Origin of the sequence: Peribacillus sp. FSL E2-0218, assembly GCF_037992945.1 — a bacterium.
GTDB lineage: Bacteria > Bacillota > Bacilli > Bacillales > DSM-1321 > Peribacillus > Peribacillus simplex_B.
Genome location: NZ_CP150304.1, coordinates 495,172 through 725,857, shown reverse-complemented (window position 1 = coordinate 725,857; position 230,686 = coordinate 495,172). Strand labels below are relative to the sequence as shown.

218 protein-coding genes, 5 pseudogenes and 5 riboswitches (1 of these 228 cut by a window edge) are annotated in these 230,686 nt (G+C 42.7%); of the genes and pseudogenes, 66 read left to right on the top strand and 157 right to left on the bottom strand.

Annotated features, from left to right (window positions below):
• The 4 genes from MHI53_RS03465 to MHI53_RS03450 form a co-directional block, all read right to left on the bottom strand.
• Window positions 1-196, bottom strand: the beginning of a protein-coding gene (locus MHI53_RS03465) for an ABC transporter permease (protein ID WP_340372764.1). The gene continues 1,715 nt to the left of window position 1, outside the view; 196 of the gene's 1,911 nt are visible here — the first part of the coding sequence; it begins with the start codon at window positions 194-196; the stop codon falls past the left edge of the window.
• Window positions 183-950: an ABC transporter ATP-binding protein gene (locus MHI53_RS03460; protein ID WP_061143630.1), complete on the bottom strand. Its 768-nt coding sequence runs from the start codon at window positions 948-950 to the stop codon at window positions 183-185. Before MHI53_RS03460 ends, MHI53_RS03465 begins: the two co-directional genes overlap by 14 nt.
• 160 nt (window positions 951-1,110) lie before the next feature.
• The gene (locus MHI53_RS03455) at window positions 1,111-1,401 is read right to left on the bottom strand and encodes a DUF3817 domain-containing protein (protein ID WP_061143553.1); all 291 of its coding nucleotides are present in this window, start codon (window positions 1,399-1,401) and stop codon (window positions 1,111-1,113) included.
• Between the two features lie 193 nt (window positions 1,402-1,594).
• Entirely contained in the window at window positions 1,595-2,659 is a 1,065-nt protein-coding gene (locus MHI53_RS03450) for a C45 family peptidase (RefSeq protein WP_340372763.1), read from the bottom strand.
• A 463-nt stretch (window positions 2,660-3,122) separates the two neighbouring features.
• On the opposite strand from MHI53_RS03450, the gene MHI53_RS03445 reads away from it, so the two are divergent.
• A complete protein-coding gene (locus tag MHI53_RS03445; protein ID WP_340372762.1) occupies window positions 3,123-3,686 on the top strand; it encodes a hypothetical protein in 564 nt (187 codons plus the stop codon).
• Window positions 3,687-4,690: 1,004 nt separating this feature from the next.
• Here the strand turns inward: MHI53_RS03445 and MHI53_RS03440 are convergent.
• Window positions 4,691-5,599: a hypothetical protein gene (locus MHI53_RS03440; protein ID WP_285768775.1), complete on the bottom strand. Its 909-nt coding sequence runs from the start codon at window positions 5,597-5,599 to the stop codon at window positions 4,691-4,693.
• Window positions 5,600-5,886: 287 nt separating this feature from the next.
• Here MHI53_RS03440 and MHI53_RS03435 point away from each other — a divergent pair, with 287 nt between their 5' ends.
• Window positions 5,887-6,222: a hypothetical protein gene (locus tag MHI53_RS03435; RefSeq protein ID WP_285768776.1), complete on the top strand. Its 336-nt coding sequence runs from the start codon at window positions 5,887-5,889 to the stop codon at window positions 6,220-6,222.
• 182 nt (window positions 6,223-6,404) lie between these two features.
• On the opposite strand, the pseudogene MHI53_RS03430 reads toward MHI53_RS03435, so the two are convergent.
• Window positions 6,405-7,553, bottom strand: a pseudogene (locus MHI53_RS03430) (IS3 family transposase).
• Window positions 7,554-7,770: 217 nt separating this feature from the next.
• Between MHI53_RS03430 and MHI53_RS03425 the strand changes: the two are divergent.
• Together MHI53_RS03425 and MHI53_RS03420 are read left to right on the top strand one after the other, a co-directional pair.
• Window positions 7,771-9,099, top strand: a complete 1,329-nt coding sequence (locus MHI53_RS03425) for a hypothetical protein (protein ID WP_340372761.1) — start codon at window positions 7,771-7,773, stop codon at window positions 9,097-9,099.
• A gap of 147 nt (window positions 9,100-9,246) precedes the next feature.
• On the top strand, window positions 9,247-10,101 hold the full coding sequence (locus MHI53_RS03420) for a helix-turn-helix domain-containing protein (RefSeq protein WP_340372760.1): 855 nt from the start codon (window positions 9,247-9,249) through the stop codon (window positions 10,099-10,101).
• Window positions 10,102-10,372: 271 nt separating this feature from the next.
• On the opposite strand, the gene MHI53_RS03415 is transcribed toward MHI53_RS03420, so the two are convergent.
• A complete protein-coding gene (locus MHI53_RS03415; RefSeq protein ID WP_340372759.1) occupies window positions 10,373-11,185 on the bottom strand; it encodes a hypothetical protein in 813 nt (270 codons plus the stop codon).
• A 250-nt stretch (window positions 11,186-11,435) separates the two neighbouring features.
• On the opposite strand from MHI53_RS03415, the gene MHI53_RS03410 reads away from it, so the two are divergent.
• Window positions 11,436-11,966 carry a hypothetical protein gene (locus MHI53_RS03410; RefSeq protein WP_340372758.1) on the top strand — a complete coding sequence of 177 codons (531 nt, stop codon included), beginning with the start codon at window positions 11,436-11,438 and terminating at the stop codon, window positions 11,964-11,966.
• Between the two features lie 632 nt (window positions 11,967-12,598).
• Window positions 12,599-13,168 (top strand): hypothetical protein, encoded by a 570-nt coding sequence (locus MHI53_RS03405; protein WP_061143559.1) that lies wholly within the window; start codon window positions 12,599-12,601, stop codon window positions 13,166-13,168.
• Between the two features lie 260 nt (window positions 13,169-13,428).
• Here the strand turns inward: MHI53_RS03405 and MHI53_RS03400 are convergent, their stop codons facing one another.
• From MHI53_RS03400 to MHI53_RS03385, 4 genes are all read right to left on the bottom strand, one after another.
• The gene (locus tag MHI53_RS03400) at window positions 13,429-13,653 is read right to left on the bottom strand and encodes a hypothetical protein (RefSeq protein WP_340372757.1); all 225 of its coding nucleotides are present in this window, start codon (window positions 13,651-13,653) and stop codon (window positions 13,429-13,431) included.
• A 329-nt stretch (window positions 13,654-13,982) separates the two neighbouring features.
• Window positions 13,983-14,147 (bottom strand): M15 family metallopeptidase, encoded by a 165-nt coding sequence (locus MHI53_RS03395; RefSeq protein WP_340372756.1) that lies wholly within the window; start codon window positions 14,145-14,147, stop codon window positions 13,983-13,985.
• A 7-nt stretch (window positions 14,148-14,154) separates the two neighbouring features.
• Complete coding sequence (locus MHI53_RS03390) at window positions 14,155-14,367, bottom strand: D-alanyl-D-alanine carboxypeptidase family protein (protein WP_061143563.1); 213 nt, start codon at window positions 14,365-14,367, stop codon at window positions 14,155-14,157.
• 50 nt (window positions 14,368-14,417) lie between these two features.
• On the bottom strand, window positions 14,418-14,663 hold the full coding sequence (locus MHI53_RS03385) for a phage holin (RefSeq protein WP_340372755.1): 246 nt from the start codon (window positions 14,661-14,663) through the stop codon (window positions 14,418-14,420).
• Window positions 14,664-15,372: 709 nt separating this feature from the next.
• Between MHI53_RS03385 and MHI53_RS03380 the strand changes: the two are divergent.
• Window positions 15,373-16,198, top strand: a pseudogene (locus MHI53_RS03380) (helix-turn-helix domain-containing protein).
• A 265-nt stretch (window positions 16,199-16,463) separates the two neighbouring features.
• Here the strand turns inward: MHI53_RS03380 and MHI53_RS03375 are convergent.
• Complete coding sequence (locus tag MHI53_RS03375; RefSeq protein WP_340372754.1) at window positions 16,464-16,826, bottom strand: hypothetical protein; 363 nt, start codon at window positions 16,824-16,826, stop codon at window positions 16,464-16,466.
• Between the two features lie 555 nt (window positions 16,827-17,381).
• Here MHI53_RS03375 and MHI53_RS03370 point away from each other — a divergent pair.
• Complete coding sequence (locus MHI53_RS03370) at window positions 17,382-18,773, top strand: hypothetical protein (RefSeq protein WP_340372753.1); 1,392 nt, start codon at window positions 17,382-17,384, stop codon at window positions 18,771-18,773.
• 323 nt (window positions 18,774-19,096) lie between these two features.
• Here MHI53_RS03370 and MHI53_RS03365 read toward each other — a convergent pair whose 3' ends face one another.
• The 3 genes from MHI53_RS03365 to MHI53_RS03355 all read right to left on the bottom strand — a co-directional run bounded on the left by MHI53_RS03365 (window position 19,097) and on the right by MHI53_RS03355 (window position 23,001).
• Window positions 19,097-20,494 carry an amino acid permease gene (locus MHI53_RS03365; protein WP_061143568.1) on the bottom strand — a complete coding sequence of 466 codons (1,398 nt, stop codon included), beginning with the start codon at window positions 20,492-20,494 and terminating at the stop codon, window positions 19,097-19,099.
• A 312-nt stretch (window positions 20,495-20,806) separates the two neighbouring features.
• Entirely contained in the window at window positions 20,807-21,766 is a 960-nt protein-coding gene (locus tag MHI53_RS03360) for an L-threonine 3-dehydrogenase (protein WP_061143569.1), read from the bottom strand.
• Window positions 21,767-21,810: 44 nt separating this feature from the next.
• Window positions 21,811-23,001 carry a glycine C-acetyltransferase gene (locus tag MHI53_RS03355; RefSeq protein WP_061143570.1) on the bottom strand — a complete coding sequence of 397 codons (1,191 nt, stop codon included), beginning with the start codon at window positions 22,999-23,001 and terminating at the stop codon, window positions 21,811-21,813.
• A 559-nt stretch (window positions 23,002-23,560) separates the two neighbouring features.
• Between MHI53_RS03355 and glpT the strand changes: the two genes are divergently transcribed.
• Window positions 23,561-24,922: a glycerol-3-phosphate transporter gene (gene glpT / locus MHI53_RS03350; protein WP_061143571.1), complete on the top strand. Its 1,362-nt coding sequence runs from the start codon at window positions 23,561-23,563 to the stop codon at window positions 24,920-24,922.
• 306 nt (window positions 24,923-25,228) lie between these two features.
• Here glpT and MHI53_RS03345 read toward each other — a convergent pair whose 3' ends face one another.
• Window positions 25,229-25,792 (bottom strand): thioredoxin family protein, encoded by a 564-nt coding sequence (locus tag MHI53_RS03345; protein ID WP_340372752.1) that lies wholly within the window; start codon window positions 25,790-25,792, stop codon window positions 25,229-25,231.
• Between the two features lie 227 nt (window positions 25,793-26,019).
• On the opposite strand from MHI53_RS03345, the gene MHI53_RS03340 reads away from it, so the two are divergent.
• A complete protein-coding gene (locus MHI53_RS03340) occupies window positions 26,020-26,871 on the top strand; it encodes a GRP family sugar transporter (RefSeq protein WP_061143573.1) in 852 nt (283 codons plus the stop codon).
• 18 nt (window positions 26,872-26,889) lie between these two features.
• Window positions 26,890-27,675 (top strand): glucose-1-dehydrogenase, encoded by a 786-nt coding sequence (locus MHI53_RS03335; RefSeq protein WP_340372751.1) that lies wholly within the window; start codon window positions 26,890-26,892, stop codon window positions 27,673-27,675.
• Between the two features lie 188 nt (window positions 27,676-27,863).
• Here the strand turns inward: MHI53_RS03335 and MHI53_RS03330 are convergent, their stop codons facing one another.
• The 14 genes from MHI53_RS03330 to MHI53_RS03265 form a co-directional block, all read right to left on the bottom strand.
• Entirely contained in the window at window positions 27,864-29,006 is a 1,143-nt protein-coding gene (locus tag MHI53_RS03330) for an amidohydrolase (RefSeq protein WP_061143575.1), read from the bottom strand.
• 18 nt (window positions 29,007-29,024) lie between these two features.
• Complete coding sequence (locus MHI53_RS03325; RefSeq protein ID WP_061143576.1) at window positions 29,025-29,534, bottom strand: GNAT family N-acetyltransferase; 510 nt, start codon at window positions 29,532-29,534, stop codon at window positions 29,025-29,027.
• Window positions 29,535-29,553: 19 nt separating this feature from the next.
• Window positions 29,554-30,324, bottom strand: a complete 771-nt coding sequence (locus MHI53_RS03320) for an amino acid ABC transporter ATP-binding protein (RefSeq protein WP_061143577.1) — start codon at window positions 30,322-30,324, stop codon at window positions 29,554-29,556.
• Window positions 30,321-31,031 (bottom strand): amino acid ABC transporter permease, encoded by a 711-nt coding sequence (locus MHI53_RS03315; RefSeq protein WP_061143578.1) that lies wholly within the window; start codon window positions 31,029-31,031, stop codon window positions 30,321-30,323. The genes MHI53_RS03320 and MHI53_RS03315 overlap by 4 nt, the downstream gene beginning before the upstream one ends.
• 20 nt (window positions 31,032-31,051) lie before the next feature.
• Window positions 31,052-31,759: an amino acid ABC transporter permease gene (locus MHI53_RS03310; RefSeq protein ID WP_340372750.1), complete on the bottom strand. Its 708-nt coding sequence runs from the start codon at window positions 31,757-31,759 to the stop codon at window positions 31,052-31,054.
• A 32-nt stretch (window positions 31,760-31,791) separates the two neighbouring features.
• Window positions 31,792-32,616: a transporter substrate-binding domain-containing protein gene (locus tag MHI53_RS03305; RefSeq protein WP_061143580.1), complete on the bottom strand. Its 825-nt coding sequence runs from the start codon at window positions 32,614-32,616 to the stop codon at window positions 31,792-31,794.
• A 20-nt stretch (window positions 32,617-32,636) separates the two neighbouring features.
• Window positions 32,637-33,170: a GNAT family N-acetyltransferase gene (locus MHI53_RS03300; RefSeq protein WP_340372749.1), complete on the bottom strand. Its 534-nt coding sequence runs from the start codon at window positions 33,168-33,170 to the stop codon at window positions 32,637-32,639.
• Window positions 33,171-33,287: 117 nt separating this feature from the next.
• Entirely contained in the window at window positions 33,288-33,566 is a 279-nt protein-coding gene (locus tag MHI53_RS03295) for a glutaredoxin (RefSeq protein WP_061143582.1), read from the bottom strand.
• 17 nt (window positions 33,567-33,583) lie between these two features.
• Window positions 33,584-34,918, bottom strand: coding sequence for an LLM class flavin-dependent oxidoreductase (locus MHI53_RS03290; protein ID WP_340372748.1), 1,335 nt, complete (start codon window positions 34,916-34,918; stop codon window positions 33,584-33,586).
• Between the two features lie 53 nt (window positions 34,919-34,971).
• Window positions 34,972-35,994, bottom strand: coding sequence for an LLM class flavin-dependent oxidoreductase (locus MHI53_RS03285; RefSeq protein ID WP_061143584.1), 1,023 nt, complete (start codon window positions 35,992-35,994; stop codon window positions 34,972-34,974).
• A gap of 141 nt (window positions 35,995-36,135) precedes the next feature.
• The gene (locus MHI53_RS03280) at window positions 36,136-37,038 is read right to left on the bottom strand and encodes a LysR family transcriptional regulator (protein WP_061143632.1); all 903 of its coding nucleotides are present in this window, start codon (window positions 37,036-37,038) and stop codon (window positions 36,136-36,138) included.
• Between the two features lie 405 nt (window positions 37,039-37,443).
• Window positions 37,444-37,587, bottom strand: a complete 144-nt coding sequence (locus MHI53_RS03275; protein WP_185113127.1) for a hypothetical protein — start codon at window positions 37,585-37,587, stop codon at window positions 37,444-37,446.
• A gap of 39 nt (window positions 37,588-37,626) precedes the next feature.
• Entirely contained in the window at window positions 37,627-37,860 is a 234-nt protein-coding gene (locus tag MHI53_RS03270; RefSeq protein WP_340372747.1) for a heavy metal-associated domain-containing protein, read from the bottom strand.
• A 16-nt stretch (window positions 37,861-37,876) separates the two neighbouring features.
• Complete coding sequence (locus MHI53_RS03265; RefSeq protein ID WP_260320295.1) at window positions 37,877-38,209, bottom strand: DUF1641 domain-containing protein; 333 nt, start codon at window positions 38,207-38,209, stop codon at window positions 37,877-37,879.
• A gap of 136 nt (window positions 38,210-38,345) precedes the next feature.
• Here MHI53_RS03265 and MHI53_RS03260 point away from each other — a divergent pair, with 136 nt between their 5' ends.
• Window positions 38,346-38,564 carry a hypothetical protein gene (locus MHI53_RS03260; RefSeq protein WP_061143586.1) on the top strand — a complete coding sequence of 73 codons (219 nt, stop codon included), beginning with the start codon at window positions 38,346-38,348 and terminating at the stop codon, window positions 38,562-38,564.
• A 314-nt stretch (window positions 38,565-38,878) separates the two neighbouring features.
• On the opposite strand, the gene modB is transcribed toward MHI53_RS03260, so the two are convergent.
• The 15 genes from modB to MHI53_RS03185 form a co-directional block, all read right to left on the bottom strand.
• Window positions 38,879-39,535 carry a molybdate ABC transporter permease subunit gene (gene modB, locus MHI53_RS03255; RefSeq protein ID WP_061143587.1) on the bottom strand — a complete coding sequence of 219 codons (657 nt, stop codon included), beginning with the start codon at window positions 39,533-39,535 and terminating at the stop codon, window positions 38,879-38,881.
• A 47-nt stretch (window positions 39,536-39,582) separates the two neighbouring features.
• Window positions 39,583-39,975: a hypothetical protein gene (locus tag MHI53_RS03250; RefSeq protein ID WP_340372746.1), complete on the bottom strand. Its 393-nt coding sequence runs from the start codon at window positions 39,973-39,975 to the stop codon at window positions 39,583-39,585.
• A 114-nt stretch (window positions 39,976-40,089) separates the two neighbouring features.
• Window positions 40,090-40,431 (bottom strand): DUF2294 domain-containing protein, encoded by a 342-nt coding sequence (locus MHI53_RS03245; protein ID WP_061143588.1) that lies wholly within the window; start codon window positions 40,429-40,431, stop codon window positions 40,090-40,092.
• Between the two features lies 1 nt (window position 40,432).
• A complete protein-coding gene (locus MHI53_RS03240; protein WP_340372745.1) occupies window positions 40,433-40,855 on the bottom strand; it encodes a phosphate-starvation-inducible protein PsiE in 423 nt (140 codons plus the stop codon).
• Window positions 40,856-41,212: 357 nt separating this feature from the next.
• A complete protein-coding gene (locus MHI53_RS03235; RefSeq protein WP_061143590.1) occupies window positions 41,213-41,692 on the bottom strand; it encodes a DUF1641 domain-containing protein in 480 nt (159 codons plus the stop codon).
• Window positions 41,693-41,708: 16 nt separating this feature from the next.
• Window positions 41,709-44,663 carry a formate dehydrogenase subunit alpha gene (gene fdhF, locus MHI53_RS03230; RefSeq protein WP_061143591.1) on the bottom strand — a complete coding sequence of 985 codons (2,955 nt, stop codon included), beginning with the start codon at window positions 44,661-44,663 and terminating at the stop codon, window positions 41,709-41,711.
• A gap of 320 nt (window positions 44,664-44,983) precedes the next feature.
• Window positions 44,984-45,217, bottom strand: a complete 234-nt coding sequence (moaD, locus tag MHI53_RS03225; RefSeq protein ID WP_061143592.1) for a molybdopterin converting factor subunit 1 — start codon at window positions 45,215-45,217, stop codon at window positions 44,984-44,986.
• Between the two features lie 6 nt (window positions 45,218-45,223).
• The gene (locus tag MHI53_RS03220; RefSeq protein WP_061143593.1) at window positions 45,224-45,685 is read right to left on the bottom strand and encodes a molybdenum cofactor biosynthesis protein MoaE; all 462 of its coding nucleotides are present in this window, start codon (window positions 45,683-45,685) and stop codon (window positions 45,224-45,226) included.
• Between the two features lie 24 nt (window positions 45,686-45,709).
• A complete protein-coding gene (gene glp / locus MHI53_RS03215) occupies window positions 45,710-47,002 on the bottom strand; it encodes a gephyrin-like molybdotransferase Glp (RefSeq protein WP_340372744.1) in 1,293 nt (430 codons plus the stop codon).
• Between the two features lie 17 nt (window positions 47,003-47,019).
• Window positions 47,020-48,036: a MoeB/ThiF family adenylyltransferase gene (locus tag MHI53_RS03210; protein WP_340372743.1), complete on the bottom strand. Its 1,017-nt coding sequence runs from the start codon at window positions 48,034-48,036 to the stop codon at window positions 47,020-47,022.
• 157 nt (window positions 48,037-48,193) lie between these two features.
• Window positions 48,194-48,676: a cyclic pyranopterin monophosphate synthase MoaC gene (moaC, locus tag MHI53_RS03205; protein WP_340372742.1), complete on the bottom strand. Its 483-nt coding sequence runs from the start codon at window positions 48,674-48,676 to the stop codon at window positions 48,194-48,196.
• Window positions 48,677-48,725: 49 nt separating this feature from the next.
• Window positions 48,726-49,742, bottom strand: a complete 1,017-nt coding sequence (gene moaA / locus MHI53_RS03200) for a GTP 3',8-cyclase MoaA (RefSeq protein ID WP_061143597.1) — start codon at window positions 49,740-49,742, stop codon at window positions 48,726-48,728.
• Between the two features lie 52 nt (window positions 49,743-49,794).
• The gene (gene fdhD / locus MHI53_RS03195; protein ID WP_340372741.1) at window positions 49,795-50,583 is read right to left on the bottom strand and encodes a formate dehydrogenase accessory sulfurtransferase FdhD; all 789 of its coding nucleotides are present in this window, start codon (window positions 50,581-50,583) and stop codon (window positions 49,795-49,797) included.
• Between the two features lie 99 nt (window positions 50,584-50,682).
• A complete protein-coding gene (locus MHI53_RS03190; protein ID WP_340372740.1) occupies window positions 50,683-51,747 on the bottom strand; it encodes a P-loop NTPase in 1,065 nt (354 codons plus the stop codon).
• A 448-nt stretch (window positions 51,748-52,195) separates the two neighbouring features.
• Window positions 52,196-53,569, bottom strand: coding sequence for an amino acid permease (locus MHI53_RS03185; protein WP_340372739.1), 1,374 nt, complete (start codon window positions 53,567-53,569; stop codon window positions 52,196-52,198).
• 488 nt (window positions 53,570-54,057) lie between these two features.
• Window positions 54,058-54,136: riboswitch (glycine riboswitch) on the top strand.
• Window positions 54,137-54,314: 178 nt separating this feature from the next.
• Between MHI53_RS03185 and MHI53_RS03180 the strand changes: the two genes are divergently transcribed.
• The 3 genes from MHI53_RS03180 (at window position 54,315) to MHI53_RS03170 (ending at window position 57,510) form a co-directional block, all read left to right on the top strand.
• Complete coding sequence (locus tag MHI53_RS03180; protein ID WP_340372738.1) at window positions 54,315-55,652, top strand: amino acid permease; 1,338 nt, start codon at window positions 54,315-54,317, stop codon at window positions 55,650-55,652.
• Between the two features lie 185 nt (window positions 55,653-55,837).
• Window positions 55,838-56,038: a DUF3311 domain-containing protein gene (locus MHI53_RS03175; RefSeq protein ID WP_061143602.1), complete on the top strand. Its 201-nt coding sequence runs from the start codon at window positions 55,838-55,840 to the stop codon at window positions 56,036-56,038.
• The gene (locus MHI53_RS03170; protein WP_061143603.1) at window positions 56,035-57,510 is read left to right on the top strand and encodes a sodium:solute symporter; all 1,476 of its coding nucleotides are present in this window, start codon (window positions 56,035-56,037) and stop codon (window positions 57,508-57,510) included. Before MHI53_RS03175 ends, MHI53_RS03170 begins: the two co-directional genes overlap by 4 nt.
• A 228-nt stretch (window positions 57,511-57,738) precedes the next feature.
• On the opposite strand, the gene argH is transcribed toward MHI53_RS03170, so the two are convergent.
• Genes argH through MHI53_RS03145 form a run of 5 tightly spaced genes read right to left on the bottom strand, consistent with a single transcriptional unit; the run spans window position 57,739 to window position 64,353 of the window.
• Window positions 57,739-59,223 (bottom strand): argininosuccinate lyase, encoded by a 1,485-nt coding sequence (argH, locus tag MHI53_RS03165; RefSeq protein WP_340372737.1) that lies wholly within the window; start codon window positions 59,221-59,223, stop codon window positions 57,739-57,741.
• A gap of 15 nt (window positions 59,224-59,238) precedes the next feature.
• The gene (locus MHI53_RS03160) at window positions 59,239-60,927 is read right to left on the bottom strand and encodes an iron ABC transporter permease (RefSeq protein ID WP_061143605.1); all 1,689 of its coding nucleotides are present in this window, start codon (window positions 60,925-60,927) and stop codon (window positions 59,239-59,241) included.
• The gene (locus tag MHI53_RS03155) at window positions 60,924-62,036 is read right to left on the bottom strand and encodes an ABC transporter ATP-binding protein (protein ID WP_061143606.1); all 1,113 of its coding nucleotides are present in this window, start codon (window positions 62,034-62,036) and stop codon (window positions 60,924-60,926) included. Before MHI53_RS03155 ends, MHI53_RS03160 begins: the two co-directional genes overlap by 4 nt.
• Window positions 62,037-62,050: 14 nt before the next feature.
• Complete coding sequence (locus MHI53_RS03150; protein ID WP_340372736.1) at window positions 62,051-63,133, bottom strand: extracellular solute-binding protein; 1,083 nt, start codon at window positions 63,131-63,133, stop codon at window positions 62,051-62,053.
• On the bottom strand, window positions 63,130-64,353 hold the full coding sequence (locus tag MHI53_RS03145; protein ID WP_340372735.1) for an ROK family transcriptional regulator: 1,224 nt from the start codon (window positions 64,351-64,353) through the stop codon (window positions 63,130-63,132). The genes MHI53_RS03150 and MHI53_RS03145 overlap by 4 nt, the downstream gene beginning before the upstream one ends.
• Window positions 64,354-64,588: 235 nt before the next feature.
• Between MHI53_RS03145 and MHI53_RS03140 the strand changes: the two genes are divergently transcribed.
• Window positions 64,589-67,096 carry an NEW3 domain-containing protein gene (locus tag MHI53_RS03140; protein WP_340372734.1) on the top strand — a complete coding sequence of 836 codons (2,508 nt, stop codon included), beginning with the start codon at window positions 64,589-64,591 and terminating at the stop codon, window positions 67,094-67,096.
• Window positions 67,097-67,539: 443 nt separating this feature from the next.
• Here the strand turns inward: MHI53_RS03140 and MHI53_RS03135 are convergent, their stop codons facing one another.
• Genes MHI53_RS03135 through MHI53_RS03125 form a run of 3 tightly spaced genes read right to left on the bottom strand, consistent with a single transcriptional unit; the run spans window position 67,540 to window position 69,750 of the window.
• Window positions 67,540-68,274, bottom strand: a complete 735-nt coding sequence (locus MHI53_RS03135; RefSeq protein WP_061143610.1) for an amino acid ABC transporter ATP-binding protein — start codon at window positions 68,272-68,274, stop codon at window positions 67,540-67,542.
• A complete protein-coding gene (locus MHI53_RS03130; RefSeq protein ID WP_061143611.1) occupies window positions 68,271-68,915 on the bottom strand; it encodes an amino acid ABC transporter permease in 645 nt (214 codons plus the stop codon). The genes MHI53_RS03135 and MHI53_RS03130 overlap by 4 nt, the downstream gene beginning before the upstream one ends.
• Before the next feature lie 58 nt (window positions 68,916-68,973).
• A complete protein-coding gene (locus MHI53_RS03125) occupies window positions 68,974-69,750 on the bottom strand; it encodes a transporter substrate-binding domain-containing protein (protein WP_061143612.1) in 777 nt (258 codons plus the stop codon).
• Between the two features lie 215 nt (window positions 69,751-69,965).
• On the opposite strand from MHI53_RS03125, the gene MHI53_RS03120 reads away from it, so the two are divergent.
• On the top strand, window positions 69,966-70,205 hold the full coding sequence (locus MHI53_RS03120; RefSeq protein WP_061143613.1) for a hypothetical protein: 240 nt from the start codon (window positions 69,966-69,968) through the stop codon (window positions 70,203-70,205).
• A gap of 115 nt (window positions 70,206-70,320) precedes the next feature.
• Window positions 70,321-70,402, top strand: a riboswitch (cyclic di-GMP riboswitch).
• A 57-nt stretch (window positions 70,403-70,459) separates the two neighbouring features.
• Window positions 70,460-71,998 (top strand): methyl-accepting chemotaxis protein, encoded by a 1,539-nt coding sequence (locus tag MHI53_RS03115; protein ID WP_340372733.1) that lies wholly within the window; start codon window positions 70,460-70,462, stop codon window positions 71,996-71,998.
• Window positions 71,999-72,093: 95 nt separating this feature from the next.
• Here the strand turns inward: MHI53_RS03115 and MHI53_RS03110 are convergent, their stop codons facing one another.
• Both MHI53_RS03110 and MHI53_RS03105 read right to left on the bottom strand, forming a co-directional pair.
• Window positions 72,094-72,450, bottom strand: coding sequence for a hypothetical protein (locus MHI53_RS03110; RefSeq protein ID WP_340372732.1), 357 nt, complete (start codon window positions 72,448-72,450; stop codon window positions 72,094-72,096).
• Window positions 72,451-72,657: 207 nt separating this feature from the next.
• Entirely contained in the window at window positions 72,658-74,058 is a 1,401-nt protein-coding gene (locus tag MHI53_RS03105) for a YfcC family protein (protein ID WP_061143616.1), read from the bottom strand.
• A 239-nt stretch (window positions 74,059-74,297) separates the two neighbouring features.
• Here MHI53_RS03105 and MHI53_RS03100 point away from each other — a divergent pair, with 239 nt between their 5' ends.
• The gene (locus tag MHI53_RS03100) at window positions 74,298-74,522 is read left to right on the top strand and encodes a hypothetical protein (RefSeq protein ID WP_340372731.1); all 225 of its coding nucleotides are present in this window, start codon (window positions 74,298-74,300) and stop codon (window positions 74,520-74,522) included.
• Between the two features lie 175 nt (window positions 74,523-74,697).
• Here the strand turns inward: MHI53_RS03100 and MHI53_RS03095 are convergent, their stop codons facing one another.
• The 6 genes from MHI53_RS03095 to MHI53_RS03070 form a co-directional block, all read right to left on the bottom strand.
• Window positions 74,698-75,213 (bottom strand): DUF1456 family protein, encoded by a 516-nt coding sequence (locus tag MHI53_RS03095; RefSeq protein ID WP_340372730.1) that lies wholly within the window; start codon window positions 75,211-75,213, stop codon window positions 74,698-74,700.
• A 139-nt stretch (window positions 75,214-75,352) separates the two neighbouring features.
• Window positions 75,353-76,333, bottom strand: a complete 981-nt coding sequence (locus MHI53_RS03090; protein WP_198512469.1) for a tRNA-dihydrouridine synthase — start codon at window positions 76,331-76,333, stop codon at window positions 75,353-75,355.
• A gap of 234 nt (window positions 76,334-76,567) precedes the next feature.
• A complete protein-coding gene (gene rlmD / locus MHI53_RS03085; RefSeq protein WP_340372729.1) occupies window positions 76,568-77,956 on the bottom strand; it encodes a 23S rRNA (uracil(1939)-C(5))-methyltransferase RlmD in 1,389 nt (462 codons plus the stop codon).
• Window positions 77,953-78,837, bottom strand: coding sequence for a DNA-3-methyladenine glycosylase (locus MHI53_RS03080; RefSeq protein WP_340372728.1), 885 nt, complete (start codon window positions 78,835-78,837; stop codon window positions 77,953-77,955). Before MHI53_RS03080 ends, rlmD begins: the two co-directional genes overlap by 4 nt.
• 127 nt (window positions 78,838-78,964) lie before the next feature.
• A complete protein-coding gene (pdaA, locus tag MHI53_RS03075; protein ID WP_061143635.1) occupies window positions 78,965-79,750 on the bottom strand; it encodes a delta-lactam-biosynthetic de-N-acetylase in 786 nt (261 codons plus the stop codon).
• Window positions 79,751-80,010: 260 nt separating this feature from the next.
• The gene (locus MHI53_RS03070) at window positions 80,011-80,196 is read right to left on the bottom strand and encodes a hypothetical protein (RefSeq protein ID WP_061143622.1); all 186 of its coding nucleotides are present in this window, start codon (window positions 80,194-80,196) and stop codon (window positions 80,011-80,013) included.
• A 112-nt stretch (window positions 80,197-80,308) separates the two neighbouring features.
• On the opposite strand from MHI53_RS03070, the gene MHI53_RS03065 reads away from it, so the two are divergent.
• The gene (locus tag MHI53_RS03065; protein WP_185113129.1) at window positions 80,309-80,446 is read left to right on the top strand and encodes a hypothetical protein; all 138 of its coding nucleotides are present in this window, start codon (window positions 80,309-80,311) and stop codon (window positions 80,444-80,446) included.
• A gap of 48 nt (window positions 80,447-80,494) precedes the next feature.
• Here the strand turns inward: MHI53_RS03065 and MHI53_RS03060 are convergent, their stop codons facing one another.
• Complete coding sequence (locus MHI53_RS03060; RefSeq protein ID WP_340372727.1) at window positions 80,495-82,063, bottom strand: fumarate hydratase; 1,569 nt, start codon at window positions 82,061-82,063, stop codon at window positions 80,495-80,497.
• A gap of 296 nt (window positions 82,064-82,359) precedes the next feature.
• A complete protein-coding gene (locus MHI53_RS03055) occupies window positions 82,360-82,548 on the bottom strand; it encodes an SE1561 family protein (protein ID WP_061143624.1) in 189 nt (62 codons plus the stop codon).
• A gap of 151 nt (window positions 82,549-82,699) precedes the next feature.
• On the opposite strand from MHI53_RS03055, the gene yfkAB reads away from it, so the two are divergent.
• Window positions 82,700-83,827 carry a radical SAM/CxCxxxxC motif protein YfkAB gene (gene yfkAB, locus MHI53_RS03050; protein WP_340372726.1) on the top strand — a complete coding sequence of 376 codons (1,128 nt, stop codon included), beginning with the start codon at window positions 82,700-82,702 and terminating at the stop codon, window positions 83,825-83,827.
• 35 nt (window positions 83,828-83,862) lie between these two features.
• On the opposite strand, the gene MHI53_RS03045 is transcribed toward yfkAB, so the two are convergent.
• Window positions 83,863-84,675, bottom strand: a complete 813-nt coding sequence (locus MHI53_RS03045) for a YfkD famly protein (RefSeq protein WP_061143626.1) — start codon at window positions 84,673-84,675, stop codon at window positions 83,863-83,865.
• A 459-nt stretch (window positions 84,676-85,134) separates the two neighbouring features.
• The gene (gene cax, locus MHI53_RS03040) at window positions 85,135-86,193 is read right to left on the bottom strand and encodes a calcium/proton exchanger (protein WP_061143636.1); all 1,059 of its coding nucleotides are present in this window, start codon (window positions 86,191-86,193) and stop codon (window positions 85,135-85,137) included.
• 190 nt (window positions 86,194-86,383) lie between these two features.
• Between cax and MHI53_RS03035 the strand changes: the two genes are divergently transcribed.
• The 3 genes from MHI53_RS03035 to MHI53_RS03025 all read left to right on the top strand — a co-directional run bounded on the left by MHI53_RS03035 (window position 86,384) and on the right by MHI53_RS03025 (window position 91,453).
• A complete protein-coding gene (locus tag MHI53_RS03035) occupies window positions 86,384-87,550 on the top strand; it encodes an MFS transporter (protein WP_340372725.1) in 1,167 nt (388 codons plus the stop codon).
• A gap of 338 nt (window positions 87,551-87,888) precedes the next feature.
• Complete coding sequence (locus MHI53_RS03030) at window positions 87,889-89,811, top strand: heavy metal translocating P-type ATPase (RefSeq protein ID WP_061143628.1); 1,923 nt, start codon at window positions 87,889-87,891, stop codon at window positions 89,809-89,811.
• A gap of 316 nt (window positions 89,812-90,127) precedes the next feature.
• Window positions 90,128-91,453, top strand: a complete 1,326-nt coding sequence (locus tag MHI53_RS03025) for an IS1182 family transposase (protein WP_340372724.1) — start codon at window positions 90,128-90,130, stop codon at window positions 91,451-91,453.
• Between the two features lie 329 nt (window positions 91,454-91,782).
• On the opposite strand, the gene MHI53_RS03020 is transcribed toward MHI53_RS03025, so the two are convergent.
• Window positions 91,783-92,622, bottom strand: a complete 840-nt coding sequence (locus MHI53_RS03020) for a YihY/virulence factor BrkB family protein (protein ID WP_340372723.1) — start codon at window positions 92,620-92,622, stop codon at window positions 91,783-91,785.
• 16 nt (window positions 92,623-92,638) lie between these two features.
• Window positions 92,639-93,040, bottom strand: coding sequence for a hypothetical protein (locus MHI53_RS03015; protein WP_061142547.1), 402 nt, complete (start codon window positions 93,038-93,040; stop codon window positions 92,639-92,641).
• Between the two features lie 230 nt (window positions 93,041-93,270).
• On the opposite strand from MHI53_RS03015, the gene MHI53_RS03010 reads away from it, so the two are divergent.
• From MHI53_RS03010 to mobB, 3 genes are all read left to right on the top strand, one after another.
• The gene (locus tag MHI53_RS03010) at window positions 93,271-93,495 is read left to right on the top strand and encodes a DUF1128 domain-containing protein (RefSeq protein ID WP_061142548.1); all 225 of its coding nucleotides are present in this window, start codon (window positions 93,271-93,273) and stop codon (window positions 93,493-93,495) included.
• Window positions 93,496-93,587: 92 nt separating this feature from the next.
• Complete coding sequence (glp, locus tag MHI53_RS03005; protein ID WP_340372722.1) at window positions 93,588-94,853, top strand: gephyrin-like molybdotransferase Glp; 1,266 nt, start codon at window positions 93,588-93,590, stop codon at window positions 94,851-94,853.
• On the top strand, window positions 94,835-95,413 hold the full coding sequence (gene mobB / locus MHI53_RS03000; RefSeq protein ID WP_340372721.1) for a molybdopterin-guanine dinucleotide biosynthesis protein B: 579 nt from the start codon (window positions 94,835-94,837) through the stop codon (window positions 95,411-95,413). The genes glp (MHI53_RS03005) and mobB overlap by 19 nt, the downstream gene beginning before the upstream one ends.
• Window positions 95,414-95,564: 151 nt before the next feature.
• On the opposite strand, the gene map is transcribed toward mobB, so the two are convergent.
• The 6 genes from map to MHI53_RS02970 all read right to left on the bottom strand — a co-directional run bounded on the left by map (window position 95,565) and on the right by MHI53_RS02970 (window position 100,381).
• The gene (gene map, locus MHI53_RS02995; protein ID WP_061142551.1) at window positions 95,565-96,311 is read right to left on the bottom strand and encodes a type I methionyl aminopeptidase; all 747 of its coding nucleotides are present in this window, start codon (window positions 96,309-96,311) and stop codon (window positions 95,565-95,567) included.
• Between the two features lie 116 nt (window positions 96,312-96,427).
• The gene (locus tag MHI53_RS02990; protein WP_061142552.1) at window positions 96,428-96,943 is read right to left on the bottom strand and encodes a type 1 glutamine amidotransferase domain-containing protein; all 516 of its coding nucleotides are present in this window, start codon (window positions 96,941-96,943) and stop codon (window positions 96,428-96,430) included.
• 194 nt (window positions 96,944-97,137) lie between these two features.
• Window positions 97,138-97,413, bottom strand: a complete 276-nt coding sequence (locus MHI53_RS02985; RefSeq protein WP_061142553.1) for a late competence development ComFB family protein — start codon at window positions 97,411-97,413, stop codon at window positions 97,138-97,140.
• 44 nt (window positions 97,414-97,457) lie between these two features.
• Window positions 97,458-98,213, bottom strand: coding sequence for a flagellar motor protein MotB (gene motB, locus MHI53_RS02980; RefSeq protein WP_061142554.1), 756 nt, complete (start codon window positions 98,211-98,213; stop codon window positions 97,458-97,460).
• On the bottom strand, window positions 98,206-98,997 hold the full coding sequence (motA, locus tag MHI53_RS02975) for a flagellar motor stator protein MotA (RefSeq protein WP_061142555.1): 792 nt from the start codon (window positions 98,995-98,997) through the stop codon (window positions 98,206-98,208). The genes motB and motA overlap by 8 nt, the downstream gene beginning before the upstream one ends.
• Before the next feature lie 286 nt (window positions 98,998-99,283).
• Window positions 99,284-100,381, bottom strand: a complete 1,098-nt coding sequence (locus MHI53_RS02970; RefSeq protein ID WP_340372720.1) for an AbrB family transcriptional regulator — start codon at window positions 100,379-100,381, stop codon at window positions 99,284-99,286.
• A 388-nt stretch (window positions 100,382-100,769) separates the two neighbouring features.
• Between MHI53_RS02970 and mreBH the strand changes: the two genes are divergently transcribed.
• The 4 genes from mreBH (at window position 100,770) to MHI53_RS02950 (ending at window position 104,358) form a co-directional block, all read left to right on the top strand.
• A complete protein-coding gene (gene mreBH, locus MHI53_RS02965; protein ID WP_061142557.1) occupies window positions 100,770-101,777 on the top strand; it encodes a rod-share determining protein MreBH in 1,008 nt (335 codons plus the stop codon).
• Between the two features lie 233 nt (window positions 101,778-102,010).
• On the top strand, window positions 102,011-102,574 hold the full coding sequence (locus MHI53_RS02960; RefSeq protein ID WP_340372719.1) for a tyrosine-type recombinase/integrase: 564 nt from the start codon (window positions 102,011-102,013) through the stop codon (window positions 102,572-102,574).
• Window positions 102,575-102,627: 53 nt separating this feature from the next.
• Entirely contained in the window at window positions 102,628-103,125 is a 498-nt protein-coding gene (locus tag MHI53_RS02955) for a cation:proton antiporter regulatory subunit (RefSeq protein WP_061142559.1), read from the top strand.
• A 6-nt stretch (window positions 103,126-103,131) separates the two neighbouring features.
• The gene (locus MHI53_RS02950; protein WP_100532229.1) at window positions 103,132-104,358 is read left to right on the top strand and encodes a cation:proton antiporter; all 1,227 of its coding nucleotides are present in this window, start codon (window positions 103,132-103,134) and stop codon (window positions 104,356-104,358) included.
• Between the two features lie 77 nt (window positions 104,359-104,435).
• Here MHI53_RS02950 and MHI53_RS02945 read toward each other — a convergent pair whose 3' ends face one another.
• The 8 genes from MHI53_RS02945 to MHI53_RS02910 all read right to left on the bottom strand — a co-directional run bounded on the left by MHI53_RS02945 (window position 104,436) and on the right by MHI53_RS02910 (window position 112,897).
• Window positions 104,436-104,633: a gamma-type small acid-soluble spore protein gene (locus MHI53_RS02945; RefSeq protein ID WP_061142561.1), complete on the bottom strand. Its 198-nt coding sequence runs from the start codon at window positions 104,631-104,633 to the stop codon at window positions 104,436-104,438.
• A gap of 166 nt (window positions 104,634-104,799) precedes the next feature.
• The gene (locus tag MHI53_RS02940) at window positions 104,800-105,906 is read right to left on the bottom strand and encodes a glycosyltransferase family A protein (RefSeq protein WP_340372718.1); all 1,107 of its coding nucleotides are present in this window, start codon (window positions 105,904-105,906) and stop codon (window positions 104,800-104,802) included.
• Between the two features lie 39 nt (window positions 105,907-105,945).
• Window positions 105,946-107,472, bottom strand: coding sequence for a phytoene desaturase family protein (gene crtI / locus MHI53_RS02935; RefSeq protein WP_340372717.1), 1,527 nt, complete (start codon window positions 107,470-107,472; stop codon window positions 105,946-105,948).
• Between the two features lie 33 nt (window positions 107,473-107,505).
• Entirely contained in the window at window positions 107,506-107,991 is a 486-nt protein-coding gene (locus tag MHI53_RS02930; protein ID WP_340372716.1) for a glycosyl-4,4'-diaponeurosporenoate acyltransferase, read from the bottom strand.
• 57 nt (window positions 107,992-108,048) lie between these two features.
• Entirely contained in the window at window positions 108,049-109,446 is a 1,398-nt protein-coding gene (locus MHI53_RS02925; RefSeq protein WP_340372715.1) for an aldehyde dehydrogenase family protein, read from the bottom strand.
• Complete coding sequence (gene crtI, locus MHI53_RS02920) at window positions 109,439-110,947, bottom strand: phytoene desaturase family protein (protein ID WP_340372714.1); 1,509 nt, start codon at window positions 110,945-110,947, stop codon at window positions 109,439-109,441. The genes MHI53_RS02925 and crtI (MHI53_RS02920) overlap by 8 nt, the downstream gene beginning before the upstream one ends.
• A complete protein-coding gene (locus MHI53_RS02915) occupies window positions 110,925-111,821 on the bottom strand; it encodes a phytoene/squalene synthase family protein (protein ID WP_340372713.1) in 897 nt (298 codons plus the stop codon). The genes crtI (MHI53_RS02920) and MHI53_RS02915 overlap by 23 nt, the downstream gene beginning before the upstream one ends.
• 188 nt (window positions 111,822-112,009) lie before the next feature.
• Complete coding sequence (locus MHI53_RS02910) at window positions 112,010-112,897, bottom strand: alpha/beta hydrolase (protein ID WP_061142568.1); 888 nt, start codon at window positions 112,895-112,897, stop codon at window positions 112,010-112,012.
• Between the two features lie 480 nt (window positions 112,898-113,377).
• On the opposite strand from MHI53_RS02910, the gene MHI53_RS02905 reads away from it, so the two are divergent.
• Window positions 113,378-114,244 (top strand): YihY/virulence factor BrkB family protein, encoded by an 867-nt coding sequence (locus MHI53_RS02905; protein WP_061142569.1) that lies wholly within the window; start codon window positions 113,378-113,380, stop codon window positions 114,242-114,244.
• 47 nt (window positions 114,245-114,291) lie between these two features.
• Here MHI53_RS02905 and MHI53_RS02900 read toward each other — a convergent pair whose 3' ends face one another.
• The 4 genes and pseudogenes from MHI53_RS02900 to ribE (MHI53_RS02885) form a co-directional block, all read right to left on the bottom strand.
• Window positions 114,292-115,458: a hypothetical protein gene (locus MHI53_RS02900; RefSeq protein ID WP_061142570.1), complete on the bottom strand. Its 1,167-nt coding sequence runs from the start codon at window positions 115,456-115,458 to the stop codon at window positions 114,292-114,294.
• Between the two features lie 399 nt (window positions 115,459-115,857).
• Window positions 115,858-116,328 (bottom strand): 6,7-dimethyl-8-ribityllumazine synthase, encoded by a 471-nt coding sequence (gene ribE, locus MHI53_RS02895; protein ID WP_061142571.1) that lies wholly within the window; start codon window positions 116,326-116,328, stop codon window positions 115,858-115,860.
• Between the two features lie 67 nt (window positions 116,329-116,395).
• Window positions 116,396-117,031: pseudogene (ribB, locus tag MHI53_RS02890) on the bottom strand (3,4-dihydroxy-2-butanone-4-phosphate synthase); the annotation flags it as partial.
• Window positions 117,032-117,050: 19 nt separating this feature from the next.
• On the bottom strand, window positions 117,051-117,689 hold the full coding sequence (gene ribE / locus MHI53_RS02885) for a riboflavin synthase (protein ID WP_061142572.1): 639 nt from the start codon (window positions 117,687-117,689) through the stop codon (window positions 117,051-117,053).
• A 144-nt stretch (window positions 117,690-117,833) separates the two neighbouring features.
• Window positions 117,834-117,964: riboswitch (FMN riboswitch) on the bottom strand.
• Window positions 117,965-118,172: 208 nt separating this feature from the next.
• Here ribE (MHI53_RS02885) and MHI53_RS02880 point away from each other — a divergent pair.
• Entirely contained in the window at window positions 118,173-118,904 is a 732-nt protein-coding gene (locus MHI53_RS02880) for a tryptophan-rich sensory protein (RefSeq protein WP_340372712.1), read from the top strand.
• A gap of 15 nt (window positions 118,905-118,919) precedes the next feature.
• Here the strand turns inward: MHI53_RS02880 and megL are convergent, their stop codons facing one another.
• The 3 genes from megL to MHI53_RS02865 all read right to left on the bottom strand — a co-directional run bounded on the left by megL (window position 118,920) and on the right by MHI53_RS02865 (window position 121,352).
• Entirely contained in the window at window positions 118,920-120,095 is a 1,176-nt protein-coding gene (gene megL, locus MHI53_RS02875) for a methionine gamma-lyase (protein WP_340372711.1), read from the bottom strand.
• Between the two features lie 163 nt (window positions 120,096-120,258).
• Window positions 120,259-120,861 (bottom strand): hypothetical protein, encoded by a 603-nt coding sequence (locus tag MHI53_RS02870; RefSeq protein ID WP_061142649.1) that lies wholly within the window; start codon window positions 120,859-120,861, stop codon window positions 120,259-120,261.
• 50 nt (window positions 120,862-120,911) lie between these two features.
• Complete coding sequence (locus MHI53_RS02865) at window positions 120,912-121,352, bottom strand: GNAT family N-acetyltransferase (RefSeq protein ID WP_061142629.1); 441 nt, start codon at window positions 121,350-121,352, stop codon at window positions 120,912-120,914.
• A gap of 125 nt (window positions 121,353-121,477) precedes the next feature.
• Here MHI53_RS02865 and MHI53_RS02860 point away from each other — a divergent pair, with 125 nt between their 5' ends.
• Window positions 121,478-121,930: a MarR family winged helix-turn-helix transcriptional regulator gene (locus MHI53_RS02860; RefSeq protein WP_061142630.1), complete on the top strand. Its 453-nt coding sequence runs from the start codon at window positions 121,478-121,480 to the stop codon at window positions 121,928-121,930.
• A 59-nt stretch (window positions 121,931-121,989) separates the two neighbouring features.
• On the opposite strand, the gene MHI53_RS02855 is transcribed toward MHI53_RS02860, so the two are convergent.
• Both MHI53_RS02855 and MHI53_RS02850 read right to left on the bottom strand, forming a co-directional pair.
• On the bottom strand, window positions 121,990-123,126 hold the full coding sequence (locus tag MHI53_RS02855; protein ID WP_061142631.1) for a DEAD/DEAH box helicase: 1,137 nt from the start codon (window positions 123,124-123,126) through the stop codon (window positions 121,990-121,992).
• Between the two features lie 47 nt (window positions 123,127-123,173).
• Window positions 123,174-124,499: an ATP-binding protein gene (locus MHI53_RS02850; RefSeq protein WP_340372710.1), complete on the bottom strand. Its 1,326-nt coding sequence runs from the start codon at window positions 124,497-124,499 to the stop codon at window positions 123,174-123,176.
• 318 nt (window positions 124,500-124,817) lie between these two features.
• Between MHI53_RS02850 and MHI53_RS02845 the strand changes: the two genes are divergently transcribed.
• Entirely contained in the window at window positions 124,818-126,863 is a 2,046-nt protein-coding gene (locus tag MHI53_RS02845) for a molybdopterin oxidoreductase family protein (protein ID WP_340372709.1), read from the top strand.
• 244 nt (window positions 126,864-127,107) lie between these two features.
• On the opposite strand, the gene MHI53_RS02840 is transcribed toward MHI53_RS02845, so the two are convergent.
• The 3 genes from MHI53_RS02840 to MHI53_RS02830 form a co-directional block, all read right to left on the bottom strand.
• On the bottom strand, window positions 127,108-128,628 hold the full coding sequence (locus tag MHI53_RS02840) for an aldehyde dehydrogenase family protein (RefSeq protein ID WP_340372708.1): 1,521 nt from the start codon (window positions 128,626-128,628) through the stop codon (window positions 127,108-127,110).
• Window positions 128,629-128,832: 204 nt separating this feature from the next.
• Window positions 128,833-130,266 (bottom strand): aldehyde dehydrogenase family protein, encoded by a 1,434-nt coding sequence (locus MHI53_RS02835; protein WP_340373638.1) that lies wholly within the window; start codon window positions 130,264-130,266, stop codon window positions 128,833-128,835.
• A gap of 18 nt (window positions 130,267-130,284) precedes the next feature.
• On the bottom strand, window positions 130,285-131,610 hold the full coding sequence (locus MHI53_RS02830) for an aspartate aminotransferase family protein (RefSeq protein WP_340372707.1): 1,326 nt from the start codon (window positions 131,608-131,610) through the stop codon (window positions 130,285-130,287).
• 327 nt (window positions 131,611-131,937) lie between these two features.
• Here MHI53_RS02830 and rpoN point away from each other — a divergent pair, with 327 nt between their 5' ends.
• Complete coding sequence (gene rpoN, locus MHI53_RS02825; RefSeq protein WP_340372706.1) at window positions 131,938-133,299, top strand: RNA polymerase factor sigma-54; 1,362 nt, start codon at window positions 131,938-131,940, stop codon at window positions 133,297-133,299.
• Between the two features lie 76 nt (window positions 133,300-133,375).
• Here the strand turns inward: rpoN and MHI53_RS02820 are convergent, their stop codons facing one another.
• Together MHI53_RS02820 and MHI53_RS02815 are read right to left on the bottom strand one after the other, a co-directional pair.
• The gene (locus MHI53_RS02820; protein WP_340372705.1) at window positions 133,376-135,121 is read right to left on the bottom strand and encodes a glycosyl hydrolase family 18 protein; all 1,746 of its coding nucleotides are present in this window, start codon (window positions 135,119-135,121) and stop codon (window positions 133,376-133,378) included.
• A gap of 338 nt (window positions 135,122-135,459) precedes the next feature.
• Complete coding sequence (locus tag MHI53_RS02815) at window positions 135,460-136,002, bottom strand: uridine kinase (RefSeq protein WP_340373637.1); 543 nt, start codon at window positions 136,000-136,002, stop codon at window positions 135,460-135,462.
• A 151-nt stretch (window positions 136,003-136,153) separates the two neighbouring features.
• On the opposite strand from MHI53_RS02815, the gene MHI53_RS02810 reads away from it, so the two are divergent.
• Window positions 136,154-136,834 (top strand): HAD hydrolase-like protein, encoded by a 681-nt coding sequence (locus tag MHI53_RS02810; RefSeq protein WP_340372704.1) that lies wholly within the window; start codon window positions 136,154-136,156, stop codon window positions 136,832-136,834.
• Here MHI53_RS02810 and dacB read toward each other — a convergent pair.
• Complete coding sequence (gene dacB, locus MHI53_RS02805) at window positions 136,817-138,307, bottom strand: D-alanyl-D-alanine carboxypeptidase/D-alanyl-D-alanine-endopeptidase (RefSeq protein WP_340372703.1); 1,491 nt, start codon at window positions 138,305-138,307, stop codon at window positions 136,817-136,819. The two genes, MHI53_RS02810 and dacB, sit on opposite strands and share 18 nt — an antisense overlap.
• A gap of 131 nt (window positions 138,308-138,438) precedes the next feature.
• Here dacB and MHI53_RS02800 point away from each other — a divergent pair, with 131 nt between their 5' ends.
• From MHI53_RS02800 to MHI53_RS02790, 3 genes are all read left to right on the top strand, one after another.
• Window positions 138,439-138,933, top strand: coding sequence for a PH domain-containing protein (locus MHI53_RS02800; protein ID WP_340372702.1), 495 nt, complete (start codon window positions 138,439-138,441; stop codon window positions 138,931-138,933).
• Between the two features lie 2 nt (window positions 138,934-138,935).
• Window positions 138,936-140,402 carry a PH domain-containing protein gene (locus MHI53_RS02795; RefSeq protein ID WP_340372701.1) on the top strand — a complete coding sequence of 489 codons (1,467 nt, stop codon included), beginning with the start codon at window positions 138,936-138,938 and terminating at the stop codon, window positions 140,400-140,402.
• Window positions 140,403-140,604: 202 nt separating this feature from the next.
• Window positions 140,605-142,596, top strand: a complete 1,992-nt coding sequence (locus MHI53_RS02790; protein ID WP_340372700.1) for a methyl-accepting chemotaxis protein — start codon at window positions 140,605-140,607, stop codon at window positions 142,594-142,596.
• Between the two features lie 87 nt (window positions 142,597-142,683).
• Here MHI53_RS02790 and MHI53_RS02785 read toward each other — a convergent pair whose 3' ends face one another.
• Window positions 142,684-144,042, bottom strand: a complete 1,359-nt coding sequence (locus MHI53_RS02785) for an IS1182 family transposase (protein ID WP_340372699.1) — start codon at window positions 144,040-144,042, stop codon at window positions 142,684-142,686.
• A 315-nt stretch (window positions 144,043-144,357) separates the two neighbouring features.
• The gene (locus tag MHI53_RS02780; protein WP_081092274.1) at window positions 144,358-144,864 is read right to left on the bottom strand and encodes a general stress protein; all 507 of its coding nucleotides are present in this window, start codon (window positions 144,862-144,864) and stop codon (window positions 144,358-144,360) included.
• A gap of 163 nt (window positions 144,865-145,027) precedes the next feature.
• Between MHI53_RS02780 and MHI53_RS02775 the strand changes: the two genes are divergently transcribed.
• The 5 genes from MHI53_RS02775 to MHI53_RS02755 all read left to right on the top strand — a co-directional run bounded on the left by MHI53_RS02775 (window position 145,028) and on the right by MHI53_RS02755 (window position 151,534).
• Window positions 145,028-146,092 (top strand): M20/M25/M40 family metallo-hydrolase, encoded by a 1,065-nt coding sequence (locus MHI53_RS02775; protein ID WP_061140618.1) that lies wholly within the window; start codon window positions 145,028-145,030, stop codon window positions 146,090-146,092.
• Between the two features lie 757 nt (window positions 146,093-146,849).
• A complete protein-coding gene (locus tag MHI53_RS02770; RefSeq protein WP_061140617.1) occupies window positions 146,850-147,410 on the top strand; it encodes a 3D domain-containing protein in 561 nt (186 codons plus the stop codon).
• 138 nt (window positions 147,411-147,548) lie between these two features.
• Window positions 147,549-148,469, top strand: coding sequence for a 2-dehydropantoate 2-reductase (locus tag MHI53_RS02765; protein ID WP_311316458.1), 921 nt, complete (start codon window positions 147,549-147,551; stop codon window positions 148,467-148,469).
• Between the two features lie 164 nt (window positions 148,470-148,633).
• Entirely contained in the window at window positions 148,634-149,902 is a 1,269-nt protein-coding gene (locus tag MHI53_RS02760) for a dicarboxylate/amino acid:cation symporter (RefSeq protein WP_061140615.1), read from the top strand.
• A 213-nt stretch (window positions 149,903-150,115) separates the two neighbouring features.
• A complete protein-coding gene (locus tag MHI53_RS02755) occupies window positions 150,116-151,534 on the top strand; it encodes an NAD-dependent succinate-semialdehyde dehydrogenase (RefSeq protein ID WP_061140614.1) in 1,419 nt (472 codons plus the stop codon).
• Between the two features lie 47 nt (window positions 151,535-151,581).
• Here MHI53_RS02755 and MHI53_RS02750 read toward each other — a convergent pair whose 3' ends face one another.
• The 8 genes from MHI53_RS02750 to MHI53_RS02715 all read right to left on the bottom strand — a co-directional run bounded on the left by MHI53_RS02750 (window position 151,582) and on the right by MHI53_RS02715 (window position 160,048).
• Complete coding sequence (locus MHI53_RS02750) at window positions 151,582-152,688, bottom strand: AI-2E family transporter (protein ID WP_061140613.1); 1,107 nt, start codon at window positions 152,686-152,688, stop codon at window positions 151,582-151,584.
• Window positions 152,689-153,128: 440 nt separating this feature from the next.
• On the bottom strand, window positions 153,129-154,655 hold the full coding sequence (locus MHI53_RS02745) for an acetyl-CoA hydrolase/transferase family protein (RefSeq protein ID WP_340372698.1): 1,527 nt from the start codon (window positions 154,653-154,655) through the stop codon (window positions 153,129-153,131).
• 131 nt (window positions 154,656-154,786) lie between these two features.
• Window positions 154,787-155,437 (bottom strand): LytTR family DNA-binding domain-containing protein, encoded by a 651-nt coding sequence (locus MHI53_RS02740; RefSeq protein ID WP_340372697.1) that lies wholly within the window; start codon window positions 155,435-155,437, stop codon window positions 154,787-154,789.
• A gap of 293 nt (window positions 155,438-155,730) precedes the next feature.
• Window positions 155,731-155,910 carry a hypothetical protein gene (locus MHI53_RS02735; protein ID WP_340372696.1) on the bottom strand — a complete coding sequence of 60 codons (180 nt, stop codon included), beginning with the start codon at window positions 155,908-155,910 and terminating at the stop codon, window positions 155,731-155,733.
• Between the two features lie 61 nt (window positions 155,911-155,971).
• Window positions 155,972-156,334 carry a P-II family nitrogen regulator gene (locus MHI53_RS02730; RefSeq protein ID WP_340372695.1) on the bottom strand — a complete coding sequence of 121 codons (363 nt, stop codon included), beginning with the start codon at window positions 156,332-156,334 and terminating at the stop codon, window positions 155,972-155,974.
• Window positions 156,335-156,349: 15 nt separating this feature from the next.
• Window positions 156,350-157,564, bottom strand: coding sequence for an ammonium transporter (locus tag MHI53_RS02725; protein ID WP_340372694.1), 1,215 nt, complete (start codon window positions 157,562-157,564; stop codon window positions 156,350-156,352).
• Between the two features lie 209 nt (window positions 157,565-157,773).
• Window positions 157,774-157,977 (bottom strand): YbdD/YjiX family protein, encoded by a 204-nt coding sequence (locus tag MHI53_RS02720; RefSeq protein WP_100534290.1) that lies wholly within the window; start codon window positions 157,975-157,977, stop codon window positions 157,774-157,776.
• Window positions 157,978-157,990: 13 nt separating this feature from the next.
• Window positions 157,991-160,048 (bottom strand): carbon starvation CstA family protein, encoded by a 2,058-nt coding sequence (locus MHI53_RS02715; RefSeq protein WP_340372693.1) that lies wholly within the window; start codon window positions 160,046-160,048, stop codon window positions 157,991-157,993.
• A gap of 388 nt (window positions 160,049-160,436) precedes the next feature.
• On the opposite strand from MHI53_RS02715, the gene MHI53_RS02710 reads away from it, so the two are divergent.
• The gene (locus MHI53_RS02710) at window positions 160,437-160,649 is read left to right on the top strand and encodes a hypothetical protein (RefSeq protein ID WP_061140605.1); all 213 of its coding nucleotides are present in this window, start codon (window positions 160,437-160,439) and stop codon (window positions 160,647-160,649) included.
• Between the two features lie 131 nt (window positions 160,650-160,780).
• Here MHI53_RS02710 and MHI53_RS02705 read toward each other — a convergent pair whose 3' ends face one another.
• From MHI53_RS02705 to MHI53_RS02690, 4 genes are all read right to left on the bottom strand, one after another.
• On the bottom strand, window positions 160,781-161,983 hold the full coding sequence (locus MHI53_RS02705; protein WP_340372692.1) for an MFS transporter: 1,203 nt from the start codon (window positions 161,981-161,983) through the stop codon (window positions 160,781-160,783).
• A gap of 25 nt (window positions 161,984-162,008) precedes the next feature.
• A complete protein-coding gene (locus MHI53_RS02700; RefSeq protein ID WP_311316457.1) occupies window positions 162,009-162,599 on the bottom strand; it encodes a TetR/AcrR family transcriptional regulator in 591 nt (196 codons plus the stop codon).
• Between the two features lie 184 nt (window positions 162,600-162,783).
• Complete coding sequence (locus tag MHI53_RS02695; RefSeq protein ID WP_081092273.1) at window positions 162,784-164,574, bottom strand: ABC transporter ATP-binding protein; 1,791 nt, start codon at window positions 164,572-164,574, stop codon at window positions 162,784-162,786.
• Window positions 164,549-166,297, bottom strand: a complete 1,749-nt coding sequence (locus MHI53_RS02690) for an ABC transporter ATP-binding protein (protein WP_340372691.1) — start codon at window positions 166,295-166,297, stop codon at window positions 164,549-164,551. The genes MHI53_RS02695 and MHI53_RS02690 overlap by 26 nt, the downstream gene beginning before the upstream one ends.
• A 453-nt stretch (window positions 166,298-166,750) precedes the next feature.
• Between MHI53_RS02690 and MHI53_RS02685 the strand changes: the two genes are divergently transcribed.
• Window positions 166,751-167,311, top strand: a complete 561-nt coding sequence (locus MHI53_RS02685; protein ID WP_100534294.1) for a nitroreductase — start codon at window positions 166,751-166,753, stop codon at window positions 167,309-167,311.
• Between the two features lie 116 nt (window positions 167,312-167,427).
• Here MHI53_RS02685 and fosB read toward each other — a convergent pair.
• From fosB to queF, 3 genes and pseudogenes are all read right to left on the bottom strand, one after another.
• Window positions 167,428-167,818, bottom strand: a pseudogene (fosB, locus tag MHI53_RS02680) (metallothiol transferase FosB).
• Window positions 167,819-167,989: 171 nt separating this feature from the next.
• Window positions 167,990-169,336 (bottom strand): aspartate kinase, encoded by a 1,347-nt coding sequence (locus MHI53_RS02675; protein ID WP_061140600.1) that lies wholly within the window; start codon window positions 169,334-169,336, stop codon window positions 167,990-167,992.
• A 601-nt stretch (window positions 169,337-169,937) separates the two neighbouring features.
• Window positions 169,938-170,435 (bottom strand): preQ(1) synthase, encoded by a 498-nt coding sequence (gene queF / locus MHI53_RS02670; protein WP_061140599.1) that lies wholly within the window; start codon window positions 170,433-170,435, stop codon window positions 169,938-169,940.
• A 304-nt stretch (window positions 170,436-170,739) separates the two neighbouring features.
• Here queF and MHI53_RS02665 point away from each other — a divergent pair, with 304 nt between their 5' ends.
• The 6 genes from MHI53_RS02665 (at window position 170,740) to qoxD (ending at window position 176,252) form a co-directional block, all read left to right on the top strand.
• Complete coding sequence (locus MHI53_RS02665; protein WP_061140598.1) at window positions 170,740-171,576, top strand: DMT family transporter; 837 nt, start codon at window positions 170,740-170,742, stop codon at window positions 171,574-171,576.
• 258 nt (window positions 171,577-171,834) lie between these two features.
• A complete protein-coding gene (locus MHI53_RS02660) occupies window positions 171,835-171,969 on the top strand; it encodes a BA3454 family stress response protein (RefSeq protein WP_155645356.1) in 135 nt (44 codons plus the stop codon).
• A 473-nt stretch (window positions 171,970-172,442) separates the two neighbouring features.
• Window positions 172,443-173,360 (top strand): cytochrome aa3 quinol oxidase subunit II, encoded by a 918-nt coding sequence (qoxA, locus tag MHI53_RS02655; RefSeq protein ID WP_061140597.1) that lies wholly within the window; start codon window positions 172,443-172,445, stop codon window positions 173,358-173,360.
• 57 nt (window positions 173,361-173,417) lie between these two features.
• Window positions 173,418-175,367, top strand: coding sequence for a cytochrome aa3 quinol oxidase subunit I (gene qoxB / locus MHI53_RS02650; protein ID WP_061140596.1), 1,950 nt, complete (start codon window positions 173,418-173,420; stop codon window positions 175,365-175,367).
• A complete protein-coding gene (gene qoxC / locus MHI53_RS02645) occupies window positions 175,364-175,960 on the top strand; it encodes a cytochrome aa3 quinol oxidase subunit III (RefSeq protein WP_061140595.1) in 597 nt (198 codons plus the stop codon). Before qoxB ends, qoxC begins: the two co-directional genes overlap by 4 nt.
• 7 nt (window positions 175,961-175,967) lie before the next feature.
• Window positions 175,968-176,252 carry a cytochrome aa3 quinol oxidase subunit IV gene (qoxD, locus tag MHI53_RS02640; protein ID WP_340373636.1) on the top strand — a complete coding sequence of 95 codons (285 nt, stop codon included), beginning with the start codon at window positions 175,968-175,970 and terminating at the stop codon, window positions 176,250-176,252.
• Between the two features lie 19 nt (window positions 176,253-176,271).
• Here qoxD and MHI53_RS02635 read toward each other — a convergent pair whose 3' ends face one another.
• The 3 genes from MHI53_RS02635 to MHI53_RS02625 form a co-directional block, all read right to left on the bottom strand.
• Window positions 176,272-176,577 (bottom strand): hypothetical protein, encoded by a 306-nt coding sequence (locus MHI53_RS02635; protein ID WP_061140594.1) that lies wholly within the window; start codon window positions 176,575-176,577, stop codon window positions 176,272-176,274.
• 273 nt (window positions 176,578-176,850) lie between these two features.
• On the bottom strand, window positions 176,851-178,083 hold the full coding sequence (locus MHI53_RS02630; RefSeq protein ID WP_340372690.1) for a trypsin-like peptidase domain-containing protein: 1,233 nt from the start codon (window positions 178,081-178,083) through the stop codon (window positions 176,851-176,853).
• A gap of 178 nt (window positions 178,084-178,261) precedes the next feature.
• Entirely contained in the window at window positions 178,262-178,990 is a 729-nt protein-coding gene (locus MHI53_RS02625; protein ID WP_340372689.1) for a hypothetical protein, read from the bottom strand.
• A 130-nt stretch (window positions 178,991-179,120) separates the two neighbouring features.
• On the opposite strand from MHI53_RS02625, the gene MHI53_RS02620 reads away from it, so the two are divergent.
• Entirely contained in the window at window positions 179,121-179,477 is a 357-nt protein-coding gene (locus MHI53_RS02620) for a hydrolase (RefSeq protein ID WP_340372688.1), read from the top strand.
• A gap of 259 nt (window positions 179,478-179,736) precedes the next feature.
• On the opposite strand, the gene MHI53_RS02615 is transcribed toward MHI53_RS02620, so the two are convergent.
• The 5 genes from MHI53_RS02615 to MHI53_RS02595 all read right to left on the bottom strand — a co-directional run bounded on the left by MHI53_RS02615 (window position 179,737) and on the right by MHI53_RS02595 (window position 187,081).
• On the bottom strand, window positions 179,737-180,738 hold the full coding sequence (locus MHI53_RS02615) for an ABC transporter permease (protein WP_100533483.1): 1,002 nt from the start codon (window positions 180,736-180,738) through the stop codon (window positions 179,737-179,739).
• Window position 180,739: 1 nt separating this feature from the next.
• Window positions 180,740-182,242, bottom strand: coding sequence for a sugar ABC transporter ATP-binding protein (locus MHI53_RS02610; RefSeq protein WP_340372687.1), 1,503 nt, complete (start codon window positions 182,240-182,242; stop codon window positions 180,740-180,742).
• Between the two features lie 59 nt (window positions 182,243-182,301).
• Window positions 182,302-183,414 (bottom strand): sugar ABC transporter substrate-binding protein, encoded by a 1,113-nt coding sequence (locus MHI53_RS02605; RefSeq protein WP_340372686.1) that lies wholly within the window; start codon window positions 183,412-183,414, stop codon window positions 182,302-182,304.
• A gap of 115 nt (window positions 183,415-183,529) precedes the next feature.
• Window positions 183,530-183,635, bottom strand: a riboswitch (SAM riboswitch).
• Between the two features lie 97 nt (window positions 183,636-183,732).
• Entirely contained in the window at window positions 183,733-186,474 is a 2,742-nt protein-coding gene (locus MHI53_RS02600; protein WP_340372685.1) for a GTPase domain-containing protein, read from the bottom strand.
• Between the two features lie 433 nt (window positions 186,475-186,907).
• Entirely contained in the window at window positions 186,908-187,081 is a 174-nt protein-coding gene (locus MHI53_RS02595; RefSeq protein WP_164468807.1) for a hypothetical protein, read from the bottom strand.
• A 255-nt stretch (window positions 187,082-187,336) separates the two neighbouring features.
• Between MHI53_RS02595 and MHI53_RS02590 the strand changes: the two genes are divergently transcribed.
• Entirely contained in the window at window positions 187,337-188,269 is a 933-nt protein-coding gene (locus tag MHI53_RS02590) for an aldo/keto reductase (RefSeq protein WP_340372684.1), read from the top strand.
• Between the two features lie 326 nt (window positions 188,270-188,595).
• Here MHI53_RS02590 and MHI53_RS02585 read toward each other — a convergent pair whose 3' ends face one another.
• Window positions 188,596-188,778 carry a hypothetical protein gene (locus tag MHI53_RS02585; protein ID WP_340372683.1) on the bottom strand — a complete coding sequence of 61 codons (183 nt, stop codon included), beginning with the start codon at window positions 188,776-188,778 and terminating at the stop codon, window positions 188,596-188,598.
• Between the two features lie 98 nt (window positions 188,779-188,876).
• Here MHI53_RS02585 and rluF point away from each other — a divergent pair, with 98 nt between their 5' ends.
• A complete protein-coding gene (gene rluF, locus MHI53_RS02580) occupies window positions 188,877-189,584 on the top strand; it encodes a 23S rRNA pseudouridine(2604) synthase RluF (protein ID WP_061140585.1) in 708 nt (235 codons plus the stop codon).
• A 277-nt stretch (window positions 189,585-189,861) separates the two neighbouring features.
• Here rluF and MHI53_RS02575 read toward each other — a convergent pair whose 3' ends face one another.
• The 14 genes from MHI53_RS02575 to MHI53_RS02510 form a co-directional block, all read right to left on the bottom strand.
• Complete coding sequence (locus MHI53_RS02575; RefSeq protein WP_061140584.1) at window positions 189,862-190,830, bottom strand: sugar phosphate isomerase/epimerase; 969 nt, start codon at window positions 190,828-190,830, stop codon at window positions 189,862-189,864.
• A 20-nt stretch (window positions 190,831-190,850) separates the two neighbouring features.
• Window positions 190,851-191,891, bottom strand: coding sequence for a Gfo/Idh/MocA family oxidoreductase (locus tag MHI53_RS02570; protein WP_340372682.1), 1,041 nt, complete (start codon window positions 191,889-191,891; stop codon window positions 190,851-190,853).
• A gap of 17 nt (window positions 191,892-191,908) precedes the next feature.
• Complete coding sequence (locus tag MHI53_RS02565) at window positions 191,909-192,931, bottom strand: Gfo/Idh/MocA family oxidoreductase (protein ID WP_061140582.1); 1,023 nt, start codon at window positions 192,929-192,931, stop codon at window positions 191,909-191,911.
• A gap of 18 nt (window positions 192,932-192,949) precedes the next feature.
• Complete coding sequence (locus MHI53_RS02560; protein ID WP_061140581.1) at window positions 192,950-193,672, bottom strand: ThuA domain-containing protein; 723 nt, start codon at window positions 193,670-193,672, stop codon at window positions 192,950-192,952.
• A gap of 202 nt (window positions 193,673-193,874) precedes the next feature.
• Window positions 193,875-194,918: a LacI family DNA-binding transcriptional regulator gene (locus MHI53_RS02555; protein ID WP_340372681.1), complete on the bottom strand. Its 1,044-nt coding sequence runs from the start codon at window positions 194,916-194,918 to the stop codon at window positions 193,875-193,877.
• A gap of 57 nt (window positions 194,919-194,975) precedes the next feature.
• A complete protein-coding gene (locus MHI53_RS02550) occupies window positions 194,976-195,794 on the bottom strand; it encodes a carbohydrate ABC transporter permease (RefSeq protein ID WP_061140579.1) in 819 nt (272 codons plus the stop codon).
• Window positions 195,794-196,654 (bottom strand): sugar ABC transporter permease, encoded by an 861-nt coding sequence (locus MHI53_RS02545; protein WP_061140578.1) that lies wholly within the window; start codon window positions 196,652-196,654, stop codon window positions 195,794-195,796. Before MHI53_RS02545 ends, MHI53_RS02550 begins: the two co-directional genes overlap by 1 nt.
• Window positions 196,655-196,801: 147 nt before the next feature.
• Complete coding sequence (locus tag MHI53_RS02540; RefSeq protein WP_061140622.1) at window positions 196,802-198,091, bottom strand: extracellular solute-binding protein; 1,290 nt, start codon at window positions 198,089-198,091, stop codon at window positions 196,802-196,804.
• Between the two features lie 374 nt (window positions 198,092-198,465).
• Window positions 198,466-198,651: a hypothetical protein gene (locus MHI53_RS02535; protein ID WP_061140577.1), complete on the bottom strand. Its 186-nt coding sequence runs from the start codon at window positions 198,649-198,651 to the stop codon at window positions 198,466-198,468.
• A gap of 223 nt (window positions 198,652-198,874) precedes the next feature.
• Complete coding sequence (locus MHI53_RS02530) at window positions 198,875-199,714, bottom strand: YitT family protein (RefSeq protein ID WP_061140576.1); 840 nt, start codon at window positions 199,712-199,714, stop codon at window positions 198,875-198,877.
• Window positions 199,715-199,947: 233 nt separating this feature from the next.
• Window positions 199,948-200,655, bottom strand: coding sequence for an ABC transporter ATP-binding protein (locus MHI53_RS02525; protein WP_340372680.1), 708 nt, complete (start codon window positions 200,653-200,655; stop codon window positions 199,948-199,950).
• On the bottom strand, window positions 200,655-201,761 hold the full coding sequence (locus MHI53_RS02520; protein WP_340372679.1) for an ABC transporter permease: 1,107 nt from the start codon (window positions 201,759-201,761) through the stop codon (window positions 200,655-200,657). Before MHI53_RS02520 ends, MHI53_RS02525 begins: the two co-directional genes overlap by 1 nt.
• A gap of 98 nt (window positions 201,762-201,859) precedes the next feature.
• Window positions 201,860-203,239, bottom strand: coding sequence for a HAMP domain-containing sensor histidine kinase (locus tag MHI53_RS02515; RefSeq protein ID WP_061140573.1), 1,380 nt, complete (start codon window positions 203,237-203,239; stop codon window positions 201,860-201,862).
• Window positions 203,236-203,913 (bottom strand): response regulator transcription factor, encoded by a 678-nt coding sequence (locus MHI53_RS02510; protein ID WP_061140572.1) that lies wholly within the window; start codon window positions 203,911-203,913, stop codon window positions 203,236-203,238. The genes MHI53_RS02515 and MHI53_RS02510 overlap by 4 nt, the downstream gene beginning before the upstream one ends.
• A 288-nt stretch (window positions 203,914-204,201) precedes the next feature.
• Here MHI53_RS02510 and MHI53_RS02505 point away from each other — a divergent pair, with 288 nt between their 5' ends.
• Together MHI53_RS02505 and MHI53_RS02500 are read left to right on the top strand one after the other, a co-directional pair.
• Window positions 204,202-205,176: a bile acid:sodium symporter family protein gene (locus MHI53_RS02505; RefSeq protein WP_061140571.1), complete on the top strand. Its 975-nt coding sequence runs from the start codon at window positions 204,202-204,204 to the stop codon at window positions 205,174-205,176.
• A gap of 235 nt (window positions 205,177-205,411) precedes the next feature.
• Window positions 205,412-206,668 (top strand): DUF445 domain-containing protein, encoded by a 1,257-nt coding sequence (locus tag MHI53_RS02500; RefSeq protein WP_061140570.1) that lies wholly within the window; start codon window positions 205,412-205,414, stop codon window positions 206,666-206,668.
• A gap of 824 nt (window positions 206,669-207,492) precedes the next feature.
• On the opposite strand, the gene MHI53_RS02495 is transcribed toward MHI53_RS02500, so the two are convergent.
• The 7 genes from MHI53_RS02495 to MHI53_RS02465 form a co-directional block, all read right to left on the bottom strand.
• Window positions 207,493-207,849, bottom strand: a complete 357-nt coding sequence (locus MHI53_RS02495; RefSeq protein ID WP_061140568.1) for an Imm3 family immunity protein — start codon at window positions 207,847-207,849, stop codon at window positions 207,493-207,495.
• A gap of 28 nt (window positions 207,850-207,877) precedes the next feature.
• Complete coding sequence (locus tag MHI53_RS02490; RefSeq protein ID WP_340372678.1) at window positions 207,878-208,507, bottom strand: deaminase domain-containing protein; 630 nt, start codon at window positions 208,505-208,507, stop codon at window positions 207,878-207,880.
• Window positions 208,508-208,851: 344 nt separating this feature from the next.
• Entirely contained in the window at window positions 208,852-209,319 is a 468-nt protein-coding gene (locus MHI53_RS02485; RefSeq protein ID WP_061140567.1) for an immunity protein YezG family protein, read from the bottom strand.
• Window positions 209,320-209,322: 3 nt separating this feature from the next.
• A complete protein-coding gene (locus tag MHI53_RS02480) occupies window positions 209,323-211,293 on the bottom strand; it encodes a T7SS effector LXG polymorphic toxin (RefSeq protein ID WP_340372677.1) in 1,971 nt (656 codons plus the stop codon).
• A complete protein-coding gene (locus MHI53_RS02475) occupies window positions 211,290-211,577 on the bottom strand; it encodes a YwqI/YxiC family protein (RefSeq protein WP_340372676.1) in 288 nt (95 codons plus the stop codon). The genes MHI53_RS02480 and MHI53_RS02475 overlap by 4 nt, the downstream gene beginning before the upstream one ends.
• Window positions 211,577-212,002 (bottom strand): DUF5082 family protein, encoded by a 426-nt coding sequence (locus tag MHI53_RS02470; protein WP_340372675.1) that lies wholly within the window; start codon window positions 212,000-212,002, stop codon window positions 211,577-211,579. The genes MHI53_RS02475 and MHI53_RS02470 overlap by 1 nt, the downstream gene beginning before the upstream one ends.
• 241 nt (window positions 212,003-212,243) lie before the next feature.
• Entirely contained in the window at window positions 212,244-213,641 is a 1,398-nt protein-coding gene (locus tag MHI53_RS02465; protein ID WP_340372674.1) for a M28 family peptidase, read from the bottom strand.
• A gap of 248 nt (window positions 213,642-213,889) precedes the next feature.
• On the opposite strand from MHI53_RS02465, the gene MHI53_RS02460 reads away from it, so the two are divergent.
• Window positions 213,890-214,186: a DUF3892 domain-containing protein gene (locus MHI53_RS02460; RefSeq protein WP_340372673.1), complete on the top strand. Its 297-nt coding sequence runs from the start codon at window positions 213,890-213,892 to the stop codon at window positions 214,184-214,186.
• Window positions 214,187-214,276: 90 nt separating this feature from the next.
• Here MHI53_RS02460 and MHI53_RS02455 read toward each other — a convergent pair whose 3' ends face one another.
• Together MHI53_RS02455 and MHI53_RS02450 are read right to left on the bottom strand one after the other, a co-directional pair.
• Window positions 214,277-215,089, bottom strand: coding sequence for a hypothetical protein (locus tag MHI53_RS02455; protein ID WP_340372672.1), 813 nt, complete (start codon window positions 215,087-215,089; stop codon window positions 214,277-214,279).
• 130 nt (window positions 215,090-215,219) lie between these two features.
• Window positions 215,220-215,717, bottom strand: coding sequence for a YbaK/EbsC family protein (locus tag MHI53_RS02450; protein ID WP_340372671.1), 498 nt, complete (start codon window positions 215,715-215,717; stop codon window positions 215,220-215,222).
• Between the two features lie 163 nt (window positions 215,718-215,880).
• Window positions 215,881-215,925: riboswitch (PreQ1 riboswitch) on the top strand.
• A 5-nt stretch (window positions 215,926-215,930) separates the two neighbouring features.
• On the opposite strand from MHI53_RS02450, the gene MHI53_RS02445 reads away from it, so the two are divergent.
• The 3 genes from MHI53_RS02445 to MHI53_RS02435 all read left to right on the top strand — a co-directional run bounded on the left by MHI53_RS02445 (window position 215,931) and on the right by MHI53_RS02435 (window position 218,940).
• Window positions 215,931-216,416, top strand: a complete 486-nt coding sequence (locus MHI53_RS02445; RefSeq protein ID WP_061140559.1) for a QueT transporter family protein — start codon at window positions 215,931-215,933, stop codon at window positions 216,414-216,416.
• A gap of 120 nt (window positions 216,417-216,536) precedes the next feature.
• On the top strand, window positions 216,537-217,193 hold the full coding sequence (locus MHI53_RS02440) for a VTT domain-containing protein (protein WP_061140558.1): 657 nt from the start codon (window positions 216,537-216,539) through the stop codon (window positions 217,191-217,193).
• 115 nt (window positions 217,194-217,308) lie between these two features.
• Window positions 217,309-218,940 carry a PAS domain S-box protein gene (locus tag MHI53_RS02435; protein WP_340372670.1) on the top strand — a complete coding sequence of 544 codons (1,632 nt, stop codon included), beginning with the start codon at window positions 217,309-217,311 and terminating at the stop codon, window positions 218,938-218,940.
• A gap of 78 nt (window positions 218,941-219,018) precedes the next feature.
• Here MHI53_RS02435 and MHI53_RS02430 read toward each other — a convergent pair whose 3' ends face one another.
• The 4 genes and pseudogenes from MHI53_RS02430 to MHI53_RS02415 all read right to left on the bottom strand — a co-directional run bounded on the left by MHI53_RS02430 (window position 219,019) and on the right by MHI53_RS02415 (window position 220,305).
• The gene (locus MHI53_RS02430; RefSeq protein ID WP_340372669.1) at window positions 219,019-219,408 is read right to left on the bottom strand and encodes a cadherin-like beta sandwich domain-containing protein; all 390 of its coding nucleotides are present in this window, start codon (window positions 219,406-219,408) and stop codon (window positions 219,019-219,021) included.
• A complete protein-coding gene (locus tag MHI53_RS02425) occupies window positions 219,405-219,803 on the bottom strand; it encodes a cadherin-like beta sandwich domain-containing protein (RefSeq protein WP_340372668.1) in 399 nt (132 codons plus the stop codon). The genes MHI53_RS02430 and MHI53_RS02425 overlap by 4 nt, the downstream gene beginning before the upstream one ends.
• A 28-nt stretch (window positions 219,804-219,831) precedes the next feature.
• Window positions 219,832-220,110, bottom strand: a pseudogene (locus tag MHI53_RS02420) (cadherin-like beta sandwich domain-containing protein); the annotation flags it as partial.
• A gap of 15 nt (window positions 220,111-220,125) precedes the next feature.
• A complete protein-coding gene (locus MHI53_RS02415; RefSeq protein ID WP_340372667.1) occupies window positions 220,126-220,305 on the bottom strand; it encodes a hypothetical protein in 180 nt (59 codons plus the stop codon).
• A 279-nt stretch (window positions 220,306-220,584) separates the two neighbouring features.
• Here MHI53_RS02415 and MHI53_RS02410 point away from each other — a divergent pair, with 279 nt between their 5' ends.
• A complete protein-coding gene (locus tag MHI53_RS02410; RefSeq protein ID WP_340372666.1) occupies window positions 220,585-222,219 on the top strand; it encodes a copper resistance CopC/CopD family protein in 1,635 nt (544 codons plus the stop codon).
• An 18-nt stretch (window positions 222,220-222,237) separates the two neighbouring features.
• Window positions 222,238-222,906 carry a DUF1775 domain-containing protein gene (locus tag MHI53_RS02405; protein WP_061140552.1) on the top strand — a complete coding sequence of 223 codons (669 nt, stop codon included), beginning with the start codon at window positions 222,238-222,240 and terminating at the stop codon, window positions 222,904-222,906.
• A gap of 45 nt (window positions 222,907-222,951) precedes the next feature.
• Here MHI53_RS02405 and MHI53_RS02400 read toward each other — a convergent pair whose 3' ends face one another.
• The 5 genes from MHI53_RS02400 to MHI53_RS02380 all read right to left on the bottom strand — a co-directional run bounded on the left by MHI53_RS02400 (window position 222,952) and on the right by MHI53_RS02380 (window position 227,325).
• Complete coding sequence (locus MHI53_RS02400) at window positions 222,952-223,950, bottom strand: S8 family peptidase (RefSeq protein ID WP_061140551.1); 999 nt, start codon at window positions 223,948-223,950, stop codon at window positions 222,952-222,954.
• Between the two features lie 306 nt (window positions 223,951-224,256).
• Window positions 224,257-224,763 carry an SEC-C metal-binding domain-containing protein gene (locus tag MHI53_RS02395; RefSeq protein WP_061140550.1) on the bottom strand — a complete coding sequence of 169 codons (507 nt, stop codon included), beginning with the start codon at window positions 224,761-224,763 and terminating at the stop codon, window positions 224,257-224,259.
• Window positions 224,764-224,916: 153 nt separating this feature from the next.
• The gene (locus tag MHI53_RS02390) at window positions 224,917-225,477 is read right to left on the bottom strand and encodes a nitroreductase (RefSeq protein WP_311316459.1); all 561 of its coding nucleotides are present in this window, start codon (window positions 225,475-225,477) and stop codon (window positions 224,917-224,919) included.
• A gap of 22 nt (window positions 225,478-225,499) precedes the next feature.
• Entirely contained in the window at window positions 225,500-226,672 is a 1,173-nt protein-coding gene (locus tag MHI53_RS02385; RefSeq protein ID WP_061140548.1) for a toxic anion resistance protein, read from the bottom strand.
• The gene (locus MHI53_RS02380; protein ID WP_061140547.1) at window positions 226,669-227,325 is read right to left on the bottom strand and encodes a 5-bromo-4-chloroindolyl phosphate hydrolysis family protein; all 657 of its coding nucleotides are present in this window, start codon (window positions 227,323-227,325) and stop codon (window positions 226,669-226,671) included. The genes MHI53_RS02385 and MHI53_RS02380 overlap by 4 nt, the downstream gene beginning before the upstream one ends.
• A 248-nt stretch (window positions 227,326-227,573) precedes the next feature.
• Here MHI53_RS02380 and MHI53_RS02375 point away from each other — a divergent pair, with 248 nt between their 5' ends.
• Window positions 227,574-228,026, top strand: coding sequence for a hypothetical protein (locus MHI53_RS02375; protein WP_155645352.1), 453 nt, complete (start codon window positions 227,574-227,576; stop codon window positions 228,024-228,026).
• A 235-nt stretch (window positions 228,027-228,261) separates the two neighbouring features.
• On the opposite strand, the gene MHI53_RS02370 is transcribed toward MHI53_RS02375, so the two are convergent.
• Genes MHI53_RS02370 through MHI53_RS02360 form a run of 3 tightly spaced genes read right to left on the bottom strand, consistent with a single transcriptional unit; the run spans window position 228,262 to window position 230,230 of the window.
• Window positions 228,262-228,498: a hypothetical protein gene (locus tag MHI53_RS02370; RefSeq protein WP_340372665.1), complete on the bottom strand. Its 237-nt coding sequence runs from the start codon at window positions 228,496-228,498 to the stop codon at window positions 228,262-228,264.
• A 35-nt stretch (window positions 228,499-228,533) separates the two neighbouring features.
• Entirely contained in the window at window positions 228,534-229,820 is a 1,287-nt protein-coding gene (locus tag MHI53_RS02365; protein ID WP_061140545.1) for an ammonium transporter, read from the bottom strand.
• Window positions 229,817-230,230, bottom strand: coding sequence for a hypothetical protein (locus MHI53_RS02360; RefSeq protein ID WP_340372664.1), 414 nt, complete (start codon window positions 230,228-230,230; stop codon window positions 229,817-229,819). Before MHI53_RS02360 ends, MHI53_RS02365 begins: the two co-directional genes overlap by 4 nt.
• A gap of 195 nt (window positions 230,231-230,425) precedes the next feature.
• On the opposite strand from MHI53_RS02360, the gene MHI53_RS02355 reads away from it, so the two are divergent.
• The gene (locus tag MHI53_RS02355) at window positions 230,426-230,629 is read left to right on the top strand and encodes a DUF1657 domain-containing protein (RefSeq protein WP_061140543.1); all 204 of its coding nucleotides are present in this window, start codon (window positions 230,426-230,428) and stop codon (window positions 230,627-230,629) included.
• Window positions 230,630-230,686 lie beyond the last annotated feature (57 nt).

Here is a 230,686-nt window from a genome sequence, read left to right as displayed (position 1 = left end):
TCAGGATGACTGCCGCTCCACTCATTAATGAATCTAATTTTTGTGATGAAGCCGTTTGTTCTGCAATCGTATCGCTGTATTTCAACGTTACGAATGTAAAATAGATGATGATGCTGAAAACCATGGATGCGATATATAAAAAATATTGGGATAGGTTTCGGACAATATTCTTCCTCGCCAGGCTAAATAACGTCATCTACCTCACCTCCAATAGTTGCAAGGACATCCATAATTTCTTGGAAGAAAGCTTTACGCGTTAGGACACCACGGTGAATTTCCTTGGAAAGTGTACCATCCTTGATAAATATGATGCGATTGCAGAAGCTTGCCGCATATGCATCATGTGTTACCAGCATGATGGTCGAGTGATTATTCTCATTTAGCTCACTTAAGCTTTCCAGTAAATCGGTTGCTGATTTTGAATCGAGTGCCCCTGTTGGTTCATCAGCCAAGATCAGTGCAGGCTCAGTTACAAGCGCCCTTGCTGCGGCTGTCCGCTGTTTTTGTCCACCGGAGATTTGGTACGGATATTTAGCTAATAAATCTTCAATGCCAAATACTTTAGCTATGCGGTTCACCGAGATATCGATTTCTTTTGCTGGCATTTTTGCAATCGCCATTGGCAGCAATATATTTTCCTTCACGGTCAATGAATCGAGCAAATTGTAATCCTGAAAGATGAATCCAAGATTATCACGTCTGAAATCCGTTAAATCGGCCCCCTTCATATCGTGAATGCTTACATCTCTCATATAAATTTTGCCTTCAGTCGGTGAATCGATCGTTGCCAGCATATTAAGCAAGGTAGATTTCCCCGCTCCTGATGGCCCCATGATTCCCACGAACTCTCCTTCATGAATGTCAAAAGATATATTCTCCAGCGCCGTGTAAGCAGCACTTGACTTCCCATATATCTTTTTGATATTTTCCACTTTCAATAATGGTTCCATTTGTTTCACCTCATCATGATTGTTGATATTTATACTATATAAGCTCATTCTTACAGCACATTTATGTCAACCTTACATCAAGCTTACATCCATAAAAAAAACGCCTTCCATTGACTGGAAGGCATCTGCAGGAAATTGCACTTACTAATCATGTAAAGGGTTAACTTTGTTTCAATACCTTTCGATCGATTACAAAATTCCCAAACGGGATAAATGAAACGATGAAGATCAGTGCCATTTTTACAAAGGACCACTTTGATTGAAGGCTTACATAAAGAAGTAAAAGACCAAACACGACGAATAAAAATCCATGGATGCTGCCCAAAATGAGTGTCGCTTCACCAATATTCAATATGTACTTAATGGGCATGCCAATAGCCAACAGGAGAACATAAGAAATTCCCTCTATTATTGTAATGAACCTGAACCATCCGAAAGCTGTCGAAAACATTCGCTCATCCCCTCATTCATTGTACAAGTACGGTTGTTATCCAAAATATGTAACATTATCATATAATATTACTGGGCGAACCTCCAATAACATGTACAAAAAAATAAATGCAGGAAAAAGCCCAATCGAGTGATTGGGCCCGTTAAACACAACAACATTATTCAACACTTAACAGTGGGGCGTTTTTCATTGCTCAAGTCCGGAACCAATTCGCTCCCTCATCCATATGCACGAACGGAATATCCGTATCGATTACACCCCTGACCCGATCCAGCTCAACAGCTTCTCCCTTTAGCCACTTCGCAAAATCGATTATCGTGGGCTCCTGATTGCCCCCTAAAGCAATCCAAGCCTTCAATTCCTTCGGCAAATAAGCGGAAGTATGAATCGTGCCGGCCCAGCTGCTATATAAATCCGAAAAGACACCTTGGTTGGAATCATTGAACAGGCGATATGCCTCGTAGGCAGACGAAAGGCTCCCTTCTTGCTCTTGAATGATCCCCAACCGGCGTTTTGAATCTATCAGATGGTGACGATTTTCATTTTTCATGATTTCAAAGTGATTCGTGCAGGCACTTGCCGTGCGCACCTCCACATTTCTCGGAGATGTTTCCACAATATATGTACTGCCGCTTCGATCATAGACGACGTACGTGAAAGAATGCCGATGGGGGATTTCCTTCAACATCGCCACCGCTTCCTCTACGTTCGCACAGGCTTCCACAATCAGCCTGCCGATCATGCAACAAATGAAGCCATCTCCAGGATTCTTTCGATTCATGAAGTTATACCCAATCACCAAGCCCTTCTCATTCATCGCATCCATCCTTCCAGTCCCCCGCTGGCTTGGGCCGATGCTTGAATATCCTTGATCGGTTGGCTGGAATAACACATAACGTCCTTCATATGTCTTTGGATGGTAATCATAATTGCGAATCAGATAATCATCACCTGTCATGATCGAGCATCCAGACCGAACATAATCCAAGCGGTACCCTCCAAATTCTTGGAGCACACGCTCAATTGGCCATTTCAGCGCATCCTGCATCCCAAGCAATTCCTCCCACACTCCAGGAGCGAACTGTGTAATCGCCCGTTTGACCTCGCCTTCCTCGACCGTAAATCGCGGCTGCCTGATCTTCCACTGATCTTCACGATTCTTTACCGTTAATGAATCCTTAAACTCCTCCCCCTGCATGTATCCAAACTCATAATGTGTTCCCCTAAATTGTATGATATCACTATATATTTGCTTCACGCCTTATCCCTCATTTACAGTAGATGCTATTCAAATTAAGAATACTTGATGTATGGTTGAAAATAAAGAAGATACGCCTTTACATTTATGTAACAAAGAAGCATAAACAGCCTCTCACCCATAGTATCTATGAATGCTGGCATTCTTGAAGTCATGTTTGTAACTCTACCTGCATACTGGGAAAATTCATAATGATCACAGACCATCAGCAGTATTACATTCCTTCCTGCTCGACTCGTTAACATGGGCGTGAGAATGCAAACGAATGATTTTGTTTGCTACTAACACCTCTTTCAACTCGCTCAGCAAGAGATTCCGTTCAGTCCAAGTTATAAAGGATACATGCGTTTGGTGACCTAATACATCGAATTCCAGATACATTCACTTATTTTTTAAATATGGGAAAACTTTCATCCTCCGTCATGCGTCTATCTATTGAAACAAATTAAGAGGAGGAATTTCCATGATAAAAAGTTTAGTAGCAGGACTAGGCATTTTCACTATGGCTGGAGGAATTGCGGTAAGTGGGCTAGGAGAATTTATGCCAAATCAAACGACGCTGTTTCATAGTGAAAAAAAAGAAGAATCAAGCTACCATGGGTATCAGGACTTAAAATCTTTAGCGCTTGCTTGGTATGACAATGGATATACGAATCTCGACAACCCTAAGAACATTCCCGTAGACAAAGTCAATGGGTTGCCTATTGGTCTTTCCAGGGATGACTTTGTTAGATTTGTTGTGGAACAGTATGGCGAAGAAGCAGGAAATTCCGCTTCACAAGTTACTTTTTTAGAAAATGACCAAGAAAGCTCAAACTATTATGGATATAAAGATTTAAAATCCTTAGCGCTTGCTTGGTATGATAATGGATATACGAATCTCGACAACCCTAAGAACATTCCCGTAGACAAAGTCAATGGGTTGCCTATTGGTCTTTCCAAGGACGACTATGTTACGTTTGTAGTGGAAAAATATGGTGAAGAAGCAGGGAATTCCGCTTCACAAGTTACTTTTCTAAATAACTGATTTACTGAGTTTATTTTCTTACCTTCATCAGTTTTAGAATGAAACCCTACCAAAAAAAGCCTCCTAAAAAACCCCTTGCGTCGTATTTATCATGCAGATGACGCAAGGGGTTTTTTTATTAGAGGATTTTGCACTTTTCTATTAGGTCAAATGCCATATTTAACTTTAATACACTCATTTTCGATGATGTTCTGAAATAAAGTTCATTCAAAAATAAATAACAAACTAGCATTTTACTATAAATATCTACGAAAAATAGAATTTATCTGCGAAAATTGCAGTCTTATCTACGAATAACAGAATTTATCTGCGAAAAATACGATATATCTACGAAAAACTATTTGTTAATAAGAATGTACTCATTGGATCTTTAGTCAGAAATATTGATGCAGTAAGAGTTTCGCCGAGAGTTACATTTAATAATCATTTGCACTAATTTCAAATATTTTCTAACAAAGCACCCATATACGGGCTGACTTAGTTTTAGGTTCAGGAATACCGTCCATAATAAGAATTGCAAAAGAGCACCGTCAGGCCCAATTAGAAGCAGAACAGAAACCCCAGGGGTCCCAAGAAAAACAAACTTACTCTAATGATTTGAAAGGTGATGGATTTATTGATCAATTTGAATGGTCGAAAACGAGCAGTGGAGAACAAACACAGTAGACCAAAAATTTAACAGAATGCGTAGAAACAGGTAAGAGTGATTGTGAAAGGGAATCCAAGTGATGCACATCAATATCACGCTTTATTTACATTCAAAAGGAGCTAATTTCTTCCACAAGATAAGAAGATAGAGGATAATCAAATTTATTACAATAGAGATTGTAATAATTAATTAACATAAAACTAATAAAAAAAAAGTTAAAGGAGATTAATACGCTCCCCTTTAACTTTTAACGTCTGTTCCCTCACTTATTCTTTTTGGTTATTTTAAACATGGCCAAACTGATAACTATGGCAACTATTATTAATAAAAAGGATCCTGTCATTTCACCCACACCTTATTCTAATACAGAAGATTTACTAATTTTACCATTATGATCACTTGATACATTCACTCGTATATACTTTTCCTCAAAAACCAAACCTACTCCTTTTATGTGCAATCCCCAACTAACCATTCCTGACTGATAAGCAGTGCGCTTTTTTGAGCTTGGCTTTGTTACAGCAGATGCTTTATCATATATACTATACATTGCCCCATCAAAATGTCTTTTTATGTAATTTGTTGTTCTTTGAGCTGTAACTGTACTACCATTATATGTGAAATCAGCAGCGATTTTTGCTGTGTATAATTTAGTTCCAATATTACTGTAACATATTCTATAATGACTGGCTGATTTGGTTTTAGAAGATGCTGCATAAGCAGATGGTACTTGGAAAGTATTTCTTATACCTTTCGTTATTATAGGAAGGAAACCATATTCAAATTCATCAGTTTCTTCTAAACTCGAATCTTCTTCTAACCTTGAATCTTCTTCTATTGTCGCTTCTCTTTCTGCCCCCTCTTCAAAGGCATCTAATGTAATCCCATTAGCATCAACATTCAAGACAGTATTTTCATCAACTTTATATTTATGGCTTACTTCCTTATCGTTAATAGTAATCGCTTCAGTATCTTCAGCATTTTCCTCTTTTAATTTTTCAGCAATCTTGCTTTCATTGTCCTTAATAAATTCTTCTAAAACCTCTGGATACTCGTCTGAATCATTGTTCTTTAACTCTTCAACAAGCCTTGTCTCATACTGTTTTTGCAATTTCATTTCACTTGCACTCAATTTTAAATCAATGATTGCTGAATTTTCATTATTAATTTCTTCTGCATTAACTTTGTTAGTTGAGAACATAGTTAAGGTTGAAAAAAATAAACATAACCCTATCAATATAATTATACTTCTTTTCATTTTCATTACTTATACCTCCAAAAATAGTAAAATAGTTTTATTTACATTCATAATCATTACAATTGTTGTAAAATTTGTCAACCAGAATCTAGTTTTTTTACCAATAATTTTATAAATATCAATAATCTTTACAATTTTTTATATAAGATATGTTAAAATAAAAAAAACATAATTTAGGTAAGCTGCTATGGCTGTACACAAAATTAGTAGGTTTTATCTTTAAAACTAATAAAATTAGTTATTAGGATTTTTTAAAAAAACAGGAAAATTCCTAACGGTAAGGGGAAAAAGTCATGACAATAATTACAGTTAAGAAAACAACAGAAATTGGAGTAGGCTCACTTTCTTTAGCCCTTTGTTTAATCGGAGTTTTGTTTACTTTTCGATTTGGTGATAAATTTTGCATTGGAGATATTATTTTAAATTATTTCGGATTAAACGCTTGGTCAAATGGTGATTCAGGTATTCATTATACAATGTTCTATTCAATTATATTTTTCATCCCCGCCTTTATTATTGGTAACTTTTACTCCGATAATAAAGGCGCAAAAGCTGGGAAAATTATATCAGGTTTCCTATCAGTTCTAATAGTACTAGTACTCATAACAACTATTATCAATTTTGTATAGGATAACGTTCACTCCAATTTAATAGGATGAATAAGCTTTATTAAACTGGGATAAACGTTAAAAAATAGATTCAAAAAACAAGCCCCTCTTTAGAGAAGGGCTTTTATTTATTGAGATTTTAATCTATTCTCAAATATCTCTTTGGATTTGAGTCAATATTTTGGACACAAAAAGGTTAAGTCTTAAGCTGGATTTTTAATTTGATCCTCAATCGTTTGTGGAGTTTTATATCCTAGCTGCTGTGAATTCTTTTTCGGTTATACCAACTTTCAATAAATTGGAAAAACGCTAATTTAGCGGTCTAATAGTCTAAATATTGTACGTGGTTGACTTGTTCCTTTTTTAATTTCGCATGAAAGGATTCTATACAGGCATTATCGTACGGGCAACCTTTCTGACTAAAGGATTGCTTAATATGATGGTTTTGGATATGTTGAGTAAACACACTGCTTGTATATTGTGAGCCAAGATCAGTATGAAGAACTAAGCCCTCCGAGGGCTTTTGTGATAAGTGTGCGTTATTGAAAGCTTTTATGACCAGTTTTGTCGTCATTGAACGCGCAAATGAATATCCTACTATTTTCTTAGAATGAAGGTCCAAAATCGAAGCTAAATAACACCATCCGTCTTTTAACGTGTAGATATAGGTAATATCTGCTACCCATTTCTCATTAATGGTCTGAGTAGTGAAGTCTCGTTTTAGCAAATTATCCAATTGAATAACCTTTTCTTTAGATGGATAGGGACGGTATTTTTTCTTGGTAATTGAACGAATTCTCGCCTTGCTCATTAAACGTTGAACACGCTTTAGACTTAGGGATACCCCTTTAGTTAATAAGCTTACATAAATCTTTAGAGCCCCTATCGTCCTTTGCTTTCCAGGTAAATAAGATGAATTTCATTCGTGAGTTCTTGGTTTTCCTATTCACGATTCGATACGACTATTTGAAGGGACTGATAATAGCTGCTTATTGGAATTTCTAGTATTTCACACATCTTCTGTACGGGATATTGTTTCTTGTATTCCTCAATAAATTCGGTAAGGTCTGTCTCGGGTACTTTTTCGCGTATATGGCCATAGCCTTTTTTAAGATTTCAACTTCTTGCTTTAACCGAAAGTTTTTCTTCTGAATTGCGGCTAATTCCTTTGGAGTCATGGACTCTTCCCCTAAACCGATTGGAGTAAATTCTTTAACCCATTTATAAATGGTCACTTCCGATATTCCATATTCGCCGCTTAATTCTTTGACCGAATTACCCGAGTGATAAAGATCGACAATCGTCTTCTTGAATTCGTTATTATATTTTTTACCTAAATTCTTACGTTTCAAGACGGACACATCCTCTCAAAAATCATTGTAAGGACTTAACTAAAATGTGTCCATGAAACTATACTAACTCCATTTCCTCCACTTCATTAATGCGTGTATTCTCCCGTTTTGTACCTTCACCAGTTCAAGGAAAGCCCCCTTAAATTCGCCAAACCACTCACCACCATGATCTCCCTTCATAATCTGTAACTAGGCACATTTATGAGGGGGACGAATCATGGGACTGGAGTTGACAGCACTACACTGGATTTATGTTGTATTCATTGCATTGATCATTGGATTTATGGTAAAGCGTCGGGATACGACCCTCATTTGCATCATTGGCATTTTTCTATTGGCGTTGGTGGCTACAGGCAGTTTAGCTTCGTCGATAAGCGGGATATTCAACAGCTTCATTTTCGCCATCACGGAATTAATGTCGACGATATTGATCATCTCCATCATTGTCGCCATGAGCACGGTGTTGACCAAGTCTGGAATCAACGATGTCATGATTGCTCCTTTTGCTAAATTCATTAAAAATCCTGCACTTGCCTTTTGGATAATCGGAATCATCATGATGATCATATCGTGGTTTTTTTGGCCTTCACCGGCGGTTGCCTTACTTGGTGCGGTTCTGCTTCCCGTAGCGTTACGGGCAGGTTTGCCGGCACTCGGCGTGGCGATGGCCATGAACCTATTTGGCCACGGTATCGCGCTATCAGGGGATTTCATCATTCAAGCGGCACCCAAACTGACGGCAGACGCGGCTTCGATTCCAGTCGGTGATGTCATCGCCGCCAGCATTCCCCTTGTGATTACGATGGGGGTTGTCACCACCCTCTCCGCTTTCATCCTCTTGAAGCGGGATATGAAGCTTGGAAGAATCAAAGCAGATGATAATGCGGGCATCGTCCAGGATCAAGCAGGAAGTGAAGAACTGCTCACTCTGGCGCAAAAGAAGTTTTTTGCCATATTCATTCCGCTTGCATTTCTGCTCGATGTGGTGGCGTTGTCTATCTTGAAGCTGCAGGGCGGAGATGCGACGGCGTTGGTGGGCGGTACGGCGGTTTTCATTTTACTGATTTTATCTCTTGTGGCACATAAACAACAGGGCCTTGAAAAATCGACGGCCTATTTGATTCAAGGCTTTCAATTTGGCTTTAAGGTATTCGGACCGGTCATTCCAATCGCTGCATTCTTCTATTTAGGTGATTCCGGCTTCAATCAAATCATCGGAGATTATTTACCAAAAACGTCGCTCGGCATCGTCAATGACCTCGGTGCCGCCTTAGCGGCCTCTGTTCCTTTGACGAAGGAGATCGCTGCCGTAACATTAACAGGCATCGGTGCCATCACTGGCCTTGACGGGTCGGGATTCTCAGGCATTTCCTTGGCCGGGTCGGTTGCCAAACTATTTGGCACGGCCATCGGCAGCGGAACCGCTACCTTGACTGCACTGGGGCAAATCACTGCGATTTGGGTTGGCGGAGGCACACCTCCAACGATTAAAAACATTCCTTGTGTCTACTGGAAAACAAAAAAAAAGCACAGCGTGTATAATTAGTGTTGGACCACTATTTATACCGTCCGCCTACTTACGATAGGCAAACACTTGCTGTACCCTTAGATGTAGTTTATTACATCATGGGTTTCTTAGCAACGGTTTGCTCACCCAGGGCCGTTGCTTTTTGTTGTCTAAGGAGACTGCAAAATGAAGAAACGTATCGACGTAATATCAAATGAAGAATCATATAACAACCTATCTTCTTTCACAGTTATTGAAGAATTAAATAAAACGGTACGAGTTTACAGGGACGTCATTCGTCTGGACATTAAACGTTCAGATGTACAATCCAGACTAATTGCATTGTTGGAGCTCTTGAAGCGTCATAGCTGCAAGCAACTTGGTGTGAGCTATATGTGTAAGAATACAATTGCAGATAAGCTTGAAGTATCTTATAAAACTGTTCAACGATTAATGAAGAAACTCGAAGTCCTCGGGATGATCTGCCAAGTACCTATGAAGAGGAAAAAGGATATGATGCAAACAGCTAATGCTATTATCATTCAGCCTGTAAATGATGAAATGACCGGCAAGACCCCTGTGAAAATGACCAAGAAGTGTCCGGCCATTAAAACAACTACATCTTTCTTAAAACAAAATATTAAAAACAATAAACGTAAAGCCGTTGCTCAATTCTCTCATGTGGATAATTCTCTAGCAAAATCTTTAAACCAAGCAAATTTTGTAGCCCATTGGGTTGCGGGTGTATTTAGTAATCTAGTAGGTTCTTTCTACGAGAAAGCTGAAACTATACAAGAGTTCTGGAAGGTAATTAAGCAGTGTAATAGAGTGGTTGATTATTCTACTAACAAAAGAGCATTCACAAGGGGACAGGAAATAGAAATCGGCACTAAAGCATTTAAGCAATTTGCTATGAAGGTTAAGAGTAGAGTTAAGATGCATAAGGGGAAATTTGCTTATTTCAATGGTATTGTGAATAAGCTTATGAACAATCTTTACTTTGATGCTGAATTTATGGACGCAAAAAATCCAACTTTATGAATATAAAAACCCTGACAAGAACTAGCTAATTTCTTGTCAGGGTTAGTAAATATCTTATCTTGAGAGAGAATTTATGTTTTTCATATAATTCATTGATTTATACCATTAAACAAGTATAACCATAAGATAAATAAGAAAATTACCCAATAATAAGAATGTCTAGTTTTTTTGTCTTTTTGTTTTTTTTCTATAATTTGATATAAACAAAACACAATCATTGCACTTATAAAAACACCTTGTAAATAATTCATCATATTAGTTTATCTATCCTTTATTTTAATAGATTATAAGCCTCTTTCATATCTGCCTTAGCTGAATTGCTTGCACTATATATTTGATATGCTGCCAAGCCTGCAGTACCTGTTGCACCAATTAAACCAACAACTGTCCACCAATAAAGGGCGCCAATACCCGCAGCTATTAATTGAGCTGACGAAGTAAGAATTTGTGATCTTGCATTTGATACATTTTTAGATAGCTGTTTAAAATCAACTACTTTTGCTCCATAACTAACATTTTTCTTTGTTCTTGGTGTGCCTTTTCCACCATCTAAAAATGCATTAGTTGGTTCTTTAAATGCTTTTAAAGTGTATTTTTTAGATGATGTTTCTTTGTATGAAGTTAGATAGCTCACTCCGCCACTAGCTAGTCGAGGTGAAATTACAGATGATTCACTGTCATACACCAATTCGTTTAACTCATTTGGGTCAGCTTCTATACCATTAATGAAAACTTCACCGTCTGTTGTATAAGAAACTACTTCGGTATCATAAACCTTATCACTAACTTTACCATCTAATTCAGTATGAGTTTCTCTATTTAAAGTGATTGTTACAATGCCATCTTCAATATTTTTCTCTACTTTTCTAGAAATAGTAATTATTTCTTTACCAATAATATTACCATCATCATTTTTAATATCAATGGTTTGTGTATTACTATCTTCTAAATTTGTAGATTCTTCAAAGGCTTCATTCAAGAAATCCGCTTGATTGTCTACGGTTGTTTCAGCAAAACTTTTTGGGATAAAGGCCGTACTAAAAAACAAACTAAAAATTAATGCCAATACAATTACTCTTTTCATCTTTCCATCTCCTCTAATCATGTAGTCGTATACTAAACTACCATATTTCCCAAGAATATGTAACCTTGTATTTATTATCTATTTATTTAGAAACTTTACGCATTTTTGTAAAAATAATTCCACAATAATAGAAAAGACCTTACAATTATTAATGTGTTAATTAGCTAAATTATTAGGTGTGAAGGTCGATGATTTATATGAAGAAGATGAGGAATTATCAAATGATTAAGTAAATGGAGGGAAGGAAACGTTGAGATTTTTAGGATTACTTTGTGTGTTTGCCACAATATTTTTTATTCTTGCCGCAATCATATCAGCTTTTAGAAAAACAGGGAAAGTTAAGAAAATGTTATTGTCATCGGTCGGGTCATTCATTTTACTTTTTGTTGTTGCATTTATCGCAGTAGCCATTGAAGATGCAGAAACTTCAAATGAAACAGAACCTGTAGTTGAAAAAAATTCTATTTCAACTAATGAGACGATGAAGAGCGAAGAAAGTCAGGAAGAAGATTTGGAGGATGAATGGTTTCCCGAATCGGATTCAACAAGGGAAGAAAAAATCGAAGATACAATTAACAGCATTATAGATAAGAACTATAGCCACACGAATATTAGTGATATGGAAGTTAACGAAAACTTAGGTCTAAATGATGGGAGTAATATAGTTTTACCACATTTGAAATTTGACGCTATGAACAATGAAAAGAGGACTAAGAACTTAATTGAAATGTATAGCGAGGATTTAGCAGCTAATCTCGCCAAAGAGGAAGATATCAGTTAGCTGACGGTTTTCTGGGAAGCACTTATCTTTTAGAAGGCCAAAATATAGCGAAATTTACTTTTACAAGAAAAGGTGAGAATATGATTATTGGCGAAAGCTGGTATGATCCTTCTCTTAGGTAGGTAAGTATGAACATAAATATCAAAGTGGAAGCTTCTCTGTTATAAATTCAGACTATAAAAAGGATCCTGGCTGGACAGCAGCCATTGCCGCATATAAATGGATTGAGCAGATTAAAATGAGCTTTGCTGCGAGTGATGATTTTCGAATGACCAGGTGTTTTATAACGGAGATATTAATATTACGGAGTTAATTAAAAAGGCAAGACCTACAATATAAGAAGCCTTTTAAAACTAATAAATCAAGCCCCTCACACTCTAGAAGAGGCTTGATTTTTTGGTTTTTTTACTATTGTAATTGTACAAGTACCGTTTTTTATTTGGAAATAATTTTCTTCACTCGATTTTTTACGAAAGTATAATGCTGAGCTAACATCAAAACTGTTTGACATTAATAGCTATTCTTTTACCTTTTGTAGTGTTTCTATTGATTTAAAAATATTATTGATATAGTAATATTGTAATGCTATAATTTTACTGTCATTAACCAATTTTTAGATAGGATGGTAAATTGTGAATAAATTAAAACAACTAGGTTTAGCTTCAATGTCTGCGTTGATGCTCTCAACAGTAGCACTTCCAACGTTTGCTAATGCTCAAAACTCAGACGAATATTATTCTGAGGACCTTAACTCTAATCCAGGACTTTTGAATGTTGAAGTTGATGAAGCTATTGAACTAGAATTAAGTCAAGTAGATTACTATGATCTTTTTAACACTGTAAGTAATAATCTTAATATTGCTGACGATCAACAACTATCTGGACAAATAACTACATTTGGTTTAAAAACAATGGCTGCAAAACAAGCAGCAAAACAGATGATTAAAAAGCTTAAGAATGTTGGATCACGTGCGTGGAATGAACAAATCAAAGTATATGTTGATAAATTACCATTAACAAGTAAAGCAAAAAAATCTTTGAACTACTATTTGAGTTACCAAGTTGTAATGGAAGCTTTTGACATATTAGTAGATTTCTCTGGTACTGCTGAAGCAGGGCTATCTAAGGCTTTAAAACAAGTTGGCGTACCAAGTTATTTAGCGGATGTTACATCAAGAGCGATAGTGTTTTTCTTACTCTAAATAAATGGAAGTGATTAAAATATATTTATTTTTTTTGATATTGTTGGTTATTACTGGATTAGTCTCTGTTATTGATATTTTTATGGGATTAAAAGATCTTAATGCTGGAATAAAACTGTTTGTGAATTTGTCTAATATTTTATTTTTTGCTTCATTAATATTTTTTGTAATTAAAAGTGGAAAAACCTATAAGCAAAAATAAAAAAGATTAGCAAAACCTGTAGAGGCAATTCTACAGGTTTTTTCTATATTAATAGTTTTTATGCAGCAAATAATTCTGTGAAAAAAGCTTTTCCAGCCTTTTTATCTGCAGTAATCTTTTTAGCTTTCTGAAACTTTTCTAATGCTGTTTCAGTACCCTTTCCAAAAGTGGAATAATATTCCATATAAAGTGTGGCTTGTAAAATCCACGTAAGATTGCCTTTAGCACCCTTTTGAACAGTTACGATAGCCGCCTTAGTCTTAGGTCCCCATTTTCCGTCCACAACCAACTTTTTATTGAATTGCTTATTAAGTTCGGTTTGTAGTGCTTTGTTAAGGGCTGACTTAGTTTTAGGTCCCGGATACCATCCAAAATGAGATTAAATACATACCGGCTATTTAGTGATTTCTGAATGGAAACGATCGTGTTATCACCTTTGCCTTCGGAAGGATTCTTACTTACCTCATGAGCTACTTCTTTTTTAGGCAGCTCAGTAACAACTTCTGAACCTGACTTAAATTTCAAGGTTAGATTCGGTCTTTTGCCGGCCTACAGCTGGGTAAAGGAAAAGCAACCTGTCATTTCTAAGTGTGGGTAATCCTTAAAGCCTATCTAATCTCCTCCCCATTTAAACCCAAGTTCTTTTCCAATGGCAGCTACACGTCTCCATTTTGCATTTACCGTCCACAAGGCTGTTTTTACATCATCACTAACAAGGAAATAATCAATGGCGTATCCATAATTGTGAATAGATTGTCCAGGTTTCGCTTGCGTCACTTTTGACTTAGCTATTACCCTTGTAGCTATAAAGACGGCTTTGAGCGTATAGTGCAGCCTGTTCTTCCATTGAGCGATAACCTGAACTTATTTGGACGTAAATTCCTTCCTTATACGATCGTTTTATCATTTCCAATGCCGAGCCCTTCACAATAAAATTAATCCCTACACCCATTTTTCTAGCTGATCTATCCAGCAAAGTTTGTAAAGATACAGTCATTTTCTAACATCCCCCTTTTATACAAGATAAAAAGCCACCCGATAGGCAGCTCATTTTAATCCTTGTTTTTTCAAAACTCCTTCTTGTTTCTTCGCTTTCTCGGTTAGGAGATATTGATTCTTATACACACCGTATAGAGCAAACATAAGAGGCACTATGGCTGTAAGGAAATTAATAAATGAATTGATAGTATTTTCATTGAACCATTCCACCTGAAAGCCGAGTGATTGAAAAAATAAAAGCAGTGCACCCAGTGCACCGCCTATCATCGCTATATATTGTTTTGTTTTATCCAATTTAGACCTCTCCTTTATTTTCAATTTTATCGATGCGCTTATGCGCCTGCTTGGTATTATCATCAATTCGAACGACTTGTTCTGACAATGTGTTCCATCGTTTCTCACTCGCTTTAAAATCAATTCGAATTAAATCAACGGATTGACAAATATTTTCTAACTTGGTTTTGATAATGGCCGATTCAGTCGCATCATTTTTTACACTTATCCCGATTTCGATGAAACGTAAAAAAACCGATGACCAATCCGGCCACAGTACAAAAAAGCCCTATGCATGTAATTAGATACCCCATATCTATTTCCAAAAATGCCCCCCTCCTAACCGGCTTGTGGCTGCAATCGATCAATTAACTTGGTCCTCACCACTTCCGTTAAAGTTGGCAGAGCTTCGTTTTGTTCATACTCCTCAGCATTAAGAGGAATATACCCATTGAGAGTAATGGTACCCTCCGGATCTTGACTTTGGAACTGCACATGGACCGTAGAAACTACACTTCCATCGATTAAAAACATTTCTTGTGTCTACTGGAAAACACAAAAAAAGCACAGCGTGTATAAATAGTGTTGGACCACTACTTATACCGTCCGCCTACTCACGATAGGCAAACACTTGCTGTACCCTTAGATGTAGTTTATTACATCATGGGTTTCTTAGCAACGGTATGCTCACCCAGGGCCGCTGCTTTTTGTTGTCTAAGGAGACTGCAAAATGAAGAAACGTATTGACGTAATATCGAATGAAGAATCATATAACAGCCTATCTTCTTTCACAGCTATTGAAGAATTAAATAAAACGGTACAAGTTTACAGGGACGTCATTCGTGTGGACATTAAGCGTTCAGATGTACTATCCAGACTAATTGCAATGTTGGAGCTTTTGAAGCGTCATAGCTGCAAGCAACTTGGTGTGAGCTATATGTGTAAGAATACAATTGCAGCCAAGCTTGAAATTTCTTATAAAACTGTTCAACGTTTAATGAAGAAACTTGAAGACCTCGGGATGATCCGCCAAGTACCTATGAAGAGGAAAAAGGATATGATGCAAACAGCTAATTAATGCTATTATCATTCAGCCTGTAAATGATGAAATGACCGGCAAGACTCCTGTGAAAATGACCAAGAAGTGTCCGGCCATTAAAACAACTACATCTTTCTTAAAACAAAATATTAAAAACAATAAACGTAAAGCCGTTACTCAATTCTCTCATGTAAATAATTCTCTAGAAAACTGTTTAAACCAAGCAAATTTTGTAGCCCATTGGGTTCCAGGTGTATTTAGTAATCTAGTAAGTTCTTTTTACGAAAAAGCTGAAACTATACAAGAGTTCTGGAAGATAATTAAGCAGTGTAATAGAGTGGTTGACTATTCTGCTAACAAAAGAGCATTCACAAGGGATCAGGAAATAGAAATCGGCACCAAAGCGTTCAAGGAATTTGTTATGAAGGTGAAAAGTAGAGTGAATATGCGTAAAGGGCAATTTGCTTATTTCAACGGCATTGTGAACAAGCAAAATCACTCAAGTTTAGGAATATAAAAACCCTGACAAGAACTAGCTAATTTCTTGTCAGGGTTAGTAAATATCTTTTCTTGAGGGAGAATTTACTTTTATCTTATAGTTCATTGATTTGTTCCATTAAACAAGTATAACCATAAGATAAATAAGAAAATTACCCAGTAATAAGAATGTCTAGTTTTTTTGTCTTTTTGTTTTTTTTCTATAATTTGATATAAACAAAACACAATCATTGCACTTATAAAAACACCTTGTAAATAATTCATCATATTAGTTTATCTATCCTTTATTTTAATAGATTATAAGCCTCTTTCATATCTGCCTTAGCCGAATTACTTGCACTATATATTTGATATGCTGCCAAGCCTGCAGTACCTGTTGCGCCAATTAAACCAACAACTGTCCACCAATAAAGGGCACCAATACCCGCAGAAATCATGGCAGCTGACGATTCAAGAATAGTAGATTTTGCACTTGATACATTTTTAGATAACTGTTTAAAGTCGACTACTTTTGCTCCATAACTAACATTTTTCTTTGTTCTTGGTGTTCCCTTTCCACCATCTAAAAATGCATTAGTTGGTTCTTTAAATGCTTTTAAAGTGTATTTTTTAGATGATGTTTCCTTGTATGATGTTAGATAACTCAATCCACCACTAGCTAATCGAGATGAAATTACAGGTGATTTACTGTCTTACACCAATTCGTCTAACTCATTTGGGTCAGCTTCTATTCCATTAATGATAACTTCACCGTCTGTTGTATAAGAAACTACTTCAGTATCATAAACCTTATTACTTACTTTACCATCTAATTCAGTATGAGTTTCTCTAGTTAAAGTGATTGTTACACTCTTCTGCATAACTTTTAGGGATAAAGGCTGTACTAAAAAACTAACTATAATGCCATTACAATTACGCTTATCTTATTTCCATCTCCTCTAATCATGTAGTCGTTTAGTACACTACCATATTTTACAACAACAAGTAATCTTTGGATTAATTATTTATTTATTCAAAAAAAGTTGTTCCTTCTCTAAGGTAGATAAGTATGAACATACATATCAAAGTTTACTTACATTCAAATGATACGAAATTTTCACAAAGTGAAAGCTTTCCTGTGCCCCTTAAATTCGCCAAACCACTCACCACCATGATCTCCCTTCATAATCTGTAACTAGGCACATTTATGAGGGGGACGAATCATGGGACTGGAGTTGACAGCACTACACTGGATTTATGTTGTATTCATTGCATTGATCATTGGATTTATGGTAAAGCGTCGGGATACGACCCTCATTTGCATCATTGGAATTTTTCTATTGGCGTTGGTGGCTACAGGCAGTTTAGCTTCGTCGATAAGCGGGATATTCAACAGCTTCATTTTTGCCATCACGGAATTAATGTCGACGATATTGATCATCTCCATCATTGTCGCCATGAGCACGGTGTTGACCAATTCTGGAATCAACGATGTCATGATTGCTCCTTTTGCTAAATTCATTAAAAATCCTGCACTTGCCTTTTGGATAATCGGAATCATCATGATGATCATATCGTGGTTTTTTTGGCCTTCACCGGCGGTTGCCTTACTTGGTGCGGTTCTGCTTCCCGTAGCGTTACGGGCAGGTTTGCCGGCGCTCGGCGTGGCGATGGCCATGAACCTATTTGGCCACGGTATCGCGCTATCAGGGGATTTCATCATTCAAGCGGCACCCAAACTGACGGCAGACGCGGCTTCAATTCCAGTCGGTGATGTCATCGCCGCCAGCATTCCCCTTGTGATTACGATGGGGGTTGTCACCACCCTCTCCGCTTTCATCCTCTTGAAGCGGGATATGAAGCTTGGAAGAATCAAAGCAGATGATAATGCGGGCATCATCCAGGATCAAGCAGGAAGTGAAGAACTGCTCACTCTGGCACAAAAGAAGTTTTTTGCCATATTCATTCCGCTTGCATTTCTGCTCGATGTGGTGGCGTTGTCTATCTTGAAGCTGCAGGGCGGAGATGCGACGGCGTTGGTGGGCGGTACGGCGGTTTTCATTTTACTGATTTTATCTCTTGTGGCACATAAACAACAGGGCCTTGAAAAATCGACGGCCTATTTGATTCAAGGCTTTCAATTTGGCTTCAAGGTATTCGGACCGGTCATTCCAATCGCTGCATTCTTCTATTTAGGTGATTCCGGCTTCAATCAAATCATCGGAGATCATTTACCAAAAACGTCGCTCGGCATCGTCAATGACCTCGGTGCCGCCTTAGCCGCCTCTGTTCCTTTGACGAAGGAGATCGCTGCCGTAACATTAACAGGCATCGGTGCCATCACTGGCCTTGACGGGTCGGGATTCTCAGGCATTTCCTTGGCCGGGTCGGTTGCCAAACTATTTGGCACGGCCATCGGCAGCGGAACCGCTACCTTGACTGCACTGGGGCAAATCACTGCGATTTGGGTCGGCGGAGGCACCTTGATTCCCTGGGCACTGATTCCAGCCGCGGCAATATGTAATGTCAGCCCCTTCGAGCTGGCGCGCCGGAATTTACTGCCGGTGGCAATCGGCCTTGCAGTCACAACCATCGTCGCGATGTTTCTTATTTAATTGATGTATGCCAGATTTGTGTGAGGTTTGAAACACGGAACAACCTCTTGATTTCCATATCATATTTAAAAAAGGACTGAATAAAATAATCAGTCCTTTTTTAATTCAATCGTCAATATAATTATGGATTTCGGCGATATTTTTTCCTTCATCCCTATCTTGCTGGACTCACATTGCCGCTAACTGGACTTACATCAAGTATGATTCTACAGCCGAGGAGATTAGTGCCCTGACTATTGTTATATCCTAAAAAAAGCAGGTAAACTCGATCATTACCGAGTTTACCTGCCATCAGGGATGCGGTTTCTACTGTCGTTCAGCCGTTAACCTGCTTTAACATCCGTTTCTTCAGTTGTTTGAGTATCCACAGGGACACGCTTGCCCATTCCAAAAGCGTAAAAACTAATGACTACGATGGCTAAAAAGACCATTCCGGCAATGAGTGAAATACGCGTTTCATCATTGAACCACATGCCGACCAATACCATAATTAAGTAGGCGATGGTCAAGTAGTTTGTTACAGGTGCAAAAGGCATTTTGAATGGGTGATTGACCATTTCAGCTCTTTTGATTTTTCTGAATTTAATTTGGCTTATCAGGATGACAAACCACGGAATCATTCCAGGCAGTACACTTGCGCTGTATACATACACAAATAGGTTTTTTGGAGCAATATAACTTAATACGACTCCAATGGCCAATCCGATGATTACACCGAACGTACCGAATAAAGGAACACCGCTTTTCGATACTTTTGCAAAGGATTTAGGTGCTTGTCCATTCATTCCTAATGTATAAAGCATCCGTCCTGCACTGTAAATGCCGCTGTTGCAGCCGGACATGGCTGCTGTGATGACGACAAAATTGATGATGCCAGCTGCTGCCGTGATACCGACTTTAGCAAAGGTGGCCACGAATGGGCTTCCAATTGCAGTTAGTTGGTCCCAAGGGTAAACGGTTACAATAACGAAAATGGCACCTATATAGAAGATTAGAATACGCCAAATTGTACTTTGGATCGCTTTGGTGATCGTTTTTTGCGGATCCTTCGCTTCGCCAGCTGTAATCCCGATCAGTTCCACGCCTTGATAGGCAGCCACAACAAGTGATAGTGCAAAGAAGAAGCCTTTCCAACCGCCTGTAAACCACCCACCGTGTTCCCAAAGATTTGATAGTCCAATTGCGTCTCCGCCGTTACCTAAGCCGAAGAAGATAAGTCCAAATCCTGCAACGATCATCAAGACGATCGTTACGATTTTAACCAATGAAAACCAGAATTCGATTTCACCGAAAGATTTAACGGAAATCAAGTTCGCCGCCCCTAGGATCACCATTGCAATCAAGCCTGGTATCCATGGAGGAAGGTGAGGGAACCAATATTGCATGTACGTCCCGACTGCGATGATCTCGGCCATCCCGACAACAACCCATTGGAACCAGTTACTCCATGCAGTCATATATCCTGCCAATGGATGGATATATTTATAACCAAATGTCGCAAATGAGCCTGTACTTGGCTCTAAATATAGCATTTCCCCCATCGCACGCATGATCAAGAAGATGAATAAACCTGAGATTGCATAAGCTAACATGACAGACGGGCCTGTCCATTTGATTGCGCTGGCCGAACCCATGAATAAACCAACACCAATTGTCCCGCCCAAAGCGATCATCTGAATATGACGGCCTTTCAAGTCCCTATTCAAATCTTTGTTTGCCATTCCATTTCCCCCTACACTGCTAATCAGTCAATTTTGCTGCATACTCCCAATGAAAACATATCGTACCGAAGTGATGAGCAGGCGTCTTCACACGCTTCAAAATCATTTCACACTTCAAATTCAAGCGTTCCTGATAGTTTGAAAGATTCATACGAATTTTCACATTTATCAGCTTACAACGTGAATCACTCGGAAAGCGCTTACTTTTACATGATTCCGAAAGTGTATCATTCAACCGCTAAAAAAATCACGACCTTAATAAAATAACCTGAATAAAAGAGTCTTGCAACTCTTTTATTCAGATACGGTCCGTTATGCGGTCACTAAAAATGATTTCAATCCAAGCTTAACCAACATATCCTTCGTCATTTTCTCCAGATCGTATTCCGCTTTGAATCCCCACTCTTCCTTCGCACAAGTCGAGTCGATTCTATTCGGCCAGCTGTCGGCAATGGATTGTCTTGCGGGATCGACCTCATAGTTCATGACAAAGTCAGGAATATGCTTTTTAATCTCGGCAGCAATTTGTTCCGGGTCAAAGCTCATGGCCGATACATTGAAGGAATTCCGATGCTTCAGCTTGGATGCATCCGCCTCCATTAATGCCATGATGGCAGCCAAGGCGTCAGGCATATACATCATATCCATATACGTTCCTTTTGCGATGTAGGAAGTGTATTTCCTGTTTTTAATCGCTTCATAGTAAATTTCAACCGCATAGTCGGTGGTCCCGCCGCCAGGAGGCGTGACATACGAAATCAGCCCCGGGAAACGAAGACCTCTCGTATCAACGCCAAATTTATGATGGTAATAATCACATAGCAACTCTCCCGATACTTTGTTCACTCCATACATCGTATTTGGACGTTGTATCGTGTCTTGCGGTGTGCAATCTTTAGGTGTGGTTGGACCGAACGCTCCGATCGAGCTTGGAGTAAATAATCGGCAATTGAGCTCCCGTGCCGCTTCCAACGCATTCACCAATCCACCCATGTTCAAATTCCAGGCTAACAGCGGCTTCTTCTCAGCTGTTGCAGACAATAAAGCAGCTAAATGAATGATGGTGTCCACTTCATGCTTCTTGGCAATGTTGAACATCTCTTTTTCATCGGTAACATCCAAAATTTCAAATGGACCCGATTGGACGACGGAGCTCTCCGTCTTTCGGATATCCGTTGCCACGACATTGTCGGCTCCGTAAATCTCTCTCATTTTCAGCGTCAGTTCTGAACCAATTTGACCTAAAGCTCCTGTGACTAAGACCTTTTTCATTAAAAATCCCTCCCCAATGTATTCCCAGCAAGCAAATTAATCCGTTAGATGATTGACATCTCTTTTCCCACTTTTTCATAAATCGCTATCGCACGATCGAGCATCTCTTTTGTATGGGCAGCAGTCGGCATATTCCTTACCCTTCCTGTTCCCCTTGGTACGGTAGGGAATACGATGGACTTGGCATACACACCTTCTTCATTCAGCCGCTTGCTGAATTGCTGTGTTTTTGCTTCATCGCCAATAATGCAAGGCGTGATCGGTGTTTCGCTATCGCCGATATCAAACCCTAATTCCTTTAGACCTTTTTTCAAGTAAGCGCTATTTTCCCACAGCTTATTTTGAAGTTCCGAGCTGTTCATCAAAATATCGATCGCTTCTATGCTCGAAGCAACTGCCCCAGGTGTGACAGCCGTTGAAAACAAAAATGGCCGGCTTCTAACCTTCAACCAGTCAATCAAGTCCTTCTTCCCCGCTACATAGCCTCCAACAACGCCAATCGCTTTGGATAATGTGCCAATTTGGAAATCGACTTTGTCCGATAAGCCAAAATGTTTTACCGTCCCTGCACCATTTCCCAATACACCAGAACCATGCGCATCATCCACATACGTAATTAAGTCAAATTCTTCGGCAATCTCCACGATTTCAGGAAGCTTGGCAATATCCCCGTCCATGGAGAACACTCCATCGGTAATGACCATGACCTTGTTATACAATCCCGACTCTTTTGCTTGACGTGCCTTTGATCGTAAATCCTCCATATCCGAATGGATGAAGGGAATGATTTTTGCTTTGGACAAACGGCATCCATCAATGATTGAAGCGTGATTCAGTTCATCTGAAAGGATGGCATCATTCTTATCCATCACTCCTGAAATCGCTGCCATATTACAATTAAATCCAGATTGATAAGCAATGGCTGCTTCCGTATGCTTAAATTCCGCCAGCTTTTCTTCCAATTTCACATGGATATCCAACGTACCATTGATCGTACGAACCGCCCCGGCCCCGACACCATATTTCTTCGTCGCTTCGATGCAAGCAACAATCAATCGTTGATCCGTGGCTAAACCTAAATAGTTATTGGATGATAAATTGATCAGCTCTCTGCCAGCAATCTTGATCACCGGCCCGTTTGGACCTTCTACTGGATCAATAACGTTGTACAGACCTTTATCTTTTAAATCGTTCAAATTATCTGTTAAAAATTGATTTAATGATTCACTAGTCATTACATATACCCCCTCATTATTGGTTGGAACAAATGCGGATTTTTTTATGATTTACTCCTATTCTAAAAACAAACCTTTAAGAATATAGAATTTTACTATTTTTAAGAAAATACATGTGTCCTTCCCAAAAATACAGATTGGTTCAACATGAATCCTTTTGTATTAGTGGTTATACCCATCATAATAATAGATAATTTTATCGTTGTCCATATTGTGCGGACAAAAAAATACGAATTTAATATTTTTGCAATAAAGAAAGCCTAAAAATCTTTTGAAGTCGCAAGAATACCTGATTGATTTCAATCATGGATTTTATAGCGTTACCTATGTTAAATGACTCAACTGCCTGACATCCCCCACCCCGGACGTATGTAAACGTTGACAACACTTTTATATGCAGGTATTATTTTCTGTACAAGTTAATGATGGTGGAGATCTGGAGACCCATGCTTTAATAGGACCTGTCAATATGAAGGTACGCTATTTTGGTATGGGTTTTTTTGTTTTATCGCCGTTTCTTAACCACGTTCATAACTTAAATTCATTAAGGAGGATTGAAATGTTCAAAATGTTTAAGCCTGCCCCACCAGTTCAAAGATTACCTGAGGAAAAAATTGACTCTGAATATAAAAAACTCAGGTTACAAGTTTTCATCGGGATCTTCATTGGTTATGCAGCGTATTATTTAATTCGGAAAAACTTTTCCATGGCCATGCCCTATTTAAAGGAAGAAGGATTTACAACTGGACAGCTGGGACTAGCGTTGTCTGCCATTTCCATTTCATACGGGATAAGTAAGTTTGTAATGGGAACCGTCTCAGATCGAAGTAATGCAAGGTATTTCTTGCCAGCAGGCTTGATTCTAGCCGGAATCGTAAGTCTCCTTATGGGATTCGTCCCTTTCTTTACATCATCGGTTGCAATCATGTTCATCATGTTATTCATTAATGGATGGTTTCAAGGAATGGGATGGCCCCCATCTGGCCGAGTACTTGTTCACTGGTATAGTGTAAGTGAAAGAGGGGGAAAAACAGCAATATGGAATGTTGCCCATAACGTGGGCGGCGGCTTAATGGCACCATTGGCCATTGCAGGTGTCTCCATCTTTGCTACATCAATGGGCTCTTCCTATGCTGGCTATGAAGGAATTTTTATACTCCCTGCATTAGTAGCTATTGTAATTGCATTCATTTCATTTCTCTTAATACGTGATACACCCCAATCAGTTGGTTTACCACCTATTGAAGAATATCGCAATGATTATCCTAATAAAACGAAAAAGTTGTTTGAAACGGAATTGACAACAAAAGAGATTCTATTCAAATATGTATTGAATAACAAATGGGTCTGGGCAATCGCCATTGCAAATATCTTTGTATATTTCGTCCGTTATGGTGTACTTGATTGGGCACCGACCTATTTGAGCGAAGAAAAAGGCTTTAATATGGATAAATCGAGTATGGCTTATTTCTTGTACGAATGGGCTGGCATCCCCGGAACTTTATTATGCGGATATATATCGGATAAAGTTTTTAAAGGTCGTCGTGGACCGGCGGGGGTTGTCTTTATGCTGGGAGTATTAATCGCTGTCCTGGTTTACTGGTTTAATCCCGCAGGAAACCCAATGGTCGATATCATTTCCTTGATTGCGATTGGCTTCTTAATTTATGGACCGGTCATGTTAATAGGTCTACAAGCACTTGATCTAGTTCCTAAAAAAGCTGCCGGTACAGCCGCAGGATTGACTGGCTTGTTTGGATATTTAGGTGGGTCAGTGGCAGCGAATGCCATGATGGGATATGTAGTGGACTTTGCAGGTTGGAACGCAGGCTTTACATTAATCACAATTTCTTGTGTTCTTGCAGTAGTCGTATTTGCGATTACATGGAATGTTCGCGGACAGGAAGTAGTAAAAGGGTAAGGTAAGGTGCTGTCAGGTACGATAGCCCTATCATCCCCGTTACCATGATGGGATGACAGTAAGAACGTCATTGGAAGCACCGGCGCAAGCCAGACAAAAAGGCTTCGGAATGATTTCATTCCGAAGCCTTTTTGGATTTTTCATTACGTTTAAAGCAGGGATGATGCCTTGCGTAAAAATGGAGGTTTGTTAAAGTTTTAAGGCTAGTGGAGGGGAATTTAACGGTTGAATTTCGCAAAAAGCAGTAGACATCCTCAATGACTATCGAGTTTGCCTGCAGCCTGAAATTCCCGTTACTGCGAGAATTCAATCAATTTTCCCCAATGTCTCCTTGATGCTGCCGTAAACTTCAAACCAAAGGTTCCTATCCTCGGAAAACGCCTTTGTGATCTTTTTAAAGACTTCTTTTTGCTCGGCCTCAAATCGTTCATCATCCTTGGCTGGCAATACGGAACGCAGCTCCATGACATAGTCCTGCACTTTAGGTGCACGAGGTCCCCATACAGCTCTTTCCTCGCCATGCTTATCGATGAATATAAAGATGGGAATGGAACGCGCTGTGCCATTCGTTAAGTATTCATCCATCAGTTCAAGATTTTCATCTCGTAGAACCATGCGCGTTTCGATATTTGCAGCTTCAGCAATATTCAACAGGATCGGTATATTCATCATCGCGTCTCCGCACCAGTCTTCAGTAAGGACAATGGCCCGAAGATCTTTCGCTTTCCATTCATCAAAAAGATCCTGATCTTCCGCAGAAATGGCAAAGTTCTCAAGGATCGACTGCAAGCTTTCTTTATGGACCTTCATGGAAGAAACAAATTCTTCTGCTGGGATTCCCTTCTCAAACCATTCATTCAATGTCGTCATCTTATTGCTCCTATCTTTTTTAAGTTAAAAGTACCATAAATCACGCACAATTTCATTGTTTACACCTTGATAACCTATCCAAGTGAAAGAGGGATGATTTCAAATTGGTAAATGAATACCATGTTTTCTTTCCCGTGTAAAGGGAACGTAATATAAATCAATAGCTTGCTATCTAAGTATTTACTATTCATTTAAAAAAGGGTTTTCCAATTTAGGAGTTGAAATTCGTGGAAGGTATTCTCTTGGCACTTCTCCCCGCTTTGACATGGGGCAGTTTGGTGCTTGTTTCCGAAAAACTTGGAGGCAGTTCTTATAATCAAACACTCGGCATTACAGTCGGTTCATTACTGTTCGCCATCGTGATGTCCTTCATCAATCCCCCGGAATGGAGCAGTCTGGTGTGGATCGTCGGCATCATATCCGGAATAGGGTGGGCGTTCGGTCAGTTATTTCAGTTTAATAGTGTCAAAGAAATTGGGGTTTCTAAAACCGTTCCCATTTCGACGGGGCTGCAAATTTTAGGAAATACATTTTTCGCCGTGATCATTTTCAGGGAATGGAATGACAAACTTACAATCATCATCGGCATCATTGCCATCATCTGCTTGATTACCGGTGTCTTGCTGACAAGTTATGGTGACGGTGCTGAAAAAAAACAAGGAAGCATGAAAAAAGGGCTATTTTATCTTGCCATTTCAACGGCTGGTTATGTTACATATGTCATCGTGGTCAGGTGGAATGAAGTGGACGGATGGTCTGCGATCCTGCCGCAAGCAATCGGCATGTTCCTAGCTGCCCTGCTGCTTTCCCTCAAGCATAAACCGTTCAATAAATATGCCGGAAGAAATATCCTGACAGGACTGATGTGGGCAGTCGGTAACATCGGCCTTCTGCTGGCTAATCCAAAGGTTGGTGTCGCCATTGCCTTCTCCTTTTCCCAAATGGGAATCGTCATTTCCACTTTAGGCGGCATCTTTCTCTTAGGGGAGAAAAAATCGAAAAAGCAAATGACCTTCGTCATCATTGGATGTGTACTCGTCATTGCTGGCGGCGTCATGATCGGCTTTACAAAAGAATGATTCAAGGAGTGATATAACATGTATAAAGATTTAGAGAAAAAAGTCGTCGTCATCACCGGGGCGGCAAAAGGGCTAGGAAAAGCCATGGCCGAGAGGTTCGGTAAGGAAAAGGCACATGTAGTCTTGAACTATCACACTGAAAATGACGATCATAAGGATATCATCCAAACGATCGAAGCAGCGGGCGGCAAAGCGGCAGCGATCCAAGGCGACGTTTCGAAGGAAGCGGATGTTAAGGAACTGCTTTCATTTGCGGTCGATACGTTCGGGACAATCGACATCATGATCAACAATGCCGGTATTGAAAATGAAGTGCCAAGTGAAAAATTGACACTTGAAGATTGGCAAAAGGTCATTGATGTAAATCTAACCGGGATGTTCCTGGCAAGCAGGGAAGCGATCAGCTATATGCTGGATCATGACATTAAAGGGAGTATCATTAACATGTCCTCCGTTCATGATCGGATCCCTTGGCCTCATTTTGTCCACTATGCAGCAAGTAAAGGCGGAGTGAAGATGATGACGGAAACCCTTGCACTTGAATACGCCCCTAAAGGGATTCGCATCAATAACATATCCCCTGGCGCCATCGATACACCCATCAATGCCGAGAAGTTCAATGATCCAAAAGCTAAACAAGAGGTCATCGACTTAATTCCAATGGGATATATCGGAAAACCGGAACAGATTGCCGCTTGTGCTGCTTGGCTAGCCTCAGCTGAATCAAGCTACGTAACGGGCATGACCTTATACGCTGATGGCGGAATGACCAAATATCCCGGATTCCAAGCAGGAAAAGGGTAATCGTTTTAAAAATGATGCAGCTGCTGAAATGTCCCTTCTCATTCTAGTAAAAGTTATGTATGCCAATAAGAAGAAAGAATGTCAGAGACAGGGGTCCTCCTTGTCTCTCATTTCTTTGCCCTCACCTTATAGAATCTTCAATCCAACGTACAAAGCCTTTCCCCAAATGTGCTCGGCAAATCCTGCCTTCACCACTCTCCATGTTTACACAATAAATCCTTGGCACTTTCAGATAAAAAATAGGCGGCTTTCATTATCGCTTTTTCATCAACCGTAAAGGCTGGGTGATGCCAGTCTTCGTTTCCGTTCGTACCAAAAAAGGCAAAAGTACCGGGAATATGTTGAAGATAGTAAGCGAAATCCTCCCCAGCCATTGAAGGTTCTGGATCGATTACACCTAATGATTGCCCCAAAGCGGAACTGCGTGCCATCTCTGTAATAGCTGGATGGTTATGAAGCGCAGGTGGCCCTGGAAACCAGTCAATCACAGCCTCCTGTGAAAAAGCGGCCGCGATATTATTTACGATCGAATGAAATTTCTGCTTTACTTCCTCCCGTATTGCCGACTCAAAAGTCCGGATCGTTCCTTCAAGTGTGACCTCACCCGGAATTACATTCCATGTGCTTCCACCTGTTATCCTCGTCACGCTCACCACCGCACTTTCCAGCGGAGATACATTTCTGCTGACGATAGTTTGCAGGGCGGTAATAAGCTGGGCTCCCGCTGCTATCGGATCATTTCCACTTTGAGGGATCGCCGCATGACTGCCCTTGCCTTGAAGCACAATTTGAAAACGGTCCACTGCCGCCATTAGCGCTCCTTCTTTTATCCCTATGGTCCCGACAGGTAAATCCGGTTTATTATGCAGTCCGATTATGGCCGCGACATTGTCGATTTGGCCGTCTTTTATCACGTAAGCAGCACCGCCGCCCAACTCTTCTGCTGGTTGAAAAAGCAAGCGCACGGTTCCGCTCAGCTCCGGTTGATATTCTTTCAACAGGTAAGCAGCGCCAATGACAGCTGCGGTATGGAAGTCGTGCCCGCAGGCATGCATCACTCCTTTTACTTTTGAAGCAAATGGAAGACCGGTTTGCTCCTCGATCGGGAGCGCATCGATATCCGCCCTTATCGCTATCGTCGGTCCGGGTTTCCCACCCTTTATATCTGCGAAAACACCTGTTTTCAATCCTGTCTGCCGGATTTCTATAGCCTCTTCCCCAAGCCACTTTCGAATCGACTTTGTCGTTTCGAATTCTTCATTCGATAACTCGGGATGTTGATGTAAATGACGCCGTATCGCTATTAAACGGCTTTCCAACTCTCGCCCCATACAGACGCCTCCTTCCTTTTATAAATCCAAGCGATAGCATTTCACTAAAATATCATGATTTTGGAATTCCTTCGTTTCATCCCGTTTAAAGCCAAACCATTCATATAATTTAATGGCTTTATGCATCTTGTCGGTAGAATGCAGGTACAAACTGGACGCCCCTTGCGATTTTGCATACTGTACACTAGCTTTTAATAATTCCTGTGCGATACCGCGCCCTCTTGATTGGGGATGAACGGCCAGCAACCGAATGATTGGTGAAGAAATTCCAAGTTCAGGCTTTTCATATGCCTTTTCAGATGATTGAAAAAGCTGTAATGTACCAAGGATATCCTGTTGGCACTTTGCAACCAATACCTTATCAACAAGTGGATTATCCACGGAGGATTGAATATTCTTCAAATATCCATCCCAAGCCTCCGGGTTCGAATATTCAAATTCATACTGCTGATAACTTTCAACCAATAAGCGGCGGACCTTCTCTTTGTCTTCTTCAATTAATTCATTGACTACAATTGGATTAGTCATCTCCCCTTGGCCCCTTCCTTCAATTAGCTTTTTCTTCTAAATACGGTATAGGAATATCCCTTGATATCCTGTTTAAAAATTGTCGTGTTCGTTCTTCTTTGGGAGCATTGAAAATTTCAAGCGGAGAGCCTTCTTCCACGATGATCCCGCCGTCCATGAAGAGAACTCGATCGGATACCTCTTTGGCAAAACTCATTTCATGGGTTACAATCACCATCGTGATGCCTTCCTGGGCAATGGTTTTTATCACCGATAGAACCTCTCCGACGAGTTCAGGGTCAAGTGCCGATGTTGGCTCATCAAATAGGATGACTTCCGGATTTAAAGCAAGGGCCCTGGCAATGCCCACACGTTGCTGTTGGCCGCCTGACAATTGCGAAGGGAAATCGTTATGCTTATCTCCCAACCCTACTTTCTCCAATAAAAGCTCGCTTTCTCGTTTCGCATCCGCCTTCTTATATTTTTTTGTAACAATTAATCCTTCCATCACGTTTTCCAAAACGGTTTTATGAGCAAATAAATTATAATGCTGAAAAACCATCGCCGATTGTCTCCTCAGGGACAAGATTTCCCTTTTGGTCGCCTTCGTGGACTTCACCTGTATATTTCCCACTTGAACAATGCCCTCATCTGGTTTATCCAGAAAGTTCAAGCACCTAAGCAAGGTCGTTTTTCCAGATCCGCTAGGTCCAAGGATGGTCACTACTTCACCCTTGCCTACCTTCAAATTGATTCCTTTTAAGACGGGCTGCCGGTTAAATGATTTTTTTATATCTTTTAAATAAATCATTGTACTCCTCCTCGATTATAGGCAGTGGCTTTTTTCTCGATGAAAAACGAAAGTCCCTCCGCAATGATTGTGAGACCCCAGTAAATCAAACCAGCGGCGATGAAAGACTCCAAAAATTTCAGATTGGTGGATGCAACTATATTGGCTGCACCTGTCATTTCCTTTTGGGAGACAATGAAAGCGATCGATGACGTATGCAGGAATCCAATGAAAATATTCGTGAAATTCGGAATGGATTGGGCCATTGCCTGAGGCAAAACGATGCGTGTCATCGCTTGAAAGGTATTCATGCCTATGGAATAAGCTGCCTCCATTTGTCCAGTGGAGACACTGATGATTCCGGACCTGAATATTTCCGATAAATAAGCACCCGCACTCAACGATAGGGCGGTCAGGACGAATAAACTGATTGGGATGGAATTAGATTGAATGCCCCAATCGAATTTCGCGGAAATTAGATCGATCAATAGCGGAAAACCGAAATAAATGAGCATGATGTGCATGATGATCGGCGTTCCTCTAAAGAAAGAAACATATCCATTCGCCACTCCAGCTAAATATTTCACTTTATAAATCCTGATCAAGGCAACGGCGAGACCGATTAGAAAACCTGCAAAAAGAGGAATAATCGTCAAGAAAAGCGTAGTGGGAAGTGCCTTCAAAATCTCCTTGAAAGCAGTCCAGATAAATAGAATATCAATCGTCAAAACCTTCCCTCCTCCTTTTGTTATCCAGCAGCAGACACATGGACTGCCTGATGCCGGTTGATGCGATTTTCATACCATCTAAATATTTTCTCGAACAGTAGCACGACTGCATAATAGATGATGGATAAGGAGAGGTAGACTTCGAGACCGTGTGCCGTTGCAGCAATCAATGTCTCCCCTCTCCCCATCATATCCATCACACCGATGGTAAAGGCAAGAGAGGTATCCTTCAATGATCCGATGATGGCGTTAGCGATATTGGGAAAAGCGATCCGTATTGCCTGTGGAAGCACGATCCGAAAAAAACTTTGGCTATTATTCATCCCCACTGAATAGGCTGCTTCCGTTTGCCCATGATCGACAGCCTTTATCGCCCCTCGAAAAATCTCCGCAAAATGCGCCCCATTACTCAGTGCATACGTAATAATGACAAAATACAGAGCCTCCATTCTTGAAATATCGATGTTAACGAATAAAAGGATGGCAGGAAGCCCATAAAACACTAGAAATAATTGGATTAAAATAGGAGTTCCCCGAATGAAGGAAATATACAATATGACAAATTGATTCAATACCGGGATACGGAATACCCTCAGGATGGCAGCCGCTATCCCAAGGATCATCCCTAATGAAACCGAGGCTGCCAGGATCTGTAACGTAACCCCTAGATAATGGATTAAAGTCGGTACGAAATCGACTATTAAAGAAAGATCGAATGATTTCCCCATGCTTTAGCACCTCCGCGCTTACGACAATCTAATTAAAATCCGACTGAATAATCAGCACCCAGCCACTTTTTACTAAGTTCGCTCACTGCCCCTTCCTTTTTCAGCTCCACAAGTGCTTCATCAATTCTCTTCTGTAAAGGCGTTTCATCCTTTCTTAGCAAAAAGTATACCTTTGAATTAAGGAGAGGTTCACCTACGACCTTTTGCTGTGCATCTGCTTGTTCATTCAAGAAGTCGACTGCAAATGGTGTCGTGATGGTGGCATCGGCCCGGCCCGTTTTGATTTGATTCTTCGTATCATCGGCACCTTGGCCTGAATAAATGATGTCAATGCCGGCATTATTTTCTTTATTGTACTTTTCAAGAAATACGGCTGAATTGCTCGTTGCACTCACTATCGCTTTTTTCCCTTTTAGATCTTTAATGGAATGAATATCATTGTTGTCCTTATGAACGGTAACCTGTAAGGGAAAGACATTATATGGCTCCTTATTAAAGAGGAATTTCTCTTTTCGTTCATCATTCACTTCCATTTGATGAGCAACGAAATCGATTTTATTCGTCTCTAAACTTAATAAAAGATTAGAAAAATCCATCGTTTTAAATTCAAATTCATATTCAGGGAGCTTTTCATCGATTTGGCGGACCAACTCGACATCATATCCTGTCAGCTTCCCGTTCTTATCCAAAAAGCAAATATTCGGGAATTGCGTGCCTGTTCCTACAATGATTTTCTGAACTTTTTTATTTTCTGTATCACCTGCATTTGATTTTGCTGTACTCGTTGTTTCTTTCGAAGAGCAAGCTCCTAAAACAGTCAGCAGCAGTGCCATCACCAAAAATAATATTTTTTTCATCTCAATTTCCCCCGACATTTTTAATGACTAACCAATGGTTCTTTATTTTCAATGATGCGGTACAGCGTTTCATCAAGAATTTTACGAAGGTAGACAATCTTTTCGCCATCGTGAACTCGTTCGGCAAAAATCTCATAGCCTCTTCTTTCATAAATGGATACAAGCCAAGGGTGGCGATCGGCTGTCGCCAAATAGACAGCCGGCGCTTTCACCAGATCCCGAAGCATATTTTCTTCCACCCAAGTTAACAAAGCTGACCCGATGCCTTTTTGCTTATACAAGGGATCTACCGCAAACCACCAAATGAAGGGGTAGGGACTGAAGTGCTCAGGATCATTCCATGGATGGCGAACGGTCACGGTCGAAACAATTTGGCCATCCCGTTCTAATACGTAAGTGAGATTCCGCCGAATATTATTCGTCACTAACTGCAGATCAGCCGTCGCAGCCAAAAATTTAATATTCAAATCCCTAATCGGTTCATACGCCCTAAGCGTGACCCCCAGCACTTCAGAGGCATCCGTAACAGTAGCAAGACGGATTAGCTGTGACATGATTCATCCCCCATCTCCATAGTTTATTATCCAAACAAGAATAGTCGGAATTATATCGCGATTTATTCATTCACCTGTTCAAGACCTTTCTATCTGCTGCTGATTCAGGAATCTAGGTTAAAATGCTGGATTTTTGTGATGGTACCGGTCAAGTGCTTTTTCAAGATGGGGGATGCCGACTTCTGTAACGGCCTCATAGACGTTCCCCCGCCCGATTTCAATAATGGGCACATACCGGACGCCATATTTGATTTCTAAAATATCGCGCCGTTCATCCTGGTTGGTAACATCCACCGTTTGATACGCAATGTCCTTTTCCTTTAAGTATTGTTTAACATCCTCGCAATAGTGGCAGCCTTGTTTTGACCAAACGACGACAGATAGCTGTTCTCCCATTTCATATTCCTCCTTGATTATTGATTGATTTTTTCTTTCGCATAACGATTTTCCGGGAACGGAAGCCCCAGGTTGCCCCTTAATGTATCTGCTTCATATTCAGTACGATATATCCCCTTTTGTTGAAGGATGGGAACCACATGGAGAACAAAGTCATTCAAAGCGTTCGGGACACTTGAAGCAAAGATGAATCCGTCCGCACCCTTCTCTTCGAACCATTGCTGGATCAAATCCGCCACTTTCTCTGGAGTTCCAATAAAGGGAGTACGGGGTGTAGCTTCATTAAGGGCCACTTGTCGGAGCGTCAAATGTTTCTCCTTGGCCTCCTGCTTAATTCGATCGGTCGTACTTCGGAAACTGTTTTTTCCGATGTCCCCGAGATCCGGGAAAGGGGCATCCACATCATATTGCGTAAAATCATGATGATCAAAGTACCGTCCCAAGTAATCGAGCGCCTTATCGACGGAAACAAGATTAGCAAGTTCTTGATATTTGTTCTCTGCCGCTTCATCAGTTGCACCGATGATCGGGGCGATACCCGGAAGGATGACGATATCATCAGGGTTTCTCCCGAATGCAATGGCCCTTTTTTTAACATCTTGATAAAACTTCTGCGCCTCTTCCAAAGTTGGATGACCCGTAAAGATTGCATCCGCATCTTTGGCAGCAAGATTTTTGCCGTCTTCGGATGATCCAGCTTGGAAAATGACCGGACGCCCCTGTTTGGATCGAGCAATGTTAAGCGGTCCCTGTACAGAGAAGAATTCTCCTTTATGATTTAATTGGTGCATTTTTGAAGGCTCAAAAAACTTACCCGACTTTTTATCCCGGATAAACGCATCATCCTCCCATGAATCCCATAAGCCTTTAGTGACCTGGATATATTCTGAAGCAATCCGGTACCGTTTGGCATGATCGGGATGTTCTTCAATGGTTTTGCTATAGTTCAAGGCTGTACTCTCAAGAGGCGTAGTAACAAGGTTCCATCCCCCTCGTCCATGACTGATATGATCAAGTGAAGCGAATTGCCTTGCTACAGTAAATGGCTCACTATACGAAGTTGAAACAGTACCGACAAGCCCTATCCTTGTCGTCACAGCTGAAAGTGCGGACAAAAGAGTAAGTGGCTCAAATCGATTCAAGAAATGGGGAATCGATTTCTCGTTGATATATAAACCGTCAGCGATGAATAATAAATCAAACTTTCCCTCTTCGGCCTTCCGAGCCTGCTCCGTATAAAATTCGATACTGACACTGGCATCTGCTTGAATGTCAGGATGCCTCCAACCAGATATGCTTCCTCCAACTCCATGAATAAGCGCTCCTAATTTCAACTTTCTCCGCTCAGACATCCATACTCCCCCTTTTATTCTTTTTTGCTTTTACATCCCTGTGAGTGAAGAAATCAACTTGGGCTCGTTACGTGTTTCCCTTCAGGTAAGGCTAATTGGAGCGGACTCAATAATTGGAAAGATCGTAATCTTTCTGCTTCTTTTAAAACCGGCGTATGCAAGATGAACTCATCTGCCCCGTACTTTTCATGTAAATTTGTTAACTGTTCTTTTACGTATGTGGGAGTCCCGGCAATGATAGTGGATTCCTGTTCTTCAATTTCGTATGATTCCCCAGCCTGCTTCCCGAATATTTCCGCTTGCTCGAGTGTTTGGACCGTCACTGAACGACCGCTTCTGAGATGGACTTTCACTATCTTTTGATCACCGATTAATTGGGTTGCTTCTTGCTGTGAAGGAGCGGCAATCACGGCAACCGATACCTTAAAGCTCCCAGTCGGAAAGATGCTCCGGTAAATGCGTGCAGCATCATCGAGTACAGTCTCATTGCTATTGATAAATCGGGCAAATACATAGGCGATACCAAGGTTGGCGGCTAGCCTCGCACTGTCAGCACTGGCACCAAGCAGGAACATTTCAGGTTTTATGGACGGAAGCGGGGTCGCTTGAACGCCTGCAAGAGGGTGGGTATCATTGATCGAATTTTCAATTATTTCTTGCAAGAAAGATAACCTCTCTTCAAAATCTTTTCCATCATTCACGGTACCATGCTGCAGCGCCTTCGTGGATAATGGGAGTCCCCCGGGTGCCTTTCCGATGCCAAGGTCCACTCTGCCAGGTGAAAGATTTGATAGCACATGAAAGTTTTCCGCCACTTTATACGGACTATAATGCTGAAGCATGACACCTCCCGACCCTACTCGAATCGAATGGGTTTGGGCTAAAAGATGCGATATCAATACCTCCGGTGAGGATCCCGCCAAGGTTTCGGCATGATGATGTTCCGAAACCCAGAAACGGTTATACCCCCACTCTTCTGCATGCTTAGCCAGGTTGATGGTTTGCTGTAATGCATCAACTGCTGTAGAACCGGGAAATATCGGACTCTGATCTAAAATGCCAAGCGTATAACTCATATTTTCTCTCCTCCGCTTTAATTCCGAGTTAATTTATACGATTAATTGATTTTGTATATCCTATCACCAGAACATGCGGATGGCAATGGTTTTACCAATAGAAAAAAATATGGCATCGATAGAAAATATCTATCGATTCGATTATAACGGTGAAGGATGATGGTTTTGTTCAAATTCCTGTATGGAAAAAAGGATGTCATTCCATAATAAAGGAGCCTCCAACCCCTGATTTAAGTGAGTAAGATAGATGTGCTGCTTGATCTTGATTAAATGGGATACATCCACTTCAACCAACGTACCCTCTTCCAACTCCTTTTTAATGCATAAATACGGCAAAAACCCGATACAGCTTCCGCTAACAATCAATGATTTCGCCACTTCGAGGTGATTAACCTGAAATTCAAACCGCGGCTCCACGTTAGAGACTTCAAATATTTTATGAACCTGATTCCAGTCAAACGCACCACACTCAAAAAACACGAGCGGCTCCATTGCTAATGTCTGCACAGAAAGCTCGGTTTGAACTTGAAAAGGATGTCCCGGATATACGACTAATCGAATCGAATTATCAAGCGTCTTATGATTTTGCAGCCCACTATGTGCAACATCTTTCATGAAGGCTATATCAACCTGTTTCCGAAGCAATTTATCCATTAATTCCTCATTTGTTGCTGATATGAATTTAAAGCGTAAATCTGGGTTTTTCTCTTTCCAAAGAGGAAGCGCGAACGGAATAAAGTATTGCGATGTAATGATATTGGCCCCAATCGTTATTTCCTCCAAATCACTTCCTGCCTTCAGCTGCTTTTTCCCTTGTTGGAAGGTGCGGATGATTTGCTCCGCAAATGGAATGAAGGCTTTCCCTTTTTCGGTTAAAATGATTCCCCTCCCTTGCCTTTCGAATAGTTCTGTATCGAGTTCCCCTTCAAGCGTCTTAATTCTTGCCGATACGGTTGGTTGTGATAAAAACATCGCCTCTGCGGCTTTATGAAAGCTATTAAAGTGAACGACATACATAAAAGCTTCAATATGATCAATATTCATGCCTTCGGCTCCTTTTTTTAAAATGAACACAAATAGCCCCTGCTCGCTTATCGCGCTCAGGAGCTTTCGGTTGTCCAATCAGCCCATCTTATAATCTTGTTTATCCGATTTTAATCTTATAAATCAAATAAGTAAAGTATGAATTAATATGAAAATTTCCTATGAAGGTAAGAGGATATTCGGTCCGCCACCGCTGACAGATGAGGTTTTCATTAAAACAACATAAAATGGAAAGAGCAGAAATGCTGTTAAATTAACATTTCTGCTCTTTCCCATCTATTAAATCCATTTCAGCTTCATCCAAAATTCTTATCCGCCATTCAGTCTCGATCTCATTCATCAATGCGTTATTCAACTCTATTTTCGCTTTGTCCCCTGAATCGAGAACAAGGTATCAGATTTTGATTATGTTTGCTCAATAAAGGATCGGGATGCGAACCTGCGCTCGGTTCTGCAGGTTTCACATAAATGAAGGATCCTCATTTGTTCTTGACCATTACCGTCTTGATCTAATTCCTCTTTTGCACCGCATACTTCACATACTTTCATTGTCCATCTCTCCTTTATAACCAGATTCGATGAAGATGGCTACTCTTCTTTCATGTCGAATCCCGTATCTTTCACAGCCTGAAGAAAATCAATTGGAGAGGCTGCTTTCTCATCATAACTAAATGTAGCCAGCTTGTTTGCCAAGCTTACTTCAACATCCCTTACACCCCAGACTTCATTCAGTGCATGAAGAACTTTATTAACATCATTCTCATCTCTCATATCTTCCACTTTAAGAAATCCATTTTCCACTTTAAGAAATCCATTTTCCACTTTACCATGCTCCTTTTTAGTGTAACTCTCGCTTATCTCCTTGGAATGCCTCCCCCATTCCTTCCAAAAAGCCTAACATCGTCGACAGGGAGGTTCTTATTTCCGGATTTCTAATACTATTTCCTAGTTGCCATAAGCTCACTTTTTCATCTTTATCTATATTCTCTGCCAATTTTTCCAAGCCGTGACTCACTCCATTCAGTACCGTTTGTAACTGCTCAGGATTCAATTGGCCAAGAAAGTTAAAAGCATTCATCCCATTCTTGATTGTATTATGCATATTAGGCTGATTGAGCTGTTGAACGGCAATCACCCCTACATCAACACGTTTTTCCAGCAGCCCGTTCACGGTATTCAAAACACCCATTTCCTTATAGTTAGGTGTGTGGGTTACTGTATCATGATAAGGGCATAAGAAAACGATAAAAGGGGTAATCTTAGAAGGGATTATGTTTTGTAATTATGACGAACGAAGGGTTTGAATAGTGGAAAAAGAAATTTTATTTCAGCGGGTACATAATATGATTATTTCTTCAGCTAAAAAACCAAAATACACAGCCCTCTCTACCGTAAAGATTGCTGATCTATTTGGTGTAAAGCCTGATGTCATCGAAAACATGTTACAGGAATTAATTAATGAAGGACGGTTGCAAAAGTCTAAATTGAACGATCCGCCAAATTACGAAATATATTCATTACCTTGAGCGGAGTGGATTTCAAGGGAAGTAAAGAACAGGGGATGGATCCTTTTGGGATATTGGTAGAGGGCTGCACTCCATACAAAAACAGATTGCAGCGAGTGAAGGGAAAAACTCTCCAAATAGGTTATCCTGGCAGCATTGCCCATCATTCATGGAGCGATCCTTAACCTGGTGCACGATGTTTCGATAATGACCTTACGTCACTGGATGGAACAGGCATTTCAACTTTGCCATGCGGAAAAGAGCCAGGTTAGATCCGCACTACTGGTCTTTCACTTCAGAACTTCGCCTCATTAATAAATAGAGGAAATCCTATTTCACTTCTGTTTGATTTGTACTAGAAATAACATGATAAACGATAGGACTACCATTAAAAGAACCCATAGCCAAGCTAGCGTCATATTTCCAGTGTCAATGGCCACATATATGGCTGTCGGTACCGTTTGCGTCTTTCCCGGTATGTTCCCGGCGACCATCAAGGTAGCACCGAATTCGCCCAGTGCTCTGGCCATGCTTAAAACACTTCCGGAAATGATCGCTCTAGAAGCCAAGGGAAGTGAAATCAGGAAAAAAACTTGCCATTCATTTGCCCCAAATACTCTTGCAGCAGCTTCAATTTCATGATCTATTCCCTGAAATCCAATCTTTGCTGACTGGTACATTAAGGGAAATGCCACAACGATGGATGCGAGAACAGCGCCCCACCATGTAAATAGAATCGATTGCCTAAAAACCAATTCCAGTGCTTCCCCCACCACACTCTTCTTTCCCAACGCAATCAGCATTAAGAATCCCACAACCGAGGGAGGTAGGACCAATGGAAGCATTAAGATCGTCTCTACTATAACTTTTCCTTTAAAATTATTAAGTGACAGCAGTCTCCCCGCTAAAGTACCTAAAATAATTACAGCTGCACCAGATATCATCGTGATTTTAATTGACAACAGTACGGGTGTTAGAAACGCTTGGAACATGTATCCTCCTACTTTGACTAGTAATAATGATTTTCGTACTCTAATACCTAGTACCTCTTAAGAAGTTGATTTTTGGTTTCAAAGAAACTCCTCTCAATTTCCTTGCTATCCAACCGAAAAACGGAAGGTATCCCTAAAAACAATGCAAATAAATGTAAATACCAATCTTTATTACTTTTTCTCGTGCCTAAACACTTAAATATTTCTTGAAATTGAAATCTTTCATGGGCAGCGGCGATAGGAACTGCACCAAAATATTTCAAAACAAAATCAAATTCCAGCTGAACCGCTAACTCTAACATGTCGTTTAGAGTATCAATGTAACTTTCAATGTTTTTTTCTTTATAAAGTTTTATAAAGTCGTTATTCACTTTCGAAACAAGTGACTCAATCCCGATTTCGGTTTTCTCCGTCATCTCTATCATTTTTTTTATATCCATTGCCTCTCCGCCTTCATTCGGTAGTTGAATCATTTCCTTCTCAAAAACTATATCTGGACAACTCAAAATATCCCTTACGCACAAAAGAGATATTTTTGATGGGAATTTTTTTAGTTAACCTTGAACAGGCTTATCAAATACATAAATCGTCATCGCTGTATCTATGTCCAAATCAATATCTGTAAAGATGCTCACAATTTTTGCATTCACCAAATCCTCGATTTTTTTCAGGACCGTGGGATTTTTATAAATTTGCTTTACTAATTTTGTTCTTGCTTCATGGACCATCCTTTGTCCATCTCTTGAGCTGATCATAAAATTCTCTACATTCGTCAAATTGCCTTTCATCTCACTAATTGCCCAATTGTCTACAAAACGTGTATGAATCTCTTTTGGTCCATTTCCTACATATTCTTTACGTATCTCACGAATTAACATATTAAATTGATGTTCCATATCACGATATCTCCCTTCTGAATCTTTTAATTTTTTGTCCTTCTGGTGAAGGTAATAGTATATAGCTGATTGTGAGCATGAGAATTACGAGGGACAGCCATAAATTTTGAAATGAATTCCCATTATTCACTATAATGAACCGGATCGTCGCTGTAATTCCGATATATAAAAGGTATCTTAGCGGGAAATGGTGACTTTCTTTAAAATACGTTAAAATCATTGAAATGAATCCGAAATAAAGGAAAAAAACCAAAATCTTACTGAACGTTCCATGAACATCACCATTCTCCAGCAAGATATCACTTAAAATGTAATATAGTTCTCTAAAAAGAAAATAAGTAAGGATAAAACTAAGAATAATTAATGCGATATTCAATACTATTTGATAAAGTTTGATCAACGATTTTCCAGCTGATTCAACCATCTGTATCCCCCATCTTCGTAATACCACTCCTACATGATTTTTTCCTTTCATTCACTTTCATTTTTCTAATGTTGTCCTGCCTACTGTCGTTTCATGGATCATATGAAATAAAGAACATACCCAAAGAGTTCCAAAATAAAAAGTCCATGGGCATGTACTAGAGCAGTTTCATTTTTTTTCTGATACAGAACGTTTTTAGCTATCGAAAAGTTAGGGATGCCCGACGAGGAATAAGGATCGACCATTGTACATTCATTCTGTACTTCGTCCCCAGAAATCATACTATTTACCGGCAGGAATGCGGACCTTCCTAATAAGGCAAAAGAGAAATTGAACAAGTCCTTTGCACTCATTTAGTTATTTTTTCAGGCCTTCACCCAGCCCCTTCACTAAATCAATAGTAAACCTCATAACTCGATTCACATCGGGGTCTCTTAGCAGCTTCACTAAATCAAAAACACCGACTTTTTTGTTTGCCCGGAATCCTTCCTCTGCTCTTTGAAGCCCTTTTGATAAGCCCCCCACTAATTTTTGTGTTGTCTCAGGGTCCAATTCTGTCAATACTCCAGCGGCAGCCATCGCATTATTGAGCGCATTAGTTACAGGCGGACGCAACATTTGCCCTACTGCAATTTTAGCTACATCTTCTTTTGCCTCAACCAAATTATTGATTGCCCCAAGAATTCCACTATCATGGAGTTCCTGGAGCAGTTTGATGGTTTCTTTAATCCCATCGGAATTTCGCGATATATCCTGCAAAACGTTATCAAGCTCCTGGCTTTGCTTTTCTTTTTCAGTAAACACTGGTTCTTCTATTTTCGTAATTGGTTTTGCCATTACATGTTACCCCCTATCACTTTCTATCTGCTGTTATATTCAGGTCTGCAATCGGCTCATAATCTTCACGATCCCATTTACGTTCAACCTGCACACCGAGCTGTGGATTTCGCTTAGCATACCGAGGGTTGTATAAAGGAAGCGGTTTGCTGCCCTTGACATTAATTAATTCCATTTTCACTTTTGTCTGTTTATACGCTGGTGTTTGTGTTCGAACATCGCCAATGCTTCCAGTTAATAGATTAATCGCATTTTCATGGCTTACTGAATGCATCGGTACATATAGCTCTTTTCCTTGCACTCGATCCGTCACCACTGCCCGAAGTTTGATGGCACCATATGGTGACACAAGACGTACTAAAGAACCGTCCTTAATACCGCGTTCTTTGGAAAGTTCCGGTGAAACCTCTACGAATACTTCAGGCAATTTATACTGAAGCCCCTTGGATTTGTTAGTCATATTTCCTTCATGGAAATGTTCCAAAAGTCTCCCGTTATTCAACGTAAGATCAAATTCCTGTGCAAATTCAATAGGCGGCACATATTCGACAAGAGAAAAACGAGCTCTTCCATCCGGGAAGTTATAATGGTCCGTATAAAGAAGAGGCTCATCCGTACCATCTTTTTTCACGGGCCACATTAAACTTTTCCATCCTTCAAGCCGTTCATACGATACCCCTTCAAATAGCGGCGACAGGCTGGCAATCTCATCCATGATTTCGCTTGGATGATCATAGTTCCAATTGGCACCCATATATTTTGCCACTTGCTGAATGATCCACCAATCCGGTTTGGAGTCGCCTAATGGATCAAGCACACGGTACAGACGTTGAATGCGTCTCTCCGTATTCGTGAATGTACCATCTTTCTCCAACGAAGGAGCTGCCGGTAAAACGACATCTGCAAATTGAGCCGTTTTCGTTAAGAAGATATCTTGGACGACAAAGAATTCCAACTTGCCAAGCGTTTCATGTACATGATTGGAATTTGAATCCACCCAGGCCATATCCTCTCCCATTAGATACATCGCTTTTAATTCACCATTCTCCACTGCTTCTAACATTTCAATGTTTGTTAGCCCTGGCTTATCAGAAATACTCACTCCATATGATTGTTCAAACTTTTCTCGCGCCATGTCATCCGATAGACGTTGATTTCCTGGAAGCCACTGTGGCAGGGTACCCATGTCACATGAACCTTGCACATTATTATGGCCACGAAGAGGATAGGCCCCTGCACCATGGCGGCCAAAGTTCCCTGTTACCAATAAAAGGTTAGCGATGGCTGCTGATGTATGAGATCCCGAAACGTTTTGTGTGACGCCCATTCCCCATAAAATACACGTTCCATCCGCTTTATGAATCATTTTGGCTGTTTCAATAAGCTGTTCTTTTGGAAGGCCTGTTATTTCTTCTGCATATTCAAGTGTGTATGTTTCTAAAAGCCCAGCATACTCACTATATTGATTTACATGTTTTTCAATGAATGCTTCATCATGCCAGCCTTGATCGATGATGTACTTAGCAATGGCCGTTATCCATACATAATCCGTTCCTTGTTTTGGATGCAGAAACAAATCGGAGCGCTCGGCCATTTCGTGTTTTCGAAGGTCCGAAACGATTAATTTTTGTCCGTGTAATTTCTTGGCACGTTTTACCCGAGTAGCCAACACCGGATGACCTTCAGTCGGGTTGGCACCAATGATGATGACAAGGCCTGCACTAGCGATATCTTTGATCGTACCGGAATCGCCTCCATATCCTACTGTCGAAAGCAATCCATCCGTGGCAGGAGACTGACAGTATCTTGAACAGTTGTCAATGTTGTTTGATTCAAATACTTGACGGGCTAGCTTTTGCATAAGATAGGCGTCTTCATTTGTTGTTTTAGAGGAGCTTACAAAGCCAAGCGCATGCCCTCCGTAGGTTTGTTTAAATGCACCCATTTTTCCCGCAATCAATGTTAAGGCTTCATCCCATGTAGCAGGGACAAATGCATCGCCTTTTCGGATCAAAGGCGTTGTAAGCCGTTGTTCACTGTTTACGAAGTCCCATCCGAATTTCCCTTTCACACAGCTTGAAACGCTGTTGACAGGACTATTTTCAGTTGGTTCCACTTTTAAGATTTCCCGTCCTTTTGTCCAAACCTCGAATGAACATCCTACGCCACAAAAGGTACAAACCGTTTTTGTTTTTTTTGTACGTGTATCACGCATGGCCGCTTCCACTTCCGATAGGGCAAAAATGGTTTTATAATCCGGTTCGACCTCTTTAATTAAGTCAACCATAGGGTCTAATAAATCTTTTGGAATGGCTGTCATGAGCCCAGCTTCGCCCAACATCGATTTTTCCATCAATGCGTTACACGGACAAACGGTGGCGCACTGTCCGCAAGAAACACAAGAAGATTCATTGATCGATTTGCCGTCATCCCACACGACACGTGGAATCTCACGTTCCCAGTCAATGGATAGGGTTTCATTGACCTGCAGGTCTTGGCAAACTTCCACGCAACGACCACAAAGAATACATTGATCCGGATCGTATCGGTAAAATGGATGTGACATATCCGCCTCATATCCTTTTTCCCGATATGGGCGGGTTTGATGTTCAATTTCCAATAATTCGGCTGTGTTATGAACACGGCAATTTCCGTTGTTGTTATCACAAACCGTACAATAAAGTAAATGGTTCTCCAAAATGCGATCCATTGCTTCCATTTGTGAAGCCTTGGCCAATTCTGAAGAAGTTAATATATTCATCCCAGCCTCGATTTCCGTGGAACAGGCTCTCATGATTTTCCCGTCAATTTCGCACATACACGTATCACACGTTTGAATGGGCCCTAATACTTCTGAATAACAAATATGTGGATGCTCTATTTCCATCTCCAAAAGATAATCTAGAATTCGAGTCCCCTGTTTCACTTCATGTTGCTGTCCATTAATTTTCACTCGGACTGTTTCTGCCATTTTAAAATCTCCTATTCTAAAAAAATCAAAAAAGCCCGCCATAAAATAGAGTGTGCACGAGTCATGCACATTCTATTTTATGGCGGGCTAATAACTAAGCAGTTTTATCTACTTGTAATCCATCTCACCACAATATTAAAAGAAAAACAGGATATGACGGCAAGTTGTCGTACCTCATATCAATGATTTCCTTATACGTTTCTTCATATTTCATTATAATACTTTACATAAGTAAGCTCAATAAGAATTCCCGACTATTCACGTTTCATAAAATCCAAATTGCACCAACCCTTTCCTGGTACATGGTTTTTGATAGGTTCTCATCCACCGCTTACCGGGGGGATAAAGGCAACTGTATCTTGATCTTTTATCATTTCCTCATCTGTTACGAAGCTTTCGTTAATGGCTGTCATGAATGGCTCGAAAGATAAAAGCGGATACTTGCTTTCAAAATATTGTTTTAGTTGCAAAACGGTTATCCGATCTTTTTTTATTATTATCCGATCTAATCCGATTACTTCCCTTATTTCCGCAAAAAATAAAACTGTAATCATTTCTTATCACTCCTTACTCGGCTTTCCTTCCGGATATTCAGCGGTCTCTAATTGATTTCCAATCCACTTCGTCCCGTCTTCCCAAAATTCCTTTTTCCAAATGGGGACGATTTGTTTAATTCGTTCTATGCAATATTCATTCGCTTCGTACGCTGTTTTCCGGTGTGGGGAAGAAACAGCGATAACAACGGCTATATCCGTTATTTCCAACTTGCCTATTCTATGAGTGATGGCAACCAAGGCATCCGGCCATTTATTTTTGATTTCATCCCCGATTTGACTCAACATTTTTACAGCCATTGAATCATACGCTTGATATTCAAGGGACAACGTTTTCCTCCCTTTGGTCAATTCCCTGACGGTTCCAATGAAAACCGTAATGGCTCCTGCTTCCCTTCTGGAAACCAGGTTCGTTACCTCGTCTGCAAATATGGGGTCACGGACTATTTTAAACATCGTTCGTTCCACTTTTTTTACCACCTCATGAATGTTCTACGACCTGTATGATGGGACAATGTCATCCCAAGGCCATGCACTGCCTTGTACGTCTTCCAATAATAAAACATCGACAGCCATTCCCTTTTGATACCCTCGCGTGCCTCCTGGAAGGACGATGAATACATCCGCTCCAGCTAAAGAGGATACGGCACCAGATTTATTGAAACCCGAAGGCGAAGCCAATAGCCTGCCTTTATCATAGGCAAGCGTTCCCCTTATCAATCGGGTAAACGGGTTGGGCTTCGTAAAGTCCTCTCCTAATGATGCCGCTTCTTTTTTGAGGTGTGGCCGATCATTGAATAAGTGAATCCGGATCATAGGGCGAACGAATAATTCGAATCCAACGTAACAAGCAGACGGATTGCCCGATAATCCGAATAATAGCTTCCCATTCAATTGCGCTACCGTCGTTACACTTCCAGGCCGCATCGCCACTTTATTAAAGAGGACCGTAGCTCCCAATTTTTCGTAAATCGCCGGTAGATGATCATAGTCCCCCACCGATACACCTCCGGTAGTAATAAGCATATCAACATCGGCCAGGGCGTTTTTGACAGCCATGAAGCAACTATCGAAATCATCGCTCAATTTCCCGAGATACTTGACGTCCCCTCCGGCTCTTTCAATTTGCGAAAGCATCATATAGGCATTGCTATTCCTGATTTTTCCGGGTTTAAGCTGTTCACTTACTTCAAGCAGTTCACTTCCAGTGGCTATGACCCCTACGACAGGCTTTTGGGCAACAGGTACCCTGCTATATCCGAACGTTGCCAATAGTGCCGAAATGCCAGGATTGATGTAGGTACCTCTTTTTGCCAAGATGGTCCCTTTTGTTGTATCTTCTCCTTCAAAAGAGATGTTATCTCCTTTGTTGAGGGAACGTTTAATTTCAATGAACTTCTGATTAGATTCCGTGAATTCCTTCACTAATTCAAGCATGATTACCGCACTGCAGCCCTCGGGAATTTGAGCACCGGTCATGATCCTGACTGCTTCAAATGGTCTGACTTGTCCATCAAAAACCATACCCGCACCTATTTCGCCCACCACTTTCAATGACACGGGATGATGGGTTGTGGCAGTTCTTGTATCTTCGTATCGAATGGCAAATCCATCATATGGCGAGCGATCGAATGAGGGCACATTATGATCGGCTATCAGATCTTCTGCAAGAAACCGGCCATAGGCCTTTTCAAGCGAAATCAATTCCTTCACGCCATTCTTGGCGTATTGCGTTACTTTACGTACACATTCTCCTATAGGAATCGGGGTTCGTTTTTCTACCATACCTTTCACTCCTTCCATTAGCCCAACAGACGATAATAGAGATTTTTGGCGAGCTGGATATCATTCGTTCCATGAACAAAAACACGTCCATCACCAAATATAACCAGGCGATGATTTTGAAGCTGGCAAGACAATAAATAAGGATTTCTAGAAACCTTTCCATGAGCTTTTAATCGGTTTTCCATTTGATCGAAGCTATATTCAATACTTTTGGCAGGTCTGATTTGAACGGTATTCCGCCCGCATAATACTTCTGTTTTCGTCTGGTTTTCATACGATAAATACGGAAACGTTCTAGCCGTTCCGCAGGTTGGGCAGCCTTCTTTTTGGATTTTCCCTGATTTAATGGAGTAATGCTGGTTGCTCCAGACATCAAATGTCAAAAACGTGTTTCTAAGCGATGAATAATCACCGACAAGAATTTTTAACGCTTCGGCTATTTGATAAGCCGAAACAATTTGCACAGCCGGGCTAATGATCCCTGCTGTATCACATGTAGCACCGCCACTCGGCACCTTCTTCAGGATGCATTGCAAACATGGTGTCCTGGCAGGAATGATCGTGTACGTGGCTCCGTAGCTTCCTACACATGAACCATAAATCCATGGAATGTTTAACTTATGTGAAAGATCATTTAAAATGAACCGAATGTCAAAATTGTCAGTCCCATCTATCATGACATCAACGCCGCGTAACAAGTCTTCCAAATTTCCCGGTCTTGCATCCAATACAAGCGCTTCGATTTCCACTTCTGAATTGATTTTCTTCAGATGCTGTCCGGCAGCTACCGCTTTTGGAATTTGTCCTTTTGCATCAGTTTCATTGTATAACTGCTGGCGCTGCAAATTACTCCATTCAACATAATCTCGATCAATAATTGTCAGCTTTCCGATACCTGCTCGCACTAAGGCTTCAGCACCGGCACTGCCCAATGCCCCAGCACCAACAATCAGTACATGCTTATTTCTGATTTCTTCCTGACCCTTCGGTCCTATCTGCTTGAACAGCTGTTGCCGTGAATAACGATCAATCAACGAACTCGCCTTCTTTCCCACGAATATCCTTTATTTTATCTCTCAAAGGTCCAACCCATATCGGCAGCACCCTTTCATCAACGCCGGAGCCTGGTGATGTTGAAGTTATTTTTCAATATTAATAACTTAGTATAATGAAAAATTCGTATCGCAATCATCATTCATGAAAGAAGTCCCCGCTTTTCCCACCCGTTTTTTGGACTAAAAATGTTTCCTTAATGACCATGGTTTTATCGACGGCTTTACACATATCATAAAAGGTAAGGGCAGCAACGGATACGGCAGTTAATGCTTCCATCTCGACTCCTGTTTTCTCATTGCAAATCACCGTAGCTCGGATGATCAGATCATAGCCTTTGTCACTTTTTTGATAATGGAAGGTAAAGTTACTTCCTTGCAGCATGATTGGATGGCACATCGGTATGATATCGGCTGTTTTTTTAGCAGCCATGATTCCGGCAATCTGTGCTATTTGGAGCGGATCGCCTTTTTTTATTAATTTGTTTTCAATCGCATCGAATAGTTCATTTGATAACGCAATCGTACTTTGAGCAATAGCTGTACGTGATGTAATTTCCTTTTGGGAAACATCGACCATCTTAGGTCTTCCTTCTTCATTCCAATGTGAAAAGTTGCTCATCATTTGCCTCCTTCGTATGTTAAGAAGCTATTTAAAGCGGAAGATGCTTTTATCCGCCAATATGAGACATCTCTACCTTTGAACTTCTTTTTGTACTTTCTCCACTTGCTCGTTCGTCAGAATAACGATCACCGCGATGATGCCAAATATCCGTGATTTTATCGGTAATCACCTCATCCGAATCTTCAGAGCGGAGCAAATGACGAAGATCATAACCATTTGATGCAAACAAACATGTATATAATTTTCCTTCAGCGGAAACCCGAGCCCTTGAACAGGTGGAACAAAATGAATCGGTGACAGAAGAGATGATTCCGATTTCTTGATCACCGTCCAAATAGCGATACCTTGTTGCCACTTCCCCTACATAATTCGGCTTGATTCGTTCAAGCGGCATAACTTTTCCAATTCGATCCAAAATGTCCTTTTTGGTCATTACCTCCGCCATTCTCCAACCATTAGAATTTCCTACATCCATATACTCGATGAAGCGAAGTGTATGTTTATTTTCTTTAAAATATCTTGCCATTGGTACGATATCTTGATCGTTTTTCCCTTTTTGGACGACCATATTCACTTTCACGTTCAACCCTGCGTCAGAAGCTGCCTGAATGCCTTCCAACACTCTCCCGACCTTGCTCCTGTTTCCATTTAACTGGGTGAAACGTTCATCATCCAAGGAATCAAGGCTGACTGTCACCCTTCTTAACCCAGCAGCAAATAAGAGGGGGGCAAATTTTTTAAGAAGAGATCCGTTCGTCGTAATGCCAATATCCTCTACTCCAGCAAGCGAATTCAGACGTTGAATCAATTCTGGAAGATCCTTGCGTAATAGTGGTTCTCCTCCTGTAATACGTATTTTCGTTACACCTAAAGAAACAAATATACGGGTCAATCGCTCCATTTCATCAAAAGACAGAATTTTATCCGAAGCTAAAAAAGGATAATCAGGCCCAAAGATTTCTTCTGGCATGCAATAGCGACAGCGAAAATTACAACGATCCGTGACAGATAGACGCAAGTCTTTCAACGGACGTTGTAATTTATCCAAGATAACTTCTTCCACAATCCTCAGCTCTCTTCCATAAGATTGAAAATCATATTATTCTTTACCTCATTTATAGAATTCGTTCTGGACATGTATATATATTAAATGATCGATTTCGAATAAAGCCTACTGTCGTAATTCCCAGGCCTTCTGCCAACTCTAGCGCCAATTCGGTTGGAGCGGATTTTGACAGAATTATTTCACAACCAATTTTTGCGACCTTCAATAAAATTTCCGAAGAAATCCTCCCGCTGAATACAATAATCTTATTTCCGATCGGGATGTCATTTTTCAAGCAGTAGCCGTATATTTTATCCAACGCATTATGCCTTCCTATATCCATTCGGCTAAGCATGAAATCTTCCACATCACATAAGGAGGCGTTATGGACCCCTCCTGTATCCTGAAAAATAGTAGCTGAATCTTGTAGGTTCCTCATCAAACGCAGGCAATCATCCGGGGAGATCTTCACCCGGATATCATCCATTTTCTTGGCGGTCAAAGCATCATTGACAAAAACGAACCCTTGCCTGCTCATCCCGCAGCAAGATGTAATGTAACGCTTGTTCTGGAAGCTTTGATAATAAGGATTCAGCTTATCAATTTTCACATGTACATACCCTTCTTTTTCTTGAAACCAAATGTCTTTAATCTCTTCATATTTTTTGATGATCCCTTCAGATGCCAAGTAGCCGATGACCATATCTTCAATGTATTCCGGTGTACAGACCATCGTAACGAATTCCTGTTCATTGATTTTTACCGTAACAGGATATTCTGTGACAATTACATCCTCGGCACGTTCAATATGCCCGTTCGCAAATTTCAGGATTTCCCTTTTCCCCACCGTTGGTTTCATATCATAAATCATCCTTAAAATTATATTCTTCTTAAAGAATTCCATACTTTTTCAGTGGCGTGATACATTGACCATTCTGCTATATTTACTGAAGCAGAATCAGTGCCTTAAGACTTGTTCTCTATGAATGAGGTCTTCAGCTAGGGACGTAAACATTTCTCCCGTAAGCGATTCTTCATCATATACATTGGAATGATTATTTTCCTCTCGCTTCGCAAAAGGTATTCTGGCAATGACTTCAGAATCAATCTGGCGGGCCAGCATATCACCGCCGCCCTTTCCGAAAAGGTAATTTCTAGAACCGTCTTGCTCTTCATAATAAGACATATTCTCCACGATACCCAGTACTTCATGTTTTGTATGTTTTGCCATGGCGCCTGCTCTGGAAGCAACATAAGAGGCGACATTATGCGGAGTCGTGACGATGATTTCCCTAGCCTGAGGAATCATCGCGGCTACATCAATCGCTACATCTCCCGTGCCCGGAGGTAAATCCAAAAGAAGATAATCCAATTCACCCCAGTGTGTATTCGCAAGGAAATTTTGAATCCATTTATTGAGCATCGGCCCTCTCCACATGACCGGATTGTTATTATCTGTAAAGAATCCCATCGACATAATTTTAACACCATTACTACTAACTGGAATGGCCGTTTTATCAAGCATGGTCGGTTTTTGTTTCACATCCATCATGGCTGGAATACTGAATCCATATATATCAGCATCTAAAATGCCTACTTTTTTACCCATACGAACCAAGGCCGTGGCAAGGTTCACGGTCACCGTCGATTTCCCCACGCCCCCTTTCCCGCTCGTCACAGCAATGAATTGAACTCCTGAATCCGGCCGCAGCATGTTGGGCATCCCCGTCTCTGTTGAAGCATTTTGTTTCAAGGTTTTCGTCAATGCAGCACGTTCTTCTGGTGTCATGGAACCAAAGGTCAATGACACTTCTGAGGCGCCTATCCCTTTAAGGGAATTTTCGACATCCTCTTTGATTCTTGCCTTTAAAGGACATCCGGAAATCGTTAATACCACTTCAAGTTCGACATTTGCACCGTTTATTTCAACATTTTTTACCATATTTAAATCCACGATACTTTTATGCAATTCGGGATCTTCGACGTGTTTCAGTGCTTTCATAACTTCTTCGTGCGTCAGCATTCCTATCACTCCATTTTTAATATTAGCGTCATTATCATTATGGCCAAACGATTTTTGGAAAAAGATTCAAACATATGAATATCAATTAAGAAAGGAGGGAAACAAAAAAGCCCATCATAAAATAAATTGTGTACAAGTTCATACACAGCCTATTTTATGACGGGCTAATGACTAAGCAGCTTTACCTACCAGTTATCCATCTCATCACGTAAAATAAATATAAAAATCAGGATATAAAGGCAACTTGCGGTTACCCAATATCAATGAATTTGTAATTTCATTATAATACTTTCGATCTATAAGCTCAATAACAAATTATGTACATTATTATCTGGATTTTCTTAATTCCATTCCTTTGGTGATTACACCTGAATTACAAACCCATGCTTCAGGCAGACATCAAACAAGCCCACTCCCTTTTAGAAGAGTGGGCTTTTATTGACTTATCCTAAATATCGTCATCCTGTAAAGGCGTTCGTTTATCCATTTTCAGCAAGTAATAGCTTGCTGCGACCAAGGCGAGGAAAATGATCCCGACAAGCAGGGAAATCCGGGTGCTCGGATTGATCCACATACCGACAAGAACCATCAGTAAAAAGGCGATCGTCGCATAGTTGCTGAAAGGGGCCAATGGCATTTTGAAGGGATGTTTCTCCATTTCAGCGGCATTTACCTTTCTGAATTTCAGCTCACTGATGAGCAGGACAAACCATGGGATCATCCCAGGTAAAACACTTGCACTGTACACATAAAGGAATACTTGAGGCGGTGCAAGGTAGTTCAGGATAACGCCGATGCCCAAACCTAATAGGACGGCAATCGTACAATAGGCCGGTACGCCACTTTTCGATACTTTTGCAAAGATTTTTGGTGCTTGTCCGTTTTGGGCTAGCGTGTAAAGCATTCTCCCTGCACTGAAAATCCCGCTGTTGCAGCCAGACATCGCTGCCGTGATCACGACAAAGTTAATGATTCCTGCCGCTGCCGTGATACCTATCTTTGCAAAGGTTGAAACGAATGGACTGCCTATCTCATCCAGTTGATTCCAAGGAAAGACCGTTACGATGACGAAAATGGCGCCGATATAAAAAATTAAAATGCGCCATATGATTGACTGAATTGCTTTTGTAACCGTCTTCGTAGGATCTTTTGCTTCACCGGCCGTGATGCCGATGAGCTCAACTCCTTGGTAGGAAGCTACGACTAGGGAAAGCGCAAAGAAAAACCCTTTCCAGCCTCCAGTGAAGAAGCCGCCGTTTGACCATAGATTTGATAACCCAATGGCATCCCCTCCATTTCCGATTCCGAAGAAAATGAGGCCGATACCAGCAATGATCATCAGTACAATCGTAATGATTTTTATGAGTGCGAACCAAAATTCGAATTCACCGAAAGATTTTACGGATATGAGGTTGGCAGCCCCCAAAATGATCATGGCAACAACACCTGGAATCCAAGCAGGGAACTCAGGGAACCAGTACTGCATATACAAGCCAACGGCAATGATCTCGGACATCCCGACGATTACCCATTGAAACCAGTTGCTCCAAGCAGTCATATAACCTGCCAATGGATGAATATAGCTGCTCGCAAAGGTTGCGAAAGAACCTGTAGTCGGCTCCATATAAAGCATTTCCCCCATGGAACGCATGATGAAAAAAATAAAAATACCTGCGATGGCATAAGCAAGCATTACGGAGGGTCCAGTCCATTTGATCGTGCTCGCCGATCCCATGAATAACCCGACCCCGATGGTTCCGCCCAAGGCTATCATTTGAATGTGACGTGCCTCCAGCCCTCTCTTCAATTCCTTGTTTGACATGATTGATTCCTCCAGGTGCTTTTTCTATGCTCACACTAACTGACACTCTATTGATCTCATTTCGTTTAAATATTGTATAACACTTCAATTTCATTTTCTTATCTTATAATAGTAAATATTCAGTAAAAATACAAATGTATTTTTGAAGAAAACAGCTGGCAAAAATATCTTTTCAATTTCCCCACCCTAAAACTATCATTTTAAAAAAATGTTAGTCGATATTTCATGATAGTGATTATCCAAAAGTGGCAGGTTTTCTTGGAGCTCGTTTCAATGTCCGGTTATAAATCATGATCTTAAAACTGCACTCAAGCTCCTGCCGATACGAAAAATAATTTGTTGACCGAGGGGGTAATAAATGTTAGAATTCGAATATTATTTTATAAGCATAATGAATGGTTTATCGTGAAGGCACCCCCTTCACCGACAAACATTTGCTGACAACCGCATACAAGCAAGCGATGAATGCTATGGATGACACTATAGCAGGAGCAGCTTCTGGAGAGACTGTACAAGATGCAGCGCCGAAGGATTCACAATCTCAGGCAAAAGGACAGAAGAGTAACGAATGATAAATTGTTATTCTGACCTTTTAAGAGATTGGTATTTTCCAATCTCTTTTTTTAATGTTCACTTTTGTGAAGGAATGTAAAAAACAAGGCGAAATTTCACGTCCCTCTCTCCAATACCGTGCCGGCTTGAAATAATTTTCCACTACTACTATGAAAAGATGGGGGCTTACGGAATGGCTAAACAGGAGTTAAAAAGAGATTTACAAAATCGTCATGTTCAATTAATCGCAATAGGAGGAACGATCGGAACCGGTTTATTTTTGGGATCTGGAAAAGCCATTCAATTGGCAGGTCCATCCATCATCTTTTCGTATCTAATCATAGGTATAGCCTTGTTTTTTGTCATGAGGGCTTTAGGTGAGCTGCTCTTATCCAACGCAGGTTATACATCATTCACCGAATTCGCTACCGAATATGTCGGCCCTTGGGCTGGATTCGTGACCGGATGGACCTATTGGTTTTGTTGGATCATGACCGCAATGGCCGATATCATTGCCGTCGGTGTCTATATGCAATACTGGTTCGATATCCCTCAATGGATTCCGGCTCTCCTATGCCTTGTCATTTTGTTAGGATTGAACCTATTGACCGTCAAGCTATTTGGCGAATTGGAATTTTGGTTTGCCATCATTAAGGTGATCACGATCATCGCCATGATCATCGCAGGAATCATTTTGTTGATCATCGGCTTCAAGACAAGCACGGGTACGGTTTCCGTAACGAATTTATGGAGCCATGGGGGCATGTTCCCCAATGGCATTTCCGGTTTCCTTTTGTCTTTACAATTGGTCGTCTTCTCCTTTGTCGGTGTCGAATTGGTTGGGGTATCTGCAGCGGAAACGGCGAACCCCAGGAAAAACATTCCGTCTGCCATCAATAAAATCCCTGTCCGGATTTTATTGTTCTATGTAGGAGCCCTATTCGTCATCCTGGTTGTGAACCCTTGGACGCAACTGGATGCAACGAGCAGCCCATTTGTTGAAGTTTTTGCGTTAATCGGCATTCCTGTCGCTGCTGGAATCATCAATTTCGTTGTGTTGACATCTGCCGCCTCCGCATGCAACAGCGGATTATTTTCAACGAGCCGCATTCTCTATACGTTAAGCAGGAATGGCGAAGCCTCTGCCAAACTGGCCCATTTAAATAAACAGGCTGTTCCAAGCAATGCCTTATTCACATCGACGATCGTTGTCTCATTGGGGGCTTTGTTAAGCAAACTGATACCGGAACAGGCCTTTACCGTCGTGACCACGATCAGTGCCATCTGTTTCATTTGGGTATGGAGCATCATCTTGATCTCCCATATCATATATACGAAAACACGGCCTGACTTAAGAGCCAAATCGACTTTCAGGGCACCCTTGACACCCTTCATCAATTACCTGATCCTAGGTTTATTCGCGTTCATCCTGCTCGTCATGCTATTCGCTGAGGCTACACGACTCTCACTGTTGATGACGCCGATCTGGTTCATCGTCTTGGCGATGCTTTACAAATATAAAAAACGATAACGAAAAGGATGAAGCCTTGGACTCATTGGAGCTCAAGGTTCAATCGTCCCTTGACAGTGCCACATAAATATATAAGCGTCCACATTAAATTTTATATCAAAATAGTGTAAGCTATATATCATCGGCCGATTGCCTAAAAAAGATGGCAGACGCTTCACTTTATATAAAACGGAGGGGTTTGTTTAATGAAGATGATCTATATCCTTACACTAGTACCTTTTATAGGCATACTAGGATTCCTGCCTTTTGTGAATAGAATAGAGCCATATGTATGGGGACTGCCCTTCAATATGTTCTGGATGTCGATGTGGGTTGTCCTTACATCGGTGATCTTGGGCATCATGTATAAGCTGGATCCAAGGAATCGCGAAGGTGACCAGGAATGAAGAGCTCCCTTTTCATTATTTTAGCATTTTTACTTTTAGCCATATTTCTAGGCATTCGCTCCTCCAAAGGAAAAGACATGAACCTCGAGCAATGGACGGTCGGCGGACGCGGGTTCGGGGCGATCTTCGTCTTTTTATTGATGGCTGGGGAAATCTATACGACCTTCTCCTTTCTTGGCGGCAGCGGCTGGGCCTACGGCAAAGGTGCCCCCGCCTTATATGTTCTCATATACATCACATTGTCTTACGTATTATCCTATTGGCTCCTTCCTGAAATATGGAAATATGCCAAAGAAAATAAACTGATGTCCCAATCCGACTTTTTTGTTAGCAAATATCAAAGTCCCGTCCTCGGCATACTGGCGGCGATTGTCGGTGTGGTTTCGATGATTCCAGTGATCGTCGTGCAGCTGAAGGGTTTGGGGATCATTGTATCCGAAGCATCTTATGGTGGCATTTCCATGTCTGCGGCGGTTTGGATGGGAGCCATCAGCCTAACCATTTATGTCATGATATCCGGCATACACGGATCTGTCTGGACTGCCGTCATTAAAGATACCTTGATGATTGCCATCATAGGCTTCTTGGGCATTTATTTGCCCATTCATTACTTTGGCGGTTTTCAACCGATGTTCGAAGCAGTCAATGCAGCCAAGCCCGGTTTTCTGAAGCTTCCTGACGAAGGGCTTAGCGTATCATGGTTCATCTCCACGGTAACCTTGCTCGTGTTCGGTTTCTATATGTGGCCGCAAGTTTTCAGTGCGGTATATTCAGCGCGCAGCGGGAAGATCTTTCGAAAGAATGCCATCATCAGCCCCATTTATACACTCATGTTACTATTCGTGTTTTTCGTGGGGTTCACAGCCATATTGAAAGTGCCCGGGCTCGTTGGTGCAGATGCCGACCTCTCCTTGCTCCGCCTTTCGATCGAGACCTTCGATCCATGGTTCATCGGCATAATCGGCGGAGCGGGGTTGCTGACCGCATTGGTTCCGGGATCGATGCTATTGATGAGTGTCGCTACGCTGCTCGCGAAAAACGTCTATAAGGAAATTGCCCCGGCGGCATCCGATAGGCACATTGTAAGATTGGCAAAATTCCTTGTGCCCGCCATAGCCCTTATCGCCGTCTACTTTACCTTGAACGGAGGCGATACGATGTCAGCACTGATTCTCATGGGATACAGTTTCATTACACAGCTCTTCCCGTCCCTTCTCTTTAGTTTGAAAAAGAATAATCCCATCAATAAATATGGTGCAATTGCCGGCATCATCAGTGGGTTGGCCATCGTCACCTGCATTACGGTCAGTCATTCGACAATTGGAACCTTGTTTCCATCCTTGCCGCAAGCGGCGAAAGATTTGAATGTCGGAATCATTGCCTTGGCGGTCAATTTCCTGGTGATGTTCCTAGTAAGCCTTGCTTTCAGTAAGAGGTCCATGCAGGCAGAACCTAATATTAACAAGATTTGAAGCAACTACTAGCAAATATGACACGAAAGGCTCAGTCACAAAGACTGGGCCTTAGACTGTACTATAAACGTTCCTTATAAAGGCTAAGTTGAACTGGATGCCCACGGCTGACCAAAAGGCTTCTATCAAAATGTTAAAACTGAGTGGATTGGAACGGCCTAAACAATATACCCCGAAGCGCAGACAGTCCTTGATCATTACCCTTACCCCACATCTTGCTTGATAACTTCAATAATCGATCAAGGCCTTCCTTCGGTCATTTAAAGCGTTGATTTTTTCGTTATATTGCTGCATCTCTCCTTCTAGTTTTTGTTTTCTATCCACTACCATCCTCGATACTTCTTTTGGGCTCGGTCCGCCCTGGATGCTCCTTATCTCGACAAAGTATTCGGGAGAGATGATTTTTTTCCATTTGTCTTCTGCTATATGAACTGAAACGAATTCATTTATCATCTTGTTAATGTCCTTGGTGTCCCAGTCATATAGCTCTTTTCCTTCGCTTAACGAACGTTTTGCGATATGACTGGCTATCGAGTGGGCTTTTCTGAAGGATATCTTGTGCTCCCTTGAGAGCGTATCCGCCAATTCAGTAACGGTTATACTGGATTTTGCCGCCATTCCCTTCGTATGTCCTTCATTTACTTTCAAAGTGGCGATGACGGCATACATAAGCTTCATGACACGGCCCGCATTCGAAAAAGCCCGGTATAAATGCGGCTGTAAATCATCTTCCGTATCGACGATATCCCCAAATGGCGTATTGTGGATCATATTCATGGCAGCTAGGGCATCCCCATACGCACTGCTTGCAATCGACCGGGAATGTTCAATGGAGACAGGATTCCTTTTTTGCGGCATGATGCTGCTTACTTGGACATAGGGATCTGCCACATGAAATGTACCAAATTCCCTTGTCACATGCTGCAGGAAATCCTGAATCCATCTTCCGGCATCAACCATGCACGTCATGATCGCCGTCGCGGTTTCCACCAAATAATCGGCACCGGCGATCGAGTCATAGGAATTTTCAATAATCGAATCGAAGCCAAGCAGTTCGGCAGTCCGATCCCGGCTGATCGGAAAGCCGGTCGTGGTCAATGCAGCGGCACCAAGGGGAGACTGATTCACCGTTTCGTATGCTGCCCATAGCCTGCCTGAATCTCTTTGAAGAACATCATGAATGGCCAGAAAGTAGTGGCCTAATGTTGTCGGTTGGGCAGGCTGAGTATGCGTGTAGCCGGTTATATAAGTTTCTACATGCTTCTCTGCCTGCACGAGGAATACTTCTCGCAATTGATCCACATGACCAATCAGTTGGAGAAGGCGGCCTCTTAATACGAGCCTGTACATCGCGACCCCCATATCATTGCGACTGCGGCCGATATGGATTTTACCCGCCAGCTCATGGCCGATTTCCTCTCCGATTTTTGCCTCCATCATGAAAAATAAGTCTTCGAATTGCGGTTGATAGTTCAGCACGCCGAGTTCTGTTTGAGCCACTTTCCGAATGCCCTCCAACATGATGGTCGCTTCACTTTCCATAATGATCTTTTGCTCTGCAAGCATGATGACATGTGCCCGATGAATATCGAACATGGCATGAAATAAGTAATCTCTTTGATCATTAAAAACAGGCATCAGAAGCTCTTCCGCATATGTTTTTCCAGGAAAAGCACTGCCTTCATTTTTGATAAATTCATCAAGCTTACCCATCTTTGAACCTCCGATTTATAAAGCTTTTTCCGCTTTGATTCCAAAAAACTTGTTCGAAATGAAAAGCACGATAACAATAAGCGTGATCTGTACCATCCCATAGGCAGCGGCCTGCCCCATATTGAACATCCGCAGCTGATTCATGATTTCAATGGATATCGGCCGATTGGAAATCGTATACAGCAGCACCGACGTTGGAAATTCCCCGACTGACTCGATGAATGCCAATAATGTCCCTGCCAACACTCCAGGCATGATGATCGGCAAAATGACCTTTCTGAAGGTATAAAACCACTTCGCTCCCAGGTTCCTGGCCGCTTCCTCGATCGAGTCATCCAGCTGCTCCAAAACGGCGTTCGTCGAACGCACAACAAGTGGGATATGCCGGATGAAATAGGCAAGCGGCAATATCCAGAAGCTCCCCACCAATATTTGACCAAAAGAAAACACGCTCGGTTCATTAAAGGCGAATATCAGGTTCATCCCGATGACCGTTGCCGGCAAGGCCCAGGGAATCATGACCAAAATATCCATAATGCTTTTCCCGACGAATTTCCGTTTAACAAGGACATAGGAAGTGATCACACCGAATACTAGATTTGCCAGTGTGGCAATAACGGCCATCAGCAAACTATTTTGGAGCGGTTTGAAGATATTGGGATCTTCGAATAATAGGCGGTAATTTTCGATATTGAATACGGATGGATACGTTTGAAATGTCCAGGTTCCATCCGGTACAAGTGAAAGCAATAAAATCGTGAAGTGGGGCAAAAGCAGGATGATCACGCCGATGATGCCCGTTATAACCAGCGCCCACTTCATAAGCGGGTTTTTCACTTCACTTCTATGTGCCCCAATCCCTTTCGAGGCGATGCGGTAGTCCTTCCTATTCTGATACCATCGCATGAACAATAGGAAGGAAATTGAAACGATGGTCAGAATGACAGATTGAGTTGCAGCCATCTCCATATCACCATTAAGCTTCGAAAAATAGATTTGCAGGCTCAGAACCCGGTACCCGCCAGCCAATAAAAACGGGGCACTGAAGGAGGCCATTGAAATCATGAAAACAAGCAAAGAAGCGGCAACGATGGCGGGCGTCAACAGTGGAAAGGTCACTTGCCAAAATACCTTGAATTTACCAGCTCCAAGGTTATGAGCGGCTTCTTCCAATGACGGATCGATTTTATGGATTGCAGCGGAGACAGTCATATAAAAATAGACATACATTGTATAGGCATGGACGATCAAGATTCCCGAGAGCCCGCCGATTTTGAAAGGCACTTGCTCGAGGCCGAACAGATCCTTGATGATATTCGGAATCAATCCCGATTCTCCATATAAAAACAGGAAGGCCATGACCCCGACCAATGATGGCAAAACGATCGGCAATATCGCTGCAGATGAAAAGAAGCTTCTGCCTGGAAAGTCATACCGATTAAAAATGAATGCGAGCGGAATGCCTATCATCGCACTGACCACTACACTCAAACCGGAGATATAAACGGAATTCCAAAGCGCCTCCAGGTTCGTCTTCGATTCCTGTACGAAGAAGTCTTGGTAATTACCGAGCGATGCTGCCCCATCTTTTTGCAGGCTTTCGATGAAAGTCCTTAATGAAGGATAAAGAACATATGCCGCGAGCACCAATACAACTGGGATAAGCAGCCAAACTGTCAATCTCGTATCGCGATTTTTAATCATGGAGCATCACCGCTTATAATCGGAATGAGCCGAAGCCGTTTCTGTGGTAGTTGAACATGCACTTCCTTCCCTTGATAAAAGTGTCTAAATTCATGAGTATTCAAGACATCCACTCTCAGGAACACGTTTTGAACAGCTACGGTGATAGTAACCACAGAACCAAAAAATTGGACGGAATCGATTTTCCCTTTAAAGCTATTCACTCCTTCTTCTGCCACATCCAAAATCCGGATGGCTTCGGGACGAATCGAAACGGCAAGGTCCTTATCCGTCCGCAAAATGGGCTCTCCCTCTCCAGCGTGATTGGGAACATCAATCGTAATCGGATGATCAACGTTTTTAAGCGTGACCACTACATTCTCTTGCTGCACACTTTTGACTTGAACGGGTAAAAGGTTACTTTCACCTATAAAACCAGCCACAAAATCATTGGCCGGCTGATTATAAATTTCTGCCGGCGTACCGACCTGATGACATACACCATAATTGAACACAGCAATCCGATCACTCATCGATAATGCTTCAGCTTGATCATGCGTGACATAAATGGTGGTGATTTTATAATCTCGCTGAAGCCTTAATATCTCCCCCCTCATTTCATCACGAAGCTTGGCGTCCAAATTACTTAATGGTTCATCCAGCAGCAATATTTCCGGTTCGATCACCAGTGCTCTCGCAAGGGCCACCCGCTGCTGCTGACCGCCGCTTAACTGGCTCACTTGGCGGTTTGGGTAGCTCTCAAGCCTGACTTTTTGGAGAGCATCCAGCACTCTCGTCTTTAACTCCGACGATGGGATTTTTCTAACACGCAGGCCAAATGCCACATTTTCAAAAACAGTCATATGGGGAAAGAGAGCATAGTTTTGAAATACCATGCCTGTATTTCTTTTTTCCGGCGGTACGCGCGTCATATCTTTGTCGCTAAAGCGGACGATGCCTTTCGTAGGATAATAAAAGCCGGCAATCATCCGAAGCGTCGTCGTTTTACCGCAGCCGCTCGGTCCAAGAAAGGTAAAAAATTCTCCTTCGTTGATTTCCAGGTTTAAATGGTCAACAGCTATCGTTTTTCCGAAGGCTTTTTGGACATTTTCCATTTTTATTGAAGCCATCCAACGACACTTCCTTATTCTTTAATTTCCTTATCCCCACTTATAATGTTTTCGTCCCAATATTTCATCCACTCATCACCTTTTTCTTGGAAAACATCCCAATCAATATCCATCGCTTTGATTTTTGTGCTCGTAATCCATTCTGGTAAATCCGGTACATCACTTCTTGTCGGGATCCGATAAAATTCTTCGGCTAGATTTTTTGCCGCTTCCTTCGAATTGACGAACTCATAAAACGCTTCGGCCGCTTTCGGATGCTTGGCACCTTCCACGATGGCAATTCCTTCGGTCAGTACCGGCGTCCCGCTTTCCGGAATGACGAACTCGAACGGATACTTTTTATTTTCTTTCAGCATGACGACATCCGGCATGGCCCATACGGAAAGGGAGCCCTCTCCTTTGGCTATCTTGTTATACATCAATTCCGGATTTGCTGAATATTCCTTTGTGTTTTGGTCGAGTTTCTTTAACCAGTCATATCCTTCTTTTGGATCCTTCGCATCTTTATACGTACGATAGATCATCGAAGAAAAGATGGTCCTCATCGTACCTGAGGCTAACGGATAGCGGATGATGATTTCGTCTTTCCACTTCGGATCGAGCAATTCATCCCAATCTTGCGGAACTTCATCCTTTGAAAGCTCGTTGCTGTTATACATGATCACTTCGGGTGTCTGGCTCGTTCCCGTCCAAAACCATTCCGGATCGTGGAATCCTTCATCAAGGCTATTTGAATAGGTTGGCTTATATGCAGCTAGCAGCCCATCAACCTTAGCTTGATTGAAATTTGTTGAAGGAGCTCCCCACCAAACGTCTGCCTGCGGGTTATTTTTCTCTGATCGAACTCGGTCGAGGATTTCCTGGGACCCCATGTCAAGCCACTCGACATCAATCCCATATTTAGCTTCGAACTGCTTTTCATATTTTGCTAAAATATCCTTTCCATGCGGCGAGTACACCACAATTTTGTCTTCCAATCCTCCCTTGGCACCGCCAGCTTCGCCATTCGTTTCCGTATCTGCTCCGTTACAACCGGAAATCAATAGGGCCGTCGATAAGGCCCATAAGGAAAGATACACTCTTTTGCTGTATTTCATATATGATCCCCCTCATCACGTAAATTCAAGACACTATCATGCTCCCTCAAAAATAGGGATACCGCTCCTAATACACCTGCGTTTTCTCCCAGTCTGGCTGGTTTGATTTCTACTGAACTTGGAAGATAGCGATCAATGATCTCCTGTATTCTAGGTAAAATATATGCAGCTGAATGCAAGACGCCACCTCCTAAAATGATCACCTCGGGATTTAACAAACTGGCCGCATTGACAACGCCGCAAGCTAAATGTTCGAGCGCTTGATGAATGACTTCGATTGCTGTCGCATCACCTTTCGCTGCGGATGAAAAAGCATCTGCCCCTGAAAGCTGTGAAGACTGGGCCTGCCCGAACAAGGAATGATGAGGATTGTTTCGTACAGCCTCGGTATAGTGATCGCCAATCGCTTTCCCCCCTGCAACGCTTTCCAAGTAGCCGTATCTTCGGAAAACCGGCTTGAACTCACGTTTCATATCCTCTTTGTCCGTTACCATATACCCGATTTCCCCAGCTGCGCTGGAAGCTCCCCTGTATAACTGATTATTCAAGATAATGCCGCTTCCAATCCCCGTACCAACTGCAATGAACAGTACATTCCGCTTATTACGTGCATTGCCGAGCCACTGTTCTCCGAGGGCCGCCGCATTCACATCATTGTCGATATGAATCGGAAAATCGAAAAAACGTTTCGCTTCCCCTATAAACGGATACTGCACCCATCCTAAACTCGGTGCCTCGATTACCAATCCACTTGCCGTTTGCGTAATCCCAGGAATCCCAACCCCCATCCCTAAAATCCTGTCTCTGACAATCTGGTTCTTGGCAATCAATCGTTCCGTTTCATGCGCCATCTGTTTAAGTAGACCCGTTTGTAGATAAGTACTTGTTAAAAAGCCAATTTCAGCCAGGATGTTGCCGGATAAATCACATAACACGATTTTCACCTTCGTCCCGCCAATATCGGCGCCAATGATATATGCCGCCTTTTCATTGAAAAAGAGCTGAATGGGCCTCCTGCCTCCCTGGGAGGATGATTCGCCTATCCCCTTCTCATATATCCATTCCTCCTGTATAAGCTCATCAACCGCCATGGAAACAGTTGGCTTACTAAGTTGAAGCTTACCGGCAATTTCTGCTCTTGAAATCGGTGAACATTCTCGGATGCATTGAATGATTCTTTTTTTATTGTTATATCTTTGTTGACGAGGTGTTCTTTTCATACTCATCACATCACGGCCTTACCTTAGTTAGTTAGTAAATATGACTAATTCATTTCGGCAATTTCTTTCGTTTAAACCGCCCGATTATAATAGTTACTTCTAATCATTTACAAATATAACCATAAATGTTATTCATTATATATCTTCTTTTTCAGGTTCGTTAGAAATGAGTACTAACCTACATTTTCTTGCTTCATTACAGCTTTTTAAAAATCGAAAGGGGTTGAAATAAAAAATGGAAAAAGCATGGATAGCTTTGCTTTCCCTTATGTTGGTGCTCGTGCCATTGCGGTTCGATGGGGTTTCAGCAAAGCCGGTGAAAACCAATGTCGCGTTATGGAATGCTGTTAAGCCGCTAGAGACAACCGTTTCATTCCTAAACAGCGGTGCCCACCCAGATGATGAACGCAGTGACTTTCTCGCTTACCTATCAAGAGGATTGGGCGTGAAGACTTCGAGCCTGATTGCAAACAGGGGTGAAGGCGGACAAAACGAAATTGGCGATGAACTGGACAATGCGCTTGGAATTATCCGTTCGAGGGAAATGATAGAGGCCGCCAAAATTACCGGAGTGAAGGCCTATCATCTAAGTGAAACGACGTCCGACCCGATCTATGATTTCGGCTTCTCGAAAACGCCTGAGGAGACATTGGAAAAATGGGGAGAGCAGCTTACGTATGAACGGCTCATCCGCTTTATCCGAACATACCAGCCCGATATCTTGATGCCATCCTTCCAAAACGATGATACCCAGCATGGACATCACCGTACGATGACCATTTTAAGTGAGCGTGCCTTTAAGGACGCGGCAGATCCGGCCATTTTTCCGCAACAATTGAAGCAGGGCCTATCGGTATGGCAAGTTAAAAAGTTGTATGTACCTGTTTCCTCAGCAGATCAAGCCGCCACTTCCATTGAAATAGGCAAATATGATCCCATCTACGGCATGACTTATCCACAGCTTGGGGAACAATCCCGATACCTCCATAAAAGCCAAGGCATGGGTTCCGATATTCCTGCAGAACCCCGCCAAATCCATCTGGATTTGAAGCAAAGCGCCGTCAATATCAAGAAAAATAAGGACCTTTTTGCGGGTGTACCTTACAATTTCACGGAATGGGCTGGAAAACTCCCGCCATCGGCTTCAAGATTGAAGGAAGAATTGACCGATATCCAACGAAAATTGGATGCTGTCATTGCAGCCTATCCAAATGAGAAACGAGTCTTTTCTAAATCCCAGACAGCCCTCACCCATCTGCGGAACATAAGGGCACAAGTTAAAAAAGCCAAGTTAAGCACTGCGCTGAAGAACGACCTGCTCCATAAGCTTTCATTAAAAGAAGAGCAATTACAAGCAGTCAGTTATGTCTCTTCAGGATTGGATGTTCAAGCTACAGCAGATTCAAGGATCCTCACTCGGGGACAAAAAACGAAGGTGACCATCACACTTAAAAATAATGGCAAGCAAACATTAAAGAAAGTGACGGCTGCAGTGAACGTGCCTAAAGGGTGGAGGGCGAAAACAACATCCAAAAGTGGCAGCCTTGCACCGAATAAAGCGGCAAAGATCACATACCAAGTTAAAGTGCCCGAAGATGCCTCCTATTACCAGGCTTATGACGGACCAACCATTACAGCCAACATTACTTATGAGTATGGCAGCACAAAAACATCCATCCTGGAAGAATTGGATGGAACGATTGCAGTCCTTCCCGACGTCGCCCTTTCCCTTTCACCAGAAGATATCGTGGTGAATACAGCTGATGTAAAGGAAGAAATCCCCGTGACCGTATCTCTGAAAAATTATTCACAAGGAAATGCATCTGCAAAAGTGGCGTTGAATATATCAAAGAACTGGAAGGTCCATCCTAAAAAAACCACTGTATCCTTTAATGAAAAATTAGAAGAAAAGCAAGTGACATTCACTCTCACGCCGCCTAAAACGATTCAAAATGGCGATTATCAGATCAAGGCCTCTGCCACCGTTCACGGTAAGACCTTCAAATCGACCATCCAGGAAATTTCCTATGATCATATCGGGACGTTTTACTACCAATATCCTGCAGCCATCGACACCGCTGCATTTGAGCTTTTAATGCCCGCATCGTTAAAAGTCGGTTACATCGACAGTGGATTTGATAAGGTGGCAGATTATTTGAGCAATGCAGGGCTTGCCATTACAAAGTTGACTCCTGCTGATTTGGCTGAAGCTGATTTGAGCCAATACGATACGATCGTCACAGGCATACGTGCCTATTTATCCAGGGAAGATTTAAAGGCCAATAACGCACGCTTGCTTCAATATGTGGAAAACGGCGGTCATCTCGTCGTTCAATACCACAAACCGGGCGATGGCTGGGATGCCATGACGACTGCTCCCTATCCACTTACTCTCGGAAATCCTTCCATTCGGTGGAGAGTGACGGATGAAAAGGCAGCGGTAAACGTACTGAAACCAGAATCACCGCTTTTCAACTATCCAAACAAAATAACAGCGGCTGACTGGGAAAACTGGGTGCAGGAAAGAGGATTGTACTTCCCAATGAAATGGGACCCCTCATTCGAAACATTCATCTCCATGGCCGATCCAAATGAAGCGCCATTCGATGGCGGAATCCTGTTGGCCAAATACGGTAAAGGCACCTACCTCTACACCAACCTTGTCCTCTACCGCCAAATTCAAGGCCAGGTTCCAGGCGGATACCGAATCATGACGAACCTGATCAGTTACGGATCCAAATAACGAAAAAGAAACCTATGCTGGTGTATAGGTTTCTTTTTCGTTATTTGGAATTATGGTAGTTCTAGAGAGCTGCATCATTCACGTAGTCATGCTTGCAGAAGCTGGCTGTATTGCAAGACCCAACTGCGACAAATGATGGTACGGACACGATCAAAAATCCTTTCGTTCCGCTCACCCACGAAGGCACAAACGGCATCCTTTTCTTGCTTTACTCGCGAATTTAGACACCTTCCATATTAATGATCTAACCCTTTGCACGCACCTGCTAAAGGCTTCTTTTCCCTAAATTAAAAAAAGTTATGCACAAAGTGAAGGGAAACGGTTGCGCGATCGAGGTTCCCTCGTGTCCCGCATTCCTTTGTCCACACTTTATGCACAACTTCCTTCATGGCCAGCTTATTTGCCCGGCCATCCGATGGTTCTTGTCCATCCTTGCGTCCTGCTTAGAGCACCTTACTCAAGAAGGATTTGGTTCTTTCATGCTGTGGGTTGCCGAATAATGCACTCGGCTCATTTTCTTCAACGATGTACCCGCCATCCATGAAAATGACGCGGTCACCGACTTCGCGGGCAAAGCCCATCTCATGCGTGACGACGACCATTGTCATCCCCTCTTTGGCAAGCTGCTTCATTACCTCTAAAACATCTCCGACCATTTCAGGATCAAGCGCAGAAGTCGGTTCGTCGAAAAGCATGATCTTTGGATTCATCGCCAGTGCCCTTGCAATGGCAACCCGCTGCTTTTGTCCGCCGGAAAGTTCTCCTGGATAGCTATTTGCCTTTTCCCTCAGGCCCACCTTATCCAATAGCTCAAGTGCTAATCTGCCAGCCTCGGCTTTATCGGTTGCGCGGATTTTAATCGGGCCCAATGTGATGTTTTCCAGTACCGTCTTGTGGGGAAATAGATTGAAATGCTGGAAGACCATCCCTACCTCTTGCCTTACTTTGTTAATATTGATTTTCCTTTTGGGATCGGTTATATTATGTCCGTTTACGATCACCTCACCGCCAGTAACCTCCTCAAGAAGGTTCAGGCAACGCAAAAACGTACTTTTCCCTGATCCAGAAGGGCCTATTACACAAATAACTTCCTTTTCCTGCACTTCTGCATTAATATCCTTTAAGACCTCTACAGCTCCAAAAGATTTTCTTAGGTTTTTTACGGTAATGATGCTCATCGCACTTGAACCCTCCTTTCAATGAAATTGGCAATTAGGGTTATCACATAAATGATGATGAAATAAATCACACCGACAACCAGCCAAATCTTGAATGCCTCAAACGTTGCCGAAGCTTGAATCTGGCCTTGCTGGGTTAAATCGGCAATCCCGATGACGGACAATAGGGAAGTATCTTTTAAGCTAATGATCGATTGGTTCGTAATCGTAGGAAGCATCCTCCTAAAGGCTTGCGGCAGCACGACATAGCGCATCGTTTGGGTTCCAGTGAACCCGATTGACCTTGCCGCTTCCGTTTGGCCTTTATCAATGGATTGTATCCCCGCTCTTATTATTTCAGCAAAATATGCTCCTGCATTGATTGCAACGGTGATTATTCCCGCTGTCGTACTGTTCAATGAGATGAGATTCAGTGAATTCACTCCGAAATATATAAAGAATAGCTGCACGATGAACGGCGTCCCTCGTATCGCATCCACATAAACCTTTGCAATCCAGTTCAAGATCTTGATAGGGGCAAGTCGCAGCAGGGCCACTACTAAACCAATCAAAAAACCTAGGATAATGGCAATCACAAAGATGTAAAGCGTCACCTGAAGTCCTTTTACTAACATAGGCAAAGCCGCAACAATTATATCCATTCCTTTCACCCCTTCGAAAAAGAAAGCGCGCCTCAGGCGCGCTTATTGAGCCTTTAATCTATTCACCAAGATACGTTTTTATGATTTCATCATATTTGCCGTCTTTTTTCAGATTGGCAAGACCCGCATCTATTTTCTTCAATAGATCCTGGTTTTCGCCTTTCAATACAGCAATTCCATACTGATCCCCATTCAAGCGCTCACCTACGGTTTTCAAGCCAAGGTCTTTTTGGGCAATGGCATACGAGATTACCGGATAATCTTCGATAAGTGCATCGGCATTGCCATTCGACACTTCCTGGAACATCGCTGGAGAGTCATTGAACTGAACCACTTTAATCTTTAATTTACCAGCATTATCCTGTGCGTATTTGGCACCAGTTGTCCCTTTTTTGACCGCTACCGTCTTCCCCTTAAGGTCAGCAACCGATTTAGTGGACTTATTATCCTTCGTAACGACGACAGTCAAACCTGCATCGAAATATGGCGTCGAGAAATCAACAACCTTTTTTCTATCTTCGGTAATGCTCATGCCTGCAATGGCCACATCAAGCTGGTTTGCTTGCATCGCTGGAATGATCCCGCCGAAATCCATCGGAGATAACTTGATTTTAAAATTCTGGTCTTTCGCAATTGCATTGATTAAATCAATATCAATGCCTTTATATTCGTTTCCTTCTTTGAATTCAAACGGCGGATATGTCGTATCCACGCCCACTTTATATACTTTTTCATTTTTCTTTTCGTCACCAGCATCTTTCCCATCATTGCTCCCACATGCCGAGATAAAGATAGTCAAAATCAAAAACAAACTAAGTAAACCAAGTTTCTTCATTGAAATCACTCCAATTCTTTGATTATGCGTGATAATAAATAATTCTCCCTATAATATAGCATAAGAATAAAGTATTATAATATGAATTTTTAGAATAAATATTATTTTCTCCAAATAATATTTTTCGTGTTTTTCTTAACTCTTCTAAAAAATAGGAATATTAAAACTAAAAAGTGGCACATATGGCAAAAACGTTATAAAAAGGAGATATTTCAATGAGCGGAATAGATAAAAGAAATAAATTATTGGAAGAACCCTTCACTTATATCCTCACAAAGAAAGCAACCATGATCATTTATTTCAATAAGAAGCAAATCATGGTCGTAAAGGATAAACAAGCCGAGCGCCTGATAAAAAAAATTAAAAACTGTGAACACAGCATATTGGAGGTTCAATTGCTTCTCGCCAAGATTACGGGTAACTTTAAACACGGGAATGAGAAGCATTCGAAATAAAACAAAATGGGGAATCGGGTTCACAAGGTATTGAAGCATTCTCCCAGGACACCTTCTATTTTTTACCAGGTTTTAAACCGTCAAGATTTCTAAATCCGAACCGATATAGTTATTATCTAAATCCTGAGACTTTGAAGAACTATCCGTATATGGGCGCTTGGATGGTTTGGAGTCAGTAGCGCAACCGGCCAATTAAACGTTATGTTTAGTTGGCTTTTTTTATCTGGATTATTAACTGATTGAGGAGTCTGACCATGAATAAATTCAAAGGGAATTATTTAATGCTGATGTTTAGTGCAGGAACGGTTTTAATGGGGATTTTCATTCACTTCTTGCACAGGTACACGGGGTTTTTACAGGACTATCTCATGATGCGGGGAATTGCTGAACTTCCTTCTTACCTGGAATTTTCGCTTGTCCTATTGTTTATGCTGCCTATCTTATTCTTCCTTATCGCAACCATCTTCTATAAGAAAAATAGAAATCATCCGTTGCTGCCTTGGTCCATCACGCTCTGCCTCACCTTTTCCTCGATATCCATGATAGCTGGGGGAAATGGTTTGGTTGAGTATCATTTTTCAATTTTTATGGTCATCGCTTTAATCGCTTTCTTCGATTCCATCCAGCTTGTCCTGTTGAGCACGATGATTTTTGCCTTGCAACATCTGGTAGGTTACTTCTTATTTCCGGAGCTGCTTTGCGGAACATCCAATTATGCCTTTTCGCTTCTGCTGGTACACGCAGTCTTTCTAATTTTGACTAGCGGGGCAACGATCGTCCTGCTTTTGCATAAAAAATCGATGAAAAGAAACCTATGGGAGCAAAACCGCAAAATCGAGCAAAAAACAACGGAGCTGCTTACGGCATTGGATATAATGTCACAAGAAATGCTGCTTGTCTCATCGGAGATAAAAGGAACGAGTCAGGAAACCAATAGTGCCTCAGCTCAAATTAATGCCAATATCCAGGACATGTCTGTAAAAACGGAACGCAAATTGGACCTGTCGGAATCCAATATGCTGAAGCTGAAGGGCATGGAAGAACAGGTCCTCAACCTTACAAAGCGTACGCATGAGGTTGCCGAAAACTCCAATTCCACCAGCACTCATGTGGATACCGGCCAGCAGCTGATGAAGAAACTTCATATTCAGTTAAAGTTAGTCACTGAACATGTATCCGGTTTGGCAGGTACGATTCATCGATTTAAACAGCGAATACAAGAAATCGAGCAATTCACCATCATGATTAACCGTATTTCCGATCAGACTAATCTTTTAGCCCTTAATGCTTCCATAGAGGCAGCACGTGCGGGAGATGCAGGAAAAGGATTTGCAGTCGTTGCGGAAGAAGTCAGGAATCTCGCTAACCAGTCAGATCTATCTGCCCAGGAAATTGTCCGTGTGGTCAGTAAAATCCAAGACGAAACGGAATTGATCCAGAAGCAAGTAGAACATTCCATCATGGATGTAGAACAAGGAGCGAAGATTGCTCATGAATCCCAGCTGGTATTCGGATCGATTTATTCTTCCAACGAAGGTGTGAACCAGCTATTGCGTCTCTATGAATCAAGCATAAATCAACTAACAGAGACGAACAGGAACATTCATGAAGTATTTGGGTCCATCCTGCATGATTCACAGGAATCTCGTGCCGCAAACCAGCAGATTGAGACTTCTACAAGTGAACAAGCTTTCTTGATGGTATCTTTGATGAAGCAATCTCTTCATCTGGAGGGTCAGGCAAAACAAGTGGCGGAGTTGGTTGTCAATCTAAACCAAAAAGCGCCATCTTAAACGATGTAACCCGCATTTCAAAGATTGCGGGTTTTCGTCATGTTCCAGCTGAATGGAGTTGCCCGTCAACATACTCTTACACTTCCATTCTTCCATCAAAAAAATGACTCCAAAGCTGTGCCGGAGTCATTCGGATTATTAGCGATATTCTTTAACCATTGCCGTAACCTCCGGCTTTCAAGCCCTTCTTCCCCATCCATGCTTTGCCACAACTGAATGCCAAAATTCGCTTCTCCACCTTCCAACACACCCATTTTAACGAAGCGGTCGGTACCACTTGGCATAATTTCCTCTGCCAATTGGATGATGAATAGGAACCATTCCGCTGTCGCCAGCAGAATGGCTGTATGACCGTCATGCCCGGAAGCATGCGGAATGTCCTTCACCTTGGAGATATTCGGTTTATTTCCCTCCTCAGGGATGATTGGCAATGCGACGATAGTTGCACGCATGGCGATCGGTTTTCGCCCTGCGTTCCTTTCATGTAACCACGGGGAGATCGAAGTCCAAAACCTGGAGATTTAATGCTTCAAGTCGCTCACGTATGAATGTCTTTGTTTGCCACTCGCTTCCAGAGAGCTCTTGGTTTCATGTAGGTAGCGCCGATCTGCTACCGCCTGTTTCGCTATCGTTTCAAACATTGATAGAATTTCCTTTTCTTAAAATGGTCCGTAGTTGATCCACTCTGCCACAACTAATAAAATCGCACAGACAATCAATTGGATGATGAAGAACGGAATATACCATTTCACCCATTTGTTCCATGGGATTCCCGCGATCGTAAGAGATGCAATGAGCGCACCATTCGTTGGGAATATACTTGCCGCAATTCCATCCCCGAATTGGAAAGCAAGCACGGCCGTTTGCCTTGTTACACCTACAAGGTCGGCAAGAGGTGACATTAAAGGCATGGTAAGTGCCGCTTGTCCACTTCCAGAAGGAACCAAGAAATTAATGATGAGCTGTAAAATCATCATGCCCACAGCGGCAAACCCCGAAGGAATCATATTCAATAAGTCAGAAGCATAGTAAAGGATTGTATCCATCAATCCTCCAGACTCAAAAATAACAAGGACTGCTTGTGCCAAACCGATAATGATGGCACCGCCAATTAGTTCCGCGGCGCCCTTCACAAAGCTATCGGCAATGCTGGATGGCGATAGTCTCCCGAGTATTCCCATGATAATGCCGAACATCAAAAACAGACCGGCAATCTCCGTAACATACCATTCATATTTCATCACCCCGAAAATTAAGATGATGAAGTTAAGTAAAAATGCACCAAGTACCAATTTATGACGAAAAGTCATTTTCACTGCTGGTTGTTGTTTGGTATCTTGATTTAAACGCCCGAATTTGCCATAACTGCCAAGCTCCGGATTCGCCTTCACCTTCATCGCATGTCGATAAACGAACATGACGGCGATAATATAAAAGATAGCGAAAACGATCAGGCGATAGCCAATACCCGAAAAGGTCGGCAGCTCCGCTATGCCCTGTGCAACGCCAACTGTAAAGGGATTCATGAACCCAGCTGTATAACCCATCGATGCACCAACCACAACGATCGCAAAACCGGTTACCGCATCAAACCCTAAAGCGATCGTTAGCGGCACAAGCAACCCCACATAAACTGCCGTCTCATCAGACATCCCCATCGTAGCACCGCAAATCGCAAAAAACAGCATCAAGACCGGTATGATTAGCTTCTCGCGATTCGCCATCTTCCGGGCGAATGAGGTTATGAACGTATCGAGTGCCCCTGTTGCGCTGATAATACCGAATACCCCTCCGATGATTAAAACAAAGAATATCGTCCCTGCACCATTGACCATACCTGTATGAATATTACTGAACAACTCCAATAACCCCACTGGATCACTATCGATGAATCTAAATGTATCCGGATCAATCTCACTATGTCCTTTAACCTCAACCTTGTCATAATGACCGGCTGGGACAATATATGTCAAAACTGCTGCAATAACGATTAACGAGAAGATTAACACATGTGCGTTAATGCCCGTTTTCTTTTCAGTACCTTTTTTTCCCTTAAACATCTTTTGTCAAAACTCCTTATTCAAAAAGTTAACACTTATATAGTCATTCTATAAATTATTATTTTTAAATAATAATACATATTATTCTATATTAATACAATCCTAATTTATATAGTTTTTTTAGTAGGTTTTAGAAATGCTTATATATAAAGTAATATCTTCAAATAATAATATTTTTCTGAATATTGTATATACAGCAATCTGGAATAAGAGACAGGGAAACCAATGGTAACACGGGGATGATTGCCACAGGAGCACCGTCTGGACCTGTCTCCATGTTAGACGTGGTTCTGGAAAAAAACCGCTTATATCCTTCATTTGCTAATCCAGCTGCGACAGGTAAACCAGAGCTTGAAAAATTGGCGAACTTCTTGATAACGGGCTATATCGATCAAGGAAAAACGGGCAGGTGCTGGGAAGGATTCAATCCAGCCCGCCCTTCGCATTCACAGGGCTGCATGTAGAGGTTTCGCATTGTCCAGATGGCTGCCTAATGCATGCCCGAACATAGGAAAAGGCTTGAGCCTACCGCCCAAGCCTTTCACCAACGCTGTTTCGGAATGTACCTGAAAAAGCGTCTCTTCAATATCTTGATAAAGTGCAGCAGCTAAGTGGGGTAGTCCACTTCTTCGCCGCACCTTATCCCCTGTATTTATAAGCTAATCCTTTTAAGAAATTCCTGGCGTATTTATCCCCGCACTCTTTATAATTCCTATGCCCCACTTTTCTTAAGATGGCGCTTAGTTCCCCTTTATTTATCATGACCCCAGCTTCATCCAGAATATCAATCACGTCCTCACTGGTCAACGACAGGGCTATTTTCAATTTCTTCAGCAAAATATTATTCATGCTTTCCTTGATCCTTGGAGCTGGTGCCGGACTTTCGGGCTGGTTCGGTTTTGGCTCTTGCTTCCCTCTTTTAAAAATGATCAAGCCATTTAAAAAGGACTCCAACATCATGTTATTGCAGTTTATACCATCATCATCGATATCATCTTCGTATTCATCATCGAATCCATCTTTTGGTTTTGTGAGCATCTGCATGACTTCTTCCCTTGTCACGTCAATATCCCCAAGTTTGAATATCTCTACCATATCTTTATTTTTTATATCGAGCGCATACCTTAATCGGATTAATATATCATGATTATGCATTCATAAACCTCCTGTATCGTTTTCTTTTTCACAGTACCTTCATTATTTCACAAATGGCTGGGAATAAACACAGCTGAAAATCCGGGAACCATTACGGATTCCCGGATTTTCAGTTTCATCACGACAAACCTTTTGCGAGTCATCTCAGTTCACTGTCGCCGTTTTGTTTTCCAAAGTTATCAAGCAATGCACGCACTTCATCAGTTGATTTCGTATTCATTAACTGGTTTCTTAGTTCACCAGCTCCGCGGAATCCTTTGACGTAAATTTTGAAAAAGCGATGAAGCCCTGTGATGGAACGTGGCAGCACTTCCGCATATTGATCTTGAAGATCAAGCTGCAGCCTTAAAAGATCAAGGTATTCTTTACTGCTATGCTCTTTTGGTTCTTTTTCAAAAGCGAAAGGATTCTTAAAAATGCCTCGCCCGATCATAACGCCATCAATCCCATATTTTTCAGCAAGCTGGAGTCCGGTTTGACGATCCGGAATGTCTCCATTGATTGTTAGTAGTGTATTGGGTGCAATGCGGTCACGTAATTTTTTGATTTCCGGAATGAGTTCCCAATGTGCATCCACTTGGCTCATTTCCTTTCTTGTACGTAAATGAATGGAAAGGTTCGCAACATCCTGTTTCAAAATATGCGTTAGCCACTCCTCCCACTCATTCACATCCTCAAAGCCAAGTCGTGTTTTCACGCTGACAGGAAGTCCGCCCGCTTTTGCCGCTTGGATAAGATCTGCCGCAGTATCTGGACGCAGAATAAGGCCGCTGCCTTTCCCTCTCGAAGCCACATTCGGTACAGGACAACCCATATTGATATCGATTCCTTTAAACCCAAGCTCCGCCATGCCAATACTCATTTGACGGAAATAATCGGGATTATCCCCCCAAATATGTGCCACCATTGGCTGTTCATCTTCTGTAAACATCAAGCGGCCACGCACACTTTTCATCCCCTCTGGATGACAATAGCTATCCGAGTTTGTAAACTCCGTGAAAAATACATCCGGTCGACCGGCTTCACTTACTACGTGACGAAAAACAACATCAGTCACATCTTCCATTGGTGCCAGTACAAAAAATGGCCGTGGTAAATCACGCCAAAAATTATCTATCATTACAAACTCAAATCCTCTCACTATGGATAAAATTTCAAACTCTCATTTAGAAAATAAGCAGTCAAATGCTACACTTCTTTTACACGTATATCATGCTTAATAATTCATTATCAAACACAAGAACATTTACAATTCGTGAAAATCGGCAATGTTTATTTTAACGAAAATCGGTCATGAATGGTAGCCTTCCTATTCAGACAAATACAATAAGGAAAAGGCAACTCCCGTATCGGGTTAGTTGCCTTCTTTTAAGATGAGTTGCGAGACACACTCCACATGGCTCGTTTGCGGGAACATGTCCACAGGCTGTATGGATTGCACCTCATAAATGGTGCTCAATTCCTGCAGGTCCTTTGCCAGTGTGGACGGGTTGCAGGAAACGTACACAATCTTTTTCGGTTTTGCCTTCAAAATTGTTTGAAGCAGCGCTTGATCGCAGCCTGTTCTTGGCGGATCGACGACGAGTATGTCCGGCTTCCAGCCCTCTTTGATCCAGCGAGGCAGGATGTTTTCAGCTTTTCCTGTTTCGTAGTGCATGTTGCTTCGCTTATGTTTTTTTGCATTTTTCTTGGCGTCTTCAATCGATTCTTTGATGACATCCATTCCACGAACCTCTTTAGCCTCTTCAGAAAGCCATAGTCCGATCGTTCCGACTCCGCAATAGGCATCGACAACTTTTTCCGTACCGGTCAGTGCTGCTGCCTTTTTCACTTCATCATACATGCGGACCGTTTGGACAGGATTAAGCTGGAAGAAGGTACGGGCTGATAGTTCGTATGATAAGTCACCCAATGTTTCGTTGATGACTTTTCCGCCAGCAAGATGAATCGTTTTCTCACCAAATATAAGCGAGGTATTTCGGTTGTTGATGTTTTGTACGACTGATTTCACTTCAGGAAGCTGATCGCGAATTTGTTTAAGCAGCTGATCCTTTTGGGGAATTTCTTCCGCTCCCGTCACAAGGACGACCTGCACCTCGCCAGTTTCAAAGCCTACCCGTGTGATGACCGTACGGATTACGCCCTTTCTTTTTCTTTCGTTATAAATCGAGATGTTCAGGTTTTTCAGGATCTTTTTCACTGTACGTGTCACTTTATTGGTTGCCTTATGCTGTACAAGGCAGTTCGGGATGTCGATCAATGTATGGGAATTCAAACCGTATAGGCCCGCAATCAATTTTCCATCTTTTTGACCGACCTGGTACTGACTTTTATTCCGGTAATTCCAAGGGTTTTCCATGCCGATCGTTTCTTTTATATTTAATGAAGAAACCGGAAGTTTCGTATGACGCTCCATCGCTTGAATGACGATATCGCGTTTTTCAACAAGCTGCTGGTCATAGCTTAAATGCTGTAATTGACAGCCGCCGCATTCTGCGTAAACCGGGCAGGGCGCGGTGATTCGGTGCGGTGATTCTTTCCGGATGGTTTTAATTTTCGCCTCGGTGAAGTTTGGCTGTACCTTTGTGACCGAGGCTACAATTTCCTCACCTGGCAAGGCTCCTGGGACGAAGACGACCTTCTTTTTAAAATAACCGACTCCCTCTCCGTTAATGCCAAGTCTTTTAATGGTCAATGGAAGGGTTTGGTTCACTTCCAGTTGGGTATCTTGAATATTTGTCATTTCTTTTCACTCCGTTTTTCAATGCTTCTCCATAAATAGAGGGAAGCGTAGCTTAGATATGGAGCCCAGTTGACACTATAGGTCTCCATTTCTTCTTGGGTCGGCTTTTGCGGTAAGCCATATAAAATTTTCAGTGCATTTTGAATGCCTATATCAGCTTTAGGAAATAGATTCGGCCTTCCGAGTCCGAAAAGCAGAAAGTTTTCAGCCGTCCATCTGCCGATACCGCGTATTTTTATTAGTGTATCCAGAACTTCTTGATCGGATAGCTTTTCCAATACATCAAGTTGGAGATGACCTTGGGTGATTTGCTCGGAAAGGCCGATGACGTATTCCGCTTTTCGCCCGCTGAACTGAATCGCTCTCAATTGCTCGATCCTAAGTTGGGCGGTCGTCGCCGGTGTGGGATAGAACCAGGCACCATCCATTTGGTAACCAAAGGTTTTTACGAATCGTTCCGTGAGCGTATGGGCAAAGGATAAATTTAATTGCTGATGTATGATGCATTTGACGAGGCAGCTGTAGTAATCGAAATCCAGAACAATCGCCGTTCCCCGATGTTCTTCGAAGATATCACTCAAATCGGATTCCCGGAAATGCCGGGATACGCCTTCCAATGGCTGATGCCAATGAAAGACCTTTTTTAACCGTTCAATTGCTTTAGACTTGTACGCCTCTGAATGACCTTTAATGATAAAGAAAGGCTCATCGATGCTTCCGATTGCCTGAACCTGTAAAACGATAGGTTCTTTTTCTATATAAAGCGGAACTTTTACCGTCCTGTTCGTAAAATCAACTACTTGAAGTGGGTCTAACGATAACCGTTCGAGAACTAGATCGAAATTATAAGGCCCTTGAACCTGTAATTTTTCAGTCCACACAACTGATCCATCCTTTAGCAGTTTTCCACGTATTATAGCACGTTTCCTGAAATAATACTTGGAATTGAGGATAATGGAAAAAAGCGGGACCTGAAATGTCGCTACAGGTACCCGCTTTTTTCCATTATTAATACAGCATTCTGCTTGGCAATTGTTTTTCAATCATCAAATTATCCAGACTGCTGAAAGTATACCCTCGCTTTTCAAGATCCGTCAAAATTGAGTCCAGTGCGTCCGCATTATCTTTGGAAACTGTATGGAGCAATAAAATGGCACCTGGATGAATCTGCTTCAGCACTTCATCATGAGCGAAAGCCGCTCCCTTCTGCTGGTCTACGATCCAGTCTTTATAGGCAAGCGACCAAAAAATGTGGTAATACCCTTCCTTCTTGGCGACCTCCATCGTTCTTTCATTGAACACCCCTCGAGGAGGACGCAAATAATTCATTTCCTTTTGCCCCGTTAACTTCTCCGTCGCTTTTTTAACCCGCTCCAGCTCGGTGCGGATCACATCGTCCGTGACGCTCGTCATATCAGGGTGGTTCCAGGAATGGTTCCCGACGATATGACCTTCATTTGCCATCCTTACAACTAGCTCAGGCGCCGTTTTCAAATAATGTCCCGTAACGAAAAAAGCCCCAGGCGCCTTATGTTTCTTCAGAACATCCAGAATCTGTGCCGTATAACCATTTTCATACCCGTTATCGAACGTCAAATATATATCCTTCTTCGTTGTATCCCCTTTATAAATCGCTTCATATTTAGGCAGCATTTCATTGAAGTTTTTTCCTGCATCGGCAGGTAGCTCATTTTTCCCTTTATTGAAACCCCAATTATAGGATTCCGCAAAAGCCGGGCTCCCCAAAGAGCAGATCAAGCAAACGAGAACAGTTAACATCGCCTTTTTTTTCATTGGAATATCCCCCATGTCCTTTTTCTTAGTGTTTGGAACATGAAGATTTATATGCATGCTATCGTTGGTCGATTTTCCCTCGCGTTTGGACGGATTATTGGCGGGACGGACGGATTCTTTCCAAGTTGGGACAAATTCTTTTCGGGCTCAACCGGATTATTGCCTTCAAGGATACATTTTTCCGGGTGCGAATCCAACATACAAATCTGATTGAACAAAAAAAGGGCCATTCCTCCAAAAAGGATTGGCCCCCCTGTTTTTTATCCTTTAAATAACGCCTGTGCCGCCTTCCAGACGATGGCAATTGCGAAAATGATAACGATTACAATTCCGACTACATCTAGGAATGTTTCAAGACCGGAGAAAATGGTACCAGCTACAGGAAGTTGGATGAAAGCAAAACCGGTTAGCATGGCAATAAAGAATAAGAAGTAATTATTCTGCATGAAAATCCCCCCTTTCTCTATTAATGTATGTGCGTCCGTTCCAAAAGATTGTACCTTTCAGAGGCAATTATCGCCTTTTTTTTCATATACATGTACGGAGGGGGCGGATGACATGCTTGAATGGGTAATTACGTTGGGTTTCGTTGGTGGTCTAGGCTTAGGTGCAGGGTTGTTTGTTCATTTTGTGAATAGTGGTTTGAATTTAGAGGATTCAACAAAGGTCGATCCATTGCCTGATATAGAGGAATAAAGTCTAAAAAGACGCTCAGCCGATTTGGTGAGCGTCTTTTCCATATATTTATTTAAATACTGCTTCTTTAAATTGTGCCAGCTTCTCCAATGAAGATTGCTGAACATCTTTGTGCAGGCTATTTCCATGTGAATCCATGGTAACAACGGCTGTGAATCCTTCGACATTCAGATGCCACATCGCTTCTGGAATGCCAAATTCGGTGAAGTTCACACCTTCGACGGATTTGATGCAATCTGCATAATATTGGGCAGCGCCGCCGATTGCGTTGAGATAAACACCTCCGTGTTCACTTAGTGCCTCTAGGGTTTTTGGTCCCATTCCACCTTTGCCGATAACGGCACGTATGCCGAATCGTTTCATGATATCGCCTTGGTAAGGTTCTTCGCGAATACTTGTTGTCGGTCCTGCAGCCTTCACATGCCATTTACCTTCCTCATCCTTCAGCATGACCGGTCCACAATGATAGATGATTTGACCATCAAGATCAATTGGGGCAGGGTTTTCAGATAAGTGCTTGTGGATGGCATCCCGGCCGGTATACATCCTGCCGGTAATATGAACTACATCCCCCACTTTCAATTCACGAATTTGTTCCTCCGTTATGGGTGCTTGTAAGGTAATTTCGCGTGGAGCTTCAACGTCTGATTCTACAGCTGCCGCCACTTCTTCCTTAGCCGCTTTTTCAGCTTCTAGAGCAAAGTCGATTTTTTCGCCTTCTTGATATAACCATTCATTGATTTCACCTGTTTTAGGGTTCACTTTCACTCCTAAACGGCGGAATGCCCAGCAATTGTAGGCAACGGAAACAAAAAAGCTTGCCGGAATACGGTGCATGACACCGATTTTACAGCCTAGCAGCGTGGTTTCGCCGCCAAAGCCCATCGTTCCGATTCCCAACTCATTGGCTGTCTCCATGATGTACTCTTCAAGCTTGCGAAGATCTTCATTCGGATTCACATCTTCATTACTGCGGAAAAGTTGGGCTTTAGCCAAGTCATATCCGGATGAACGGTCCCCCCCGATACCTACCCCGATGAAGCCGGCACTGCAGCCTTGTCCTTGTGCTTGGTAGACGGAGTGCAGGACACATTTGCGGATTCCGTCCAAGTCACGGCCTGCCTTTCCCAATCCTTCAAGCTCCATAGGAAGACTGTACTGGATATTTTTATTTTCACATCCGCCACCTTTTAAAATCAGGCGGACATCGATGTAGTCTTTTTCCCACTGATCGAATTTCATGACAGGAAGACCTTCCCCAAGGTTATCCCCGCTATTTTCACCCGATAGGGAGTCAACGGCGTTAGGACGAAGCTTTCCGCCTTTCGTCGCTAAAATGATGGCATTTCGAATCGCTTTTTTTATTTCAAGTTGGTTCACGCCAACTGGAGTTTTAATTTTGAAAGTCGGCAGACCTGTATCTTGGCAAATCGGAGATACATTGTCGTCAGCCATCGTAATATTATTGGTGATGGTATCCAAGCTCAAGGCTGAACGAGTACCAGCATTTTCACGCTGCTTAGCGTTTTTGACCGCCCGACGAACATCCTTTGGAAGATTCGTTGAAGTTTCAACGATAAGGCTGTACATACTTTCTTGGAATTTTTGAATATCCAAATTTCTCTTCCCCCTCTTATTTCCCCTATATTTAAACCTTTTCCCTGCTTCTCTGTTAAAAACGAATGTTACAACACCCGTTTTATTATACATCTAACATATTCTTTCGAAAACAAGTAATTGTTTTTCTTAATGAAAAGCCATTTTGGCGGTAAATGAATCATGGAACGAAATAACAGAATGCAAAAATGGAGGATGAATCAGTGTTTATATCAAGGAAAAAAGGGATGGCATATGTTGCTTGCCATCCCTTCATGAATAAAAATATCGAAAACATCATATTATCGAAACAGATATCATTCTTCCTCGCGGGTTTTGAATTGTTCGACTTTCCCTTCCAAATCATCTAACATGCCGATCAAGCGGTCTATATCTTCCAATTCCGTATTTTCCGGTTCGATATGGTCCAAAACCTCCATAAACATCGTGAGGCGTTCTTTTAAATAAGTTAATTGTTCGTTTTTACCTGTAATGGATTTTCCCATGAGGCACTCTCCTTCCATTCTCCATATCATCGTAACGAAATCTGCATGAAAGTGCAATGGCAAGCTAAAATGCAGCTCTTCGCCATTTGACAATTTTTGTCCGCATTGTTCATAATGAGTTAGTGCACTATTACGTAAGGAGTTTTAATACATGTCAATAATCAAGCAAGATCTTTTAACACCAATTACACCCAAGTATGATCCTTGGGAAGCATATATGGACGTTGAACAATATGGGAAGATCAATTTGACCAATGTGGAGTTCACCACCACAACCCTTTGCAATATGCGTTGCGAGCATTGCGCTGTCGGCTACACCCTGCAGCCAAAAGACCCGGATGCCCTTCCTTTGGAATTGCTGATTCAACGGCTTGATGAAATCCCTTTGCTTCGCTCACTCAGCATAACAGGCGGGGAACCGATGCTATCAAGGAAACAAGTCAGGAATTATGTATTGCCTCTATTGAAATATGCCCGAAGCAGGGGAGTGCGGACACAAATCAATTCCAACCTTACCCTTGATTTGGAACGGTACGAGGAAATCATTCCATATTTGGATGTGCTGCACATTTCCCATAACTGGGGAACGATTGATGAATTCATTGATATCGGCTTCGCCATGATGGATCGTAAACCATCACGGGAACAGCGTAAGAAATTATTTGATAAAATGATTGAAAATTCCCGTGCCCTCACAAAAGCTGGTGTACTGGTGTCGGCAGAAACGATGCTCAATAAACGGACTTTGCCGCATCTTGAGCATATCCATAGACAGATCGTTGATGAAATGGGCTGTCAAAGGCATGAAATACACCCGATGTATCCGAGTGATTTCGCATCGGCTCTTGAGACTTTATCCTTGGACAAAATGCGGGAAGCGATTCATCATTTGCTTGATATCCGTGATGAAAATGTCTGGATGCTCTTCGGTACATTGCCATTTTATCCTTGTAATGATAATAAAGAGGATATAGAACTGCTTCAGCGCCTTTATGAGACGCATAAAGTGACAGTCCGCAACGACCCTGATGGACGGTCACGCTTGAATATCAACATTTTTACGGGTGAAGTCATCGTGACCGACTTCGGCGATGCGCCGACCTTGGGTAATATTAAAGACCAGCCATTGACCGAATCATATGACACCTGGATGAATTCGAGACTGGCCAATGAATTGAACTGCCACTGCCCGGCAGTCAAATGCCTGGGTCCTAACGTTCTCGTCAAAAACGCCTATTATCCGAAGGAAGACTTCCGGACAAGAAGCTCAAACATATGAGAAAGAACTCGCCAATCAAGGCGAGTTCTTTTCATTTACCTAGGCTGCTGCGATACGGTGAAGCTGAAGGAAACATGGTCCTGAACCGGTATCCAGGCCCCGATGCCCTGTGAAGTGATGTTCTTGATCGTAATCGTTCTTTTATTGCCCTTCAAGTTCAAATATACTTCCCCATAAGTGACCTTGCCTTTTTCATTTACTGCCGAGGCATAGCTGGATAAGTAACCGATCCTGTTCGAAGCCACATTGTATACTTCATCCTTTTTCGTGCCAGCTCCGATGATCGTTTCGAAGGCCAATGGCAAATTCGTCTTTTCCGTAGCCTTCAAGAGCATCATCTTCTGGACATCCTCGGCCTTCGGGATTTTAGCGGTCAAACCTCCGCTTACTACCTTCTGGCTTTCCTGGACATAACGGATCCTGTATGGGACTTCCCCGCCCCGATTATCATAATAATTCATATTGATCTTTTGATATTCCCAGTTCGGGGCCGTTTCCGATGACTCATAATTCAATGCCCAATGACCAAGATAAATGGTCGCCCTGTAACCAAAAGCAAGCGGAGCCTTTGCAATTGCCGATTCATTCAACATATGGATAAGTTCTGGATTTTCAATCTTGATATCAGACGAATCGATCAATTGTTCGGCAAACTTACTCGGCTGCAGCATCGGAAGATCTTGCGTCGAGTTAGGGTATGTGTTTTCCTTGGCAATATTCAATACGGAAGGCGGGATATTCACCTTAGTCGGAGCTGCCTTATCTCCCGGTTTATCGGCCGCAAAGCTAACATTCGCCTGAATGAAAGCAATTAGCGCAATCATTGTACAAAGAATTATTCTTCTCATGCTGTCGCACTCCTTTTCAAGGGTTCAATCATTTTGTTTATAGATTTTGTTTTTAGGCAGCATATTATACATTTCAATCAAATGTCGATTTTGTAATGCATTTGTAAAGTTCAGAATATTTACTTTTCTTTCAGTATCTGTTATACTTCATTTACATTATAAAAAGGAGGCGAAATCGTTCATACCTATTACACATTCAGGGGGTATGCTTATCGAACAATCCATGACACCTTTTTAAAGGATAACAGAAAACGAAATCGCCAATACTTAAATCTGATGTAAAAGGATGGTGTAACACTCTAGAATATTTCTCAACTTTCACAAAGCATGATGAAAAATTTTGGAATAACTTATGAATGGTAATTTACTAATATAGAAATGACTCTGCTAAATCTAACCTGAGCAGAGTCATTTTTATTTATACAAAAACGACCTTCCGCGTTGGAAGGCCTTGTATTCCTATAATAAGTAAAAGCCAATGCCCATAATGAAATAGGCAGCCAATAGCGTTAGCCCCTCAAACCAGTTCGTTTCCCCATCATTCGATATCATGATCATCAAAAAGACGGCTGTAACCATTGAAATGAGCTCTGGCCATGTGAAAACAAGCGGCATATGCGTCGGATACATTAACGAAATCAGCACGAGTACAGGCGCTACGAACATCGCGACTTGAAGCGTGGAACCGACCGCAATCTCCACAGCGACATCCATTTTATTTTTATACGCCATAATAACGGCGGATGCATGCTCAGCTGCGTTACCTACAATCGCAACGATAATGACACCGATGAATAACTCCGTCCATCCGAAGGTTTCCCCCACTTCGCTGAACGTATGGACAAGTTTCTCCGATACATAAGCAACAGCCAAAGTAGCAAGGGCAAGAACGATAATGGCCTTCTTCTTGCTCCACTCCGGCACTTCATCTTCATGCTCCTCTTTTTTCTCATTATGCTGATAGACCCCGCGGTGAGTAACCAATTTAAAGAATAATGCAGCAAGGTATAATAAAATCAAAATGATCGAGATTCCGACACTTAACGACATGGTGCTTGTTTCACTCATGTTTTGTGTGAATACTTCCGGGATCACGAAGGCCACAATAACAGCGAAAATCAACAACCCCGCATTATGTCTCGCATCGAAAACGTTGAATTTCTGCCGTTTGTATTTGGTACCACCGATAAAGAAGGATAATCCCGCCACCAACAACAGGTTTCCTAAAACCGAACCCGTCAAAGAAGCCAGTACGACCCCCACAAGTCCCGCTTTCAAAGAAAAGATGGAAATGATCAATTCGACTGCATTACCAAAGGTAGCATTCAAGAGCCCGCCTATCCTCGGCCCCATGACAATCGCTAAACTTTCTGTCGCCCTTCCCATGAATCCTGCAAGCGCGATGATCGTCAAGCAATATACGATGAACATGATTACACTTGGCCAATGCAGCAAAGAACCAATGACGGATAAAGGGACACCCAGTACGACAAGTCCCAAAAATATTTTATTCACGATACTTCTCCTCACAATCTTATATGTACTTTTTATATAACAAAAACAATCATACATAATCTTACGTCATTGCCAAAGGAAAATTTTATCACAGCACTCCTTCTTGTCAATATTTACCCAATATTTAATTGCTTAACCCTGTCCTTAGGATGTAACATCAACAAGGTACACATTTCTTAGGAGACATGAATATATGAATCATAAACTGCTTATACGTGTTTTAATCTTAATTGTCGGCATATCGGGTTTTTCTCAAGGAATGCTCTTGCCGGTCATTGCCATCATCTTTGAAAGTGACGGAATCAGCTCTTCCTTAAACGGATTTCATGCTGCCTCGCTTTATATTGGGATTCTGTTGATTTCTCCATTTATGGAAGCGCCCCTCCGTAAATATGGATATAAACCATTGATATTATTTGGGGGAGCGACCGTCATCCTTTCTTTGGCCCTATTTCCTGTATGGGAATCATTCTGGTTTTGGTTCCTCCTGCGCTTCTTCATCGGCATCGGCGATCATACACTTCACTTTGCCACCCAGACCTGGATCACCGCTATTTCCCCAAAAGCGAAGCGAGGAAGGAATCTTGCCATTTACGGCCTTTTCTTCAGCCTTGGCTTCATGGTTGGTCCGCTAATGACGAAGCTTCTCGAGTTCAATCAATCATTACCTTTCATCATCACATCCATAATCAGCCTGCTCACTTGGTTAACCGTTTTCTTGATTAGAAATGAGCTTCCTGAACAGGATGAATTAGAAAACGCGTCATTTCTTGGCACACTCAAAAGGTTTACGAAGGTGAGCCGCATCGCTTGGGTTGCTTTTTTATTGCCATTCACGTTTGGTGTGCTCGAAGCTTCATTGAATAGCAACTTTCCAGTATTCGCATTGCGATCGGGAATCGATTTAACCGCCGTGTCGATTATCATTCCGGCATTTTCAGGAGGTACGCTGCTTACACAGATTCCGATTGGTATGCTCAGTGATCGATATGGACGGCGAAAGACGCTGCTGTTCATCATTTTTTCAGGATTCACCATATTCACTATAGCAGGACTCTACTCCCATTCCGTGCTCGGCCTTTTCCTCTGCTTTATGCTTGGCGGAATGATGCTCGGTTCGACTTTCTCGCTAGGTATCAGTTATATGGCAGATTTATTGCCTCGTAATCTTTTACCTGCAGGAAATTTGTTATGCAGTATCTTTTATAGTCTTGGCAGCATCGGCGGTCCATTCTTTGGCGGCCTTATCATCGAGCATTCACAGGGTGGGGATTTTTTCTACATGATCAGTATCATGCTTTTCCTGGTCTTCCTTGCATTGGCTATTTTCAAGGAAAAGTTGCCTGCAAAAGACATGTAGTTTAGTTTATTATCTGAACTACTTCATTTATTATTCAACCGTCATACACCATTTAACAATCAAACTTTCAGATTGCAATCACTAACACTTTATATTTTTTCCTACATTAGAATCATTCTTCTTTATTTTCGAATAGGATATGTGGTATTATAATATTATCAAAATGAACAACGCGTAAAGAAACCCTTAAAAACATTGCTGTCATCACAATTCCGATGACAGCTTTCATATTTTACGGAGAAAAATGACGTTGATTATCTTTCTCAATTAGACAGGATGCTAATGATAATCTATATCAATTACACATAAATAGAGAAGAAAAGTGGGAGGGAAATTTTATGATTACAGAAACGAAACAATTAACCCAACCGGCGGCGGCTTGCAAAACCACCTGGTTGGAAAAGGCAAAACCACATATGGAACTTATCGCTGCATTATTCAGCGGTTTATTGATAGTAGTGGGCTGGGTCCTTTCAAAGAATGGCATGGAATCCACCTCCATCGCCATTTACTTGGCCTCTTTCCTGATTGGCGGCTATGCCAAAGCAAAAGAAGGCATCGAAGATACGATTGCCGACCGCGAACTGAATGTTGAAATGCTGATGATTCTAGCGGCCATCGGTTCGGCAATCATTGGCTATTGGACCGAAGGCGCGATATTGATATTCATATTTGCTTTAAGCGGTGCACTCGAAACGTACACGATGAATAAAAGCCATAAAGAAATATCAGCTCTTATGGATCTGCAGCCGGAAGAAGCACTGCGCATCACAAACGGATATGAAGAAACCGTATCCGTTTCCCAGCTTCATATCGGGGATTTGATCTTGGTTAAACCAGGGGAGCGAGTGCCATCGGACGGAAAAATCATTGATGGACGTACAAATATCGATGAAGCCGCCATCACTGGTGAATCAATCCCAGTCAGTAAATCATTGGATGATGAGGTATTTGCCGGAACGGTGAATCTTCGTGGCACGATTACCGTGGAAATTACCAAGCCAGCAAGTGAAACTTTATTTCAAAAAATCATTACTCTCGTGCAATCGGCTCAGAGCGAAAAGTCCCCTTCACAGCTGTTCATTGAACGGTTTGAAGGAACTTACGTAAAGGTCGTATTGACTGTGGTGGGCTTGATGATGTTCCTGCCCCACTTCTTATTGGCTTGGAGCTGGACGGAAACTTTCTACAGGGCGATGATCCTGCTTGTTGTCGCTTCACCTTGTGCCCTTGTGGCTTCCATTATGCCCGCTACCTTATCCGCCATTTCAAACGGTGCCCGTCATGGCATATTATTTAAAGGCGGTATCCATTTGGAGAATCTGGGTAACCTTCAGGCTATCGCTTTAGACAAAACCGGCACATTGACAAAAGGAAAGCCAGAAGTAACCGATGTCATCATCCGTGAAGGTTTGACTGAAGAGGATTTCTTGTTCCATGTTGCATCCGTCGAAAATTATTCGAACCACCCACTGGCAACATCGATCGTACGTTATGCGAAACCAAAATTGGCCACTGACATCATTAAACCAGAAAATATGGAAGATATTTCAGGTAACGGTGTTCAAGCTTATCTCAACGGTGTGCTTTGGAAAATCGGAAAAGCTGATTTCGTCGGCCGAACTGAAGCTGAAAATTTCAACGAAGGCATTGCACTGACATTGGCGGAACAAGGAAAGACGATCGTTTATGCAAAAGACGACAAAGGGATTGCAGGTATACTTACCTTGAAGGATGTCGTGCGTGCAGAAACCATCGCCGCCATCGAGGCTCTAAAAAATGAAGGCATCCATACAGTGATGCTGACAGGTGACGGGGAAAAGACTGCCAGGGCGATTGCTGCAGAGAGCCGAATTGATGGATATATCGCGGAATGCCTGCCTGAAACGAAAGTTCATGAAGTGAAAAGGCTGAAAGAGCAATTCGGCACTGTAGCCATGGTTGGGGATGGGATCAATGATGCACCTGCATTAGCAACCGCTTCTGTCGGAATTGCGATGGGTGAAGGGACGGATGTTGCCTTGGAGACAGCGGATGTCGTCCTGATGAAGAATGACCTGCCCCGCATTGCTGAAGCCGTCAAGCTATCAAAAAAAATGAATCGCATCATCAAACAAAACGTCATTTTTTCGATTTCAGTCATCATGATCCTGATCGCCTCCAACTTCCTTCAATTCCTAGACCTGCCCTATGGCGTCATCGGTCACGAAGGCAGCACGATTCTCGTTATCCTGAATAGCTTAAGGCTATTGAGAAACTAACTAAAAAAAGGAGCCCCAAGGCTCCTTTTTTCAGACTGTAGACAAACTCGATGAAAATCGAGTTTGTCTATTTTTATGGCCTGTACAATTTAGACGTTGATTTCCACTCCAGGCACTCGCTTTCCGCGGGCGGTCGGGGAGCCTCCTCGGCTTTGCCTGCGGGGTCTCCCCTAGACGCGCTTTTCCCGCAGGAGTCTCGTACCTTCCGTTCCAATCAACTTTGTCTTACCTTTTAGATAGAACACTTTTGACTGGAGTCATTTTTGTTTTAAAATTGAAGTATTAAAACTTGAGGTGATGAGGATGCTTTCTAAACATGATCACTATTCAGCGAGATCAACTTGAAATGATTACTTTAGATCAACTGGTGCCACCGAACCATTTGGTTCGTAAAATGGAGGCTGCCATTGACTTCACTTTCATTTATGACTTGGTGAAAGATATGTACTCAGAGGTAGGACGCCCAAGTATTGATCCAGTTATTTTAGTTAAACTGACTTTCATTCAATATACCTTCGGTATTCGTTCCATGCGTACCAATATGGCTTATCGTTGGTTCTTAGGCTATGGTTTCCATGATAAAGTGCCTCATTTCTCTACGTTCGGAAAAAATTATGAGCGACGCTTTAAAGATACAGACCTGTTTGAACAGATTTTCTGTCGCATTTTAATGACAGCTGCTAATAAAAAGGTAATAAGTGTAGAACACGTTTTCGTGGATTCCACACATGTGAAAGCCAGTGCGAATAAACGGAAATTTGAAAAGAAAATCGTTCGTAAAGAAACACGAGCGTATCAAGGACGTCTTCAAGAAGAAATCAATCAAGATCGTGAAAACCACGGAAAGAAGCCTTTTCCACCAGATAAATTTGATAAGGAAGAAACCAAAGCAATTAAAGAAAGTACTACGGATCCTGAGAGTGGCTACTATGTGAAAGATGAACGAACAAAACAGTTTGCCTATTCATTCCATGCGGCCGCAGACGGCAACGGTTTTGTATTGGGAACGATTGTAACACCTGGTAATACACATGACAGTCATATTTTGGAGCCACTTGTTGAGCAAGTGATTGAGAAAGTTGGAAAACCAGAAGCAGTTGCCGCAGATGCAGCTTATAAAACACCAGCGATTACAAGCTACCTATTTAACAAAGAAATCACACCTGCTTTACCCTATACACGTCCTCGTACAAAAGAAGGATTCTTTCGCAAACATGACTATGTTTACGATGAACACTTTGATTGTTACCTTTGCCCTTCGGGAGAAACTTTAAAGTACTCAACAACAAATAAAGAGGGCTATCGCGAGTACAAATCGCCCAAACAAATTTGTGCAACATGCTCATTTTTATCACGGTGTACGGAAAGCAAAGACCATCAAAAAGTAGTGACACGGCATATCTGGCAAGCATATGTGGAAGAAGCAGATCATCTGCGTCATCATCAAGAGGTAAAACCTATATATGCGAAACGCAAAGAAACGATTGAGCGTGTATTCGCAGATGCAAAAGAAAAGCATGGTATGCGTTGGACTACTTTAAGGGGACTTAAAAAATTGTCGATGCAGGCGATGCTTACTTTCGCTGCCATGAATGTAAAGAAGATGGCCACTTGGACATGGCAAGGTCCTAAAATGGCTTAACATAGTGGCTCGAAGAGCCCAAATCTCGTAACCTTTGGTCAAAATTTCAAAGGAATTTCAAAAGGGGTTCGGAATTTTTTAATTCCGAACCCCTTTTGTCTACAAACTGAAAGGAGCCCCAAGGCTCCTTTTTTTATGTTTAGCTCTTTAATGATACCCGTTCTTACCATTTGCAGAACCAGACGTTTTATGGTTCGAACCTTTTTTCCCTTTTTGCTTTGTGCTGCCATCCTTTTTACTCATGAAAAAACTCCTCCTCTACAAAAGTTGTCATTTCTTGAATAGTATCTGCGGCAGGATGGATCGCCATTACGGGAAGTCAAGGAAGTTCATTCACATTCTGGATTTTTCTTTTCGCTCAAAAGGGCATTTATTTCCCCGCCCAGGATGATGATGAGTCCTGATAAGTAAAACCAGACCATTAGAACGATGATTCCCCCAAGACTTCCGTATGTTGCGGAATAATTGGCGAATTTATCGACATAAAACGAAAACAAAAAGGAAACGAGGCTCCAGCCTGCCGTTGCAAAGATAGCACCAGGCAACACGGTTAAGCATTTCAGTTTCTTATTCGGTGCAATCCAGTAAAGGATTGTAAACACGATTAGAAATACAATCGTGCTGGCCACCCATCGCAATTGATTCCAAATGGTTAGAAACTCATCGGATTGTCCAATTTCAGAAAACAGGAATACTCCAATCTGCTTTCCGAATACCGGGAGCAGCAATACGACAACAAAAACAAAAATCATCGCTAAAGTGAGCAAAATCGACATTCCCCGGGAAATAAAGAAAGTTCGACTTTCTTTTACACCATATGCATGGTTAAATGCTTTTATGATTGCATTCATACCATTTGAGGCCGACCAAATCGTACCGATGATACCAAACGACAATAATGTACCGTTCGCCTCCATCACTTCCGATAAATTGGTTTCAATGATCTTCATCGAATCGTCAGGTGCGTAGGAACGGACCGTATTCAATATATCTTCTTGGGAAAATGGCAGATAGGCCAATAAAGTGAACAAAAATATTAATAACGGAAACAAGGAAAGCAAGAAGAAATATGACAGCTGAGCAGCTAATCCCGTCACTTCATCCATCTGTAACCGTTTTATGAAAGCCTTGAAGAATGAGCCTTTCAGCCATTCCTGTTTACTGGCCATATCTCCACTCCTTTTTCTAATTTAAGGGAACCCTTCCTTCCGGATCGTGATTCGCAGACGACTCACTCTCATTCTCTGACGTAAAGACTTCCTTCGTCTCCATCACCACATGGGCAACTTGCGCCGGAATATCTTTCATTTCCTCCACCTTTTGGGAAATGAAAGATACATCATCAGATATTTTTTCTACCGTTGAACGGACCTTCGTCGATGTTTCACGCACTTGCGAAAGAACCCCATTGGGATTCTTTACGAATTCACTCATAGTACCTATGCAGCTTTTACCGTTTTCCAATACAGACATACGCGTCGTTTTATCAAAAAGGCTCACCACAGCCCCTGCAACCGCCCCAATAAAGACCGCTTGCATAAATTTGCTTTTCTTGGCACTCTTATATTCTTCTCGAATGTTGCTCATATATTCTCCTCCTCTTCATATATTGATTGATGGATAATGGTATCTATCTCCATTATACAATGTTTATATAAGTTTTTTCCTATCTTTTCCCAAACCCACTCACTTTAAAACGCGGAGATAATCGAGAGAATTGGGTTTCATGCTTGCATTCAGCTCCAAAATCCATTGACTTCTAAGGGCAATCATGCAAAGATGAAAATAATTTAGGAACGTTTGAGAGGATGAGGGAAATGGATTTAACTCAAAACACGGCAGAAAGTGTCGAGTTTATGGTGGAAGCGATAAAGGACAAATTAAAAGTGATGAATTTCGGTGCAATCAAATCAACCCATTTTGATATCGAGATGTATGAAGAGCTTCATGACATTTATCAGATGGTCATGAAAAAAACGAACTTCAGTGTCCGTGAAATGGAAGCGATCGCCGAAGAACTCGGCAGACTGCGCAATAAGTGAACGATTAAATCCTCCCAATATGGTGAGGATTTTTCTTTTTTTTTGGATTTCTGCTACATTTGATATATGAATAAGAGACAGGAGTGGAAAGCATGGTGGAAAGAAGAACGCCGATCAGTATATCAGCAGCAGTCAATAAAGTGATGGAAAATAAACTAGCGGGACAAATGGAATGGGTGCCCTTGGAAGAAAGCCAGCATCGTTTTTTGGCACAAGATATTACTGCTACACATGATGTTCCGCATTTCAACCGCTCCCCTTATGATGGCTACGCTCTCAGGTCAATCGATACCGTCGAAGGTTCCGTACATAGCCCTCTCACGTTCGAGGTGGTGGAGGCGTTGGCTGCGGGTATGGTATCGACCATCCCCGTACAGCAAAACCAAGCCGTAAGAATCATGACCGGAGCTCAAATGCCCGCTGGATGCGATGCCGTGATCATGCTTGAGCTTACAAAGGAATCGGAAGTGGACGGAAAGAAATACATATCATTCAAACGCTCCCTTAAGGAAGGGGAAAATGTATCCTTTCAAGGCGAGGACGCACGACATGGGGATATCCTAGTGAAAAAAGGTACAAATATCAATCCAGGAATCATTGGATTGCTTGCAACTTTCGGTTATGCAGAAGTTCCTGTCGCCGCAAAGCCTGTCGTTGGATTATTCGCTACAGGATCGGAACTTCTCGATGCTCACGAACCCTTGCAGCCAGGGAAAATCCGCAATAGCAACTCACATGCCATCTCCGCCCAAATTCACAGGGCTGGAGGAGAAGTCCGTTACTATGGGAAGCTTAAGGATGAGTTCGAAGCGAGCTACGCTGCCATTTCAAAGGCCTTGGAAGAAGTCGATTTGCTCATCACGACTGGTGGCGTATCCGTCGGTGACTTTGACCTTCTTCCTGATGTTTATCAAAAACTTGGAGCTGATGTGTTATTCAACAAGGTGGCCATGCGCCCCGGAAGCGTTACGACTGTAGCCGTTTATCAAAATAAATTTTTATTCGGCTTATCCGGTAATCCCTCTGCCTGTTATGTCGGCTTTGAACTTTTTGCAAGACCGATCATCCGGGCGATGCTGTTTTCCGAACAGCTGCATTTACGCAAAGAAACAGCTCGATTGGCAAAGGACGTCTTAAAGCCCAACCCATTTACACGTCTTCTGAGAACACGATTTTATTACGAAGCAGGTCAATTGAAGGTAACTCCAAGCGGTGTCGATAAATCCAATATTACCACTAGCTTGGCAGGTGCCAATTCACTGACCATCCTACCAGGCGGGACGAGGAATTTTCATACGGGTGACATCGTGGAAATCCTGTTGCTGGAGGACCAGGAAGGTTGTGGTTGGCCGTGGTGAAGCCCTTTGTTTTTCAGGTTGTCGGCTACCAGAATAGAGGAAAGACGACCTTCATAAAGAAGGTCATCGAAAAGCTCCGCAAAGTGAAAGTGGAGGTCGCCGTGCTAAAGCACCACGGCCATGGCGGAAAACCAGATATCGCTAATTTGAAGGATTCCCATAATCACTTTCAAGCTGGCGCAGTGGCTTCACTTGTTGAAGGGGACGGTACCATGGAATTGCTCGGCAACCTCAACGCTGGAGCTTCCATTACTGAGCTGATTCAATTATTGGGGCTATTTCATCCTGATGTGATTTTAATTGAGGGGTATAAACAAGAGGACTTTCCTAAGGTAATTCTAATAAAAGAAGAAAGTGATCTCATTTTATTGGAAACGCTTTTGAATGTCAAAGCGGCGATAGCATGGCCTGAATGCCTTGAGCGAACCATGAATCATGCGACCGTACCCGTCTTCCCCTTGGATGCGGATCTTTTCTTTGAATGGTTTTTAGAACGAATTTTAAAATGGCACAATGCCCGTTCAATAGTTTTAAGAAAAATGGACGAAGGAGATCAATGAATCGAACGCTTCTTCTTCGCGATTGGCCATGTGCAACTGTTTTATTAAAACTTTTATAACGGTATGCCTTCCTCTTCGATCCTCCATTAAAAAGGTCTCGGAATGAGCCCATTCCGAGACCTTTTTGAAAGTATCATGCAGATTTAAAATTTCATTGCTCCGTTAGAATAAGCGGACCGTTTTTCGTGATGGCGATCGTGTGCTCATATTGGGCCGAGTATTTCCCGTCTGCGGTGGAAGCCGTCCATCCATTCGCATCCCGGCTGGCCTTATATGTACCTACGTTGACCATCGGCTCGATCGTGAACACCATGCCTTCCTTAAGGCGCGGGCCTTTATTCGGCAGCCCATAATGAGGAACCTGCGGCTCTTCATGAATGACATTTCCAATTCCATGTCCAATGAAATCGCGAACGACCGAAAAGCCCTCCGCCTCGACATAAGTTTGGATCGCATGACCGATATCACCGATCCGATTGCCTACCAGACTAACTTCGATCGCCTTATATAAAGATTCCTTCGTCACTTGCACCAAATGTTCCGTTTCCTTCGAAACCTTTCCGACCGTATACGTCCAGGCCGAATCGGCAAGGGCGCCATTATAATTGACGACCATGTCAATCGTCACGATATCTCCATTTTTCAAAGGGGTTTTACGGGGGAAGCCATGGCAGATTTCTTCATTTATACTTGCACATGTCGCATATTCATATCCTTTGTATCCTTTTTGTTCCGGCTTCGCGCCATGTTTTTTTAGGAATCCTTCAACAAATTCCTCTATTTCCCACGTAGTCACACCAGGAACGATCATTTTTGCAATCTCCCTATGACAAGCGGCCAATATTTTACCTGATTCGTGCATCGCTTGAATTTCACGTGCAGACTTTAATACGATCAATCGTGACACTTCCTTTTTTATTCGTCTCTCCTTATATTTTACTGCAAAGATGGGAGTATATGAATCCTTTAAAGCTTATTACAAAAAAAATCCCGGCAGCTGCCGGAATTTTTTTATTATTTCAATAAGTTTAACGCTTCCCGGTTAAATGCAGGAAGATCTTCCGGCGTCCTGCTGGTTACAAGTTGGTTGCCGCAAACCACAACCTCCTTGTCCAAATATGTCGCACCTGCATACTCCATATCGACTTTAATCGAGGTATAGCCAGTTGCGTGGCGCCCTTCAAGTGCCTTGGCCGTAATCAGCAGCTGAGGTCCGTGACAAATCGCAAAGACTGGTTTTCTATCATCCATGAACGCTTTGACAAATGTTACGAAGCGTTCGTCAGCACGCAGCTGGTCAGGCGAGAAACCGCCCGGAATGAACAATGCATCAAAATCCTCTGGTTTCACTGAATCGATGCTTTCATCAATCTTGACTTCCACTTCACCTTGTTTGCCTTGAACCGTTTTCCCTTTTTCCATTTCGATTGTCGTTACTGTATGGCCAGCTTCCTCAAATGCTCTAGCCGGTTCACTATACTCGGAATCCTCAAACATATTCGTTACTACACATGCAATTTTTTTACTCATATAAAATTCATCTCCTCATTTTTGATCGAATGAACCTACTTTGTACTTTATTTATCTTCCCTCCTGTACCGTAAATAAAACACATAAATCATAATCTTCCCTCCAACACGCGATACATTCTCCGCTGATCGCATCATTATTAGGCAAATCGAAAAAAGATAAGGCTGCTTGAACCTTATCTTCCCTCCTGCCAGTCAATGTTTAGGATATTGCCCCACAACGTGTATGGCATTGATGATCCTCTTATTGATCCATTTCCGGTTTTCTTCCGTATTCAAATTCTCGAATATCCGCCTACGTCCTTCTTCTGTCGTTACATAGTAATTGGGCATATTATTCAATGATAATGTGATGATGTCATTTTTACATTTGCCGCATGAACAAAATGTTTGGTATTCCATACCTGACATTAAAACCTGAACCCAAGTCACAACGATTTCTTCCATCACATTTGTATATTCTCGTTCCATGTATACTCCTTCAAAAGTAAAACCCGTCCATTCCAGACAGGCTTTCACTCATTTATTGCCGTCCGCGGGACTATCAGGATTTCAACTCTCCGATTTTTCGCCCTTCCTTTTTTCGTTTCATTAGAAGCAACCGGCTTGAATTCCCCATGTCCTTTAGCACTGAACATTTCAGGGTCCAACTCTTTATTTTCCAGAAGAAGTTTCATGAAATTCACGGAACGCATCACGCTCAGGTCCCAATTGGATTCGTATTGGTGGTTCTTGATCGGAATATTATCGGTATGCCCGCTAACGATGATGTTTCTCGGTAAGTCCATGACCAGCAAAACGGATATCTCCTTTGCGATTTTTCGGTTTTCGCTCCTAACCTCGGCAACACCTGATTCAAACAGAACATTTTCCCTTATCGATATCAACATGCCTTCATCCGTGAGGTTCGTTCCCAATTTATCAGTCAAATCATTCTTTTTGATATACGCGTCCACACGTTTCTTGACTTCTGTAAGCTCTTCCTGCTCATTTTTCCCTAATTTCTCCAGATCCTCCGCCCCTGCTTTTTGCTCAGGCGATGTCGGCTCATTGCTCGGGGAATCACTCGGGAAATCCATAAATCCCGTTCCGCTCGTAAACACCTGGTTAAATACGTTGGACAATTGCTGGAATTTCACTGCATCAACCGAGCTCGAAGCGAATAAAACGATAAAAAGAGCAAGAAGCAATGTTAAGATATCGGCATAGGGAACCAGCCACGATTCATCGATATGCTCTTCATGCCTATGTTTCTTTTTCCGCCTAGCCATCTTCTCTCACATCGCCTTCCAGCCACTTTTTACGATCTCCAGCAGGCAAATATGAGGTTAATTTCTGTTCAATCGTTCTTGGCGCTTCTCCTTCGATGATCGATAAAATCCCTTCTATCATCATTTCCTTGATCCGGACCTCCTGCTGCGATTTCCGCTTGAGCTTATTGGCAAAGGGATGCCATAACACATAACCCGTGTAAATCCCCATCAAGGTTGCAACGAACGCCGCAGATATCGCATGTCCCAATGCCTCCGTATCAGCCATATTCCCTAACGCTGCAATCAATCCGATTACTGCACCCAATACTCCAAGTGTCGGTGCATATGTACCCGCTTGAGTGAAAATCGCTGCACCGCTCAGATGGCGTTCCTCCATCGCATCGATTTCCTCCGCTAAAATATCCCGAATGTAATCAGCACTTTGCCCTTCAACAGCAAGATTCAAGCCATTTTTCAAAAAGGTATTATCGACTTGATCCGAAATGCTTTCCAATGCCAATAAGCCTTCTTTCCTGGCAATGACCGCCCATTCCGAAAATGTTTTGATTAATTCTTCCGGCTTCGTCAATTTTTGCTGCAAAAATAAAATCTTGAATATTTTTGGCAGTCTTTTTAATTCTGACAAAGGAAAAGCCGTTACGACAGCCGCAATCGTTCCTACAATAATGATCAAAATGGCGGCAGGATTGATCAACGCCGTTACACTTACGCCCTTCAACACCATTCCGACCAAGATGGCCACAATACCCAGTACTACGCCCAAAACTGATGTTATATCCATAATATTCACCCATTCATTTAAAATCTCGTCTTCTTTTTATATCGGTTGTTATGTGAAAAAAATGAGGATTATTTTACTATTCCGTTTTAAAATTCATTAAATCATCACAAAATCCATCTACTTTTCTCCTTACAAAGGGCCGTTTCACTAGCCTATTTCCTCAATTCAGATAAATTTTTTGCACGTGTATGAAATTTCAAGCCCCACCGTAAAAATTGAGGCCGTTTATATGGAAGGTTTGGATTTCCCTCGTGAATTTTTTGAATCGAAACAAAGGCAAAGCTAGTCAGCTTTGCCCTTGTTCCTGTTTTCGCTCGTTTCTTCCATCCAGCCATTTGATGACGGGTGAAAGAAGGAATAAAATGAATAATATCCTGAATAAGTGAAAGCTTGTGACAACGGATAAATCGACATGAACGGACATCGCTGTGACAGCCATTTCCGCCACACCGCCTGGCGCCATGCTCAGGAACAGTTCATTCGCCTGCAATGATAGCAGCGGAGCAAGCTGTATCGATAAAAAATAGCAAAAACCGATCAATAGGATATTACTTAAGAATACCGCTCCGAACATTTTTCTGAAAAGTCGTGGGTTATCAACCTTCAATGTGTAGCCTAAATGAGTGCCAATCAATAATTGTGACATGCTCAGCCAAAAGTCGGGTATTTGCGGGGCACCTGGTCCGACTAAATTGAATATTGCCGCAGCCATTAAGGGGCCGAGTAAAAAAGGCAACGGGAAATTCACTCTCTTTGTGATGAAGATGAATGATAGCAGGGTCACCAACATCATGATAGCCATTTTCCCGTCATAATCAAATAAGAAAAACGGCCGTTCAGCCATGGGCGCCACCGCACCTGATTCAACTGACATTACATGGGTCACCAGCCAGGGAACGATGGATATCACCAGAATGATCCGAAGGGTCTGCATGAAACCGACAACCGTTTCATCGCTATTCTTCATATCCTCACTTAAAACCACCATTTGGGAAAGTCCTCCGGGAAAACTGCCAAGCATGGAAGTGCTTGGCGATAGGTTCATCCGTTTCCCCACAAACCATCCGGTCACCATTGAAAAAAAAATGATGGCGATCGTCGTAAAAAGCATGACAGGCAAATATTCAACCATCTCGTTCAAGGATTGTTTCGTGAATGCACTGCCAAGTTGCAAGCCAAGAATGACCAGTCCAATGCTTCTGAAGGGCTTGGCCCAAAACATGTACTTCCTTAGCTTCACTTTCGCGATCATAACAACAAATAAAGGCCCAAGCATCCACGGCAAGTATACGCCAAGCCGATCAAACGTATAGCCGGCAAGGAAAGCGAGAATGGATGTAAAGATGACTTTAAAACTCTTACTCTCAATAAAATATGTACGCACAACATTACCTTCTTTATCGGATTTTCATCTATATCTTAACATAAAATGTACGGTTCCAAAGGTGCCCCACCTTGTTTAGGACATAAGCCAGGAATAAACAGGTATTAGTCGCTTCATTCATCCCCCTGATTTTTTCACTTCTCATTGCGCAGTTGCCCTGCTTTTTTTCAATCATGGAAGCCTATTGGCACGGGTCGCATCCACATGAAATATTCCATTCATGGCTCGTTCGCCAGCTTCAGCCATTACTATAATTCAACATCATTTTCCTATCGAAAAAGGAACGAGGTCACCCGTCTATTATTTACTAGAATTACCACCCCCATAAACCCCCTACAAAAGGTAGAATGAGTATATAGGGGTCAAACTCTTATGGAGGGGTGACTAAATGTTATCAAATACAGAAATAGGCATTGATTTAGGAACTGCAAATACGCTAGTTTACAGTAAAAATAAAGGAATCGTATTTAATGAGCCATCAGTGGTGGCCATTGATATAGAGACTAATAAAGTATTGGCAGTCGGTGTGGATGCAAAAAACATGATTGGGAAAACACCTGGAAATATCGTCGCAATTCGTCCGCTAAAGGACGGTGTCATTGCAGATTTTGACGTAACCGCGCAAATGCTTCGTGAAATCATGAAAAAAGCAAGCAAGGCCCTGGGCTTATCGCTCCGGAAGCCTAGTGTCGTGGTATGTACGCCATCAGGCTCAACGTCAGTCGAGAGAAGGGCCATTCAGGATGCAGTCAAAAGCTGCGGAGCCAAACAGGTCCATCTCATCGAGGAGCCGGTGGCGGCAGCAATCGGGGCAGGACTTCCTGTCGAGGAGCCCGTTGCCAATGTGATCGTCGATATAGGCGGCGGTACGACTGAGGTTGCGATCATATCATACGGCGGAGTGGTATCCTGCAATTCAATCAGAATTGGCGGGGATCAATTGGATGAAGATATCAGCCAATATGTCAGGAAAAAACATAATGTGCTGATTGGCGAAAGAACAGCCGAAGAAATAAAAAAAGAAATCGGCTATGCACTTGTTGAACATTCCGTGATGACGATGGAAGTCAGGGGCCGCGATCTTGTAACAGGCCTTCCAAAGCCCATTACCATATCATCCACTGACGTTCAGGCAGCCATCCAGGAATCGCTTCTTCATATATTGGAATCGATCAGGGCCACTTTGGAGGACTGTCCACCTGAATTAAGCGGGGATATCGTCGATCAAGGCGTCATCCTATCAGGCGGTGGTGCACTTCTCAACGGAATACAAGAATGGCTGACGAATGAAATTGTCGTCCCAGTCCAGCTTGCGGACAATCCGCTTGAATCAGTTGCCATCGGAACCGGCCTTTCACTTGAGGTCATTCATAAATTACAAAAAGCGGTATACTAGAACAAAAGGGATCCCTACTTGGGGATTCCTTTTTTTTATCCACTCATGACCCCTCTTCGCTTTTAAAAGAAACGGATATATTTTCACTTGATTGTGTAGAGAATAAGAAAAAGCTTTTTTCAGTTCAACAGTACTTTTCTTTTTGGAGAAGCCTTTATAGGACTTATCGTATGAAATGTTACATAAGTTATGATATAATATAATTATGTTACATTGGCAAGAGGAGAAGATGTATGGAATATGTAGAAGCCTTTAAGGATATCAATCAAATTAGCAAAATAAAGACCTATTTACGAGCTCATTCCAGTCGAGATTATTTATTGTTCGTGCTCGGCATCAACACAGGCATGAAAATAAATGAAATGCTGGAAATCACAGTCGCAGACGTTCTTGATGAAACGGGGAAAATCAAGGAGCTTTATGAGCAACGGATGGAAACCGGCGAAGTCACTCAAATTTTTTTAAACCTAAAGGTTCGTACCGCTTTACAAGAGTACCTTAAAGGCTCGAAGGTTATCGAGGGTCAATTTTTATTTCTTTCGCCTAAGACAAAAAAGCCGATTACGCGTCAGCAGGCGCACCGGATCATTCATGATGCTGTGGAAGGTGCAGGACTGACAGGGAAATTCGGGGCAAGTTCGATGCGTAAAACTTTCGGCTATCATGCCTATAAACAAGGTGTGTCATTAGCTTTGATCCAAAAGCATTACCATCATTCAAGCCCGTCTGAGACACTGAAATACATCGGCATTTCCAAGGAGAAGAAATTCAAGACGATTATTGATGTCAACTTATAAACATGTTTCTCCCTTCCGTTAACTCAAACCAAAAAATTTAAGGAGGAATTCCAGTGAGAATTAGAGAAAGTGAACTTCCTGGCATTGGTCAAAAGTTCGAAATCATAACCAGAAATGATGAAAAGCTAGTAGTCGTCATTCACGATGACGGCCGTCGGGAATTATACCATTTTGACCAGGAGCACGAAGATGTCATATCAAGCATCACCATCAACGATCAGGAATCGAGGCAATTGGCTTCCATCATTGGCGGCATGGTTTATAAACCGCAAGCTCTTGAAACGATTGAAATGTCCCTTGGTGACTTGGTGATTGAATGGTTCAAGGTCGAACCGGGTTCTAAAGCCATCAATCAAACGATCGGGTCGATAGATATCCGGAGCAATTATAACGTTACCGTCATCGCCCATTCGAAAAAGGGTAAAAAACAACTGAATAATCCCGGTCCCGACTCTGTCATCGAAACAGGCGATACACTGGTGATATCCGGTGAAAGAAAAGATATCCGCAACCTGACAAGAGAATTATTGACCGACGAAAGGAGTGACTAAGCTCCTATGGACCATTTAGTCTTCGAAGTGGGAACTGCCCTGCTTCTAGTAGCATTTGCTGCTCTCATTGCAGGTAAATTCAAAGTATCCAATGTACCCATTCTCATTATCATCGGGATGCTCGTCGGTCCCCATGCCCCGCACTTCGGGTTGATTGATTTACGATTCATCGAGAGTGATGCAATCATAGCGTTCCTCGGAAGGGTCGGTATCTTATTCCTCCTGTTTTATTTAGGGCTTGAATTTTCCGTTAAAAAGCTAATGAAATCAGGGAAAAATATCGTGACTGGCGGAACCTATTATATATTAATCAACGTAGGTATGGCCCTCATATATGGGTTCCTCCTGGGACTCCCCTTAAAAGAGGTCCTGATACTAACAGGGATTATCAGCTTTTCATCAAGCGCCATTGTGGCCAAGGTACTGGTGGACTTGAAAAGGACCGGTAACAATGAAACGGAGCTAATCCTTGGTATTATCATGTTTGAAGATATCTTCCTCGCCGTTTATTTATCAGTCGTATCTGGATTGGTATTAAGCTCTTCTGGTTCCGTTTGGGGAACATTACTTTCTACTTTCATCGCAATCGGGTATATGCTGATATTCTTCGTAATAGCCCGGAAGGCTTCTGGGGTACTGAACAAATTATTCAATATATCCTCAGATGAGATATTTATCATTGTCGTGTTCGCGTTACTATTCTTCATTGCAGGTTTCTCGGAAACGATTCATGTTGCAGAAGCGATTGGCGCTTTATTGCTCGGGCTGGTCTTTTCGGAAACGGAACATAGCGACAGGATTGAAAAACTTGTCATTCCCTTTAGAGACTTCTTCGGGGCCATATTCTTCTTCAGCTTTGGCTTGAGTATCGATCCGACCTCCCTCGGCGGAGCAATCTGGATGGTTCTTGGGGCCGTCATCATCACCATAATCGGTAACTTTGCCGCTGGCATGATAGCCGGACGCAAATCAGGCTTATCTCACAGAGCTTCCGCTAATATCGGTCTAACGATCGTTTCTCGTGGTGAATTCTCCATCATACTAGCAAACCTTGGCATTGCCGGCGGTTTAATGCCTATACTCACCCCGTTTGCTGCATTATATGTGTTGACCTTAGCGATTCTTGGACCGATCATGACCAAGGAATCCAAACACATCTATAATATCCTTAATAAAGTCTTCAAATGGACCCCTCCGAAAATCGAAAGGGAACAAGAAAAAGAAGTGCACTAAAAAATCCAGACAACATTGTCTGGCTCAGAATGAAAAAAGGAAGCCTCGGCTTCCTTTTTTTATATACTAATTTGAATTTATCTGCCTTCTGATTGTTGATTTTGCTTTTTTACTTCCTGAACATTCGTTTCCCTTGCGAACTCCGTTTCAAATTGCCCTTTAGTCGATTGTTGGTTTTCACGTATGACTTCCAGAGCATTTGTTTCACTTGCAAACTCCGTTTCAGATTGAGTAGCATGTTGTCTAAAGTTACCTGCTTGATTTTTCTTTTCCATTTGTATTCACCTCCACGATAGTAACATAACCAACATCGTGAGGTAGTATCCGGAAATTCCTCGCCTTCATAAATCTAATGGGGCAAAGGTTTCTACTTAATTTTTCTCAAAAATACGAAAACGAGCGTTGTCGCCCAATGAATAATGGGACGGGAATTAAAGCTTTCTAGACATTTATTTTACGACCCTTCCATTTTACAGAACGTAAAACATTTACCCGGAAGAAGGAATATACATAGACTCCTGTGAAAAATAAAAACAAAAACGGATAAAAAGGGAATACCGCCCATTTGAAATTACCGACCCTACGGGCAAACCATGCCGTTTGAATCGTATAGAGAATATACAATACTCCACTGAAAATAATGGCGGGCGTGTCTAATTCAATAATGGAAGAGATCAACGCTCCCGTAGAGATTAAACTGCCGGCAATCCAGATGATAACCATCAACATGATGACTGGATGAGTGGACTTGGAACCAACGGCAAAGCTTTTGCACCAGCCTTCTATCAGGCTACTCAAGCCTTCCGGGTACATGCGTAATGAGATGATCCCTTTGCCACCCAAGCAACGAACCGGGAGATTATGGTCAAGAAATGCCTGGCCCAGTGCCAGATCATCCATGATTTCTCCCTCGATCTTTTTATGCCCCCCCGACAAAAGATAATCGTCTCTATTGCATAAAATGCACGGACCGAACGAACCGGCGGTTTTAAAACGTGCTCCCCAAATGGTACATACATTCATGCCCACAATGACAATAATGTTAAATATTACAGAAAGGTGTTCATACAAGCGATCAACCGTGTGATAGGGCTGTAAGGATACAATACCCCTTGCTCCTTTTCCCTGGTAGAAATTTAATAGATTTTTTAAACCATCCAAATTGGTGAACGCAGTATCTGCATCCAAAAACAATAGCCAACTCCCTTTTGCATGCATAGCACCACGCCAGCAGGCCGATGACTTCCCGGATCCTTCATTTTTTAGAACATTTGCACCGTAACTTTGTGCAATTTCCACAGTATTGTCAGTTGACTGGTCGTCAATAACCAATATTTCAAATTGCTTGAAACGTTGTTCCTGCAAGGATTGCAATAACGGTGAGAGCCTGCCTCCTTCATTCCTGGCAGGAATAACGATTGACAGAAACGGAAGACCGGTATTCTTGCTGGAGGATAAAATTGGAACTGGTAAAGACCAGAACATGATAATGGCAATCATGACTGCCAGAAAACCAATAGCGAGATTAATCACTTCTGAAGCTGTCATATAAAACGCCTCCTTCATCTAAGAGTCATCAGAACGTCTTCATTTTCCTGAATAATCGAACATTTCACCTGTATCGTCTTGTATCAGTTCCTGTGCAGTGATCTTGGCGGATAGTAGCACGATAGGGACACCAGCACCAGGATGTGTGCTGCTTCCGGTAAAATACAAATTTTCACAATGTGTTGCTTTGCTTTGCGGACGAGAGTGGTTGCTTTGGGCCATGATTGGTTGCAAACCAAAAGTGGCGCCATTATATGCATTGAACTTCGACTCAAAGTCCAATGGTGTTGTATATGTTTCGGTTACAATCTCATTTTCAATGTTTTCAAAACCACGGATTTTTTTTAATTCATCTAAAATGTAGCTGCGATAATAAGAAATGGTTTCCTCGTCCCACTGATAATGGGCTGTTGCTATATTCGAGACAGGCATCAGGATATACAGCCCATCTTTCCCCTCGGGTGCAAGGGAAGGATCCATTTTTGAAGCTATGTACACATAAAAGGAGGCATTCGTCAGTTTCTTCCCTGCAAAAATATCTTCCAGATTCTGATTTAGCTTTTCATTGAAAATAAAATTATGCACATGACCAATTTCTTCATATTTTCGATCCATACCGAGATATAAAAGAAAACATGAACAGGTGTATTTCATGCTGTCAATCTTTCTATCGGTATATTTCCCTTTAGCGGTCTTGTCTTTTATCAAGTGTTTCATGGCATATGGGAAGTCTGCATTACAAACGACAAAATCCGCAGAGACTTTTCTGCCCTCCACGATAATCCCGGTCGCCTTGCGATGATGAATGCATATTTCCTGCACATCTTTGCCATAGTGGATGGTTCCTCCAAGTTCCGTGAAGAGCCTCTCCATAGAGAGTGCCATCGTATACATACCGCCTTTGATGAACCATACTCCATATAAAAATTGGATCATGGGGATCATGCTGTAAAAAGATGGACTTTCAATTGGGGAAATGCCTATGTACAACGTTTGAAAACTGATTAACTGCTTCAGCCGTTCATTCTTGATATATTTTCCTATAAAAGAATCTGCAGTGCCGCGTGCTTTCAGTTTCAACACTTTCCTCAGCATGGAAAGGTTATAAAAATCAGCCTTTTTGCGGAATGGTCTTTGAAGAATGTGATGCTTTGCAACGACAAAGCTTTTGTAGATTTCATGCAGATATAGAAAAAAACCTTCCGCATCCTCTTCGCTGATCGATTCAATCATCCGTGTCAATTCGGTAAGGTCTGAGGAGATATCAAAAGGCTTGTCGGGAATATCACTGAAGTAAGCCCGATAAATCGGGTTCAATTTTTCCATTGGAATATAATCATCGGGGTTACGTCCGCATAGTTCGAAGATCTCCCGATATAATTCCGGCATCATGACGATACTCGGCCCCAAATCAAATGTATAGCCATCCAGTTCAATTCGATTCATTTTGCCACCGGGAGTTGTTCCTTTTTCATATATCTCCACCTGGTACCCCGCTTGCTGCAGTCTGATTGCACTGGCAAGCCCTGCAACACCTGCCCCCACAACAATAACCTTCTTACTCATGTGCATTCCCTCATTTCCTTACAATATGCTGCTTCATTTCTTAACAAGTTCTGAAGTAATGGCAGTAATACGTCCGCGATTGTAGCGTTGAACAACGATAATGGGCAGGTTGAATACAAACGCATACAGGATCATCACCCAACCCGCCCATACCGGATTCCACAAGAAGAACAACGGAGCAGGCAGTATGGAGAGCCAGTGTGTGAATTCCGCGCGTTTTGTTTCCGCAGCAAAGATCGTCAAGTCCCTCAACCCGATGCCATGTAACCCCTTTTTACTGTACCCCTTTTTAAGAAAAATTGTGCCGTCTATAATATAGCCTTTCCATTTTTTCACCCGGAATAAACGCTGCCACAATTCTCCGGATTTTTCCCAAGAGAAGATCCGAAACCAAAATTGATCTCTTAGAAACCATACCAAAGGTAGTTTCAAACAAATGGCAGAAATGGACAGATGAAAAAAGGGCCATGCAAAAATGTCGATGATAAGGATCCAATGGACAGGTAATGAAACAATCATGATAATTCCCCTCATTTTCTATGCTTCACAGGTAACATCGTGTTCTATGAATTCTAATTACAACAGCCACTTTCTTAACTTCTTCAAGAATTTCATATTTCTATCGGAATAAGGCGGGAATTTTCCTTGAAAATGGATGAAATGATAGGATTTGTAATCTGTTTTATCATAACTGAAGGCTAAAAAACCAGCTTTTCCATGATAAGCACCGTATCCGCTTCTTCCAACCCCTCCAAATGCGACATGGGGATTCGCGGCATGATGTATCACTTGATTGGCGCTAATGGTCGGTGACTTCATATGTTCCATGAACTGCAGGATTTGTTTGTTGTCTTTACTGAAAATATATCCTGTAAGTGCATCACGTTGAATCCTATCACTAGATAATAATGTTCTTAAATCCGTATATGGAATGACAGGGAGTACCGGGCCGAATATCTCTTCCTGAATGATAGAACTCCCCGGTTTCACATTCACAACCACCGTTGGTTCGATGAACCGGTCGTTTCTATCATACTTCCCGCCATGCCAGATATCCCCTTTTCCGATAAAATCAACCACCTTCTGGAAATGTGCATCGTTACAAATCCTACCATAATCATCGCTTTCCTGGGGTCGATCTCCGTAGAAAGCTGAAAGCGAAGCCGATATTTCAGAAAGTGTTTTTTCGTAAATGGACTGATGGACAAACAGTGTGTCCGGCGCAATACACGTTTGCCCCGCATTAAGAAACTTACCCCAGACGATTTGCTGGATTGCCGCTTTTGAAAAGCCCGTTTCATCCATGATGCAGGGGTTTTTGCCGCCGAGTTCCAGTATCACCGGTGTGAGTTGATTGGCCGCCTGCCGCGCTACCGCTTTTCCTGTCTGCTGACTGCCTGTGAAAAAAATCAGGTCAAAAGGTGCAGAAGTCAATAGGCTGGCGGTCTGAGCATCTCCTGTAACAACTGTTAATTGTTCGGGAGGAAATACGTGATTAATGACCTCTCTAAGCAGTTCACCAGTTGCAGGTGCAAGTTCAGATGGTTTGATCACACAGCGGTTTCCGCTGGCTATCGCTCCGATGGCAGGCATTAATGCAAGCTGGAGCGGATAATTCCACGAACTAATGATGAGTATACTCCCGTATGGATGCCTCATTCTTTTGATCGCTTCCACATATCCAAGTTTTAGATGCCTGGACCGAACAGGCCGGATCCATTTTGCTAAATGCTTGCATACATAATCGATTTCATTTAATAAAACCGTAATTTCAGAAGAAAGTGTTTCGAATGGCGGTCTTCCCAAATCTGATTGAAGGGCTTGAATAAATGCCCTTTCATGCTCCAATAGAATGGACTTCAGCTTCAATAGCTTTTTTTTACGCGTTTCAATTGAAAGGTCTGCACGGGAAATTAGATCCTCTCTCTGCCTTTCCGGTAATGTCTTTAGAAAATGACCGTGATTGTCAGACATTGGATACATCCCTCTGAACAATTTTCTCGCTTACAAGCTGACCACTTAAGGTAACCATTGGCATTCCGCCGCCGGGGTTTACCGTTCCACCGACAAAATATAGATTGTCGTAGCGTTCACTCTGTTTCGGATGCTTAAATCCTTTATTCTTCATGCGGTCTGACACCGTTCCATAAATCGCACCGCGGTCGGAGCCATACACCCTCCTGATATCTTCCGGTGTCCATACATCCTTTGTGACTATATTGTCCCGTAAGTCATGCAGGCCCATTTTTTCCAATTTGATCAAAACCCGCTCAGAGAATCGTTCATAGTCCTGCTGTTTATAAGGTTGTTGATCCCGAATATAGGGAATATGGGGCAGTACTTTTATATTTTCATATCCTGCAGGAGCTTGTGTCGGATCCGTCTTATTGACATTGACCAAATAAATGACCGGGTCTTCCGGCAGCTCATGACGATGGAAGATCGAATGCATTTGCTGCTTCATATCTTCTGCGAAAAAGAAATTATGATGGCGCAGCTGCGGATAGCTCTTTTTCACTCCCAAATGCATCACGAGGCCGGAACTGGCCGGCTCGAATTTCTTTTTCAGTTTTTTTACATAATGGCTGTCTTCTTCCAGTAAACGTTCGTAAACCGGTATGACTTCCATATTGGAAACAAAATAATCTGCTGTTAGTTTTGTACCGTCTTTCAAAATAGCTCCGTTAATTTTCCCATTCTTTTTTTCAAGTTTTACGATCTGCTTTCCTAGGTGGAAGGTAACACCAACTTCCTCAGCCAGCTTCACCAGGCCACTGGAAAGATTGTGTAAACCGCCGGGTATATACCATACACCCTGGTCATGCTGCATGTAGATCATCATATTCAACACGGCCGGTGCATCGTAAGGGGACGAACCCACGTACTTGATAAAATAGGAGAGCATCACACGGAGCTCCTCATTACTGATCCGTTTATTAATGGCTCCATGAACCGTAGAAAACAGATCGAAGTTCCTCAAAGCGGTGAACAAACCGGTATGTTTCATGATTTGTCTCGTAGTATCAACGCCATGCTGAAAATAGGTTTTATCCGTCATATCATAAAGTCTTTTCGAATAGTGAAGCAGATTTTGATATTCTCGCATATCATTTTCACTCAGGGCTGGGTTCTTCTCTTGCATCTCGTTCAAATCTTCATATAGGTCAATGACATTTCCACCAGGGAAAAAGGAGCGCCATTGATGATCCAGCTTTTCAATCGGGACGTAATCCTTCATGGATTTTCCACTCGCGGAAAATAATCGTTCAAAAATCCGAGGCATCGTCAGGATGGATGGGCCAAGATCAAAACCAAAACCATCTTGATCCAGCCTGTTCAATTTTCCTCCAATGTGGTTGTTTTTCTCATATAAGGAGACATCGTATCCTGCTTGCGCAAGTGAAATCGCAGCTGACAGTCCACCGAGTCCGCCTCCGATGATGATTACGGTTTTATTTTTCAACTGTAAATGCATCTCCTTCCCACAAACCAAAGACGTTGTTGGCTGCAGCATTGATTTGGGCCATTTTTTCTTTTGTAACATAGTTTCGTTTAGTTAGACACTGGTATTCATTGTTTCGCACAGCATCAAGTATGCCTCTGTAAATGTAAGCAGACAGATAGACCGGTATGCGGCTATCTGGATCTAACAGCTCGATGTTGAACAAGAACTTGCTATATAGTGATTCAGCTCGAGCAGCAAGTTTTTCCCATAGGCCGATGAAATTTTCATTGATCGTGCCGTTATGTAAATCATGCTGTGAATAGTGGACATGGGTTAGTTCGTCTTCGGGTAGATAGATGCGATTTTTCTCACGGTAATCTTCTCCAATATCACGCAGGATATTCGTTATTTGCATGGCAACTCCAAGACTTATCACTGATGAATGCAAATCGGCAGAAGATCTCGAAGCGATGACAGGAACAAGCATTAAACCAACGGAACCAGCTACATAGTAACTGTACCTTTCCAGTTCATGCATTGTTTTCGGGGGTGTAAAGGACAAATCCAAGGATTGCCCAGTCAGCTGGTCATAAAATGGGCTGATATCCATGTCATACGTATTGAATACATGTCTGAGTGCGCGCCATAGTGGCTTATCCAATTCCTCATGCTCGTTGAACAAATCAAGTTCTTTCTTTAATTGTCTCAGCAACTGAACCTTTTTCTTGGATGACTGGCTTCCATCTGCACACTCATCTGCGGTTCTGCAAAAAGCATAGATGGCATAAACGGCTTTTGCTTTTTCACTAGGGAGTTGTGAAAATGCATAATAAAAGATTTTGGAATGTTTTTTTATGACCTTTTCACAATAATCGAAATCGGCTTGCCTTTGCTCTTTATCCATATCCATCTCCTTCTGATCCATTTCCAGATCATTGAAATGTAATAAAGCGTCGATTGGGCAGGTAAACTTTTTTCTACTGCTACCAAGTCTGTAACCTTAGAACTTAGTATAATTCCTGGTTCTCCCAAAAAAAAACTTGAATGTGCTGAAGATACCTTATATAAGGGAGTAAGGACGAAGGAAGTGTTTCAATTTTCATAGGATTCGACCACTTTTTTGATTTTCCATGCGATCAACTGCCAAGCCTCTTCAGCTCGTTCTTTTGGACCTAGATGGGTAAAAGCGTGAGAACATTCTTTGAATAGCTCATCTTGAACGTTTATCCCTGCTGCTTTTAATTTCTCCGCATAGCATTCGGCTTCTGGTCTAAAGGCGTCGTACTCCGCTATGAGGATAAGGGCGGAAGCTAAGCGGTCACTGATCTCGGCACGAACAGGGGAAGCGTGAGGATGCCCCGCTAGTTCTGTGTCAGATAGGTAACACATATTTATAAAATGGGCAACTTGAGGGTATCGGGAACGCCACTTATCACGTTCTGGTTTATCCGCATGCGGAGTGACAAAATCCAGCATCGGGCAGGATAGCACTTGGAGCAGCGGCTGATCGTCCCCTTTCTCTTCAAGATAGAGGCAGAGAGCGGCTGCGATATTTGCACCTGAACTTTGTCCGCCGACCATGATTTTTTCCGCATCAATATTCAAATCATCGGCTCTTCCCTTCACCCATTCAAGAATGTCATAGCCCTGTTCGATCGGTTTGGGAAACGGGTACTCCGGTGCTTTCGCATAATCGACATTAAGAACCACACATTCCGCCTGATTGGCCAAGAAGCGGCAATAAGGATCATCCATCTCCTTTTCATTCATTATGAACGCTCCACCATGGAAGTTGATGTAAACGGGGAGCTTTTCCTGTTTTGCTTCCAAAGGATAATATAAAGATAGATAAGTACGTTGAACGGATGTCTCGACTACTACATTTTTTTTCATTTTTACTTGCTGCAGGGGAATCATAGGTGTTTTCTTTGCTTGATTGGGGAGGAGACGCAGTAATTTTGCAATAATTGTAGTGAACATCATGTAACCTCACTTTTTTAACATTATAGCTGGAATGAAACGCATCTATACTCCCCCTTTCGTGTAGCCTACACATAATTTTTACAGTTCATAGTGCTACTTTAACTATCTATTCCACAAAAAGGGGCGTAACCCTGCTTTGGAATTCCCCTGTTAATTCAATCGTTCAGCTGTTTATCGCCGTTTCTTAACGACAATTCCAGCTCGTTTTCTTCCTTTTCCTGCACTTTCATTGTGTTCTGCCCATGAATATAACCTGGCTGCATTCTACAACGGCACGGTCGATCTACACCCATCGGAACTGCGGGTATTAAGAACCCCATTTTCCGTGCAATGAAAATGGACGGACAAGCTCTAACCTTGCAAAATCATATACCGTTCCGATAAATCATACAATTTCTTTTAATAAAGGGATTAAATTTCCGCAGCATAGGGAAAAGAAGCAGATAAACTAAGTAACTTGTCAGGAGTGATGCCCGGATGGATAAATCGATAAGATTTTCGAAAAAACTTATCAAAGAAATAAAGGAAGATCGTGTCACAGGACTGGCAGCAGAACAAGCATATTACTATTTACTCGCACTATTTCCATTGCTCATATTACTGCTGTCCATATTGCCTTACCTGAATATCGATATTCAAACAGCCCTGGATACGCTCAAGACCTTCATGCCTGCGGAAACGATGGAAGTCATCGAGAAAAATATCATCAATATATTGAGTGAACGGAATGGCGGTTTACTGACAATTGGTTTCCTTGGCACTATATGGTCCGCTTCAAACGGAATGAATGCGTTCATCCATTCCATGAATATCGCTTATGATGTGGAAGAAACAAGGAATTTCATTAAAGCCCGCTTCATTTCCATTGCATTGACATTAGGCTTGGTCGTTGCATTCATCGTGATGCTCGGTCTTCCCGTCTTCGGGAAAGTCATCATCGATTTAATACAGCAAGTCATTCCCATCCCCGAAGAAATGCAGATCTTATTCAGTTTATTACGATGGGTCATAGCGGTTGTTGTCATATCACTCGTTCTTACCTTTTTATATCGTTTCGCCCCGAATAAGAGCTTTCCGATTAAACATGTCTTTCCTGGTGCAGTGACCGCAACTGTCCTTTGGTTAGCGATCTCACTTGGGTTTTCTTTTTATGTCAGCAATTTTGCCAACTATTCCTCCACTTACGGAAGTTTGGGAGGGGTCATCATCTTGATGCTGTGGCTTTATTTAAGCGGCCTGATCTTTGTCGTCGGAGGAGAAATCAATGCGATCCTTCACCATCAAAAAAACATACCAAACAAAAAGTCACGCACGCTTGTACACCCCGTCCCGTTAAAAAGGTAAATAAAAAGGCAAAAGCGGCTGTCCCATACGGACAGCCGCTTTCTTATTCAACCCTTATTGACGAACTCTTCATACCTTTCATCATGGGCCAGCCATGCCGCGTATTTCCGCTTCATGTATTTTTCCGCCTCCCCAAAGGTATCGAAGGTCTTTTTCTGTTGTTTTCCGTTGATTTCAACAATCCATTCCTCTTCCTCGTCTTCAAAGATGAATATGTCCTGTTTCTCTCTCGTTGAATAGAGGCAGCCCTCTGGGGACTCTTTTACATTCAATTGATTTTTGTGGGCATCGCGTTTCAGTGGCTCGGCAAAGAATGTCTTTTCGACGAACTGACTGTACGCCTTCTCTGACATGGTGCAGCCGGCAGCCTTTTGATGTCCTCCCCCATCATATTTTCCGGCAACGTCGGATACATCTATGTCATCATGGATTGTCCGGAAGCTGATTCTTTTACTTCCGACCATCAGGATGGCGATATAATCCAAATGCGAGAATTCCTTTGATAGTTCATTTCCCAATTCCGAGTGATAGGACTCGGCATGGACCACACCAGCAGTATGAGGGCCGACAGTAGCCTGATAAACTTCTCTCTTCTTCCTGTTTATGTACCGATCCACCCGACTCTCTTCCACTTTCAAAAGAGTTTGCTCCACTTCATCAAAGGTAAAGCTTTCGCCCGTGGATAGCTTTTGAGCTATTTTCGTCTCAAATTCCTCGATTGGAATCATGAAGAATAGGTCATTTAACCGTTTTGCCGTTGCATTTTTATTAACTTCCCATTCCCATGTATCGTATTGGCGGACCAATTCCACAAATTCGGCTACGATGCTTGAGGGCTCCAGCAGCTTGTTTTCAATTGCATACTGATAAAATAATGAAGTCGCTGCCGTCTGTTTACCGTCTTCCTGCTCGACCGTCACAGATGCCCAGTCATGTTCGTTCAAATGCAGTGCTGACTTATGATGGTCTATCAGCATCGCCTTGCCTCCATCTTCAACAAACTGCGAAATCATCTTTTCGTTATCTTCATCAACCGAAAGATCGGTAACGATCAATGTATCCTCGATTTTTGCCTGCTCCAGAAATGCTCCTACGTTCTGGTTAAGCCGGCCGATCGAGTTATAACTAACCACTACTTCTTCTCCGAATGCCAGCTTAGCCACAATGCCGCAGCCGACTCCATCTAAATCATTATGTGTAAAGAGATGGTACACACAAACCCCTCCTAATAACTAATAAATTTACTTTTCCCTAAAGAAATGAATTTCAATTGCAATCTTTACAATTGTAGCATAATCATCTTGCCTATTTTATCATGCTTTGATTACCTCGTGCTTTTGCCCGTTATTTAATATCCTTTTTCCTTTCGCGGTAAATTCCCTTTAAACGAAAAAAAAGTATCCCTCTTTGCTTCCTTTTGTCATAGAAATTACGACCAACGATTAGGCCAAGAGCATTTTATCATCAGGATTAATGTTCAGCGGATGTCAGCAGGGCGCTTAAGAACGCAGCGTCCTGGAAGAGGTTGCCCGCGAGCGAAGCTGACCCAATCCTGGAAATGAACATAGGAAAGCCGCAGGGATATTCCTCCCTGCGGCTTTCCTGAATGAAAATTATTGCTCTATCAGCTTTCCAAGGTTAGCCATTTCAATGGCACTTACGGCCGCTTCATAGCCTTTGTTGCCAGATTTAGTTCCTGCACGCTCAATGGCTTGCTCGATACTTTCGGTCGTCAACAGACCGAAGATAACCGGTACCCCCGTGTCCAAGGATACGGCTGCCATTCCTTTAGCTGCTTCATTGCATACATAATCATAATGTGAGGTCGCACCCCTGATAACCGTCCCAAGACCGATTACTGCATCATATTTTCCTGTATTCACAAGTTTCTTCGCGATTAACGGCAGCTCGAAAGCACCAGGAACCCAAGCGATATCCACATCATTTTCATCAACGCCATGACGCTTAAGGCCGTCCAACGCCCCGCCCAAAAGCTTGCTTGTGATAAATTCATTAAACCTCCCTACAACGATTCCCACTTTCAAACCTGATCCGATTAATTGTGCTTCAATGATGTTCCCCATATTCCAATTCCTCCTATTTTATAAAACGTTTGATTTTTTGTTCATGCTTTAAACCTTACGAATTTTGAACGTTCAGTTCCCGTTCCTGTTTTCCGCTTGTTTCGGCTTGTTGAAGGTACTGAATCAGATCAGCAATCGTTATGAATTTCAAGTTGAATTTATCGGCGATGACTTCTAAATCGGACACCCGTGCCATCGATCCATCTTCATTCATGATTTCACAGATGACCCCAGCTGGTTTGGCACCGCATAACTTGGCCAGATCCACAGAAGCCTCCGTGTGCCCTGCCCGCTTAAGTACGCCGCCTTCTTTAGCGACTATCGGAAAAGTGTGGCCAGGCCTATGAAAATCCCCAGCAACCGAATCTTCTTTAAGAAGCTCCAGAATGGTCAAGGACCTTTCAAAGGCACTGATTCCTGTAGTCGTATTTTTATGATCGACACTTACCGTAAAAGCCGTTCCATGCTGGTCGGTATTTTCCCCGACCATAGGATGCAAATCCAGCTTTTCCGCCAGTTCTCCAGTTATGGTTGTACAGATCAAACCTCGTCCATGAGTCGCCATGAAATTGATCGCATCGGGTGTCGCCTTTTCAGCAAGTACAACAAAATCGCCTTCATTTTCCCGATCTTCATTATCTGATACAATTACTACCTTGCCAGCCTTCAACTCTTCAATTGCTTCTTCAATCGTATGGAACATCCATTACACCGCCCTTGTCTTAGAATCCGTGCTTAGCTAAAAACTCTAGATTCAGTCCTGGTTTTGAGTCGCCTTTTTTCATTTGATGTACAATATATTTCCCAATCATGTCGTTTTCGATGTTAACGATATCTCCAGCCGCTTTCTGCCCCAATATGGTGTCCATATGTGTCAAGGGGATCAAGGAAACTGTTAAAAGGTTGCTCTCAATCCCAAATATCGTCAGGCTCGTTCCATCGATGGCAATCGATCCTTTTGGTATGCAAAAGGCACTTAGCCCTTCTTCCAATTGGATGACATAATATACGGCATTTTCTTTTCGTTCTTTTTTTATGATTGTTCCGGTACCGTCGATATGACCTGAAACGAAATGTCCACCAAACCGTCCCCCCGCACTCATGGCACGCTCGAGGTTCACGGGTGAACCCACTTTTAACGTCCGGATCGTGGAAGCCTTGACCGTTTCTGGCATTACGTCCACGGCAAATAAACTTTTCGTGAAAGAAGTTACCGTCAAGCAGACGCCGTTGACTGATATACTATCCCCCAGATGAACATCTTCAAGGATTTTCTCGGAACGTATCGTCAACTCCATACTGCTTTTGCCTTTTTTCAAGGAATGAACGGTCCCGATGTCCTCAATGATTCCAGTAAACATGCTTTTCCCCCTTTTATGAAATATAAAAAACCCCTTAGAAAGCCTAAGGAGTTAGCAGGAGAAATGAGTGAAAAAATTGTATACCTAAGAAACCTAATTTTTTCATTTTCCGAAAATTAGGCGTACGTATACACTTGGGTTCCACACGTCCTTCTCCCATCCAGACTGTACTGTCGGCTTTGGAATCTCACCAAATCCTGCCTTTATCAGGCTCGCGGGCTTAGAATTGCTTCATCACCGCCGGTTGGGATTTTCACCCGACCCCGAAGGACTAATAATATGAATCTTTCAACAGTTTATCACCTTAAAGTACGGATGTAAAATATCTGATTGGAAATGGTTCATTTGTTACAGAAACGGCCTCCCTTGTCAATTGAACCGTTAAGGCTTTTCGAAAAACGTTCGATGTGCTCCAAAAAGGTTATTCAAGCAAAAATGGTGGAATAAGATATAGAAGCCACACTACATTCAAGGAGGAATCCCATGCTTATTGTCATCTTTAACTTGATTTTTTATTTATTCGTCGTCACCATGAATTTTTTGGCCAATTTTCTGCCATTCAACGGCCAAACATCCGGAGAGGTCTCCGATAAACTGGATGTACTTTTCACCCCTGCCGGTTATGTATTTTCCATATGGGGGTTCATTTACCTTCTACTCGCCATCTGGGTATTCAGGCAGTTTGCAGGTGAGCACAGGAACAGTCCTGCTGCCAAGGCATCATTCCCGTGGTTCGCTTTAAGCTGTGTGCTGAATGGGGCCTGGCTCTTGGCTTGGCATTACGAACACTTTTTGTTATCCGTTTTCATCATCCTTGCGCTTTTAACTACGCTTTTGGTCATTTATACACGTATTAAAAAGGTTGCGCACACTGGCTTCGACCTATTTCCATTTTCCATTTATTCAGGTTGGGTAAGCGTTGCGACCATAGCTGATATTTCTTATTACCTCACTTATATTGAATGGGACGGTTTTGGGATTTCAAAGGTCACCTGGACGATCACTATGCTGATTGTAGCAACAATCCTAGCTTTTGCCTTTTCAAGCAAAAACCGGGATTGGGGCTATCCGCTCGTATTCGTTTGGGCGTTCATCGGCATCGGGGTCCGCAATGATGCCAACTACCCAGTCATTACGACCATTTCCTATATCCTTGCCGCTGTCATCTTGGTCATATCCGTGACCATCTTCATCAGGAATCGAAGGAATATATAAATAGATACAAGTGCCTCAAAAGGCTTGTTGCAGATCATCCCAGATGTCTTGCCAAGCTTCCAGTCCAACCGATAATCGGATGAGCTGATCGTTGATGCCCATTTGCCGGCGCGAATCTTCAGGGACGGCCGAGTGCGTCATGGTAGCGGGATGCTGGATCAAGGTTTCGGCATCCCCTAGGCTGACGGCAATTTTGATTAATTGCAGTTTATTGAGAAATCCCTGGGCATCCTCTTTTGTACCCTGCAATTCAAAAGAAATAAGACCTCCCCCATGTTTCATCTGCTTTTCCATAATATAATGGTCCTCATGCGTTTCATCCCCTGGATAGTAGACCCGTTTCACCTTTGGATGCTTCTTCAGCTCGCGGAAGATTTCCATTGCATTGGCAGAGTGCCGATCCATCCTCACAGGCAAAGTCTTCAATCCCCGCAATAGTAACCAGGCATCGAATGGGGAAATGATCCCGCCAATATCTTTTCGTGTCGTTCCCGCTACGTGATTCATGAAGTCTTTGCTGCCTACGACAAGCCCGGCAACGACGTCCCCATGTCCGCATAGATATTTCGTTGCGCTGTGAAGGACGATGTCACAGCCATATTCAAGCGGTCTCTGTAAGTAGGGGGTGGAAAAGGTATTATCGACAACTACTGTCACATTGCACTCCTTCGCAACTCTCACCACCATCTGTAAATCAATCATTTTCATCGTCGGATTTATCGGGGTTTCCACATAAATGCAGGTCGTTTGCGGACGGATCATCCTCCTCACCTGCTCCTCTGTATCCATTGCACAAAAATCATGATCGATGCGATATTTATTTTTCATTAACTGCAAAAGACCGAACGTGCAGCCATATAATCCCTGTGAACAAAGGATGTGGTCATCCGTTTTAGTCAAAGCCAATAGCACAGCCGAGACCGCAGCCATCCCCGAGCCGAAGGCAAGCCCCGCTTCAGCTCCCTCCAAGGCGGCGATTTTTGCTTCCAGCACCTGTACCGTTGGATTTCCAAGACGAGAATATATATATCCCTCTTCCAAACCTGCAAAACGCCGTTCCCCTTGCTCCGCCGTATCGAAAGTGAAAGTAGAGGTCTGGAATAAGGGTGCAGTCAAGCTCCCTAAATGCTCCTTCGAGTCATATCCTTCATGAATGACTGACGTTTCGAATTGTTTATGCTTATCTGCCATATTGACTCCTCCCAACCTATGTCTCTTCCTATTTTATGCCAGAAATTATGTTATTGGAAGCGTTTTCATTAAGTGTGTACGTCATTTTCACGTCCTAATATGGTCCCACCCTTGCTGATAACTTCCGGTCATCTTATTCATGCAACAGAACGAAAAAACCATCCTACAGCGAATGGTTTTTTCCTTTATCACTATTTGCGGTTGAGCTAAAGGAACTTAATCTATTACGAATCAGCGGGGTAAAGTAATTAAGAACCGGACCTCCCAAGCAAACGGTTAAGAGCGTTCCAATACCGATCGGCCCGTTGAAAGCGAGTGCCATTCCCAAGAAGAAAAGATAAATGAATGTTTTTGAGAATAATATATTCATGCCAGTTAAATCCTGAATGATGAACATCAAACGATCTACAGGAATAGGGGCAAAGTTGGCATGTAAATAAATAGCCGTTCCTAACCCGATGACTGTTAATCCGACTAGTACACAAATAAGTTTAGTGAGCATATGTTCCGGTTGTATCAAGGTTTGCAGTAAATAGAGCCATAGATCAATCCCAATGCCTGTTATAAAAGCTGTTATTAACCCTAACACTTCCGGCCTTTTCCTGTTTAATAAGGCATTAAACAATATCATGATGGCCGCTATGATGAATTCCCAGCTTCCAACCGTCAGGCCGACTTGTATGGAGAGTCCGACCAAAAGGGCATCGAATGGCGATGTTCCTAGATCCGATTGTATCGTCAAGGAACAGCCTAGTGTTAAAATCATGATCCCCGTTACATAGTGGATGAACTTCGTTTTACCCACGTTAAACAGCCTTATTCATTAATCAATTCTTTTATCATGAGAATATGGGGACCGCCGTCTTCCATGAAAACATCTGAAGAAGTCCGGTAGCCAAGCTTTTGATAAAAGCCCTCGGCTTGAGTTTGCCCATGTAATTTAACCTGCGCTATCCCCTTCTCCCTTGCGATTTCTTCCAATGTTTTTATGATCGTTTTTCCTAGGCCGAACTTCCGATAAGCCTCCAGGATACAGATCCTTTCCAATTTTCCTAACTCATCGACGACCCTTAGCCGCCCAGTTCCGACAGGCTGATCATTATAAAAAACTAAAATATGGTCAGCTTGACCATCGAGTGTATCGAATTCGTCAAATTCATCTTCCAATCCGAAACCTTGTTCCTCAACAAATACTTCTTTTCTGATTGCAAAAGCTAAATCCAATTCGTCAGCCATCGTTATTTTTTTTGAATCCACTGAACTTCATCACCTTTCTAGATTTATTCCATTAGACAAGTCATAATACATTCATAACCTTGTAATAGTATAAATGAAATTCATTTTGTTGTAAATACAACAAAAAAAGAAATGGGGATTTTCGAATGAAGGAAATACTTCGTGAAATAGGAATGATTGCAAGAGCATTGGACTCGATAAGCAATATAGAATTCAAAGATTTTGACCTGACGAAGGGTCAGTATTTATATCTTGTCCGAATCTGTGAAAATCCTGGGATCATTCAAGAAAAGGTAGCAGAAATGATAAAGGTTGACCGCACGACAGCAGCTCGTGCCATCAAAAAGCTCGAGAATCAAGGTTTCATTGTAAAGAAAAATGATGATCACAACAAAAAAATCAAAAAATTATATCCTACTGATAAGGGTGATAGGGTTTATGTATATTTAAAGAAAGAAGGCGAGTATACCGACAAGGTCGCCTTGGCCGGTTTTTCTCCTAAAGAAATTGAAACGATGTTTCATCTTCTTCACAAGGTCAGAAAGAATATTGAGGTCGATTGGGAATATGTGAAGAAAGGAAACAAAAGAGAGTATTGATCTTCCATTCAGTTCAATTAACAAGCGACAGCCATAACGGCCGTCGCTTGTTCGAAGATCTATTCGTCGTCCACGATATTACCACCATAGAAGGTTACTCTCGATAGGGGGATATCCAGTTCACGAGCCATTTTTTTCAACTCGCGCTCCTCCCTTTCCGTCACGATGGAAATGACGGTGCCATCAGCACCGGCACGTCCGGTTCTCCCTGATCTATGGATATATTGGTCGATATTATCGGCCATATCAATATGAACGACTGCAGTCAGACCTTTAATATCAAGCCCTCTTGCCGCTACATCCGTCGCAATAAGCATAGGTGATTTGCCTGAACGGAGCTTGCGCAACGCTTTTTCCCGATCGACTTTATTGGATTCTCCGTGAAGGACTCCCATCTCGATTCCTTTGTAACTCAGCTTTTCATGTAAAACGCTCAGCTCAGCTATATCGTTAAGGAAGGCAAGGGCCTTCACATCTTTGATCCTCGTGATTTTTTCAAGAATCTTGGATTTTTCCCTTCTCTCTACAACAAAGTAAAGATGGTCCACCTTCGATTCCATTTTTTCATGCTTATCGACCTTTATCAGTTCAGGTTCATTCATGAATTTACGAGCCGCTTGTTCCGTTTCCGCTGGCAATGTTGCTGAAAACACCAAGATTTGCCGGTCCTTTAGCGTCGCCTTAATAATATTTTGGATCGTGCCCATGTGCTCAGCAGTAATCAATTGGTCGCCCTCATCAAGCACAATCGTCTTAACTTCATGCATCTTCAATTTCTTTTGGGCAATCAATTCAAAGATCCGTCCTGGTGTCCCGGCAATGACCTGTGGATGTTTCTTCAGTTTGTCCAACTGCCTTTTTACGTTAGCGCCGCCGATGAATGCTGCGCCGGTTATACCGCTTCCCTCTGACCAAATCCGCACTTCTTCATTGATTTGCATGACCAGTTCACGGGATGATGCCAAAATCAAAGCTTGGGGGGATTTTTTTTCAGGATCTATTTTTTCTAGCAATGGCAATAAATACGCTAATGTTTTTCCTGTTCCAGTCGGTGATTCAGCCATGATGTCTTTTCCTTCGACGATTACGGGAATCGCTTTCGTTTGGATCGGTGTAAGCTGCCCGAATCCAGACTTTTTCCATACCTCTTGGATATATGGTTTTCTATCGTTCAATAATGCAGGTAATTCGCTCATATCGTTCTCCTTTAATAAAAAACTTTTCCTAACTTCCATAGTACCATTTATTCTTGTCCAGTAGCCAACGGAATCCGAATTGTAACGGTCGTCCCTTTGTTGACCTCACTTTCAAAATCCAGCTCCCCGTCCAGCCGGTGTACGATCTTGCGGCAAATTGCCAGGCCGATTCCCGTGCCCTTCTCTTTCGTCGAATAAAAAGGCTCACCGATCCGTTCAAGGCGTTCCGGCACCATACCGCTGCCATTATCACTGATGCTGATCACAGCGTTATCATTGATGATTTGCAAGGATATATCAATTTCGCCATTTTCGTCAATCGCTTCAATGCTGTTCTTCACAATATTGATGAAAAGCTGTTTGAGTTCTATTGAATCGGCCATGATTGAAATCGGCTCAGCGGTTTTAATCCTAAGCACCATCTCGATATTGTTTAAGTTCGTTTCCGCTTTCATCAAAGTGAACACCTGCTGTACACTGTCTGCGAGATCGATCCTTCGAAAAGCAACATCCTGTTTCTTTCCAAGAATAAGCAATTCACTGGAGATGATATTGATACGGTCGATTTCCTTCAACATGATATCGGAATGCAGGGGATTGACCTCCTTCGTGATATCCATTAATTGGACGAACCCTTTTAATGAGGTCAGTGGATTCCGAATCTCATGGGCGACGGCAGCTGCCAGATGTCCAATGACCGATAGCTTTTCGGACAAGACCATCAATTCTTCTTCTCGCCGCACTTCGGTAATATCCCTGACGATTGCATATACACCTAGCATTTCCGATTGAACGATGATCGGTAAAAAGGTGACACGGATGATCCGCTTTTCATTTCTCATGTTTTGGAAGGTCGTTTCGAATTTCACAGCTTCGCCTTGAAGGGACTGTGTAAAAAAAGCAGATATCTTTTCCGCTTCATTCCAATTAATGAGGTGATTGCAATTCTTCCCCATCAAGCTGTCATTATGCTGCCCTAACAGCTTTTCCGCTTCAGGGTTGATGGAAACGACATTTCCTTCAAGGTTCAATTCAATGACACAATCGGGGTTATGCTTGAAAAGCGACTGATACTGTTCATCCTTAAGATTGAATTCCTGCTGCGACCTTAACATTTTCCCCGTCCAATACCGGATTAAGAAATATAAGAATATCCCGGTTATGAAAATGAAGGCCCATCCTTTGGAGTGTTGAAACATCGCATATATCTGAACATCTGACTTTGCCTGTGTCATCGAGAAATAATCCGAGACAAAAATCCATAAGACTCCAATGATTATATATATAAGGGCTACTTTACCTGCAATTTTATGAGTTTGGTTCATATCTTTTCCTTTGTATGTTTTTGGTTTATCATTCCCAATTTTGCTCAAAAAAAGCCCTCATGTTTTAAACATAAGGACCCTTTTGATATTGTACCATATTTTTTGTAAACATTTTGAATATCTCTCAAAAATCAAATAACTATTCATGAGATTCTCTTGCTTTGGAACGACTGAAAGCAACGACCGCTCATATTGAAAAAAGGTAGGCAGATCCCAAACACCAATATTTACAATTGTGTTGGCTGGTACTAGAATGAAGTCAACGAACACAGCTTTCGTGCATGTATGGATGTTTCACCAACATGCTCCGATTGATATGAATTGAAATCGAAGAAACGAGATTAGATTATTAGGAGGTATTTGCCCATGCAATCCTATATCAATCAGCCTGATGGAATCTTTCCCTCAGTTTGCTCTCTTGATTGTCCGGATCAATGCGGTTTATTGCTGCACAAGAAAGACGGGAAAATCATCAAGGTTCAAGGCGACCCGGACCATCCCGTCACGAAAGGGAATATTTGCAATAAAGTAAGGAATATGACCGAGCGCCTATACGATCCAAAACGATTAAAGCAGCCACTAAAGCGCATCGGCCCAAAAGGGGAAGGTCACTTCGCACCCATCAGCTGGGAAGAAGCGATTGACACCATCACTGCCAATTGGAAGGAATTGATCAAAAAACACGGTCCCGAAAGCATCCTTCCTTACAGCTTTTACGGAAATATGGGGAACCTCAGCGCCGAGGGGATGGATCGCCGTTTTTTCCATAAGCTCGGCTCCAGCATGCTTGAGCGCTCCATATGTAACGCTGCCGGTTCCGTCGGCTACAGCTATACAATGGGCGGATCTTTCGGCATAGACCCTGAAGAAACGATCCATACCAAGCTTTTCATCATGTGGGGCATTAATGCGGTGAGCACCAATATGCACCAAGTTACGCTTGCCCAGCAAGCCAGGAAAAACGGAGCCAAAATAGTCGTCATTGATGTACACAAAAACCAAACAGGTAAATGGGCTGACTGGTTCATCCCCATCCTCCCTGGTACCGACAGTGCCCTCGCCCTCGGTTTAATGCACATCCTATATGAAGAGAATTTAATCGACCAGCCTTTTCTCGATGCATATACAGTGGGTGCCGAACAATTGCGCGAACATGTCCGTCAATACGACCCGGCGACCGTATCGGGTATCACAGGTGTGCCCATTGAGGATCTATATGAATTAGCGAGGATGTACGGAACGACCGCCCCTTCATTCGTCCGAATCGGCAATGGCCTGCAGCACCATGACAATGGCGGCATGGCAGTACGTACCATCGCCTGCCTTCCTGCACTTACCGGCCAATGGATGGAAAAAGGCGGCGGCGCGACCAAAGGCAATTCAGGATACCTGGCATTCAATACAAATGCCTTAAGACGCCCTGACTTATTACAGGATAAAACGACGCGGACGATTAATATGAACCAAATCGGCCAGGCCCTTTTGGATAAAGAAAACCCGATTCGCTCCATGTTTGTATATGGCTCCAACCCGGCGCTAGTCGCCCCGAATGCCAATAAGGTACAGGAAGGCCTTAAGCGCGAAGATCTTTTCACAGTGGTCCATGATTTATTTTTAACCGAAACGGCCATGTATGCTGATATTGTCCTCCCTGCCACATCTTCCTATGAAACGGAGGATTTTTATAATTCATATTGGCATAATTACATTCAAATTCAAAAACCTGTAGTCAAAAAATACGGCAATTCGAAATCGAATGTTGAATTGTTCAAGCTGTTGGCTGTTGGGATGGGCTTTCAAGACCCAGCTTTTAAAGACTCAGAGGAAGATATGATTCGCCAGGCTCTCGATTTCCCGGATAACCCATATTTAGACGGCATCACCTATGACTCCCTTTCGAAAGACCAATTTGTCAAGGCGAAGATGAAGCCGCTGTTCCCGGGTAAGCTGCAAACACCTAGCGGCAAAATCGAACTGTATTCCGAAAGGATGAAACAGCTCGGTTACGATCCATTGCCAACATATAAGCCAATCATAAAGGACAGCGACCTGCCCTTTTTATTCATACCGGCACCTAACCATAACTTCTTGAACTCAACCTTTTCCAATAACGCCAAACATATTTCATTGGAAAAGGAACCGAAATTGCATATGAATGCGATTGACGCCAAAAGATTGGGTATCGTTACTGGTGATATGGTCAGGGTTTGGAACGAACGCGGGGAATGCCTGTTGAAGGCAGCAGCAGGTGAAAATGTATTGCCAGGCGTGCTGGTCAGCCAGGGCTTATGGCAAAAGACGCCCGAAACGAAGCAGCACATCAATGTCCTCACGCCTGATCGCCTATCAGACATGGGTAATGGCGCCGTTTTCTTTTCAGGACGAGTTGATCTTGAAAAATCCCGGCATTAGCAGATCCGAGGAAATATCTGCTGTTTTTCTGGATTCATCGAAGATTTGGAGGACTATATCTGAGGTTTTTTCCGTTTTATCGATGAATTTTGGAATATATACATGGCTTTGCCCGATTTATCTGCGATTCTGGGAATTCATCTTCAATTTCCCCCTATTCATCTGCGGTTTTTCCAGACCGTAGCATATACACAGAAAAAGGCCATTCCACAAGGAACGGCCTTTTTTTTCCTAATACTAGCTCTTATTCTTCATCAAACCAGCCTGTTGGTTGAATGTCCAAGTTATTATTGATTTGCTTCAATTCTGTGTATGCCTCATATCCGAACGTGCCTAGTTCGCGTCCATTGCCGCTTTGCTTGAATCCGCCCCACGGAGCTTCGTTGTAAGTCGGATGATACGAGTTAATCCACGTGATGCCCGCACGTACCTTTTTAATGACGCGGTTTGCTTTGGCGATATCATTGGTGAATACTGCTCCCGCTAAACCATATTTCGTATCATTGGCGAGATGGAGAGCCTCCGCTTCATCCTTGAACGTTTGAACGACAAGCACCGGCCCAAAAATTTCTTCCTGCACGATCCGCATATCAGGTGTCGTATCGACAAAGATCGTTGGCTCGACAAAGTAGCCGTTTTCCAACCCTTCCCCTTTAATTCGATTTCCTCCAACGATTAATTTTGCTCCTTCTTCTTTTCCGATTTGAATATAAGATAATATCTTGTTCATGTGAGCCTCTGAAACGACAGGTCCCATTTGGCTTTTTTCATCGGAGCCTGAACCCACCTTGATGCGCTTCGCTTTTGCAGTAAGGCTTGCTACGAACTGATCATAAATCGACTCTTCCAAAAGTAAACGCGAGCCGGCTGAACAAACCTGCCCTTGATTACAGAAAATCCCATACAAGGCATAATCGACGGCTGTCTCAAAGTCAGAGTCCGCGAATACGATATTAGGGGATTTACCGCCAAGCTCCAATGTCACTTTCTTTAAGTTTCCAAGCGACGCTTCCATGATCTTACGTCCGGTTGCCGTACCTCCTGTAAAGGCCACTTTATCGATTTCTTCATGCTCGGCTATGGCCTGTCCGACAACGGGTCCAGCTCCTAACACAAGGTTCGCGACACCTTTTGGCAAACCGACTTCAGCCATGATTTCAAACAGCTTGACCGCAGTCACTGGTGTAATCTCCGATGGTTTGAAGACGACGGAATTTCCTGCGGCAAGTGCAGGTGCCAGCTTCCAGGCTGACATCATCAACGGGAAATTCCAAGGTACGATTTGCCCGCATACACCGATCGGTTCCCTTACGACCATCGCTTGTTGCCCGTCAGGAACTTCGTAAGTCTGCCCTGTCGGTTTCGTAGCCAAACCTGCATAATATCTAAAGCAGGCAGCCGAATCATCGATATCAAAACGGGACTCGCGTAATGGTTTCCCATTATCCAGTGTTTCCAACGCAGCAAGCTCTTCGGCCTTTTCTTCAATCTTGTCGGCGATCTTGAATAAAATGCGGGCCCGCTCGACTGCCGGCGTTCCCCACCATCCGCCTTCATAAAAGGCATACTTGGCTGCCTCTACCGCTTTATCGACATCCTCCTTGGTTCCTTCCGCAGCTGTAGCAATAACTTCTCCCGTGGCCGGATTCAATACATCCCTTTTTTCACCTGAAGACGAATTCACCCATTGACCATTAATGAACATTTTTAATTCCAGTGCTCCGGTCCCTTCTTTTTTCGCGTTATTTTGTAAAGTTTCCTGCATTAAAATTCCTCCTCGGTTTAAGTGATTTTCTTAATAGATTAAAGAGCAAGTTTCATGCCATTTTAAAAGGTTGATAAATCACGTATTTTTACCCATCCGCCGTCCATTTACATTCATTCGTGAATTACTTATTCATTTCTGCATAACTTTTCGACTATTTTCATCAGAAAAAAAGAAGATGGACATTTGCCCATCCTCCACCTACTAATTCCGATTAATGATGATCAATTTCATTTCCGTCATTTCCTCGATGGCATATTTTAATCCTTCGCGGCCCGTTCCGCTTTTTTTGACCCCGCCGTATGGCATGTTGTCGACGCGGTAAGTCGGGATATCATTAATGATCACACCGCCGACTTCCAATTTTTCTGCCGCAGAAAGGGCCAGGTTGATATTTTCCGTGTATATCCCAGCCTGAAGGCCGAATTGGGAGTCATTGACCAAGTCAATCGCTTCTTCAACGGATGAAACCTTATTTATTAACACGATTGGTGCAAAAACTTCCTGACAGGAAACCTTCAGCTTCGAATCGACTTCCAACAACACAGTTGGATGGAGGATATTCCCCTCGGATTTTCCTCCTGCTGCAACGACCGCACCATGTTGTTTGGCTTCCCCGATCCAGTCGAGGCTCCGTTTTACATCACCAGGACTGATCAAGGCAGAGATGTCGACCGAAGGGTCCAAAGAATCGCCAAGCTTCAAGGAATTTGTTGCTGCCGTGAATTTTTGGACGAACTCATCGTATACGTCTTCATGTACATATGCACGTTGTAGCGAAATGCAGACCTGCCCTTGGAAGGCGAATGCTGCCGAAACACAACGCTGGATGATTTTATCGATATTGATCCCTTTATCCACAATGACGGCCGCATTTGAACCAAGTTCAAGACTCACCTTCTTCAATCCCGCTTTATTGCGGATTCCGAGCCCTACAGCAGGACTGCCGGTAAAGGATATGCTTTTCACCCGTGAATCAGTGACTAATTGATCACCGATTACAGAGCCGCTTCCGGTAACTAAATTGAATGCTCCGGCAGGCAAATCCGTTTCCGCCAATAGCTCTGCAAGAAAGATCGAGGATAGCGGCGTTTGGCTCGCAGGTTTCAAGACGATCGTATTACCCGCGGCAATGGCCGGGCCAACTTTATGGGCGACCAGGTTCATCGGGAAATTAAAAGGCGTGATCGCACCAAGAACACCAATCGGTTCACGGACTGTATAGCCAATTCGCCCCTCCCCGTCTGCTGTAGCGTCCATCGTCAATGTTTCCCCGTGAATCCTCTTTGCTTCTTCCGCGGCAAATTTATATGTGGCAATCGTACGGGCCACTTCTACCATTGCCGTTTTAATCGGCTTCGCTGCCTCTTTAGCGATAATTTCAGCTGCTTCTTCCTTACGGCTTTCCAACAGACCTGCAAGTTGTTCAAGTATGCCGGCACGTTTATGACTCGGCAGGGCTGCCATCGTTTTTCTCGCTTGATGAGCCGATTCTATCGCCAGCTCCACATCTTCCATGCTTGCCGAAGGAATTTCCGCTAACACTTTCCCGTTATACGGAGATACTAGCTTCGTGAAATGTTCAGTTGCTTGCCACTTACCATTAATGAATAATTTTTTCTTCAGCGTTTCCGTCATTTCCATCCTTTTCACCTCTTATAAAATTTCTTTTTCGACAGCTGTAAATGTTTTATCAAGAATATCAATGATCTTTTCGACCTCTGATTTAGTGATGATTAAAGGCGGGGCGAATACGAGTGTATCTTGATCAAACGTGACAGACCGGCAAATCAAGCCATTCTTCGCCGCTTCAGCCACAAGTTTTGGAGCTAATTGTGTCCCAAAGCCTTCCCCTGTTTTCTTGTCCTTGACGATGGAGATGCCTCCGATCAGTCCAAGCGCCCTGACATCACCAATGATCGGGTGTTCGCTCTGAAGCTTCTTAAAGCCGACAAGCAACTCTTCACCGCGCCGTTTCGAGTTTTCCATCAGATTTTCACGTTCAATTATTTCAATGTTTTTCAAAGCAACCGCACAAGCCATCGGGTGACCGCTGTATGTGTAGCCATGCAGGAGCGTGCCTTTTGATAGCGAAATGAAGTCCTTGTGAAGCTTATCATTCAGGACCACACCACCTAATTGGGCGTACCCACTTGTCACACCTTTTGCAAAACACATCATATCCGGCACGACGCCATAATGTTCAATCCCGAAATAAGTCCCTGTTCTCCCGAAACCTGTTATGACCTCATCCGTCACCATTAAAATGCCATATTCATGGCAAATCTCCCTTACTTCCTTAAAGTAGCCCTCAGGAGGGAGATTCACGCCGCCTGCTCCTTGGATCGGTTCCGCGATAAATGCCGCAACCGTTTCCGGACCTTCTTGCTCGATGACCCTCCGCAACTCTTCAATCGAAGATCCGTCGACATAACAAAAATCAGGAGCGATGGAATTCGTGAAGTCACGGAACGGTTTCAGGCCCGTCGCACTTGTCGCCCCCATGGCAACTCCATGATACGATTTCGAACGTGAAATGATCTTTTGGCGATTAGGCTGGCCTTTCAATATCCAATAATGACGGGCAAGTTTGAACGCCGTATCATTCGACTCCGATCCGCCTGAAGTGAAGAAAACGGCATTCAAATCACCAGGAGCGATGGAAGCGATCTTGGCAGCCAAACGAATGGCAGGCTCATTGCTGAAAGTGGCGAAGTTAGAGGTGAAAGCCAGCTTTGCCATTTGTTCTCTTGCCACATCAGCCAGTTCTTCTTGTCCATGTCCTATGTTCACATTCCAAAGTGAAGACATGCCATCGATGACTGTCCTGCCCTTAACATCCGTAAGATAGATCCCCTTGCCTTCTTTAAAGATGAAACTTGGACCATCTGCCTGCTGTTGCTCGATTGCCGTAGTCGGATGAATGAAATGCTTTTTGTCCAAATCGATTAATTCCTGAATACCCGTCTTCTCTTTAATCATGTAAAAAACACCCTTCTTGAATAATGATTTTTTTATATTTATAGATATTGCAAGATGCATGCCAAAGTATATGAACCTAATATCATAGGTATTCAACATAAAACGATTCATATTCAAATCAAAAATCGCACTCAATGATTTATTTACGAATCAAATGATTTATATTCGAATCAAACGATCCCTATCATCCTGTTGCCGTTTCTCGCGTAAAAACCTACAATGTTACATAACCTGACATACGATGTTGAATTTTCGGAAGATTTGTATTATTATCTATACTATCCTTTTGTTCACTTCGTTAATCTAATACGAAAGAAGTTGATAGATATGCAGGTAGGTTTTGAAATGCAGCTAAAACAATCCTTGAAGTTATCATTAACCCCTGAATTACGGCAGGCAATCAACATCCTGCAATATTCCACACATGAATTGATGGATTTTCTACATGAGCAGGCTAATGAAAATCCTGTTCTTGAAATGGCCGCAGCAACTAATGACCCCCTCGCCTCAAACTTTGAACCTAGCATTCGTCCACATATCATGGACTATCGTAAACGAGAAACTTCATCGAATAGGAATCACAATGATTTCAACCCAATCAATAACCTTTCCTGCACTACAGATACATTGGAAGCCCATTTATTGGAGCAGCTGAGTTTTTTCCCGTCATTGAAAGACAGTGAAACTAAGATTGTCGCATTTTTAATAGGAAGCTTAAATGAAAATGGGTTTCTTGATATTGATATAAAAAAGGCAGCCTTGCTTTTTTCAGTGTCCGCCGAGAAAATCGAAGCGATGATTGAAGTACTGCAATCCTTCGATCCCATTGGCGTCGGTGCTAAGGGTCTGACGGATTGCTTACTCATTCAACTTCGCAAACGAGAAAATGATAATCAATTGGCTTATACGATCGTCGAGAAGCACTTATCGGATTTAGCCGAAAAGCGCTATCGGAAAATTGCGGGCCTTTACAAAGTGACCCTTCAGGAAGTGCAGGAGGCAGCGGATTTCATCCGTACCTTGAACCCTCGCCCTGTCAGTCATTTTTCCGATGAGATGATCCATTACATCGTCCCGGATGTATTCGTGGATAAAAAAAAAGATGGATACAGGATAACGGTCAACGATAGCTTCCTGCCCAAGCCGTCCATTAATCCTTTCTATAAGGACAGCATTGCCATGAAACCGGAAAATAGAGCTAATGACTACGTTAAATCTCATCTACATGATGCTCAGTTGCTGATCAAGGGGATCGAACAAAGGCAAATGACTCTATACAAAGTGACGGCTACAATCATGGAAGCGCAGCAGGAGTTTTTCCTGCGGGGAATGGCTGGATTAAAACCGATGACACTGAAGGACATTTCCGAAAAACTTCAGCTTCATGAGTCAACGATAAGCAGGGCGACGAGTAATAAATACATCCAGACACCGCATGGACTTTTTAAATTAAGGAATTTCTTTACGAGAGGGTTAAATCATGTAAACGGCAAAGACTGTGAATCAACGACTACCATCAAAGAAAAAATAAAGGTCTTGATTGCCGACGAAGATAAAATAAAACCATTTTCAGACCAAAAGCTATGCCAAATCTTCGAAAGTGAAGGAACGATGATTTCCCGCCGCACCATTGCAAAGTACCGTGAAGATCTTGGTATACCGGGTTCATCCAAGCGGCGCAGATTTTAAGATCCAATTAATCACTGTCATAAAAAAAGACTATTCCAAAAGGCATGCCTGTTGGGAATAGTCTTTTATGTTTTTCTTAATCCATTTCATTCACGGACACATTAGTGATGACAGCTGGGGCAGGTCCCCTGCCTTCTCCCCCTATGGTCACCGTTTCACCCGGATTGATTTTTTTATTCCATTGGTCATTTTTGATCACATAGTGATGCTGTGATTCACTGATGATCCTCCCATTCCATATTTGCTGGATTTCCCCCGCGTAATCGAACTCTACCTTCCAATCATCAATAGGCGATGTTCCGGAATTTTTGATCCTGATCTGGAAAATGGAGCCTGACCCCCACTTAGAAGTGATGGTATATGTGACATTTACATGATTGATACCGCCTTGGTCAGGTCCTTTAATGCCGCCTTCGAGCAGATCATCGGAAATTTTTTGCAGAAGGGTATCGCCTTTGCATGTATACTTCCCTGAAGTCCTGCAATCCAGGCTTAAATCCCAAATCATTGCCCCTTCCATGTCCTGTGATTCGATGAAATCGGTTTTATGCCCGATGGACTCGCGGTCGTCATATGAAATGAACGATTTCGTCCTTTGATTATACAGGAAAGGCACCTTTGCTTCGTCATTCCAATATCGTTTGTAGCCTTTCTTATTTATATAGTTCGCGGCAAGGTCTCCGTAATCGAAAATTCCGGTTATGCCAGATGCAGCATCATCCCACGTCCCCTGAGGCAGAAAAGAGCCATTGCTTCCAGGTGTGGCAGTTTGGTATTCCCCATTTTGCCCTCCACCATCTACACCGGTCCAGCCTTTCCCATAAAACGGCAATCCAAGTGTGACTTTATCCATGGGCACTTTCGCTGCCTTATACCGTTCAACCGACTCCTTGACCGTCAACCCCCAACTATTATTGGGATCATTTTTTGAAAAATATAGCGGGGCATTATGGTTTGTAGTCGTTTCCCAGCCTCCGTGGAAATCGTAGGTCATCAAGTTGATCCAATCCACAATTCCCGCAATCTTTGAAAGTTCCGTATTTTTTATGAACGAGCCGCTTATTCCCGCTGCAATCGTCAATAGATATTGCTTTCCGTCTTCTTTTTCGGCTTTATCCAATTCATTGCGAATTTCCTGGAGCAATGATGTATAGTTTTCTTTATCTTCCGGACGAAGAGAGTTCCCCTTAAGCCCCCCTTCAACAGGATATTCCCAATCAAGGTCGACGCCATCGAAGCCATATGCCCGAATGAATTCGACCGAGGATTTGGCGAACACCTTTCGTGTTGCAGGGTCCGCTGCCGCATCGGAAAAACGGTTGCTCCATGACCAGCCACCGACGGCAATAAGCGTTTTTATATGCGGGTGCTTTTCTTTCAGATCGGCGAGTTTTGCGAAGTTTCCGCATTCCGCACGATTACAATCCTTCACTGTCTTTTTCCCATAAGCACGTTGGACGTCAATTTCAGGGTCGCCTAAGACAACTGTTCCATTCGGTATTTTTTTACTTTGAAGTGGAATGGATTTATCCTGGCACTTCCATGTCTTCGAACCCGGATTACCCACAGAAGGATTCCCATGAACTCCATTCCAGCAAATATCGGCAAAAGCATAGTTGATATGGGTTAGATTCGTTCCATCGATATCCTCCACCTGGTAGTCCCGGTCCTTCGCTCCCCATGAAGTATAATAACCAACGACTTTCTTCACTGATTCACCGGAGGCTTCTGCCGATTTTGACGCTCCTATGCTTCCAAATATTAATGAAGCGATCACTACCACAAGCATCCCCATGGAATACATCCATTTCCCTTTTTTCATTCCCCTTACCCCTCCCTATTTCCAGATACTAGAATGAATCGATTAAACTGACGACCCACCAAGTTGGAATTTACAAAATTTGTATGATACTAATATTTTACATGTCATAACAAATTTTTTGTACAGGAGGAAAGACCTGTTTATGTAAAAAAAATCCAAATGTGATATTTCGATTCTTATAAGGTCCTCTCATAAAAAAAAAATCGGTGATATTGCACTTCATACGTAAAAATATTCCGTATCAGTGAACAGCGTTTCCTCCCCCAAAAGCCTGCAAAATTCATATGATTATTTCAAGGAAACCTTTACAATTAAAATGACTTGGATATTCGCTGGATTCAGCATGTTCCGTCCACCACAAGATTCGCTCTTTCTTGGGGCGTTTGCGCTTCCACATAGAGGTTTTCCTGAATCATCCAGTTATCTTCCCATATCTGACGCGCCTCTTCGCCATCCCGTTCGAGGCCGCGTTCCAAGCGTCTATTTCGGGGACATTCCACCCAGATGGTGAAATCATAAAGCAGAGCCAATTCTTTACGGGTCGAATATATTCCTTCAATTATGACCAGTCCTTCAGAAGGAACGACATGCCACTCCGCCAAGGCATCCTTATCCCAATCATACCGCTGATATCTTGCTTCCATCCCTTCGGAAAGCGGTTTAAGGACTTGCCGGAACACCCGCTTCCAATCATAATCTCCTCCGATTGGCTTTTGGGACGGCGGCAGCGGGACGCATTGCGAAGAGGGGAGATGAAAATCGTCCATATGAACAACGGCACTCCCCGGATACGCTGCCTGGATTAGGGAAGCTAGTGTACTTTTTCCTGACCCGCCCCTGCCATCTATGGCGATCAGATAGGGAAATCGTTTTGGGGACATGAAGTGAACTTCGGCTATAAGGCCATCAATCGTGAGCGGTCCTTTAATAGTTGGAAATTTCATGAGCATTCCTCCTCTATTACATACTTCCATCCATCCCCCCTTGTTTCCTTTGGGGATGGAATGAAAAACTGAAAAGTAGGTGCACCTATTGAACACGATCCAATCTGCCGCCATTTTCGATATGGACGGTACCTTATTTCAAACAAACGAAATTTTAGGTTCTTCACTTGAAAAAACATTCGATGTCCTCCGGGCAGAAGGAAGCTGGAGGGGGGATGCCCCGCTTGCAGCCTACCAAAGGATAATGGGCGCCCCATTAAGCGCCGTTTGGGAAACTCTGATGCCGGAGCACCCTGATCCTATTCCCCAGCAGGCGGACCGCCTTTTTTTGGAATGCTTGATCGAGGAAATCAAAGAAGGGAAGGGACAGCTTTTTCCTTATGTGCTGGAGACGTTATCAACGATCAAAAAGCTTGGAATTTCCATTTTCATCGCTAGTAACGGACTCGAAAAGTATTTGGAAGAAATCTGTTCATACTTTGGGCTCCATCAATATATTACAGACATTTACAGTGTCCAAAGATCTGCGGAAGGCTCCAAGCCCGACTTGGTACGAATGTTATTGGATGACCATCACATTCAAAATGCGATGATGATCGGCGATCGAAAATCCGACATCGAAGCAGCAAAGAAAAACAGCCTAACTGCTGTAGGCTGCCAATTCGGATTTGCAGAGGAACAGGAATTAAATGAGGCGGATGTACTCATCGCGGATTTCCGTGAACTGCAAACCTACGTAACTCATTGGCTCCTAACGTCCAACGGCTAATACGCGTTCCTGTTCAGCGAGCATAACGGCTATCTTATCCTGGATGGCCGTTATCCCTTTCTCTTCCACCAAATTATTCAGGATGATTGAAAATATGACTTTTTCCCCTCGTTTCGTCGTCACATAACCTGCTAATGAGCTCGTTCCTGTAATCGTCCCCGTCTTCGCCCTGACATTCCCAGCTGCAACGGTCCCCTTCATCCTCTTTCTTAGCGTGCCTCCCACCATTCGATTCTCGATTCCTGCCACCGGCAACGCATTCAAGTAAGCAGGAAACCACGTTTTTTCCTGTACGGCATATAGTAATCTGGTTATTTCATTTGCTGGAATCATATTGACTTGGGATATGCCGGAGCCATCCCGCATCTTGATCGTTTGCATATCGAGTCCCAAACGCTTCATCTCGTTTCCGGCTACCTTCAAACCATCCTTCCAGCTTCCTTCCCCGCCGGCTTCTTTGCCCATCTCTTTTATTAAGATCTCAGCATGACTGTTATTGCTCAGTTTCATGAAAGGAATGAGCAACTGCGAAAGCGGCATGGATCGATGACTGGCAATCAAGTTGGCGTCTATTGGCGTTTTCGCTTTTTTCCTCTCTCCCACAATTTTGATTCCTTGTTTTCTCATCGATTTTGCGAATAGGCTCATGGCATATTCGGTCGGATCTTTTACCGGAATCCACTCCTTGACCTCCCTGGAATTCTCTGGAATCGTTCCGGTCACCGTAATGGTCCGTGTTCCATGAGAACGATCGATTTCGATTTTCCTATGACCGTCTGCCGCCACCGTTTTCGTTTTGTTGATGATCTTCACCTGATCCGTTTCCGGTGTCTTTTTCACCACTGCCTTGCCGCCTGCTTTATCACCTGGCGTAATTTTCACGATGATCGTTCCGGTATCATAATCTTCATCCGGGGAGGCGGTTAAAGCTGAAACAGCCGCTCCATAATATTCTTGTTCATCGCTCCATACCAAGTCTTTTGAATACCGGATATCATCATACCAGGAATCATCCCCAATAAGATCTCCGTGAATGAGCGTCACTTTTTTTTGCTTTAGTGAAGCAGCCAACTCATCGAAATTTTCTTCCAGCAAGGTTGGATCTCCCTTTCCTTTCAAATACAAATTCCCCTGCAGGACATGGCCGACTTGCACACCTTTTACGTATACTTCCGTCAGAAATACATGGTCTTCCCCCAACGTTTCCAGTGCAGCCGCTGCCGTCAATAGCTTAAGGTTGGAAGCTGGGCGCAAGCGCGTTTGCGAACCTCGTTCATAAATCAGTTCCCCCGTTTCCGCTGACCGGATCGAAATTCCCGTTAACGCCCCTGATAATGCCGGGGAATCCTCCAAGATACGTTGAATTTCCTGTCCCACCGTTCCCTCTTCTTTCGCAGCCTGCATGGATTCACCATGAAAAATGCCTATCAAAAACAGGAAGAAGATGAAGCTTACCTTCCTTTTATATGTCAAACCCATCACTCCTACTCTAAAAACTGCCTCCTACTATCTTGTCCACTTTACCGCCATCTAATAGGAGACAAACCGGGAACTTTTTCGAAAGCTAGATCGTATAAGTATGAAGACACAAAAGGAGTGAATGTATGTATTCAAAGGTTAAACCACCTACTAAACAGATTTCCAAACAAGCGGTGAAGGTTTGGCGGATGTCTGAAGCCATTATCCATCTCATTATCCTTGCCATCCTTATCCTTCTATTATTTGCAGACGACTATTTTGCCTGGAAAGAATGGATTGGATGGGGGTTAATCGGACTTGCCGTACTATGCTTATTCGATTCTGTCTGGTCCATCTTCATTGAACCCGTCTTACTGCAAAAATATTGGCGGTACGATGTGAATGAAGAATTCATCCAAACAAAACGAGGAGCCTTGTATGAAACGCATGAACTCATACCGATGACGAAAGTGCAATCCGTCAGGCTGGACCAAGGTCCTTTGCTGCGAAAATATAACCTATACTCACTAAGCATCGGCACAATGGGTGACTCTCACGAGATACCTGCCATCCCAGAGGAAGAAGCCTATGAATTACGGGACAAAATCGCCTATTTCGCAAAAATTAAGGAAGTGGAATGACGATGGAAGAACAGACCAAGCGACTTCACCCCATCAAAATCCCTTTGGATTTAGGAAAATTGCTGAAAGGGAATATTTTTTTCATCATCATACTTTATCTATTCAACTTCGGATCAGAAAAAATGTATATGAAGATACTCCAAATCGCCTTTCTGATTTATTTGGCCTGGAGAGTCTTGGCGATCATCCTGAAATGGTATACCTATAAATATCAAATCAAGGAAGGCACCATCCATATTACCTCAGGCCTCATCTCGAAATCATATCAATCGATACCGCTTCATAAGGTGCAGAATGTCCATCGACGGACGACCGTTTTCCACAGGATTTTCAAACTAACCTCCTTGACATTCGAAACGGGGACCAGCGGGGACGAGGGCAGCGTACCTTTCGAGGTGATTTCCCAAAAAGAGGCCGAGCGGCTAGAGCGGACACATTCGTCAAAGCATGATTCAATCATGGATGCGCAGGTTGCCGAGGAAAAGATTGCAGCAGACCTAGAACCATCCATGGAAAAAACGATTCATTTCACACCGACCAAACGAGACGTTCTGAAAGCCTCCTTTACATCGCTCAGCTTCCTGGCCCTCATTCCCGTTTTGGCCACATTATATAATACACTCGATGATTTCATCGATTTAAGAAATGCAGAAGGATACGCTGAGAAGGCAATGGAGTCGTGGTGGATCATAACCATCGCCATCACTGCCCTCATCTGCATAGCGGTCACCTTCGGAATCGTATCCACCTTTGTTAAATATGGAAAATATGAAATTTCATCCGATCAGGAGCGCATCCATATCACGAAAGGTGTATTGGACGAAACTACTTTTTCAATCCAGAAAGAAAAGGTCCAAGCAGTCGAGATCACCCAATCCATCATGAAAAGGATGCTAGGTTTAGCCGAAGTGAAACTGATAAGCGCAGGAAGCACTGGGGATGAAGGGCTTGATACAAATGTTCTCTATCCTTTTTTATCGATCGAACGGGCCTACGCGATGATAGAAGAGATATTACCTGCTTACAAGGTTGAACGTGCAATGGAGCCGCTCTCGAAACAAGCCTTCAAAATCCGAATGCTTCGCCCAAGCGTTTTCTGGCTTCTCACGACAGCCGCCATCTCTTTTTTCGATATAGCTTTGTGGTATCTTTCGCTGATTTTACTTGTCCTCATTTTCACATTGAGGATACTTGATTTCAAAAGTAGCCGCTACTTGTTGAATGGCGAGTTTGTTCAGTTTAAATCAGGAAGCTTAGAAACCTCTCTGTTCATAACCAAAAGAAGCAAGGTCATTCAAATTGAAGTCAGGCGTTCCAAACTACAGAAGGTTTTCGGGCTTGCCTCCATTGAAACGATCAACCGCTCCAAACCTGTACATCACACAACAATCCATGATGTGCCCGCGGAATATGCAGACGATTTTTACGCGTGGTACATAGGCAGAACCCAAGCTATCCAAACCGAATAAGCACCATCCATGGAAGAGGTGACCCATACAGTCTCCTCTTCTTTCCCATCTGCAGCTTCTTGCGAATATCCACGTCATGTAATGGGCGCTCAAATCTGACGATTAATTATGGCAATTTTCTAAATGGAGGCTTCAAAAAAGTAAATGCGCACCGAAATATCTATTAGAAGCCAAAATTCGAACTATATAAGGAGCATTGTCCATGCAGAAAATGACAGATTGGTATTTTAATTCGCTAAAAAAACAGATATTGATTCCCTTTTTAGCTTTGATCATGATAAGCGGCTTGGCCATTGCTTACATGAGCTATAAAAACAGCATCGAGTTAACGACAGATGAGCTTACTGGAACGACGGAAGAGCAAGTCAAGTCAATGAATGAATCCTTTGAAATCTTCTTCAAGAAAACCGAGGATCAATTGGATAGGCTCAGTAAGTACCCCCGCATGAGCACTTATGAAAAGGACCCTGAATCGATAATCGATGAGTTTTCCCATACACAGTCAAGCAATTCCGAAATAAATGGCTTGTATCTCGGCACGGAAAAAGGGGGAAAAACAATAATATTCCCTAAAGCTGAATTGCCGGCTGATTTTGACCCTAGACAGAGAGAGTGGTATCAAGCTGCGTTAAAGGAAAAAAATGAAACCATTTGGACGGAACCTTATACAGATCAAGCTACAAATAAACTTGTCATCACTGCAGCAAAGGCCATATATGATGGTGACCGATTAATCGGCGTGCTCGGTGTAGACATTTCGATCGACACATTGGTCAAGATGGTTAACCAAACGAAGTTCGGTGAAACCGGTTATTCGGTTTTGCTGGATGAAAAAGGAGCCTTCGTTACCCATCCGGATAAAGAAAAAATTCAACAGGACATATCCAAGGAGAACATTTTCAAGAAAATGAAAAGTGAATCCGGATCGATGCTCGAGGAATATGAAGGAAAAAAACGGATCATCGGCTATGCCACCAACCCGACTACCGGATGGCGAATAGCTGGATTGATGGATGAAAATGAAGTGATAGTCCGTGCAAGCCCGATGATCAAAGATAATATCATCACGTTGTTGATCGTCTTTACCGTGACGGCCTTATCTGCCATCTTCATCACCAGATCCTTGACGAACCCGATTAAAAACCTGCAAGGCTCGATACGGAAGATGGCTGGCGGCGACTTCACGGCCATAAATTCGATCTCAAGGACCGATGAAATAGGACAGCTTGCAGAAGACACGAACATGATGGCCCGAAATATGAGCCAGATGTTAGGGAAGGTCAACACCCTTTCCGATAAAGTTTCCGATTCCTCGATGACGCTTGTCGCAAGTGCAGAGGAAAATTCGGCAGCGGCAAACGAAGTCGCCTTGACGATGGAGCAAATAGCATCAGGTGCCATAGATCAAATTGAAGTCGGGCAAAATAATGAAAAGGCCGTAAAGCTTTTGGCAGACAAAATCAATGACCTTGACGCAGAAACAAGCAAAATGGCGTTGGAATCGGACAATATGTTCAAGGCTTCCGAAAACGGCATCACTCAAGTGCGCGACCTAAAACAACAATTCAACGAAACATCGCTGATCTCCAATAAAATGGGTACAGCCGTTAAGTCATTGGATGCCCGTTCCCATGATATTAGCGCGATCGTAAAGACGATAAGCGGGATTGCCGGACAAACGAACCTACTCGCCTTGAATGCTGCCATCGAAGCGGCAAGGGCTGGTGAACACGGGAAAGGGTTTGCCGTGGTAGCCGATGAAGTGAAGAAGTTGGCCGAGCAAACGGAGCATTCGCTGAAGGAAATCTCGGAAATCATCCAAGCGATGCAGGCCGATACAAGCAACACAGTACAACTGATTGACCAAGTCAATCAAAAAATCCATCATCAGGATACTTCGGTAACGGATACGGAGAATGCCTTCAGTCACATTGCAACAATCATCGAGAACACTTTCAGCAATTTTGACGAAATGAAAACGATGATGAACGATATGGTATCGGAGGTTACACGGATGTCCGGAAATGCAGAACAATTGAATTCGATCAGTCAGGAAACGGCTGCGGGAACCGAAGAAGTATCGGCATCTATCGAACAAACGAACGCCTCCATGGAACAATTAAATGCCCTTGCCAGTGATCTGGATACCTTATCACAGGAAATGCATAAAGAAATACGAAAGTTCATATTTTAATAAAAAAAAGGACGGACCCTAAAGGGATTCCGTCCTTTCAGTTTGTAGACAAAAGGTTACGAGATTTGGGCTCTTCGAGCCACTATGTTAAGCCGTTTTAGGACCTTTCCATGTCCAAGTGGCCATCTTCTTTACATTCATGGCAGCGAAAGTAAGCATCGCCTGCATCGACAATTTTTTAAGTCCCCTTAAAGTAGTCCAACGCATACCATGCTTTTCTTTTGCATCTGCGAATACACGCTCAATCGTTTCTTTGCGTTTCGCATATATAGGTTTTACCTCTTGATGATGACGCAGATGATCTGCTTCTTCCACATATGCTTGCCAGATATGCCGTGTCACTACTTTTTGATGGTCTTTGCTTTCCGTACACCGTGATAAAAATGAGCATGTTGCACAAATTTGTTTGGGCGATTTGTACTCGCGATAGCCCTCTTTATTTGTTGTTGAGTACTTTAAAGTTTCTCCCGAAGGGCAAAGGTAACAATCAAAGTGTTCATCGTAAACATAGTCATGTTTGCGAAAGAATCCTTCTTTTGTACGAGGACGTGTATAGGGTAAAGCAGGTGTGATTTCTTTGTTAAATAGGTAGCTTGTAATCGCTGGTGTTTTATAAGCTGCATCTGCGGCAACTGCTTCTGGTTTTCCAACTTTCTCAATCACTTGCTCAACAAGTGGCTCCAAAATATGACTGTCATGTGTATTACCAGGTGTTACAATCGTTCCCAATACAAAACCGTTGCCGTCTGCGGCCGCATGGAATGAATAGGCAAACTGTTTTGTTCGTTCATCTTTCACATAGTAGCCACTCTCAGGATCCGTAGTACTTTCTTTAATTGCTTTGGTTTCTTCCTTATCAAATTTATCTGGTGGAAAAGGCTTCTTTCCGTGGTTTTCACGATCTTGATTGATTTCTTCTTGAAGACGTCCTTGATACGCTCGTGTTTCTTTACGAACGATTTTCTTTTCAAATTTCCGTTTATTCGCACTGGCTTTCACATGGGTGGAATCCACGAAAACGTGTTCTACACTTATTAACTTTTTATTAGCAGCTGTCATTAAAATGCGACAGAAAATCTGTTCAAACAGGTCTGTATCTTTAAAGCGTCGCTCATAATTTTTTCCGAACGTAGAGAAATGAGGTACTTTATCATGGAAACCATAGCCTAAGAACCAACGGTAAGCCATATTGGTTTCAACTTCTTCAATCGTTTTACGCATGGAACGAATACCGAAGGTATATTGAATGAAAGTCAGTTTAACTAAAATAACTGGATCAATACTTGGGCGTCCTACCTCTGAGTACATATCTTTCACCAAGTCATAAATGAAAGTGAAGTCAATGGCAGCCTCCATTTTACGAACCAAATGGTTCGGTGGCACCAGTTGATCTAAAGTAATCATTTCAAGTTGATCTCGCTGAATAGAATCATGTTTAGAAAGCATCCTCATCACCTCAAGTTTTAATCCTTCAATTTTAAAACAAAAATGACTCCAGTCAAAAGTGTTCTATCTAAATGGTAAGACAAAGTTGATTGGAACGGAAGGTACGAGACTCCTGCGGGAAAAGCGCGTCTAGGGGAGACCCCGCAGGCAAAGCCGAGGAGGCTCCCCGACCGCCCGCGGAAAGCGAGTGCCTGGAGTGGAAATCAACGTCTAAATTGTACAGGCCATAAAAATAGACAAACTCGATTTTCATCGAGTTTGTCTACAGTCTGAAAGGACGGACCCTAAAGGGAATCCGTCCTTTTTCACCTGTCATTATAGCGTTCTTCTGCCATGCGTTAACGTTTCATCCGTTTCGGTAATACCTGAATAAGAAGAATTCGATTTACGCGAATCTGCGTCAACCAGCACAAGCAGCTTGCCGCTTTTCACATCCGCTTCATATCGATTCGCCTCATCTTCCGGTAAGCCCATCCCAATCAATGTACCGGCCAAACCGCCTGTACCAGCGCCTACAGCCGCACCAGCCAATGTTGCAGCAAGCGGCCCTGCTGCCAGTACCGGTCCGATTCCCGGTATTGCCAATGCACCCACTCCTGCTAATAAACCAGCTGCTCCTCCCAAAATCCCTCCGGTCGCTGCACCAGCCGCGAGACCCTCTTCAGCCTTCGTCCCAGTTTCTTCGTTCACTGTCTTTAACTCCTCTTTATCTTTTGCCACCACCGATATATCATCACGGTTATATCCATCGGCCTGCAAGGCCTCAACAGCCTTAATGGCTTCTTCTCCAGTTTCATATACACCAATTATCCGTTTATCCATTTCTATCATCCTCCTTAAAGAATGTAATCTATCGCTCCTCCTTTACATACCCCAGAAAGTGGAAGTGGTAAACGTCACGTAACAGGAAAAAAATTTCTAGTTAACACTTGGAAAGGGAGGGTATATATAATGATAGTATGCAAATTTTTGGGAGGTTTTCTTTTTGCTCATCGAGTTACTTAAAGATTTAGTATCCATTGATAGTTCATCGAAAAAGGGAGCCAACGAAGCAGTTGAATACTGTGCGGACTGGCTTAAAAAGCAAGGGTTGACCGTGAATGTAATCGTTAATAATGGGTATAGGATGCTCGTTAGCGAGATTGGCCATGGAGATAAAACCGTTATCTGGAATGGCCATGTCGATGTTGTCAGCGGGACTCCGGATCAATTTTTCCCACAGATTCATGAAGGGCATCTATATGGACGGGGTGCAGCCGATATGAAAGCAGGGGTTGCCGGAATGATGTGTGCATTCTCCGAACTGAAAGATAGGAACTTGGGATTGAAAATCCAGCTGCAGATAGTATCGGATGAAGAAATTGGCGGGTTGAACTGTTCTGGCTATTTAGCGAAACATGGTTATAGAGGGGACTTTGTAATTTGTGCCGAACCTACCCAATTGGGAATTGGCCTGCAGGCAAAGGGCGCCCTGCGCCTTGATATTGAGGTATCTGGTAAATCCGCCCATGGAAGCCGTCCGTGGGAAGGCGTGAATGCAATCGAGAAGGCCTATGAACTCTATCAAAAAATAAAGGAGCTTCCGTTCACGAGGGATCATACCCCCCTTTACGATTCCCCCTCACTTAACCTAGCAAAAATAAAAGGCGGGGATGTTTACAATAAAGTACCGGATGCCTGCTTGCTCAGCCTGGATATCCGCTATCTCCCTACACAAACAATGGAAGAAGTCGTCACACAAATTGAAAGTGTGACGGGGAAGAATATTTTCATCAATATGTACAGCAAGCCTGTGAAAACGGAAGAATCGGACCCATTCATCTCACTGCTTCGTCCCATAATCAAAAAGAACACCAACCAAGATGCCGTGATTTTCGGACAACACGGTTCGGCTGACACTGTCTTTTTTGCCGCTTATGATATTCCAGCCATCGAATTCGGCCCAAAAGGCGAGAATTGGCATGGTGACAGGGAATGTGTCAATCTGGAATCAGTCGCCATATATCAAAAAATGCTAGTTGATTTTGCAACGGAATTCACTTTAGTTTAATAGATTTGATACTTTGAAAAAGATGCCGTCTGCTTTTTGCAGACGGCATCTTTTTTAGGTTTCATTACCCCGATACTGGTTGGAACGGGCAAGGACCAAATTCGCTAAATCCGCAGGGAATCGGGGGAGTATCTTTGATTTCAATGCAGAGTACAGTGGAACGGAAGGCACGACACTCCTGAGGAATTGCGCGTCTACGTGAGACACCACAGGCTGAAAGCCGAGAAGCTCACGGACTGCCTCTGGATAAGCGAGTTGCCTGCAGGGCAATGGAACGGCCCACGTATAGATTCCCAAATACTGCGGGCAATCGCGATTTCCACTTTTTGTTCACACAAGTTGGAGTGGAACGGAGGTACTTCCAACCTTAGTTTCTATATTAGATCCATTTAAAATAGTAACCGCATTCCCCCCGCTCTCATTGGCCATCAATTATATAGCAATAATCCAGTCATAATCACGCTGCATTTTTCACAAGATTGCATAGGCCTTTTAAACCAGATGTAATATATCCAAATATTGTACATTTAAACAAAATACGTCATTACACATGCAAAAAAAGCTTTCCAACCGACATTATCAATCATTATAAAACATATCAAAATAAACCTCGACAAGTCCTTTTTTACTAGTTTATATTACATCCGCATATCAACAGAAACGTTTTTGTAACACAATTACTATTCCAGCGAAACATTATTGTCATATAGACCTGTTATTCTAAGTCTACGATTTAAAACAAAGGAGACTATTCATTTTGAAAAAAATACTACTTCCAATTTTCACTGCTTTCTTCCTGGTATTTAGTTTTTCCGGAGTTTCATCGGCTGCTACTACTACATACAAAGTCAAAAGCGGCGACACACTATGGGGTATCGCCAATAAACATAATATAACAGTCAATCAACTCAAAGGTTGGAACAACCTAAAAAAAGATAACATCCATCCAAAACAAGTTCTAAAGGTGAAAAAACCTTCGAATTCTGCCAAACCAAAGGCTAAAACAAAATCATCGTCATCCAAGAAATATAAAACGATCACCGTGAAGGCAACCGCGTACACAGCAAATTGCAAAGGCTGCAGCGGGATTACGGCAACGGGTCTTAACTTAAAGAAAAATCCTAAAGTAAAAGCCATTTCCGTCGATCCCAAGGTCATTCCACTAGGAACAAAAGTTCATGTGGAAGGATACGGAGAAGCCATTGCCGCAGATAAAGGCGGAGCTATCAAAGGGAATAAAATTGACGTCTTCTACTCATCCCATTCAAAAGCACTTGATTGGGGCAGAAAAACGGTAAAAGTCAAAGTCTATAAATAAATTCTAAAAACCAGCCTGAAATGATCAGGCTGGTTTTTCTTTTTCCCCTCCTTCCATCCTTTCAAACCACGTCCCAGCCTTAAACATTTACTGAAAATTACGACAATGGTATGATAAGTACATCTTACAAATAAAGAGGTGTTCACATTGAATATTGTCATTATGGGGGCCGGGGCGCTTGGCTGCTACTTCGGGGGCAGATTACAGCAGGCAGGACAGCATGTTCAATACTTGGTCCGGAAGAACCGTGCCAAGCAAATGAAGGAAAACGGCATCGGGATAACCAGCCCTCACGGAAACTATCAATTTAACGAACTTCATATTTCCGAAAATGTGCATGATATTGAAAAAGCGGACTTGGTCATTCTTGCCGTTAAAGGACCGCATCTGCAGGGTACACTATCCGATTTAAAAGTGCTTGTTGAAAAGGGAGCTATGGTCCTCCCGCTTTTGAATGGGCTTGAGCATATTTCCATTTTACAGAATGAACTGGGTGAGGAAGCCGTGCTCGGCGGAAGCGCCTTCATCATTGCCACTCTTGATGAAAAAGGCCATGTCATTCATTCGAATGAGAATCATGATTTAATCTTCGGTCCGCTTCACCCGTCACAGTCAAAGGTATGCGATGAATTTGAACAAGCTGCAAAATCAGCTATCATGTCAGTTGGCAGAACGGAAAACATATTAATCAGAATGTGGATCAAATACATGTTCATAACCGCCTTTTCCGGTGTAACTACCGCATCCAATCTCCCCATCGGTGCGATACGGAGCTTTCCGGCAACCAAAGGATTACTGGAAAATGCCCTTATTGAAATGATGGAGCTTGCCAACGCTTATGATATCGGGATAACCAGGCAGAACGTTGTTCAGGCCTTGGAGAATATGGAAGGTTTACCGGAAGAATCCACCTCCTCCATGCATCAGGATCGCCGGAAGGGCCTAACACTCGAAGTGGAACATTTACAAGGCGGCGCACTGCGTCTTGCCGATAAGGCTGATTTGAAGCTTCCCGTGATCGGAACGCTTTATGCACTCATCAAACCATTTGAGAATTGATGCAATGATACCGGTGCCCAGCCGGTATTTTTTTTACGGCACCTCCCCTTAAGACCAAAAAGACCTAAAAGAACAATATCACCAAAAGAATATTCCAGCTCCTCCTTCTGTTACACTAAACCCAAGTTTAGTAAGCGCTATCATATAACGAAGGAGAATGCCCCATGAAACTATTAAAAAATTTAACGGTTCAGGTCATTATCGGAATCATACTGGGGATAACGGTCGGCTTCTTATTCCCTGCTTTTGGTGAACAGCTGAAGATATTGGCTGATTTATTCATTAAAATGATAAAAATGGTCATTGCACCGATCATCTTCCTCACCGTCGTAATCGGAATTGGCGGCATGGGTGATATGAAAAAGGTTGGCCGCATCGGCGGAAAGGCTTTGCTCTATTTTGAAATCGTTACCACTTTCGCCCTTGCCATCGGAATCATCGTAGTCAATCTGCTCGGACCTGGCAAAGGCTTCAACATCGACTCAGTCGAGGGCGGGGATGTATCACAATATACGACAGCCGCTTCAGAAACGGAACATGGCGCCATCGCCTTCATTTCTACTATCATTCCAGATAATGCCGTTGCCGCAATGGCTGGAGGAGACCTGCTTCCCATCCTCTTCTTTGCCGTTTTGTTCGGTTTATCCATGGCCGCCATGGGACCGAAAGTACAGCCAGTCGTTTCCTTCCTTCAGCATATTGCCGATATTTTCTTTGGCATCGTCAGTATGATCATGAAGGTCTCCCCATTGGCTGCCTTTGGCGCAATGGCTTATACCATTGGTAAATTCGGCCTTGGATCCTTAAGCTCGTTAGGGCAATTGATGGGAAGCGTATATATCACCATGGCCCTTTTCATCATTCTTATTCTTGGTACGATCGTTAAAATCTATGGCTTTAATATTTTCAAATTCATTGCCTATTTAAAAGAAGAAATCCTCTTAGTATTAGGGACCTCTTCTTCTGAATCTGCCCTGCCAAGCGTGATGAAAAAACTGGAGAAATACGGGTGTTCAAAGTCGGTGGTCGGTTTGGTGGTCCCAACTGGTTATTCTTTCAACCTTGACGGCACATCGATTTACTTATCCATGGCAGCCATTTTCATTGCCCAGGCCTATGGCGTCGATTTAAGTATCTGGCAGGAGTTGACGCTTCTGGGAATCCTGATGTTAACCTCCAAAGGAGCTGCCGGTGTAACGGGCTCTGGATTCATTACACTTGCTGCAACATTAGCGGCTTTTCCAATGATTCCCGTTGAAGGAATGGCATTGCTGCTCGGGGTCGACCGCTTCATGTCTGAAGCTCGTGCCATCACGAACCTTATCGGTAACAGTGTCGCGACAGTGGTCATCTCCAAATCGGAAGGTGAATTCAACCCAAATCATGCCCTCTCCGATAATATCGGCGAAGTGGCCGTATCATCCGAGAAATAAATAGAAATGAAAAAGAGGGGGCATACTTTCCCCTCTTTTTTCACGTTTCTCCCTCCATTTCAACATGGAATCCATCACTTTCAAAAAATAACCAATCAAATAAATTTCGGAAACGCTAAAAAGTGTTTATACTTTTATGTAACAGGTAAAAGTATAAAGTTGAAAGTTTTATTTAGTAGTTTAATGGATTAAACCAAAACTGGAGGTTTTATCATGAAGGATTACGGATTATTTATTAATGGTGAGTGGTCGGATTTTGGATTGGACAAAATCGAAGTGACAAACCCCGCAACGAATGACATCGTCGCCACCGTTCCAAAAGGTGGAGCAACAGAAGCGACGAAGGCTGCCGATGCCGCATATGAGGCCTTTACCGATTGGGCTGCACGCTCGGTCTACGAACGGGCTGAGTTAATTTGGAAATGGCATCGATTAATTGATGATAATAAAGAAGAACTGGCTAAAATCATGACGGAAGAACAAGGCAAACCATTTAAAGAAGCCCTTGGTGAAATGACTTATGCCAATGGATTTTTATCTTGGTTTGCGGAAGAAGGAAAACGCGTGTATGGTGAAACGATTCCTGCCTCCGTATCCAATAAGCGGCTCTTCGTGACCAAACAGCCAGTTGGGGTCGTTGCTGTCATTACACCATGGAACTTCCCTGCAGCGATGATTACCAGGAAGGTGGCTCCCGCCCTTGCTGTAGGCTGCACTGTCGTCATTAAACCGGCTAACCTGACGCCAATCACCGCTTTAAAGATGGCTGAATTAGCTGAAGAAGCTGGGATTCCAAAAGGCGTCATCAATGTCGTCACAGGGAAATCATCTGAAATCGGGGAAACTTGGCTTCAAGATGCAAGGGTCCGCAAACTGACGTTCACCGGTTCTACAGAAGTCGGGAAAACATTAATGAAGGGATCGGCTGACACGGTCAAGAAAATCTCGCTTGAACTCGGAGGTCATGCACCAGCAATCGTTCTTGCAGATGCCGACCTTGATAAAGCGGTCGATGGCATCATTAGTTCCAAGTTCAGGAATGCCGGACAAACCTGCGTTTGTTCCAATCGTATTTATGTGCACGAATCCATTCAAGAAGCCTTCATTGAAAAGCTCGTTGCCAAAGTCAAGGAACTCAAAGTAGGAAACGGATTGGAAGATGGCGTCGATATTGGACCGCTCATCGACCAAAATGCTGTGGATAAGGTTCAAAAACAGATTGATGAAGCGATAAACAGCGGTGCCAAGCTCGAAGCAGGCGGGAAAGCCATCGGCGGCCTTTTTCTTGAACCAACCGTCCTATCCAACATTGATGACAGCATGCTTTGCATGAAGGAAGAAACGTTCGGACCATTAGCTCCCATCGCCTCCTTCAAAACGGATGAAGAGGCAATCACAAGGGCAAATGACTCCATTTTCGGATTGGCAGCATATGTCTTCACTGAAAATATCACCAAAGGGATTCAATTCACCGAAGCACTTGAATTCGGAATCGTCGGCTTGAACGATGGGCTTCCATCCGTACCCCAAGCACCATTCGGCGGCTTCAAACAAAGCGGACTTGGCCGTGAAGGCGGTCACCAAGGCATCGAGGAATTCCTGGAAGTGAAATACATTTCTTTAGGCTTGTAATTCCCTCAAGACAAAGGGACCGGCTCAGATGAGCAGGTCCCTTTTTTTCATTCCAATATATTTTCTTCAAGCTTTTCCTCTTTACGGATCCTGATGAACTTCACGATATTCAGTACGATCGTTTTAACGACTGAATATGTTGGAACCGCCAAGATCATACCGATGATACCGGCTATGTTTCCCGCAACGAGCAAAAGGATGATGATGGTAAGCGGATGTGTGTTCAATTTTTTCCCGATTACCAAAGGCGAAATCACATTCCCATCCAGCTGCTGGATGATCGTTACAACGAGGATGACCAGTAACGCTTGAGTCGGCGAATGAATCAGCCCCACGATGACCGCGGGAGCAACCCCGATGAAAGGACCCACATACGGAATGATGTTCGTAACGGCACCAATCAGCGCGAATAGGAATGCATAAGGCAGGTCAATGATCAAATAACCAATGAATGTGCCAATCCCAACAAACATGCAGACAAGCATCTGTCCTTGTATGTACGTGGTAAGCGTTTCTCCCGTTTCCTGAAGAACGGTTAAAGCCGGCTTCCTGTATCCAACCGGTACGAATTTCATGATCGCGCTCGGGAGTTTATCTCCATCCTTCAACATATAAAACAGGATGAAAGGAACCGTCACCACCACTAATGTAATGTTCGTGACTACACTGAACACGGAAGATAAGCTGTTCGTTATATTGGTAGGTAAATCGGTCAAATATTTTTGCAGCGAATCTCCTACCTTTTTCAAATCTACATAATCTTGTTCCATCGTCCACAAAAACCATTTTGACTGAGCCGAATCTTCAATGAACTTCCTTGTTTGATTGAAATAATCCGGAAGGTTATTGATTAAATCGGTAACCTGTTTGGAAAGGGACGGACCAACTAGACCAACCAGCAAACTGATCAACCCAAGGAAAAATACATAAAGCAATAATATTGCCAATCCCCTTGGCACACGTCTTTTAGCGAGGAAATCAACGGTAGGGTTGAACAAAAAGTAGAGAAAACCCGATATCAAAATTGGAAAAAACAAAGTTGAAGTAAAAATCACGATTGGTTCAAAAAGAAAAGAAATCTTTGTACCAACATAAAAAAGTAAAGATAGTAATAGTAACTCTAACGTCCAAAAATGCAGTTTTTGTTTGAACAAATTATCTCCTCCACAATAGCCATTCTCTATAACTCTTTTTTCTATGGAAACAATATCATTACGAAAAACTTTATGTATGATAATCGTTCATTGTTAGCAGTTTACCATATTTCCATAACTCGAATGTATAATTTAATGCAAATATAAAAGAAACCTCACCCTGACTCCTTTCCATTTCCATATGAAGGTCCTCCATGCTTTTACATGTTGAACCATTTATATATTTAAAGAAAGGAACCAACGGAATTTACCCTTCAAGATACTATGTTCGGCACGTTCATTTTATAGACGCTTGTGACGCATGTTCGAACTCATTCATTTTAACATTCCGCTTTCATCCCTACCAGTAATACCCAAACAGAAGCACTATCCAAACCGGAAATATCCACTTTCAGCTTCCGAACCAAATAAAAAGCCCCGCTGTGAGCAGGGCTTTACGATTATCTTTGAACCTGCAGGGCAGCTTCAAGCATTGTACCATTTTTCATAAAGTTCGTATGCCAGGAGAATGCTTTTTCAAGGATGTGCGGAGTTTGGTGTCCCCCAGTTTGTGCTACGGCTTCCGTGAAATAGGCACGAAGCTGCGGACGGTAGTCAGGGTGTGCGCAGTTTTCGATGATTAATTCCACACGCTCTTTAGGTGCCAGACCGCGCAGGTCAGCTATGCCCTGCTCTGTCACTAAAACATCCACATCATGCTCAGTGTGATCCACATGCGAAACGAAAGGAACGATACTGGAGATTTTGCCGCCTTTTGCATAGGATTTCGTTACGAAAATACCGAGGCGCGAGTTACGAGCAAAATCTCCTGAACCGCCGATCCCGTTCATCATTCTTGTCCCGGAAACATGGGTCGAATTTACGTTGCCGTAAATATCACATTCTAACGCTGTATTGATCGAAATCAAACCAAGACGGCGAATGATTTCAGGATGGTTGGATATTTCTTGCGGCCGAAGAACGAGTTTATCACGGTATTTATCAAGATTACCGTATACCTGCTTTCCTTTTTCTTCTGCTAATGTAATCGAACAGCCTGAAGCGAATTTGACTTTTCCAGCATCGATTAAATCGAATACCGCATCTTGCAGTACTTCCGAGTACACTTCCAAATCTGTAAATTCAGAATCAAGGAAACCGGCGAATACCGCATTTGCCACTGAACCAACACCTGATTGCAGCGGTGCAAGACTTTCCGTTAAACGGCCTGCCTTGATTTCTTCCCGAAGAAAATTTATTAGGTGATTGGCAATCGTTGCAGTTTCTTCATCAGGCGGCACGATTGTCGAAGGTGCATCAAGGTCTGTTGATACGACGATCCCCTTTACCTTTTCAGGGTCGACCGTGATGCCGATGGAGCCGAGGCGATCGCTAGCTGCCGTCATCGGAATCGGTTCGCGCTCCCCTTGACTGGCAGGTGTATATATATCATGGATGCCCTCCAATCCTTCTGGATGGGATACGTTCAATTCAATAATTATATGTTTAGCTTCTTGAACGAAGATAGCAGAGTTACCTACGGAAGTGGTCGGGATGATTAATCCTTCTTCCGTAATGGCCAAGGCTTCGATAATGGCAAAATCGATAGGTCCGACAAGGCCTTGACGGACTTGTTCAGCTGTATGAGATAAATGCTGATCCACATAAGTGACTTCGTCAGCGTTGATTTTATTGCGAATTCCTTTATCTGCTTGGAACGGTAAGCGCTTGTTGATGATCCCGGCTTCCGCCATATGTTGGTCGACTTCCGGCCCCAAGGATGCACCAGTATATACGTCCACTTTGAATTTTTCAGTTTTTGCCCTTTTAACCAGAGCCATTGGAATAACCTTAGCATCGCCCGCACGAGTGAACCCACTCATACCAAGCTTCATCCCATCTTTGATCCACGAAGCGGCTTCCTCCGCTGTAACAACCTTCCCCTTAAATTGTTCGTTGCGAATTTTATTGAAAACGCTTTCTTTCATCCGAAAGACCCCCATTTTTTTGCTTTTCTCACACCTAATTTTATCAATCCGGTGTAATTGTCACATTCGTTTCCGAATGAAAAGCCATAATTTGGGCATCAAACAGCATTTTAATCACATAAAGAAGAGCACTAAAAACCGAGTGCTCTCCTGAATTGACTTGCATATGTTTGACTGACTTGAATTTTGGCATTATCCTTCATGATAAGCAAAAACGTTGAATGAAAATCCGGAAGGATTTCTTGTATATAATTGATGTTGACGATATAAGAACGATGCACCCGAATGAATAAATCGCTCGGTAATATGAATTCCAATTCACTTAAGTTCATTTTATGGTATCCGCTCACAAGTTCGGACTGAATTTTCGTTTTCCTGTTTTGCGCTTCTAAATACATAATTTCACCATATGGAAGCGGAATCCAGCGGTCATCCATTTTAATGGTCAGGAATGATGTAGGTAAAATCAATGGCTTTGATGGCAAGATCGCCGTGACCGCCCCTAGAGGATTGCCCTCATTCATGATCGGTACACTCAACCCATAGTACGGTACGCCAAAAACATTACTCTCAACTTGCACCCCAATTTTTTTACGGAAACTCAATGCCTTGTATGTAGCTGTGTTTTCACTTATTAAATCACCCGGTTTGATCCTTAAGTCAACTTGCTTGCTAGGTTGGTAATAAATGTATTTTTCAGAATCAGCCACGGAAATTGAAGCATCCTTTGGTACAAATTCCCTGATGATATTTAAAACGGATTCGACCGTAAATTGGTCCATTTCCTTTCACCTCTTAATAAAACATATTAAATAATTTCCCCATTACAAAAAAGAGCATCCTCGAAATCGTTCCGTCGATCTTCACGAACTTTTTCCACCTCACTTTTGCAAAATAAAGAAAAATTGAATTAACTAAGCGAAAAGTGTCAAAAAAAGCAAAAAAAGCGGATTTAAATTTATGCCCTTACCCATTATAGTTGGAAAGCTCCGTGATTTCCATGGATGATTCAAGAAAAAAGATGCCTTGGATGATTTAAACAAAAAGAAGCCGATCCACAAGAACGGCTGATGGGTTATTTATTTGAGGGATCGCGAAAGGCGGATTTACTTCGAAGCGACAGAATTTCCTCTAAATTCTTTAATGGCAATTCCAATAAAAAGGCTCGATCATCAGGTTGATATATTCCTTCCGAAATGAGAGTGGCGGCAATCTTCTGTTTTTTGGCATTAACGATTCGGACCAGTCTTCCCATTTGGTTCGCTCCTTTTCTTTAATCAATTGAAGTTCAGCTCCGGTCGGTTTCCTACAGTGCATTAGAACTCATTCCTCAGCGCATCATGTCCTTCTTTTCCCGTACGGATATTCACAACATTCGCCAATTCATAAATGAAGATTTTCCCATCACCAGGTTTACCTGTGCTTAGGAATTTACGCGCTACATCTACAACTTCCTGAACCGGAACTTCACATACGACGATTTCGATTTTCAAACGGTCATGCAAGGACATTTCGCGATTCTTGCCCCTATACGTTTCCATATAGCTTTTTTGGAGACCCGTTCCTTTCACTTCCGATACAGTCATTCCGCTTACCCCTATTTTTGCTAGTTCCGCTTTGAATTGTTCAAACTTGATTGGACGAGTAATGATATCTATTTTCGTTAAAACCTCTGACATATATTCACCCTCCTTCTAAATTGATTCATGATAGGCTTTTTCGCCATGAAGTGTAAGATCGAGCCCCATTGACTCATCTTCATCACTGACACGCAACGGAACGAACACATTAATCACTTTAGCAAGGACATAAGTGACCACGGCAACAAAAATATATGTGGCGATGATGGCCACAAGCTGCTTCCACAGTAAGTTGAAATCCCCGTAAAATAATCCATTTGCCCCAGCTTCGTTGACGGAAGTCGTTGCGAATAAACCAGTAGCGATGCCTCCCCATGTTCCGCCTATCCCATGCAGCCCGAAAGCATCCAATGCATCGTCATACCCCAGTTTATTCTTCAAGAAGAATACGCCCCAGAAGCATACTGCCCCACCGACGACTCCTATGATGATCGAGGATGCAGGCGTCACGAATCCGCAAGCGGGTGTAATGGCAACCAACCCGGAAATCGCTCCGGATACTGCTCCAAGCAATGTCGCCTTTTTATTTGCCATGTACTCAACGATCAGCCAGCCTATGATGCCAGCAGCTGCAGCCACGGCTGTATTCACGAATACCGTCATTGCCACTGCATTGATCGTCAAAGCGCTTCCGACGTTAAAACCGTACCACCCGAACCATATTAATGATCCGCCAAGGAAAGTTAACGGCAGATTATGCGGCGCACTGTCCCCCGATTCCTTCCTTTTCCCTACCATGATCGCCAAAACCAAACCGGCAACCCCTGAAGAAATATGAACAACGTTGCCTCCAGCAAAATCCAATGTACCAAGCTGCGCCAGCCAGCCTCCTCCCCATACCCAATGCGCAACTGGTGCGTATACCAATAAAGACCACAAGATCGTAAAGATCAAGAATGCTGAAAACTTCATTCGTTCGGCAATTCCACCTGCAATGATCGATACGGTTAAAACGGCAAAAGTCATTTGGAATAACATGAATAAGCTATGAGGAATCGTTTCGCTGTAAGGACCAGGTTCGAATCCTACATCCTTTAACCCCACCCAATCAAGACCACCTAGAAGTGTATTTCCAGGTGAAAATGATAAAGAATATCCGATAAACACCCAAAGAATCGAAATGACGGCAAGTGGCATGTAACTGTGCATTGCGGTATTCAGGACATTTTTACTTTTTACCATCCCCCCATAAAATAAGGCAATCCCTGGTGTCATGAGCCAAACCATCATGGTCGCCAAAAACATAAAAACCGAATCAGCCATTTGCATATTGTTTCCCCCTTGTTTTTATATGTTATGTTTGTTAACGAATATATGTTATATTTTTTATCATATACTTAATTTTCTAATAATTCAATAGATTTTTTCCGTATTCATAACCTAATGTAAGGTTATATTACACCAAAACCATTGAACTAGATATTTACCTCACAAAAAAAAACCCCTCATATTCGAGGAGCCTTCAAGCGTATATTCATTCAACAACATCTGGATACTTTCCCGCCTTTTGCATTATATCGTTCATCCTGTGCTTCGCAGAAAAATTCTTTCCTCGTCTTTACGGGATCTTCCGGATGGTGGACGCTCATATGTGTCACATAGGTATCATAACTGGGCACGCCTACAAGCAAACTGACAAACTGTTTTCTGTAGCTGAGTATCTTGGTCAACCTTTTCAACATTGCCTTCCCTCCCTTATGAGGTCCTTCTCGATACATAAGGCGATTCATGTAAATCTATTTTCTGGTTCTTCAGCACTTTTATCCACAGCCTTATTGCAGAAATAAGGACAGTGATCACAACGATCATGAAGATGGCACAAAGTGCGGCATCGACATAATCATTGACGATGACCTGCTTCATTTCGGCTAAATCTTTTGCAGGAGCGAGGATTTCCCCTTTATCATACGCTGCCTTGAATTTATCCTTATGCGCTAAAAAGCCGATCGCCGGGTTATCGTGAAACAGCTTTTGCCAGCCAGCCGTCATGGTCACGATCAATAAGAAGGTAGTCGGGACAAGAGTGACCCAACTGTATGCTTTTTTGCCCATTTTAAAGAGGACTGTCGTACCAAGCAGCAACGCAATGGCGGCAAGCATTTGATTTGCGATTCCAAACAACGGCCAGAGGGTATTGATCCCGCCAAGCGGATCGATGACCCCTTGATAAAGGAAGTATCCCCAGCCAATTACACAAATGGCCGTAGCAATGATATTGGGCAGCCACTTATTCGTTTCGGCAAATGGCTTGTAGAAGGTTCCGATGATATCCTGGATCATGAAACGCCCAACCCTTGTTCCTGCATCAATGGTCGTCAATATGAACAGCGCCTCGAACAGGATCGCAAAGTGATACCAAAATGCCATCAGCGATGCTCCGCCAATCACTTGCGAGAAGATGTGGGCCATCCCGATCGCAAAGGTTGGCGCCCCTCCAGTTCGGGATAAAATGGTCTCTTCCCCAACATCATCCGCAAGGTCAGTGATCATTTCCGGCGTCAAAACGAAGCCCCAATCCGATATCGTCGCCGCCACCTGGGCCGGCTCCGTTCCCACAACCGCTCCCGGACTGTTAATCGCAAAATAAATCCCTGGCGTCAGGACACAGGCTGCAATCATCGCCATGATGGCAACAAATGATTCAGTCAGCATCGCCCCGTAACCGATTGGACGGGAATGGGACTCACGTTCAATCATTTTAGGAGTTGTACCAGATGAAACGAGTGCATGAAATCCCGACACCGCTCCACAAGCGATCGTAATGAATAGGAAAGGGAATAGATTCCCGGCGAATACGGGTCCAGTTCCATCAATGAATTGGGTGACGGCAGGCATTTCAAGGCTCGGCATGACAAGAAAGATACCAAGCGCCAGTCCGATGATCGTTCCGATTTTCAAAAACGTACTTAAGTAATCACGCGGTGCCAATAACATCCATACCGGCAAAACGGAAGCAACGAAGCCGTATACTATCAACATGATGGCAATCGTTTTGCCGCTGAATGTGAACATCGGCGCCAATGTCGCGCTTTCCGATACAAAGCGTCCGAAGTATAATGCCAGCATCAACAGGATGATGCCCAGGATGGACCCTTCGCCTACACGCCCTGGCCTTATATAGCGCATATAGATGCCCATAAGGACGGCAATCGGTATCGTCGAGGCGATCGTGAACATCCCCCAAGGGCTTCCGACCAGTGCCTTTACGACAACGAGGGCAAGCACCGCCAATAAGATGATCATGATGCCAAGGATTCCGATCATGGCTATCAAACCTGTAACGGGCCCAATTTCCTCTTTGATCATTTCACCCAAGGATTTACCGTTTCGGCGCATCGAGCCGAAGAGAATGATGAAATCCTGAACGGCACCTGCCAATACAACTCCGACAACAAGCCAGAGTGTCCCTGGCAAATATCCCATCTGGGCTGCGAGAATGGGTCCTACTAGAGGGCCCGCACCAGCAATCGCCGCAAAATGGTGTCCAAAAAGCACCCATTTATTAGTAGGTACATAGTCCTTCCCATCATTATTCGCTTCTGCCGGGGTTTGGCGATCATCATCCAGCTCAAACACTTTCTGTGCGATGAATTTACTATAAAAGCGATAGGCAATGGAATAAACACAGAGTGCTGCCGTAGCGATCCACATGGCATTGATGCTTTCCCCGCGGTTTAAAGCGACAAAACCAAAACTCACGGCCCCCACAGCGGAAATGATTCCCCAAAGAACGACTGATTTAAGCGCTTTCATTTTTACCATCTCCTCTCATTGGAACGGATGATTTACTATAAAAAAATCCTCATTTCATATGGCGCCAGATCTTAAAACGACTGCAACCACCCAATTTAAAGAATTTTATATATATTCAGAATTATATGTTATTAAATGGTTTTTTTGCAATATATATTTAGTCAATTTGTAATGAATTTACAATTATTCTGTCGATAAATCACTCTCCTTCCGCCAGCGCCTTCATATAAATGTCTTATTGTCATTTTTGATGCAGGAAGAGAACTCCCCTTCATGCAGGAATGATGGATGTGCGGTATCTTGTCGGAAATTGAAGAATGAAATTAACGGAAACCAAGTATAAGAATTTAATAGAGTGGATAGAATAATAAAAAAGGAGTGGGAGAATATGGAGACGAAAACGAAAGAAAGCACGAAAGAATTGTGGACTGAAATCAACCAATGCATCACTAGAATCATTGATGAAAAACATGATTTATCTTTTCAAAAGAAGAGCAATGATAACTATATGAATCTATATATCCAAACTGCCGTATTACACACCTTATTCGGTCTTTCAGATGAGCTTAGGAGAATTGAAAGGAAATATAATGGAATTTGATGCAATCCGTCTATTATTTGTTAATTCCCGTTAATAGATTCAAAAAACAAAGCCCCCTTTCCGATATGGACAAGGGGGCTTTATGTCATGAAAGGAATCAACCACGTAATTGATGTTTCAGGAATTGCTAATCATTGCACTAAGCTTTCAGCCAAACGTTTTTCCTTCCAGATGACTGTAATACCAAGGCCGATGACCATAATGACTGCAGCAAAAAGATATGGATAGTGGATGTTTATGTCAAATAGGATCCCGCCCATTGCCGGGCCGACGATATTCCCTAAGCTCGTGTAGGTTGAGTTCATGCCCGCTACGAACCCTTGCTCTTTCCCGCCCGCTTTTGATAAAAATGTCGTCAATGCCGGACGCAGCAAGTCAAATGCAAGAAAGATGAAGCATGTCACCGCCAACACGGCCATATAGCTGGTGATCAAGGTGGAAGCAACTGCAAATATGGCACCGACGATCAAACATAATTGAATCAGCTTCTTTTCCCCGAGGATATCCACCATTTTTCCGAACATGAATACTTGCACAACCACCCCGAAGATTGAGCTTATCGTAATGATCATTGCAATATCCTTCGGTGTGAAACCGAATTTATGATCGGAAAACAGGCTAAAAACAGTTTCATATGCCGATAATCCAAATGCCAGTACGAATACTAGGATGAATGCAATGAAGTAGAGCGGATTAAGGGATTTTTTTAAATCGGAAACAAAGTTCGTTTGCCCTGCATCAGCCGAAACTTCTGCAAGCTGTTCCTTTGTCAGTGGCTCTTTCAATATAAATATGGATGAAAGGCAGGCTATAAAAGCAATCAGTGCCGCAAGGAAGAAGGGGTAACGGATTCCGTATTCAGCAACGAAACCGCCTATTCCCGGCCCTATAATAAAGCCCAAGCTAATGGCGGCGGAAATATACCCCATCGCTTTTGGACGCTCCTTAACGGATGTAATATCTGCAACATACGCCGTAACGCCCGGCATAATGAATGCTGCACTGATCCCGCCGAGAATCCTTGATAGATAAAACACGGCGACGTTCGTGCCCAAACCGAAGATAAGCTCCGACACACCAAAAAGGAATAATCCGATTATGATGATTTTCTTTCTGCCGTAACGGTCGACCCACCTGCCTGCGAACGGGGACATAATAAGCTGGGATACCGCAAATACGGCCACAAGATAGCCCATCGTACTGCCTGACAGGTGCATGATGTTCATCAAGGATGGCATGACGGGGATGATGAGACCGATTCCCAGAAAGGCGATGAATATATTGCTTAGCAATATGATCAATACCGCCTTTTGTTCTTTAATTGGTTTAACCATGTAGTGACACCTCTTTCCATGTAAATCATTTAGGCGATATACCTCTCCAGAACACTGTCCAGGAGGCCGCCACTTTATCCTTCAGCCGCTTCTCATCATTGCCGTATACAAGCTCAAGCATAATCGAATCGACAACTCCCAAGAAGGCGAACGTAGGCGTGATTGCCGCCTCTTCAATGATTAACCCGGCATTGATCCAATCCTGAAATTTTTCTTCAAGTATGGCCTGCACTTTTTCCTCTATGTCGATGACTTCCTCTGTAATGGCTTCCTCCAGATGGGCTGGCGGAAAAAAAGACATCCGCAGCCAGAACTTTACATGCTCATTTTTTTGGAAAAGATCGATGATCAATTGTAAGAATCCGTATAAATCCTTCTCAGGGTTCCTTGAATCCACTTTACTGAAATATTGAAGTTTGGAAGTTAACTCCGTCTCTTTCGCATCACGTAAAACGTTCAGAAAAAGATCATCCTTCCCTTTAAAATGGGCGTAAATGGATTGCTTTCTCATGCCGACTTCTTCTGCTATTTGTGAAAGGGATGCTCCTTCATAACCATGGATCGTAAAATATTTAAGAGCAGCTTCTTTAATGTCATTGCTTTTCAATACTTTCACCTCGAATTTTAACGAACGTTCGTCAGTTATATTAGCAAATTAAAGACATATAAGCAAGAGGAAAACACTTATTACTTGAAACCATTTTTCACTTGCTTAAACGGAACAACGCACCCTTCCTCCTTACTATTAGTTTCCATGGAAACGCAAAAAAATGCGCACCCTAAGGCACACATTTCTTACATCATCCAGTCGTACTTTCCTTAATTGAACTGCGGTATAGGTCGTAGTAAAAACCCCTTTGCCCCAGCAGCTCCTCATGGGATCCTTTTTCGATGACCCTTCCTTCATCAAGAACAAGGATCAAGTCACTTTGCTGAATCGTATTCAACCGATGGGCAATGACAAAACTCGTTCTTCCTTCCATCAAGCGCTGTAATGCTTCCTGGATTTTAAGCTCCGTGATCGTATCTATACTGCTTGTCGCCTCATCCAAGATCAGGAGGACGGGGTCTGCCAAAATGGCCCTCGCAATCGATAAAAGCTGACGCTGCCCCTGACTGATCCCACTGCCATCCTGACTCAGGATGGTCCCGTATCCTTCGGGAAGCTTCATGATAAAGGAATGGGCATTGGCAAGCTTGGCTGCCTCCTCCACCTCTTCATCTCCCGCCTCCAAACGGCCATAGCGGATATTTTCACGAATCGTACCTTGAAACAAAAAGGAATCCTGTAAAACGAATCCCATATGCTTGCGGAGACTTGCCCGCGTAACCTGCTGGATATTCTGGCCGTCGATCAAGATCCTGCCGCTGTTCGGCTCGTAAAAACGGGCCAAAAGGTTAATGATCGTCGTCTTCCCTGCACCAGTCGGCCCTACAAGCGCGATGGTTTCGCCTTTTTCAGCATGAAAGCTGACATCATAAATGGTTTGGTCGTCTTCATTATAGGAAAAAAATACCCCTTCAAAATCAACCTGACCACGGACATCCCGAAGCTCAGAGACCTGTATCTCATCCACTTCTTCTTCATTCTCGTCCAAAATGGCAAAAACCCTTTCCGCACCAGCAACTGCCGAAAGAAGAGTATTGAATTGATTAGCAAGGTCATTGAGCGGACGGGTGAATTGCCTTGAATATTCGGTAAAGATGACAATCACCCCGATGGTGACCGTTCCTATCCCGCTCAACGCCAAAAAACCTCCGACAGCGGCTATTACCGTAAAACTTAAGTTGTTCAGTAAATTCATCAGCTTTGGAATCAATCCCGAATACGATTGCGATAAAAAACCGGCCTTCTTCAGGTTTTCACTCCGGGTGATAAAATCCCGGATCACTTTATCTTCCTGCGAGAAAGCCTTTACGATCCGCTGTCCGGATATCGTTTCTTCAATGAACCCATTCAGTTCCCCCAGGTTTTTCTGCTGCTCTTTAAAAAGCTTCCCAGTCCGGTTCGTTATCCATCTCAAGCCGAAAAACATGAGCGGAACGATGATCAAGGTTAGAAAAGTTAACAACGGGCTCAAATACAGCATGACCGCAACAGTCCCGATAAGTGTCAGCAAACTGGAGAAAATCTGGATGACGGAGCTATTCAAAGTGGAGCTTACATTCTCGATATCGTTCGTGACCCGACTCATCAGTTCCCCATGCTGCCGGCGATCAAAGAAAGGAATGGACAGCTGGTGAAGCTTCTTGAATAATTGATTGCGCATAGCATAGACCGTATCCTGCGCAATGCCTATCATCCAATAATTCTGCAGCCACATCGATAGGGAATAGAAAAGGTATACGCCAAGCAGCCAGATAAGAAGGATAAATAGCCCGGCACTATCCTTCGTGACAATATATTCATCGATGGCCCTGCCGACCAGAAAGGGGCCAAGCAAGCCCAGCACCGAGCTTACCAGTACCATGAACAGGACGTAAAATAGAAGGCCTTTATTCGTTGCCAAGTACGGGATGATCCTTTTTATCGTACTCCATGAGTTAAGTGGTTTTGCCTTTGCCTTATCGGGAGATATTCTTCGGCTCAAACGATATCCCCTCCTCCCCAAACTGTGAGTGAACGATTTTCCGATAAAGCTCACTCGACTGAATCAAATCTTCATGTTTCCCTTCAGCAAGCACTTCACCATTTTCCAGCAATAAGATTTTATCCGCCTCCATGGCTGTACTGATTTTCTGCGTAATGATGATCGTCGTGCAGGTATAGGATTTTAAAGCACTAAGCAATTTACTTTCCGTTTTCAAATCGAGTGCACTTGTACTATCGTCGAGAAGGAGAATCGTCGGTTTGCGCACCAACGCCCTCGCAATCGACAGCCGCTGCTTTTGTCCCCCTGACAGATTCACGCCTTTTTGCCCTAACATCGTTTCATATTGCTTCGGTAGCTTCATTACGGTTTCATGGACTTGGGCATGCATGGCCGCCGCCTTGATTTCCTCATCCGTGGCCCCTTCTTTCCCCCAAGCGATGTTATTTTTTATCGTTCCTGAAAAAAGCAGGGCTTCCTGTGGTACATAGCCGATCCTTTTCCGCAGTGAGTCCAGGGGAATATCCTTCACATCCTGTTCATCAATGAGGATGGAGCCGCCATCAGTCTCATATAATCTTGGAATCAGCTGAAACAAGGATGTTTTCCCAGATCCCGTCGCTCCAATGATGGCAAGCGAACCCCCGGGATCGATAGTGAAGTTCAAATGCTTCAGTACGGCATGGTCGGAACCTGGATATCGGAAAGATACATCAACAAACTTGATGCCTCCGCCCTTGAGAACGTTCGTGGCGGTTTCCTTCCTGCCTTCGTCGATGTCTATCGGCGTCCCGAATATTTCCGTTACACGTTCGGCTGAAGCCTTTGCTCGGGAGATGACCGTGATCAGCCAGGAAAAAATCGAAAGTGATGCGGCAATCCTTGTTGCATAATTAACGATCGCCACGACTTCCCCTACTTGGATGTCCCCTGTTTCAATAAATCCGCTTCCAAGCCAGAGAATGATCAAGATTGCCCCATTCATGACAAGCATCAGCACTGGCATGGTCGTTTCAATTAAACGAAGCGAGGTCACCGTCTTTCTTTTCAGTTCATCATTGGCGCCGTCAAATCGGCCAATCTCATGCTCCTTGCGCAGAAAAGCTTTGATCAAGCGCATGCCTGTAAGGTTTTCCCTCATGACGTTATTAACATCATCAAGCTTTTTCTGAACGAGTTTAAACAGCTTGGCCGCCCTTTTCATAACCCACACAAGGAAGAAAATAAGAACTGGAATCGAAATCACCAAAACGAGCGATAGCTTCAGATCAACCGTCATGGCCATGATTGCACCGCCGATTACGATCAATGGCGCCCTTGCCATGATGCGCAAGCCCATAAAGACCGTATTTTGAAGCTGGGTCACGTCATTCGTCATTCTTGTAATCAACGAGGAAGTTGGGATGTTATTCAAATTGGCAAAAGAAAACGCCTGTATTTTGCTGAATAGGCTTTTCCTCACATCATGCCCGAAACTTTGACTTACATGTGATGCAGTAAAGGAATTAACGATTCCGCCCAAAAATGAAAAAACGGAAAGCCCGACCATGACGCTTCCCCATTTGATCACCACCGATAAATCTTTCTGTAAAATGCCATCATCGATGATCTTTGCAATAAATAGAGGTTGTAATAATTCCACACCAAGCTCGACGATCATCAAGAATAAAGCAAGAATGATCAAGAGCCAGTACGGCTTAAGGAATGAGGACAGTTTTTTCATCTATGACACCCTTCGATTCTTCATATGTAGTCATCATCTTTTCATGTTCCCATTATACATTTTTATACAGATTTATTAAAAGATTTAAACTGATTTAAGCGATTCGTAAATTATTTGATTTTTTTTAATAAATACTCTTGACAAATAACAGGAAATAAGCGAAAATTCTAATTGATAATGATTTTCAATTTCATTATCGATCTCTGAAATTTGATAAACTTTTACGATATTCCCTTATCGTACCCTGTTGATGTTGTACATAGCTGCAATGTCGCCCCGGCTTTCTCTGTGCCTAGAAAAATTATATGCTCATTAGCGAATGCATGTCACTAGAATATTGCCCCCTCTTTATTCAAGTAATTAATTCACGTTGGAAGCATAAATTAGGCAGCCGGGGATTTTTTCTTTTTAAAACTGATAACCATACATATATATTAAAGGAGAAGGATGACTATGAAACTGGAAGATATCATAAAAGGACGGCGCAGTATCAAGCGTTTCAAGGACATCCCTGTTCCATTGGATACCATCCGTACATTATTGGAAACGTCCACATGGGCTCCGAACCATAAAATGACCCAGCCTTGGCGCTTCGTCGTTGTGCACGGGGATAGCCGACTAAAACTAGCAGAAGCAACCCGCGCTTTCATGGCGGGCAAGGAAAAGGACCCCGAAAAGAAGAAGGAAGCCGGACAGCGTGGATTCAATAAACTGAACGGTGTACCAATGTTTGTCGCGGTGATCATGGAAGAAAATCCGAATCCGATGGTACGGGAAGAAGATTATGCGGCTACAAGCGCCTTGATCCAGAATTTCAGCCTGCTTGCCTGGGAACAAGGCATCGGGATGATATGGGAAACATACGGCATGATACATAGCACGGAATTTCGTGAAGCATTAGGGGTGAAACCCGGTGAGAAAATAGTCGGCAGCCTTCACGTTGGCTATCCTGATATGGTTCCCACACCAAGACCAAGGAAAGAAATCGATCAACTACTTACAATAATGGACTAATATAAAAATAAACCTCCCATTTTAAAAATGGGAGGTTTATTTTAGGTTCCATTGTCTTCGACACCCAATGATGCTTGTAATAGGTCATCTAACTTTTTACTCGCGTTTCCCATCCTTTACTGTCCCGAATGTTTATAAAACGTCATATGGGATTTTTCCTGTTTGTAATAATCCAGTCTGTCCTGCAATGACCCCGTATGGAATTCAAACTTATGTCCATCTAAATCAGTAAAATAAATAGACTCCTTATCGCGTTCATCTCTCTCCCGGCCAGTAAGGATATTGACCTTTAAGCTTCTCAATTTCGTAAATATGTCCTCATAGTCTTCTACATCGATGGAAAACGCCACATGCGTAGATGACGCATTTATTTCGTTTCTTGCCATACCTTTTTCTGAATTCAAGGCGAGCCATATCCCATTCAAGTCAAAGTAGGCTGTGGAATTCCCCTTTAAAAGCAGTCTTATAAAATTCGATGGATTTTTCCAGGTCGGATACTGAAAACAAAAAGTGATTCAATCCTTTAATGTGGATAATCTCCCTCTCCCTTCTAGGCGGGGTTTATTATCTCCATACGGTCATTATCACGATCATAAAGAACGGGAGGAAACGTCCAGCCCCATGTATTGTGACTAATTGTTTCCTCCCTTCTAAAAGGCGGTCTCGGAACTGTCATTCTCAAAAAAACTCATGATATAAAGCTTGGATCGCCGTCTCTTCGCTGCGTTCTTTGACACCGAACATCATGCTTACCTCCGAAGAGCCCTGGTTGATCATTTCGATATTGACCTTGGCATCCGCCAACGCTTTCGAGGCTCTTGCCGTCGTTCCGACATTATGCCGCATCCCTTCGCCCACGACCATGATCAAGGCTAAGTTATGCTCCACAATGACTTCATCGGCATGCAGCTCTTGCTTGATTCGCGAAATGATTTTCTTCTCGGAGTCCCCCCTCATCTGCTCCTGTCTCAGAATGAGTGTCACATCGTCAATGCCCGATGGAATATGCTCATAGGCAACTCCGTAATCTTCAAGGATATGCAGCAGCTTCCGGCCAAATCCGACTTCCCGGTTCATTAAATATTTACTGACATAAATGCTGCAAAATCCCTTGTCACTCGCAATCCCAATAACCGGACCATTCGTATTATCACGGGTACTCACAATGCGGGTCCCCTGGGCCGCCGGGTTGTTCGTATTTTGGATATGAACCGGGATTCCCGCCCGGAATGCAGGAATAAGCGCCTCATCATGGAATACCGAAAAACCGGCATAAGAAAGCTCACGCATTTCTCGATACGTTAATTCCCTGATCCCCTTCGGATTGGAAACCACATTTGGATTAACCGCATATACGGCATCCACATCGGTAAAGTTTTCATACAATTCGGCTTTGACGCCATTTGCAAGAATCGAGCCCGTAATGTCAGAGCCGCTTCTTGAAAACGTTAAAACATCACCATCTAACGTATATCCGAAAAACCCTGGAAATACGACGATTCCCGGCTCATCACGCAGATCATATAACCGATCATACGATTCTGGCAGCACCTGGGTATATCCATCTTCATCCGATACGATCAAGCCAGCTCTCTTCGGATTGATATATTGAGCTTCGACACCCCGCCTTTGAAAATAAGCGGCAATCAGCTTCGCATTATTATCCTCGCCACTGGCCTTTAAAGCATCCAAATAACGCTTTGGCTTGGATTGATCTGCATGCAACAGTGCTTGTAAATCTTCGCGAATCCCAGTGATGACTTCCTCGGATATATCCAGCTCCTTAGCGATACTTCCATAACGGGCGACCACATCTTCGATTAAAGGTTCGCCATCATCCCCGCGCAGCTGCTGCTTTGCAGCCTCGATCAATAAATCCGTCACCTTTATATCATCGGAATTGCGTTTCCCGGGGGCCGAAACGACCACAAACTTCCTCTCCGGATCTGCTGCCACAATTTCGAATACCTTCTTTATTTGTTCACCTGACGCCAGTGAACTTCCGCCAAACTTCGCAACCTTCATCTCGACATCCCCTATTATTAAAAAAATTCTGTCAACATTTACTCTCCCTATTATTACGTTTTTCAACGAAACAATCAAGCGATAATTCCATTACAGGAGGACATTTGTATTTTTAAAAAGGACAAACCACTAATAAAACTGTACGATAGATTAAGAAAAAAAGCGGATATGTATGTTTACTCCTTCTCCCATGAGCCTCGCAATAAAACTGGAAGTTTCCATCGCTCTCCACTTTGAAGAATTTGGAGTTTGAACGTTTCATTCCGCTGTGCTTGAAAAAAAGATAGAATCCCCATTAACAATGGTTCCGTGGGGGAATTGGACCGTTGCTTTCCACTGCTGGCACTCGCTTATCAAGAGGCAGTCCGGGAACGTCTTATTCATTTTCATCATTAGTAAATGATGCAAGCCACAGTTGGTAACAATTTAGGAAGAAGCAAATCATCTGAGGAATGAGGACTAGATAAAATGCGAAGCGAAAAGAAGGATTAGCGGTTCTTCGATATGAAAAGCATGAATGCGCGGACTAAATGGGGAACCCATACTATTCAAAAGGGTTTCGGAAGGAAAGTCTTCGAAACCCTTTTGTTTTTTCTGCCTTTTAACGATTATCCACGGTTTCCGGGTATAAGTCATGATTGATCAAGCGGTAATCCGCCATTTCTTCATACTTCGTCCCTGGCTTTCCATAGTTTGTGTATGGATCGATGGAAATGCCGCCCCGGGGTGTGAACTTGCCCCAGACTTCAATATATTTCGGGTCCATCAATTCGATTAAATCATTCATGATGATGTTCATGCAGTCTTCATGGAAATCGCCGTGGTTACGGAATGAGAATAAATAAAGCTTCAAGGACTTGCTCTCGACCATCTTCACGCTTGGAATATAGCTGATGTATATGGTTGCAAAGTCAGGTTGTCCGGTTATTGGACATAAGCTAGTGAACTCCGGGCAATTGAATTTGACGAAATAATCTCGGTTAGGGTGCTTGTTCTCGAACGACTCGAGAATTTCTGGAGCGTAGTCGAATGTATATTTTGTTCCTTGATTCCCAAGTAATGTAATTTCCTTTAATTCTTCTTCTTTTCTTCCAGACATAAAAAGTCCTCCTCTTCCACGCTTGTCGGGGGAGATTCATAAAATGGGCCTCTATATAACAAAAAACCATATCTCTAAAAAGATATGGTTGATTCGCGAAAAATATCAAAGCCATAGTTTTTTTAAGAGGGTGATGCTATGAACCTCTCCCATTATCGGGAAATATATTTGAAATAGTCATAGTAAATATAGAAAAAAATATCCCATCTGTCAATCCAACTCTTGTAAAATGAGTTTGATTCCTGCCTATATTCCGCTTAAAATGGAAATGAAGATATCCTACCTGAAGGAAGAGAGTATACAAATGTGGATTTTTGCAGCACTCATCACCAGTATATGTTTCGGTATCAATAACAGCATTTTCAAATGGAGCAGCGGAAAAGGTTACTCCAAGGTACATATCCAATTTTTCTTTTATTTTACGGCCTTCATCATGGCACTTATGTATGGCGGAATCGTGGATGGTTTGACGACTAATTGGCTATCCATCTTGCTCGGAGCTGCAATTGGGATCCTTAATGCTAACGGGAATATCCAGATGGGCAGTGCATTTGAAAAGGGGCCGGCCAGTTTGACATCACCGTTGATTGCGGCCAATGCTATTTTCCCCATCCTTTGTGCTGCGATCATTTTTCATGAACATATTTCTTCGTTGCAGTGGACCGGGATCGCCTGCATGCTCCTTGCCACCCTTGTCATTCAGTATACCCCTAACGCTAAGGGCAATCATCAATATTTGCCCTGGATGATGCATACAATATTTGCAATATTCTCATTTGGTGTACTCGGGATTTTAATGACAACGACCACGCGCCTGCATCTGAACTCACTTGATATTCTGGTATCGATGTATGGGGGCGGAACACTTTATTTGATGGCGGCATCGGGCATGAAGAATGAAAAGCTCAAGTTAAGCGAAGTGAAAATCGGCTCTCTTGTGGGCTTACTAAGCATCATTGCGTATGTATGTTATTTCTTCGCTTTAAATACCGGAATTGCCAGCATCATTTTTCCCGTGGTGAGCCTGAACTGTTTAATCGTGGTTTTTGCCGGTTGTTATTTATTCAAGGAAAAACTAAAGTCCTATCAAATTGCCGGTGTTTTAGCAGCCTTGATTGGAATTATCTTAACAAAAATTTAAAGAAACGACCCTGCTTCCATAACAAAGCAGGGCCGTTTCCATTTTTCAAGACTGACTTTCCCTATCCGGCGCTGAAACTTCACTTTTATTGTCATACTCCTCATAAAAATATTGACATTTTTCATAAAATATCAGATAATTATGAATATTAAGTCATCCAGTTCGAAATGTTTGAGCATTCCACTCCCCTGGGTATACATGAAGTGTACTCCCCTCACACTAAACTAATCAGGCAAGACAAGAAAGGAAGAATGAATCATGGTAAAAGTTACAGTGAAAGTTGATTATAAAGGGAAATCCTATCAAACGAACGTCCTCACGGAACCTAGTGCAAATCAGGAACAAATTTTACAACAGGCCCTTCATCAAGTCCAGAAGCAATGGAGTGAATAAAAAAGCAGGCATCGTTTTTAGATACCTGCTTTTTTTTATTGCCTTTAGGCCTAAATTCCTCAATTTATTCGATTGGTAATCCGGTGTCTTTTTATATTAAAAAACAAATAAAACCCTTATAACCCTCGTCTTATTCATCGCTTTTATATGTAATATTATTCTAATGTAATTTTCTTGAAATTTTACCAATTCACGAACGGTTCTTTTGAGAACAAATTTCAATTGAAAGCAGCCTTAAATTGAAATAAACTAATACGCTATTATACTTCTTTTCTTATTATATATCCAACTAATAAGCTCATATCCCATTCTTTCACTATCTCTTCATGAACTTTTTGTGACATATGTCACTTTTGATTGTTTTTTTCCATATATGATACTAATATAGAGACGTCAGTTTGTGAACAATGTAACACTCACTCTGAATAACTTGTTATTTAGAATTTCCAATAAAGAAAGAAAGGGGTATCTATATGAAAATGAAATGGGCTTTATTAACTATAATTTTTTCCATCGCCACCGTACTAACTGGTTGCGACAACCCATTAGCTGTACTCGATCCAAAAGGTCCTGTAGCAGCAAACCAAGCTAATGTGATCATGATTTCAATTTGGACGATGTTAATTATTGTCTTAGTCGTTGTCATTCTCTATGCAATTATGTTATTTAAATACCGCGCTTCCAAGTCAAGCGATGACTATGTACCACCTCACGTGGAAGGAAGTCACGTTCTCGAAGCGATCTGGACAATTATCCCGATCCTTATCGTCATATTCCTTTCCGTTGTCAGTGTTCGCTCGACATATGAAGTCGAGGCTACACCAAAAGGATATGAGGATCAAGAACCATTGATCATTTATGCTGCATCTTCAAACTGGAAGTGGCATTTCAGTTATCCGGAAGAGGATATTGAAACAGTAAACTACTTGTTCTTACCAACAAACCGACCAATCGAATTTAAGCTTTATTCTTACGGACCAATCTCAAGCTTCTGGATTCCACAACTAGGTGGGCAAAAATATGCGATGAGTGACATGGTGAACACTTTGCACTTGGTAGCAGATACACCTGGTGAGTATATGGGAAGAAACGCCAACTTCAGTGGTTCAGGTTTCGCTGAACATACTTTCAATGTTAAGGCTATGCCTGAAGATGAATACACGAAGTGGGTTGATGAAATTCACGGTACCGCTAAGAAATTGACGGAAAGTGAATTTGATAAACTATTGGAGCCAGGTCACGTTGGACAATACACATTTAACGGAACACATCTTGACTTCAGACCTGCCCCTGAACACAATCACGGTGCTTCAGGCAATGGAGAATCTAAACACTCAGAACACGAAGATTCTAAAAAAGCGGATGAAGCAGAAACAGAGCATCAACATTAAGATTTAAAATCACAAGCAGTTATTTAGAATAACTTTTCGAAAGGAGTCACAAAGAGTATGGATTACTTTGATAGATTTGCCGTACCACACAGCTCCCCTATGATTGTCGGTTCACAGATCGCAATCGCGGTTACAGTACTTGCAATACTAGTAGGCGTAACCTATTTTAAAAAGTGGGGCTACCTATGGCGCGAGTGGTTCACAACGGTTGACCACAAACGTATCGGTATCATGTACATTCTCGCTGCACTACTTATGCTTTTCCGTGGTGGAGCCGACGCAATATTGATGCGTGCTCAAACAGCAATACCTGATAATGGTTTGTTGGATGGACAGCATTATAATGAAATTTTCACAACACACGGGGTCGTTATGATCCTGTTCATGGCCATGCCATTCATCATCGGTTTGATGAATATCGTCACTCCTCTACAAATTGGGGCACGTGACGTAGCTTTCCCTCGTTTGAACGCAGTTTCTTTCTGGTTGTTCTTCTGGGGAGCCATGTTATTCAACATCTCGTTCGTTGTCGGGGGTTCTCCTGATGCAGGTTGGACAGCTTACTTCCCGTTAGCGAGTGTCGAATTCAGTGAATCCGTTGGGATGAACTATTACGCGATCGCGATTCAAATCGCAGGTATCGGTACATTGATGACTGGTATCAACTTTATCGTAACAATTTTGAAAATGAGAGCACCTGGTATGACATTGATGAAAATGCCGATGTTCACATGGTCAATCCTTATCACGAACCTTATCATCGTCTTCGCTTTCCCTGTATTGACAGTGGCACTGGCGTTAATGACAATGGACCGTCTGTTTGGAACTAACTTCTTTACAATGGCTAACGGCGGATCGGATATGCTCTGGGCTAACTTGTTCTGGATTTGGGGACACCCTGAGGTTTATATCGTTATCTTGCCTGCCTTCGGTATATACAGTGAGATCATTTCTACATTTGCACGTCGTAACCTTTATGGTTATAAATCAATGGTTGTCTCTATGGTTGCCATTTCCGTTCTATCATTCGTTGTATGGGCTCACCATTTCTTCACGATGGGTCACGGTGCAATGGTTAACGGTATCTTCTCGATTACAACGATGGCGATTGCCGTTCCGACGGGAATCAAGATCTTTAACTGGCTGTTCACGCTTTGGAGAGGGAAAATTGAATTCACCGTTCCAATGCTTTACTCTTTAGCTTTCATTCCGATCTTCACGATCGGTGGGGTAACGGGCGTCATGCTTGCAATGGCAAGTGCCGATTACCAATATCACAACACAATGTTCTTGGTGGCGCATTTCCACTACGTATTGATTCCGGGTACTGTATTCTCCGTACTTGCTGGGTTTACGTACTGGTGGCCAAAAATCTTCAACTTCCAATTGAGCGAAAGAATTGGGAAATGGGCTTTCTGGTTCATCGTAGTCGGATTTAACGTAACATTCTTCCCAATGTTCATCACAGGTTTGGATGGTCAAGCACGTCGTATGTACACATATTCAGAAGCAACAGGATATGGTCCGTTGAACATGCTTTCATTCGTTGGTGCACTTGGTTTATTGATCGGTTTCGCATTCCTTGTGTACAACATTTACTGGAGCACTCGTTATGCGCCAAGAAATATCACAAGCGATCCTTGGAATGCACGTTCATTGGAATGGGCTACACACAGTCCAGTTCCGGAATACAACTTCGCTATCGTACCTGAAGTTGATTCTTCACAAGCATTCTGGGATTCAAAAAATAATGGTCCGGCATTGTTCAAAGGCAAGTACAAAGAAATCCATATGCCAAATAACAGCGGCGTTCCGTTCGTACTGGGTATCATCTTCTTCGTATGGGGATTTGCAATGGTATTCAGCATGTGGATCTTCGCAATCATTGCAACACTTGGAATCTTTGCTTGCATGGCCCACCGTTCATTTGAAAAAGATCACGGTCATCACATCTCCGTTGAAGAGATAGAAGAAACAGAAAAAAAATTGCGAGGTGCTAACGCATGAAAATAGATAACTCGCTGCCACTTGAATATAGTACAGAAGAAAACCGATTAAAGATTTTAGGTTTCTGGATTTTCCTTGGAGCTGAAATCGCGCTTTTCGCAACACTGTTTGCAACGTACTTCACACTCGTTAACAGGACCGGCAATGGACCTGTTGGTGGAGACATCTTTGAGGTTACACCAGTTCTGATTGAAACGATCCTTCTATTGACTAGTAGTTTCACCATCGGTCTTGGAATTAATGCAATGCGCCATGGCAGCAAGAATGCAATGATGGTTTTCTTCATCATCACTCTTGCGCTTGGGGCCGGATTCCTTGGCACTGAGATCTTTGAGTTCAAGCACTATGTTCATATCGGTGCAGGACTGCAAGTAAGTGCGTTCACATCCATCTTGTTAACATTGCTTGGAACGCATGGAGCTCACGTAACGCTCGGTTTATTCTGGGGAACATTCATCGTGCTTCAAGTCAAAAAGCGCGGTTTGACACCGGAAACTACGAACAAAGCGTTCATCTACTCTCTATACTGGCATTTCCTAGACGTTGTTTGGATCTTCATTTTCAGCTTCGTCTATCTGAAAGGAATGATGTAATATGAATATGAAACAGCTATTCCCACGTGGACATGTTATGGGATTCATATTCTCCATGGTTCTTACAGCCGTTGCTCTTGGTGTAGTTGTATATGAACTTTCTTTTAAAACCGGTATGATCGTCCTTTTAGTGACTGCATTCATGCAAGCCGGCGTTCAGCTGGTCATGTTCATGCATGCTCGTGAATCCGAGGATAAGAAAGCCATCTACACAAACGTTTACTACGCTCTATTCATTGCTTTGGTTACCATATTCGGTACACTGCTTACAATGATTTGGGGTTACCAATAATAGCTTAAAAAGAAGGGTGTCATATCGACACCCTTCTTCTTTTTGTTTTCGCTTTTGTTTTTATTTTGATGATCTTGGTGGTCTCCGGTTCAACTCTCTCACCTTTATGTGTATTCATAACCATTTCTTCTGTCAGGACAAAAAATATACCAACTAGGAAAATGGCAGCTGCGCTTAATGTGATAGCCATACCAACAGCAGTTAAGATATAATCTCTATTGTAATCGCTTACAAAAAAACTTAAACAAAAAATGAAAATTCCGATTACACAACCTGTGCCCGATACCCATCTCACTGCATCCAACATCTTCTGATTAGCTTCCATAATTTCATCCCCTTTCTTTCTATTTTATGACAATTCACAAATTTGTCAAATCTTTTCTAATTTTCAACATATAAACAGTAGAAAATCTTGACAAATAGACGAAGCCACTGCTTGCCTTTAGGCATTCATGACTAGATGGGAATTTCTGCAAAACAGGATAAATACACTATTAATTTTCTCCGATATTCCCCTCTTCTATACACCAACTGCCAGGATGGCTCAACTCTTCAATAAAGGACCCCTGAATAGATCTTCAGGGGTCCTCCACTCTCACTATGACTTTTGCAAAGTAATCGTTGCCGTTTTCTCTTCTTTGCCACGATACACCTTAACCTTCACTTTATCGCCGATTTTTTTATCGGTGTATAAGTATTTCCTTAATTCTGCAGCCGTACTGATTTTAGTTCCATCCATTTCCATGATGATATCCTGTTGCTTTAGTCCGCCCTTCTCGGCAGCCGATCCAGCTTCTATACTTGTGATCATTACACCTGTTTTCGCAGCCTCTGGTACATCTTGAAGGTAATACTGCGGCAGCTCTTCGATACTGGCCAAGCTTACACCCAGGTATGGGCGGGTGATTTTCCCATTTTCGATCAGTTCCGTCACGACCGGGATCACATCATTGCTTGGTATGGCAAAGCCCAAGCCTTCCACGCCGCTTTCGGATATCTTCAAGCTGTTTATCCCGATAACCTCGCCAGCCGTGTTGATCAGTGCACCGCCGCTATTCCCTGGATTTATCGCGGCATCCGTTTGAATGACATCCAATGTCCAAGCGCCATCCGATGTATCGACGGAAATGGAGCGCCCCGTCGCACTGACGATTCCCTGTGTAACCGAACGTGAAAAATCAAGTCCAAGTGGATTCCCGATGGCCAGCACCTCTTCTCCTGGACGCATACTATCCGAATTTCCAAACTTTATTCCATCCGGTGCCTTCGAAGCATCGATTGTCAAAACCGCCAAATCCGTCAAAGCATCGGCACCAACAACAGCAGCTGTCGCCTTTTGTCCATCATACAAGGAAATTTCGACTTCCTTTGCCCCTTCGATGACATGGTTGTTCGTAATGATATAGGCTTTTCCATTGGCTTTTTTATAAATGACTCCTGATCCAGTTCCGGTCTCGACCTTTTCACTTTCCGTGCTTTGCTGCTGGAACGGGCTTTGGTTTTGTGTATCCTGTAAGTTCACGACCCCGACAATCGATTTTGATGCGGTCTCAACCATATTTGCCCGATCCTTTGAATCAGTGCTTGTCGACAGCTTTTGCGGCGTGACCCCTTCCTTTTCTGCCCTTTCCGTTTGCGCTACACTTGCCGTTTGGGCTGAATGATCCACTGATTTTTTTCCTTGATCTATGAAATCACCGCCAAATATAAATACAGAAGATGTAACCATGGAAGCAACGGTGCCGGAAACTAGACTAGTCTTCCAAAGGGATTTTCCTTTTTTCCGTTCTTCCTTCACCCGGACTTGCTCATTGCCATTATAATCCTCCATCTTAATCCCTCCTATGAATTCCTTTGATTGGTTCTATCATAAAGGTCAATTATTAAAAAATTCTTAAGAAAGTAAAGGCCGTGCAGACTTTTCTAAAAAAAATCAAAGTTTTTCCGCGCTATTATCCACTGATGCAAAATAAAAAGGCCGCATCAGGGGGCCTCTTTTACACACAGAGTCATGTCTCCATGACTTCATATACCTCTTTTGTCTCCGCATTCACACCATACCAGCCCCATACCGCCCTGTGACCGCTGCCCTTACTTTCTTGATCACTTTCGAACACTTGGAAAATATAATTTCCCTTTTTATCCTCACGAGCATATTCAATTTGTAAATGCGGGAATTTTTCCATGTCCACGTAATCTCTTACAAGCTTCTCCGCCTGATGTTCACTCAACGCTTTTTCCTTCACTGGTTCAGCCGGCTTCTCCAGGGTGGGAGATTTCTTCCTTTCTAACGCTTCCGAATTCGGCTCGGCAAACTCCTCGGCATTGTCACTTCCACCCTTCCCCTCACCTGGTTCTATGCTGGCGGATTGTGATACGGAGGCCATCTCCATTGCCTTTGTAACCAGATGTTTCCCCTCGCTGGATTTTGCCTTGTAGGCGGCTGCCGCTTTAAATTCAGCCTGGGCCGATTTAAAATCCTGTTCCTCGTAGTTCTTCATACCATTTGCTAGAAAGCCAGACAGGTCCTTTAATTCTTTCGCTTTTGTTGTTTTGGCTTCTTTATAGGCTAATTCAAATGCCTCGTGGGCTTCTAAATAATTTTCCTCATGTAACTGGCTTCTCCCCAATTCCATATTGGAATCGAAATTTCTTGTTACGCAGCCAGAAGCAAGCAAGGTCATCCAGACAATGATCACGAATGATTTCTTCACCGTATCACTCCTCATTTTATCCATTCTATACTTCCATATTAAACGATTGATCACGATCCGGTTTCTTTTATTTTTATGGAATTGTTCTCTTTTATGATTATCTTTTACAAATAGTGGTACATCATAGATAAACGATTGAAAGGATGATCAGCAAATGACGCAAGAAAAACAGACCTACCACGTCGATTTGGTCAGCGGCGATGTACTCGGACAGAAACTTGAAGAAAATCCAAGCTTCACGATACACGCAACGGATGAGGAACTGGCGGAATTGAAACAATGCTTAGAAGAGCAACATAAAGATGATTCGGAAGCATATGCCCGTTCACATGTGCCCTATCTCCTCTATCATCATGACCGTGCGAATGATAAATACGATGCAGCCATGAAAAAACTATATGCCATCATTTATCGATTAGGAGATGAAACTGCCCGAAATCATATAGAGGAAATCGGCATATTGAAGGATAATAAGTTCGAGGGCAATGAGGAAGTGCGGAATTTCAAATAATGCCATCAACAGAACCTGAAATTCTACTGGTTCTGTTTTTTCTATGTCACTAAGTAGAACCGCCATTGCGATGCCGGTCATGGCAGCTAGCCAAGTTGAATCAGTATTCATCCGACCGATGTACAGCCATGCCGATGAAACTGGGCAGAAAACTCACCTTAAAATCACATATTTCATTATGAGTCCTATATGACCTGAATGACATCAGCCCCCATGCTCATGATGGCAAAGGGACTGATGTATAAATATCATGGGAACATTAATGTTTTTGTTTATAATAGGTAATCGCAAGTGCAAGGGCCAGCACTGTTCCTTTGACGATATCCATTGCATAGTAGGGCACCGACATCATGATCAGCCCATTTTGCAGGATTCCGATCAGGACGGCTCCAATAAAGGTTCCGAAGGCATTCGGTTTCCCGGCCCCCAAGACGGAGGAACCAATGAAGGCAGCTGCAACGGCATCCATTAAATACGGCGCCCCCGAATTGATTTCAGATGTCATGACCCTTGAAGCAAGGACAATGCCCCCGATGGCGGCAAATAAAGCGGAAAGGAGATAGGCTAGCACCTTGTATTTATTGACCGCTATCCCGGAAAGTCTTGCCGCTTCCTTATTTCCCCCGATTATGTACATATAACGACCGTGCTTCGTATACGTCAAAAAGATGTGCGTCGTCACCACTATGACTGCCATGATTAAAATAATCCATGGTACTTGGCCTACTTTGGCGAAAAGCGGGCTGATCAGTCCTGTCGCGAACGTCCCATCAGGCATGACCATATTTTGCGAAACCGTCGCCCCTTTTGTATAGGTAAGGGCTATGCCTTGAATAATGAACATCGTAGCCAATGTCATCAGCATGTCAGGGATTCTCAATTTAACGATCATGAACGAATTCAAGGCCCCTACGACAAGTGAGGCACCGATTGCAGCCAATATGGCAATCAAGGTATCCTGCGAAAACCAGACAAACATCGATATGACGATTGCATTGGCCAATGAAGCGACGGAACCGACGGAAAGGTCGAATCCATCCACCGTTAAAGATATCGTTATGCCGATCGCAATGATCGTCACGATTGAAATCGAGCGGAGGATATTGATCAGATTGTTGGTTTGAATGAAAGATGGATTGGAAGCGGCAAAGATTCCAATCAAAAGGATAATCGTCAATATCGTGCCGTATTTATAGAAAAACTCGAACAACTCCACCTTTCTTTTTTTCGCGGTCTCTGTAACAGGAACGATTGTGTTCATCCTATTTTCCTCCTGTTGAATAGAATAATAGTTCTTCTTCATTGGTTTTCTTTGTTTGTAGTTCGATGACCGTTGTTCCATCGTATAACACATATGTCCGATTGGTAATGCCGATGATTTCGGAAAGCTCCGAGGACGCATAAATGATCGCTTTCCCCTTCCTGGCAAGCTTTGCAATCAATTCGAATATATCCTTTTTTGCTCCAACATCTACCCCTTTTGTCGGTTCATCGAATATGTATACATCCGCATCCGCCAAAAGCCACTTCCCGATGGCAACCTTTTGCTGATTACCTCCTGAAAGGTTTTCGACCTTCGCTTCACCAGAGGAAGCCTTGATGCCGAGACTCACAATCATCTCCTTCGCTTTTTCCTTTTCCGCCTTACGATCCACAACACTGAAAGTATTGCAAAATGTGCCGATACTGGCTGCAGTCAAGTTCGCCGTAACGGTTTCCTGAACAAGGACCCCTTCTTTCCTGCGTTCCTCCGGTACAAGTGCCAAACCGCTTTTTACCGCATCATGCGGTGATTTCAAGGAAACCCTTCTGCCGTTCAGTATGACTTTTCCCGTACCAATCGAAGTATGTCCAAACAGGACTTTACACAGCTCCGTTTTCCCAGCCCCGACCAAGCCTGCCAAGCCGACTATCTCTCCTGCCTTCAAATGCAGACTGACATCCTTAATCTTCCCCGCATCTGATAATCCCTTCACTTCCAGAACGACGTCACCAATTGCGGCATTCACTTCCGGGAACTGTTCATCCATCCTTCTCCCAAGCATGAGCTCAACCACTTCACTCTGGGTGATATCGCCCATTTTTCGGCAGGCGACACGCTCTCCATTCCTCATGACCGTGATTTCCTCACAAACCCTAAAAATTTCTGGGAGACGATGGGAGATGAAAATGATTCCTACACCCTTTTGCTTTAATTCATTTACAACTCGAAAAAGTTCCGAGGTCTCCGTATGGCTTAATGGGGCAGTTGGTTCGTCGAGAATCAAGAATTTGCATTCAGTCGAAACGGCCCTGGCTATGAGGACCATCTGCTTTTGGGCCAGGGTCAGATCTTTCACCAATTTTTTCGAAGGAACATGAATGTTCATATCTTCAAGAATCTGTGTGGCCGCGCTGTGCAGATCTTTCCATTTGACCAGCTGTTTCTTGCCCATGTTTTGGACCATTTCATTCAGCATTACATTTTCACCGACGGTTAAGTATGGGATGAGTGCCGTATCCACTTCCTGATACACGATTTGAATGCCCTGTTCCTGCGCTTCCTTTGGCGAACGGATTTCCCGCTTCATCCCATCGAGATAAATGTCACCTGAATAATGAACATGGGCCCCTGATAAAACTTTCATCAACGTGGATTTCCCTGCCCCATTTGCACCGACCAATGCATGGGCGGTCCCTGACCGTACCGAAAAATCAACATCTTTAAGCGCCTTGACTCCAGGAAATTCAATCGAAATGCCTTTCATTTCAAGTTGTGTGGCCATGTCCATTCCCCCTACCTGAACAGACACTCCCCTTCATAGGAAAGAGAGTGCCTCTTTTTTTACTTTTTATAGTGATCTTTCAAGACTTTCATCCAATCTTCTTCAAATTCGCTGGATTCACCCCATCCATCGACAATTCCAGATAGGTTCGTCATGTTTACCGCTTCTTTTGAAGCCTGGATTTGCTTTTGTGAAATGAGCGAAGCCTCTAAATCATATGTTTGCGGCGTATCCTCGCCCGCTAATTTTTTTGCCAATATCCTCATATTCACAGCCCCGATCAACTTTGGATCGACTGCTGCCGTGTAGGACCATGAGCTATCGGCAGAGTGCATTTCCTGAAGATCTGCATTGGATACGTCAATTCCGTATATCTTCACCTCATCACGGCCAGCTTCTTTTATCGCCCTGGCTGCTCCGATAGCAAACGCATCCCATGTTGCGAAAATGGCATCCAATTTACCTTTAGGATATTTATTCAGCATTGCGGCTACTGCATTCTGTGTCTGAACCGAAGTATCGGCAGATGCCACCCCGAACCTTTCGACCTCTTTTATACCAGGGTTTTCTTTTAATTTTTCCTGATAGACGGCATTTCTTCTCACCATTGGGGGAAAACCATCCACCCACAGATAGGCGATTGCCGATTTACCTTTCTGTTCTTCTATCAACTTATCAAAAGCAAGTGTTGCCAGCGCTTCATCATCCTGTGAAGTTAATGTAACACCGTCTATCTTGGATAAATCGCTTATGGAGTCGAAGGTGACAACGCTTTTTCCTGCATCAACCAGTTTTTGAACATCATTGACTGTTGCTGCATCATCCCCATGGGAAATGATATAGCCGTCATAATCCTGCTGCAAAGCCTGGGCTATGGCATCATGGAATTTGGCCGTATCTCCATTTGCTGTATATGTATCCACTTGGAACCCCAGGTCTTCCCCTTCTTCCTTCGCTCCAGCCAAATATTGGGCCGTATGATCATCTCCGCCTATTTTACGGATGACTTTGATTTTGGCTCCTTCCCCATCGGCAAATCTTTCTGGAACATTTTCAAATGAAACTTTTTCTTCTCGCTTCGGTTCCGTTGAACTTTGTCCTGAAGAGCAACCCGTTAAAAGCAAAGCAGAAGCGATAGCTGTAATGAATGCAGCGTTAATAGACTTTCTCATCCTGTTTCCCCCATTTTCTTCAATTATTCTTATCTGTTAAGTTGGTGTAAATCCTAAAATAAAAACCTCTCTAGTAATAGAGAGGTTTAATCGGCTGTTTTGCAGACTTGTCCCTCTCTTATCTGTCAAAACATTTCTGTTTTGCAGGATTTAGCACCAATTCCTAATGGAACGGTTGCTGGGCATCTTAGGGCCAGTCCCTCCGCCACTCTTGATAAGAGAATATATTGTGTTACGTTTTTCGTAATTACCACTTTATAGGGATATAGTCGTAAAGTCAATAGATTTTTGAATATTTGAAATGTTCGTCATGACTATTTATTTTCTTTGCAGTTGGGCTAGACGCTTTTTCTCGATTTTTTCCAGTCTCTCTAGCTGGCGCAATTTGACTTCGAACAAAGTGATAGGGTCACGGTAAACTTCCGGATTTTCCTTCATATGCTCCAAGGCGGCCTGGTAGTCTTTAATTTCCGTCTGCGTTTGTTCTATCGTTTTTTGCAGTAAGGCAAATGAGCTGCGATAGAAAAGTGAGATGTCCCGATCCAAGGATTTTTCAAACAATCCGAATTGGGTCAGGAAGCGATCCGTTATCATCTCCGCTACATCCTGGTAATCCTCGCCTTCCAAGTATTTCTTATAACGATTGTACATATTGGCTTTATTTTGCGGAATCGCCCCAAATAGTTTTCCTGCTCCTTTGAGCAGCAGCTGCGATGGCGTCCTGCGCAATAAGATATTGACGTTTTCGATCCGGATGCTGCTTGTCATCCGGTCCGCATCACGGCGCCAGTCATCCAATACCCTGAAGTCCCCGGCAAGCATGATCCGTTCTTCCTTGTATAGTTCATTGAATCCTGAACTCATTTCATCCATAAACTGCTGGCTTTGTGAGAATTCCATTTGGGAGCTGGCAATCCAGTCTTGCAGCGAACGGTAATATTGCGGCATGATTTTATCGGAAATGAAAGCTTGGATCCGATCATTCATTTCCTGATTCAACTCGATATGGACCTGACTGAAATCACTGCTTTCCGTTAACGATTTAGAGCAATCCCTAAGTAATTCGGGGATGTTGGAAGAAAGCTGATTTTTCACTTCATCTTTAATCATACGGTACGCCCTTATGATATTTTCACTTTTTTCTTTTTCCAAATCTGCCAGCTGGTTGACAGCGCCATTCAGCTTGACCTCCATCTGTTCATTCCAAGAGATGGAATGCTCACATTTCCTCTCGTTGGCGGCCCGTTTTTCTAACAAATAAGATAAAGTTTTGCGAATGAACGCAAGGATTTTTTCAGATCTTCTCTCCATCCAATTGCCATCTTGATAATTTGATTGAAGGAAAGCCGAAAGGTCCTTCAGCTGCTGCTTGCTATCATAAAGCTTGGAGAAGGCGAAAACTTTCGCATTCGGGAAATATGCATTCACCTTATCCCAAGTTTCGTCTTCCATCCGTACTGCCACTTGATCGCTGTAAATCGTATCCATCTTATTCAACAAGAAGTGTATCGGCAGCTTCGGAGCCAGCTTTTGAATCTCCAATAACAGATCCCGTTCACTTCCGGTGAAAGGAGCCCGGGCGTCAAGGACGAACAATAGGCCATCACTGCCATGCAAATAGCCTTGGAAATCAGATTCGACGCTTTTTTCCCCATTGAATCCAGGGGTATCCAACAGCCGCAGGCGATTATTCTTCAGGTAGTCACTAATCAGCGTAACATCGACAATCGTCCCCCGCTGACGGCGCGTTTCATCCAATTCCGTTAATTCCATCACAGCCTTGCGCTCTGTGTCCGTGATTTCGAGGATTTCCAAATCATCTCCGTCTTTAACGCTGACCAGGGACGAATGATCTTCGGCGGCAATGCTCTCGCCGACAATCGACTGGATGAAGGAAGTCTTGCCATTGCCTGCACTCCCAACTAGCAAAAGATTGAAATTGCCGGTATCTTTAAGCCCCTCGACCATCCACTTCAGCTTGTTGCCGACCTTTAAATCATTCTCTTCAGCCCACTGGATAATGGAATTGAAGAGTTTTTCACCAGCTTCGAGCCCGCCTCCCAATTTAGGGGACTTCGCCAACAGACTTTCTGCATCCTGAATGACCAGTGCATTGATCGTATCAGGGAATATTTCATTCCAGGACAACGCAGAGGCTGCTGCAAATAACGAGAGCTCCCCATCTGCGATTTTCAGCCAGTTTTCCAGGAGCCTTGGCACGACAGGGCTCAGCTCCTTGATCAAATGAGTTCCTTCAAGCAGACTTGCATAGGCATCCCGGTAAAGGACCGTAAGCTCTTCCCAGACGTCTCCTTGATTTAATTCAATCATATCTATCAAGTTATTGATCACTTTGAGCCATTCGAAATATGAATCGGTATATTTATAATTTTTCCAGAGGGCAACCGTCATTTTTTCGAAACGATTCTGGTCGAGCGCATATAGCGAACCTAAGACATTTGAAAAATAATCCGGAGCCATCGATTGAGCGACTCCCTGCTGGATATATGTTTTCAGCACATCGAACCAGCTCATTGATTCCGTACGGATACTTTCCTCCGACGCTAGGACCACTGCGCTGTTCCAATCCTTTTGTTCTTCAAAAAAGGCGCGTGCAATTTCCGTGACATTCGGGTAATCCGGTTGAAACTCAACGGCTTCCTTCACGACTTTGGACGCCAGGTCATTTCTTGATTCCACTATGTAAAGGGAAAATAATTGCAGAAGAACCTCCGTTTTCAACACCGCTTCATCGGTAACCACGGATTTATAGATATCTTCTGCCGTTGAATACATTTCCAGTTCAAAATAGGCGTCAGCGATATTTTTCTTCGCCCACGATCCAAGCTCGCCCTCAATGTTTTCCCATTTAAAAATGGCCGCTTCATAGTCATGGTGTTGAAAGTATACTTCCCCTTGTGCATATCGAATTGCGGTCAAATCCGCTCTTTCCTTTTTTTGTTCCACGAGGAACATTTCGCCCAAAGCTTGAATGGGATGTTTCGTTGCATCCTCAATCATCGTTTCATAATATTTTTTTTCGATTAGACGTTCGTCCATCTTTATTCCCCCGATATATTTCATATTTTCAATTAAAGGATGTTCACTGATTTGCTAAAGCCTTCCTGAAGCTTTCCGAGCAAAGAGCTCCATACGTTCCTTTAGTTAAGAAAATTATTGTTAAAACCTTAAAATGTTATTTTAACAAAACAATATGGTAACAAGATGTCACCACTCTTACAATTTTAAAACAGAAGCGAAGGGATTTGTAATGATTTTAATAAACCGTTACAGAGAAGTCATTTCCATATTCGAGAAAATATGTTTCCTTGTGCCCTTATCCTTGCCCCCCTGTTACAGCAGTCCCTTTAACCATTAAAAAACGAATAATAATTCCCACTTGAAAAATATAAAAAAGCAGCACCTTTTCATCATGAAAGGTCACTGCTCTTTGATAAGCTCCAAACAGTCGTTGTCCCTTGACGAATTAGGATTATACCCCTGTACGCTTACGTTGGTTATTCGGCTTTTTAGTCAACTGGCTTTTGAGCTGTTTCGTTTTCTTCACTACGCCGGTTTCCAGTTTATCTTTACTTGAACCTGCTTGCTTTTGAGCCAGTTTTTGTTTGACCGCATCCGCCAGGCTTAACTTTTTATTTTCAGACATACTGTTATCTCCTTTAGTGTTCTGCCTTCTATTATAATATAGTTGCGGTTAGAAAGATAATAGGGAGTTATTCCGGTTCTTTTATCCCTGAATATAGGAAGTTTCGCCAACTGTAGACTAATTTCCTGCCCCTTTAGGGCGAAATATGAGGCGGCGGACGTTTTTATCGTTTATTTTGTTCGGGACCATATTGCTTTATTTTGGAAATAACCACCACCTTTTTGTTATGATGAGGGAAAGGAGATGATAAGCAGTATGTCTAAGCAAACCCGTATTGGCAAAACAGAATTGTACGTTAATCCGATTGGCCTTGGCACGAATGCCATTGGCGGACATAACCTTTTCCCCAATTTAAGCGAGGATACCGGAAAAGATGTCTTAAGAACGGCGCTTGAAAAGGGGATTAACTTTTGGGACACAGCCTTCATTTACGGTCCTGAGCGATCAGAGGAACTTATCGGAGAAATTCTTAAAGAGACGGGCAAACGTGAAAATGTAGTCCTTGCCACTAAAGGAGCCCACAAATTCGTCGATGGCAAAGTCGTGCTTGATAATTCTCCCACCTTCCTGAAGAGCGCGGTGGAATCAAGCTTGAAAAGGCTACAAACCGATTACATCGATTTATTCTACATCCATTTCCCTGATGAAGGAACACCGAAGGATGAAGCGGTAGGTGCCTTGAAGGAATTGAGGGATGCCGGGAAAATCAAGGCAATCGGCGTTTCCAATTTTACGTTCGAGCAATTAAAAGAAGCGAATAAAGACGGCTATGTCGATGTCCTACAATCCGAATATAACTTATTCAAACGCGAGGCGGAACTGGACTTGCTGCCATATACTGCTGAAAACGATATCTCTTTCATTCCCTATTTCCCCCTTGCTTCTGGGCTGCTTGGCGGTAAATATAATCAAGAATCCAAATTCGAGGATGGACGCGCACAAAGCCCACTCTTTCAAGGTCAGGAATTTGTCAGCAACCTGCAAAAAGTTGAAGAAGTCCGTGCCATTGCCAGCAGGAAGAATGCTGATGTCGCAGATGTGGTACTCGCTTGGTATTTAACCAGGCATTCAATCGATGTCCTCATTCCCGGAGCAAAAAAACCGGAACAGGTCACACGCAACTTAAAGGCTTTGGATGTCGAGCTGACCATGGATGAAATTGCCGAAATCAGCGCCATCTTCGCGTGATCTGAGTTTTTAACAGATAAGGAAAGGCTGTTCAGCTCAAGCTGAGCAGCTTTTTCCTGAAGATTAATCGATTTAAGGAAGGCTGATGAAGACAGCTACCACTACCTTATTTCTTATCCTGGCCATTTTATTTTTTGGTGGGCAATTACATTTCCTTATGCGGCGTTTCATTGGAGGCATATCGTAGAGATCTTCCAGTTGAATGATAACCTTCTATTCGGTAGAAAACTAAAAAACATCCCGATCATTTCAGCCATTGAAGGTCTCTTTTATATCGGGATTTCCCCATCAGCAGGCTCATTCATTTTCTTTAATATATCGCTTCGTCACATCAAGGCCTGGCTGAAGTCCTTCTCAATCTGATCGCCGTCTTTGCCGCCATTCTTAGCCTTCTTATAGCAGGTCAATCGGGCTCCACCTTCCAAAGCCTTGGCGGGTCTTCTCGTCTTCATCGGTGTCCATTTGAGAAGCCAAAAGAAAGCGTCCAATCGGCCTGCCACGACAACCATGTAATAAATATCCGGAAATTCTCATCAAACCTTGTCTATCAAGCATGATATACGTTATCCTTTAAAGAAGAAAATTCGAATGAAAAGGTGTGCTTTAGTTGAGGATCAATAAATATATTAGTGAATCAGGAATTACCTCGAGACGAGGCGCTGATAAATGGATTGCAGAAGGACGTGTTACGATTAACGGAGCTATAGCTGAACTTGGCAGTCAAGCCCAATCGGGTGATGATGTTCGTGTAGACGGCAATCCGATAAAAGTGGAACAACAAAATGTCTACATTGCCCTGAATAAGCCGATTGGGATTACTAGTACGACGGAAAAACATATTAAAGGAAACATCGTTGACTTTGTCAATCATCCGCTCCGCATTTTCCATATCGGCCGGCTCGACAAAGACTCAAGCGGACTGATCCTGCTTACGAATGACGGAGATATCGTAAATGAAATCCTTCGTGCAGAGAACAAACATGAAAAAGAATACATCGTAACCGTTGATAAGCCGCTTACCGCTTCATTCATTAAAGAAATGTCAGCCGGCGTAGAGATTTTGGATACGAAAACACTTCCCTGTAAAGTTAAGCAATTGACCAAATACACATTCAACATCACCTTGATGCAAGGACTGAACAGACAAATCCGCCGCATGTGCTCAGCTTTAGGCTATGAAGTCCGTGATTTGCACCGAATCCGAATCATGAACATCCATTTAGACGGCCTGGCGCTCGGCCAATGGCGTGACCTGACCGAGGATGAACTGAAGGAACTGTTTACGGAATTGAACTACACGCCTAGGCAAAGATAAAAAGCGAGATGCCCCCAAAAATAGGAGGCATCTTTTATTTGCTTGAATAGTCTTATTTGCCATGCAATATTCTCGCAATCTCGTGAATTCGTTCCTAACACATAATTTGGACGCGATATCTACATAGTTTATTGCTTACTTTCGAGATCATGGCGCGTTTACTCGCGAGTTTAGTCTTTGCACAACATTTCGGGCGTTTTCTCATGAAATTCGATCATTTCATTCATTCAGACATAAATAAAAAGCAACCTGCTTGAGGCTGCTTGATATGGTTTGTTCATACCCACCATAATTCTGTGGGACTTTCATTGATGAGGACTGTTTTCAGATTGGTTACAGCTCGCTGGAACCCTTCTTCGACTGACATCAGCGGATCTTCGTGTTCGATGCTGACGACATAGTCGTATCCGTATGTACGGAGGGCGCTCATGATATCGGACCATTCTTGGAGGCTGTGTCCGCATCCTACCGAGCGGAAGTTCCAGGCACGGCTTTGGACATTCCCGTATGGCTGCATGTCGGTTAGTCCATACATATTGATGTTATCCTGATCCAGGTATGTGTCTTTCGCATGGAAATGGTAAATGGCTCCCGCTTTGCCGAGAATCTTGATGGCGCCGACCGGCTCGATGCCCTGCCACCACAGATGGCTTGGGTCCAGGTTAGCGCCAATGGCATCAGATGTAGCTTCGCGCAGCTTTAGCAGGGTATAGGGTGTGTGAACGAGAAATCCCCCATGCAGCTCAAGCCCGATCTTTATTTGATGTTCATCGGCAATGGCTGCAACTCTTTTCCAATAGGGAATCAATTTTTCTTCCCACTGCCATTTCAGCACTTCTGAATACTCATTCGGCCACGGTGCGACAGGCCAGTTTGGATGTTTTGCCCCTTCATGATCACCAGCAGTACCTGAAAAGGTATTGACGACAGGGACCTTGAGCAGGGATGCCAGCTTGATCGTTTTGATCAGGGTTTCGTCACTTTCTTTAGCGAATGCTTCGTCCGGTGAGATTGGATTGCCGTGGCAGCTGAACGCACTGATCGACAATCCTCTTGATTGTACGGATTCCAAGTATTTTTGGCGTTTTTCCTCACTCTCAAGAAGTTCATCGAGGGGACAGTGGATATTGCCTGGATACCCGCCTGTACCGATTTCGACTGTTTTTAAACCGGAATCCGCCACATAATCAAGCATATCCTCGAATGATTTTTGAGCAAATAATACTGTAAAAATTCCTAATTTCACATGCCCCACCTCACCTTTTTTTATTTTATGCTCATGACCTTCCCACTTGCTGAGCTTTGATAAATGGCTTCGATTATTTTCGAAACTTTCATGGCCTCCTCTGGTTTTACCAATGGTTCCACCAACCCTAAGCAGCTATTGATAAAGTTCTCCGCCTGTTGAAGATCCGGTGTATCCTCCCCTGGCATCCATACGGCCTCACTGTTTAAAAGCATGCCGTGCTTAGCCTGATTCAGCACTAACGGGAATACATCCAGTCCGCCCTGCGTTCCGGATAGGCTCAAAACCGTGGCTTCCTCACGAATATTCGCGGCCCAAGAGGTTTCGAACAAAAGGGACGCCCCATTTGCAAATTTGATATAAGCGGTGGCATGGTCATCCACTTCAAATACCGAGGCATCGAAATTCCCCCATAGATTGACCTGATCGACTCCCTTACTGACATAATTATATGTCGACCCTACGATTTCAATCGGTTCCGGGTCATCCATGAGCCATAAGGCCAAATCAAGCAAATGGCAGCCGTAATCGATCACGCTTCCCCCGCCTTGCAATTCCTTGCTTGTAAATACTCCCCAGCCAGGGACTTTGCGCCGCCTGATTGCCTGTACACGTGCAACATAAGGCTCACCGATTTCACCTGCCTGAATCATTTTCTTGGCAGCCTGCGCCTCCTTCATGAATCGGTAATGATATGCGGTCGACAGCACTTTTCCCGATAGATTGGCAGCCTCGGTTATTGCCTTGCATTCCTCGGTCGTAATGGCCATCGGCTTTTCACAGAGTACATGTACGCCAGCTTGCAGGGCGGCAATGGAAATCTCCGCATGAAATTTGTTTGGTGTTGCAATCGTGACAGCATCCACCTCTGCAAACATTTCTTCGTAGTTGGTGAAAACCTTCTCGATATGAAATTCCCTTGCCACATCTCTTGCCTTTGACTCGTCTATATCATGAATGGCGTATAAAACTACCTTGTCTTGAAATTTTTGAAAAGCTGGGATATGCCTTTTTTGGGCAATTCCTCCAGCACCGATAATACCCATTTTCAATTTGTACATGATGATCGTTAACCCCTTTATAAGCGGATGATTTTTCGGGTTGCATTTGATTCCATCGCGCCAAGAATGACTTTTAAAGATTTTAACCCTTCCACTCCTGAGACTAGGGGCTCCTCATTGTCCGCCACGCATTTTACAAAGTGGCTGATCACTTCCGAGTCATGCTGTCCTTCGGAGTCATTCGTTTGGATACTCCCTAATTGGATCGTATCCGTTTTTCCATTATCATGATGGATGATCAGTGAATATGTTGGATCGTCTTCAAGGCGCAATACGGCTTTCTCCGCATAAATGACCGTCGCATTGTCTTCCTTCGCATACGACCAGCTGGCGGTAAGGGTACCGATGATACCGCTCGCAGTCCTTAGAATACAAGCCGCACTGTCATCGACGTCTGTATTTTTCTTGGCAGTCGTTTCTACAAACGCCCCCACCTCAACAAATTCTTCTCCAAGGATATACCTTAATAAATCAGCTTTATGAACACCTAAATCTCCCATCGCACCAATGACTGCCTGATCTTTTTTAAAAAACCAGCTTTCTCGTCCGTCCACGCTCCATGTTTCTGGCCCGGAATGTCCAAAAGCGGTCCGGAAGCTATAGACCTTTCCAACCTCACCACTTTCGATAAGCTGTTTTGCTCGTTGGTGTGAGGGAACGAATCGCTGATTATGACCAATCATCAAGATTTTTCCGTTTCTCGCTGCGGCCTCATTCATTTTTTCCGCGTCATCCAAAGAAGTGGCCATTGGTTTTTCACAAAGGACATGCTTGCCTGCCTCCAATGCCGCAATGGTAATGCGTGCATGCAGGTAGTTCGGTGTACATACACTGATCGCTTCAATCTCCTCATTCTTCAAAAGTTCTATATAATCAGTATATGCTCGCGCGCCATACCTTTGTGCTGCTGCATTCGCCCTGTCTGGCACAATATCGCAAACGGCCATGATCTCTGTTTGCAAATTTGCTTCATACTCGGGAAAATGCCTATTTTTCGCAATGCTCCCGCATCCAATGACTCCTACCTTCAATTTGCCCATTACGCTCTCTCCTTCACTTTACTCTTTGCCTGAGATGGATTCCAACGGTTCGGATCTTCCATAATTCGTCACCATGCCAAACTCGGGCTTGACCCATTTGACGGCATTCTTGATGACGCGTTGTATCTGCGGATTATGGTAAGTCGGATATGATTCATGACCTGGCCGGAAATAAAAAATCCTCCCTTTTCCACGTTGATACGTGCAGCCGCTCCTGAAAATTTCCCCACCTTCAAACCAACTGACGAATAATAATTGATCAGGTGCAGGAATATCGAAGTGCTCCCCGTACATCTCTTCCTTCTCAAGCTCTATATATTCTCCGATTCCTTCAACGATCGGGTGGCTGGGATCGATTACCCAAAGTCTTTCCTTCTCGTCGGCCACACGCCATTTCAAATCGCAAGTCGTACCCATCAATTGTTTGAAGATTTTCGAAAAATGACCAGAATGGAGGACGATGAGGCCCATTCCCTCGAGTACCCGCTTGTGGACCTTTGCAACGATTTCATCCCGCACTTCATCATGTGCAACATGCCCCCACCAAAGAAGTACATCGGTTTGTTCCAGTACTTCTTCCGTTAGCCCATGCTCTGCCTCATCAAGGGTGGCGGTCCTTACCTCAACCTGTTCACTTCGTAAAAAACCGGCTATCGCCCCATGGATTCCATCAGGATATATTTCGGCCACTTCAGGCTTTGACTTCTCATGGCGAAATTCATTCCATACCAGGACCCTCATGAACAATCCCCTCCCTGCCTCGTTTGTTTCCTAATACCTCAATTTCGTTAACGCAAACGTTTGCGTTTCCCTTGACCGAAGCACATTCCAATATTTGAACACACGTATTAAACGAAATAGTATGAATTATTAAAAATGATTGTGATAATCTTTATTGTAAATTTAAGTGTACAAAAATCAAGCTTTAATTGGGAAAACATTTCTACATTTTTCTTTTAATTTCCTGTTCGATAGCAAAATGCGACTCACGCTTGATGATTTTGGTAGGAATCCTTATATTTTTTTCCATCATTTCGGGGTTTGCAATTAAATCGAATACGCATTTGGCTGCCTCGTATCCTAACTGATACGTATGGATATCAACCGTTGTCAGCGGCGTACTTAAGAATTCGATGAATTCGGAATGATTGAAACAGACGACACTGACCTGCTGGGGCACTTTCACATTCCTTTCAGCCAACAATCCGAGCAAAAGAACGGCCAACAAAAGATCCGTAACCAAAAAAGCGGTCGGTGCTTCTTTCAATCCAAGCAAATCGTCTATTGCCTTTATTCCATCGATCCGATTCAAAGGAATCAATTTGATATATTCCTGAGGTACATCTAACCCTGCCTGTTCCACCGCTTGCTGAAATCCCATCAAGCGGTCGGAGATCACCTCAAACTCAGGACTTCCTCCTAAAAAGGCGATTCGCTGATGTCCAAGACCAATCACAAACTCAGTTACCTCCGTCGCTGCTTGAACATTGTCGTTATCTATGAAGGTGATGCCGGTCATGTTCGTACTTGGCTTTCCTATCAATACAAACGGAAACCCCTGTTTCAGCAGATACGGGACCACCTTGTCATCCTTCTTTGAGTATAAAACAATCATGCCATCCACTCTTCTGCCTTGGACCATCTTCACGACATCCTCAAAGATGGCATCCTCCGTTTCACCGGTTGTCAAGGAAAGACTGAAACCCTCTTTATTGCAGAAGTCCCCGATCCCACGGATCACCTCTGGAAAAAAAGGATTATAAAGTGATTCCTTCGCTGAGCTTTTCATGACGATGCCAATGGCCTTGGTAGACTTCGTGACCAAGTTCCTGGCGTTTTCATTCATATGATAGCCCATTTCCTTTAATACCTTGCGTACCTTACGCTTAGTCTTCTCACTGATTGCCGGGCTGTTATGGATTACACGCGATACTGTAGATGGAGCGACATTCGCTTTTTTGGCGACGTCCTTTATTGTTACAGACATCTTCATCACCACTCCCCGTCCACCGCATATGGTTTAATATTCCCTATATTTGAATAGTTATTTAACGGCTCCATCTGCAATCCCTTTAATGATTTGCCTTTGAGCGAAAAAGTACGCGATGATGACTGGAATGATGGATAAAGTGAGTCCAGCCAAGGCAAGATGCCATTGCTTCGTATATTGTCCAAAAAAGAAAAACAATTTGAGTGGGATGGTCTCAGAGCCTGCGCCGCCTATTACAAGGGACGGCAGCAAGTAGTCGTTCCATATCCAAATGACATTTAAGATCCCAACGGTAATCGACATGGGCTTCAAGAGTGGAAAAATGATATGCCAAAATACTTGAAAACGGTTTGCACCATCTATTTTTGCCGCTTCATCCAGCGAGATCGGAATTCCCTTCAAGGTACCATGATAGAGGAAAATGGAAAGGCTGCAGCCGAATCCCAAATACATGAAAATCAAACCGCCCTTGTTCAGCATCCCAAACTGACCGAATTGGGCAACTAGCGGTATCATTACGGATTGAAAAGGGATCAGCATCGCTGCTACAAACACGAAGAAAAGCAAGGAGCTTATTTTACTTTTGTTTCGTGAAAGTGCATATGCTGCCATCGCCGAAAAGATGATGATGATGGCGACACTCACACCAGATATCAACAAAGAATTGAATAAAGTCCGGAGAAAATCCAGCTGCTCGAAAGCTTGAGCGAAGTTTTCGAACGTCCAGGCTGACGGCAGACCAAGGGTATCGGCAAATATATCACGCTTCATTTTAAATGCGTTGACAATCATCAAATAAAACGGAGTGAGCCATACTATCGCCAAAATGAAGCCAATGATTCCAAGCAGCCACAATTTCCATTTTTCCTTCATTACAGCTCAACCTCCCTTTTCTTATTGATATACACTTGTGTCAACGAAACGACTGCCACGATCACGAAAAAGATAACCGCTTTTGCCTGTGCATAGGCCATGTCATTTTCCGTGAAGGCCGATTTCACGATATTCATCGCGACCATTTCGGTTGAGTTATAAGGAGCACCGTTCGTCAAAGAAAGATTTTGATCATAAATCTTGAACGAATGGGACAGCGTCAAAAACAGGCTGACGGTAAAAGCAGGTGCCACAAGCGGAAAGGTAATATGGCGGAAGCGCTGGAAGCTGTTGGCCCCATCGATCTTCGCCGCCTCGATCAAGTCTTCAGGAACAGCCTGCAGATAGGCGATATAGATGATCATGATATATCCGGCCATTTGCCAAGCCGTTAATATGATCAAGCCCCAAAACCCGGTTTCTGTCGTTGAAAGCCAGCCATTAAATGCTTCGATGCCTGTTAGATCACCGATTGCACCGAAGACTTTAATGAATATGAACTGCCAAATAAAACCGAGGATCAAGCCGCCGATCAGATTGGGCATAAAGAAAACTGTCCGGAGGATGTTGCTTGATTTGATTTTGGATGTCACGATTAGAGCCAAACTTAATCCAATAATATTGATCACCACGATTGCAGCTACGGAAAATTTAATGGTGAACCAAAATGTATCCAGAAATCCTCTATCGGTGAACAAATCCAGATAATTCTTGAGCCCGATGAAGTCCGGGGTTCCAAGACCGTTCCAATTCGTAAAGGAATAATAAAAACCATAGATAAGCGGCACGATCACCACCAAAATGAGTGCAGCAAGAACAGGTGTCAAAAACAGCCAATATGCGGCATCCCGATTTCTCAACGAAACCGACCTCCTTATGAAAAAATAATGTAGTAGAAAAGGGGTTTATAGCTTTAAGTAAAATGAAGAGCTGGTTTGTGCAATCCAATCAGGAACAACCAATCGACATGCCTTTATGCCGATTGGTCATTTGTCCATTTCCAAGCATTATTTACTGCGTATTTTTTCCCAATTTTCAATGTTCTGCTTAACAAATTCCTCCCACGTCAGCTTACCAGTTACGTATTTTTGGATGCTCGCACCAAGTTCATCATTCCAGCCGACTGGATAACCGTTAAACACCCAGCCTGTCGTATTTCCTGCTTGGGAATATTTATAGATTTCCTTTGAAATTGGATCGGCTATTTTTTCCACATCATATCCTTCATAAGCAGGAATGAATTTGAAGTCCTCCAAAACGGCCTTTTTCCCTTCGTCAGATGTATACATCCAATCAAGGAACTTCTTCGCTTCCTTCTGTACCTTTTCATCGGATTTCTTGTTCACTGCCCAATAGTTAGGGACGCCGACAGGCATGCCCGTAGCTTTTTCTCCATTAGGAATCGGGATGATGCCAATTCCTTTTTCCGCTAGCTCAGGATCCATGTCATACACGGTGTTATACACCCAGTTTCCTTGCTGAATGATTGCAACTTTCTCCAGCGAGAACAATTCCTCCACTTGCTGGGAGTAATCAAGACTTGCTGTCGGCTGGACGGAATATTCATTTTGGATATCAACAAGTTGCTTGAACTTATCACCATCCGTGAATTTAACCGTAGGGGACTTGCTTGCTTCCAATACATTCCCATCAAACTCCGGAGCTAAAAAGACATTGGATAGATGGTTTCCTGTCACCCACTTCTCCTTGACCGGATAAGCGAAAACGGCATCAAGCTTCAATTTTTTCTTCTGTGAATCGATTTTCTTGACCGCTGCCTCCAGCGCTGAATAGCTTGTGATTTCTTCAGGCTTGATACCTGCTTCTTTAAGAATCCGCTTATTATAAATCAAGCCGTACCCTTCTTGGTTGAATGGAAGGCCCAGAACTTGCCCGTCCTGTTTCACCCCATCCAAAGTGCCATCAAGGGCTGCTTCTGCCGCCTTCGTATCCTTTAAATCTAACAATCTATCTTTATATTGTTCGACATCCACCGGTCCGCCAATGTTAAAAACGGCTGGTTCTTCACCGGAAGCGAATTTTGCGGTAATGGCTGATTTATAATCATTTCCGCCGCCGACTGTCGATATCTTGATCTTCACACCAGGATTTTCTTTTTCATACTGCTTGGCCAAAGTCTCGAATTGCGACTTGAACTCTACCTTGAATTGAAATATATCGAGCGTCACCTTATCAGAGCCGCCGTCCCCGCCAGTGGAAGAAGAACACCCAGCCAAAAACACGCTAAATATCAATAAAATAGAAAAGATTCCCCCGTACCATTTTTTACGCTTCATCATACCGACTCTCCCTTTTTCATAAAATTCATGCAATTTTAAGAAAACGTTTGCATAAAAAAAGAAAATAAAAATCTTTTTATCTACCATATTTACATACTATCACGAACCTTTAACATCACCTCCTTACATAATAAACTTGCAAACGTTTACATTTATGCGATTTATGTTACCACTAAATTCCATACTTTACAATATTTTTGTAGGTTTTTGCAAAAAAAAGGTACAAGAAAGCCTTCTCAACTTAATTATATGATGGGGAAACCTGCAATTATTCCTATATGTGAGTATAAAAATAAATAAGTATCCGGGCCTTTTGCATGATAATGTTTCTCTACTAAAATAAAAAAGGGTAAACCAATGGTCCCCTTTTTTCATTTCAATACCATCTTCACATTGGAAGATCCGTATTCATCTTTCAATTCATAATATTTGTCGCTTGCTTGTCCAAATTCTTCAAACACACCACTGATGATCAATTCATTCGTTTCCTTATCTACTACACTATACTTGATAGTATGCTTCCCAAACTTCCTGTCATCCACTTTCAAAAGGATCATTTTGGACACCTCCATCATTAATGGCTGCACTCGTCAGGGTTGTATGACTTCTGAATTACATAATATAACATTTTATTCTCAATATATAGATTATTTTACAATATATTTCATGGCACCTTCAGACAATATTCGAGGGTTCCTACATAGAACAACAGCAATAAAAAAAGGTTTCGGAATGAGATCACTCCGAAACCACTTTATCCACCAGCTAAAAACAATCCATTCAGGACTTCGATATATCGAGGAATCCTTCACCAAATACGTCACGGACATCATGAATGGCAATAAATGCATTGCTATCGGTTGCCTTCACGATCCTTTTTAACTTGAGGACCTCCTGCTTGCTGATAACGATATATAAAATATCCTTTGAAGCTTTCGTGTAGTATCCATGACCGCTAAAAACGGTTACCCCTCTGTCCATCAGTACGGTTACTTGACTTGCAATCTGATCCGCTTCATTGGATATGATGGTAATCGCTTTTTTCGGATTCAAGCCCTCTATGATGAATTCCATCGTTTTCGTTCCAATATAAAGCATTAGGATTGTAAGCATAAGGCCTTCTGCGCCAATGATGAAATAAGATGAGAACGCAACGATTAAATCGAAAAACAGAAGTCCATAACTTAAGCTCCATCCCAAATACTTATTCGTGATTCTGGCCAGGATCGTTGTACCGGCAGTCGTCCCGCCCACTCGAATGATCATCCCAATTCCTGCACCGGCAAACACTCCGCCAAATATCGCATTGATGACAATTTCATCGGAAGATATATTCCAACTCTCCGTTAAATGAAGGAATAGCGAGTTGAATGCAACGGCAACGATCGTATAAATCGTGGTCATTTTCGACAAATATTTATAACCGACAATGAGCAGGAAAGCATTGATGATCAAGCTTAAAAGTCCCGGCGACCATTCAAAAAGATAAAATAAAATGATCGTTATCCCCGTGACTCCCCCTTCCCCCAGTTCATTCGGAATAACGAAAAGGTTTATTGCCAAGGCGAATATAAAAGCCCCAATTACTATAAAGAAAACATCTAAAGAAATCTTTTTCATGGTTATTACCTTCCTTTAAGTGTGGTTAATGTGAAAAGATAGGTTAATTTCACTGCTCTATAGTAACATGGAAAGCCACTGATTCCTTCAAAGATTTTTTCTTTTCAGTTGTATTTGTCCCCTCTACGATTGTCTCGATTCAAAAAGGGAAACAGGCATGAACAAAATAGGCTGCCCCGTTCCTCGTCTTACCGGAATGAAGCAGCCTCTATTTTTCCTCTTATCCATTCTACTTATTGCAGGTTCGCGCGTTTTTCCGTATCAACATTTGTAAAGATCTTGCCGTCGATGATATGGATCACCCGATCACATAAATCCAACATTCTTTCATCGTGCGTAACCATGATCGCCGCTTTATTTCTTGCCTTCACCTCATGCACAAGCATTTCGACCACATCCCTGCCCCTTTTGGAATCCAGGCTTGCGGTTGGTTCATCGGCTAAAATGATTTCCGGATCATTCATAAGCGAACGGCCGATGGCTACACGCTGCCGCTCTCCACCTGACAGCGCTTCCGGCAAGTGATCTGCCCGATGTTCAAGGCCAAGATGGCTAAGCAGATCATCCGCTTTTATCACAGCTTTTTTATCCCGCTTGCCAGTCAATTCAGAAAGTAGCAGAAGCTGTTCACGCACGGTCAGATATGGCACTAGGTTCGCCGCTTGAAAAATGAATCCGATCTTTTCAAGACGCACCCGGGTCAATTCCTTTGAAGGTAATGAAGTGATATCTTTCTCATCCAGGAGAATACGGCCTTTACTCGGGGAAAGTAATGCACCGGCTATGGAAAGGAACGTGCTTTTTCCTGAGCCAGATGGTCCCGCGATGGCAACGAATTCCCCCGCTCTCACGGCTAGGGAAATATCATCAAGGGCCGTCACCATGTTGTCGCCTTCTCCATAAATTTTACTGATGTTTTCAAACAATAGCTTATCACCCATCACGAAACCCTCCCAATTGCATGAAGGGCATCTATCTTCGCCACTCGATAGAGTGATAGCAGTGAACCCAATGCGGATACAACCAAAAGTAACAGGGAATATTTAATGACCAGATCTGGACGCAATTCAAAAGGCATCCCCTCTGGCATGATGAAAGTGACTCCATATGTCAGTGCCACACTGATAACGATGCATACAACGGCAAGCAGCATGACCTGGCCAACAATGCTTTTTGCAAGATAAACCGTATTGGCACCAAGTGCTTTAAGGACTCCGAATTGATTCGTTTTCTGCAAGGTTATCACATAGAAGAATACAGCCAAGACAAACGCTGCGATGACAAACAAGAAGGCAATCATCATCGTCAATGTGCCCTGTTCCTCTTTGAAGCCTGGGATACTCTGAAGCGATTCATCTTTTGATAGAAGTGTTAAGCCTTCAGATAATGACTTACGTATAGTTTCTTCTGCCTTCGCATCCATCTGCACAGCTATCGCACTGATCGAATTCTTAGCTTGATTTTTCAGTGCCGGATTGATCTCCCTCCATCCGTTAACATTCAAGTAGACAACCGGCGAATGGCTGTAAGATTGCTTTTCCGTAAAACCAACAATGGTGAAAACCTTTCCTGACCAATCATCTCGAAATGAATCGCCTAACTTATAGCCAACCTCTTTTAAGGAACGATCAGCAACAGCCTCGCCTTGTCTCTTATCATCATAGATCTTTCCCTCCATGACTTCCGGTGCCAAAATACCTTTGCCATTGGTCGCAAAAATCGTGACATCCGTTTTTTCATTTGAACCGATTTGATTTAAGGTGCTCATCATTTGCCCCAGACCTTCTGCTGCTTGCACATCCGGTGAAGCCCGGAGTTCATCCAGCGTGTCCATGGATATGATCGACCGATTCAATTTGTTTTTCGAGTCATGCTCCATGACGAAATAGTCAGCCTTCATGTTTTGTATGGATGAAGCGTTATCTGAAGAAAGACCATTGGCTAATCCTGAAATGATAAAGACAAGCAAAGCGACCAATACCATGATCAATCCAATCAGCGAATAACGTAGCTTTGAATGCTTCAGTTCACGTATGGCTAAAAACATGATCTCATCTCCCATTCCTTTTGTTAACCGATCCATAAGCCTTCGATCGGTATGAATGGATTGTAATCAACCAATATGAATGGAAGATGAACGAATGATTACATAAGGGGCAAACGGATATAAAAAGTGGTTCCCTTGCCAAGTTCGCTTTGAACTTCAATCGTTCCGCCATGCAGGTCTATCGTCTTCTTCGTAATTGAAAGCCCTAAGCCGCTGCCGGTTTCACTGCGATTCCTCACTTTGTCTACTTTATAAAACCGATCCAGGATATACGGGAGGTCTTCTTCCGAAATTCCCAGGCCCGTATCTGAAATCATCACTTCAACAAAATGATCCAGTTTTTTGAGGCGAATGTAAATTGTGCTGCCCATTTCGGAATATTTAATGCTGTTGGTTATCAAGTTCGTCCATACTTGGCTCATAAGTTTCTCATCTGCAAAAACGACGATTGAAGGCACATCCATTTCGATCACCATTTCTTTCTCCCGCCAATTCCATTCCAGCATGAACATCACTTGCCGAATTTGCTGCGCCAAATCAAAACTGGACCGCTGCAGCGGATCTTCCTCTTTATCCAACGAAGCTAGCTGAAGCAGTTGTTTACTTAGTAAAGACATACGCCTGCTCTCTTTTTCGATTATGGACAAGTACTGATTTCTTTGTTCCCTTGTTAATTCCTCTGATTGCAGGGTTTGCGAAAATCCTTGGATGGATGCAAGCGGCGATTGAATTTCATGAGAAACGTTCGATACGAACTCCTGTCTCATTTCATCCAGCCGCTGGATACTTTGGGTCATTTTCGAAAAATGCTGTGCCAGATCCCCGATTTCATCACGTCGGGATACATTCAATTCACTGCCATAATCTCCATCAGCGATTCTCTTCGTAGCTTCAGTCAATTTCGTAATTGGCTTGACGATGAAACGTGTATTGATGATCACGAATAAAAAACTGAGCAGTAGTGTGAGTATTAGCAAAACGGCAAGGAAAAAGCGTATTTCGCCAAACTGCAATTCTATATTCGGCCGAACAAACAGGGCATGTTTCTCGCCATCCACATTAATCGGGACACCGATGCTATTGATTAATACATCATCAAAAAATCCGGTAATGAATAACCCATTATTATAGCTGGCGATTCCTTGGTAGGTCTTGCCATTCAAAACTCCAGAAATCGTGCCTGAATCCAAAGCGGTTTCCCGAAACGGCTCCCCATATAAAGTTCCTTCACCCCGCTCATTAAACAAATACATCTGATAGTGCAATCCTGCTATATGGTTTAAATAGGCATCGATATCCTGACTTGGATTTTCCTCATATAAGGAAACGATATCACTAGCGACTTTGCTAATTTTCTCACCATTATAGGGTTTTTGAACCTTATGGTAGTAGACATTGGAAATTAAAAAGGCGATGACACTGGCGAGCACCATGATCAGTATGGTTTGAATAACTATCCTGAAATAGAGTGTTTTCACTTTTTATTGACCTCCAGCTTATAACCGAGGCCACGAACGGTGGTGATGGCGAAATCATCGGTCCGTCCGGAGAAGCGCTCCCTTAATCGTTTTATGTGGACATCGATCGTTCGGTCATCTCCTTCAAAATCAGCGCCCCATACGAGTTCAATCAGCTGCTCACGCGTAAAAACCTGCTCAGGGAAACTCCCTAACTGTGCCAGCAGCTCAAATTCCTTAAGCGGCAGGAGCAATGTCTTCCCCTCAATTCGCACCTCATAGCTTTTACGGTCAATAATCGTTTCGTTCAATGCAATTGATTCGGAATTAACCATTCGGTACCTTCGCAATAGAGCCTTTATTCGAAATATTAGTTCCCTTGGCTCAAATGGCTTGACAAGATAATCATCGGTACCGGCAAAATAACCCTTTTCTTTATCGATAAGTTGATCTTTAGCAGTCAATAAGATCACCGGCAAGTCATATTGATCACGTATTTCCTTACAAAGGTCCAGGCCGTTTTTATAAGGCATCATAATATCGACAACGGCGAGATGGATTCGCTCGTTCTCAAGTAGCAGCGAGGCCTCATTGCCATCCTCCGCTTCGAAAACGATGTACCCTTCCTTCTCCAGGTGGAATTTAAGCAATTCCCGAATATGCCGATCATCATCCGCAATTAATATATGTATCAAAGCACCCACATCTCCACTTCATGTATTACCGTCATTATTCTTACAATAGCAATAATTGGGCTTTTAAAACAACCCATACTGATTGTAGCTTCCCGTTCCTTATTGGCTGGCCGCTTTTATGTTCTCATCTCACAAAAACGGCATGATCCTAACTTTCTTTGCCTGCATTTAAATTCAGCCCAATTAGCGGGTTAACATGCATGGATATTTTTTATTACCGAAATGGGGTTTTAAATATTCTGAATATACACTATAATTGATTTATTTTAAAACATCTAGGAGGTCATTATGGGTTTAGTAGAGAAAGTCAGCGCATTTGCTGGAAAAACATTTACCTTATGGGTGATGATATTTGCAGTCCTAGCATATTTCATGCCTAATCACTTTATATGGATTGGAGCGTACATCGTTCCTTTATTGGGTATAGTCATGTTTGGCATGGGTCTTACACTGTCCGCCGCTGATTTCAAAGAAGTTTTCCGGCGACCGAAAGATGTAGCCCTCGGGGTGGCAGGACACTTCATCATTATGCCGTTATTGGCATTTGCTTTGGCAATCCTGTTCGACCTGCCGAAAGAAGTGGCGGTCGGCGTCATTTTGGTCGGTTGCTGCCCTAGTGGGACAGCTTCAAATGTCATGGTGTTCCTTGCACGAGGAAATGTTGCACTTGCGGTTGCCATCGCTTCCGTATCCACCATTTTAGCGCCCATCATCACCCCGCTTCTCATCCTGCTGTTGGCAAGTAAATGGGTCAATATCAGCATTGGATCGTTATTCATTTCCATCATTCAAGTCGTGATCATCCCGCTCCTGCTTGGATTCATCGTCAAGAAGTTTTTCGGTAAACAGGCAGAGGCCGGTGCAAAGGCTTTGCCCCTCGTATCAGTCATTGCCATCGTCCTGATCGTTTCTGCCGTCGTCGCAGGCAGTCAAGATCAGCTGGCTAAAACCGGGTTAATGATTTTCGCGGTCGTCGTGCTTCATAATGTTCTTGGTTTTATTCTTGGCTTTTTCTTTGCCCGGTTATGCGGGATGGATTTGGCAAAACAGAAGGCCGTTGCCATGGAGGTCGGGATGCAGAATTCCGGTTTGGGTGTAGCGATAGCAACCGCCCATTTCTCGCCTTTAGCTGCTGTACCCAGTGCCATCTTCAGTGTTTGGCATAATATATCCGGATCCATATTAGCCTATATTTTCAGCCGCATGCAAGAGAGAAAAAAGAGTGTGGAAGTTAAAAATGATTCGATTAAAAAAAGCATATAATGATGAACTTTGAACGTTTTTCCGTTTTTAGCCGATCGAAATGATCGGCTTTTTTTGATTGCAAGTATTTTCTTCTTAATAAGCAGTTTCCCCATTCCCGAAATATGAACTTACCGCCTTAGTTGTGGGTATTTTTTTGAACTACCTGCTATACTACTAAATAAAAGCAAAACATAAAATACGTTGATGATTCGATACTAATAATGGAATATCATGTTAAGGATGAGGGAATAAAATGTCGCCAAAAATAAAATCGTCAAGAAAAATAGCTCGGTATTCATTATTGATCATGGGAGCGGGATATATTGCAACCACTCCCTTTCTAGGTTCCTTGCCGCTGGATTTATTACACGGAGGATTCGAGGCAGGACTTGTCGGTGGATTGGCAGATTGGTTTGCCGTCACTGCACTATTCCGCCATCCGCTTGGAATTCCGATCCCCCATACAGCTCTCTTGCCCAACAACCGGAAAAGAATGACCCATGCACTGGTTTCAATGCTGAAAAACGATTGGCTGTCTAAGGAGAGCATTCAGGATAAAGTCAAAAACATTCCTTTTACAGAAAAATTGATCCCAGTCATAGTAAAAGAGACACAAAGTGACACGTTCAGAAAAGTCCTGATTAAACTTATTAAGCAAATGATATGTTATATAGATATAGAAAAGATTACGCCTTTTGTTGCAAAAAAAATAAAAGGATCACTTTCTAACATAGACATGAGCAAGCTTCTACATGCTGTAAGTTCACAGTTAGTAAACGAAGAGTTTGATAAAAAGGCTTTGGACCATGTTTTGAAAAAAGCTGAAGATTGGTTAAGGCAAAAAGAAACCGGACACAGGCTAGGCACTGTTTCCATGGATGTACTCAGCAAGATTGAACTGGAGGGCATGCTTCAGTTTGCCGTTAAATCGATTCAAAGCTTGCTTAACGAGGAGAAACTGGGCAATATCATCCAAAACCTTCTGTTAAGTGTCGTAAATAATTTAAAAAATGAGAAGGAACCAAATAGAGAAGCTTTAATCTTATATATCAGGAAAGAAATTCAAGGCATTAACGATAACAGGGAACTGTTACAAGGAGTTGAAAAATGGAAGGAACAACTTCTAACGAAATGGGAGCCCGAGGCAACCATAACGGGAGGTCTACAACAAATTCAACAAGAAGCACTGGAATTCGTCGAAGGTGAGCATTTCATGGACGCTTACTTGACCCCCATCATTCAGCGAGTCCTGGATAATATGAAAGAAAATAGCACCAGCATCGATCAATGGATCCAGAAGCAAATTACTGCTCTCATTGAAAATAATCATACGCAAATCGGCAATCTTGTCCAGGAAAATCTCGATAAGCTAGATAACGAAACGCTGATCGACATGATGGAAAATGGGGTAGGAAAAGACTTGCAATGGATCCGGGTGAACGGAGCCGTATGCGGTTTTATAATCGGGATCATCCTGACCGGCATCCAAGCCCTGCTTACGCTATTATGAGTCATGCGCCAGCTGGTGATCCCTTTCCACTAATAAAAAAGAAAAGGAGCCGGCCAAGGTTTTCATGAAACACCTTGGCCGGCTTTTCCCTTTAAATTCACTTGTAAGCAGGGCTTCCATTAGTTAAGGTTTGGATGGCTGGTCATGAAGCCAGCCATCAATATGATCTAAATTAAAAACCAGTAAATTATTGATGGGTCTGAGATGGGGTATCTTTTTATTTAATATCAGATCATTGATCTCCTCTTCGGTAATTGGCTGATTTACCGACTCAAGGTACTTATTAAACTTTTAATACCATAGACTTTCCTCATTTAATCACCTCCCACCAAATTCTCCTTATTCAACATAAAGAAAACTTAGTGTTAGCTATTAAATGAAAGGTCGCTCCATACTTTATACCCACTTTTTGTAAAACTAATCGCTTGCTTGCTTAATTAAAGAATTGGGTGGATATTCAAACCTTTTTCCAGTACATGAGGTACAAACCGTCGCGGTTCCTGTTTAACATAGGATAAACTGGGATCTGGACATAAAAGCCCCTATAATGCTTTTTTATATTTATATCGGTGATTGATATCAATCCCCATTCTCTTCATTGATTGCTTTATCTGCGCAAAAACTATGAAATTGCTCGATTATTTCTTTTGCTTCTAGTTGGTTCATTTGTTTAGTTTCCTGTAATTTCAAAAATTATAAAAATAACACTTAGCCATCATAGATAACATACTAAGATTTAAAACTGTCTAATTCATTAAAAAACCTCGAATGGCTTTGTCCACTCAAGGTTAACACTTCATGATTAAATATTTTTCTTTCACCTGCTATTCTGCTGATGAATTATAATCAACCTCTGCATTTCTTAGTCCTTGTATTACTTTTTTTATTCGTTTCGATAAGTCTTGTATTTCTTCTAATGTTAAGTCAGATTCTGCTTCTTGTGGGATAAACATGCTTAACCTTTTTGTTATACCTTCAATGCGCCCAACATATACTTTTTCATGGCCGATTGCTATCTCTCCAATAGCAGTATCAACAATAAAATCTTCTATCTTGCCTAATCTATCAAATTCATCAGCTAGTTTTGCTATAGCATACCTATATCCCCTATCTTCTTCTAACAACTCTTCATATGTCTCCTGAATCGCATCAAATAATTCATTATATCCCCAATCTTTCATTAATTTTCTCCTCCATTCAAAATTAAGTTTAAGGAATAATTCTATTACCATTGTTGTGTATGACTTCTAATTCGATATTTTTATATTTAGCAGCAAACTCTGCTATGACTTTACTACAACTGTAACAAGTATCCAATTCTGTAAATAACTTAATTTTCCCATTAGCTTGTGTATTCTCCCCAAGCCCAGAAGCAATGTCATTTAGTATTTTATACTCCGTATCTGTATTCCTTAAGTAACTCTCTCCCTCTTTACCAATAGCTTCTGTAGCTTTAAACATTGGATTTTCAGGTTGTAAAGAAATATCAGGCACCATATCCTCAAGACTTCCTTTGAGTTCATTTATGCTACTTTGAGCATAAAATTCAGATTTACTTATCCCACTGACATCCACTTCTGCAACAGCAAAATTACCAGATTTCTTATACCTACTTGTTAAATTTCCTCTTAGCTCTTTTACTCTATCAATTATATGTGTTTCTGCTACTGAATCTATTTGTCTAGTTGGATACACTTTACCTTTAGTAATACTCTCCCCAGAAACACCCTCTACTTTGCTATCCTTAACCGTGAATTTCTGATAGGCTTCCTTAATTGTCTGCTTTTCCATCATAACTTGGCGAAGGGTTGGTCCTCCTGCGAGGGATACTTGTTCCATACTTATCCGTTTAGGGATTTCTTTTTTACCTAGTTCTTCACCTATATTTTTTAACGTGGCTTTTCCAGATCTCGCAATGTCTGTTATTGTAGTTTGAACCTTCTGAACCTGCTTTTGCGCAATTTCCTTGCTGTAAGGGATGAACTTTGTACCACTTGTATTTAATCACGATGTCTGAGGTCAGTAAATCCATATTCTTATCTATATATCTTTTTTAGAACTAACGGCCTTTTATATGAGAAGCCCGATATAACTTAAAACAATACATATGCTATTTCTACAATGAAAAGACCTTAACTTTACCGTTAAGGTCATACAAAAAAACAAGCTTTTTTTATCCTCCATTATTCTTTCTTGAGGTATTCTTCTAAAATACTCTTATCATATTCAGTTTCAGGTAAAAGACCCAAACGAGTATATTCCCAAATAACCCTTCTTTCGTGATCATCTGCATTTGATAAATCTTCATAATCATAGTCAACTTTAAATTCCCCAGTACTTTCTAAAGTAAAAGTTAAATTGGTCCATTGTTCTTGATTATTATCTTTAAATTCATCTGATAATTCTTTTAAAACCTTTATTAACCTCCGCCAAGTATCTCTATACTCTATTCTACTAATACTATGTAATTCAGGGATATCGTGACTATATATGAGTTTATCATTAATATTAGACTGATAGAAAAAGAACGCAGTCCCTGTCCCCTCATTAACTTCTCCATACAAAATAACTTTACTCCATTCTTCTGGAATCATCTCATTTACTGTTTGAGCTATTTTCTGATAATATTCATTTAGTTTTGATTCATTCATTTTTTATCCCCCTGCTCTATTTTCAAATGTTCTTAAATCCCAACGGCCATCGTCAATTTTATACTCTATGTCGAAACTTGTAGGTCGAGTTGAATTTCCCTCATACACAGGATAAATTTTCACTTCTACTGTTTTAGGAGGATTACTGTCTAAAGCTTTTGCCCAAGATATTTCGAGTTTTTTCCATTCTCCCATATTCAGGTTTGCATTCATAGGAACAAGGTTGTCTAGATGACCAGACCCTTTAAATATGCTGGCGATTAAGTGGCCCCCTTGATCATCCGGCAAGCGGTCTTCCCTTCCAGCAATTCGCTGAGCATAATTGTTTCGTTTACCACTACCTAAGTCGAGAGAACCTTCTACACTTGTTATACGACCCTTTTCGTCTGTTTTATATACGTGACCACCAGGGGATGTATATTCAATATTCGGTTTTAAAACTTTCTTCATCCGCTCTCTTGTATAATGCTTTCCATACTCCACTTTTGTAATTTCAATGGATTCCTTTGCAAGCACTACTTTGCCTGTACCCTTACCACCATCACTCTTAACCGTAAACTTCTGCACGATATCCTTAACCGTAGTATTATCAAAAGTGACATATTTATAGTTGTATCCATACGCCGTCGCTAATTCTTCGACCCTAATCCGGAGAGGAACTTCCACCTTGCCGATTTCCCTGCCGAAAGCTTGAACCTTCTGAACCTGCTTCTGCGCAAATTCCTTGCTGTAAGGGATGAACTTTGTACCACTTGCTACTTTATCGGCGACTTTGGCTGCACCAGCCACACTGCCGATTCCCAGTGCCATCAAGAGGCCGTTCTGGCGCTGTTCCTCGGTTAGCTGGTTGCCGAACATGTCTTTGCCTGTGGCGGCTTCGCCAAGGCCGTTGGCGGCGAGGAGTCCGTATATCCCGTATTCGGATTTCTGGAGAAGGCTAAAGCCCTTTGTCGATTTGTAAGCGTCGAGTGCGTGATTCGCGGCGTTCAGTCCTTTGGCCGTTTTGTAGATGGCACTGCCGCCCTTGATGGCCCGTCCGGCCCAGCCGACGACGGGGATGAACCCAGCGGCCGCCATGGCGCCTGCGGCGATTCGTTCGGCATCGGACAGCTTGCGGCCCGTGACTGGATCGACCCCGGTCGTTGCCCTGATTGAATCATAATATCCCGTAAATTCCCCTGTAAAGGTTTTTGTCGTATCCCAGGCTTTTTCGTACCATGGGCGGTTTTCGAGTTCTTCCATTTCTTGTTCGATTTCCTTGGCTTCGGCTTGTTCCTTTTTGAAGGTCTGGTACTCCTTCATCTGACCGGCGACTTCATCCTTCACTTGATAGACTTCACTATTCTTGAAGGCTGTTTGGTTGAACGTCATCGGCGAAATGGTGCCGTCCTGTTTGGTCGCATCAAGCAAGGCACGGAAAAGGCCAACCGCCACGTTTTCCTGCCCGACAGACACTTCATACTCCTCGACCAATTGCCGGTCGACATTCTCTACCTTTGTCACGGTGTCATCCAGTCTATGCCCGGCCAGCGTGATTTTTTCATTAAAATCCTTTTGGTCGAACATATCCAGAGGTAGGATATCATCAATACTGTTCAGGATTCTGCTAAGATCGCTTGCTTGTTCATCGACAAGCGACTTCGCTTGCTTGATGCCATTCGAAACCTCCCCATCTAAAAAAGGAACCTCCACCACCGTATTACCGGAGAGGTCCGCATCTTCGAGAGTGGCAGGAATGCCCTCCAAAAAACTGATTTGCGTCGTGAATAGCTCAATCCAGGCGTCCGCCACGTCGATCTGCGCTTCATAGAAGCTTTTGATGGCGGCAGCACCGGCTCCTTGAAACTCGTGATCTAGGGCGACGATCCCCTGAAATTCCTTCTTCAGGGCATTGATTTGCTTCTTTAACTCTTCATATTGCTTGGCGCGTGACTTGGTTGCGTCCTGCAAGCTCTCGGCTTCGTATATTTTCATCTCGCAGGATACCCATGTGAAGTATGGGCGATGGCTTCATCCTGCTCTTTTAATAAATCGATATTGGCCCGGGTATCTTCGACATTTTTTTGGACGATTTTAATATATTGTTCGAAAACCTTCTCAAGGTTCGTTTCCCGATCCATCCACTTCGAGGTAAATTCCAATTTATTGCTGCCAAGCTCTCCTGCTGGTACATGTCCAAGACTGACGCCACCAAGGGCCGTCTTTACCTGATCGACCTGCTTCGTTACGGCAGGATGATTCAGCTTGATTGTCGTCATTAAAACAACCACCCTTTTAAATATGATAGTTTACTTTCCAATTGATCAATGACGGCTTCTCCTTTTTCCAAAAGGGCATCCGCTTCATGGGCTATGGTGCCTGCTGCACTCAAAGCTGTTTTCTCTATATTCAGCATTGTGATTTTTCCTTCGATTTTCTCTTGATAGTCGTCATAATCAGCATGAATGATCGTAGACATGGCCTTGTACGCATCGCTGCGGGCATCTTGGAAATCATCGGCTCGATTTCCCGTCCAGCTTCCTGCCAATTCCGGATGTATTATTTTCCTGATTTCTCCCAAGCATATATCTTGTTCTTCATTGATTTGTCGTTTAGCCTGCTCCAAGCGATTGATTTTTTCACTCACATCCGACATTCTGCCCGAGATGGCCGAGTGAATCTCCCTTAAAGAATTTGCATGCAATTCGTAATCACCTCAAAAAATCATTCTTCATCACTGTCATATTTTTCATATTTTTTATTATAAGGATTATAGTCTTACAGTTAAATAGGGATAAATAAGCTATTTAAGCTCGAACATTAGGAAATTACACCCATATAAAAGCAGTTCCAACCTAGGCTTATTACCCCTAATTTTCCATTTTTAAACATAAAAAAAGGGGTGCAGGATGCACCCTAAAAAACTTACCCTTCGTACATCTTCCTTACTTGAATTCTTTCTCTTCAGCTAAATCCGGTGCTTTCACCTTTTTCCCTTGAGGTGGAAATGTTTTTTTCTTTTCAATTTTTGCTTGGTCATAGACAGCAGTGCCGACGATTTCAGCAACATCTTGAAGCTTTTCCTTAGAGATCTTATCAATGGTATCATCAGGAGTATGATACCAAGGTTCTGAAGGACTGTGGATGAATAAGGCCGCGGGAATCCCAGCCTCGGCGAAGGATACATGGTCACTTCGGCCGCCTTGCCCATAAGGAGTAGGCGTCCCATTCAGCCTGGCACTTGATGCCTGAGCCAGATTGGTCACAAGATTCATTTCGCCATCATTACTTAAAATCACCAAATCTCCAGCGTCCCTGCTTCCAACCATATCGAGGTTGAAGTTGGCGATCGTCCGCTTGATCTCCTCCTCAGGGAGGTTCCCGACATAATGCTGCGAACCTAGCAGACCATTCTCCTCGGCGCCGAAGGTAACGAAGCGGATTTCCGTATCAGCGGGAAGATTCTTCAATACCCGGGCAAGTTCAAGTGTGACAGACGTTCCCGATGCGTCATCATTCGCTCCCGGTGCTCCAGCGACGGAATCATGATGACCTGTGATATAAATGATATCGCTTTTTTTAGCTTTCATGTTCTTGGTAGCCTTTTTCATGGCCACCACGTTATAAGAGGTTTTTTCTCCAGTATGAGCCCCTTCGATTTTTAATGAAGCGGTCAAATTGCCTCCTGCCTTCATTTTTTCCAGCAGGGCCTCTCCATCTTTTTTCGTGATCGTGACAGAAGGAATATACTGATCATTGTCCCCTCCGAGGGTTCCATTCAATTCGCCATCTGCATTATTGTACAGGATGACACCCGCCGCGCCTTTTTCTGCCGCGTTCAGTACCTTCTCTGCAAAAGTGAGACTGCCTCTTTGGATAAGGGCAATTTTCCCTGTGACACTTGCTTTTTCAAGCTCTTCCTTCGTTCCTAGGCCGGCATATACCAGTTCACCGGATGGATTTCCATTCACTGAATAAGTTAAATGGTTTGGCTTGATTTCCCCATCAAAGCCGCCAATGGATAGCTCAACCCGATTTGGATCCGTATAGGATAAAAAATTGAACTTTTCGATATTGGCTTTATAGCCGTATGATTTGAATTGCTTTTTGATGAACTGGACGGCCTTGTACTCTGATTCAGTACCGGCCACTCGAGGTGTTTTGGAGAGGTAATCAATATTTCTGTAGATTTTTTCGACATCGATCCTTTTAACGACCTGCTTATCTGCGGATGCAGCATGATGCGCCGGAGCAGGATGTGTTGCTGCCAACGCAGGGACTGTCCCTGATGGATGAAGGACCATTCCAGCGATTAGTGTAAATGATAGAAATTGTTTTTTCATAGATTGCCTCCCAGTTTCATAGTTCCACTCCATAATTTTACAATAGCAAAAGATATCTAAATAGGTAGGTTCATCCCTATTCAGCCATGACGAAAGTAGCTTTTTACCAGAATAAAGAAATTTACAGGATTATCGAATCATGCAAAAAGTACCACATTCAGTATTTACATACGTCGACAGCGTAGCTGGATGAGGTTTGTATATTGCAGAACAATTAGTTCACCCTATACATAGGAGGTGTCAAAAACATGGTCCAATTTGAAAAAGCCTATGAATCCTATAAACAGCAGGGTACACCGCAAGCAAATCAGCCTGATTCAACTGGAAAGGAAGAAATCATTGCTGTCAGGAAAAATGATGATGACAATATCATTGCCATCAAGACGAATTCCGGCCGCGAACTTGACTACCCTACTGCCCTTTCCGAGGCGAAGGCAGGTCAGCTTGCCAATGTTGATGTCTTTCATAAATATGGACGTGACATATTGCGGAGTGAGCCTGATGGCATCAAGGAAAATAATCTCGACCAACTGCCAGAGTTTTAATACCTTGGGGAAGCTGCCTAAATATAGGCAGCTTTCTCTCTTGATTGAAGTACCAAAAACAAAAAAAGAACCAGTATGGATGCCTGGTTCTTACTTCTCGTACTGATAGGATTCGGATATTTCGAGCAGCTGACCGCAGCATTCGACCACTTCAATGATTTCCATCCAGGACATGTCCAGCCCCAATTCATTGGCATGCGAAATCTTATCCCGCAATTTCCGGATCGCATTCGCATCCTTCCTCCCCTTACTTTTTGAAGGGATTTGAAAAAAGCGCCTCATTTCCTGATCTTTATGGATAATATCGAACTTATCACTGATTTGCAGACACTCTATTATATTGATGTCTTCATTTTTATCGATTCGGCGCCGATATAATTCGGTTGCCTTTTCCAGACGGTCCTCGCTTATCATGGAGTGCCAGCCGCCATCGCCGAATCGATGCAAAATGATATCGCTCAGCCTCATTTCCAATAGGGTGATATAGCCGAATATCAGCATCCTGATAGGCGGCTTTTGAAGGTCAGCATGGGTAATCAACTTTTTGATTGAGTTGTTCTCCAGCACGAACACCCTTGTTTTTTTCTTGAAAATATGAAGAAGCTGAATCAAGGGGGTTGAGTCCGAAACAAGCTCCCTTGGTGAAAAGTGTCTCAAATACCTCGAAATCCTTCCTTCACCAAGCTCGTGCCTTTCGATATATCCGATGATGTCCCCTTGATCTTGCACAGCCATGATATCGAAATTCTTTTTTTCCAGCGCATTACGTATATCCAGCGCTTCATCATTTTTGTGACAGGCTTCAAGCTCTTGGGCTATACTCTTGACCGTGATGTTTTCTTCATAAAGAGTTTTTAGACTAAGGTAGCTGCTATTGTTTTTTCGATGGCTTCCGGTTAACATCCTTCACGCTCCATTTAGGGGATTTCTTCACGAGCATCTTCAGCTGGGGCGATTTCACAGGTTATTTTTCTGTAATCGAGCGATTTCCAACTGATGCGAATCTTTCCGTTTCATAAAATAACAGCCGTTCCTAACCTTTTTCCTCGATTATCACTTCTTCCCAATCCTTACACACATCAACCCACCCCTCAGCGCCTGAATATTCCAATAATTCAGCAAGTGTAAGCTTTATGGCAGAATTCGTACTGCCGCAAGCGGGAAATATCGACTCAAACCGCTTCATTGATACATCGAGAAAAACGTCCAGCTCGTTGGCCAGTCCAAATGGGCAAACGCCGCCGATAGCATGCCCAGTCTGTTGGAGCACTTCATCAGGAGCCAGCATCCTTGCCTTGAAACCGAATGACTGGCGAAATTTCTTATTATCGACTTTTGCATCCCCGGCCGCTACAACCAAAATCGCCTTGTCACCTTCCCCCCTGAAGGATAGGGTCTTAGCGATCCGCGCAGGAATCACACCAATGGTATCCGCTGCCTCATAAACCGTAGCGCTTGATGTTTCGAACTCCATCACTTCGCCTTCTCGATTCCATTTTTTAAAATGATGTTTGACACTTTCAATTGACACGTCACTCTCACTCCTTCTACTTCTCTATAAAAATAATATCATCCTTCCATGCAAGAAATCAAAATTCCGTTTGGCCTACATGGAGCTAGGTCGTGCAATAACCATTCTTTACAAATTGACGAAAGGGGCATATTTAGACTACTATTAAGCTTCAGGCAAAAACCTATACGTGGTTCGTAACCATCCCACGATAAAAAACTAGGAGAGAATAAAATGAATAATCGTACCCTCGTGATAAGCGGGATCTTGGCTGCCTTATATGTGGCGGTCTCATTCGTGTTTCAACCCATATCTTTTGGCGCATACCAATTCCGGGTTCCGGAAATGCTGAACCATCTGATAGTATTCAATAAAAAATACATCTATGGCATCGTAGGCGGTGTATTCATTTCGAATCTGCTATTTTCACCCATGGTTCCGTTTGACTTGATTTTCGGGGTCGGGCAATCCATACTCGCCCTGCTGCTGGTCATTTTTGTTTCGCGTTTCATTAAAAGTATCCAAGGACGGATGATCGCGACGATTATCTTTTTCACGTTCACAATGTTCTTGATTGCAATAGAACTGAACCTTGCCTTGGACTTACCGCTTTGGTTAAGCTGGGGCACCACAGCAGTTGGTGAATTCGTTGTCCTTTTGGTTGGTGCGCCAATCATTTATGCAATGAACAAAAGAATTCAGTTTGAAAAGTGGCTTTAAAGGAATCATCGCTTCCTGAACCTACTATACTGTAAAAGAGCTGTCTGCATTTTGCGACAGCTCTTTTTTCACCAATGAACCTGAAGCTGGTAAACTATAAGTAAGAATGGTGGTGACCCTTTGAAAAAATTACTGACTTTGATTGTTCTGTTGGGTATTGCAATATTCATTTACACAAATGCAGAATTATTCACTTTAGTATGGAAAAGTGACCTGGAGTCAGTTATTGGCATCTTGAAGGAAAACCTCACGCTCACCTTTTTGGTCACATTCGTATTAATGTTTGTCCAAAATTCATTTACGATCATCCCATTAATTTTGCTCCTGACGATCAATGTCACGATATTTGGCTTCTTATATGGTTACCTTTGGAGTTGGTTGACGAGTGTAGTAGCATCAGGATTGATCTTCTATGCTGCAAGAAACTGGTTTCAAGACCTTCTTTTGAAGAAGCTGGATAAAAAATGGCAAGAAAGTGTTGTGGAGCACGGTTTTATGTATGTCTTTACCGGAAGGGTTTTCCCGCTTATCCCTACAAGCCTGATCAACCTGGCAGCAGGAGTCAGTTCGGTTACATTCAAGGATTTTTTATTGGCAACGACACTGGGAAACCTGATTTACTTTTTCTTTCTATCGCTGATTCCATATGGCCTGCTAACTATGGAGATGAACCAATATACGTTAGCTGCACTCGCACTGCTCTTTTTATCATTTTTCATGATCTACAAACGGATGAAAAAGAAAAAGAGCCAACGCATCTTCCGAAAAAACAGGTAACCGCCTAGGTTCCTGTTTTTTTATTTATGATTGTGCATATATTTTTCTTCGATAGTTTGTTAAAATGTGTATGTAATTTTACCATTGCAATGTCTTAAAATCAGGGAGAATCTCCATGTCCAAGCGTTCCATTTTAAGTATATATATCCTTTCCGGGATTCTTACACTAGTCGTGTTCGACTATTTCTTAACGACAAATATTCAAAACAAAGAGGTCTTCATTCAACTACAGAGAGTGGAAGGCATTTTCTTTCTTTTATCGATAGGCATGGTCTTATACCTTTACTTGGCTAAAAGGGAAGAATTCAAGCAATTAAAGGAAGCGGAGCAACGCCGGCGTACACTTATTAATTCGATGGTCGATTTCGTTAACTTCAAGGATGGCGATGGGCGATGGCTGGAATCGAATACCTTTGGACTTCAATTATTTCAATTGGAGCATGTGGATTATAAGGGCAAAAAAGACAGCGAGCTGGCGGAATACACTGAATTTTACAAAGAGTCGTTGATCTACTGTGAAGTTTCCGATGAGGAAACGTGGATGAAAGGGGTAATTACAAGATGCGAGGAAATCATTCCCCTTCCAGATGGCAATCACAAAACCTTTGATACGATCAAGGTTCCCTTGTTCTTTGAAGATGGTTCCCGAAAAGGGCTAGTCGTCATCGGCAGGGATATATCTGAAAGAGTTGTTGCGGAGAAGCAATTATTCGATAGTGAACAACGTTATAAATCATTGTTCGAACACAATCCATACCCGATGCTCATGCTTGATTTAAACGGGTTGATCACCACCGTGAATCCGAGGTTTGAAACGGTTACCGGCTTTCATCAAGAAGAAGTCCATGGCTCCTCCTTCGTTAACCTGGATTTTTCACCGGAAGATGCAGAACTGATTCATACATCCTGCGACTATGTCGTGGAAAATCGTAAAGGAATCAAAAAAGGGAAAGATATACAATTTATAACGAAATACGGGAAGTCCATCCTGCTTTCTTGTACGTTCGTCCCCATGATGATTGGTGACGAATTGGTCGGGATCATTACTTATGCCAAAGAAGTCACGCAGATCCGGGAAACCGAAGCACGGTTAAGGAGAAGCGAGAAACTGTCGATAGTCGGCGAGCTGGCTGCAAGCGTTGCCCATGAAGTACGGAACCCGCTGACTTCATTAAAAGGTTTCGTACAATTACTTAAAAAGAATGACCATCCCCATGAACAATACTACTCAATTATGCTAAGTGAACTGGACCGGATCAATCTGATCGTAAGCGAGTTACTCGTTCTGGCAAAACCACAGGAGCTTCCTTTCAGCAAGCAGCAAATCGTGGAACTGATCAATGAAGTCAAGACCTTGTTGAAGCCAGAAGCGGACTCCTTCTCCGCCCAAATATCAATATCAGTTAAAAATGACATACCGCTGCTTTCATGTGAGGGAAATCAACTAAAGCAAGTATTCATAAACATGCTCAAGAATTCCATGGAGGCTGCCGCCGACCAGATATGGATCGACTTCGAGCATACAGACAAAAACCTTTCGATCATCATTAAAGATAATGGAAGTGGAATAGAAAAAAATCGCTTGAAGCATCTTGGAGAGCCTTTCTATTCTTCTAAGGAAAGAGGCACCGGCCTAGGCTTGACGGTCAGCTGCAGGATCATTGAAGCACACGGGGGGAAGGTCCGGTTTTACAGCGAGCTAAATCGCGGAACCGAAGTCGAAATCATTTTACCTTACAAAGCGTAGGACAAGTATTGGAACTTGTCCTTTTTTTTAGGAAAAATCGCCTAAAGCCCGTGTTGAACTTTATCTCCCACCCCCCAATTAATCCCCTTTTTCCTCTTGTTTGGCATCATCCACAGTTTCTTCCTCATCCAATTCCACTTTCATATCCTTTTCGAAAACAAGCACGTAAGTACGTCGCTTCGCATCTTTTGAAACGGTAACGGAAATGGCTGTTTTCGCTTTATTCTTTACCTTCACCTTTTTTTTATTTCCGCCGTCATATTCGATGGCTGTCACATCTGCTCCTGTTGCAGCGTCCAATTCCACAGAGTTCACATCATTATCCACTTCAATATGGTATGTATACTCATTCGAAAGAAAGGGTTTATTCCATTCTCCTGTTGATGCTGTCAAATGGTTCAATGCAGGAGCTTCATCCTCTTTTTCTACACGCTCTGCTGCCGATCCCTTATCTATACCGGCATTCATTTTTGGATTGAAACATTTTCAGGCTGTGCTGCCTTTCCTGTGTGACTGACATTTGTCGCTTTTTGATCATTAAATGTACGAGCAGAAAGAGTATCTGCTTTAACCGCTCCAGTCGAAGGGGGCGTTTCGATTGCTGGTTGCTTTTGCCCCTTATCCTCTTGAGAGGTATCCTTCTCCTCCTTTTCCGTTTTCTTGCCGTCAGCCCTCGTAATCGTAAGCAAGTAGGTTCTTTCGTCCCCATTTTCTGCAGTCACGATAATCTTCACTGCTGTGTCACCAATCGGAAGCGGAACCTCCACACCACTTTTCGTTACATCTTTTCCATTAACCACTACATGAGCCGCACGGTCACTCAAGGATGGAGATATCGTAACGCTCTTGACTTTATTCTCCACCGAAGCATGATACGATGATACATTGGGATTAAAAGCCAGCGAGCCCTGAGATAACCCCGATTGAAGTTAAGCGATTATCGCCACTTTCAAGCTTTTCGATTACGACGGTATAGGTAACCGCCTCACTAATTCCATCGCTGACGGTAATTTCAAACCTATTCATGCCTGTTTGAAGAGGCAGGTTCCTGGCCACACCATTTATCAGCTTCGTACCGTTCACGAAAATGGCGGCATTCTCACTTTGACTTTCGGCATGCAAGTCGATCTTTTCAATATCATTCTCGACTGTTGCTCGATAGTCATGTACACTTTCTGAAAAATCTTAATTGAGAGAAGCCCCTTCTATCTCTAACTTTGACAGAACATTTATCGTATTAACCTCTTGTGCGATGCCGGCTTTTGCAGCGTTAGCATCAGGCAAGTACGTGAATGTCCCCATGCCAATGAGAGAACCAGCCAAAAGCACCTTCATGCTTTTTTCCTTTACTCCTTGGTTAAGCATTGTATCCCCCTATGATTCCAGCAAGCATAATAAGGTTATAATACTAAAGAAACCTTAATTATTTCTAAAGCTGGGTGAATGAGGTGCACCATTTCCATTGTCAACTTATCATTTACATGTCTATAATGACTGGAGCCAGTCCACTTTGACATTATCGTTAGCTAAATCCATCGAGCCTTGAAACTGCCTTTGGATGCTTCATTTATTTTCACTGTTTTTTCACATTTTCCTTTTATAATAAGCTTACATAACCTAATGAAAGGGTGATGGCATACCAAGATGAAGAATTACTTATGGCTGGTAATCAGCCTATTTACCTTATTTCTATACCCGGCAATGGCTTTTGGGCATGCTACAATAATTAGCTCCAATCCTAGCCCGAATGAAGCCATGGATACTCTTCCTGAAAAGATCAGCATTCAATTCAGCGAGAATATACAGCCGGCTTTCCATTCGCTTGAAGTCTTCAGTCAAGATGGACAGAAGGTTCCCGTTCAAAAAAGCGCCATATCGGAACAAAGCGAGAAGATATTGGAAGCTAAGTGGAAAGGCACTGTCGATGAAGGCGTTTATTATATTAAATGGAGAGTGGTCTCGAGTGACGGCCATCCGATCGAAGGGACAATCCCCTTTCAATTCGGCGACTCAGCCTCCTTATCAGACCAAGATCATTCAAAAATGAACGCAGGTTTTCCGACTTCCATAAATGTGTTCTTGCAAGGCCTTCAATACATAAGCTTCGCGGCCGTTGCTGGTATTCTATTTTTCCGCCTATCTTTAACGAAGGACTCCCGCCTTTTTCAAGCTAGCGGAAGAGCACGTCTATATCTATGGATTTCCTACATTGGTTTAGCTCTTGCCACCTTCTGCAGCCTGCCTTTAAAGGTGACGATTGACGCTGGCGTGGGCTGGACGGATGCTTTTAATGGGACATATATCAAGGAAGTACTGAATGGCACAAGCTTCGGTACCATCTGGATCATTCAAATACTCATGTTGATCCTTCTATTTTTAGCTCTTTATTTCATGCTTGAGAATCCCTTGAATAAAGCTCTGCCCTTCCTTTCTTTTATCCTGACGGCCTTCTTAATGCTTGGTAAGGCTTTAACTGGACATACGGCAGCCGTTCCTAATCACGTTCTCGCCGTCTTGATGGATTTCCTCCACATATTGTCGATGGCATTATGGATGGGCGGACTTATGGCCTTATTGGTGATATTGCCTGGGCTAGCCGACCGGCAGGCAGTCCAGGAGGATAAAAAAATCTTTTACTGGACGATCATTCAAAGGTTTTCCAGATGGGCTTTCGCATGTGTAATCATCCTGGTCATTAGCGGCATATATAGCAGCCTGCAGCATGTACCGACCATCCATTCCTTGTTCAACACAACCTATGGTCAATTATTGCTTGCGAAAATCGTTCTCATGACAATCATGATCGTTTTAGGTGCCTGGCATTTCCTCAAGGGGAAAAAGCAAACGAAAAAACTGGGCTATAGCGCAGGAATCGAGCTTGGAATTGGTGTGGCAGTACTCCTTGTTGCAGCTCTATTGACTAATGTCCAAACTGCGATGTCTTCTCCCGGACCATTTGAAAAAACGATAAAGACAGAAGAAAACAATGAGGTTACATTAATGGTCACCCCGAATGAAGTCGGGGATAACCGGATTCAAGTTGAACTGGCAAATGGCGGTGAGCCAATTGCTGATATCGAGCAGCTAACCCTCACGATGCAGCCTGCAGATGGGCAGGGCGGTGAAATAAAGCTGCAATTGCAGGGGAAAACCAAAGGTAAGTTCACCTCAAAGTCTATACTAACCTTGCCAGGAAAGTGGAATATTCATGTTCACGGTTTAACGGAAAATCTCGATTCGATCAATGCTGATTTTACAATTTTTATAGGGAATTCATAACTGGAGGGAATTATACTGATGAAAAACATTACAAAACTACTCATCTCTACATTTGCAGCATTACTCATATTCGCTGGTTCGGCGAATGCACACGTTACTGTCAAACCTAGTTCATCTGCCCCTGAGGCATGGGAAACCTACTCGATAAAAGTTCCAGTCGAAAAAGAAACGCCGACAACGAAAGTGACTTTAAAGGTTCCTGAAGGGGTTACCTTTGAAAGCTATGAGCCTGTACCAGGATGGAAAGTGACAACTGAAGGAGATAAGGATGGGCGTGTTAAAACGGTAACTTGGGAAGCAACCGGTGAAGGCATATCCGCTGGACAATTCCAGCAATTCTCATTCATTGCCCAAAACCCTAAAGAAGAAACGAAGGTCGCTTGGGACGCCTTTCAATATTATAAAGATGGTGAAATCGTCGAATGGAGCGGTGATGAAGGTTCCGCCCTACCGCATTCAGTAACGCAAATTTCGGTAGCCCCAAAGGCTGATGCAGAGTCCCCTGATCACGGGCACGAAGATGAAGCTGCAACCGATGATTCCAAAGCAACCGACAATTCAAAGGACACGGCAACAGCAGATGATAAAAGTAATGGTAATGAAACACTGATCATCACCCTATCTGTCATAGCACTGATCTTGTCCCTTGTAGCACTTATTGCAGCGCTAAGAAAAAATAAACGATAAAATTATTGAGTAAGGTGTCCCAAGAATCCTGGGACACCTTTTTTGTCAGTATTCCATGACCACTGATTTACTCGGTAATTTAAGGTTCTCTGACTCTATGGTAATCTTAATAGATTTTTCAACCCTTTGGTCCGCAATGGTTAAGTTGAGCAGCCCATTGCCTTGTGCTTTTTTACTGATTCCCAAATCTTCCGTACTTTTCACTAACTGAGCATACAATTCTGCCTCTGTCAGCTTGCGGCCAAAGTCCTGTTCAGCTATCACTTTCAAGAGAGCTGCTGCACCGCTTACATGCGGAGTTGCCATTGATGTTCCGCTGAGTCTGGCATATTTATTACCTGGATACGTAGAGAGTATATCGACTCCTGGCGCAACCAAGTCAATTTCATCATTCGTATTTGAGAAATCCGCTAAATTTCTGCTTAAATCCACAGCTCCGACTTCCACTACCTCTGGATACGCACCTGGATAATCCAATTCATCGGTTTCATGACGCCCATCCCCGCTATTCCCAGCCGCACAAACAATAAGAATGTCCTTCTGGATGGCCCTTTGAATCAGCTTATGTTCCGCCTCATCCGGCGGCCCCCCAAGTGAAAGTGAAATGACCGAAACCGTTTCTTCATTCGGCCCCTGCCAATTGATCGCATACTCCAAGGCTCCATTGATCCAATCTATTTCACCTTGACCCTGCCCATTCAAGGCCTTCAAGGCCAAAATGCTTGCTTTCGGAGCCACTCCCACTACACCAACGTTATTAATGGAAGCCAGTATCGTACCGCATACATGTGTTCCATGCCCGTTATCATCTTGAAAATCTCCGGTATTGGTAAAATCCTTCCCGCCAATGATTCTCTCTTTGAGGTCTGGATGCTCCTTATCAATTCCTGTATCGATGACGGCGACTACAACACCCTCACCATAATTGCTTTTTTCCCAAACTGCAGGGGCTTTCACAAGCTCGATGCCCTCGGGAATCTTTTCTTTCACCGTTTCCATTACTTCAAGAACTTTGTAAGGTATTAATCTTTTTTCTCTTGTCATTTGATTACCCCTTCCTTCGTTCATTAAGTTAAACTGCCATCAGTGCAGGGATTCGCATCCCGTCTGGTTGCCGTCTACCGTTGAAAGAGATGAGATCAAAAAAACCTTCTCTCTTATATATACCAGATTTTTGAAAATAAAAAAGAAGTTTTTAGAAAATTCGGTCTAAAATCCTACTTTTTATTTCTTTATCTGTTGATATCTGGTATAATCAATTATAGAACAAACGTTCTTATTTCGCTACTATTTTTTCAATTTTTTACAAAAAAAGAGGGCGCTCTATTTCGAGTCACCCTCCAAGATCGATCAAGCTGCTCCGCAGCATTTTTTGTATTTTTTTCCGCTTCCGCAAGGACATGGTTCATTTCTTCCGATAACTGGTTCTGTATGAACATGAGGCATTTTGGCTGCCTTTGCACTTTCCATGATGATTTGCGTTCCTTTTTCCTTCATTTGCTGATACCGCTGCTTAAATAACGCCATGATGTCGTTGCTGTACTTTAACGTGTCTTCCGCAATATCCATCGCCTTTTGCTTGGATATATTATAGTCCTCTAGGGTGAATTTATGATCGCTGAAAGATACGCGAATCCCAAAATGCTGCCCTGCCTGGTTATTGTTTTTGCGGGCCTCCACGAATTCAAGGTACACTTCCTGACAGTCACATGACTGATGCATGCAATAATAATCATATATCCAATACGTTTTATCTTCATATTTGCTCTTTAAAGCAATCCCATCCTCGACGCCAAAAACATCCAGAAATTTAATCGCTTTTCCATCGAGAATCTCAAATGGATCAATCGTTCTCATCTATAGACACATCCTAATTCATCATAATTTATTCTTCCTATGTATTGTACAACCTAAATCCGCACTCGTCACTTGAAATGAAGCCTGTCCTTTCCGAAGTCCCTCCAATAAAAAAAGCTGCAGCAGGATGTTTCACTGCTGCAGCCATTCATTTCACCCGATCCAGGTGGTCAATTGATCAATCGGTGTTTTCTTGGCAGGCTTCGGCTCCATGTCAGGAAAGCCCAAGTAAATGAATGCCAGCACTTCACCTTTTGAGGATAAACGGAAGAAATCCCGCACCTTCTCATGATAAGTTATTTTTCCCGTTCTCCACACTGCACCCAGCCCGAGGGAATGTGCAGCAAGCAGCATATTTTGGATGGCACTGTTCACTGCGGCATACTCTTCGGCTACAAGGACATTATTCTTATCACTGGGCTCTATGCCCACTGCGATGATGACCGGTGCCCTCAGAGGATTTTTCTTTTGCCTTTCAAGTTTGCTGATCAAGCTTTCCGGTGTGTCATCTGCATTTTCAATCCTTGTTATTTCCTCGAATACATGGCCAAGTTTATTTCTGCCTTCCCCTGTCAATACAAAAAAACGCCACGGCTCCGTTCGATGATGGTTTGGTGCATATGTACCCGCCTCGATGATTTGCTCGATGATTTCTTTAGGTACAGGGTCTTGCTTAACGATTCCTATGCTTCGCCTCGTTTTTATCGCTTCCATTATTTCCAATGCCGTTCTCCCCCTATCCCTTTATCTCCAATAGTTTCTGCTTCAATTCATTTTCCATCGATGCCAGTTCCTGCTCCGCCTGTCGCCGTTTATGCCTGCCTTCTTCTTGGATTCTCATCGTTTCTTCTAATGTCGAAATCAAGTTAGCTTGAGTATTCTTTAATGTTTCAATATCGACAAGTCCCCGTTCATTTTCTTTTGCCGTTTCAATGGTATTTACTTTCAGCATTTCAGAGTTCTTCAAGAGCAAGTCATTGGTAGTCTTGGAAACTTGCTTTTGCGCTTCAACTGCATGGCGCTGCCTGATTAAGGTCAAGGCTATCGCCACCTGATTTTTCCAAAGAGGAATGGCCGTCATGATCGAAGACTGTATTTTCTCGACTAGCGCCTGATTCGTGTTTTGAATCAGCCTGATCTGCGGTGCGCTTTGAATCGTGATTTCACGGCTCAGTTTCAAATCATGCAGCCTTTTATCCAGTCGCTCGGCGAATTGGCGCATATCATTGACCTCTTGAAACTTCATTTGGTCATTGCTTAATTCAGCGGATTTTTTCAGCTCAGGGATCGTTTTCCCATGAATTTCTTCCAGTTTGATTTCCCCGGCAGCAATATAGACATTCAACGCCTGAAAATAGTCCTTATTCGTTTCATAAAGTTTTTCCAGTATGACGATATCCGAAAGCAGGATATTCTTGCTCCGGTCAAGCTTCACGCTGATTCTGTCAATTTGCGCGCCAGTTTTTTGATATTTAGAAAGCACTTCCTGAACGGAACCGGACAGCTTACCGAACATACGCGCAAAAAATGACGGTTTATCCGGTTTAAGCTCATCAGGACTCAATTCGTTTAACTTCTTCATTAAGTCACTGATAATGCTCCCCACTTCACCGACATCCTTTTTCTGAACATGCTCAAGCATCGAATTGGAAAAGGTCAAAAGCTTCGATTGGGCAGGCGTGCCATAAGATATCATCGCCTGATGATTCGTTGGATCAATTTGTTCGGCAAGCTGATAAGCCTTTGCCCGATTTTCCTCTGGGATGACATCAATCAATTTAACCGGCTTAGCCTCCTGTGAGGATGAAGGCGTCTTTTCCTGCAACTCATTGAATGGATTGGACAGGAGATCATCGAGTAAATTGGCATTATCCGTTTTATTCAACAGGTTTGGATCGTTATTATTCATTTTAACCTCCTGCTTTCATCGATTACTTGTGATTCTTTTCTCGTTTTGATCGAATGCTTTGCTACATCCAACTCGAAATTAAGGTTATCGATATCATCGGCAATCACATGATATAAATCCTTTTCTATCGTTTTTGTGAGGTCCTTCAAAGTTTTTCGGGTTTCCGCTAAAGAGAGCTCGAGTTCCCTGTTCTTTCTTGGTTGCTGTGATAAAAAAACATATTTCTCAGCAAGCTCTGTGGCAGAATCGAGATGGGAATAGTAAAATTGTTCAGCCTGATAAAACCGCTTCGGTTCTTTTTTGGTAAGACTATATATTTTCCTGATCATTTTAATCATATCCTTCCTTTGCTTAAAAGAAGAAATATGCCTGACAGAGATTAACGCCTTTTGCACCCGCCATATTTTCTGTTTTGCTTCACTTATATTTTTCTTTATATATTGATATTCTTTTCTTGTCAATCCATGCTTTTTAAGGAATCGCGAAGAAAAGTAAGCCGTACTCAGCCAGTATGCAAGCGCACCTCCGGCAATGGAAATGGCAACGGAGGCAGCAAGGGGCAGATTAAAGGCGAAATAGCTCACCAGCAACACCGGCAAAATGACTGGAAATGCCATCAATATGGAAATAAAATCAGTAAGAAATCGATTCATGATCATTACACTCCTGACTTACACGCTTTTCTATATATACGGATTATCCTTTTGATAAGTTTCAATATGCGAAGATTTCTCTCTATCTTAAACGATATAGGAACAGATTGATTTCTGCAAATTTATTGAAATTTTTCTTTGAAAAACACACCCGCCCAACTGGCTTTTATAGGCTATCGCCTTGCCACTTCACCAGAACTTACATAAGTTATTACGTATCCATCCTGAATTTAAAAGGAGTGTTGACAATGAATTCATCCGGATTTTATCCTTATCCACAACAAAACGGAAATCAGCAGTACATTCAGCCGAGTTTCAACCCCTATTTTCAACAGCCAGAACGATTTGATTCTGAGTATGTTCCTCAGCAGGAATGGAACCTCCCACAGAATCAAGAAAACCCATTCAATTCTTCAACAGACCCATTCGACTCCGACAGGCAGCCGCCGCAATCTCAGCAACTCGAAAGAAGGGTACGTGAACTAGAGCGGCAAAATGAGCGACAAACGCGGGAACTCACTCGCCTCAACCAAGAAATCACACGTGTAAACCGGGAAGTGAACCGTGTTAACCAAGAAATATCCAGGCTAAGTCAAACCGATCAGCGTCATACCAATAGACTGAACAGGCTTAATCAACGCCTGCGCGCCGTCGAAAGGAACCTCAACATCCCCTTCAACGCAACAGATGATGGCTTTTAAATGTACGATAAGTGGAGCTCATAATGGGCTTCATTTTTTTATCTTCAATTTGGGCACGCTAACTCCTGATTTGAGGCCTTTACTCGCCAATTTCGGCACTTTACTCGCGAGTTTCGAACTTTCACTCGCGAATTGACGTGTTCTTCTTTCACTCGCCCATTTCTATAAAAAATTAATCAATCGATCGATTAATAATGTCATTACAACAAAAAAACAGATAAAAAAAGAACGGGCTTCATTCCCGTTCCAGCATAAGATGGTTCATTTTTTGATTTCTTGATTGTTGTTCCTCCTTGGAGGACAAGTCATATTTTTTCAATAGGTGAAAAAGTTCATTCAAGGTTTCCTGCGAATGGTCATTATCCAGAAAAAGATTTAATGCTTGGCTCAATGTTGGTGGTAAAAATTCCAGTTGAGCATTCAATTTCAGGTTGACATCTTGCTGTGAATGATTAAGGTTGCATGTGCTCATTTGTAATCACCTCTTACTTGATTCTACCATTAGTTTTAACGTGAAACATCTTTCGCTTCTTCATCCCGCTTAAAGTATTCTTCGACCTTGATGAATTCCGGCGAAGTATGTGTGGCCATGATTCCGTGATAGCTGATATCCAAACCCAATTCTTCCTCTTCATCAGTCGATCTTGTCGGGACCCAAATATTGATGATTTTAAAAACGATCCATGTCAGTGAGAAGCCCCATAGGCATAGTGCCACTAATCCTACCGATTGCACCCCAAGTAAATGCCATCCTCCACCTGTAAACAATCCGCCTTCAGTGGAGAAAAGGCCCAATGCTATCGTCCCCCACATGCCAGAGGCCGCATGAACGGGAAAGGCGCCCACCGGATCGTCGATTTTCCTGGCCTCCAGCCAATTGGTTGCAGCGAGCATCAGCAGCCCGGAAATGGCTCCGATCAGGATCGCAGCAAGATCACTAACGAATGCACAGCCTGCCGTGATCCCGACAAGTCCTGCAAGTGAGCCATTAATGACGGATGGTGCATCCGATCTGCCATACCTGAATAGTGTATAAAGCAACGTCACAGCCCCTCCAGATGCCGCTGAGAGCATCGTGACGATGGCAATATGGCCAATGCGGGCATCTGTAGCCTGCAAAGTGCTTCCAGCATTAAACCCAAACCAGCCGAACCATAAGAGAAAGGCTCCGACAGAAGCCAACGGGAGGTTGCTCGGCAGTGAAATCGAGCTTGTTCCCACCGCGGTGAATTTTCCTGCTCTCGGCCCAATGACTATGGCGGCCGCCAGTGCAGAAAAACCACCGAGTGCATGAATGACAGCCGACCCTGCAAAGTCCTGCATGCCTAACTCGTTTAACCAGCCTCCGCCCCAAATCCAGTGTCCTGCTACCGGATAGATGAAGGCCGTCATCATGACGACAAAAATGAGGTATGCCCGAAAATTAATTCTCTCGGCAACCGCTCCGGAAACGATGGAGATGACGGCAATGACGAATGCCCCTTGAAATAACCAATAGGCATCAATGGAAATCGTCAGGTCGATATGCGATAAATCACCTTTGAGCAGAAAGCCGCTTGTCCCGACAAGACCAAATACATCGGTTCCATACATTAAGCCAAAACCAATGACAAAATAACATAGCGTCCCGATCGTGATATCGGCAAAAACCTTCATGATGATATTCACATTATTTTTGGTCCGAACGAATCCCGCCTCCAATAAGGCAAACCCACCTTCCATCAGTAATATCATCGCTGCCGTCAAAACGACCCAAATCGTATCCAAGCCCGCGTTTAACGTTTCTAATGTCATCTTGGTCGTCCCTCGTCTTTCTGACTGGCGGTCATCTCTTTAATGATGTCAGTGGGCAAATGTAATTCCCGCCTTTCCGGTTCCGCTTCCAGCATGCCAATCACTTCATCCAAAAAAGCGATCTTTCGCTTTATCGTCTCGATTTTTTTATATCTATCTTTGACATTCACCAAATGCTCCACTGCCTTGTGATGGCTTGGTGCATGCCCGGTAAAAAACCGTTTCAATGGAGAAAGGGATTGATACCAAGCTTCCTCAGCACTTCGCTTTTGTTCGTATTTATGAATTTTGTATTTAATCGATTCAATTTCAGACTGTTGTTTATTTTTAATGAATTGCAAGTCTTTTACGGCATCTTCAGATGATATCTCTAAAACCGTTCTATTATATACATCATCCATAATTTCCATGTTATATCACCTCACGTGATGACGGTATATTTTCTAATTATTATATGCACAATTCTGAATTGAGTCAATATTTAAATCAAAACTTGCTCTCTTCCTATTAATCAAACGTTTGATTAAAGGAAAAATTGGCACGTATATAAAGCCGAAATTTTCCTTACGCTAAAAAGGCAATATAAAACAAGGGGGAATCCGGAAATGACTGTAATCAATGATGTTAAAACTACTTTAGCCGGTCTTAAAAGTGCGCAAGCGAGCTTTGAAACCTTCGCTCTTTCCACCGATAATGAGCAAGCCAAACAGCTCTACCAACAAGCGGCGCAACAAACCCAAACGATTGTAGACAGCATTACTCCTCGCATTAATGAAATCGAGAACGAGGAACCACAATACAAACAATAATGGACTTTCCTATAAAAAAGGTTGGTTTCATCGATCAACCTTTTTTATATATATAAG

Coding starts and splice junctions, on each gene's coding strand:
- motA (WP_061142555.1), bottom strand. CDS start 98,997: ATGGATATAACATCAGTTTTGGGCGTAGTACTGGGTATTGTGGCCATC.
- MHI53_RS02590 (WP_340372684.1), top strand. CDS start 187,337: ATGTCTAAGCAAACCCGTATTGGCAAAACAGAATTGTACGTTAATCCG.
- MHI53_RS03295 (WP_061143582.1), bottom strand. CDS start 33,566: ATGGGAGAACAGCTATCTGTCGTCGTTTGGTCAAAACAAGGCTGCCAC.
- MHI53_RS02855 (WP_061142631.1), bottom strand. CDS start 123,126: ATGAGCGAATTACCTGCATTATTGAACGATAGAAAACCATATATCCAA.
- MHI53_RS03235 (WP_061143590.1), bottom strand. CDS start 41,692: ATGGCAAAACCAATTACGAAAATAGAAGAACCAGTGTTTACTGAAAAA.
- glp (WP_340372722.1), top strand. CDS start 93,588: ATGGTGGAAAGAAGAACGCCGATCAGTATATCAGCAGCAGTCAATAAA.
- MHI53_RS02915 (WP_340372713.1), bottom strand. CDS start 111,821: ATGGATAAAGAGCAAAGGCAAGCCGATTTCGATTATTGTGAAAAGGTC.
- MHI53_RS02860 (WP_061142630.1), top strand. CDS start 121,478: ATGAAGGAAATACTTCGTGAAATAGGAATGATTGCAAGAGCATTGGAC.
- glpT (WP_061143571.1), top strand. CDS start 23,561: ATGTTCAAAATGTTTAAGCCTGCCCCACCAGTTCAAAGATTACCTGAG.
- MHI53_RS03020 (WP_340372723.1), bottom strand. CDS start 92,622: ATGGCCAGTAAACAGGAATGGCTGAAAGGCTCATTCTTCAAGGCTTTC.
- MHI53_RS02795 (WP_340372701.1), top strand. CDS start 138,936: ATGGAAGAACAGACCAAGCGACTTCACCCCATCAAAATCCCTTTGGAT.
- MHI53_RS02820 (WP_340372705.1), bottom strand. CDS start 135,121: ATGAAAAAAGGGAAATGGATGTATTCCATGGGGATGCTTGTGGTAGTG.
- MHI53_RS02800 (WP_340372702.1), top strand. CDS start 138,439: ATGTATTCAAAGGTTAAACCACCTACTAAACAGATTTCCAAACAAGCG.
- MHI53_RS02925 (WP_340372715.1), bottom strand. CDS start 109,446: ATGTCTGACAATCACGGTCATTTTCTAAAGACATTACCGGAAAGGCAG.
- yfkAB (WP_340372726.1), top strand. CDS start 82,700: ATGTCAATAATCAAGCAAGATCTTTTAACACCAATTACACCCAAGTAT.
- qoxC (WP_061140595.1), top strand. CDS start 175,364: ATGAAAATAGATAACTCGCTGCCACTTGAATATAGTACAGAAGAAAAC.
- MHI53_RS02785 (WP_340372699.1), bottom strand. CDS start 144,042: ATGCTTTCTAAACATGATTCTATTCAGCGAGATCAACTTGAAATGATT.
- queF (WP_061140599.1), bottom strand. CDS start 170,435: ATGTCTGGAAGAAAAGAAGAAGAATTAAAGGAAATTACATTACTTGGG.
- qoxD (WP_340373636.1), top strand. CDS start 175,968: ATGAAACAGCTATTCCCACGTGGACATGTTATGGGATTCATATTCTCC.
- MHI53_RS02600 (WP_340372685.1), bottom strand. CDS start 186,474: ATGGACGAACGTCTAATCGAAAAAAAATATTATGAAACGATGATTGAG.
- MHI53_RS02675 (WP_061140600.1), bottom strand. CDS start 169,336: ATGAAGGTTGCGAAGTTTGGCGGAAGTTCACTGGCGTCAGGTGAACAA.
- MHI53_RS03240 (WP_340372745.1), bottom strand. CDS start 40,855: ATGGTTGAATCAGCTGGAAAATCGTTGATCAAACTTTATCAAATAGTA.
- MHI53_RS03035 (WP_340372725.1), top strand. CDS start 86,384: ATGAATCATAAACTGCTTATACGTGTTTTAATCTTAATTGTCGGCATA.
- rpoN (WP_340372706.1), top strand. CDS start 131,938: ATGCAGGTAGGTTTTGAAATGCAGCTAAAACAATCCTTGAAGTTATCA.
- MHI53_RS02705 (WP_340372692.1), bottom strand. CDS start 161,983: ATGGTTAAACCAATTAAAGAACAAAAGGCGGTATTGATCATATTGCTA.
- MHI53_RS02540 (WP_061140622.1), bottom strand. CDS start 198,091: ATGAAGCGTAAAAAATGGTACGGGGGAATCTTTTCTATTTTATTGATA.
- MHI53_RS02715 (WP_340372693.1), bottom strand. CDS start 160,048: ATGAAAGCGCTTAAATCAGTCGTTCTTTGGGGAATCATTTCCGCTGTG.
- MHI53_RS03290 (WP_340372748.1), bottom strand. CDS start 34,918: ATGTCTGAGCGGAGAAAGTTGAAATTAGGAGCGCTTATTCATGGAGTT.
- MHI53_RS02665 (WP_061140598.1), top strand. CDS start 170,740: ATGTGGATTTTTGCAGCACTCATCACCAGTATATGTTTCGGTATCAAT.
- glp (WP_340372744.1), bottom strand. CDS start 47,002: ATGGTAGAAAAACGAACCCCGATTCCTATAGGAGAATGTGTACGTAAA.
- MHI53_RS02380 (WP_061140547.1), bottom strand. CDS start 227,325: ATGAATCGATTTCTTACTGATTTTATTTCCATATTGATGGCATTTCCA.
- MHI53_RS02585 (WP_340372683.1), bottom strand. CDS start 188,778: ATGGTTGTCGTGGCAGGCCGATTGGACGCTTTCTTTTGGCTTCTCAAA.
- MHI53_RS02500 (WP_061140570.1), top strand. CDS start 205,412: ATGTCGCCAAAAATAAAATCGTCAAGAAAAATAGCTCGGTATTCATTA.
- MHI53_RS02635 (WP_061140594.1), bottom strand. CDS start 176,577: ATGGAAGCTAATCAGAAGATGTTGGATGCAGTGAGATGGGTATCGGGC.
- ribE (WP_061142572.1), bottom strand. CDS start 117,689: ATGTTTACTGGAATCATTGAGGACATCGGGACCGTTCATTCCTTGAAA.
- MHI53_RS02405 (WP_061140552.1), top strand. CDS start 222,238: ATGAAAAACATTACAAAACTACTCATCTCTACATTTGCAGCATTACTC.
- MHI53_RS02740 (WP_340372697.1), bottom strand. CDS start 155,437: ATGGACCAATTTACGGTCGAATCCGTTTTAAATATCATCAGGGAATTT.
- fdhD (WP_340372741.1), bottom strand. CDS start 50,583: ATGAAACCAACGGTGGGGAAAAGGGAAATCCTGAAATTTGCGAACGGG.
- MHI53_RS03320 (WP_061143577.1), bottom strand. CDS start 30,324: ATGATTTATTTAAAAGATATAAAAAAATCATTTAACCGGCAGCCCGTC.
- MHI53_RS03300 (WP_340372749.1), bottom strand. CDS start 33,170: ATGTCACAGCTAATCCGTCTTGCTACTGTTACGGATGCCTCTGAAGTG.
- MHI53_RS02400 (WP_061140551.1), bottom strand. CDS start 223,950: ATGACAAGAGAAAAAAGATTAATACCTTACAAAGTTCTTGAAGTAATG.
- MHI53_RS03445 (WP_340372762.1), top strand. CDS start 3,123: ATGATAAAAAGTTTAGTAGCAGGACTAGGCATTTTCACTATGGCTGGA.
- MHI53_RS03090 (WP_198512469.1), bottom strand. CDS start 76,333: ATGATAGATAATTTTTGGCGTGATTTACCACGGCCATTTTTTGTACTG.
- MHI53_RS03190 (WP_340372740.1), bottom strand. CDS start 51,747: ATGCTGACGCACGAAGAAGTTATGAAAGCACTGAAACACGTCGAAGAT.
- MHI53_RS02520 (WP_340372679.1), bottom strand. CDS start 201,761: ATGTTTTTAGCCATACGTGAACTGAAGCATTCAAAGCTACGTTATTCG.
- MHI53_RS03460 (WP_061143630.1), bottom strand. CDS start 950: ATGGAACCATTATTGAAAGTGGAAAATATCAAAAAGATATATGGGAAG.
- MHI53_RS03325 (WP_061143576.1), bottom strand. CDS start 29,534: ATGACTAATCCAATTGTAGTCAATGAATTAATTGAAGAAGACAAAGAG.
- MHI53_RS03390 (WP_061143563.1), bottom strand. CDS start 14,367: ATGACTGTATCTTTACAAACTTTGCTGGATAGATCAGCTAGAAAAATG.
- MHI53_RS02375 (WP_155645352.1), top strand. CDS start 227,574: ATGAATTCATCCGGATTTTATCCTTATCCACAACAAAACGGAAATCAG.
- qoxB (WP_061140596.1), top strand. CDS start 173,418: ATGGATTACTTTGATAGATTTGCCGTACCACACAGCTCCCCTATGATT.
- MHI53_RS03355 (WP_061143570.1), bottom strand. CDS start 23,001: ATGACTAGTGAATCATTAAATCAATTTTTAACAGATAATTTGAACGAT.
- MHI53_RS02525 (WP_340372680.1), bottom strand. CDS start 200,655: ATGGGTGATAAGCTATTGTTTGAAAACATCAGTAAAATTTATGGAGAA.
- MHI53_RS02410 (WP_340372666.1), top strand. CDS start 220,585: ATGAAGAATTACTTATGGCTGGTAATCAGCCTATTTACCTTATTTCTA.
- MHI53_RS02620 (WP_340372688.1), top strand. CDS start 179,121: ATGACGCAAGAAAAACAGACCTACCACGTCGATTTGGTCAGCGGCGAT.
- MHI53_RS03365 (WP_061143568.1), bottom strand. CDS start 20,494: ATGGCAAACAAAGATTTGAATAGGGACTTGAAAGGCCGTCATATTCAG.
- MHI53_RS03160 (WP_061143605.1), bottom strand. CDS start 60,927: ATGATTAAAAATCGCGATACGAGATTGACAGTTTGGCTGCTTATCCCA.
- MHI53_RS02570 (WP_340372682.1), bottom strand. CDS start 191,891: ATGTACAAATTGAAAATGGGTATTATCGGTGCTGGAGGAATTGCCCAA.
- MHI53_RS03045 (WP_061143626.1), bottom strand. CDS start 84,675: ATGAGAAGAATAATTCTTTGTACAATGATTGCGCTAATTGCTTTCATT.
- qoxA (WP_061140597.1), top strand. CDS start 172,443: ATGAAAATGAAATGGGCTTTATTAACTATAATTTTTTCCATCGCCACC.
- MHI53_RS03105 (WP_061143616.1), bottom strand. CDS start 74,058: ATGTTTAAGGGAAAAAAAGGTACTGAAAAGAAAACGGGCATTAACGCA.
- MHI53_RS02370 (WP_340372665.1), bottom strand. CDS start 228,498: ATGAGCACATGCAACCTTAATCATTCACAGCAAGATGTCAACCTGAAA.
- MHI53_RS02660 (WP_155645356.1), top strand. CDS start 171,835: ATGGTAAAAGTTACAGTGAAAGTTGATTATAAAGGGAAATCCTATCAA.
- MHI53_RS03010 (WP_061142548.1), top strand. CDS start 93,271: ATGGATTTAACTCAAAACACGGCAGAAAGTGTCGAGTTTATGGTGGAA.
- MHI53_RS02535 (WP_061140577.1), bottom strand. CDS start 198,651: ATGATCCTTTTGAAAGTGGATGACAGGAAGTTTGGGAAGCATACTATC.
- MHI53_RS02950 (WP_100532229.1), top strand. CDS start 103,132: ATGGACCATTTAGTCTTCGAAGTGGGAACTGCCCTGCTTCTAGTAGCA.
- MHI53_RS02985 (WP_061142553.1), bottom strand. CDS start 97,413: ATGGAACGAGAATATACAAATGTGATGGAAGAAATCGTTGTGACTTGG.
- MHI53_RS03145 (WP_340372735.1), bottom strand. CDS start 64,353: ATGAAAAGAACACCTCGTCAACAAAGATATAACAATAAAAAAAGAATC.
- modB (WP_061143587.1), bottom strand. CDS start 39,535: ATGTTCCAAGCGTTTCTAACACCCGTACTGTTGTCAATTAAAATCACG.
- MHI53_RS03275 (WP_185113127.1), bottom strand. CDS start 37,587: ATGAAAGTATGTGAAGTATGCGGTGCAAAAGAGGAATTAGATCAAGAC.
- MHI53_RS02495 (WP_061140568.1), bottom strand. CDS start 207,849: ATGAAAGATTGGGGATATAATGAATTATTTGATGCGATTCAGGAGACA.
- MHI53_RS02780 (WP_081092274.1), bottom strand. CDS start 144,864: ATGGATAAACGGATAATTGGTGTATATGAAACTGGAGAAGAAGCCATT.
- MHI53_RS03335 (WP_340372751.1), top strand. CDS start 26,890: ATGTATAAAGATTTAGAGAAAAAAGTCGTCGTCATCACCGGGGCGGCA.
- MHI53_RS02415 (WP_340372667.1), bottom strand. CDS start 220,305: ATGCTTAACCAAGGAGTAAAGGAAAAAAGCATGAAGGTGCTTTTGGCT.
- MHI53_RS03360 (WP_061143569.1), bottom strand. CDS start 21,766: ATGAAAAAGGTCTTAGTCACAGGAGCTTTAGGTCAAATTGGTTCAGAA.
- MHI53_RS03370 (WP_340372753.1), top strand. CDS start 17,382: ATGGGACTGGAGTTGACAGCACTACACTGGATTTATGTTGTATTCATT.
- MHI53_RS02735 (WP_340372696.1), bottom strand. CDS start 155,910: ATGGGAAGACTGGTCCGAATCGTTAATGCCAAAAAACAGAAGATTGCC.
- MHI53_RS02725 (WP_340372694.1), bottom strand. CDS start 157,564: ATGCAAATGGCTGATTCGGTTTTTATGTTTTTGGCGACCATGATGGTT.
- MHI53_RS02815 (WP_340373637.1), bottom strand. CDS start 136,002: ATGTCCCCAAAACGATTTCCCTATCTGATCGCCATAGATGGCAGGGGC.
- crtI (WP_340372714.1), bottom strand. CDS start 110,947: ATGCATTTACAGTTGAAAAATAAAACCGTAATCATCATCGGAGGCGGA.
- MHI53_RS03015 (WP_061142547.1), bottom strand. CDS start 93,040: ATGAGCAACATTCGAGAAGAATATAAGAGTGCCAAGAAAAGCAAATTT.
- MHI53_RS03070 (WP_061143622.1), bottom strand. CDS start 80,196: ATGCAGAATAATTACTTCTTATTCTTTATTGCCATGCTAACCGGTTTT.
- MHI53_RS02745 (WP_340372698.1), bottom strand. CDS start 154,655: ATGAAAGAAAGCGTTTTCAATAAAATTCGCAACGAACAATTTAAGGGG.
- MHI53_RS02835 (WP_340373638.1), bottom strand. CDS start 130,266: ATGACGGAAACGCTGAAGAAAAAATTATTCATTAATGGTAAGTGGCAA.
- MHI53_RS02870 (WP_061142649.1), bottom strand. CDS start 120,861: ATGATTTTAACACTAGGCTGTTCCTTGACGATACAATCGGATCTAGGA.
- MHI53_RS03330 (WP_061143575.1), bottom strand. CDS start 29,006: ATGGGGCGAGAGTTGGAAAGCCGTTTAATAGCGATACGGCGTCATTTA.
- megL (WP_340372711.1), bottom strand. CDS start 120,095: ATGGCAGATAAGCATAAACAATTCGAAACGTCAGTCATTCATGAAGGA.
- MHI53_RS03310 (WP_340372750.1), bottom strand. CDS start 31,759: ATGGGGAAATCATTCGATCTTTCTTTAATAGTCGATTTCGTACCGACT.
- crtI (WP_340372717.1), bottom strand. CDS start 107,472: ATGAGTAAGAAGGTTATTGTTGTGGGGGCAGGTGTTGCAGGGCTTGCC.
- MHI53_RS03245 (WP_061143588.1), bottom strand. CDS start 40,431: ATGGAACATCAATTTAATATGTTAATTCGTGAGATACGTAAAGAATAT.
- MHI53_RS02945 (WP_061142561.1), bottom strand. CDS start 104,633: ATGGAAAAGAAAAATCAAGCAGGTAACTTTAGACAACATGCTACTCAA.
- MHI53_RS02940 (WP_340372718.1), bottom strand. CDS start 105,906: ATGACAGCTTCAGAAGTGATTAATCTCGCTATTGGTTTTCTGGCAGTC.
- MHI53_RS02685 (WP_100534294.1), top strand. CDS start 166,751: ATGAAACTGGAAGATATCATAAAAGGACGGCGCAGTATCAAGCGTTTC.
- MHI53_RS03175 (WP_061143602.1), top strand. CDS start 55,838: ATGAAGATGATCTATATCCTTACACTAGTACCTTTTATAGGCATACTA.
- MHI53_RS03120 (WP_061143613.1), top strand. CDS start 69,966: ATGAGCGGAATAGATAAAAGAAATAAATTATTGGAAGAACCCTTCACT.
- argH (WP_340372737.1), bottom strand. CDS start 59,223: ATGGGTAAGCTTGATGAATTTATCAAAAATGAAGGCAGTGCTTTTCCT.
- MHI53_RS03285 (WP_061143584.1), bottom strand. CDS start 35,994: ATGAGTTATACGCTTGGCATTTTAGATCAGAGTCCGATATTTCCCGGT.
- MHI53_RS02555 (WP_340372681.1), bottom strand. CDS start 194,918: ATGTCTGTAACAATAAAGGACGTCGCCAAAAAAGCGAATGTCGCTCCA.
- MHI53_RS02720 (WP_100534290.1), bottom strand. CDS start 157,977: ATGTTGAAAAGGTTGACCAAGATACTCAGCTACAGAAAACAGTTTGTC.
- MHI53_RS02445 (WP_061140559.1), top strand. CDS start 215,931: ATGAATAATCGTACCCTCGTGATAAGCGGGATCTTGGCTGCCTTATAT.
- MHI53_RS02615 (WP_100533483.1), bottom strand. CDS start 180,738: ATGAACACAATCGTTCCTGTTACAGAGACCGCGAAAAAAAGAAAGGTG.
- moaC (WP_340372742.1), bottom strand. CDS start 48,676: ATGAGCAACTTTTCACATTGGAATGAAGAAGGAAGACCTAAGATGGTC.
- mreBH (WP_061142557.1), top strand. CDS start 100,770: ATGTTATCAAATACAGAAATAGGCATTGATTTAGGAACTGCAAATACG.
- MHI53_RS02755 (WP_061140614.1), top strand. CDS start 150,116: ATGAAGGATTACGGATTATTTATTAATGGTGAGTGGTCGGATTTTGGA.
- pdaA (WP_061143635.1), bottom strand. CDS start 79,750: ATGAAAAAAAAGGCGATGTTAACTGTTCTCGTTTGCTTGATCTGCTCT.
- MHI53_RS02365 (WP_061140545.1), bottom strand. CDS start 229,820: ATGACATTAGAAACGTTAAACGCGGGCTTGGATACGATTTGGGTCGTT.
- ribE (WP_061142571.1), bottom strand. CDS start 116,328: ATGGGGAACATCATTGAAGCACAATTAATCGGATCAGGTTTGAAAGTG.
- MHI53_RS02505 (WP_061140571.1), top strand. CDS start 204,202: ATGGGTTTAGTAGAGAAAGTCAGCGCATTTGCTGGAAAAACATTTACC.
- MHI53_RS02435 (WP_340372670.1), top strand. CDS start 217,309: ATGTCCAAGCGTTCCATTTTAAGTATATATATCCTTTCCGGGATTCTT.
- rlmD (WP_340372729.1), bottom strand. CDS start 77,956: ATGACAAATATTCAAGATACCCAACTGGAAGTGAACCAAACCCTTCCA.
- MHI53_RS03420 (WP_340372760.1), top strand. CDS start 9,247: ATGAAGAAACGTATCGACGTAATATCAAATGAAGAATCATATAACAAC.
- fdhF (WP_061143591.1), bottom strand. CDS start 44,663: ATGGCAGAAACAGTCCGAGTGAAAATTAATGGACAGCAACATGAAGTG.
- MHI53_RS02360 (WP_340372664.1), bottom strand. CDS start 230,230: ATGGAAATTATGGATGATGTATATAATAGAACGGTTTTAGAGATATCA.
- MHI53_RS03170 (WP_061143603.1), top strand. CDS start 56,035: ATGAAGAGCTCCCTTTTCATTATTTTAGCATTTTTACTTTTAGCCATA.
- MHI53_RS02565 (WP_061140582.1), bottom strand. CDS start 192,931: ATGGGCAAATTGAAGGTAGGAGTCATTGGATGCGGGAGCATTGCGAAA.
- MHI53_RS03180 (WP_340372738.1), top strand. CDS start 54,315: ATGGCTAAACAGGAGTTAAAAAGAGATTTACAAAATCGTCATGTTCAA.
- MHI53_RS02475 (WP_340372676.1), bottom strand. CDS start 211,577: ATGACGACAATCAAGCTGAATCATCCTGCCGTAACGAAGCAGGTCGAT.
- MHI53_RS03455 (WP_061143553.1), bottom strand. CDS start 1,401: ATGTTTTCGACAGCTTTCGGATGGTTCAGGTTCATTACAATAATAGAG.
- MHI53_RS03110 (WP_340372732.1), bottom strand. CDS start 72,450: ATGCGTGCAACTATCGTCGCATTGCCAATCATCCCTGAGGAGGGAAAT.
- MHI53_RS02625 (WP_340372689.1), bottom strand. CDS start 178,990: ATGGATAAAATGAGGAGTGATACGGTGAAGAAATCATTCGTGATCATT.
- MHI53_RS03250 (WP_340372746.1), bottom strand. CDS start 39,975: ATGGATATAAAAAAAATGATAGAGATGACGGAGAAAACCGAAATCGGG.
- MHI53_RS03065 (WP_185113129.1), top strand. CDS start 80,309: ATGCTTGAATGGGTAATTACGTTGGGTTTCGTTGGTGGTCTAGGCTTA.
- MHI53_RS02595 (WP_164468807.1), bottom strand. CDS start 187,081: ATGTCTGAAAATAAAAAGTTAAGCCTGGCGGATGCGGTCAAACAAAAA.
- MHI53_RS02390 (WP_311316459.1), bottom strand. CDS start 225,477: ATGGAAGCGATAAAAACGAGGCGAAGCATAGGAATCGTTAAGCAAGAC.
- MHI53_RS02480 (WP_340372677.1), bottom strand. CDS start 211,293: ATGAAAATATACGAAGCCGAGAGCTTGCAGGACGCAACCAAGTCACGC.
- MHI53_RS03280 (WP_061143632.1), bottom strand. CDS start 37,038: ATGAATATTGATCATATTGAAGCTTTTATGTATGTCGTTCACTTTAAT.
- MHI53_RS02790 (WP_340372700.1), top strand. CDS start 140,605: ATGCAGAAAATGACAGATTGGTATTTTAATTCGCTAAAAAAACAGATA.
- MHI53_RS03135 (WP_061143610.1), bottom strand. CDS start 68,274: ATGAGCATCATTACCGTAAAAAACCTAAGAAAATCTTTTGGAGCTGTA.
- MHI53_RS02460 (WP_340372673.1), top strand. CDS start 213,890: ATGGTCCAATTTGAAAAAGCCTATGAATCCTATAAACAGCAGGGTACA.
- MHI53_RS02710 (WP_061140605.1), top strand. CDS start 160,437: ATGGAGACGAAAACGAAAGAAAGCACGAAAGAATTGTGGACTGAAATC.
- MHI53_RS02960 (WP_340372719.1), top strand. CDS start 102,011: ATGGAATATGTAGAAGCCTTTAAGGATATCAATCAAATTAGCAAAATA.
- moaD (WP_061143592.1), bottom strand. CDS start 45,217: ATGATTACAGTTTTATTTTTTGCGGAAATAAGGGAAGTAATCGGATTA.
- motB (WP_061142554.1), bottom strand. CDS start 98,213: ATGGCTAGGCGGAAAAAGAAACATAGGCATGAAGAGCATATCGATGAA.
- MHI53_RS02485 (WP_061140567.1), bottom strand. CDS start 209,319: ATGAATGAATCAAAACTAAATGAATATTATCAGAAAATAGCTCAAACA.
- MHI53_RS02840 (WP_340372708.1), bottom strand. CDS start 128,628: ATGCAGGAAACTTTACAAAATAACGCGAAAAAAGAAGGGACCGGAGCA.
- MHI53_RS03130 (WP_061143611.1), bottom strand. CDS start 68,915: ATGGATATAATTGTTGCGGCTTTGCCTATGTTAGTAAAAGGACTTCAG.
- MHI53_RS02610 (WP_340372687.1), bottom strand. CDS start 182,242: ATGGCCACACAACTTGAAATGAAAGGCATTTCGATTGAATTTCCTGGA.
- MHI53_RS03055 (WP_061143624.1), bottom strand. CDS start 82,548: ATGGGAAAATCCATTACAGGTAAAAACGAACAATTAACTTATTTAAAA.
- MHI53_RS02730 (WP_340372695.1), bottom strand. CDS start 156,334: ATGTCAGAGGTTTTAACGAAAATAGATATCATTACTCGTCCAATCAAG.
- MHI53_RS03115 (WP_340372733.1), top strand. CDS start 70,460: ATGAATAAATTCAAAGGGAATTATTTAATGCTGATGTTTAGTGCAGGA.
- MHI53_RS03415 (WP_340372759.1), bottom strand. CDS start 11,185: ATGAAAAGAGTAATTGTATTGGCATTAATTTTTAGTTTGTTTTTTAGT.
- MHI53_RS02880 (WP_340372712.1), top strand. CDS start 118,173: ATGCTTATTGTCATCTTTAACTTGATTTTTTATTTATTCGTCGTCACC.
- MHI53_RS02845 (WP_340372709.1), top strand. CDS start 124,818: ATGCAATCCTATATCAATCAGCCTGATGGAATCTTTCCCTCAGTTTGC.
- MHI53_RS03140 (WP_340372734.1), top strand. CDS start 64,589: ATGGAAAAAGCATGGATAGCTTTGCTTTCCCTTATGTTGGTGCTCGTG.
- MHI53_RS03440 (WP_285768775.1), bottom strand. CDS start 5,599: ATGAAAATGAAAAGAAGTATAATTATATTGATAGGGTTATGTTTATTT.
- MHI53_RS02905 (WP_061142569.1), top strand. CDS start 113,378: ATGGATAAATCGATAAGATTTTCGAAAAAACTTATCAAAGAAATAAAG.
- MHI53_RS02395 (WP_061140550.1), bottom strand. CDS start 224,763: ATGAGAACGATTGATCCATTTGAGATTCTCGATGGAAAAGCGATTAAA.
- MHI53_RS02760 (WP_061140615.1), top strand. CDS start 148,634: ATGAAACTATTAAAAAATTTAACGGTTCAGGTCATTATCGGAATCATA.
- MHI53_RS02830 (WP_340372707.1), bottom strand. CDS start 131,610: ATGATTAAAGAGAAGACGGGTATTCAGGAATTAATCGATTTGGACAAA.
- MHI53_RS02490 (WP_340372678.1), bottom strand. CDS start 208,507: ATGGAACAAGTATCCCTCGCAGGAGGACCAACCCTTCGCCAAGTTATG.
- MHI53_RS02930 (WP_340372716.1), bottom strand. CDS start 107,991: ATGATTGTTTCATTACCTGTCCATTGGATCCTTATCATCGACATTTTT.
- MHI53_RS02430 (WP_340372669.1), bottom strand. CDS start 219,408: ATGAATGCCGGTATAGATAAGGGATCGGCAGCAGAGCGTGTAGAAAAA.
- MHI53_RS02605 (WP_340372686.1), bottom strand. CDS start 183,414: ATGAGAAAGTCTATTAACGCTGCATTCATTACAGCTATCGCTTCTGCT.
- MHI53_RS03305 (WP_061143580.1), bottom strand. CDS start 32,616: ATGAAAAAAATATTATTTTTGGTGATGGCACTGCTGCTGACTGTTTTA.
- MHI53_RS03095 (WP_340372730.1), bottom strand. CDS start 75,213: ATGCATAATCATGATATATTAATCCGATTAAGGTATGCGCTCGATATA.
- MHI53_RS03150 (WP_340372736.1), bottom strand. CDS start 63,133: ATGAAATACAGCAAAAGAGTGTATCTTTCCTTATGGGCCTTATCGACG.
- MHI53_RS02530 (WP_061140576.1), bottom strand. CDS start 199,714: ATGAAAAAGATTTCTTTAGATGTTTTCTTTATAGTAATTGGGGCTTTT.
- MHI53_RS02990 (WP_061142552.1), bottom strand. CDS start 96,943: ATGAGTAAAAAAATTGCATGTGTAGTAACGAATATGTTTGAGGATTCC.
- MHI53_RS02385 (WP_061140548.1), bottom strand. CDS start 226,672: ATGAATAATAACGATCCAAACCTGTTGAATAAAACGGATAATGCCAAT.
- MHI53_RS02455 (WP_340372672.1), bottom strand. CDS start 215,089: ATGTTAACCGGAAGCCATCGAAAAAACAATAGCAGCTACCTTAGTCTA.
- MHI53_RS02910 (WP_061142568.1), bottom strand. CDS start 112,897: ATGTTCACTACAATTATTGCAAAATTACTGCGTCTCCTCCCCAATCAA.
- MHI53_RS03345 (WP_340372752.1), bottom strand. CDS start 25,792: ATGACGACATTGAATGAATGGTTTGAGAAGGGAATCCCAGCAGAAGAA.
- MHI53_RS03025 (WP_340372724.1), top strand. CDS start 90,128: ATGATCACTATTCAGCGAGATCAACTTGAAATGATTACTTTAGATCAA.
- MHI53_RS03155 (WP_061143606.1), bottom strand. CDS start 62,036: ATGGCTTCAATAAAAATGGAAAATGTCCAAAAAGCCTTCGGAAAAACG.
- MHI53_RS03125 (WP_061143612.1), bottom strand. CDS start 69,750: ATGAAGAAACTTGGTTTACTTAGTTTGTTTTTGATTTTGACTATCTTT.
- MHI53_RS02690 (WP_340372691.1), bottom strand. CDS start 166,297: ATGAAAAAACTGTCCTCATTCCTTAAGCCGTACTGGCTCTTGATCATT.
- MHI53_RS02630 (WP_340372690.1), bottom strand. CDS start 178,083: ATGGAGGATTATAATGGCAATGAGCAAGTCCGGGTGAAGGAAGAACGG.
- MHI53_RS03100 (WP_340372731.1), top strand. CDS start 74,298: ATGATTGCCACAGGAGCACCGTCTGGACCTGTCTCCATGTTAGACGTG.
- MHI53_RS02560 (WP_061140581.1), bottom strand. CDS start 193,672: ATGAGGGTCCTGGTATGGAATGAATTTCGCCATGAGAAGTCAAAGCCT.
- MHI53_RS02355 (WP_061140543.1), top strand. CDS start 230,426: ATGACTGTAATCAATGATGTTAAAACTACTTTAGCCGGTCTTAAAAGT.
- MHI53_RS03185 (WP_340372739.1), bottom strand. CDS start 53,569: ATGTCAAACAAGGAATTGAAGAGAGGGCTGGAGGCACGTCACATTCAA.
- MHI53_RS03435 (WP_285768776.1), top strand. CDS start 5,887: ATGACAATAATTACAGTTAAGAAAACAACAGAAATTGGAGTAGGCTCA.
- MHI53_RS02465 (WP_340372674.1), bottom strand. CDS start 213,641: ATGAAAAAACAATTTCTATCATTTACACTAATCGCTGGAATGGTCCTT.
- MHI53_RS03425 (WP_340372761.1), top strand. CDS start 7,771: ATGGGACTGGAGTTGACAGCACTACACTGGATTTATGTTGTATTCATT.
- MHI53_RS03030 (WP_061143628.1), top strand. CDS start 87,889: ATGATTACAGAAACGAAACAATTAACCCAACCGGCGGCGGCTTGCAAA.
- MHI53_RS02550 (WP_061140579.1), bottom strand. CDS start 195,794: ATGAAGGAAAAATGGAAATTGTGGCTGCTTGGAATCATTGGCTTCATT.